This is a genomic window from Pseudomonas sp. 2 (assembly GCF_056627435.1).
The window spans coordinates 55242-281039 of the sequence record NZ_JBWXNG010000002.1 but is presented as its reverse complement, the minus strand read 5'-3'; the positions used below and the strand labels follow the sequence as shown (position 1 = coordinate 281039).

Annotated in this window: 204 protein-coding genes, 2 tRNA genes and 2 pseudogenes (2 of these 208 running past the window's edge); 113 read left to right on the top strand and 95 right to left on the bottom strand. The window is 61.1% G+C overall.

The genetic code is table 11. From position 1 onward, the window contains the following. Positions 1-352, top strand: partial view of a sensor histidine kinase gene (locus AC1MEK_RS04280; RefSeq protein WP_480395018.1) — the end only. The gene continues 1061 nt to the left of window position 1, outside the view; the window shows 352 of its 1413 coding nt (coding positions 1062-1413); the start codon falls outside the window, past its left edge; it ends in the stop codon at positions 350-352. A gap of 165 nt (positions 353-517) precedes the next feature. Here AC1MEK_RS04280 and AC1MEK_RS04275 read toward each other — a convergent pair whose 3' ends face one another. Both AC1MEK_RS04275 and ygfZ read right to left on the bottom strand, forming a co-directional pair. Then, entirely contained in the window at positions 518-1339 is an 822-nt protein-coding gene (locus tag AC1MEK_RS04275) for an HDOD domain-containing protein (protein ID WP_480395017.1), read from the bottom strand. 103 nt (positions 1340-1442) lie between these two features. Beyond that, on the bottom strand, positions 1443-2384 hold the full coding sequence (ygfZ, locus tag AC1MEK_RS04270) for a CAF17-like 4Fe-4S cluster assembly/insertion protein YgfZ (protein WP_480395016.1): 942 nt from the start codon (positions 2382-2384) through the stop codon (positions 1443-1445). Positions 2385-2520: 136 nt separating this feature from the next. On the opposite strand from ygfZ, the gene AC1MEK_RS04265 reads away from it, so the two are divergent. From AC1MEK_RS04265 to AC1MEK_RS04255, 3 genes are all read left to right on the top strand, one after another. After that, positions 2521-2775: an FAD assembly factor SdhE gene (locus AC1MEK_RS04265; protein WP_480395015.1), complete on the top strand. Its 255-nt coding sequence runs from the start codon at positions 2521-2523 to the stop codon at positions 2773-2775. Continuing rightward, entirely contained in the window at positions 2759-3226 is a 468-nt protein-coding gene (locus tag AC1MEK_RS04260) for a protein YgfX (protein ID WP_480395014.1), read from the top strand. The genes AC1MEK_RS04265 and AC1MEK_RS04260 overlap by 17 nt, the downstream gene beginning before the upstream one ends. A gap of 163 nt (positions 3227-3389) precedes the next feature. Beyond that, positions 3390-5495, top strand: coding sequence for an acyltransferase family protein (locus AC1MEK_RS04255; RefSeq protein ID WP_480395013.1), 2106 nt, complete (start codon positions 3390-3392; stop codon positions 5493-5495). 57 nt (positions 5496-5552) lie between these two features. On the opposite strand, the gene nadB is transcribed toward AC1MEK_RS04255, so the two are convergent. Next, positions 5553-7157, bottom strand: coding sequence for an L-aspartate oxidase (gene nadB / locus AC1MEK_RS04250; RefSeq protein ID WP_480395012.1), 1605 nt, complete (start codon positions 7155-7157; stop codon positions 5553-5555). Between the two features lie 497 nt (positions 7158-7654). On the opposite strand from nadB, the gene rpoE reads away from it, so the two are divergent. From rpoE to pdxJ, 11 genes are all read left to right on the top strand, one after another. After that, complete coding sequence (gene rpoE / locus AC1MEK_RS04245) at positions 7655-8236, top strand: RNA polymerase sigma factor RpoE/AlgU (RefSeq protein WP_037014368.1); 582 nt, start codon at positions 7655-7657, stop codon at positions 8234-8236. Positions 8237-8269: 33 nt separating this feature from the next. Then, positions 8270-8863: an anti sigma-E factor RseA C-terminal domain-containing protein gene (locus AC1MEK_RS04240; RefSeq protein ID WP_274135527.1), complete on the top strand. Its 594-nt coding sequence runs from the start codon at positions 8270-8272 to the stop codon at positions 8861-8863. Positions 8864-8871: 8 nt separating this feature from the next. Then, a complete protein-coding gene (locus AC1MEK_RS04235) occupies positions 8872-9840 on the top strand; it encodes a MucB/RseB C-terminal domain-containing protein (protein WP_480395011.1) in 969 nt (322 codons plus the stop codon). Positions 9841-10188: 348 nt separating this feature from the next. After that, on the top strand, positions 10189-11583 hold the full coding sequence (locus AC1MEK_RS04230) for a DegQ family serine endoprotease (protein ID WP_480395268.1): 1395 nt from the start codon (positions 10189-10191) through the stop codon (positions 11581-11583). Positions 11584-11749: 166 nt separating this feature from the next. Next, positions 11750-13546 (top strand): translation elongation factor 4, encoded by a 1797-nt coding sequence (gene lepA, locus AC1MEK_RS04225; RefSeq protein WP_480395010.1) that lies wholly within the window; start codon positions 11750-11752, stop codon positions 13544-13546. Between the two features lie 9 nt (positions 13547-13555). Then, positions 13556-14410: a signal peptidase I gene (lepB, locus tag AC1MEK_RS04220; RefSeq protein WP_480395009.1), complete on the top strand. Its 855-nt coding sequence runs from the start codon at positions 13556-13558 to the stop codon at positions 14408-14410. 90 nt (positions 14411-14500) lie between these two features. Then, entirely contained in the window at positions 14501-14878 is a 378-nt protein-coding gene (locus tag AC1MEK_RS04215; protein ID WP_480395008.1) for a DUF4845 domain-containing protein, read from the top strand. After that, complete coding sequence (rnc, locus tag AC1MEK_RS04210) at positions 14875-15564, top strand: ribonuclease III (RefSeq protein ID WP_480395007.1); 690 nt, start codon at positions 14875-14877, stop codon at positions 15562-15564. The genes AC1MEK_RS04215 and rnc overlap by 4 nt, the downstream gene beginning before the upstream one ends. Then, positions 15557-16459: a GTPase Era gene (era, locus tag AC1MEK_RS04205; protein ID WP_480395006.1), complete on the top strand. Its 903-nt coding sequence runs from the start codon at positions 15557-15559 to the stop codon at positions 16457-16459. Before rnc ends, era begins: the two co-directional genes overlap by 8 nt. A gap of 163 nt (positions 16460-16622) precedes the next feature. Beyond that, the gene (gene recO / locus AC1MEK_RS04200; RefSeq protein ID WP_480395005.1) at positions 16623-17312 is read left to right on the top strand and encodes a DNA repair protein RecO; all 690 of its coding nucleotides are present in this window, start codon (positions 16623-16625) and stop codon (positions 17310-17312) included. 69 nt (positions 17313-17381) lie between these two features. Beyond that, a complete protein-coding gene (pdxJ, locus tag AC1MEK_RS04195) occupies positions 17382-18128 on the top strand; it encodes a pyridoxine 5'-phosphate synthase (RefSeq protein ID WP_480395004.1) in 747 nt (248 codons plus the stop codon). Positions 18129-18345: 217 nt separating this feature from the next. On the opposite strand, the gene cmoB is transcribed toward pdxJ, so the two are convergent. From cmoB to lon, 4 genes are all read right to left on the bottom strand, one after another. Further along, the gene (cmoB, locus tag AC1MEK_RS04190) at positions 18346-19305 is read right to left on the bottom strand and encodes a tRNA 5-methoxyuridine(34)/uridine 5-oxyacetic acid(34) synthase CmoB (RefSeq protein WP_480395003.1); all 960 of its coding nucleotides are present in this window, start codon (positions 19303-19305) and stop codon (positions 18346-18348) included. Further along, positions 19302-20045: a carboxy-S-adenosyl-L-methionine synthase CmoA gene (cmoA, locus tag AC1MEK_RS04185; RefSeq protein ID WP_480395002.1), complete on the bottom strand. Its 744-nt coding sequence runs from the start codon at positions 20043-20045 to the stop codon at positions 19302-19304. The genes cmoB and cmoA overlap by 4 nt, the downstream gene beginning before the upstream one ends. A 171-nt stretch (positions 20046-20216) precedes the next feature. Then, entirely contained in the window at positions 20217-20609 is a 393-nt protein-coding gene (locus AC1MEK_RS04180) for a protease inhibitor I42 family protein (RefSeq protein WP_480395001.1), read from the bottom strand. A gap of 209 nt (positions 20610-20818) precedes the next feature. After that, a complete protein-coding gene (gene lon / locus AC1MEK_RS04175) occupies positions 20819-23236 on the bottom strand; it encodes an endopeptidase La (protein ID WP_480395000.1) in 2418 nt (805 codons plus the stop codon). A gap of 310 nt (positions 23237-23546) precedes the next feature. Between lon and AC1MEK_RS04170 the strand changes: the two genes are divergently transcribed. The 4 genes from AC1MEK_RS04170 to AC1MEK_RS04155 all read left to right on the top strand — a co-directional run bounded on the left by AC1MEK_RS04170 (position 23547) and on the right by AC1MEK_RS04155 (position 27853). After that, entirely contained in the window at positions 23547-24176 is a 630-nt protein-coding gene (locus AC1MEK_RS04170; protein WP_480395267.1) for a methylamine utilization protein, read from the top strand. Next, entirely contained in the window at positions 24173-26524 is a 2352-nt protein-coding gene (locus AC1MEK_RS04165) for a bifunctional diguanylate cyclase/phosphodiesterase (RefSeq protein WP_480394999.1), read from the top strand. Before AC1MEK_RS04170 ends, AC1MEK_RS04165 begins: the two co-directional genes overlap by 4 nt. A 76-nt stretch (positions 26525-26600) precedes the next feature. Then, entirely contained in the window at positions 26601-27422 is an 822-nt protein-coding gene (locus AC1MEK_RS04160) for a DUF3034 family protein (RefSeq protein WP_480394998.1), read from the top strand. Between the two features lie 11 nt (positions 27423-27433). Next, on the top strand, positions 27434-27853 hold the full coding sequence (locus AC1MEK_RS04155) for a group I truncated hemoglobin (RefSeq protein ID WP_480395266.1): 420 nt from the start codon (positions 27434-27436) through the stop codon (positions 27851-27853). 849 nt (positions 27854-28702) lie between these two features. On the opposite strand, the gene AC1MEK_RS04150 is transcribed toward AC1MEK_RS04155, so the two are convergent. The 3 genes from AC1MEK_RS04150 to AC1MEK_RS04140 all read right to left on the bottom strand — a co-directional run bounded on the left by AC1MEK_RS04150 (position 28703) and on the right by AC1MEK_RS04140 (position 35003). Further along, the gene (locus AC1MEK_RS04150; protein WP_480394997.1) at positions 28703-31123 is read right to left on the bottom strand and encodes a glucose/quinate/shikimate family membrane-bound PQQ-dependent dehydrogenase; all 2421 of its coding nucleotides are present in this window, start codon (positions 31121-31123) and stop codon (positions 28703-28705) included. A gap of 111 nt (positions 31124-31234) precedes the next feature. Beyond that, positions 31235-32581 carry a carbohydrate porin gene (locus AC1MEK_RS04145; protein WP_480394996.1) on the bottom strand — a complete coding sequence of 449 codons (1347 nt, stop codon included), beginning with the start codon at positions 32579-32581 and terminating at the stop codon, positions 31235-31237. A gap of 391 nt (positions 32582-32972) precedes the next feature. Continuing rightward, on the bottom strand, positions 32973-35003 hold the full coding sequence (locus AC1MEK_RS04140) for a TonB-dependent receptor (protein WP_480394995.1): 2031 nt from the start codon (positions 35001-35003) through the stop codon (positions 32973-32975). Positions 35004-35300: 297 nt separating this feature from the next. Between AC1MEK_RS04140 and AC1MEK_RS04135 the strand changes: the two genes are divergently transcribed. Continuing rightward, positions 35301-35528, top strand: coding sequence for a VF530 family protein (locus AC1MEK_RS04135; RefSeq protein ID WP_480394994.1), 228 nt, complete (start codon positions 35301-35303; stop codon positions 35526-35528). 28 nt (positions 35529-35556) lie between these two features. Then, positions 35557-36207: a Pr6Pr family membrane protein gene (locus AC1MEK_RS04130; RefSeq protein WP_480394993.1), complete on the top strand. Its 651-nt coding sequence runs from the start codon at positions 35557-35559 to the stop codon at positions 36205-36207. A 106-nt stretch (positions 36208-36313) separates the two neighbouring features. Here AC1MEK_RS04130 and AC1MEK_RS04125 read toward each other — a convergent pair whose 3' ends face one another. From AC1MEK_RS04125 to AC1MEK_RS04115, 3 genes are all read right to left on the bottom strand, one after another. Further along, entirely contained in the window at positions 36314-37084 is a 771-nt protein-coding gene (locus tag AC1MEK_RS04125; RefSeq protein ID WP_480394992.1) for a siderophore-interacting protein, read from the bottom strand. After that, on the bottom strand, positions 37081-37677 hold the full coding sequence (locus AC1MEK_RS04120; RefSeq protein WP_480394991.1) for a PadR family transcriptional regulator: 597 nt from the start codon (positions 37675-37677) through the stop codon (positions 37081-37083). Before AC1MEK_RS04120 ends, AC1MEK_RS04125 begins: the two co-directional genes overlap by 4 nt. 186 nt (positions 37678-37863) lie before the next feature. After that, a complete protein-coding gene (locus AC1MEK_RS04115) occupies positions 37864-40896 on the bottom strand; it encodes a transglycosylase domain-containing protein (RefSeq protein ID WP_480394990.1) in 3033 nt (1010 codons plus the stop codon). Positions 40897-41342: 446 nt separating this feature from the next. Between AC1MEK_RS04115 and AC1MEK_RS04110 the strand changes: the two genes are divergently transcribed. Beyond that, positions 41343-42263 (top strand): hypothetical protein, encoded by a 921-nt coding sequence (locus AC1MEK_RS04110; RefSeq protein WP_480394989.1) that lies wholly within the window; start codon positions 41343-41345, stop codon positions 42261-42263. Positions 42264-42301: 38 nt separating this feature from the next. Here AC1MEK_RS04110 and AC1MEK_RS04105 read toward each other — a convergent pair whose 3' ends face one another. The 4 genes from AC1MEK_RS04105 to AC1MEK_RS04090 form a co-directional block, all read right to left on the bottom strand. Further along, positions 42302-43003, bottom strand: a complete 702-nt coding sequence (locus tag AC1MEK_RS04105) for a hypothetical protein (RefSeq protein WP_480394988.1) — start codon at positions 43001-43003, stop codon at positions 42302-42304. A 115-nt stretch (positions 43004-43118) separates the two neighbouring features. Then, positions 43119-44261: an OpgC domain-containing protein gene (locus AC1MEK_RS04100; protein WP_480394987.1), complete on the bottom strand. Its 1143-nt coding sequence runs from the start codon at positions 44259-44261 to the stop codon at positions 43119-43121. A 357-nt stretch (positions 44262-44618) separates the two neighbouring features. After that, complete coding sequence (locus AC1MEK_RS04095; protein WP_480394986.1) at positions 44619-46232, bottom strand: FMN-binding glutamate synthase family protein; 1614 nt, start codon at positions 46230-46232, stop codon at positions 44619-44621. Between the two features lie 81 nt (positions 46233-46313). Next, positions 46314-47126 carry a response regulator transcription factor gene (locus tag AC1MEK_RS04090; RefSeq protein ID WP_480394985.1) on the bottom strand — a complete coding sequence of 271 codons (813 nt, stop codon included), beginning with the start codon at positions 47124-47126 and terminating at the stop codon, positions 46314-46316. Positions 47127-47265: 139 nt separating this feature from the next. Here AC1MEK_RS04090 and AC1MEK_RS04085 point away from each other — a divergent pair, with 139 nt between their 5' ends. The 4 genes from AC1MEK_RS04085 (at position 47266) to AC1MEK_RS04070 (ending at position 51259) form a co-directional block, all read left to right on the top strand. Next, positions 47266-48087, top strand: coding sequence for a carbon-nitrogen hydrolase family protein (locus AC1MEK_RS04085; RefSeq protein ID WP_480394984.1), 822 nt, complete (start codon positions 47266-47268; stop codon positions 48085-48087). Positions 48088-48228: 141 nt separating this feature from the next. Next, on the top strand, positions 48229-49554 hold the full coding sequence (locus AC1MEK_RS04080; protein ID WP_480394983.1) for an APC family permease: 1326 nt from the start codon (positions 48229-48231) through the stop codon (positions 49552-49554). Positions 49555-49769: 215 nt separating this feature from the next. Then, positions 49770-50861 carry a D-alanine--D-alanine ligase gene (ddlA, locus tag AC1MEK_RS04075; RefSeq protein WP_480394982.1) on the top strand — a complete coding sequence of 364 codons (1092 nt, stop codon included), beginning with the start codon at positions 49770-49772 and terminating at the stop codon, positions 50859-50861. Further along, complete coding sequence (locus AC1MEK_RS04070; RefSeq protein WP_480394981.1) at positions 50858-51259, top strand: NUDIX hydrolase; 402 nt, start codon at positions 50858-50860, stop codon at positions 51257-51259. The genes ddlA and AC1MEK_RS04070 overlap by 4 nt, the downstream gene beginning before the upstream one ends. A gap of 197 nt (positions 51260-51456) precedes the next feature. Here AC1MEK_RS04070 and metR read toward each other — a convergent pair whose 3' ends face one another. Continuing rightward, positions 51457-52374 (bottom strand): transcriptional regulator MetR, encoded by a 918-nt coding sequence (gene metR / locus AC1MEK_RS04065; RefSeq protein ID WP_480394980.1) that lies wholly within the window; start codon positions 52372-52374, stop codon positions 51457-51459. A gap of 228 nt (positions 52375-52602) precedes the next feature. On the opposite strand from metR, the gene AC1MEK_RS04060 reads away from it, so the two are divergent. The 6 genes from AC1MEK_RS04060 to AC1MEK_RS04035 all read left to right on the top strand — a co-directional run bounded on the left by AC1MEK_RS04060 (position 52603) and on the right by AC1MEK_RS04035 (position 58895). Further along, positions 52603-53595, top strand: coding sequence for an alpha/beta fold hydrolase (locus AC1MEK_RS04060; RefSeq protein ID WP_480394979.1), 993 nt, complete (start codon positions 52603-52605; stop codon positions 53593-53595). 162 nt (positions 53596-53757) lie between these two features. Continuing rightward, entirely contained in the window at positions 53758-54426 is a 669-nt protein-coding gene (locus AC1MEK_RS04055) for a DsbA family oxidoreductase (RefSeq protein ID WP_480394978.1), read from the top strand. A 191-nt stretch (positions 54427-54617) separates the two neighbouring features. Beyond that, positions 54618-55331: a GntR family transcriptional regulator gene (locus AC1MEK_RS04050; RefSeq protein ID WP_480394977.1), complete on the top strand. Its 714-nt coding sequence runs from the start codon at positions 54618-54620 to the stop codon at positions 55329-55331. After that, complete coding sequence (locus AC1MEK_RS04045; RefSeq protein ID WP_480394976.1) at positions 55328-56344, top strand: ADP-ribosylglycohydrolase family protein; 1017 nt, start codon at positions 55328-55330, stop codon at positions 56342-56344. The genes AC1MEK_RS04050 and AC1MEK_RS04045 overlap by 4 nt, the downstream gene beginning before the upstream one ends. A gap of 162 nt (positions 56345-56506) precedes the next feature. Then, positions 56507-57976, top strand: coding sequence for a purine-cytosine permease family protein (locus tag AC1MEK_RS04040; protein WP_480394975.1), 1470 nt, complete (start codon positions 56507-56509; stop codon positions 57974-57976). Continuing rightward, positions 57966-58895 carry a PfkB family carbohydrate kinase gene (locus AC1MEK_RS04035; RefSeq protein WP_480394974.1) on the top strand — a complete coding sequence of 310 codons (930 nt, stop codon included), beginning with the start codon at positions 57966-57968 and terminating at the stop codon, positions 58893-58895. The genes AC1MEK_RS04040 and AC1MEK_RS04035 overlap by 11 nt, the downstream gene beginning before the upstream one ends. Before the next feature lie 120 nt (positions 58896-59015). Here the strand turns inward: AC1MEK_RS04035 and aauR are convergent, their stop codons facing one another. The 9 genes from aauR to glpK form a co-directional block, all read right to left on the bottom strand. Beyond that, positions 59016-60341 (bottom strand): two-component response regulator AauR, encoded by a 1326-nt coding sequence (gene aauR / locus AC1MEK_RS04030; protein ID WP_480394973.1) that lies wholly within the window; start codon positions 60339-60341, stop codon positions 59016-59018. A gap of 141 nt (positions 60342-60482) precedes the next feature. Beyond that, on the bottom strand, positions 60483-62372 hold the full coding sequence (aauS, locus tag AC1MEK_RS04025; RefSeq protein ID WP_480394972.1) for a two-component sensor histidine kinase AauS: 1890 nt from the start codon (positions 62370-62372) through the stop codon (positions 60483-60485). A gap of 112 nt (positions 62373-62484) precedes the next feature. Then, a complete protein-coding gene (locus AC1MEK_RS04020) occupies positions 62485-63219 on the bottom strand; it encodes an amino acid ABC transporter ATP-binding protein (RefSeq protein WP_400592847.1) in 735 nt (244 codons plus the stop codon). Continuing rightward, positions 63216-63884 (bottom strand): amino acid ABC transporter permease, encoded by a 669-nt coding sequence (locus AC1MEK_RS04015; protein ID WP_480395265.1) that lies wholly within the window; start codon positions 63882-63884, stop codon positions 63216-63218. The genes AC1MEK_RS04020 and AC1MEK_RS04015 overlap by 4 nt, the downstream gene beginning before the upstream one ends. Beyond that, on the bottom strand, positions 63881-64627 hold the full coding sequence (locus tag AC1MEK_RS04010; RefSeq protein WP_480394971.1) for an amino acid ABC transporter permease: 747 nt from the start codon (positions 64625-64627) through the stop codon (positions 63881-63883). The genes AC1MEK_RS04015 and AC1MEK_RS04010 overlap by 4 nt, the downstream gene beginning before the upstream one ends. A gap of 114 nt (positions 64628-64741) precedes the next feature. Then, on the bottom strand, positions 64742-65659 hold the full coding sequence (locus tag AC1MEK_RS04005; RefSeq protein ID WP_480394970.1) for a glutamate/aspartate ABC transporter substrate-binding protein: 918 nt from the start codon (positions 65657-65659) through the stop codon (positions 64742-64744). 417 nt (positions 65660-66076) lie between these two features. Further along, complete coding sequence (gene glpD, locus AC1MEK_RS04000) at positions 66077-67615, bottom strand: glycerol-3-phosphate dehydrogenase (protein WP_480394969.1); 1539 nt, start codon at positions 67613-67615, stop codon at positions 66077-66079. 334 nt (positions 67616-67949) lie between these two features. Further along, positions 67950-68705, bottom strand: a complete 756-nt coding sequence (locus AC1MEK_RS03995) for a DeoR/GlpR family transcriptional regulator (RefSeq protein WP_480394968.1) — start codon at positions 68703-68705, stop codon at positions 67950-67952. 155 nt (positions 68706-68860) lie between these two features. Next, entirely contained in the window at positions 68861-70363 is a 1503-nt protein-coding gene (gene glpK / locus AC1MEK_RS03990; protein ID WP_480394967.1) for a glycerol kinase GlpK, read from the bottom strand. A gap of 282 nt (positions 70364-70645) precedes the next feature. Between glpK and ybaK the strand changes: the two genes are divergently transcribed. Then, complete coding sequence (gene ybaK / locus AC1MEK_RS03985) at positions 70646-71116, top strand: Cys-tRNA(Pro) deacylase (RefSeq protein WP_480394966.1); 471 nt, start codon at positions 70646-70648, stop codon at positions 71114-71116. Between the two features lie 36 nt (positions 71117-71152). Next, the gene (locus tag AC1MEK_RS03980; RefSeq protein WP_480394965.1) at positions 71153-71953 is read left to right on the top strand and encodes a PhzF family phenazine biosynthesis protein; all 801 of its coding nucleotides are present in this window, start codon (positions 71153-71155) and stop codon (positions 71951-71953) included. A gap of 111 nt (positions 71954-72064) precedes the next feature. Here the strand turns inward: AC1MEK_RS03980 and AC1MEK_RS03975 are convergent, their stop codons facing one another. Then, positions 72065-73132, bottom strand: a complete 1068-nt coding sequence (locus AC1MEK_RS03975; protein WP_480395264.1) for an ABC transporter ATP-binding protein — start codon at positions 73130-73132, stop codon at positions 72065-72067. Beyond that, positions 73129-74049 carry an ornithine carbamoyltransferase gene (gene argF / locus AC1MEK_RS03970; RefSeq protein ID WP_480394964.1) on the bottom strand — a complete coding sequence of 307 codons (921 nt, stop codon included), beginning with the start codon at positions 74047-74049 and terminating at the stop codon, positions 73129-73131. The genes AC1MEK_RS03975 and argF overlap by 4 nt, the downstream gene beginning before the upstream one ends. A 448-nt stretch (positions 74050-74497) precedes the next feature. Here argF and AC1MEK_RS03965 point away from each other — a divergent pair, with 448 nt between their 5' ends. The 3 genes from AC1MEK_RS03965 to grxD all read left to right on the top strand — a co-directional run bounded on the left by AC1MEK_RS03965 (position 74498) and on the right by grxD (position 77503). Next, positions 74498-74800 (top strand): hypothetical protein, encoded by a 303-nt coding sequence (locus AC1MEK_RS03965; protein ID WP_093461232.1) that lies wholly within the window; start codon positions 74498-74500, stop codon positions 74798-74800. Between the two features lie 148 nt (positions 74801-74948). Then, a complete protein-coding gene (locus AC1MEK_RS03960) occupies positions 74949-77057 on the top strand; it encodes a molybdopterin oxidoreductase family protein (RefSeq protein ID WP_480394963.1) in 2109 nt (702 codons plus the stop codon). Positions 77058-77173: 116 nt separating this feature from the next. Next, the gene (gene grxD / locus AC1MEK_RS03955) at positions 77174-77503 is read left to right on the top strand and encodes a Grx4 family monothiol glutaredoxin (RefSeq protein ID WP_480394962.1); all 330 of its coding nucleotides are present in this window, start codon (positions 77174-77176) and stop codon (positions 77501-77503) included. 1031 nt (positions 77504-78534) lie between these two features. Here grxD and bfr read toward each other — a convergent pair. From bfr to pyrC, 4 genes are all read right to left on the bottom strand, one after another. Then, positions 78535-79011: a bacterioferritin gene (gene bfr / locus AC1MEK_RS03950; protein ID WP_480394961.1), complete on the bottom strand. Its 477-nt coding sequence runs from the start codon at positions 79009-79011 to the stop codon at positions 78535-78537. 201 nt (positions 79012-79212) lie between these two features. Continuing rightward, positions 79213-79431 (bottom strand): bacterioferritin-associated ferredoxin, encoded by a 219-nt coding sequence (locus AC1MEK_RS03945; RefSeq protein WP_480394960.1) that lies wholly within the window; start codon positions 79429-79431, stop codon positions 79213-79215. A gap of 212 nt (positions 79432-79643) precedes the next feature. Further along, on the bottom strand, positions 79644-80318 hold the full coding sequence (rnt, locus tag AC1MEK_RS03940; protein ID WP_480394959.1) for a ribonuclease T: 675 nt from the start codon (positions 80316-80318) through the stop codon (positions 79644-79646). Further along, positions 80315-81361 carry a dihydroorotase gene (gene pyrC / locus AC1MEK_RS03935; RefSeq protein ID WP_480394958.1) on the bottom strand — a complete coding sequence of 349 codons (1047 nt, stop codon included), beginning with the start codon at positions 81359-81361 and terminating at the stop codon, positions 80315-80317. The genes rnt and pyrC overlap by 4 nt, the downstream gene beginning before the upstream one ends. A 146-nt stretch (positions 81362-81507) precedes the next feature. Here pyrC and AC1MEK_RS03930 point away from each other — a divergent pair, with 146 nt between their 5' ends. Together AC1MEK_RS03930 and AC1MEK_RS03925 are read left to right on the top strand one after the other, a co-directional pair. Next, positions 81508-82509: a flagellar protein MotY gene (locus AC1MEK_RS03930; RefSeq protein WP_480394957.1), complete on the top strand. Its 1002-nt coding sequence runs from the start codon at positions 81508-81510 to the stop codon at positions 82507-82509. A gap of 129 nt (positions 82510-82638) precedes the next feature. Next, positions 82639-83856 carry an argininosuccinate synthase gene (locus AC1MEK_RS03925; protein ID WP_480394956.1) on the top strand — a complete coding sequence of 406 codons (1218 nt, stop codon included), beginning with the start codon at positions 82639-82641 and terminating at the stop codon, positions 83854-83856. A gap of 173 nt (positions 83857-84029) precedes the next feature. Here AC1MEK_RS03925 and AC1MEK_RS03920 read toward each other — a convergent pair whose 3' ends face one another. Continuing rightward, on the bottom strand, positions 84030-84593 hold the full coding sequence (locus tag AC1MEK_RS03920; protein ID WP_480394955.1) for a hypothetical protein: 564 nt from the start codon (positions 84591-84593) through the stop codon (positions 84030-84032). A gap of 1130 nt (positions 84594-85723) precedes the next feature. Between AC1MEK_RS03920 and AC1MEK_RS03915 the strand changes: the two genes are divergently transcribed. Beyond that, entirely contained in the window at positions 85724-86350 is a 627-nt protein-coding gene (locus AC1MEK_RS03915) for a response regulator (protein ID WP_480394954.1), read from the top strand. Positions 86351-86467: 117 nt separating this feature from the next. On the opposite strand, the gene AC1MEK_RS03910 is transcribed toward AC1MEK_RS03915, so the two are convergent. The 4 genes from AC1MEK_RS03910 to metG all read right to left on the bottom strand — a co-directional run bounded on the left by AC1MEK_RS03910 (position 86468) and on the right by metG (position 90579). Continuing rightward, positions 86468-86647, bottom strand: coding sequence for a PA3496 family putative envelope integrity protein (locus AC1MEK_RS03910; protein WP_480394953.1), 180 nt, complete (start codon positions 86645-86647; stop codon positions 86468-86470). Between the two features lie 107 nt (positions 86648-86754). Further along, entirely contained in the window at positions 86755-87393 is a 639-nt protein-coding gene (nth, locus tag AC1MEK_RS03905; RefSeq protein ID WP_480394952.1) for an endonuclease III, read from the bottom strand. 62 nt (positions 87394-87455) lie between these two features. Beyond that, a complete protein-coding gene (rsxB, locus tag AC1MEK_RS03900; RefSeq protein ID WP_480394951.1) occupies positions 87456-88490 on the bottom strand; it encodes an electron transport complex subunit RsxB in 1035 nt (344 codons plus the stop codon). Between the two features lie 46 nt (positions 88491-88536). Further along, positions 88537-90579 carry a methionine--tRNA ligase gene (gene metG / locus AC1MEK_RS03895; RefSeq protein ID WP_480394950.1) on the bottom strand — a complete coding sequence of 681 codons (2043 nt, stop codon included), beginning with the start codon at positions 90577-90579 and terminating at the stop codon, positions 88537-88539. A 307-nt stretch (positions 90580-90886) separates the two neighbouring features. Here metG and apbC point away from each other — a divergent pair, with 307 nt between their 5' ends. Beyond that, positions 90887-91981, top strand: coding sequence for an iron-sulfur cluster carrier protein ApbC (apbC, locus tag AC1MEK_RS03890; RefSeq protein WP_480394949.1), 1095 nt, complete (start codon positions 90887-90889; stop codon positions 91979-91981). 155 nt (positions 91982-92136) lie between these two features. Here apbC and AC1MEK_RS03885 read toward each other — a convergent pair whose 3' ends face one another. After that, positions 92137-92346: a cold-shock protein gene (locus AC1MEK_RS03885; RefSeq protein WP_008365925.1), complete on the bottom strand. Its 210-nt coding sequence runs from the start codon at positions 92344-92346 to the stop codon at positions 92137-92139. Between the two features lie 309 nt (positions 92347-92655). On the opposite strand from AC1MEK_RS03885, the gene dcd reads away from it, so the two are divergent. Beyond that, positions 92656-93222: a dCTP deaminase gene (gene dcd / locus AC1MEK_RS03880; protein ID WP_427558209.1), complete on the top strand. Its 567-nt coding sequence runs from the start codon at positions 92656-92658 to the stop codon at positions 93220-93222. Positions 93223-93342: 120 nt separating this feature from the next. Further along, on the top strand, positions 93343-93564 hold the full coding sequence (locus tag AC1MEK_RS03875; RefSeq protein ID WP_480394948.1) for a hypothetical protein: 222 nt from the start codon (positions 93343-93345) through the stop codon (positions 93562-93564). Between the two features lie 105 nt (positions 93565-93669). On the opposite strand, the gene pdeM is transcribed toward AC1MEK_RS03875, so the two are convergent. From pdeM to AC1MEK_RS03850, 5 genes are all read right to left on the bottom strand, one after another. Next, positions 93670-94326 carry a ligase-associated DNA damage response endonuclease PdeM gene (pdeM, locus tag AC1MEK_RS03870; RefSeq protein ID WP_480394947.1) on the bottom strand — a complete coding sequence of 219 codons (657 nt, stop codon included), beginning with the start codon at positions 94324-94326 and terminating at the stop codon, positions 93670-93672. Beyond that, positions 94323-96827 (bottom strand): ligase-associated DNA damage response DEXH box helicase, encoded by a 2505-nt coding sequence (locus AC1MEK_RS03865; protein ID WP_480394946.1) that lies wholly within the window; start codon positions 96825-96827, stop codon positions 94323-94325. Before AC1MEK_RS03865 ends, pdeM begins: the two co-directional genes overlap by 4 nt. 68 nt (positions 96828-96895) lie before the next feature. After that, the gene (locus AC1MEK_RS03860; protein WP_480394945.1) at positions 96896-97267 is read right to left on the bottom strand and encodes a YgaP family membrane protein; all 372 of its coding nucleotides are present in this window, start codon (positions 97265-97267) and stop codon (positions 96896-96898) included. 85 nt (positions 97268-97352) lie between these two features. Then, a complete protein-coding gene (locus tag AC1MEK_RS03855; protein WP_480394944.1) occupies positions 97353-97841 on the bottom strand; it encodes an RNA methyltransferase in 489 nt (162 codons plus the stop codon). Positions 97842-98025: 184 nt separating this feature from the next. After that, positions 98026-98388, bottom strand: coding sequence for a YajD family HNH nuclease (locus AC1MEK_RS03850; protein WP_480394943.1), 363 nt, complete (start codon positions 98386-98388; stop codon positions 98026-98028). A gap of 142 nt (positions 98389-98530) precedes the next feature. On the opposite strand from AC1MEK_RS03850, the gene AC1MEK_RS03845 reads away from it, so the two are divergent. Beyond that, entirely contained in the window at positions 98531-98821 is a 291-nt protein-coding gene (locus AC1MEK_RS03845) for a hypothetical protein (RefSeq protein WP_480394942.1), read from the top strand. A 127-nt stretch (positions 98822-98948) separates the two neighbouring features. On the opposite strand, the gene AC1MEK_RS03840 is transcribed toward AC1MEK_RS03845, so the two are convergent. Beyond that, complete coding sequence (locus tag AC1MEK_RS03840) at positions 98949-99422, bottom strand: cyclic nucleotide-binding domain-containing protein (protein WP_480394941.1); 474 nt, start codon at positions 99420-99422, stop codon at positions 98949-98951. A gap of 107 nt (positions 99423-99529) precedes the next feature. Next, on the bottom strand, positions 99530-101587 hold the full coding sequence (locus AC1MEK_RS03835) for a S9 family peptidase (protein ID WP_480394940.1): 2058 nt from the start codon (positions 101585-101587) through the stop codon (positions 99530-99532). Between the two features lie 1177 nt (positions 101588-102764). On the opposite strand from AC1MEK_RS03835, the gene ltrA reads away from it, so the two are divergent. From ltrA to AC1MEK_RS03815, 4 genes are all read left to right on the top strand, one after another. Next, complete coding sequence (gene ltrA, locus AC1MEK_RS03830; protein WP_480394939.1) at positions 102765-104462, top strand: group II intron reverse transcriptase/maturase; 1698 nt, start codon at positions 102765-102767, stop codon at positions 104460-104462. Positions 104463-104566: 104 nt separating this feature from the next. Then, a complete protein-coding gene (locus AC1MEK_RS03825; protein WP_480394938.1) occupies positions 104567-105079 on the top strand; it encodes an MFS transporter in 513 nt (170 codons plus the stop codon). A 29-nt stretch (positions 105080-105108) separates the two neighbouring features. Further along, the gene (locus AC1MEK_RS03820; protein WP_480394937.1) at positions 105109-105885 is read left to right on the top strand and encodes a class II glutamine amidotransferase; all 777 of its coding nucleotides are present in this window, start codon (positions 105109-105111) and stop codon (positions 105883-105885) included. Between the two features lie 10 nt (positions 105886-105895). Next, a complete protein-coding gene (locus tag AC1MEK_RS03815; RefSeq protein WP_480394936.1) occupies positions 105896-106420 on the top strand; it encodes a DUF2937 family protein in 525 nt (174 codons plus the stop codon). Between the two features lie 280 nt (positions 106421-106700). On the opposite strand, the gene AC1MEK_RS03810 is transcribed toward AC1MEK_RS03815, so the two are convergent. The 3 genes from AC1MEK_RS03810 to AC1MEK_RS03800 form a co-directional block, all read right to left on the bottom strand. After that, complete coding sequence (locus tag AC1MEK_RS03810) at positions 106701-107879, bottom strand: vWA domain-containing protein (protein WP_480394935.1); 1179 nt, start codon at positions 107877-107879, stop codon at positions 106701-106703. A 29-nt stretch (positions 107880-107908) separates the two neighbouring features. Further along, positions 107909-108754: an AAA family ATPase gene (locus AC1MEK_RS03805; protein WP_480394934.1), complete on the bottom strand. Its 846-nt coding sequence runs from the start codon at positions 108752-108754 to the stop codon at positions 107909-107911. 286 nt (positions 108755-109040) lie between these two features. Next, on the bottom strand, positions 109041-110117 hold the full coding sequence (locus AC1MEK_RS03800) for an AsmA family protein (protein ID WP_480394933.1): 1077 nt from the start codon (positions 110115-110117) through the stop codon (positions 109041-109043). A gap of 157 nt (positions 110118-110274) precedes the next feature. On the opposite strand from AC1MEK_RS03800, the gene cysK reads away from it, so the two are divergent. From cysK to AC1MEK_RS03785, 3 genes are all read left to right on the top strand, one after another. Beyond that, a complete protein-coding gene (cysK, locus tag AC1MEK_RS03795) occupies positions 110275-111249 on the top strand; it encodes a cysteine synthase A (RefSeq protein WP_480394932.1) in 975 nt (324 codons plus the stop codon). Between the two features lie 180 nt (positions 111250-111429). Beyond that, entirely contained in the window at positions 111430-112368 is a 939-nt protein-coding gene (locus AC1MEK_RS03790; protein ID WP_480394931.1) for an aspartyl/asparaginyl beta-hydroxylase domain-containing protein, read from the top strand. A gap of 376 nt (positions 112369-112744) precedes the next feature. Beyond that, on the top strand, positions 112745-113599 hold the full coding sequence (locus tag AC1MEK_RS03785; RefSeq protein WP_480394930.1) for a DMT family transporter: 855 nt from the start codon (positions 112745-112747) through the stop codon (positions 113597-113599). Positions 113600-113740: 141 nt separating this feature from the next. Here AC1MEK_RS03785 and AC1MEK_RS03780 read toward each other — a convergent pair whose 3' ends face one another. Both AC1MEK_RS03780 and AC1MEK_RS03775 read right to left on the bottom strand, forming a co-directional pair. Continuing rightward, positions 113741-115366 carry a methyl-accepting chemotaxis protein gene (locus AC1MEK_RS03780; RefSeq protein ID WP_480394929.1) on the bottom strand — a complete coding sequence of 542 codons (1626 nt, stop codon included), beginning with the start codon at positions 115364-115366 and terminating at the stop codon, positions 113741-113743. Between the two features lie 425 nt (positions 115367-115791). After that, complete coding sequence (locus tag AC1MEK_RS03775) at positions 115792-119262, bottom strand: hybrid sensor histidine kinase/response regulator (protein WP_480394928.1); 3471 nt, start codon at positions 119260-119262, stop codon at positions 115792-115794. 239 nt (positions 119263-119501) lie between these two features. Here AC1MEK_RS03775 and AC1MEK_RS03770 point away from each other — a divergent pair, with 239 nt between their 5' ends. Next, a complete protein-coding gene (locus AC1MEK_RS03770; RefSeq protein WP_480394927.1) occupies positions 119502-120677 on the top strand; it encodes a TDT family transporter in 1176 nt (391 codons plus the stop codon). Positions 120678-120758: 81 nt separating this feature from the next. After that, positions 120759-122630 carry an MFS transporter gene (locus tag AC1MEK_RS03765; RefSeq protein WP_480394926.1) on the top strand — a complete coding sequence of 624 codons (1872 nt, stop codon included), beginning with the start codon at positions 120759-120761 and terminating at the stop codon, positions 122628-122630. 167 nt (positions 122631-122797) lie between these two features. Here the strand turns inward: AC1MEK_RS03765 and AC1MEK_RS03760 are convergent, their stop codons facing one another. Both AC1MEK_RS03760 and rdgC read right to left on the bottom strand, forming a co-directional pair. After that, positions 122798-123760, bottom strand: a complete 963-nt coding sequence (locus AC1MEK_RS03760; protein ID WP_480394925.1) for a bile acid:sodium symporter family protein — start codon at positions 123758-123760, stop codon at positions 122798-122800. Between the two features lie 189 nt (positions 123761-123949). Then, positions 123950-124870: a recombination-associated protein RdgC gene (gene rdgC, locus AC1MEK_RS03755; RefSeq protein ID WP_480394924.1), complete on the bottom strand. Its 921-nt coding sequence runs from the start codon at positions 124868-124870 to the stop codon at positions 123950-123952. 161 nt (positions 124871-125031) lie between these two features. On the opposite strand from rdgC, the gene AC1MEK_RS03750 reads away from it, so the two are divergent. Next, positions 125032-125107: transfer RNA gene (locus AC1MEK_RS03750), tRNA-Val, on the top strand. Positions 125108-125127: 20 nt separating this feature from the next. Continuing rightward, positions 125128-125204 (top strand) — tRNA-Asp (locus AC1MEK_RS03745). 274 nt (positions 125205-125478) lie between these two features. On the opposite strand, the gene AC1MEK_RS03740 is transcribed toward AC1MEK_RS03745, so the two are convergent. Together AC1MEK_RS03740 and AC1MEK_RS03735 are read right to left on the bottom strand one after the other, a co-directional pair. Then, positions 125479-125949, bottom strand: coding sequence for a MaoC family dehydratase (locus AC1MEK_RS03740; RefSeq protein WP_480394923.1), 471 nt, complete (start codon positions 125947-125949; stop codon positions 125479-125481). Positions 125950-126003: 54 nt separating this feature from the next. Continuing rightward, a complete protein-coding gene (locus AC1MEK_RS03735; RefSeq protein WP_480394922.1) occupies positions 126004-126948 on the bottom strand; it encodes an alpha/beta hydrolase in 945 nt (314 codons plus the stop codon). A 209-nt stretch (positions 126949-127157) separates the two neighbouring features. Here AC1MEK_RS03735 and fadD2 point away from each other — a divergent pair, with 209 nt between their 5' ends. The 4 genes from fadD2 (at position 127158) to AC1MEK_RS03715 (ending at position 136570) form a co-directional block, all read left to right on the top strand. Continuing rightward, positions 127158-128846, top strand: a complete 1689-nt coding sequence (gene fadD2, locus AC1MEK_RS03730; RefSeq protein ID WP_480394921.1) for a long-chain-fatty-acid--CoA ligase FadD2 — start codon at positions 127158-127160, stop codon at positions 128844-128846. A 437-nt stretch (positions 128847-129283) separates the two neighbouring features. Beyond that, the gene (gene fadD1 / locus AC1MEK_RS03725) at positions 129284-130981 is read left to right on the top strand and encodes a long-chain-fatty-acid--CoA ligase FadD1 (RefSeq protein ID WP_480394920.1); all 1698 of its coding nucleotides are present in this window, start codon (positions 129284-129286) and stop codon (positions 130979-130981) included. A 243-nt stretch (positions 130982-131224) separates the two neighbouring features. Further along, a complete protein-coding gene (gene hrpA / locus AC1MEK_RS03720; RefSeq protein WP_480394919.1) occupies positions 131225-135136 on the top strand; it encodes an ATP-dependent RNA helicase HrpA in 3912 nt (1303 codons plus the stop codon). Positions 135137-135448: 312 nt separating this feature from the next. Continuing rightward, positions 135449-136570, top strand: a complete 1122-nt coding sequence (locus AC1MEK_RS03715) for a beta-ketoacyl-ACP synthase III (protein WP_480394918.1) — start codon at positions 135449-135451, stop codon at positions 136568-136570. A gap of 137 nt (positions 136571-136707) precedes the next feature. Here AC1MEK_RS03715 and AC1MEK_RS03710 read toward each other — a convergent pair whose 3' ends face one another. After that, positions 136708-138024, bottom strand: coding sequence for a putative porin (locus AC1MEK_RS03710; RefSeq protein WP_480394917.1), 1317 nt, complete (start codon positions 138022-138024; stop codon positions 136708-136710). A gap of 290 nt (positions 138025-138314) precedes the next feature. On the opposite strand from AC1MEK_RS03710, the gene AC1MEK_RS03705 reads away from it, so the two are divergent. Beyond that, entirely contained in the window at positions 138315-139442 is a 1128-nt protein-coding gene (locus AC1MEK_RS03705) for a GNAT family N-acetyltransferase (RefSeq protein ID WP_480394916.1), read from the top strand. A gap of 222 nt (positions 139443-139664) precedes the next feature. Here AC1MEK_RS03705 and AC1MEK_RS03700 read toward each other — a convergent pair whose 3' ends face one another. The 4 genes from AC1MEK_RS03700 to AC1MEK_RS03685 all read right to left on the bottom strand — a co-directional run bounded on the left by AC1MEK_RS03700 (position 139665) and on the right by AC1MEK_RS03685 (position 144390). Next, the gene (locus tag AC1MEK_RS03700; RefSeq protein ID WP_480394915.1) at positions 139665-141524 is read right to left on the bottom strand and encodes an ABC transporter ATP-binding protein; all 1860 of its coding nucleotides are present in this window, start codon (positions 141522-141524) and stop codon (positions 139665-139667) included. 181 nt (positions 141525-141705) lie between these two features. Further along, positions 141706-142263, bottom strand: a complete 558-nt coding sequence (locus tag AC1MEK_RS03695; RefSeq protein WP_480394914.1) for a peptidylprolyl isomerase — start codon at positions 142261-142263, stop codon at positions 141706-141708. 194 nt (positions 142264-142457) lie between these two features. Continuing rightward, a complete protein-coding gene (locus AC1MEK_RS03690) occupies positions 142458-143255 on the bottom strand; it encodes an alpha/beta fold hydrolase (protein ID WP_480394913.1) in 798 nt (265 codons plus the stop codon). Between the two features lie 208 nt (positions 143256-143463). Next, entirely contained in the window at positions 143464-144390 is a 927-nt protein-coding gene (locus AC1MEK_RS03685) for a LysR family transcriptional regulator (protein WP_480394912.1), read from the bottom strand. Between the two features lie 50 nt (positions 144391-144440). Between AC1MEK_RS03685 and AC1MEK_RS03680 the strand changes: the two genes are divergently transcribed. The 6 genes from AC1MEK_RS03680 (at position 144441) to AC1MEK_RS03655 (ending at position 148049) form a co-directional block, all read left to right on the top strand. Next, on the top strand, positions 144441-144755 hold the full coding sequence (locus AC1MEK_RS03680; RefSeq protein WP_480394911.1) for a 3-phosphoglycerate kinase: 315 nt from the start codon (positions 144441-144443) through the stop codon (positions 144753-144755). Positions 144756-144911: 156 nt separating this feature from the next. Further along, positions 144912-145511 carry an FMN-dependent NADH-azoreductase gene (locus AC1MEK_RS03675; protein WP_480394910.1) on the top strand — a complete coding sequence of 200 codons (600 nt, stop codon included), beginning with the start codon at positions 144912-144914 and terminating at the stop codon, positions 145509-145511. Positions 145512-145697: 186 nt separating this feature from the next. Then, on the top strand, positions 145698-146564 hold the full coding sequence (locus AC1MEK_RS03670) for a carboxylate/amino acid/amine transporter (RefSeq protein ID WP_480394909.1): 867 nt from the start codon (positions 145698-145700) through the stop codon (positions 146562-146564). Between the two features lie 152 nt (positions 146565-146716). Next, positions 146717-146953, top strand: coding sequence for a hypothetical protein (locus AC1MEK_RS03665; RefSeq protein ID WP_480394908.1), 237 nt, complete (start codon positions 146717-146719; stop codon positions 146951-146953). Positions 146954-147319: 366 nt separating this feature from the next. Continuing rightward, complete coding sequence (locus tag AC1MEK_RS03660; RefSeq protein ID WP_480394907.1) at positions 147320-147556, top strand: hypothetical protein; 237 nt, start codon at positions 147320-147322, stop codon at positions 147554-147556. Between the two features lie 244 nt (positions 147557-147800). Further along, positions 147801-148049, top strand: coding sequence for a hypothetical protein (locus AC1MEK_RS03655; protein ID WP_480394906.1), 249 nt, complete (start codon positions 147801-147803; stop codon positions 148047-148049). 96 nt (positions 148050-148145) lie between these two features. Here AC1MEK_RS03655 and AC1MEK_RS03650 read toward each other — a convergent pair whose 3' ends face one another. From AC1MEK_RS03650 to AC1MEK_RS03635, 4 genes are read right to left on the bottom strand one after another with little or no spacing between them, the layout of a single operon-like run. Beyond that, complete coding sequence (locus AC1MEK_RS03650) at positions 148146-148364, bottom strand: formate dehydrogenase subunit delta (RefSeq protein WP_480394905.1); 219 nt, start codon at positions 148362-148364, stop codon at positions 148146-148148. Then, entirely contained in the window at positions 148361-151246 is a 2886-nt protein-coding gene (gene fdhF, locus AC1MEK_RS03645; RefSeq protein WP_480394904.1) for a formate dehydrogenase subunit alpha, read from the bottom strand. The genes AC1MEK_RS03650 and fdhF overlap by 4 nt, the downstream gene beginning before the upstream one ends. After that, positions 151243-152805, bottom strand: a complete 1563-nt coding sequence (locus AC1MEK_RS03640) for a formate dehydrogenase beta subunit (protein ID WP_480394903.1) — start codon at positions 152803-152805, stop codon at positions 151243-151245. The genes fdhF and AC1MEK_RS03640 overlap by 4 nt, the downstream gene beginning before the upstream one ends. After that, the gene (locus AC1MEK_RS03635; RefSeq protein ID WP_480394902.1) at positions 152802-153278 is read right to left on the bottom strand and encodes a formate dehydrogenase subunit gamma; all 477 of its coding nucleotides are present in this window, start codon (positions 153276-153278) and stop codon (positions 152802-152804) included. The genes AC1MEK_RS03640 and AC1MEK_RS03635 overlap by 4 nt, the downstream gene beginning before the upstream one ends. 395 nt (positions 153279-153673) lie before the next feature. Between AC1MEK_RS03635 and AC1MEK_RS03630 the strand changes: the two genes are divergently transcribed. Further along, entirely contained in the window at positions 153674-155014 is a 1341-nt protein-coding gene (locus AC1MEK_RS03630; RefSeq protein ID WP_480394901.1) for a DEAD/DEAH box helicase, read from the top strand. 180 nt (positions 155015-155194) lie between these two features. Here the strand turns inward: AC1MEK_RS03630 and AC1MEK_RS03625 are convergent, their stop codons facing one another. Next, entirely contained in the window at positions 155195-155470 is a 276-nt protein-coding gene (locus AC1MEK_RS03625) for a hypothetical protein (protein ID WP_480394900.1), read from the bottom strand. A 183-nt stretch (positions 155471-155653) separates the two neighbouring features. On the opposite strand from AC1MEK_RS03625, the gene AC1MEK_RS03620 reads away from it, so the two are divergent. After that, entirely contained in the window at positions 155654-156049 is a 396-nt protein-coding gene (locus AC1MEK_RS03620) for a transcriptional regulator (protein WP_480394899.1), read from the top strand. A 113-nt stretch (positions 156050-156162) separates the two neighbouring features. Here AC1MEK_RS03620 and AC1MEK_RS03615 read toward each other — a convergent pair whose 3' ends face one another. The 4 genes from AC1MEK_RS03615 to AC1MEK_RS03600 all read right to left on the bottom strand — a co-directional run bounded on the left by AC1MEK_RS03615 (position 156163) and on the right by AC1MEK_RS03600 (position 158849). Further along, on the bottom strand, positions 156163-157035 hold the full coding sequence (locus AC1MEK_RS03615) for a DUF6279 family lipoprotein (RefSeq protein WP_480394898.1): 873 nt from the start codon (positions 157033-157035) through the stop codon (positions 156163-156165). Between the two features lie 63 nt (positions 157036-157098). Continuing rightward, positions 157099-157842 carry a TorF family putative porin gene (locus AC1MEK_RS03610; RefSeq protein ID WP_480394897.1) on the bottom strand — a complete coding sequence of 248 codons (744 nt, stop codon included), beginning with the start codon at positions 157840-157842 and terminating at the stop codon, positions 157099-157101. 159 nt (positions 157843-158001) lie between these two features. After that, positions 158002-158487 carry a hypothetical protein gene (locus AC1MEK_RS03605; protein ID WP_480394896.1) on the bottom strand — a complete coding sequence of 162 codons (486 nt, stop codon included), beginning with the start codon at positions 158485-158487 and terminating at the stop codon, positions 158002-158004. A gap of 182 nt (positions 158488-158669) precedes the next feature. After that, complete coding sequence (locus AC1MEK_RS03600; RefSeq protein ID WP_480394895.1) at positions 158670-158849, bottom strand: hypothetical protein; 180 nt, start codon at positions 158847-158849, stop codon at positions 158670-158672. 367 nt (positions 158850-159216) lie between these two features. On the opposite strand from AC1MEK_RS03600, the gene AC1MEK_RS03595 reads away from it, so the two are divergent. Both AC1MEK_RS03595 and AC1MEK_RS03590 read left to right on the top strand, forming a co-directional pair. After that, positions 159217-160062 carry a CvfB family protein gene (locus AC1MEK_RS03595; RefSeq protein WP_480394894.1) on the top strand — a complete coding sequence of 282 codons (846 nt, stop codon included), beginning with the start codon at positions 159217-159219 and terminating at the stop codon, positions 160060-160062. 66 nt (positions 160063-160128) lie between these two features. Next, complete coding sequence (locus AC1MEK_RS03590; RefSeq protein WP_480394893.1) at positions 160129-160533, top strand: DUF2177 family protein; 405 nt, start codon at positions 160129-160131, stop codon at positions 160531-160533. A 116-nt stretch (positions 160534-160649) separates the two neighbouring features. On the opposite strand, the gene AC1MEK_RS03585 is transcribed toward AC1MEK_RS03590, so the two are convergent. Then, positions 160650-161030 (bottom strand): hypothetical protein, encoded by a 381-nt coding sequence (locus AC1MEK_RS03585; protein WP_480394892.1) that lies wholly within the window; start codon positions 161028-161030, stop codon positions 160650-160652. Positions 161031-161273: 243 nt separating this feature from the next. Here AC1MEK_RS03585 and AC1MEK_RS03580 point away from each other — a divergent pair, with 243 nt between their 5' ends. The 10 genes from AC1MEK_RS03580 (at position 161274) to AC1MEK_RS03535 (ending at position 168808) form a co-directional block, all read left to right on the top strand. Further along, the gene (locus AC1MEK_RS03580) at positions 161274-161465 is read left to right on the top strand and encodes a CsbD family protein (RefSeq protein ID WP_108240081.1); all 192 of its coding nucleotides are present in this window, start codon (positions 161274-161276) and stop codon (positions 161463-161465) included. A gap of 242 nt (positions 161466-161707) precedes the next feature. After that, positions 161708-162694 carry a YihY/virulence factor BrkB family protein gene (locus AC1MEK_RS03575; protein WP_480394891.1) on the top strand — a complete coding sequence of 329 codons (987 nt, stop codon included), beginning with the start codon at positions 161708-161710 and terminating at the stop codon, positions 162692-162694. A 57-nt stretch (positions 162695-162751) separates the two neighbouring features. Further along, the gene (gene def / locus AC1MEK_RS03570; RefSeq protein WP_480394890.1) at positions 162752-163291 is read left to right on the top strand and encodes a peptide deformylase; all 540 of its coding nucleotides are present in this window, start codon (positions 162752-162754) and stop codon (positions 163289-163291) included. 231 nt (positions 163292-163522) lie between these two features. Further along, positions 163523-164464, top strand: coding sequence for a fatty acid desaturase (locus tag AC1MEK_RS03565; RefSeq protein WP_480394889.1), 942 nt, complete (start codon positions 163523-163525; stop codon positions 164462-164464). Between the two features lie 15 nt (positions 164465-164479). Continuing rightward, positions 164480-165259 (top strand): phosphate/phosphite/phosphonate ABC transporter substrate-binding protein, encoded by a 780-nt coding sequence (locus AC1MEK_RS03560; protein ID WP_480394888.1) that lies wholly within the window; start codon positions 164480-164482, stop codon positions 165257-165259. Positions 165260-165479: 220 nt separating this feature from the next. Beyond that, positions 165480-165968, top strand: coding sequence for a sigma-70 family RNA polymerase sigma factor (locus tag AC1MEK_RS03555; protein ID WP_480394887.1), 489 nt, complete (start codon positions 165480-165482; stop codon positions 165966-165968). Between the two features lie 91 nt (positions 165969-166059). Next, complete coding sequence (locus AC1MEK_RS03550; RefSeq protein ID WP_480394886.1) at positions 166060-167073, top strand: ABC transporter substrate-binding protein; 1014 nt, start codon at positions 166060-166062, stop codon at positions 167071-167073. Positions 167074-167160: 87 nt separating this feature from the next. Then, positions 167161-167709, top strand: a complete 549-nt coding sequence (locus AC1MEK_RS03545) for a GNAT family N-acetyltransferase (protein WP_480394885.1) — start codon at positions 167161-167163, stop codon at positions 167707-167709. Positions 167710-167833: 124 nt separating this feature from the next. Beyond that, the gene (locus AC1MEK_RS03540) at positions 167834-168292 is read left to right on the top strand and encodes a hypothetical protein (RefSeq protein WP_480395263.1); all 459 of its coding nucleotides are present in this window, start codon (positions 167834-167836) and stop codon (positions 168290-168292) included. Positions 168293-168370: 78 nt separating this feature from the next. Further along, the gene (locus AC1MEK_RS03535; RefSeq protein WP_480394884.1) at positions 168371-168808 is read left to right on the top strand and encodes a nucleoside deaminase; all 438 of its coding nucleotides are present in this window, start codon (positions 168371-168373) and stop codon (positions 168806-168808) included. Positions 168809-168923: 115 nt separating this feature from the next. Here AC1MEK_RS03535 and AC1MEK_RS03530 read toward each other — a convergent pair. From AC1MEK_RS03530 to AC1MEK_RS03510, 5 genes and pseudogenes are all read right to left on the bottom strand, one after another. Beyond that, positions 168924-169361: pseudogene (locus AC1MEK_RS03530) on the bottom strand (methyl-accepting chemotaxis protein); the annotation flags it as partial. A gap of 99 nt (positions 169362-169460) precedes the next feature. Further along, a pseudogene (locus AC1MEK_RS03525) lies at positions 169461-170138 on the bottom strand (PAS domain-containing protein); the annotation flags it as partial. A 377-nt stretch (positions 170139-170515) separates the two neighbouring features. After that, complete coding sequence (locus AC1MEK_RS03520) at positions 170516-171517, bottom strand: diaminopimelate epimerase (RefSeq protein ID WP_480394883.1); 1002 nt, start codon at positions 171515-171517, stop codon at positions 170516-170518. Positions 171518-171573: 56 nt separating this feature from the next. Then, positions 171574-172185, bottom strand: a complete 612-nt coding sequence (locus tag AC1MEK_RS03515) for a LysE family translocator (RefSeq protein WP_480394882.1) — start codon at positions 172183-172185, stop codon at positions 171574-171576. 54 nt (positions 172186-172239) lie between these two features. Further along, a complete protein-coding gene (locus AC1MEK_RS03510) occupies positions 172240-173076 on the bottom strand; it encodes an AraC family transcriptional regulator (RefSeq protein WP_480394881.1) in 837 nt (278 codons plus the stop codon). A gap of 368 nt (positions 173077-173444) precedes the next feature. Between AC1MEK_RS03510 and AC1MEK_RS03505 the strand changes: the two genes are divergently transcribed. The 4 genes from AC1MEK_RS03505 (at position 173445) to AC1MEK_RS03490 (ending at position 176780) form a co-directional block, all read left to right on the top strand. Further along, positions 173445-173792, top strand: a complete 348-nt coding sequence (locus AC1MEK_RS03505; RefSeq protein WP_480394880.1) for a hypothetical protein — start codon at positions 173445-173447, stop codon at positions 173790-173792. Positions 173793-173865: 73 nt separating this feature from the next. Then, positions 173866-175005, top strand: coding sequence for a PQQ-dependent sugar dehydrogenase (locus AC1MEK_RS03500; RefSeq protein WP_480395262.1), 1140 nt, complete (start codon positions 173866-173868; stop codon positions 175003-175005). Between the two features lie 180 nt (positions 175006-175185). Then, a complete protein-coding gene (locus AC1MEK_RS03495) occupies positions 175186-175515 on the top strand; it encodes a helix-turn-helix transcriptional regulator (RefSeq protein WP_480394879.1) in 330 nt (109 codons plus the stop codon). Beyond that, the gene (locus AC1MEK_RS03490) at positions 175515-176780 is read left to right on the top strand and encodes a type II toxin-antitoxin system HipA family toxin (RefSeq protein ID WP_480394878.1); all 1266 of its coding nucleotides are present in this window, start codon (positions 175515-175517) and stop codon (positions 176778-176780) included. The genes AC1MEK_RS03495 and AC1MEK_RS03490 overlap by 1 nt, the downstream gene beginning before the upstream one ends. A 4-nt stretch (positions 176781-176784) precedes the next feature. On the opposite strand, the gene AC1MEK_RS03485 is transcribed toward AC1MEK_RS03490, so the two are convergent. Then, positions 176785-177219, bottom strand: coding sequence for a PACE efflux transporter (locus AC1MEK_RS03485; RefSeq protein ID WP_480394877.1), 435 nt, complete (start codon positions 177217-177219; stop codon positions 176785-176787). A gap of 123 nt (positions 177220-177342) precedes the next feature. Here AC1MEK_RS03485 and AC1MEK_RS03480 point away from each other — a divergent pair, with 123 nt between their 5' ends. Next, positions 177343-178239 carry a LysR substrate-binding domain-containing protein gene (locus tag AC1MEK_RS03480; RefSeq protein WP_480394876.1) on the top strand — a complete coding sequence of 299 codons (897 nt, stop codon included), beginning with the start codon at positions 177343-177345 and terminating at the stop codon, positions 178237-178239. Between the two features lie 119 nt (positions 178240-178358). On the opposite strand, the gene AC1MEK_RS03475 is transcribed toward AC1MEK_RS03480, so the two are convergent. Then, a complete protein-coding gene (locus tag AC1MEK_RS03475; protein WP_480394875.1) occupies positions 178359-178997 on the bottom strand; it encodes a LysE family translocator in 639 nt (212 codons plus the stop codon). Positions 178998-179157: 160 nt separating this feature from the next. On the opposite strand from AC1MEK_RS03475, the gene AC1MEK_RS03470 reads away from it, so the two are divergent. From AC1MEK_RS03470 to AC1MEK_RS03395, 16 genes are all read left to right on the top strand, one after another. Further along, positions 179158-181329, top strand: a complete 2172-nt coding sequence (locus tag AC1MEK_RS03470; protein WP_480394874.1) for a TonB-dependent siderophore receptor — start codon at positions 179158-179160, stop codon at positions 181327-181329. Positions 181330-181488: 159 nt separating this feature from the next. After that, a complete protein-coding gene (locus AC1MEK_RS03465) occupies positions 181489-181974 on the top strand; it encodes a GNAT family N-acetyltransferase (RefSeq protein WP_480394873.1) in 486 nt (161 codons plus the stop codon). 136 nt (positions 181975-182110) lie between these two features. Next, positions 182111-182881: a helix-turn-helix transcriptional regulator gene (locus AC1MEK_RS03460; RefSeq protein ID WP_480394872.1), complete on the top strand. Its 771-nt coding sequence runs from the start codon at positions 182111-182113 to the stop codon at positions 182879-182881. Between the two features lie 109 nt (positions 182882-182990). Then, the gene (locus AC1MEK_RS03455; RefSeq protein ID WP_480394871.1) at positions 182991-184310 is read left to right on the top strand and encodes an MFS transporter; all 1320 of its coding nucleotides are present in this window, start codon (positions 182991-182993) and stop codon (positions 184308-184310) included. Between the two features lie 83 nt (positions 184311-184393). Beyond that, the gene (locus AC1MEK_RS03450; RefSeq protein WP_480394870.1) at positions 184394-185668 is read left to right on the top strand and encodes an RNA polymerase sigma factor; all 1275 of its coding nucleotides are present in this window, start codon (positions 184394-184396) and stop codon (positions 185666-185668) included. A gap of 246 nt (positions 185669-185914) precedes the next feature. Beyond that, on the top strand, positions 185915-186310 hold the full coding sequence (locus AC1MEK_RS03445) for a YciI family protein (protein WP_480394869.1): 396 nt from the start codon (positions 185915-185917) through the stop codon (positions 186308-186310). Continuing rightward, positions 186307-186738: a YybH family protein gene (locus AC1MEK_RS03440; protein WP_480394868.1), complete on the top strand. Its 432-nt coding sequence runs from the start codon at positions 186307-186309 to the stop codon at positions 186736-186738. Before AC1MEK_RS03445 ends, AC1MEK_RS03440 begins: the two co-directional genes overlap by 4 nt. A gap of 36 nt (positions 186739-186774) precedes the next feature. Then, entirely contained in the window at positions 186775-187245 is a 471-nt protein-coding gene (locus tag AC1MEK_RS03435; protein ID WP_480394867.1) for a VOC family protein, read from the top strand. Positions 187246-187671: 426 nt separating this feature from the next. Then, a complete protein-coding gene (locus AC1MEK_RS03430) occupies positions 187672-187965 on the top strand; it encodes a LuxR C-terminal-related transcriptional regulator (protein WP_480394866.1) in 294 nt (97 codons plus the stop codon). A gap of 126 nt (positions 187966-188091) precedes the next feature. Further along, positions 188092-188802, top strand: a complete 711-nt coding sequence (locus AC1MEK_RS03425) for an ABC transporter ATP-binding protein (RefSeq protein ID WP_480395261.1) — start codon at positions 188092-188094, stop codon at positions 188800-188802. Next, positions 188789-189997, top strand: coding sequence for an ABC transporter permease (locus tag AC1MEK_RS03420; RefSeq protein WP_480394865.1), 1209 nt, complete (start codon positions 188789-188791; stop codon positions 189995-189997). Before AC1MEK_RS03425 ends, AC1MEK_RS03420 begins: the two co-directional genes overlap by 14 nt. A gap of 144 nt (positions 189998-190141) precedes the next feature. Continuing rightward, positions 190142-190780, top strand: a complete 639-nt coding sequence (locus tag AC1MEK_RS03415) for a hypothetical protein (protein ID WP_480394864.1) — start codon at positions 190142-190144, stop codon at positions 190778-190780. Positions 190781-190848: 68 nt separating this feature from the next. Continuing rightward, the gene (locus tag AC1MEK_RS03410; RefSeq protein WP_480395260.1) at positions 190849-192309 is read left to right on the top strand and encodes a TolC family protein; all 1461 of its coding nucleotides are present in this window, start codon (positions 190849-190851) and stop codon (positions 192307-192309) included. After that, positions 192302-193555: an efflux RND transporter periplasmic adaptor subunit gene (locus tag AC1MEK_RS03405; RefSeq protein ID WP_480394863.1), complete on the top strand. Its 1254-nt coding sequence runs from the start codon at positions 192302-192304 to the stop codon at positions 193553-193555. Before AC1MEK_RS03410 ends, AC1MEK_RS03405 begins: the two co-directional genes overlap by 8 nt. A gap of 116 nt (positions 193556-193671) precedes the next feature. Continuing rightward, entirely contained in the window at positions 193672-194103 is a 432-nt protein-coding gene (locus AC1MEK_RS03400; RefSeq protein WP_480394862.1) for a hypothetical protein, read from the top strand. A gap of 55 nt (positions 194104-194158) precedes the next feature. Further along, a complete protein-coding gene (locus AC1MEK_RS03395; RefSeq protein ID WP_480394861.1) occupies positions 194159-195046 on the top strand; it encodes a hypothetical protein in 888 nt (295 codons plus the stop codon). Position 195047: 1 nt separating this feature from the next. Here AC1MEK_RS03395 and AC1MEK_RS03390 read toward each other — a convergent pair whose 3' ends face one another. Further along, positions 195048-196121: a diguanylate cyclase gene (locus AC1MEK_RS03390; protein ID WP_480394860.1), complete on the bottom strand. Its 1074-nt coding sequence runs from the start codon at positions 196119-196121 to the stop codon at positions 195048-195050. 288 nt (positions 196122-196409) lie between these two features. On the opposite strand from AC1MEK_RS03390, the gene AC1MEK_RS03385 reads away from it, so the two are divergent. The 3 genes from AC1MEK_RS03385 to AC1MEK_RS03375 all read left to right on the top strand — a co-directional run bounded on the left by AC1MEK_RS03385 (position 196410) and on the right by AC1MEK_RS03375 (position 198139). Continuing rightward, the gene (locus AC1MEK_RS03385) at positions 196410-197045 is read left to right on the top strand and encodes a LysE family translocator (RefSeq protein WP_480394859.1); all 636 of its coding nucleotides are present in this window, start codon (positions 196410-196412) and stop codon (positions 197043-197045) included. Between the two features lie 77 nt (positions 197046-197122). After that, positions 197123-197713 (top strand): nucleotidyltransferase domain-containing protein, encoded by a 591-nt coding sequence (locus AC1MEK_RS03380; RefSeq protein WP_480394858.1) that lies wholly within the window; start codon positions 197123-197125, stop codon positions 197711-197713. Between the two features lie 3 nt (positions 197714-197716). After that, positions 197717-198139, top strand: a complete 423-nt coding sequence (locus AC1MEK_RS03375; protein ID WP_480394857.1) for a DNA-binding protein — start codon at positions 197717-197719, stop codon at positions 198137-198139. A 114-nt stretch (positions 198140-198253) separates the two neighbouring features. Here the strand turns inward: AC1MEK_RS03375 and AC1MEK_RS03370 are convergent, their stop codons facing one another. From AC1MEK_RS03370 to AC1MEK_RS03350, 5 genes are all read right to left on the bottom strand, one after another. Continuing rightward, positions 198254-198889: a DcrB/PsbP domain-containing protein gene (locus tag AC1MEK_RS03370; RefSeq protein ID WP_480394856.1), complete on the bottom strand. Its 636-nt coding sequence runs from the start codon at positions 198887-198889 to the stop codon at positions 198254-198256. Positions 198890-199089: 200 nt separating this feature from the next. Continuing rightward, a complete protein-coding gene (locus AC1MEK_RS03365) occupies positions 199090-200424 on the bottom strand; it encodes an OprD family porin (protein WP_480394855.1) in 1335 nt (444 codons plus the stop codon). Positions 200425-200631: 207 nt separating this feature from the next. Next, positions 200632-200856: a hypothetical protein gene (locus AC1MEK_RS03360; RefSeq protein WP_480394854.1), complete on the bottom strand. Its 225-nt coding sequence runs from the start codon at positions 200854-200856 to the stop codon at positions 200632-200634. 175 nt (positions 200857-201031) lie between these two features. Then, on the bottom strand, positions 201032-201967 hold the full coding sequence (locus AC1MEK_RS03355; RefSeq protein WP_480394853.1) for a restriction endonuclease: 936 nt from the start codon (positions 201965-201967) through the stop codon (positions 201032-201034). A gap of 322 nt (positions 201968-202289) precedes the next feature. Then, on the bottom strand, positions 202290-202562 hold the full coding sequence (locus AC1MEK_RS03350) for a pentapeptide MXKDX repeat protein (RefSeq protein WP_480394852.1): 273 nt from the start codon (positions 202560-202562) through the stop codon (positions 202290-202292). A gap of 249 nt (positions 202563-202811) precedes the next feature. Here AC1MEK_RS03350 and AC1MEK_RS03345 point away from each other — a divergent pair, with 249 nt between their 5' ends. Continuing rightward, positions 202812-203339: a hypothetical protein gene (locus AC1MEK_RS03345; RefSeq protein WP_480394851.1), complete on the top strand. Its 528-nt coding sequence runs from the start codon at positions 202812-202814 to the stop codon at positions 203337-203339. 100 nt (positions 203340-203439) lie between these two features. Here the strand turns inward: AC1MEK_RS03345 and AC1MEK_RS03340 are convergent, their stop codons facing one another. The 7 genes from AC1MEK_RS03340 to AC1MEK_RS03310 all read right to left on the bottom strand — a co-directional run bounded on the left by AC1MEK_RS03340 (position 203440) and on the right by AC1MEK_RS03310 (position 212039). Further along, the gene (locus AC1MEK_RS03340; RefSeq protein ID WP_480394850.1) at positions 203440-203922 is read right to left on the bottom strand and encodes a type VI secretion system amidase immunity protein Tai4; all 483 of its coding nucleotides are present in this window, start codon (positions 203920-203922) and stop codon (positions 203440-203442) included. Further along, positions 203919-204434, bottom strand: coding sequence for a BRO-N domain-containing protein (locus AC1MEK_RS03335; protein WP_480394849.1), 516 nt, complete (start codon positions 204432-204434; stop codon positions 203919-203921). The genes AC1MEK_RS03340 and AC1MEK_RS03335 overlap by 4 nt, the downstream gene beginning before the upstream one ends. A 310-nt stretch (positions 204435-204744) precedes the next feature. Next, complete coding sequence (locus tag AC1MEK_RS03330; RefSeq protein WP_480394848.1) at positions 204745-205464, bottom strand: HNH endonuclease; 720 nt, start codon at positions 205462-205464, stop codon at positions 204745-204747. A gap of 224 nt (positions 205465-205688) precedes the next feature. Next, positions 205689-206381, bottom strand: a complete 693-nt coding sequence (locus AC1MEK_RS03325; protein ID WP_480394847.1) for a hypothetical protein — start codon at positions 206379-206381, stop codon at positions 205689-205691. Between the two features lie 65 nt (positions 206382-206446). Next, entirely contained in the window at positions 206447-207469 is a 1023-nt protein-coding gene (locus AC1MEK_RS03320; protein WP_480394846.1) for a hypothetical protein, read from the bottom strand. Between the two features lie 86 nt (positions 207470-207555). Beyond that, positions 207556-208803: a ribonucleotide-diphosphate reductase subunit beta gene (locus tag AC1MEK_RS03315; protein ID WP_480394845.1), complete on the bottom strand. Its 1248-nt coding sequence runs from the start codon at positions 208801-208803 to the stop codon at positions 207556-207558. Positions 208804-209123: 320 nt separating this feature from the next. Next, positions 209124-212039 (bottom strand): ribonucleoside-diphosphate reductase subunit alpha, encoded by a 2916-nt coding sequence (locus tag AC1MEK_RS03310; RefSeq protein ID WP_480394844.1) that lies wholly within the window; start codon positions 212037-212039, stop codon positions 209124-209126. 822 nt (positions 212040-212861) lie between these two features. Here AC1MEK_RS03310 and AC1MEK_RS03305 point away from each other — a divergent pair. Genes AC1MEK_RS03305 through fhuF form a run of 3 tightly spaced genes read left to right on the top strand, consistent with a single transcriptional unit; the run spans position 212862 to position 215924 of the window. Then, positions 212862-213599: a response regulator gene (locus AC1MEK_RS03305; RefSeq protein ID WP_480394843.1), complete on the top strand. Its 738-nt coding sequence runs from the start codon at positions 212862-212864 to the stop codon at positions 213597-213599. Between the two features lie 16 nt (positions 213600-213615). Next, complete coding sequence (locus AC1MEK_RS03300; protein WP_480394842.1) at positions 213616-215244, top strand: ATP-binding protein; 1629 nt, start codon at positions 213616-213618, stop codon at positions 215242-215244. Beyond that, positions 215202-215924: a siderophore-iron reductase FhuF gene (fhuF, locus tag AC1MEK_RS03295; protein ID WP_480395259.1), complete on the top strand. Its 723-nt coding sequence runs from the start codon at positions 215202-215204 to the stop codon at positions 215922-215924. The genes AC1MEK_RS03300 and fhuF overlap by 43 nt, the downstream gene beginning before the upstream one ends. Here the strand turns inward: fhuF and AC1MEK_RS03290 are convergent. Together AC1MEK_RS03290 and AC1MEK_RS03285 are read right to left on the bottom strand one after the other, a co-directional pair. After that, positions 215921-216640 carry a 4'-phosphopantetheinyl transferase family protein gene (locus AC1MEK_RS03290; RefSeq protein ID WP_480394841.1) on the bottom strand — a complete coding sequence of 240 codons (720 nt, stop codon included), beginning with the start codon at positions 216638-216640 and terminating at the stop codon, positions 215921-215923. The two genes, fhuF and AC1MEK_RS03290, sit on opposite strands and share 4 nt — an antisense overlap. A 174-nt stretch (positions 216641-216814) precedes the next feature. After that, a complete protein-coding gene (locus tag AC1MEK_RS03285; protein ID WP_480394840.1) occupies positions 216815-217621 on the bottom strand; it encodes a dienelactone hydrolase family protein in 807 nt (268 codons plus the stop codon). A gap of 193 nt (positions 217622-217814) precedes the next feature. On the opposite strand from AC1MEK_RS03285, the gene AC1MEK_RS03280 reads away from it, so the two are divergent. The 3 genes from AC1MEK_RS03280 (at position 217815) to AC1MEK_RS03270 (ending at position 220539) form a co-directional block, all read left to right on the top strand. Continuing rightward, on the top strand, positions 217815-218423 hold the full coding sequence (locus AC1MEK_RS03280; RefSeq protein WP_480394839.1) for a hypothetical protein: 609 nt from the start codon (positions 217815-217817) through the stop codon (positions 218421-218423). Between the two features lie 98 nt (positions 218424-218521). Continuing rightward, on the top strand, positions 218522-219199 hold the full coding sequence (locus tag AC1MEK_RS03275; protein WP_480394838.1) for a response regulator: 678 nt from the start codon (positions 218522-218524) through the stop codon (positions 219197-219199). Further along, positions 219196-220539 (top strand): ATP-binding protein, encoded by a 1344-nt coding sequence (locus AC1MEK_RS03270; protein ID WP_480394837.1) that lies wholly within the window; start codon positions 219196-219198, stop codon positions 220537-220539. The genes AC1MEK_RS03275 and AC1MEK_RS03270 overlap by 4 nt, the downstream gene beginning before the upstream one ends. Positions 220540-220697: 158 nt before the next feature. Here AC1MEK_RS03270 and AC1MEK_RS03265 read toward each other — a convergent pair whose 3' ends face one another. Then, a complete protein-coding gene (locus AC1MEK_RS03265; RefSeq protein WP_480394836.1) occupies positions 220698-221696 on the bottom strand; it encodes an AraC family transcriptional regulator in 999 nt (332 codons plus the stop codon). Between the two features lie 338 nt (positions 221697-222034). On the opposite strand from AC1MEK_RS03265, the gene AC1MEK_RS03260 reads away from it, so the two are divergent. Together AC1MEK_RS03260 and AC1MEK_RS03255 are read left to right on the top strand one after the other, a co-directional pair. Beyond that, positions 222035-223369, top strand: a complete 1335-nt coding sequence (locus AC1MEK_RS03260) for a dicarboxylate/amino acid:cation symporter (RefSeq protein WP_480394835.1) — start codon at positions 222035-222037, stop codon at positions 223367-223369. A gap of 118 nt (positions 223370-223487) precedes the next feature. Further along, positions 223488-224684 carry a CaiB/BaiF CoA transferase family protein gene (locus tag AC1MEK_RS03255; protein WP_480394834.1) on the top strand — a complete coding sequence of 399 codons (1197 nt, stop codon included), beginning with the start codon at positions 223488-223490 and terminating at the stop codon, positions 224682-224684. Here the strand turns inward: AC1MEK_RS03255 and AC1MEK_RS03250 are convergent. Then, on the bottom strand, positions 224659-225153 hold the full coding sequence (locus AC1MEK_RS03250) for a SprT family zinc-dependent metalloprotease (protein WP_480394833.1): 495 nt from the start codon (positions 225151-225153) through the stop codon (positions 224659-224661). The genes AC1MEK_RS03255 and AC1MEK_RS03250 overlap by 26 nt on opposite strands. 215 nt (positions 225154-225368) lie before the next feature. After that, positions 225369-225798, bottom strand: partial view of a Yip1 family protein gene (locus AC1MEK_RS03245; protein ID WP_480394832.1) — the 3' portion only. The gene runs 173 nt beyond the window's last position; only the last 430 of its 603 coding nucleotides appear in the window; its start codon lies off the right edge, out of view; its stop codon occupies positions 225369-225371.

The window sequence follows — 225798 nt, the reverse complement described above, 5'->3', positions numbered from 1 at the left end:
CGACCAACCGGTATGGATGCGCGGCGAGCCGACACTGCTCAACGAGCTGCTGAGCAACCTGGTGGACAACGCCCTGGCCCACACGCCCAAGGGCGGCAACGTGGTGCTGCGGGTGCATGGGCCTTGCGTACTGGAAGTCGAGGATGACGGGCCGGGCATTGCGCTGCACGAGCGCGACCGGGTGTTCCAGCGCTTCTACCGCAGCCAGCAGCAGGGCACGGGGGCAGGGTTGGGGCTGGCGATCGTCGGCGAAATCTGCCGCGCGCATCTGGCGAAGATCACCTTGCATGATGGTGAGCCGCAGGGGTTGAAGGTGCGCGTGACCTTCCCGGCTCACGAATCAACTTCGTAGCAGCACGGCTTGCCGACGGGCGCGGTCGATCTGTGAATGATGTATCGCCTGACACACCGCCCCGCCGGCAAGCCGTGCTGCTACGGGGTCTCGGTTGTGATCAAATCCTGCGAACGCTGCCGATTCGCAGCAGCCGGGCTTGCCCGCGGGAGCGATCTGTCAGGTTCAATACAGCAGCGTCATCGCCTCATTCATCTCATTGATCAACGCGCCATCGGCCATGTTCAGGCCCAACTGGTTGACGGCTGGCATCGCCATCACGTCCAGATTCGGGTACGGCCGGCCAGTGGCCTCGTGCACATGCACGGTCGCCACCTGCACCAGATCGACATAATCGGCCTGGGTGGAAACCCGGGTGAAATTCTGGAACTGCCGCGGAACGATGGCCAGCGCTTCGGGGAAATCCCAGGAGCGCAGCAGGCGTTCGCCAATGATCGGGTGAATGCGTTCGATGACGTGATTGAGGCTGACTGGGTCGGCCAGCAGCTCGAAGTTGTCTTCGGCGTAGGTCAGGATCGGCAGCACGCCGATCAGGTGCACCAGGCCCGCCAGTGTCGCCTTGTCCGCCTTGAGTTGCGGCCTGCGCTGGCTCAGCGCGCTGGCAACCCCTGCCACTTGCAGGCTGAGTTTCCAGATGTCGCGCATCTTGGTTTCGATCACGTCGGACTTGGCGTGGAACATCTGCTCGACCACCAGGCCGATCGCCAGGTTGCAGCTGTAGTTCACTCCCAGGCGGCGCACGGCGGTGAGCACGTCGCTGACCTCGAAGTTGGGGCGCAGCAACGGGCTGTTCACCACCTTGATCAGGCGAGCGGACAGTGCGGTGTCACTGCCGATGACCTTGCTCAGATCGGCGATGGTGATTTCCGAGTCTTCGGCCGCCAGGCGGATTTTCATTGCCACTTCAGGGAGCGTAGGCAGAAACAAGGCGTCCTTGTCGATCGCCTTGATCAGGTCCTTCTGCACCTTGTCAGCCATGCTACTCATACGGAATCTCTGGATATTGCATTACGACCAGCGCCGCGTGCCGTGCGATGGCAGGGGCGCAGACCACTGCGCTGACGTCTGACTCATGGTTTACGACTGTGGTTCAACGTTGGGTTTCCAGCTTGGCATCCAGAGTGTAGGGCAGCTCGGCCAGTTGCAACGCCTGGCCATCGGCTGCGCCCAGGTGAATATTGCCATCTTCCACGGCATCGGCCTGCAGCACCGCCAGCAGTTCCACGCCGCTGCCGGCGCGCGCGGCAATCACCACGTTGCCTGCGGAGCTGGCGTGAACCGGGGAGAACAGCTCTGTGCCGGGCTCGGGAAGCTCGCTGCCGGCCAGGCTCATGCGATACAGACGACGCTTGAGCTTGCCCAGGTACTGCATCCGCGCGACGATTTCCTGACCGGTGTAGCAGCCTTTTCTGAAGCTGACGCCGCCCACGGCCTGCAGGTTGATCATCTGCGGGATGAATTCTTCGCGGGTCTGGCCGAACACCTGGCCGATACCGGCGCGGATCTGCCCCAGCAGCCAGTCGTTGAGCGAGCCTTCAGGCAGTTGAGCAGCCAAACGATTGCCCACCTCGACGGCTTGATCGGCGCGCACCCAGAGTTCGGCGCGGGCAGGGGAGACGCGGATGGCAATCAGATCATTGGCGCGGGCGACGGCGTCGGTCTCCTCGGCCAGTTCCAGACCAAGGCTTTTCAGTGCTGCATCGCCGTTGGTCAGGCCAAATCGCGCCCAGGCCGCGCTTTCGTCGGTTAGTTTGGATTTGGAAAACACCGCGTATTTTTTCAGGTCCAGCAATTGCGCTTCGATCAGCTCGCTGGCCATGGCCAGCACCACGCCGTCGCCTTCGAGCAGGATGCGGAAGCTGGACTGCATGCGGCCCTTCTGCGTGCAACGGGCGCCCAGCGTGGCTTTGGCCTCGCTCAGGTAATCCATGTTGCAGGTCAGTTGGCCTTGAAGAAACTTGCTGGCGTCTACGCCGCGAACGGCCAGTACACCTTCGTGGGACAGCGGGCAGAAGAAAGCTGAATCGGCCATGGGTCATCGCAGGGGGAAAAGGTCTGGGGCACCATCATAGTGCCGCGCCTCGTTTATGCAATCCATTGCGACTAATCGCGGGTACGCCAACCGGTACTGGCGCTGTATACTCGGCGCCAAATTCGAGGAGCGCTCCATGGTCGAAGATGTTGAACTCAACCGCCTCTTTTGGCACAGCCGCCGCGGCATGCTCGAGCTGGATGTCCTGCTGGTGCCGTTTGTCAAAGAAGTCTATCCATCGCTCAATGACGTCGATCGCGCGCTTTACGTGCGTCTGTTGACCTGCGAAGACCAGGACATGTTCGTCTGGTTCATGCAGCGCGGCGAGTCGGAAGATCCCGAACTGCAGCGCATGGTTCGCATGATCCTGGACCGTGTCCAGCCGAAATGACCGGTTCGAATGCCGTTGGCAGGGCTCAAGAGGCCTGCTGACGGCATACCTCGGCGTCTTGTCACTGGCGCTGATCTCGATTTCCCTTCTTTATATTCCTTTCTGGGCCAAGACCGTCGGCGTATTGCTGTGCGTGCTGCATGCGGTGCGTCATTTGCACCGGTCGATTCTGTTGAACACCCCTGACGCGTTCACCGCCTTGCGCCGCGACAGCGGTGGCTGGCAGCTGTGGAGCCAGCGTTCGGGCTGGCAGCCGGTGCAGTTGCGTCGGGACAGCATGGCGTTGCCCTTGCTGGTTTTGCTCAGATTCAGGCCAGCCAAGGGGCACTGGCTGGCGCGGCGTTGGGTGAGAAACGTGTGCATTCCGGCTGACGCCATGGCGCCGGACGAGCACCGACGCCTGCGTCTGCGGCTCAAGTTCAGCCGCCGAAGGTGGGCGGCGCCAGAGTGAGTAGTGCTGTTTTAACCATCTGATCCTGTTGAGAAATATTACTGAAGTCGGGGATGGGTTCCCTTAGAATGGCCATTCTTTTGCTATCAACTGTCCGGGGCCCTCAACACCCGATTTGTCATTGTTGTTCATGACAGCGCCGTTTCATAAGGAATGTTCCATCGTGTCAAAGGATATCCACGAATCTCTGGAAGGGCGTGTGAGCGCCACAGTTGTTTACCCGATCAGGCACTCTACTGCGCAAGCGCTTGATACGTCGGACGCCCGGACCCACCGTTCAATCACCTACCGCCCGGACATTGACGGCCTGCGGGCCATTGCTGTGTTGCTGGTGTTGATCTATCACGCCGGGTTCACGTTTCTGCCTGCCGGTTTTGTCGGGGTGGATATCTTCTTCGTCATATCGGGCTTTCTGACCACGTCGATCATTCTTCAGTCCATTGATCGGGGTTCATTCAGTTTCTCGGGGTTTTATACGAGGCGTATCTGGCGGTTGCAGCCAGCAGTGCTGGCTTTACTGACTGTCACGCTGATCATGGCGGTTGCTTTCTATTTACCTGACGACTTCAAAGTTTTCCTCGACAGTGCGAGGAGTACGACCCGATTCGTCTCCAATCAGTTCTTCGCCCACGAAACCACGGGCTATGCCGCGCCGGGAGCAGCCAGCCTCCTGCTGCTTCATACTTGGTCTCTGGCGGTGGAGTGGCAGTGGTATTTCTTCCTGCCGCTGGGGCTGTGGCTCCTGGATCGCTACTTGTCGCGCAGTCAGCTCAATGGGGTTGTCGTACTGTTGACGCTGGGCGCGATGGCGCTGGCGTTGTGGCTTTGCCATCAATCTCCGGACAAGGGTTATTACTACTTCTCGGCGCGTATATTCGAGTTGCTGATCGGATCTTGTGTGGTGTTTCTACCCGCCGCGCGTTCAGTACCCGGTTCGGCGACGATGACGCTGCTGGGCGTATTGGCGGCTGCTGTTCTGGGGTATTGCGCGACTCGCCCGGGCATTCTTCAGGGGTTTCCGGACTACCACGCGGTTGCGGTGTGTGTGGCCACAGCGCTTCTACTGTATTGCGGTACTCAGGAAAGAAACCGAGTGTCGCGACTGCTGTCCAGCCCGCCGCTGGTTTTCATCGGAGCGCGCTCCTATTCGCTGTATCTCTGGCATTGGCCATTGCTGGCATTGTTGAGTTATCTGGGTGTTGCCCTGACGACTCCAGTCAAGGCCGGTTTTTTCATCGTCACCTTTGCATTCGCTTGTATTTCCTATGCCTTGATCGAGAAACGCTTTCGAGGCTTGAAGGTGTCGTTCACCAGAACATTGCTGGTGCTTGTGGTAATACCCGTCATCTGTACGTCACTGCTTTACTCCGTCAGCAAAAAGCACGATAGCTGGCCTGCGCGCTTCGACAGCGGCAATACGGGTGTACTCAGCAAGCTCAGGGCCGCCGAAGCGCCCAACAGAGAGCACTGTCTGGGCGGGGTCAACGACGGCTCCGATTCCCGCTGCATCATGGGGGCGCCGCAACCACAGCCGCAGGCGCTTCTGATGGGGGATTCCTTCTCGAATCAGCAGTGGGGCTTCATCGATACATTGGCCAGGGATGCCGGCTTTTCTGTATTGGCTCAGGCTTTTCCGTCGTGTCTGACGCTGCCGAGTGTCTATTTGTACAATTGGTGGACATTCAAGGATCGGCTCTACACCGAGTGTCAGGATGCCAGTCGTCAGTACTACGACCTGATTGCCAGTCATCACTACAAGTACGTGATCCTCGGACTGATCTGGGAAAATTACACAGGAGACGCTGTTGTAACCCGGCTGGATGATCCACGCAGCACCGAGCTGTCGCACCAGCGTGTCGAAGTTGCGATCCGGGAGGGGCTCAATGCCATACAAAAATCCGGCGCGACGCCTGTTTTCATCAAGTCACCACTCACGATGCCGGCCGGTGTCAACGATTGTCTGTACCACGTCGTCAAGTCGCGTGGATTACTTGGCAGTCGCGAGGAGGTCGAGAAGTGCAGCTCGGCTCCCCGGCCTGTCGGCCAGGACCCCTGGTTGAACCAACTTTTTGCTGAGCTTCAAAAGCAGTATCCGGATCTGATCATCATCGATCCGAAGCGGGTGCAATGTTCCGATACCACCTGCGCGACAGCGCTAGAAGGCGTCCCGGTTTATCGCGATGTCGGGCACCTCACCGATTACGCGTCTTATAAATTCGGTGAGTCTTACCTGGCCAGGTTTGGCAATCCCTTCGTGCCGGTCAGGTAGCTGATTCTCCGCTGGCCCCTGCGTTCGTATCGAGAGGGGCCTTGCGGTTGTCTGGCGTCAGATCGGGCCGAGAATCGTGTCCTTCGCCTCGGGCAGCATGTCCGGGTAATCCAGCGTGTAGTGCAGACCGCGGCTCTCCTTGCGCGCCATGGCCGAGGCGATCATCAGCTCGGCCACCTGGGCCAGGTTGCGCAGTTCGATCAGGTCGCGGCTGACCTTGTAGTTGCTGTAGAACTCGTCGATCTCGTCCAGCAGCAGGCGCACCCGGTGCTGGGCGCGTTGCAGGCGCTTGTTGGTGCGCACGATACCGACGTAGTCCCACATGAAACGACGCAGCTCGTCCCAGTTGTGGGCGATGATCACGTCTTCGTCCGAGTCGGTCACCTGGCTGGCGTCCCACTGGGGCAGGCCTTGTGGCTGAGCGATCTGCGGCAGTTGCGCGACGATGTCGGCGGCCGCCGAGCGTGCGTAAACGAAGCATTCGAGCAGCGAGTTACTGGCCATGCGGTTGGCGCCGTGCAGGCCGGTGAAGCTGGTCTCGCCAATGGCGTACAGGCCGGGCACGTCGGTGTGGCCGTGCTGGTCGACCACCACGCCGCCGCAGGTGTAATGCGCGGCAGGCACCACCGGAATCGGCTGGCGGGTGATGTCGATGCCGAACTCCAGGCAGCGCTCGTAAACGGTCGGGAAGTGGGTTTTGACGAATTCTTCCGGCTTGTGGCTGATGTCCAGGTAGACGCAGTCTACGCCCAGACGCTTCATTTCATGGTCGATGGCGCGGGCAACGATGTCCCGCGGGGCCAGCTCGGCGCGCGGGTCGAAGCGCTGCATGAAGCGCTCGCCATTGGGCAGCTTCAGATAGGCGCCTTCGCCACGCAGCGCTTCGGTGATCAGGAAGCTCTTGGCCTGCGGGTGATAAAGGCAGGTGGGGTGGAACTGGTTGAACTCCAGATTGCCTACCCGGCAGCCCGCACGCCAGGCCATGGCGATGCCGTCGCCACAGGCGCCATCCGGGTTGCTGGTATAAAGGTAGACCTTCGCCGCGCCTCCGGACGCCAGAATGGTGAAGCGTGCACTGTGGGTGTCGACTTCGCCCGTGGAACGATCGAGCACATAGGCGCCCAGGCAGCGCTGGCCGTCCAGGCCCAGGCGGCGCTCGGTGATCAGGTCGACCGCCACGCGCTGTTCCAGCAGTTCGATGTTCGGCCGTGATTTGGCCTGGGCCAGCAAGGTGCGGAAAATCGCCGCCCCCGTGGCATCGGCGGCATGAATGATGCGCCGGTGGCTGTGGCCGCCTTCGCGGGTCAGGTGAAATTCGAAACCACCATCCACCACCGCCGAGGTGTCGTCGCGGGTAAAGGGCACGCCCATGTCTATCAGCCACTGGATCGCCTCGCGGCTGTGCTCGACGGTGAATCTGACGGCCTCTTCATTGCACAGCCCGCCGCCGGCGTTGAGCGTGTCTTCAACGTGAGACTGCACGGTGTCGGCGTTGTCCAGCACGGCCGCCACGCCGCCCTGGGCCCAGAAGGTCGAACCGTTGGCCAGATCACCCTTGCTCAGTACCGCGATGCGCAGGTGGGCGGGGAGGGTCAGGGCCAGGCTCAGACCGGCAGCGCCGCTACCGATGACCAGTACGTCATGTTGAAAGTGTCGACTCATTGTTATCTCGGCTTCTAAATGGCCACTAGTAATGTACGAAGCGCTGACGGCACAATGGCCGGGATTTTATGGCAATTGTGAATCGCAGCGGGAGCGGATTGTGCGCTACTGCGCGGTGTTGTGCATACCGTCTGGCGGGCTAATTCGATCAGGCACTCATGACCGGATTGGATCCGTCTGGCGCAACGGTATGCCTTGAACGCTCTGGAACAAAAAGTGGGAACTTTTCATAAAGCCCCACGTTCAATAGAGGGTTGCCGATAAAGGGACAGCGTCGGTGCTCTTCGAGGGTGGCCCAACCATCCGCGCAAGCGCTTTCGACGACAAGATTATTCACGCAGCCGACCTGGTTCGAGCTGCGTTTTTCGTGCGGGCCACCGACGCTCGCCGGAAACTTGCTTGAAGGGGGGAGAACTTTTGCGCAAAGCCCGAGTCTATGTTTGCAAGCCTGCGAACCAGCCTCTGCAACACTCCTTTGAGCTCTATGAGGAGTGTTCATGCTAACCCAGGAAGAGGATCAGCAACTGGTCGAACGCGTACAGCGCGGCGACAAGCGAGCCTTTGATCTGCTAGTGGTGAAATATCAGCACAAGATTCTTGGGTTGATCGTGAGATTCGTCCACGACACCCATGAAGCCCAGGATGTCGCGCAAGAGGCTTTTATCAAGGCTTACCGTGCACTTGGGAACTTCCGCGGCGACAGTGCGTTTTATACGTGGTTGTACCGCATCGCCATCAACACGGCGAAAAACTATCTGGTGTCGCGAGGTCGGCGGCCGCCGGACAGCGATGTCAGATCTGAAGACGCGGAGTTCTACGACGGCGATCATGGCCTCAAGGACATCGAGTCGCCGGAACGTGCATTGTTGAGGGATGAGATCGAGGGCACCGTCCATCGGACCATCCAGCTACTGCCAGAAGATTTGCGTACAGCTCTAACTTTGCGTGAGTTTGACGGTCTGAGTTACGAAGACATTGCGAGCGTTATGCAATGTCCGGTTGGTACCGTGCGCTCTCGCATCTTCCGCGCTCGGGAAGCCATTGATAAAGCCCTGCAGCCTTTGTTGCAGGAAACCTGAGACAGCGGCGATAGCCATATGAGAGGAACCGCCATGAGTCGTGAAGCCCTGCAGGAATCGCTGTCCGCGGTGATGGATAACGAAGCGGACGAATTGGAATTACGTCGAGTGCTCAACGCCATCGACGATGCGGATACACGGGCCACGTGGTCGCGTTATCAGATTGCTCGTGCAGCGATGCACAAAGAGCTGTTGATGCCTCATCTGGACATCTCGGCCGCTGTATCCGCCGCAATCGCCGACGAAGTCAGCCCGCTCAAGGCCGGTCGTGGTCCTTGGCGCACGCTAGGTCGTCTGGCTGTAGCCGCGTCGGTGACGGTCGCCGTACTGGCCGGTGTGCGCCTGTACAACCAGGATGAAATCGCCGGTGCGCAACTGGCTCAGCAATCGGCTCAACCTGCCAACATCGCCATGCCTCAGGTAAAAGGCCCGGCGGTTCTGGCCGGCTACACCGAGAGCAACGACCAGACCCCAGGCCCGATGGCCAGTGGTGTGCTGCAGAACCAGGCCGGCTGGCATGACCAGCGTCTGCCGGGCTACCTGCGCCAGCACGCTCAACAAGCCGCGTTGAAAGGCACTGAGAGTGCCCTGCCTTACGCACGTGCCGCCAGCCTGGAAAACCGTTAAGGAGGATCATGCGCGCCATCCGTCTATTGCCGCTTCTGCTTGGTGGATGGCTGGTCCTTCCAGCTCATGCCGATGACGCGCAAGACCAACTCAAGCGTCTTGCGCAGGCAGAGCAGCAGCAAAGCTTCCAGGGCACGTTCGTCTACGAGCGCAATGGAAGTTTCTCCACGCACCGGATCTGGCATCGCGTCGCCGACGGCAAGGTCCGTGAGCATCTGCTCCAGCTCGATGGTTCCGCCCAGGAAGTACTGCGCGTCGACGGGGTGACCCAATGCGTCAGCGGTACCCTGGTGGCGGGCGTGTCGAACATTCCGGACTCCCCGGCTCATGCCTTCGATGCGGCCAAGCTCTCGTCCTGGTACGACATCAAGGTCGCCGGTGACTCTCGGGTGGCCGGGCGCCCGGCGGTGGTCGTGACCCTGACCCCGCGCGATCAGCATCGTTTCGGTATCGAACTGCATCTGGACAAGGACACCGGGCTGCCACTCAAGTCGCTGCTGCTCAGCGACAAAGGGCAATTGCTCGAGCGTTTCCAGTTCACCGAGCTCAATACCGAGCAGCCAACCGATCAGATGCTCCAGCCCAGTGGTGATTGCAAGCCGGTCGAGGTGGCCAAGGCCAAGCCCGACGCGCAGAAGCCGCCAGTCGCCTGGCACTCGGACTGGCTGCCGCCAGGCTTCGAGCTCAGCAGCGCCGCCGCGCGCAAGGACCCGGACTCCAAGGCGCTGGTCACCAGCCTCATGTATGACGACGGTCTGGCGCGCTTCTCGGTGTTCATCGAGCCGGTGAGCGGCGCAGCGGTCACCGACATTCGCACGCAACTGGGCCCGACCGTTGCCGTTTCCCGCCGCCTGACCACGCCCAAGGGCGACGCCATGGTCACGGTCGTCGGCGAGATCCCGATCGGTACGGCCGAACGCATCGCGCTGTCCATGCGCAATGGCGATGCCGCACCGGGTGCCGCCGCCAAGAAGTAACCCGCGAAACCTCTGAAACGCCCACCATGAAAAAGGTTTCATGGTGGGCGTTTCAGGTCTGTGGCCCCGCAACGGCGGGCTCTGCACGAGATGCCGAAATGTTTGGTCAGCTTTGCCGGTTGCAAACCCACTCTTTTTTTTCTATAGGTCACAGCCTCAACGCTCTGGCCTTTGTCTGTTTTAACGCTCGCATAACCTTTTGAACGTAAAACTGGCCGAGGGCCGAGCACTGCGCAAGACTGCTCTGTGCAAATGCTCCTCGAACCCGTCGGTTCGTACCGCTTAACCATGCTCGTTGTGAACGGGAGCCGTATGTCGATACCACGCTTGAAAACCTACCTGTCCTGGATGGCCGCCGTGCTCATGCTCGGGCAGGTCCTCACCGCCCAGGCAGAGAACCTGCCTGACTTCACCACGCTGGTGGAGCAGGCCTCGCCTGCCGTCGTGAACATCAGTACGCGCCAGAAGCTGCCGGACCGTTCGGTCGCCCAGGGGCAGATGCCTGATCTCGAAGGCCTGCCGCCGATGCTTCGCGAGTTCCTCGAGCGCAGCATGCCGCCAGGCTCGCGTTCGCCCGGCAAGGGTGATCGCCAGCGTGAGGCGCAGTCGCTGGGTTCGGGCTTCATCATTTCCGCAGATGGCTTCATCCTGACCAACAACCACGTGATCGACGGCGCCGACGAGATTCTGGTGCGCCTGTCCGACCGCAGCGAAATGAAAGCCAAGCTGATCGGCACCGATCCGCGCACCGACGTCGCGGTCCTGAAGATCGACGGCAAGGACTTGCCCACCGTCAAGCTGGGCAACTCCGACAAGCTGAAAGTCGGTGAGTGGGTACTGGCCATCGGTTCGCCGTTCGGTTTCGACCACTCGGTGACCAAAGGTATCGTCAGCGCCAAGGGTCGCAGCCTGCCGAACGACACCTATGTGCCGTTCATCCAGACTGACGTGGCCATCAACCCGGGCAACTCCGGTGGTCCGCTGTTCAACATGGCCGGCGAAGTCGTGGGCATCAACTCGCAGATCTTCACCCGTTCCGGCGGCTTCATGGGCCTGTCGTTCGCCATTCCGATCGACGTGGCGATGGACGTTGCCAACCAGCTCAAGGCCAACGGCAAGGTCAATCGCGGCTGGCTGGGTGTCGTGATTCAGGAAGTGAACAAGGATCTGGCCGAGTCGTTCGGCCTGGACAAACCGGCCGGTGCGCTGGTGGCGCAGGTGCTTGAAGACGGCCCAGCGGCCAAAGGCGGCTTGCAGGTCGGCGACGTGATCCTCAGTGCCAACGGCACGCCAATCGTGATGTCGGCTGACCTGCCGCACCTGATTGGCAACCTAAAGGAAGGCAGCAAGGCCGAACTGGACGTGATCCGTGACGGCAAACGCCAGAAAGTCACCGTGACCGTCGGTGCTCTGCCGGCCGAAGGCGAGGAAATGGCCGGTGCCGATGCGGGCGTCGAACGCAGCAGCAACCGCCTGGGCGTGTCGGTCACTGACCTCACCGCCGAACAGCAGAAGTCGTTGGACCTCAAAGGCGGCGTGGTGATCAAGGACGTCCAGGACGGTCCGGCCTCGATGATCGGCCTGCAGACCGGCGATGTGATCACTCACCTGAACAATCAAGCGATCAGCAATGCCAAGCAGTTCACAGAAGTGGCCAAAGGCCTGCCGAAGAACCGTTCGGTGTCGATGCGGGTGCTGCGTCAAGGGCGCGCCACCTTCATCACCTTCAAACTGGCCGAATAATCAGCCATGAGGGAAAAGGAGCGGTATTCCCGCTCCTTTTTTGTACCTGGCGGGTGCGCAATTTTCCGACTGCACGTGTGCAGTGACGCCAAAGCGTTCCTTCAGGTACAATTCCCGGCTATTTTCGGCGGGCAGTCTGCCTGCAATATTTTTCGAGTGTTGATCCGTGAGTGATTTGAGTCATATCCGCAATTTCTCCATCATCGCCCACATTGACCATGGCAAGTCGACGCTGGCTGACCGGTTCATCCAGATGTGCGGCGGCCTGTCCGAGCGCGAGATGGAAGCCCAGGTGCTGGATTCCATGGATCTGGAGCGCGAGCGCGGGATCACGATCAAGGCCCACAGCGTCACCCTGTATTACAAGGCGCAGGACGGCAAGACCTACCAGCTGAACTTCATCGACACCCCCGGCCACGTTGACTTCACCTACGAAGTCAGCCGTTCGCTGGCCGCCTGCGAGGGCGCGCTGCTGGTGGTCGATGCGGGGCAGGGCGTGGAGGCGCAGTCCGTCGCCAACTGCTACACCGCCATCGAGCAGGGTCTGGAAGTCATGCCGGTCCTGAACAAGATGGACCTGCCGCAGGCCGATCCGGACCGCGTCAAGGACGAGATCGAGAAGGTCATCGGTCTCGATGCCACCGACGCCGTGGCGTGCAGCGCCAAGAGCGGCATGGGCGTGGACGAGGTGCTGGAGCGTCTGGTCCAGACCATCCCGGCGCCGACCGGCGAGATCGACGCGCCCCTGCAGGCGCTGATCATCGACTCCTGGTTCGACAACTACCTGGGTGTCGTCTCCTTGGTGCGCGTGCGTCATGGCCGCGTCAAGAAGGGCGACAAGATCCTGGTCAAGTCCACCGGCAAGGTCCACCTGGTCGACAGCGTCGGCGTGTTCAACCCCAAGCACACCGCAACCGCGGACCTGAAAGCAGGCGAAGTGGGCTTCATCATCGCCAGCATCAAGGACATTCACGGTGCCCCGGTGGGTGACACCCTGACCCTGTCGTCGACCCCTGAAGTCGAAGTGCTGCCAGGCTTCAAGAAGATCCAGCCGCAGGTCTACGCCGGTCTGTTCCCGGTCAGCTCCGATGACTTCGAAGACTTCCGCGATGCGCTGGCCAAGCTGACGCTCAACGACTCGTCGCTGCAATACCTGCCGGAAAGCTCCGACGCACTGGGCTTCGGCTTCCGTTGCGGCTTCCTGGGCATGCTGCACATGGAGATCATCCAGGAGCGCCTGGAGCGCGAGTACGACCTGGACCTGATCACCACCGCGCCGACGGTAATCTTCGAGCTGCTGCTCAAGACCGGTGAAACCATTTACGTCGACAACCCGTCGAAGCTGCCGGACCTGTCGACCATCGAAGACATGCGCGAGCCGATCGTGCGGGCGACCATCCTTGTGCCTCAAGAGCACCTGGGTAACGTCATCACGCTGTGCATCGAGAAGCGCGGGGTGCAGCACGACATGCTGTTCCTCGGCAGCCAGGTCCAGGTGACCTACGACCTGCCGATGAACGAAGTGGTGCTGGACTTCTTCGACCGCCTGAAGTCCACCAGTCGCGGTTACGCGTCGCTGGACTATCATTTCGACCGTTATCAATCGGCGAATCTGGTCAAGCTCGATGTCCTGATCAACGGTGACAAGGTCGACGCCCTGGCGTTGATCGTGCACCGCGACAACGCGGCCTACAAAGGCCGTGCGTTGACGGAAAAGATGAAAGAACTGATTCCTCGTCAGATGTTCGACGTGGCCATCCAGGCTGCCATCGGCGGCCAGATCGTTGCGCGTACAACCGTCAAGGCGCTCAGAAAGAACGTACTGGCCAAATGTTACGGCGGTGACGTAAGCCGTAAGAAAAAGCTGCTCGAGAAGCAGAAGGCCGGTAAGAAACGCATGAAGCAGGTCGGCAACGTGGAAATTCCACAGGAAGCCTTCCTTGCAGTGCTCAGGTTGGAATAATCAGGCCCTATGTCTCTAAATTTCCCGCTGTTGTTGGTCATCGCCGTTTTTGTCTGCGGTCTGCTGGCCCTGATCGATCTGATCGTGCTGGCGCCGCGTCGGCGCACGGCGATCGCTAATTATCAGGGCAGCGTCAGCCAGCCTGATGTGGCTGTCGTCGAGCAACTGAACAAGGAACCGCTGCTGGTTGAATACGGCAAGTCGTTCTTCCCGGTTCTGTTCATCGTGCTGGTGCTGCGTTCGTTCCTGGTCGAGCCGTTCCAGATCCCTTCGGGGTCGATGAAACCGACGCTGGATGTGGGTGATTTCATCCTGGTCAACAAGTTCTCCTACGGCATCCGTCTGCCGGTGATCGACATGAAGGTCATCCCGGTGGGCGATCCGCAGCGCGGCGATGTGATGGTGTTCCGCTATCCAAGCGATCCGAACGTCAACTACATCAAGCGCGTCGTAGGTCTGCCGGGCGATACCGTGCGCTACACCAACGACAAGCAGCTGTTCGTCAACGGGCAACTGGTGGCCAAGCAGTTGATCGGTTCGGAGCCCGGAACATTGGGCAGCGCCGAGCTGTACAACGAGAAGCTGGGCGAGGTCGAGCACCAGATCCGTCAGGAAATGAGCCGCTACCGCGCGCCGCCTGACCATGAATGGAAGGTGCCGGCCGGCCACTACTTCATGATGGGCGACAACCGCGACAACTCCAACGACAGCCGCTACTGGGATGACCCCAACATTCCCAAGGAAGAGCTGGGCATGGTCCCCGACCGCAACATCGTCGGCAAGGCCTTTGCCGTGTGGATGAGCTGGCCGGAGCCGAAGCTGAGCCACTTGCCGAACTTCTCGCGAGTCGGGCTGATCAAGTAATCGATGCGGCGCTGTATCACACAGCGCCGTATGTCATTTCGGCGGTCTAAGCTTTCACGCTTCACGGACAGACTATTCTTGAGGGCACACATGACATCCGCCGGTTCGCAAAAAGGCTTGTCGTTCATTGGGTGGCTGGTATTGCTGGCCGTCCTTGCATTTGCAGCAAGTACCGCAGCCAAGCTGGTGCCGCATTACCTCGATTACATGTCGATGAAGAAAATCATCGAAGCCGCGGGCACTGACAAAACGGCGGAAATCAGTAACAGCAGCGATTTTCGCGACTATGTCGCCAAAGGCATGCAGGTCAATAACATTCGGGATTTGGATTTGAACAAGGCGTTAAGCGTGACGACGGAGAACAACAGGTTCCTCGCCCATTTGAACTATGAAAAACGTGAACCACTGATCCAGAACATCGATCTGGTGGTCAAGTTCGACCACGAATTCAGCGTGGGTAAACCGTGAGCGTGTCATTGAGTCGCCTGGAGCGTCAGCTCGGCTATAGCTTCAAGGACCAGGAACTGATGGTTCTGGCCCTGACCCACCGCAGTTTCGCCGGACGCAACAACGAGCGTCTGGAGTTTCTCGGTGATGCCATTCTCAACTTCGTCGCCGGCGAGGCGCTGTTCGAGCGTTTTCCCCAGGCCCGCGAAGGTCAACTGTCGCGCCTGCGTGCCCGTCTGGTGAAGGGTGAGACCCTGGCCCTGCTGGCCCGCGGCTTCGATCTGGGCGAATACCTGCGCCTGGGCTCGGGCGAGTTGAAAAGCGGCGGTTTCCGTCGCGAGTCGATTCTGGCCGATGCCCTGGAAGCGCTGATCGGCGCGATCTACCTGGATTCGGACATGGAAACGGCCCGCGATCGCGTGCTGGCCTGGCTGACCAGCGAGTTCGACAGCCTGACGCTGGTCGACACCAACAAAGATCCGAAAACCCGGCTGCAGGAGTTTCTGCAGTCCCGCGCCTGTGAACTGCCGCGCTACGAAGTGGTGGACATTCAGGGCGAGCCGCATTGCCGAACCTTCTTCGTCGAATGCGAAGTCACCTTATTGAACGAAAAAAGCCGGGGACAGGGTGTCAGCCGCCGCATTGCCGAACAGGTAGCCGCGGCCTCTGCACTGATCGCCCTGGGTGTGGAGAATGGCAATGACTGATACAACTGCAACACGCTGTGGCTATGTCGCCATCGTCGGCCGGCCAAACGTGGGCAAGTCGACGCTGCTCAACCACATTCTCGGCCAGAAGCTGGCGATCACCTCGCGCAAGCCGCAGACCACCCGCCACAACATGCTGGGCATCAAGACCGAAGGCGGCGTGCAGGCGATCTACGTCGACACCCCCGGCATGCACAAGGGCAGCGACAAGGCGCTCAACCGCTACATGAACAAGACCGCGTCGGCGGCGTTGAAAGACGTCGACGTGGTGATTTTCGTGGTGGACCGCACCAAGTGGACCGACGAGGACCAGATGGTGCTCGAGCGCGTGCAGTACGTGACCGGCCCCCTGATCGTGGCACTGAACAAGACCGACCGCATCGAGGACAAGGCGGACATGATGCCGCACCTGGCCTGGTTGCAGGAGCAGCTGCCCAACGCCCAGATCATCCCGATTTCCGCGCAGCAGGGCCATAATCTCGACGCGCTGGAAAAAGTCATCGCCGAGCAGCTGCCGGAAAACGATCACTTCTTCCCGGAAGACCAGATCACCGACCGCAGCAGCCGCTTCCTGGCCGCTGAGCTGGTGCGCGAGAAGATCATGCGCCAGCTGGGTGCGGAGCTGCCGTACCAGATCACGGTCGAGATCGAAGAGTTCAAGCAGCAGGGCAAGACCCTGCACATCCATGCGCTGATCCTCGTCGAGCGTGACGGCCAGAAGAAAATCATCATTGGCGACAAGGGCGAGCGCATCAAACGCATCGGTTCCGACGCGCGCCGTGACATGGAAGTGCTGTTCGACTCCAAGGTCATGCTCAACCTGTGGGTGAAGGTCAAGGGCGGCTGGTCCGATGACGAGCGAGCGCTGCGTTCGCTGGGTTACGGCGATCTGTAAACCGCCCCCACGCAGATGCGATTTCTTGTGGGAGCGAGCTTGCTCGCGAAGAGGGTGTAACATTCAGCAGCAATGTTGACTGACACACCGCTTTCGCGAGCAAGCTCGCTCCCACAGTTGTTTCAGATTTATCGTGAGTCTGTGTTCCTTCATCGAGAAGTGCATGTCCCAAACCCCTCCCGTCAGCCAGCCGGCCTACGTCCTGCACTCCCGGCCCTACCGCGAAAACAGCGCGCTGGTCGACTTCATCACGCCACAAGGCCGCCTGCGCGCCGTGCTGCGCAGTGCCAAGGGCAAAGCCGGTTCCCTGGCCCGGCCGTTCGTGCCGCTGGACGTCGAGTTTCGCGGCCGGGGCGAGTTGAAGAACGTCGGGCGCATGGAAGGCGCCGGGATTGCCGCCTGGCTGGAAGGCGAGGCGCTGTTCAGCGGCCTCTATCTGAATGAACTGCTGATTCGCCTGCTGCCGGCCGAAGATCCCCACCCCGGCGTGTTCGAACATTACGCAGCGACCCTGTCCGCGCTCGCCGAAGGGCGTCCGCTGGAGCCTTTGCTGCGTTCGTTCGAGTGGCGCCTGCTGGACGATCTGGGATACGGTTTCGCCCTCGACGCGGACGTCAATGGCGATCCGCTGGCCGCTGACGGCATGTACCGTCTGCAGGTGGACGCCGGCCTTGAACGGGTGTATCTGTTGCAGCCCGGCCTGTTTCAGGGCGCAGAGCTTCTGGCCATGGCCGAGGCCGACTGGACCGCGCCCGGCGCGCTGTCGGCGGCCAAGCGCCTGATGCGCCAGGCGTTGGCGGTGCATCTGGGTGGCAAGCCGCTTGTCAGCCGTGAACTGTTTCGCAAGCCTTAACCTGTCATTCACCGCAATCGCTCGCCGGGCGCCGATCGCCTGGCCAGATCAAGTTTTCAGGAGATTCCCGTGACCCACAGCACTCGCATCCTGCTCGGCGTGAACATCGACCACGTCGCCACTCTGCGTCAGGCCCGTGGCACCCGTTATCCCGACCCGGTCAAGGCCGCGCTGGACGCCGAAGAAGCAGGCGCCGATGGCATCACCGTGCACCTGCGTGAGGACCGTCGCCACATCCAGGAGCGCGACGTGCTGCTGCTCAAGGACGTGCTGCAGACGCGCATGAACTTCGAAATGGGCGTCACTGAAGAAATGATGGCGTTCGCCGAGCGCATCCGTCCGGCGCACATCTGCCTGGTTCCGGAAACCCGGCAGGAGCTGACCACCGAAGGCGGTCTGGATGTCGCCGGTCAGGAGGCGCGGATCAAGGCGGCGGTCGAGCGGCTGTCGGCGATTGGTAGCGAAGTGTCGCTGTTCATCGACGCCGACGAGCGCCAGATCGAAGCTTCGGCCCGGGTTGGCGCACCGGCCATCGAACTGCACACTGGCCGTTACGCCGACGCCGAAACCCCGACCGAAGTGGCCGAAGAACTCAAGCGCATTGCCGATGGTGTGGCGTTCGGCCTGAAACAGGGCCTGATCGTCAACGCCGGTCACGGCCTGCACTATCACAACGTCGAAGCGGTGGCGGCGATCAAGGGCATCAACGAACTGAACATCGGCCACGCGCTGGTGGCTCACGCGCTGTTCGTGGGCTTCAAGTCGGCAGTGTCAGAGATGAAGGCGTTGATTCTGGCGGCTGCCGCCAAGGCCTGACCGGTAAATCGGACCTGTAGGAGCGAATTTATTCGCGAAGTGGTGGGACAGGCGATGAATGTTTGTCGTCTGGACCATTTTTCGCGAATGAATTCGCTCCTACAGCGATTGCGGTGGGTCTGCAGCGCAGATGGCGCCTGATTCGCCGCATTCGCCAGCAAGCCGGCTCCCACAGTAAATTGCGGCGTTGCAGAGATTGGGGCAAAACGCGGTGCGGTCAGGCTTTTCGGCCAACAATCACCGCCCGCCGCGGCGCAGGCAGGCCTTCGATGGTCTTGCTATGGTCGTTCGGGTCGAGGAAGTCGCCGAGGGACTGATACTTCATCCACTCGGTGCTGCGTTGTTCCTCGACCGTGGTGGTGCTGACGTCCACGCAGCGCACGTCGACGAAACCGGCACGGCGCAGCCACAGCTCCAGCGCCGGGACCGACGGCAGGAACCAGACGTTGCGCATCTGCGAGTAGCGGTCTTCCGGCACCAGCACCTGGTGCACATCGCCCTCGACCACCATGGTTTCCAGCACCAGCTCGCCGCCCTTGACCAGGCAATCCTTGAGCGCCAGCAAGTGATCGATTGGCGATTTACGGTGGTAGAGCACGCCCATGGAAAACACCGTGTCGAAGCCTTCCAAGCGCGCCGGCAGGTCTTCCAGGGCGAAGGGCAGGTGCCACGCCGGCAGGTCGGGCAGGTAGCGCTGCATGGCCTGGAACTGGCAGAAGAATAGCCAGTTGGGGTCCACACCGATCACGCTGTCGGCCCCGGCGCCGAGCATGCGCCACTGGTAGTAGCCATTGCCGCAACCCACATCCAGCACGCGCTTGCCCACCAGATCCAGATGGGGCGAGACCCGCGACCATTTCCAGTCCGAGCGCCACTCGGTGTCGACATGCACGCCAAACACATCGAACGGCCCCTTGCGCCAGGGCGACAAACCCATCAGCGCAGCGCGGGTCTGCTCGCGAGTGGCGTCGTCGCAATCGCTGTCGAGCAGGAACGCGTCCTTGAGTTCGACCCGGCTCGGCGTCAGTGCGGGCAGGGCATTCAGCGCGCCTTGCCAGCGCTCCAGGTCGCCATGGCCCTTTTCCATCTTCGCGTCGAGTTGCGCTTGCAGGCCCTGGGCCCAGATATACAGCGGGGTGCCCGCCAGACGGCGGACCAGTGGAGCGAGATCGATCATGGCAGGGCAATCAGAGAGGCGAAATTGAGGCACTGGAACCAGGGCACGACTTTGCTGAAACCGGCGGCCAGCAGGCGTACGCGGTGCTGTTCGAGGCTGTCGGGCTTCATCACGTTTTCGATGGCGCTGCGCTTCTGGGCGATTTCCAGTTCGCTGTAGCCATTGGCACGTTTGAAGGCCACGTGCAGGTCGGTGAGCAGGGCGTGTTCTTCGTTGTCGTCGAAGCGCAGTTTTTCCGAGAGGATCAGCGCGCCGCCCGGCAGCAGCGACTGGCGAATGCGGCTGAGTAATTCCAGACGCTGTTCAGGTGCAATGAATTGCAGGGTGAAGTTCAGCGCGACGACAGAGGCTGGCTGGAAGTCCAGCGCCAGAATATCGCCCTCGATGACTTCCACTGGTAGCAGTTCCTGGAACATCGAATCCTGTGCGTTGAGGTATTCGCGGCAGCGCTCGACCATGGCGGCAGAGTTGTCGATGGCGATCACCCGGCAGTCGTCGGTACGCACGTGTCGGCGCAGGGCCTGAGTCACGGCGCCCAAGGAGCTGCCCAGGTCGTACAGCACGCTGTGGGGCTGGGCGAACTGTGCCGCGAGCACGCCCAGGTTCTCGACGATGGTCGGGTAACCGGGCACCGAGCGCTTGATCATGTCCGGGAACACCCGCACCACGTCCTCGTTGAAGGCGAAGTCGGGCACCTGGCCCAGCGGCTGGGCAAATATGCGGTCGGGTTCTTGGCTCACGGCATTTCCACAGGATGAGGCGAAAAGTGCGGCATTTTAGCCAAATGTGCCGCGATGCTGAAACCTCATCTCATCGTTCGCCTTCCTGTGGGAGCCGGTTTGCTGGCGAATGCGTCCTGATGATCGCTGTCGCCGGCAAGCCGGACTGCTACGGAGAGGCGTTGGATTCAGTCAATTGACCGTGATCGCACAATCGAACGTGCGCTCGGGCCGGACTTCCGGGGCCCAGGGCTGCTGATAGACCATCATCAAATGGCCGCTGCCCGCGCTGGCTGCTTTATAGCGCCAAACCGATTGCCCCGAGGTGCCGACCATGCCGATGTCCTGCGGGCTGTTGAACACCTCTGGACCCAGGGCGTTGAGCATCGACGGCGCGGGATTCTTCATCAGCCAGCGGTGCCCGGTGGTGGGGTTGCTGGGCAGCATGAGCATCAGGGTCTGGCCGGTCTTGAGGGTGATGGGGCAGTCTTTCTGGTCTTCCAGGGACACGATCTGTTTCGGTTGCTGGGCGCAGGCGGCCAGCAGGGCGAGGCTGAGGGGGACGAGCAGGCGGGCTGGGGTCATGACGGCTCCGGTCGTGGGCAACGTGAGCCGAGCATAACCGAAGAGTTGGGGCATCCGACGATTTGTTGACGGTGAATGCATTCTGTAGGAGCGAATTTATTCGCGAAGGTGGATCAGACGATAAAGATGTGTCGTCTGGGCCATTTTTCGCGAATGAATTCGCTCCTACAGATCAAGCATTTAACCTGTGGGAGCGAGGTTGTCGGAAGTTAAAACAACACCTTCGACACATCCGAAAAGCGCTTGGCGAAGTGCACGGTCAACCCTTCCTTGAGGTAATCCGGCAGTTCCTCGAAATTGCCCCGGTTGGCTTCCGGCAGGATCAGCTCGAAGATCTTCTGCCGTTTGGCCGCGATGACTTTCTCGCGCACGCCGCCGATCGGCAGCACATGCCCGGTCAGCGTCAGCTCGCCGGTCATGGCCACGCCTTTCTTCGGCGCCTGGTTGCGCGCCAGGGAGAGCAGGGCGCTGGCCATGGTCACGCCGGCGCTGGGGCCGTCTTTTGGCGTGGCGCCTTCGGGCACATGCAGGTGAACGAAGGCCTCATCGAAGAAGCCCTTGTCGCCGCCAAACTTCGCCAGATTGGAGCTGACGTAGCTGTAGGCGATTTCCGCAGACTCTTTCATCACATCGCCCAACTGGCCGGTCAGCTTGAAGCCGCGGTTGTGGGTGTGGATGCGCGTGGCCTCGATCGGCAGGGTCGCGCCGCCCATGCTGGTCCAGGCCAGGCCCGTGATCACGCCGGTGCCGGACAGCACTTGCTCGTTGCGGAAAACCGGGTGGCCCAGCGAGGCCTCAAGATCTTTCGGTCCGATCTTGATCACGGCCTTAGGCTCGTCGATCAGCTTCATCACCGCTTTGCGCACCAGCTTGCCCATCTGTTTCTCCAGCTGGCGCACCCCGGCTTCCCGCGCGTAGCCATCGACCAGCGCCTTCAAGGCGCTGTCGCTGATGCTCAGGCTGCCCTTGGAGACACCGGCCTTTTCCAGCAGCTTGGGCCACAGATGACGCTTGGCGATGGCGACTTTCTCTTCGGTGATGTAGCCGGACAGGCGAATGACTTCCATGCGGTCCAGCAGCGGGCCGGGGATCGAATCCAGGGTGTTGGCGGTGCAGACGAACAGGACCTTGGACAGATCCATGCGCAGGTCCAGATAGTGATCGAGGAACTCGACGTTCTGTTCCGGATCCAGGGTTTCCAGCAGCGCGGACGCCGGGTCGCCCTGGTAGCTCTGGCCCATCTTGTCGATCTCGTCGAGCATGATGACCGGGTTCATCACTTCCATGTCCTTGAGTGCCTGCACCAGCTTGCCCGGCTGGGCGCCGATGTAGGTGCGGCGATGGCCCTTGATTTCGGCCTCGTCGCGCATGCCGCCGACGCTGAAGCGATAGAACGGCCGGCCGAGGGATTCGGCGATGGATTTGCCGACGCTGGTCTTGCCCACGCCCGGCGGGCCGACCAGCAGCACGATCGAGCCGCTGATTTCGCCCTTGTAGGCGCCGACCGCGAGGAACTCCAGGATCCGGTCCTTGATGTCGTCCAGGCCCGCATGGTGTTTATCGAGTACCTTGCGCGCGTGCTTCAGGTCGAGCTTGTCCTCGCCATACACGCCCCACGGCACGGAAGTGGCCCAGTCGAGGTAATTGCGGGTGACCGCGTATTCCGGCGAGCCGGTTTCCAGGATCGACAGCTTGTTCATTTCTTCATCGAGGCGCTTGCGCACCTGCGCCGGGACGTCCTTGCCTTCCAGACGCTGCTCGAACTGCTCGATGTCGGCGCTGCGGTCGTCCTTGGTCAGGCCCAGCTCCTGCTGGATGACCTTGAGCTGTTCCTTGAGGAAAAACTCGCGCTGGTGCTCGCCGATCTTGCGGTTCACCTCGGCGGAAATTTCCTTCTGCAGCCGTGCGACCTCGACTTCCTTGCGCAGCATCGGCAGCACTTTTTCCATGCGCTTGAGCACCGGCACGCAGTCGAGCACTTCCTGCAGCTCAACGCCGGTGGCGGAGGTCAGGGCTGCGGCGAAGTCGGTCAGTGGCGAAGGATCGTTGGGGCTGAAGCGGTTGAGGTAGTTCTTCAGCTCCTCGCTGTACAGCGGGTTGAGCGGCAGCAGCTCCTTGATCGCGTTGATCAGCGCCATGCCGTAGGCCTTCACCTCGTCGGTGGGCTCGTTGGGCTGGTGCGGGTATTCGACTTCCACCAGAAACGGCGGGCGGTGGTGCTTGAGCCAGGTCTTGATGCGCACGCGGCTCAGGCCCTGGGCGACGAATTGCAGCTTGCCGTTCTCGCGGCTGGCGTGGTGCACCTTGACCAGTGTGCCGTACTCGGGCAGCGCCTTGGTGTCGAAATGACGCGGATCTTCCGGTGGCGTGTCCATGAAGAACAGCGCCAGGGAGTGGTGATCGGATTTGCTCACCAGCTCCAGGGTTTCGGCCCAGGGCTCTTCGTTGACGATAACCGGCAGCACCTGCGCCGGGAAGAACGGGCGGTTGTGGATCGGGATGATGTAGACCTGGTCCGGCAGCGTCTGGCCGGGCAGGGCCAGGCTCTTGCTGTCCGAATGAAGAATTTCGTGCTCGTGATCGACGTCGTCAGAGGAGTGGATCGAGTCGCTTTGCTGGTCGCTCATGGGGCACCTGCATAAATGGAGTTGAGGCTTAGATGGGGCAGCCTTGCTCAGGTTTCAATAGTTGCGGTCGATAGCATTGAATGCGCGCGCTGATAGAGAAATATAGGTGGCTTGTGCCATTCGTCGGTGTTAACTCAGTGATGGCGCTATGATGGCTTTTAGTGCGTGATCTTCCTGCGCCGCGCGGTTAATCTGCACGCAACGCTGCTACACAATGCCAAGGCCGGCGCTATTCTGTTTACCGACCACGCCGTTTTGGATCATTCGTATGAATCAGGTTGTTTCTACGTTTGTGCTGGCAGCGGCCCTGATGGGCTCGTGCGCAAGCCACGCCGCAGGGCTTGTGGCGGACTTCGTTGACGCCCAGGGCAAGCCGCTCAACGATGTCGTGCTGACCCTGCAAGGCCCGCCGGGCAAGCCGGATCCGGCGCCGAAGGCCGACATGGACCAGCGCGACCAGCGTTTCGCCCCCCACGTGCTGGCCGTGCGCACGGGCACCCAGATCAAATTCCCCAACAGCGATAACATCCGCCATCAGGTGTACTCCTTTTCTGCGGCAAAACGTTTCGAATTGCGCCTGTATGGCGGTACGCCCTCGGATCCGGTGCTGTTCGACAAGCCCGGCGTCGTCGTGCTCGGCTGCAATATCCACGACTGGATGCTGGGTTATGTCTACGTGACCGATGATCCCTGGTTTGGCGTAAGCAACGACAAAGGCACCCTGACCCTCGATCAGATGCCGCCGGGCCACTATGTGGCGACGCTCTGGCATCCCCAGGCGGCGGACATGCAGCCTGTGCCGGGAGGTGAGATCGACATTCCTGCCGCCGGCCTGCACCACCAGTTCAAGCTGGCCGTGCAGCCTAAAGCCGATGACATACCCGCCGCGCCACCGCCCAGCGCGTTTGGCGATGCCTTCCACAAAGCTGCCCACGAATGAAACTGCGTATCGGCTTTCAGGCCCGTATCGCCAGCGTGTTGATCATGCTGCTGCTGATCGTGGTCGTCGCCGTGTTCGTGGCGGTCAAGGCGGCGACCGGCGATGCTGTGCGCAAACAGGCCCAGGCCCAGCTTGAAATAGGTACGCGGGTGTTCGAAGGCTTGCTGGAGATCCGCGGCCGGCGCCTGCGCGATGCGGTGCAGTTGTTGTCCAGCGATTTCGGTTTTCGCGATGCCGTGGCCTCGGCCGACTCGGCGACCATCCGCTCGGTGCTGCTCAACCACGGCGCGCGCATCGACGCCTCGGACATGTTCCTCTTGAGCATGGATGGCAAGGTGCTGGCCAGCACCGTGGCGCAGATCCCCGAAGGCTCGCCGTTCCCTTACATTCAGGCGCTGCGGGACCTCAAGAGCAAGAACCAGTCGATGCTGATCGTGCCCCTGCAAGGCAAGCCGCACTTGCTGGTCGACAGCACCGTGCTGGCGCCGTTGCCCATTGCCCGGGTGGTCATGGGCTTCGGCATGGACGACGACCTTGCCCGGGAGCTGCGCTCGCTCAGCGGTTTGCAGGTGTCGTTCCTGTCCATCGAGCATCAGGCACCGGGGCAGATGATCAGCACCCAGCCCCAGGCGCTGTACAGCAGCCTGCAAGGCCTGATGCTGAGCCCGGCCAGCGACCGTATGCAGATGACCACCCATGAAAGCCAGAGTTTTCTGAGCAAGACCCTGCACCTGGGCAGCATCAGCGATACCGACGGCGAAGTCGTCGCGCTGCTGCAAAGCCCGCTGGATGCGGCCATGAAGGCCTTCGCGCCGCTGGACGAAACACTCTACTGGATCACCCTGGTGGCGCTGGCCGCTTCACTGGTGGGCACGCTGCTGTTGGCGCGCAGTGTCTCGCTGCCGGTGCGGGCGCTGGCACTGGCCGCCAAACGCATCGAAGACGGCGACTACGAGACGCCGGTAACGCTGGCCCGCAGTGACGAATTGGGCCTTCTGGCCGGGGCGATCAACTCCATGCAGGCGGGCATTGCCGAGCGCGAACAGCAACTGGCCCACAACGCGCTGCACGATGGCCTGACCGGGCTGCCCAACCGGGCGCTGGTCATGGAGCGTCTGGGCAGCGCGATTGCCGCTGAACGCCCGGTGGCGCTGCTGTATCTGGGCATCGAAAACTTCCGTGCGATCAACGAAAGCATCGGGCCTGAAGGCGTCGAACATCTGTTGCAGATCATCGGCGAGCAACTGCAATTGCCGTTGCGCCCCGGCGACACGGTGGCGCGGTTGTCCGGCCACGAATTCCTGCTGCTGGTGCACAACGCCGAAACCGATTCCGCCGTGGCCGTGGCGGACCGCTTGCAGCGCCTGTTGCTCAAGCCCCAGCGCATTGCCGACCACGATATTTCGTTGGACGCCTGCGTGGGCATCGCGGTGTACCCGGCCAATGGCGATTCGCCGTCCGAACTGGTTCGTCGAGCCGCCATTGCCCATCAGGACGCAACACAGATGCCGGGGCGTCTGCAGGTCTATGAAGACGGCCGGGACCTGGCGCACCAGCGGCAGATCAGCCTGATTCGCGACCTGCGCCACGCCGCGCGCAATGGCGAGCTGTTGCTGCACTACCAGCCGAAACTGGATATCCGCAACGGCCGCGTGCGGCAGGCCGAGGCCTTGCTGCGCTGGCAGCATCCGCAGTTCGGCAGTGTGTCGCCGGCCGAGTTCATCGTGCTGGCCGAGCGCACCGGCAGTATCGGCCTGCTGACTGGCTGGGTCATCGAAGAAGCGATGCGGCAGCTGGCCGAATGGGGCCGTCGCGGCCTGCACGTGCAACTGTCGGTGAACATCTCGGCGGACGACCTGCTCAATGGCGACCTGGCCCAGCGGGTGTCGGACCTGCTCAAGCTGTATCGCGTGCCGGCCGAGCAACTGATTTTCGAGATCACTGAAAGCGCGGTCATGCGCGAGCCCGAGCACGCGCTGAAGGTGCTCAACGGCCTGCGCGAATGCGGCATCAGTTTGTCGGTGGATGATTTCGGAACGGGCTACTCTTCACTGGCGCACCTCAAGCGCCTGCCGGTGCAGGAATTGAAGATCGACCAGTCGTTCGTGCGCAATCTGGACGAAACCAGCGAAGACGCGGTGATCGTGCGCTCCACTATCGAGATGAGCCACAACCTGGGCCTGAAGGTGGTCGCCGAGGGCGTCGAGTACGAACACAGCCTGCGTTTGTTGGAGCGATGGCACTGCGATACCGCGCAGGGTTATCTCATCAGCCGGCCGCTCAGCGCGGTCGCCTTTGAAGCATGGATCGCCAAGTCTCACCCTTCTGCGAGCATGATGGTCCACTGATTGGTTCATGGTTATGACACGTAGTCTCTCGGCTGTTTTCAGCCCTGTGGTGTTGGCAAGTCTGGTGGGCGGTTGCATGACAGCGCCTGTTTTCGCGGCCGATCAGGGGCGCTTGATCGCGACCGGTGGCGCCAGCAGTATCGAGGGCGCGGCCGGTGGCGGGATCATCCCGTGGGCGGTGATCGCCAATTACGACGAGCAGGGCGAGTGGGGCGCGAATGCGTTCGCCACCGACGTCAACCTGCCGGACTACCGGCTCGATGTGGTCGGGATGGCGGTGTCCTACGGCAACCGCGTGGAACTGTCCTACGCCCATCAGCGCTTCGACCTGGGCTCGCTGGTCCATAAATTCAGCCTGCCGGAAGACAACCTCACCCAGGATGTCTTCGGCGTCAAAGTGCGCCTGTTCGGCGACCTGATCTACGACCAGTTGCCGCAGGTGTCGCTGGGTGTGCAGTACAAGCATCAGAACGACTTTCTGATTCCGAGCCTGGTGGGGGCCAAACGCGATTCCGATGTCGAGGGGTATCTCACCGCCAGCCGCTTGTTCATGGGCGCGGCGTTTGGTTACAACCTGGTGGTCAACGGCGGCGTGCGTTACAGCCGCGCCAACGAAACCGGCCTGCTGGGCTTCGGCGGTGACCGGCGCGACACGCGCAGCGTGCTGAAGGAAGGCTCGGTGGCGGTGCTGTTCAACCCGCGGTGGGCGGTGGGTGTGGAATATCGCGAGAAGCCGGACAACCTGTCGTTCGCCGGGGAAAGCGACTGGGCCGATATGTTCGTCGGCTGGTTCCCCAATAAACACATTTCAGTGGTTCTGGCCTACGCCCGGCTCGGCGAAATCGCCACGCTGGATAACCAGAACGGCACCTATCTGTCGATTCAGGGGAGCTTCTGATGATGCGTCCCATGCAGTGGGTGAGCCTGTTGGTGTTGGCGTTTTTGGTGGGCTGCGCGCAGCAGCCGCCCAAGGATGACAGTCTTTATCAAGCATTGGGCCAGAGGGCCGGGATTCAGAAGATCGTCGAGGGGATGCTGTTGCGCATTGCCCGGGACGATCGCATCGTCGAGCATTTTCGCAAGATCGACATCGTGCGCCTGCGCGACAAGCTGGTGGAGCAGTTCTGCGTCGAGGCGGGCGGCCCGTGCCGTTACACCGGCGACAGCATGGCCGAATCGCACAAGGGCCAGCACCTGACGCGCAGCGATTTCAATGCGCTGGTGGAGGATTTGATCGATGCGATGGATGAGCTCGGTATTGCTGTTTCCACACAGAATCGGTTGCTTGCGCGGCTGGCGCCGATGCGGGGGGAGGTGATCGAGAAATAATCGGGTTGGGCTGATTGTGAAGATCAAGATCAAGATCAAGATCAAGATCGAGAGCGCTCTTCCTAACGTCAGATCTGTTTCGACTTCGTCGAGTTACTTGGAAAAGACCCCCAAGTAACCAAGGGGTCCTGCTCCTGGTTTGGCCCTGACTTCGTCAGGGTACCCTCACTCCGGCGATGTTCCGTGGGCCCGGCGCGAATGGGCCATCCATGGCCCCGCGCCTCGCGCGGCATCCTGCCGCTTGACCCACTCCACATCGCCTCCGTTCGGCCTGCACCCAAGTCGCGCTTTGTGTCGTCTGTGCGTTTCGCGCACGAAGATCAAAAGCCAAAAAAACCGACCGGCTATCGCCGTCCCCGTAGCAGCCGAGCTTGCTCGCGGGTGGCCCTCAAGATCGCCCCGCCGGCAAGCCGTGCTGCTACGGGGGAGGCGTCGCCTTCGCGCTTTTGATTTGCTCTTGATGTGGCTTTTGATCTTCATGCGCGATAGCCCAGACACCACAAAACGCGACTTGGGTGCAGGCTGAATGGAGGTCTCGCGGAGTGGGTCGAGCCGAATGGATGCGGCGAGAGGCGTGTGGGCCATGGATGGCCCTTTCACGCCGGGCCCACGGAGCGGGACCGGAATGAAGGAGGACCCAAACCAGGAGCAAGACCCCTTGGTTACTTGGGGGTGGTGCGGCATTCCGACTTTTCCAAGTAACTCGACGAAGTCGAAACAGGTCTGGCGTTAGCCAGAACCTATCAGCGCCACCGCCAATACCAGATGTACCCCCAAAACCCGCGCCGCTAAAAACAAAAAGGCGGTCACCCAAAGATGACCGCCTTGCGCATTACCGAGCTACCAAAATCAATCCGGCAGCTTATAGGCAATGATGTAATCCCCCATCCGGGTCCCCAGCGACCCATGACCACCCGCAACGATCAGCACATACTGCTTGCCGTCCTTGCCGGTGTAAGTCATCGGCGTCGCCTGACCACCTGCTGGCAGACGCCCGGCGAACAGCTCTTTACCGGTTTTCACGTCATACGCACGCAGGTACTGGTCCAGGGTACCGGCCAGGAAGCCAACGCCACCTGCGGTCACCATCGAACCACCCATGCTCGGTACGCCCACAGGCAGGCCGATCGGCACGGGCGTGTTGTCGCGGCTGGTGCCGTTCTTGTGTTTCCACACCACCTGATTGGTGGTCAGGTCCACAGCGGCCACGTTACCCCACGATGGCGCCTGGCACGGCATGCCGAACTGCGACATCAGAGGGTGCATGATCACCGCGTAAGGCGCGCCGGTGTTCGGCTGCACGCCGCTGGTCTCGCTTTCACGCTTGCTGCCCGCTTCCACTTTGGCGCGTGGCACCAGCTTGGAGACGAAGGCCATGTAGTTCGGGCTGGTGAACATCAGCTGACGCACCGGGTCGACCGACACTGCGCCCCAGTTGAACACACCGACGTTGCCCGGATAGATGATGCTGCCCTGTTCCGACGGCGGGGTGTACTGGCCTTCGTAACGCAGTTCCTTGAACTGGATGCGGCACAGCATCTGGTCGAACGCGGTAGCGCCCCACATGGCTTTTTCGGTCAGCTCAGGCGGCAGCATGTTCAGTTGCGAACGCGCCTGGGTTGGCGAGGTGTGGTCGCCCTGGGCGGCACCGGTCGGCGCCGGGACTTCGTCGATCGGCACGATCGGCGTACCGTCGCGACGGTCCAGCACGTACAGGCTGCCTTGCTTGGTCGGCTGAATCACGGCCGGCTTCACGCCGTCCTTGGTTTTCAGGTTGATCAGCGTTGGCTGGCTCGGTACGTCCATGTCCCACAGGTCGTGGTGAGTGAACTGGTAGTTCCAGCGCACCTTGCCGGTGTTCACGTCCAGTGCGACCAGGCCGGCGCTGAATTTCTCGGCGCCAGGGGTGCGGTCGCCGCCGTACTGGTCAGGCATCTGGTTGCCCAGGGGCAGGTAGACCAGGCCCAGCTTCTCGTCGACGCTGGCCAGCGACCACATGTTCGGTGCGTTGCGCGAGTAGAACTGGTCAGCCGCGATCGGCGCGGTGGCGTCCGGGTTGTTCGGGTCCCAGTTCCACACCAGTTTGCCGTCGTGTACGTCGTAGGCGCGGATCACGCCGGAAGGCTCGTTGGTCGACTCGTTGTCGGTGACGTGGCCGCCGATGATCACCAGATTGCGGGTGATCGCGGCAGGCGAGGTGGAGTAGTAGCCACCCGCCGTGAACGGGCCGATGTTGGCGCGCAGGTCGACCGCACCTTTGTTGGCGAAGTCTTCGCAGACCTTGCCGGTGTCGGCGTTCAGCGCGATCAGGCGTGCGTCGGCGGTCGGCAGGTACAGACGGCGCGGGCACGCAGTGGCCACGGCCTTGCCGGCGTCCGACAGCTCGGCAGCAGGTGCGCCGACGTCGGTCTTGGCGTAGGCGTCTTCGTCGTAGTACGACACGCCACGGCAGGTCATGTGCGCCCAGCCGGTGAAGTCTTTCGCGCCTTCGCGGGAGATCTGCGGGTCGTAGGTCCAGATGGTCTTGCCGGTGTCAGGGTCCAGCGCCAGCACCTTGCTGTGCGGTGTGCAGGCATAGACCATGCCGTTGACCTTGAGCGGGGTGTTTTCGTTGGTCAGCTCGACCGGGTCCTGGGCCGATGGCAGGTCGCCAGTGCGGATGCGCCAGGCTTCCTGCAGCTTGCCGACGTTCTGCGGGGTGATCTGCTTGAGCGGCGAGTAGCGGTTGCCGTGCTCGGAGCGGCCATAGGCCTGCCAATCGCCGTCAGGCATTGGCTGCGGATCATAGGCAACGCCTGCGTCGTCACGGTCCAGCGTGCCCTTGACTTCACCGGGGCTGGTGAACTGGCTGGCAATGGCGGTCAGACCGGCCAGCACCACGGCGATGCTCAGCGCGGTACTCGGCATGCCACCCGGCTGGCCACGCAGCAGTGGGCGGCGGAACCATGGCAGCAGCATGACGATGCCGAGCACGAACCACAGCGACAGGCGCGGCACCAGTTGCCACCAGTCCAGGCCCACTTCCCACAGCGCCCAGACCGTGCTGAGAAACAGCACCACGGCAAAAACGCCCAACGCCGCGCGGCTGCCCTTGATCAGCAAAGCGCCGGTGACGATGAAGCCGATACCGGCCAGCAGGTAATACAGCGACCCGCCCAGCGTCAGCAGTTTGATTCCCCCGGCCAGCAAGGCCAGGCCCATGACCAGAATCACCAGCCCGAGCAAGCTCGGTAACAGGCGACCCTTACTGAAAGCACCGCTCGTGCTCATGGTGTCGTACTCCGTAACGATTTAGTGGTTGACGCTAATCCCTTTGCTGCGTTGAGGCTTTGAAGCCATAGCCTCAACGCTAGTTCCTCAAAGGGAATACAGAAAGGTGGATCAGAACGAGGACTGGATTTTCAGGCCGGCCACCAGCGCGTCATCGACCTGGTTCACGCCGCCCGGATGGCGGATGAATTGCAGGTTCGGGCGCAAGGTCAGCCAGTTGGCCACGTGCACGCCGTAGTACAACTCGGCGTTGTACTCAGTGTCCTGCACCGGCAGGAAGGCCGGGTCGTTGTAGTCGCTGACGTTGTTGGCCTGGTTCTGCAGGTTGATGTTCTTGCGATACGCAGGGTTGACGTGGATGCGCCCGACCGCCAGGCCGATGTCGTCCTTGGGCCGCGCATCGAAGGGGCCGGTGTAGGTGGCGCCCAGCGCGACGTAGTTGTCGATCATGTTGGTTTTCTTGTCGTGCAGCGTGCCGTTGGCGAACAGGCTCAGGCCGCGGCTGTTGTCGCTCGCCTGGCTGGTCACCTGCTGGCGCAGGGTCAGCCACATGCCGTGCTTGCTTGACGACGGCGCGTAGTCTTCGCCGCTCAGCGCGGCGTAACGGCCATTGCTGTCCTTGTACACGTCAGTGCTGTCGGCGGTGCTGTAGTAGTAACCCAGGCGGTATTCGCCCGGCAGACCGTTGACCTTCGGTGCCCAGACCAGCTCGACCGGCAATACTGCGCCTTTCGTGCCGCTGCCGCTGAGCTTGAAGTTGTTGTCGTTTTCCAGGTTCGACGGGTTCTGCTCGAACGCACCGACCTGCACGAACAGCTCGGGGGTGAGCTGGTATTTCACGCGCATCGCCCACTGGCTGATCGGCCAGTTGTACCAGATGCCGCCGCCCCAGTTGCCCACCTGCGAGCCGCAGAACGACAGGTTCTGGAAGTCGCAGGGGAAGGTGTTGAAGTCCTCGCCTTCGTTGAAGCGGCCGACCTTGATGCTCAGCTTCTGGTCGAGGAATTTCTGCTGGTACCACAGGTCGGTCAGGCGCGTAACGTTGCCACGGCCCCAGACTTCCTGGGACGAGGAAATGGTGCCGGTGCGCGGGTCACCGATGCGGTCGTTGCTGATGTTGTCGCCGTTGCGGTTGGTCAGCGTGACCTGGAATTCCGCGTCGTGCCAGCCGAGGATCTTCTGCAGATCCATGTGTGCGCCCAGGGCGAACTGGTCGCTGTAGCGCGTGGCCTTGTCGTGGTTGTAGCCGCCGTGCAGGTTGGAACCCATTTCCACGACCGTGTCGAGCTTGAAGTCATAACCCTGCTGCGACAGCTCGGTCCGCTTGCCACCCCAGTCGCCCAGCATCCAGGGAGATTCGCTGTCGAACGCCGGCGCGGCCTGGGCGCAGGTGGCCAGGGTCAGCGTGGCGAGTCCGAGCAAATGATGAGGCGTGCAGCGTTTCGATGGGTTAGGCATGGGGCAACGACTTCTTTTTTAGGTTTTCTGGGGATGACACAAGGCGCACTGAAAAGGGGAATAAACGATTCAGCTTCCAGTCGCGGCGCGATGATAGGGGGCTAACGAATTTTAAAAAAGATTGAATTACGACATTTATAGTTACAAATTTTGCAACGGTCGTGAAAAGGCGGGGTAGCGCTATCCCCTATGGTTTGTCGGGGATAGGGGATTTGTTTACTGAAAGATAATGTCTGGAACCGTTGCAGAGTGCGTACATATATCCATTGTGGGAGCCGGCTTGCTGGCGAATGCGTCAGGTCAGACACAACAAGGTTGGATGACAAACCGCATTCGCCAGCAAGCCGGCTCCCACAGGATTTTGTTCCGCCTGCCGGTGTTTCCGTATGTCTTAGAACGTGGTACGCAACCCGACTTCGATACTGCGCCCTTGCGCTGGCGCGATGTCACGCAGGATCGAGCTCGCGTAGCGCACGGTCTGGTTGGTCAGGTTCTCGCCGTTGACGAACGCCAGCCACTGGCTGCCACCCAGGTTGAACTTGTAACCGGCGCTGGCGCCCAGGGTGGTGTAGCCGTCGGTGCCGCTTTCGTTGTCTGGCACCCGGCCCTGAGAGGCGGTGTGTTCGACGTCGATGCGCGCCTGCCACTTGTCCAGTTCCCACAGCAGGCCGCTGTTCAGCCGCAGCGGAGCGATGCGCGGCAGGGCTTCGCCGGTGTCCAGGTTGGTGGCGCGGGTGTAGTCGCCGGACAGTTCCAGCGCGAAACTTCCGTAGCGGCTTTCGCCCAGTTTCCAGTGGTCCTGGGCCTCGAATCCGGCAAAGCGCGCCTTCACGCCCGAATAGGTGTATTCGGGAATGCCGTCTGCGTCTTCTTCACCTTCGTCGTTGAGCGTACGACCTGTCCCCAACAGCCCGATGTAATTGGAGAAGTGGCTGTAGAACACGCCGAAGCTGCCTTTGTGCGTGCCATTGTCGAAGCGTAGCGCCAGGTCGCTGGAGACGGCTTTTTCCTTGGACAGATCGGCGTTGCCGACTTCGTAGGTGCCGGTGGCCACGTGAGCGCCGTTGGCGTACAGCTCATAGAAGGTCGGGGCGCGCTCGGTGTAGCCCAGTGTTGCGGCCAGCGACCAGACCGGCGTCAGGGTGTAGACCGCGCCGGTCGACAGGCTGCCCGCGGTGAAGCTGCTGGAACTGTCGGCGTTGGCGAAGCGTTCGTTGCCTTTGCTGTCAGGGTCGACCGTGGTGTGCTCCAGGCGGCCGCCCAGGCTCAGCTTCAGGCGGTCAGTGGCTTGTAGCTCTTCGAGAATGAACAGCGCACCGGCGTCGGTGTCGGTCTGCGGCACGAAGGCTTCTTCACCCAGGGCCGAGAATTCGCTGCGGCTGACCTGGGCGCCGATCACCCCGTTCAGAGGGCCGATCGGCTGATGACGGGCCTCGACGCGGGCCTCGTAACCCTTGTTCTTGAAGGTGGTGCCGACCTCGCCGTCCTCGATCTCCATGTGCTTGTACTCGGTGTAGCCGGCGTCGACCTTGACTGAGCTGAACGGCCCGGCGAGGTTGCGGATTTCCGAGGCGAAGGCGTAGTGGTCCTGCTTCATGCGGATGCGCACGTCCTGCTCGGCGGGCGATCCGTAGTTGGAGTCGTAGTTGCTGTAGGACAGGCCGGCGTAGCCGTCGTCCCAAGTGTACGAGCCGCCCACTGCGCCGCCGTCCTGGCGCCCGTCGCTGTTGCCCAGGCGGTGTTTCTTGTCATCGCCATCCGGGTCGCGGGCGCGTTCGTCGGCGGTGCGCGCGTAGCCCGGGATCTTCAGGTCGTTGAACTCGCGGGCGTTGGCGTCCAGGTGCAGGGCGAAGGTGCCGTTGCCCGCTTCCAGTTTGCCGGCGCTGCTGCGCGTGGTGTCGGCGCCGCCGTAGCGCAATTCGCCCGCGCCGTGGATGCCTTCGATGGCTTCGGTGGGAATGCGGTTGTCGAAGGTGTTGACCACCCCGCCAATGGCGCTGCCGCCGTAGAGCAGGGCGGCCGGGCCACGAACGATTTCGATGCGGTCGACGTTGACCGGATCCAGCGGCACCGCGTGGTCGTAGGACAGCGACGAGGCATCCAGCGCGCCCACGCCATTGCGCAGCAGACGAATGCGATCACCGTCCTGCCCGCGAATGATCGGGCGGCTCGCCCCCGGGCCGAAATACGACGAGGAAACCCCAGGCTGCTTGTTCAGGGTTTCGCCCAGGCTGCCTTTCTGTTGCAGGGTCAGGTCATCGCCGGTGAGCACGGTGCTGGGCGATGCCAGCTGGTCGCTGCCCAGCGGGTTGGCGGTGATGGTCTGTTGTTCCAGCTCGATGGCGAAGGCGGGAGAGGCGACCAGCAGGGCAGTGGCCAGTGGCGTCAGGCGCCAGAGTCGGGATTTGGAGGGGCGGGACATGCAGCGGTTCCTTGGCGGGGTGAGACTCAGTGGTTAGCTTTTTATTGTTATAACATAACGTTAAAAATGCAATCATTTTGGAATCGTTGCCAGCGACTACGCTTGATTTACATTGTGGGAGCGAGCTTGCTCGCGAATGGGCAGGTCAGGCGCTGCTGTATTGCCTGATCCACCGCATTCGTGAGCAAGGTGGTGCGCCACCCCGGTCACTCCCACAGGGTATGTATCTATTCACACAGCCCTGACGCTCCAGTAAGGTGCGCACCTCGCGATTCCACGAATGCAAACAGGCCCGCCATGACCACACCCAACAACGATCCGCTGCACGGCGTGACCCTCGAGCAAATCCTCAATGCACTGGTCGAGCACTACGAATGGTCCGGGCTTGCCCAGCGCATCGACATTCGCTGCTTCAAGAGCGACCCGAGCATCAAGTCCAGCCTGACGTTCCTGCGCAAGACGCCCTGGGCCCGGGAGAAGGTCGAGGCCCTGTACGTGAAGCTGGCCCGCACTAAACGCTGGTGAGCCCGGTTCCCGGAACAGAGATCGCGCGATGGACAGCCAGGCACTGCAACTGAAAAATGGGCAGCGTAGCTACGCCAGCATCGCGCTGTTGCTCGGCTGGTTCGCACTGGCGGTGCAGCTGTATCTGATCCTCTGGGGGCGCTGGACCGATCAGGCCAGCCTGCTTGGCGGGCTGGTGAAGTTCTTCAGCTACTTCACCGTACTCACCAACACCCTGGTGGCCACGGCCCTGACCTGCGCCATCACTGATCGCCATTCGGCGGGGCACCGGTTTTTCAGATCGCCCGCCGTGTGCAGCGGCATCACCGTCAGCATCCTTATCGTCGGCATTGCCTACAGCCTGTTGCTGCGCCATCTGTGGAGCCCCCAGGGTTGGCAATGGCTGGCCGACGAGTTGCTGCACGACGTCATGCCGCTGGCGTTTCTCGGCTATTGGTGGCTGTTCGTGGAGAAGGGCACGCTGCGCCTGAAACATCTGCTCGGCTGGCTGCTGTACCCGATTGTGTATTTCGGCTATTTGCTGTTTCGTGGCGACATGATTGGCGATTATGTCTACCCGTTTGTCGATATTGGCACGTTGGGGTTGGCCACGGCGATGGGTAATGCGCTGGGGGTTTTGGCGGGGTTTGTGGGGATAGGATTGATTGTCTGGATAATTGATCGCGTCAGGTCACCCTGATCGAAACTGTGGGAGCCGGCTTGCTGGCGAATGCGGTGCGTCAGACACCACAAATGTGAATGACATAATGCATTCGCCAGCAAGCCGGCTCCCACACTGTGGCGCGTTACTCCTCGTCAGACCCGTCCGCGCGCCAGTAACCTGCGGCCTTCACCGCTGCGTCGTCCAGCTTGAACTCGTCGAGCAACACCCGGCGCACCTTGCGCGACAGCGACGATTCGGTCGCCACCCATGCATACAGATCGCCTTCGGGCAGGGTCAATTGACGCGTCACTTCCAGCAGATCCTGTTTGCCCCGCAAGACCCAGATCACCTCGACCTGCGCCTGGCTCTCGAATGTCTGACGCTCGGCGGCGTCTTCGATTTCCACCACCACCAGGGCGCGGCGATTGGCCGGCAGTTCCTCCAGGCGACGGGCAATGGCGGGCAGGGCGGTTTCGTCGCCGAGCAGCAGGTAACTGTCGAACATGTCCGGCACGATCATCGAACCGCGGGGCCCGGCGATGTACAGGAACTGGCCGACTTCGGCCTGGGCTGCCCAAGTCGCGGCAGGGCCGTCGCCGTGCAGCACGAAGTCGATGTCCAGCTCGCCCGACTGCGCGTCGTAGCGACGCGGCGTGTAGTCGCGCATCGCCGGGCGCGGGCCGTCGTTGCTCGAACCGGGCATGAAGTTCTCCAGCGCGGCCTGTTCTTCTGGGGTGGTGGCGAACAGCAGTTTGACGTGATCGTCGGTGCCCAGGCTGATGAAGCCTTCGAGTTGCGGGCCGTGCAGGGTGACGCGACGCATGCGCGGGGTGATGTCGGTCACGCGCAGCACTTGCAGTTTGCGACGCTTGATTTCGTGGCTGACGCGATGGATCGATTGCTGTGAATTCATACCGACTTCTCCGAACGGGATTGGGGGCCGTCAGCGACGGCTTTGGCGGTTTCGTTGAGCAGGTCGCGCACGCGGATGATTTCTTCCGGGGTCCAGCGGCCGTGGTGCATTTGCAGGGCGTGACGCAGGTTGTGCACGGCCTCGTGGATCTCTGGCGGGCGGTCATGGCCGCGCAGCGAGCGCTTGCTGACATCGATGCGCGTCTTCACGCCATCCAGTGCAACGGCCTGTTCCACCAGAAATTGCTGGCCGGCGGCGGTGATCTGGTAGCGCTTCTTGCCGCCCTCGGCGTCGCCGGCGATCAGCTCGCTTTCTTCGAGAAAGGTCAGGGTCGGGTAGATGACGCCGGGGCTCGGGCTGTAGGCGCCATCGAACAAGCCTTCGATCTGGCGGATCAGGTCATAGCCATGGCAGGACTGGTCGGCGATCAAGGCCAACAGCAGCAGTTTCAGGTCGCCCGGGGCGAACACCCGCGGCCCGCGTCCGCCTCGTTCACGGCCTGTGCGTTTCTCGAAGCCGTCGCGGCCGTCGCCGTGGTCCCCGAAGTGCGGGCGGTGGTGATGATGGTGGTGATCGTGTGAGTGGTCTCTCATCGTCTTCTCGTCTCTGGTTACATTTAGATATACCTTAAGATATATCTTAAGAAAGACGCAAGCCGTGTTAAGACGAACGGTTCTCATTTGTGGAGGGGCGAATGAAAATCCCGTAGCAGTCCGGCTTGCCGGCGACGGCGATTTCAATGACGCCGTCGCCGGCAAGCCGGACTGCTACGGGATGGATTAAAGGGTGCCTGCCACCTGCGTCGCCGCAGGCGCCTTGCACTGGGTGTAGGTGCCGGGCTCCAGGTACTGATTGAGGATCGGCGCCATGCCCTTGAGCACCTGAACGGGCAATGCAGAAGTGAACTTGAAGCTCTCGGCCGCGCGGCCCGGCACGTACGCGGTGAGCGTGCCGAAGTGGTTGTCGCCGATGTAGAACACGAAGGTCGCGGTACGGTTGATCGCCTTGGACGCCAGGATTCGCCCGCCCGAGCCGAAGCTTTCGATGCGGTTGTCACCGGTGCCGGTCTTGCCGCCCATCGCCAGCGGTGTGCCGTCCAGCGTTTTGAACGTCCCGGAAACCCGCCTTGCAGTCCCCGCATCGACCACCTGCGACAGCGCCTCGCGCATGGCCCCGGCCACTTCCGAGGAGAGCACGCGCTTGCCCAGTTCCGGGTTGTTGTTGAGCAGCGTTTCATAGGGCGTATCGGCGGCGAAATGCAGGCTGTCGATACGCAGCACCGGCAGGCGAATGCCGTCGTTCTGGATGATGCCGATCAGCTCGGCCAGCGCGGCCGGGCGGTCGCCCGAACTGCCGATGGCGGTGGCCAGCGACGGCACCAGGTGGTCGAACGGATAGCCCAGACGCCGCCAGCGCTGGTGGATATCCAGGAAGGCTTCGATCTCCAGCATGGTGCGGATGCGGCTGTCGCGGGCGCTCTTGTGCCGGCTCTTGAACAGCCAGCTGTACACCTCCTGACGCTCGAAACGGCTGGCGGCCACGGCCTCCTTGAAGTTCGCTTCGGGGTTCTGCAGCAGATAGCCCACCAGCCACAGATCCAGCGGGTGAACCCGGGCGATGTAGCCCTGATCCGGCAGGTCGAACTTGCCCGGCCCATAGGCGTAATAGAGGTCGTCCAGGCGTTTTTCGGTCAGCGGCGGCTGGGTCTTGTTGATCACCACATGGGCTTTGACGAACGCGTTGAATGCACTCTGCGTGGCGTTGGGCAGCAGGTAGCGATGCACCGCCGCGATACGGCTGGCCGACGGATGCACGCCATCCATGAAGGTGTCCAGGCGATCCTGGGTGGTCTTGTTCCGGTAACGTTTCCAGAACTTGAGCAGGAAGGACGTGCCTTCGCGGTCGGCGAAGTCGGCCAGGTACTCCTGGCGCCTTGGGTCGCTGTCGTCCTTGAGCAGCACGGCGCTGTTGTTGGGGCCTGAATAGCTCACGTAGCGCACGATATCGCGCATCAGGCGGATGAACGGCAGGTTGATCGACTCGCGCAGGGCCTCGCGCAAGGTCGGGCTGCGGCCGTTGTCTTCCTTGCGGAAGTTGTTGAAATGATGCAGCCCGCCACCGGTGAAGAAGTTCTCGCCGGGGCTGGCCGAGTATTTGCGATCCAGCGCCGCCGCGAGCATTTTCGACAGGTCGCGGTCGTTGTTCTGCATCAGGTAATCCAGCGACCAGCGGCTCAGGTAGTCCAGGTCTTCGACCGGCACTTTCTTGAGTTCGGCGTTGCTCATGCCTGCGTACTTGTCGTGCAATTCCTGGATGATCTGCAGGTAGGTGGTCAGCACGCGCATCTTGGCGGTGGAGCCCAGCTCCAGCTTGCTGCCTTCGTTGATGTCGAATGGCTGGTCGGTGCTGTCGGTCTGCACGCGCACCCGCGAGCCGTCGACGTCCCGCTCGAACAGGGTGAAGCTGTAGCGCACTGCCTGGGTGCTGGTCGGGGTCAGCAGGTGTTCGCCGAGCAGGCCCAGTTTGCCGGCCACTTCCGGGTTGGCGAGGTCCTTGAGGTACTGGCCGACGCTGACCTGCAGGTCATTCTGCAGGGTGCTGGTGGCCGACAGGTCCAGGCGGTCCAGATCGTACAGCGGCCGGTCGAGCATGTTGGACAGGCGCGTGCGGGCGACGGTGATGCCCTTGTTGGTCTCGATGGGTTGCACGGTGGGTTGCTGCACCCAGTCGCGATAGGTGACGGTGGCGCCCAGCGCGGCATCGGCCAGCGCCTGATCGATCACCTTATTCTGCGCCAGCACGCGGATGTGGCTGTCGGTCAGGTCGGCCAGTTCCTTGCGGCCCTTGGCCAGATAGTGCGAAGGGCGACGCTGGGCGATCACCAGCGACAGCACTTCACGCAGGGCCAGCCCTTGGGCGGCAAGGGTCTTGGCGTCCTTGGCGGGGCTGTTGAGCAATTGATTAGTGCGGTCGAAGTCGGCGTCATACCAGACCCGCAGCCCTTCGGCCATGCCGTGCACTTCGCCATGCCCCGGCACCGCCGACAGCGGCACGCTGTTCAGGTAATCGCGTACTACGCGCTGGCGAGCTTCCATGGTTTCCTGGCCCGGCTGATAGGCGCGCACACTGGCCGAGACCATCTGGCGGATTTTCTCCGCGCCGGACTGCGTCAGGCCATCGGGCGAGTGCCGGTATTTTTCCAGCTGCGTGGCCAGGGTGCTTCCGCCTGCCGACTGGCCGGGCAGCCCCACCAGTTTCGCCACCTGGGAAATGGCCGCCTTGACGAAGCGCGGCCAGTCCACGGCAGGGTTGGCCAGCGGGTGCTTGCTGTCGAGCAGATCGCGGTTTTCGATGAACAGCAGGCTGTTGACCAACACCGGCGGAATCGAGGCGAAATCCGGGTAGAGCTGTTGCGGGTAGGTGAACTGATACAGCGCATCGCCGCGGCAATCGGCGATGGTCAGGCCCGACTGGCTTTTCTCCTGATAGGGCACGAAAAAACCACGTTTGGCGTAGGAAACCAGTTCAGAGGAGAAGCGCGATTGTTCGGTGATACGGTAGTCGCGCTTGAGCAGACGCGGCAGGAAATCACCCAGCGCCGAGTAGCCCAGACGCTTGTCGAACGGGCCGTCGCCGGGGTAGACGATCGCATCGCTCGGGCCTTTTTCCAGCGAGTAATTCAGGTCACGGGCCAGCGCGCTGAACTCGCGGGCCTGCAGCCTCGAAGAGCGGCTTTCCGTGGCGATGACAAATCCCAGGATCACCAACGCCACCAGTATCAACACCAGCAGCACCCGCCACACATGCCGCATGTGGCCTGGGCCCGCTGGCACCGGAACCTTCCCTTGGCTGTCAGCCTTGACCGCAGCCTTCTTCCCATCGGAATGCCACAAAGCGCCCATATCGTTGGCCCGGTTAAACCTGTTAATCGCACCTGACTACAAGCTTAGACGCTGGGCGGGGAGGGTGAAAAAATTGTGAAGGCAGCGATGGTGCGAGCGTCGCCCAGTGGGGTTTTGGCGGTCCTCGCAGCCGTTTGCATTCGCCGGTTAATGCTTTTCGATATCGCTGGTTCATCCTACGTGTTTTGGATTGCATGGTTTTTTGCTTGATGCTCGCCAGCGGTCTTCACGATTGCTGATTTTGTAGGAATGTTCTCTATTGCTTGAAAAGGGATTGACTGGCTTTTTGCCTCCTGATTACGTCCAAATTTCTGAAGTGTTTCAGAGTTGGTTAAAAACTAGAACAGGATGCAAGTATGAAAACTATTAATTTGTACAGGAATCGGACGCTCAGCATGGCGACAGTTGCCATGTTTGTATGGAATGGTGGAGCGGCAGCCGTTGCGAATACGCAAGTGTCAGTTCCCGAGAGTGTCGCAACGGAGGTGGCAGAAGAGCCTGTATTGAAAGAACTCGCTGATGAACTCAATTTTCTGAGCAATAAGTTGAACACTCAGCAGTCGGCGCATTATTACGGTTTTACTGCGCACCGAGGGCAGAAGGTAGTGCTGGCCACGCCTGCCATCGATCCCGATGCTGAATCGTGGAAGCTCGAATATCATGAAAATGGGAGCTGGAAAGAAAAACGGGGGAAGCTTCCCCAAGTGTTCGACAATCTACGCCAAGGTGACTTTGTGATCGTGAGGGTTACCCATCGTGAAGGAAAAACGTATTCTGCAAAACCCTATCAAATCGTATTGGGCTCATACCCCGTTATGAAAGATGCAAATGTACACACATCAGAACGTGTCAAGCGCGTGCCGGTGGCGCAGACCTCAAGAGTACTGGGTGTGCAGACTTACTCGGATCTACAGTTCCAGGCGAAATTCACGGACTCAACGGGATATCCCTTGAAAGGCGCAGGCGCGATGGTTCATGTATTTTTGAAGGCAGGATCAACGTCGCCGGATCTCAAAAAGTACGCCTTCAGCGATCAAGCTGGCGATGTCAGATTCGCTATCCCTATCGGCAGATGCAGCGCTGGTGAGATGAGCGTCCGGCAGAACGAGCCTGAGTTTCAGGGTCGTCACTGGTTATCTACATATAATGTGGCGGGTTGGTACGCGTTTGAGGCTTTCGTCGAGTCGCACAAGCTAGCTAGAGAAAAGCCCTACGTTTTGGGGATCGCTCACATTTGTAGCCAGCGGCTGGAAAAAGGCATGGTTGATATATGGTAATAGGCAGGGTGCAGTTCAGGCTGCACCCTTCTTCAGTATCAGGCTCGGATATAAACTGCCGATCGAATACGGCCGTCGCTGTCAGTAAACTTGGCTCGAATTATCTCTTGAGGGCTGAACTGTGAAGGTTTTTTATTGAGTATCCGTTCGCTGTTTTCAGGTGCTTCTGCGTCCGTTTTTTTATACAGCTTTGTAAGTTCTGCCAGCCTCGCAGTGTAGGTGGTGACCATTTCTCTGATTAAGGGTGACTCGTTAACCAGACGAGTAATCCGGGAAGATTGCATATCGGAAAGGTTGTTGCTGATGCTTAGTACTTTGATGCGACGATCTCCAGCAATCGCGAAGTCAAATGGCATATTGGCTAATTCAGGATTTTGCTGCACAAGGCTGGCTTTGAAGTTTTCCAGCTCTTTTTTGAGATCGTTAAGCGCTCCTTCTGACAGTAGCTCCAGTCCCCAGGCATCGAATAGTCTGCATGTCCAGCAGCACTCGTCCTCTTTCAATGGAACCATGCCCATGCCCCAAAGATCTTCCTCTCTGGAATAACTTTGGGTCAGTTCTTCGGCCGTGACGGTCGTTGGGAAGCAGCTTTTCGGCAAGAAGCTTTCGGCTTCATAGAGCTTTATCCGTTTCATCGCGCCCAGATCTTCAGGGCAGCTCCATGTTTTCGGAAGCTCGCCAGACGGCTTTTCCGTTACCCGGAATCCATTGATCAAAAGCTCGGATCCTTTGATTTCCATTCTCATTCTCCTACTGACTTATCCATCCTCCCCGCATAGCGGCCGTATGCAGAAAATCTTTGCCTGATAAACCAGTAGGAAATTTCCGAAGATACCCCTTGGTGCGAACCCGTTCTCAAACCTTCACCACCCGCCCCACCTTCGGGCTGCCCAGCCGCTTGTTCAGTTCCAGCCAGTTGGACAACAACAGCATCAACCCAAGCCCCAACAGGGCGGTGATGACGCGCATTTGCCAGACGTCGCCTGCCAGCGCATTCACGCCGTCGGCCAGGGGTGCGAGCAGGACGCCCAGGCAGAAGATTTCCAGCGAGTAGCGCCCCATGCGGCAGGTCTGTTGGGCGGGCCAGTTGTCGAGCCAGGTCTGGGTGGATGGCAGCAGTTTGGCGACCACGTACACCAGTGCGATGAAGTGGATCAGGCGCAGCGGCGAGAGGTCGGTCTTGCTGATCGGGTAGATCAGGTCGGTGAAGGCCTTGGGCAGCAGGGCGTCGTGCACCGCCGGGAATTTCCACAGGAAGGTGATGGTGCCGGCGATCAGCATGTACAGCGCCGCAATCAGGAAAACCGGCTGTTGCCACACCGGCCGCAGATACGCTCGGGGGATGGCCGGACGCTGGGTATACAGGGCAAACGCGCCGCCCAGCACGAAGATCAGTTGCCACGCCACCGGGTTGAAGTACCAGTAGCCGCCGCCTTCATAGGCACGCAGGTTCCAGCCGAACAGCGGCACCATCAGGTACAGCGCGAACGACAGGCCCACGGCGACAGCGGCGTTGCGCAGCATGATCGGCAGGATCAGCGGCAGGGCGCCCATCAGCAGGATGTACAGCGGCAAGGGATCGGTCAGGTTGGGTTTGAAGCGCAGCAGCAGTTCATCGGCCAGCGCCTGTTGCGGGTTGCCGACGAAATATTCGAGGCCCATCTCGCGGACCATGTCGCGGGTGTCGACGTGGTTGTTGGCGACGAAGACGATGCCCATCAACAGTGTCAGCAAAAAGATGTGCGCCACGTACAGCACCCATGTGCGCTTGAGGATGCGCAGGCAGGCGACCACCCAGCCATCACGCTGCGCCACGCGGCCATAGGCGGTCACCGCGGCGAAGCCGGCGAGGAACACGAAGACTTCCGCCGCGTCGCTGAAGCCGAAGTTGCGCAGGGTCAGTTGCGCGAAAGGGTTTTCCGGTACGTGATCCCAAAAAATAAAGATCAGCGCCAATCCTCGAAAGAAGTCGATTCGATGGTCGCGTCCGTTCGTCATGACGGTGAGCTCGTGCAAGTCTGTTTAATGAAGAGGGTCAGGGCCAAGCTTGGTTCAACGTTAGCAGCCGGGCCTGATCGGCGGCGCGCAGGGTGGCGGGTTTGTCACAAAATTGCAAAGGAGGGATATTTCTGAATGTCTCAGATTTACAGGCTGTCTAGCGGTTTCATGTAGAAGCCTTTGAGGCTGATTGATGCAGGAGCACCATAACTGTGGGAGTGAGCTTGCTCACGAAGGGGCCGGCACGTCCATTGCGGCATCATTGCCTGAACGTCAGTCTTCGTGAGCAAGCTCACTCCCACACAGTGCGTGAAAACTCTTGAGATCAGGTGATCCCGTTGCGCAAAAACTCGCGGATCAGGCTATCTCGTTCGGCTCGAAACTGTCCGCCCGCGCCATGCGCCACATCCGCGAGTAGAAGCTGTCGTCGACGATGCCGTTGAGCAACTGCCCCGGTTGCAGGAACACGTGGGACTGGGAGAACAGCTTGACCTCGGTGGCCGACTGGCGGCGCACCAAGTGTTTGGCTTCCAGTTGTGAGGGCGAATCCAGGCCGGCAGCGGCGACCATCTCGGCCAGGGCGTGCAGGGTGCTGCGGTGGAAGTTGTAGACGCGCTGGGCCTTGTCCGGGACGACCAGTGCGCGCTGGCGCAGCGGGTCCTGGGTCGCGACGCCGGTGGGGCATTTATTCGTGTGGCACGACTGCGACTGAATGCAACCGATGGCGAACATGAAGCCCCGTGCCGAGTTGGCCCAGTCGGCGCCGATGGACAGCACGCTGGCGATGTCGAAGGCGCTGACGATTTTGCCGCTGGCGCCGACCTTGATCCTGTCGCGCAGGTTCAGGCCCACCAGGGTGTTGTGCACGAACAGCAGGCCTTCGCGCATCGGCAGGCCCATGTGGTCGGTGAACTCGACCGGCGCTGCGCCAGTGCCGCCTTCGGCGCCGTCCACCACGATGAAGTCCGGGTAGATACCGCTTTCCAGCATGGCCTTGGCGATGCCCATGAATTCCCACGGGTGGCCCAGGCAGAACTTGAAGCCCACCGGTTTGCCGCCCGACAGTTCACGCAGTTGAGCGATGAACTGCATCATTTCCAGCGGTGTGGAAAACGCGCTGTGGCGCGACGGCGAAATGCAGTCTTCGCCCATGGGGATGCCGCGGGTTTCGGCGATCTCCTTGGTGACCTTGTGCTTGGGCAGAATTCCGCCGTGGCCCGGCTTGGCGCCCTGGCTCATCTTGATTTCGATCATCCGCACCTGCGGGTCCTGCGCTTGCTTGGCAAAGCGCTCGGGGTCGAAGCGGCCGTCGGCGGTGCGGCAGCCGAAATAGCCGCTGCCCAGCTCCCAGGTCAGGTCGCCGCCGTTTTCCCGGTGATAGGGGCTGATGCTGCCTTCGCCGGTGTCGTGGGCGAAGTTGCCCAGCTTGGCGCCCTTGTTCAGCGCACGGATAGCGTTGGCGCTCAGCGAGCCGAAACTCATGGCCGAGATGTTGAAGATCGACGCCGAGTAGGGCTGCGTGCACTGTGGGCCGCCGACGGTGACGCGGAACTGGTTCGGATCGGACAGCGGCGCCGGGCGCATGGAGTGGCTGATGAACTCAAAGCCCGTCTGATAAACGTCGATCAGCGTGCCGAAAGGTTTGTCGGCCGACTCGTTCTTGGCCCGGGCGTACACCAGCGAGCGCTGGGCACGGGAGAACGGCAGGGCATCACTGTCTGATTCGAGCAGGTACTGGCGGATTTCCGGGCGAATCTTTTCCACGGCGTAGCGGATATTGCCCAGGATCGGGTAGTTGCGGCGCACCGAATGCGGCACCTGGATCAGGTCGAAAATACCAATCAGGCTGAGGATGGCGGTGGCGAGGGTGAAGGGCCACAGCCATTCGTGGTGCAAGAACGGCAGGCTCAACAGGGTGAACAACACACATCCGACGAAGAAGGCGTAGCGGCTGAGAAGCGAAAGGCTCATAGGCGATCCTTTGAGAACGTCACACGGTTAATGAGGGGGCGCTGTGCCGCGCCTTCTTTGTTCGGCAAGACTTGTTTCCCCTCAGGCGCTCTGCGCCTGAAGAAAGATAGAGAACAGCTCGGACTGCGATTTGATCCCCAGTTTGCTGTAGATATGTTTCTTGTGTACGCGCACGGTTTCGGCAGAAATGGAAAGTTTGCGCGCGATCTCCTTGCTCGAGCAGCCGCTGAGCATCAGGCGCCCGACGTCCAGCTCACGAGCGGTCAGTTGCGCGCCACGGCTCTGCTGCACCGAGGCCTCCAGTTGCGTGCGCCAGTCGGTCGCGGGCAGTTGCGCCAACGCCGGTTCGCTGTCCGCTGCAGGTTCGGCCAGTTCGAAGGGTAGACGCTGGCGCAGCAAGGCGATGACCCAGGGCTCGATCAACGACAGCAGGGCGATCTGCTGCGCGTCGAAAAGCCGGGTCGAGCCCAGCGACAGGCAAAGCGTGCGGTCGTGATCGAGCTGGCAATTGAACTGGATTTCATCGGCCACGACATTTATACGAAAGTATCTTTGATAGTACTCGGTGAGTTCGAAGTGCTCCGGCGCCACTTCTGCCAGGCGGAACAGGCCGCTCTGGGAGCGTTCGCGGCTGGCGATGTAGAACGGGTCGAGCAGGTACAGGCCCTGCAGGTAATCCTGAAACATCTGGTCGGGATTGCCGTCGTCCCCCGGGCTTTCGGCGAACACCAGCGGGCGCTGCCCCGAGCTGAATTGCAGGGCCACCCAGCTATCGAATTCCACGTATTGATCGAGCAGGCGCACCAGTTGGGCCCAGAAATTCGGCCTGTCCAGCGCTTCGATCAACTGCGCGACCGAGCGATGCCAGGCGATGTCCGCAAGTGCGAGTGTCATGGCTCTACCCCTATTGGGTTACTACAGCTGCGTAATACCCCGTAATACTTGGCTTTGCGCATACTGCCCGCAGAGCCAACGATCAGGCCAGCTTTTTGTGCCGCGCCCGATCGGCTACGTGATTCAACAAGGAGAACCCATGAAGGTCGAATTCGCCCAATTGACGGGCCAGGACAACGGCACCGCCCAGAACCTGAAAAGCGCGCTCGATGCCATTGCCGCCTGCGCCAGCGATACGGCGTTGATCGTATTCCCGGAAACCCACCTGATGGGCTTTCCGTCCAGCGACACTGTCGCTGAAGTGTCCGAGCCGCTGGATGGCCCGACCGTGCAGGCCGTGCAACAGGCCGCCCGCGCGCGCAACGTCTCGGTGGTGATCGGCATGGCCGAAAGCGATGCAGGGCGTTTCTACAACACCACGCTGTTGATCACCCCTGAAGGCATCGCCCTGCGTTATCGCAAGACCCACCTGTGGGCCTCTGACCGCGGCGTGTTCAGCCCGGGCGACCGCTACGCCACCTGTCTGTGGAACGGCCTGCGGGTCGGCATGTTGATCTGCTACGACATCGAATTCCCGGAATCGGCCCGCGCCCTGGCGCAACTGGGCGCCGAGCTGCTGATCGTCACCAACGGCAACATGGACCCCTACGGCCCTACCCACCGCACCGCGATCATGGCCCGCGCCCAGGAAAACCAGGCTTTCGCCCTGATGGTCAACCGGGTCGGCGAAGGCGACGGCGGCCTGGTGTTCGCCGGTGGCAGCGCGCTGGTTGATCCGTTCGGCACCCTGTTGCAGGAAGCGGGTCGCGAGGCTTGCCAGTTCAGCGCAACCCTCGATCTGAACCAGTTGCAGGCCGCGCGCCGCGATTACCGCTATCTGGACGATCAGCGCCTGAAGTTGCCGGGCGAAGTCATCGAACACGCGAATGGCGTGCGCGAGTTGTTGATTCCACAACGCTGAAAAAAGAAGGGAGGGTCGGTGATTCAAGGCCTCGATGCCGAATGACCGACCGACATCCCCGGATAGCTGTTCATAAAAAGAACGCTTCGTTCTGCCGCACTTTTCTCTGCCATAAAACCTATAAATTCGGAGTAGTCGCTCATGGCTCGTTTGCAACGTACCCTTTCGTTAGGGTCGGTGGTGCTGTTCGGCATCGCCTACATGACCCCCATCATCGTGCTCGGGACTTTCGGCATCCTCGCGCAATCCACCGCTGGCATGGTGCCTGCCGCCTACCTGGCCGCATTGGTGGCGATGTTCTTCACCGCCATGAGTTATGGCCGCATGGCCTCGGCGTTTCCCGTGGCCGGCTCGGCCTACAGCTACGTGCGCAAGGCCATCAGCCCCAAGCTGGGGTTCATCGCCGGTTGGGCGGTGCTGCTCGATTACCTGTTCCTGCCGATGGCGATCTGGCTGATCGGCGCGGCCTACCTGGGCTCGGCCTTTCCCTCGGTGCCGCAGCCGGTCTGGGTGCTGGCGTTCATCGTCATCACCAGCCTGATCAACATCGTCGGCCTGAAACTGGCTAACACGGTCAACGCGCTGCTGATGATCGTGCAGTTCCTGGTGCTGGCCGCGTTCGTCGTGCTCTGCATTCACTACATTGGCGGTGACGCGAGCAAGCCGCTGTGGACGCTGACGCCTTTCCTCAATGGCGACATGCAGATGCCGCTGATCATGAGCGGCGCGGCGATCGCCTGTTATTCGTTCCTGGGCTTCGACGCGGTCAGCACCCTGACCGAAGAAACCCGCGACCCGCGCAAGACCATCCCCAAGGCCATCATGCTGATCACCCTGATTGGCGGGCTGATCTTCGTGGCTGTCTCGTATTTCGTGCAGTTGGCCCATCCTTCGGCGCAGTTCGACAACGTCGACTCGGCCGCCTACGAAATCGCCCGCAACATTGGTGGCGATGTGTTCGTGACCATCTTCCTGATTGGCCTGATCGTCGGCCAGTTCGCCTCGGGCCTGTCGGCCCAGGCCAGCGGTTCGCGTCTGCTCTATGCGATGGGGCGCGACGGTGTGTTGCCCAAGTCGTTCTTCGCCGGGCTCTCCGAGCGCTTTGGCACCCCGGTCAACAGCATCCTGCTGTGCGCCGTGGTCGCGTTGCTGGCACTGAAACTGGACGTGACCACCTCGACCTCGTTCATCAACTTCGGCGCGTTTCTGGCCTTCAGCCTGGTCAACCTGTCGGTGATCTTTCACTACTGGATCGGCGGCGAGAAGCGTGGCCTGCGCGAGCTGGTGCTGTTCCTGATCTGCCCGCTGATCGGCCTGGTGGCGGATCTGTGGCTGATGATCAGCCTGGACAAGCTGGCGATCATCCTCGGCGTGAGCTGGCTGGTGATCGGCTGTGTGTACCTGGCCTGGCTCACCGGCGGTTTCCGCCGCCAGCCGCCGGAGATGGATTTTCAGGAGGCCGCGTAAGCGGATAAATTGTGGGAGCCGGCTTGCTGGCGAACGCGGTGGGTCTGCAACGAATAGGTTGGCTGACCCACCGCATTCGCCAGCAAGCCGGCTCCCACAGGTTTTGCGGCGTATGTCAGTTTTCCTCCGCATTCCGTCACTCGCTAACTCGCAGGACTGGACTAACGCCGCAAATTGCTTTTAGCTCTGCGACCTGAAATCCAGGAGCTTCCCCTTTGAAAAAGTCAGTCGCCATCGTTTTCGGTGGGCAATCCTCCGAACATGAAGTGTCGTTGCAATCGGCGCGCAACGTGATCAATGCGATTGATCGCAACAACTATTACGTCACCCTGATCGGCGTCGACAAACAAGGCCACTGGCTGCGTTTCGACGAGCGCGATTACCTGCAGAACGCCAATGACCCGGCCCACATCAAGCTCAGCGAATCCGGCCGTTTGCTGTCCCTGCGCCCAGGCGCTCAGGGCCCGCAATTCGTCGAAGCCGAAACCGGCCTGGAAGTGCCACGTATCGATGTGGTGTTCCCGCTGATTCACGGCAGCTACGGCGAAGACGGCGCGCTGCAAGGTCTGCTGCGCATGCTCGATATCCCGTTCGTCGGCCCCGACGTGCTGGGCTCGGCGGCGTGCATGGACAAGGACGTGACCAAGCGCCTGCTGCGCGATGCCGGGATTGCCGTGGCGCCATTCGTGGTGCTGCATCGCGGCGAGTCGGTGGATTTCGTCAGCGTCTCCGCGCAACTGGGCCTGCCGCTGTTCGTCAAACCGGCGTGCCAGGGTTCGTCGGTCGGCGTGAGCAAGGTCACTGACGAGGCCAGCTACGCCGCAGCCTTGAAGCTGGCGTTCGAATACGACAACAAGGTGCTGATCGAGCAGGGCATCGTTGGCCGCGAAGTGGAATGCGCGGTGCTGGGCAATCACGAGCCGCAAGTCAGCGTGTGCGGCGAAGTGGTCGCCAATGACGAGTTCTATGCCTACGACACCAAATACCTGAACGACGGCCAGGCGCGCATCGCGATCCCTGCCGAGCTGCCTGACGACCTCAGCGAGCAGGTGCGTGAAGTGGCCCTGCAGGGCTATCGCGTGCTGGGTTGCGCGGGCATGTCGCGGGTGGATTTCTTCGTCACCGAGGCGCGGGAAATCATCATCAACGAAATCAACACCATCCCCGGTTTCACTTCCATCAGCATGTACCCAAAGCTGTGGCAGGCCAGCGGCCTGAGCTACCCGGAGCTGATCGACCGGCTGATCGTGCTGGCGCTGGAACGCGCTGCCGAGACCCGTGCGCTGAAAACCGAGGTGGTGCTGTGAAGGTCATTCGCATCGCCGCCGCCTTGCTGATCGGCGCCGACGGGCGAACGCTGCTGGTGCGCAAGCGCGGCACCCAGGCGTTCATGCAGCCCGGCGGCAAGATCGACGCCGGAGAGACCGCCGCGGTTGCCCTGGCGCGGGAACTGAACGAAGAGCTGGGGCTGACCGTGGAGGCGGATCAGGCGACGTTTCTCGGTGAGTTTTCCGCCCAGGCGGCCAACGAGCCGGGCTTCGAGGTGAACTGCCAGCTGTATCGGCTGGACGTCGCCGAGGCAGTCACGCCTGCGGCCGAGATCGAGGAAATCGTCTGGGTCGATGCCGGAAATGTCGATCACCTGCACCTGGCGCCACTGACCCGGGATTCGATTTTGCCGTTGTACCGCCAGTTGATCGCGTAACACCCCATACGTCATGAAGGGTGCCCACAAAATTTGACGTGGACCTGAGCCCCGTAGCAGCACGGCTTGCCGGCGGGGCGATCTTGGGGCACGGCGTGTTTTTGTGGGAGTGAGCTTGCTCACGAATACGGTCTTTCATTCAGAGATGTGTTGAATGATGCGCCGCATTCGTGAGCGAGCTCACTCCCACAGATCGATTACCGAACGGCACTCACGCCATCCAGCGTCGAAAACGACGTGTCCTTGGCCGTCAGCAGAAAATCGCGCATGTAGGGCGCATCCAGCATGTCGGCGCGAATCGCCGCATACAGCGTGGCGAACAGGCCTTTCTCACCCAGCCGCTTGGCCTTCACGTAACCGCGCGAGCTGTATTCATGCAGCGCCCAGTGCGGCATCCCGCACACGCCACGGCCGCTGGCGACCAGTTGCATCATCATCACCGACAGCTCCGAGGTGCGCACCTGCGCAGGTTCGATGTCGGCCGGCTCCAGGAAGCGGGTGAAGATATCCAGCCGGTCACGCTCCACCGGGTAGGTGATCAGCGTCTCGTTGGCCAAGTCCTCCGGGACCACGTAGGGTTTGCTCGCCAGGGGATGCTGGTTGGCCACGGCCAGCATCGCTTCGTAGGTGAACAGCGGCACGTAGGTAATGCCCGGCAGGTCCACCGGGTCCGACGTCACCACCAGATCCAGATCGCCCCGGGCCAGCGCCGGAAGCGGGGCGAAGGCAAAGCCCGAGGCCAGGTCCAGTTCCACCTCCGGCCAGGCATCGCGGAACTGGTCGATGGTCGGCATCAGCCACTGGAAGCAGCTGTGGCACTCGATGGCCATGTGCAGACGTCCGGCCACGCCGCCGGCCAGGCGCGAGATGTCGCGCTCGGCGTTGCGCAATTGCGGCAGCACCGAATCGGCCAGTTGCAGCAGGCGCAAGCCGGCGCTGGTGAAGCGCACGGGTTTGGTCTTGCGCACGAACAGCGGCATGCCCATGCGCTCTTCCAGTTCCTTGAATTGATGGGAAAGCGCCGATTGCGTCAGGTGCAGGCGATCGGCCGCGTCCACCAGGCTGTCGGCCTCGCGCAGGGCGTGAAGGGTTTTAAGGTGACGAATCTCAAGCACCGCGGCGCTCCATGAACAAATTTTGAGAATATTTCAAATGCGATGAGTTTGTCTCATGCAGGCTGCCCTGTCGACACGCTTTTTCGTGCTGCCTGAGGCTCGCCGCTGGCAGCTGTCACACGACCGTTCGTACCTCTTCATCAAACTGTCACGCAACTGTGGCAGCGCGCCGGACAAAACTTCATCAGACTCGCGGCCTACTGGGGTTCTGCGTTTCGGTATTTTTCCATGCGGGTTTTATTCTTTCTGGCTGCACTTGTGTGCAGCCTGCCGTCTTTTGCGGCTTCTCGATGCGATGTCAACGTTCCCACGCAAGTGGCCGAGCTCGATCAGGTGCATCTGGCGTATCAGAGCATCGGTCGCGAGTCCGACCCTGCGCTGCTGCTGGTCATGGGCCTGGGCGGGCAGTTGATCCACTGGCCGGACGAGGTGGTGGTTGCGCTGTGTCAGCAGGGTTTTCGGGTGCTCCGTTACGACAACCGTGACGTCGGCCTGTCGACCTGGGTGCAGGCGCCGAGCACGGCCAACCTGACCTACGAAGTGCTGCGCTACAAGATCGGCCTGCCAGTGTCGGCGCCGTATTCGCTGACCGACATGGCCCAGGATGCGCTGGGCCTGATGGATGCGATGCACATCCAGCAATTTCATGTACTGGGGGCGAGCATGGGCGGCATGATCGCCCAGCATCTGGCCGACATGGCGCCCAAGCGGGTGGAGAGCCTGACGCTGATCATGACCAGCTCCGGCGCCCCGGGCCTGCCGATGCCCAATCCTGCGCTGCTGCAATTGCTGGCGCGTCGCGGCGCACCCGACCGGCAGACCGCCATCGAGCAACAGGCCGATCTGCTGGCGGCGCTGGGCAGCCCGGAGGTCAAGGACGATCGGCAGAAGCTGCTACAGCAGGCGGCGATTTCCTACGATCGGGCGTTCAACCCGGAAGGAGTGAAGCGACAGATTCTGGCAATCCTCGCCGAACCCAGCCGCGTCGAATTGTTGAATCGCCTGCGCGTGCCGACGCTGGTGGTGCACGGGACGGCCGATCCGTTGTTGCCGGTGATGCATGGCGTGCATGTCGCCGCGCATATTCAGGGCAGCCAGTTGCGACTGATCCCGGGCCTGGCCCATCGTTTCCAGGAGGCGTTCAAGGCGCCGTTGCTTGCGGCGGTGTTGCCTTACCTGCGTGAACATCGCGAAGACACCTCGCACATCGCACAGCTGTAAAAGAGCGATGGGGATCGATTCGTAGCAGCACGGCTTGCCGGCGGGAGCGATTTCAAGACCGACCCGCCGGCAAGCCGTGCTGCTACGTCGGGTTCGGCGAGGGCTTGTCAGCCTCTTTGTTCGGCGTATCGTGCAACGTTTCCCTCTTCGCACGAGACTGCCATGAGCACTCCACTGAAAATCGATTTCATCTCCGACGTGTCCTGCCCCTGGTGCATCATCGGCCTGCAGGCGCTGGATCAGGCGCTCGACCATCTGGGCGCCGAGGTTCAGGCGCAGATTCATTTCCAGCCGTTCGAACTCAACCCGAAGATGGGCGCCGAGGGTCAGGAAATCTTCGAGCACATCGCCCAGAAGTACGGCTCGACCCGCGAGCAGTACCAGGCCAACGCCGAGAACATTCGCCAGCGCGGCGCTGAACTGGGCTTTGTGTTCAAGCAGGGCGAGCGGCGTATCTACAACACCTTCGATGCCCATCGCCTGCTGCACTGGGCCGAACAGCAGGGCAAGCAGCACGCCTTGAAAATCGCGCTGTTCACCGCCTATTTCAGCCAGCATGCCGATGTGTCCAGCCACAAGGTGCTGGCTGATGTCGCCGAGAAGGTCGGGCTTGATCGCGCTCGCGCCGAGCAGATCCTGGCGTCGGACGAATTCGCCAGCGATGTGCGCCAACAGGAGCAGCTGTGGACCTCCCGCGGCGTCAGCTCGGTGCCGACCATCGTGTTCAACGATCAGTACGCCGTATCCGGCGGCCAGCCGGTGGACGTGTTCGTCGGCGCCATTCGTCAGATCATCAGCGAGCACGCGAGCGTTGTGAATCCGGCCGAATAGGGCTTGATAACCACCCCCCGTAGCAGCACGGCTTGCCGGCGGGAGCGATCTTAAGGGCGCTCCCGCCGGCAAGCCGTGCTGCTACAACGTGTTTCACTCGCAATCCAGCGCTGTTTTCTTACCTATCGTCTAGCGTCAGCTGCAAAAAAACCGCTTGCACCCCACCACTCATATCAGGTAACAATTTGTACATGATTAGACAGGTTCGATTTGACAAGAAAAAACGCGTAGTCGACGAGCTCGCACGACGCATCGAAACCGGCCAGATGGGCTCCGGCGAACTGTTGCCGGGGGAGAATTTGCTGGCGCAGGAGTTCAATGTCAGCCGCGGCACGCTGCGTGAGGCGCTGTCCGAGCTCAAGCGGCGCAACTACATCGCGACCCAGACCGGCGTCGGCTCGATCGTGACCTTCGACGGCATTTCGCTGGATCAGCGCGCCGGTTGGGCGCAGGCCCTGGCTGATACGGGCGCGCGGATCAGCACCGAGATTCTGCGCCTGGTCGCAGTGCAGCGCCCCGATCTGGCGGGCCGTTTCGGCACGGCCGATTTCGTGGCCCTGGACCGCCGCCGCACGTCGAGCGATGGCTGCGTGGTGTCGCTGGAGCGGGTGCTGATTCCGGCGGTCGACGGCCTGGAAAACCTGCCGCGCGACGGCCTGATCGATGATTCGCTGACCGTGACCATGGCCGCCCATGGCTACGTCGGCGACAGCGGCGACCAGTGGATTGGCGCCGAGCCGTTGAACGCCGATGACGCCGCGCTGCTGTTGCGCGAGCCGGGCACGGTGTTTCTCAAGGCGACGCGAACCACCTTCGACCGTAGAAAACGTTTCATGGAGCACGTGGAAAGCCTGTTGGACCCCGTGCATTTTCGTCTGCATCTGGCATTTGGATCGACTACATGACTGCATTGATCGACACTCGCGACCGCGCTCTGGCCGCTTTCTACGGCCTGGCACTGGGCGACGCGCTGGGCATGCCCACGCAATCGCTCAGTCGCGAGCAGATCAGACAACGCTTCGGCCGCATCACCACGCTGACGGCGGCCGATGCCGATCAGCCTATTGCGCCGAACATGGCGGCGGGCTCCATTACCGACGACACCGAGCAGGCCGTGCTGGTTGCGCAATTGCTGGTCGCAGGCGGCGGGCACATCGCCCCGGCGGACCTGGCCCAGAGCCTGATCGACTGGGAAGCGGTGATGCAGGCCAAGGGCTCACAGGATCTGCTTGGCCCGTCGACCAAGCGCGCGATCGAAATGATCCTGGCCGGCCACAGCCCCGAAGAAGCCGGGCGCTTCGGCACCACCAATGGCGCGGCCATGCGTATCACGCCGGTGGGCATTGCAGCGGACGTGAAGGGCGAAGGGTCGTTCGTCGAGGCGGTGATTCAGGCCTGCCAGGTCACCCACAACACCACACTGGGGATTTCCAGCGCCGCGGCGGTGGCGGCGGTGGTGTCGGCCGGGGTCAACGGCGCAAGCCTGGCCGACGCGCTGGACACCGGCGCACGGGTCGCCGAGCGCGCCGAGCAGCACGGTTACTGGATCGCCGGCGGGCGCATTTCGGCACGGGTGCGCTGGGCCAAAGAACTCTGCGCCGGGGCTGACACCCAGCAGTTGCCCGATCTGATTTACGACGTCATCGGCACGTCGGTTGCCTCGCAAGAGTCAGTGGTCGCCGCTTTCGCGCTCGCTCACCGAGTCGCGTCCTGCCAGCTGTCGGCCTTCGATGCCGTGTGCATGGCGGCGAGCCTGGGCGGTGACACCGACACCATCGCGGCGATCCTCGGCGCGATGCTCGGCGCCTGCCAGGGCATGCCGGCCTGGCCCCAGGCGATGATCGAACAGGTCAAGGCCGTCAACGGGCTGGACCTTGAGCCGCTGGTCGAAGGCTTGCTGTCGCTGCGCGCGGCCTGACGCGCCACAGGATCTGAACAAGAGAGAACCTCATCGCCCCTGATTCCGGCGGCGATACGGGGTCGATTCGCGCCCGCGACGGCGTGAAGGCCCACCGACACGGACGTCATTTGCGTTGCGTACTGCCCACAACCAGAACAAATGGCAACAGGAGCATTTCCCATGACGTCATCCAACGCCACTCAAGGCGCAGGACAGCTTGAAACACGCGGCATCGAGCCGGTTCCGGAAAACGAGTGCAACGGCCACCCGTTACAGCTGTTCTGGGTCTGGTTCGCGGCCAACATCAGTATTCTCGGCTTGCCGTTGGGCGCCACGCTGGTGGCCTTTCGCGGGCTGTCCATCGGCCAGGCGATTATCGTGGCGATCCTGGGCGCGGCAGGCTCGTTCGCCGTGGTCGGGGTGATTTCCATCGCCGGTCGCCGTGGCCGCGCGCCGAGCCTGACGCTCTCGCGGGCCATCTTCGGCGTGCGCGGCAATATCGGCCCGACCATTGTTTCGCTGATGTCGCGCCTGGGCTGGGAAACGGTCAACACCACCACCGCCGCCTTTGTGCTGCTGTCGCTGTGCTCGATCCTGTTCGGCACCGCTGTCGAGGCGAAAAACTCGCCCGGCCTGACGCTGCTGTTCATTGCCATCTTCGTGCTCATGACCCTGACCGTTTCCGGCCTGGGCCATGCCACGCTGCTGGTGATCCAGAAGTGGGCGACCTACATCTTCGGCGCCTTGAACATCGTGGTCGGCGGTTTCCTGATCGCCCATATCGACTGGACTGCCGTGTTCAACGCAACGCCTGCACCGCTGAGCGCGATGATCATCGGTGTCGGCACCATGGCGGCCGGCACCGGGATCGGCTGGGCCAACGCCGGCGCCGACATGTCGCGCTACCAGCACGGCAGCGTCAAGGCCGCAGGGCTGGTGGCCTCGGCTGCGTTCGGTGCGGGGATTCCGCTGGTGCTGCTGATCACCCTCGGCGGGCTGCTGTCGGTGGGCAACGATCACCTGGCCTCGGCCATCGACCCGATCATCGCCATTCGTGAGCTGCTGCCGACCTGGATGGCCGTGCCGTACCTGATCACGGCCTTTGGCGGGCTGTTGTTGTCCAACAACCTGTCGGTGTATTCGGCGGGCCTGACCACGCTGACCCTGGGCCTGAAGATCAAGCGCGTGCATGCGGTGATCGTCGACATCGTGGCGATCTTCGCCGGCTCCATTTACTTCATGCTGATCGCCGACAGCTTCTACGGCCCGTTCATCACTTTCATCTCGCTGTTGGCGGTGCCGATCACGGCGTGGGTCGGGATTTTCGTCGTCGATCTGATCCATCGTCACTACTATTCGGCCAAGGACCTGATGGACGTCACCCCGAGCAGCGCCTACTGGTACAACGGTGGTGTGGAGTGGCGCGCGCTGGGTGCGTGGGCGCTGGCCATCGTGCTGGGTTTCAGTTTCACCACCGTCGCCACTACGCCGGAGAACGTGCTGTTCAAGGGCTTGCTGTCCGATTCCTGGTTCGGTCACAACGGCCTGGGCTGGATCGTGACCTTTGTCGTGGCCGGCGGCTTGTATGCCATTCTCGGCGGTTCGCGCGACCGCCGTGTCGTTGCCAAAGAGGCTGCTCATGCCCGCTAGATTGCTGTACACCGGCCAGGTCGTGGTTGACCTGGTCATGGCCCTGGACGCCTTGCCGCCCTCGGGCGGCGATGTGCTCGCCCGCTCCGCTGCGTTTGAAGTCGGCGGCGGTTTCAACGTGATGGCTGCGGCCCGCCGCAACGGCTTGCAGACGCTGTACCTGGGGCGTCATGGCAACGGGCGCTTCGGCGATCTGGCGCGTCAGGCCATGGCGCAGGAAGGCATCGAGGTCGCCACCGGCGCCTCGACCGATCAGGACACCGGCCTCTCGGTGGCACTGATCGAGCCGTCAGCCGAGCGCTCGTTCATTTCCTACGTGGGCGCTGAGGGCGGGTTGTCGGCGGGTGATCTGCACAGCGTGACGGTGAGCGCCCAGGATTTTGTGTTCGTCAGCGGCTACAGCCTGCTGCACAAGGGCAAGGTTTCGACACTGCTGGATTGGCTGGCCGGATTGCCTCAAGGCGCAAACCTGGTGTTCGATCCGGGGCCGTTGGTCAATTCGCCAGATGGCGCCGAGGTCCAGGCCGTGCTGCCGTTGATTACCTTGTGGACCAGCAACTGCGAAGAAGCCCTGCGCTTCACCGGCTGCGAGGCGATTGCCGAGGCGCTGGAGAAACTCGGACAGTGGCTGCGTGACGATGCGCTGATCGTGGTGCGCGACGGGCCGCAGGGCTGCTGGATTCGCCAGGGCAGTGACACCCGGCATGTGGGCGGTTTTCCGGTCACCGCCATCGACACCAACGGCGCAGGCGATGCTCATGCGGGGGTGTTGCTGGCGGGGTTGTCAGCGGGGCTTTCGACGCAGGTTGCTGCATTGCGCGCCAACGCTGCGGCAGCGATCGCTGTGACCCGTTGGGGACCAGCGACAGCGCCCAAGTCCGGTGAGGTCGACGAATTGATCAAGGCGAATACGGCCTGAACCTGTAGGAGCGACCGGGGTGGCGCTCCACTCATTCGCGAATGCGGTGATTAAGGCGATGAATCTCTGTCGCCTGAACAATCTTTCGCGAATGAATTCGCTCCTACAGGGGATCGTGTTTCAACCTAATCCGTACTTCTTCACCTTGTCGAACAAGGTGGTCTTGGCCATGCCCAACTCCTGACTGGCCTGGCTCAGGTTGCCGCCGCTGCGCTGCAGCGCTTCGCTGAGCAGGTTGCGCTCGAACGCTTCCACGGCCTCGGAAAACCCAAGGCTCTGCGCAGTGGTTGACGAGCCGGGTTTCTTGAAGGCCGGCAGGCCCAGCGCATAACGTTCGGCCACGTTGCGCAGCTCGCGCACGTTGCCCGGCCAGTCGTGGCTCATCAGCGCCGACATTGTCTGGCGGTCCAGCACTGGTGGCTCGCGATCAAAGCGCAGCGACGACAACTGCAAAAAGTGCTCGAACAGTTGCAGGATGTCCTCGCGGCGCTCGCGCAAGGGCGGCAGCTCCAGCGTCACCACGTTGAGGCGGTAGTACAGGTCGCTGCGAAACTGCCCGCTGCGGCCCATTTCATCGAGGTCGGATTTGGTCGCCGCGATCACCCGGCAATCCACCGCCACGCTCTGGTTCGAGCCCAGGCGCTCCAGGGTGCGCTCTTGCAAGACCCGCAGCAGTTTGATCTGCAGGTTGATCGGCATGCTTTCCACTTCGTCGAGAAACAGCGTGCCGTCGTGGGCGTGCTCGATCTTGCCGATGCGCCGCTTGCCCGCGCCGGTGAAGGCATTGGCCTCATGGCCGAAGATCTCGCTTTCGAACAGGTTTTCCGGCAACCCGCCGCAGTTGAGGGCGACGAACTGATGAGTGTGGCGGCGGCTGAACTCATGCAGGCAACGGGCGACCAGTTCCTTGCCGGTGCCGGTCTCGCCTTCGATCAGCACGTTGGCCGAGGTGTCGGCGACGTTGGCGATCAGCGCGCGCAGGTTCTGCATGGCCGGCGAGCGGCCGATGATCTTGCCTTCCAGCGAGTCGCGCTCGGCCAGTTGCCGGCGCAGCGACCAGACTTCCCGCGCCAGCCCGCGCTGCTCCAGCGCGCGACGGGCGACGTCCACCAGGCGCTCGGGGGAGAAGGGCTTTTCCATGAAGTCGTAGGCGCCGTCGCGCATGGCGCCCACGGCCATCGACACATCGCCGTGTCCGGTAATGAGTACCACCGGCAGACTGCGGTCGCGCTCCTTCAGGCGCTTGAGCAATTCCAGGCCGTCGATGCCGGGCAGGCGAATGTCGCTGATGACGATCCCGGCAAAATTGTCGCTCACCAGCGCCAGCGCTTCCTCGGCACTGCCCACGCCCTGGCTGTGAATGTCTTCCAGCGCCAGGGCTTGCTGGCAGCCGAGCAGGACGTGCGGGTCATCTTCGACGATGAGGACGGTCAGTTCAGTGTTCATGATCTTGCTCATCCAAAAAACGGATCGGTGGGAGCGAGCTTGCTCGCGAAAGGGTCAGTGCATTCGACGCATTTATGGAAGTCTGCACCCAAGCATTCGCGAGCAAGCTCGCTCCCACAGGAATACCTTCACCTTGAAACCTCATACATTCGTCCCGGCATTCACCAACGGCAACACCAGCACAAACATCGTCCCGCCCTCGGCCGGGTCTTCCGCGTTCAAGCTGCCGCCAGCCGCTGCCGCCAGGCTCGCCGACAGGGTCAGGCCCAGTCCCAACCCCTGCTCACCAGGCTTGGTGGTAAAAAACGGTTCGAACAGATGCTTGCGTGCCTCGGCGTCGATGCCATGGCCGTTGTCGCGCACGCGCAGGCGATAGCGTCCTTCGAACACCTCGCCTTCCAGCCACAGCGCGGGCAGCGGCTGCGATTGCATGGCGTCCAGGGCGTTGCCGATCAGGTTGACCAGAATCTGCTCCAGGCGGGTCTGGTCGATGCTCAGTTGCACGTCATCGAAACGCTGATGCAACTCAAGCGAGCTGCTTTCGACACGACCGGCCAGCACCTGCAATGACGCTTCCACTGCCTTGGCGAGCGAGGCCTGACCCTTGTCTTCGCCACGCCGGGCGAACGAGCGCAGGCTGGCGGTGATGCGGCCCATGCGGTCGACCAGATCGTTGATGGTGCGCAGGTTGGTACTGGCGGTGTCCAGCGCGCCGCGTTCGATGAAACGCACGGTGTTGCCCGACAGCGTGCGCAGCGCGGCCAGCGGCTGGTTGAGTTCGTGGGCGATGCTGGTGGACATCTGCCCGATGGCCGCGAGCTTGCCGGCCTGCACCAGTTCGTCCTGGGCCTGGCGCAAGGTTTCCTCGGCCTGCCGCCGTTCGCGAATCTGCCCCTTGAGCCGTTCGTTGCTGGCGCGCAAATCGGCGGTGCGCTCGGTGATCCGTCGCTCCAGTTCGTTGTTGGCCTGTTCCAGCGCTTCCCGGGCGGCCAGACGCACGGAAATCACCTTGCGCCGCTCGTTCCAGGCAATCAGCAGGAAAGTCACCAGCGCAAAGGCCACGGCCACCAGCATGCCCTGATTGGCGGCTTCCCGGCGCAGGTCTTCGAGCGGGGTCAGCAGGGTCAGGTGCCACGGCGTGTCGGCCAGGTCGCGGGTCTGCGCCAGATAGCTCACAACCGTGTGTTCGTGGTCGACGCTGCTGTTGGCCGGGAAGGTCAGTTTCTCCACGCCTTCGGCGATCGACTCACGCTCAAGCGGCACCAGCTCATTGAGCGGCCACCAGTAATACTGCAGGCTGCGCGCCAGGCGCTCTTTGATCTGCGGGGTCAGCGGGCGTACCGACTTCAGGCGCCGCGCCGGGTCGCTGGACAGAATGATGATGCCGTTCTCGTCGCTGACGAATGCTTCCAGGCGCGCCCGCTGCCAGCGCTCTTCCAGCGCTTCCAGACGCACCTTGATCACCGCCACGCCGATGATCTTGCCTTTCTCTTCCAGCCCGTGGGCCAGGTAATAACCGGGTTCGCCGGTGGTGCTGCCGATGCCGTAGAAACGCCCGGGCAGGCCGCGAATCGCGTCCTGATAATAGGCGCGGAAGGACAGGTCTTCGCCCAGGTAACTGTCGGCGTCGCGCCAGTTGCTGGTGGCGAGCACCCGGCCCGTGGTGTCGAGCACATAGATGGCACGGCTGCGGCTGCGCCGGTTCAGGCCTTCAAGGTAGTCGTTGACCTTAGCGCGCAACTCCGGCGAGGGATCGTTGAGCAGGTCAGAGACATTGGATTCGAGCTCCAGCACGCTGGGCAGGTAGTTGTACTTGTTGATCTCGCTTTCGACGGTGCGCGCGTGCAGTTCGAGCTGGCGCTGGCCGTTTTCACTCAGGGCCTGGATGCCGTTCTTTTCGCTGTACAGGTAGGTGAAATAGCCCAGCGCGATCATCAGCAGGATGACCAGCGGCGGCAGGAACAGTTGGCGGATCAGGCGGGGTTTCACAGTCAGTGATGGCGGTGCGCTGAGAGGTGGATCGCATTTCATCACAGTCGTCCTGGACCGACCAGCCGCACGTGCCATGGATGGTGAACGCGCGCGGCTGGCGGAGATGTGCCCTTGTGGGGCGTCGCCCTCGTGAGGCAGAAACGGTTAAGGCTTAGTGCTGCAGGATCTTGTTCAGGAAGTGCTGGGCGCGCTCGGAACGGGCGTTGATGTCGCCGAAGAATTCTTCCTTGGCGCAGTCTTCGATGATCTGGCCCTTGTCCATGAAGATCACGCGGTCGGCCACTTTGCGGGCGAAGCCCATTTCGTGGGTCACGCACATCATGGTCATGCCTTCGTGGGCCAGTTGCACCATCACGTCGAGCACTTCGTTGACCATTTCAGGGTCGAGCGCGGAAGTCGGTTCGTCGAACAGCATCACCACCGGGTCCATCGCCAGCGCACGGGCAATCGCCACGCGCTGTTGCTGGCCGCCGGAGAGCTGACCGGGGTGCTTGTGGGCGTGGGCCGACAGACCGACGCGCTCAAGCAGGGCCAGGCCTTTCTTGGTGGCCTCTTCCTTGCTGCGGCCCAGCACCTTGATCTGCGCGATGGTCAGGTTCTCGGTGATGGACAGGTGCGGGAACAGCTCGAAATGCTGGAACACCATGCCGACGCGCGAGCGCAGTTTCGGCAGGTTGGTCTTCGGGTCGGCGATGGAGGTGCCATCGACCACGATGTCGCCTTTCTGGAACGGCTCAAGGGCGTTGACGCACTTGATCAGGGTCGACTTGCCCGAACCGGACGGCCCGCACACGACGATCACTTCGCCTTTCTTGACCTCGGTGCTGCAATCGGTCAGCACTTGGAAGTCCCCATACCACTTGTTGATATTTTTGATGGAAATCATACGGCTAACCTTTTCTGCATGAGCTTGACCAGACGCGAAGCAACGAAGCTGATCGTGAAGTACACCAGACCGGCAACGATCAGGAATTCATTGGAGCGGCCAATGATGTCGCCGCTCGAGCGTGCCGAGTTGAGGAAGTCGACCAGACCGACCGTGTACACAAGCGAGGTGTCCTGGAACAGGATGATGCTCTGCTGCAGCAGCAGCGGGGTCATCTTGCGGAAGGCCTGCGGCAGGATGATCAGGCGCATCATCTGGCCGTAGGTCATGCCCAGCGCCTGGGCCGCACCCATCTGCCCGCGGGAGATCGACTGCACACCGGCACGGACGATTTCGCAGAAGTACGCCGCCTCGAACATCATGAAGGCCACGACGCAGGAGGTGAACGCACCCACCGGCGTGTCTTGGCCGGTGATCCAGCGCAGCACGAACGGCACCGCCAGGTAGAACCAGGTGATGACCAGCAGCAGCGGGATGGAGCGGAAATAGTTGACGTAGGCACCGGCGATGCGTGACAGCAGCTTGTTGTGGGACAGGCGCATCAGGGCCAGGATGGTGCCGATGATGATGCCGCCCACGACGCCCATCGCCATCAGCTTGAGGGTCATGATCATGCCGTTCCACAGGCCCGGGATGGCCGGAACGATTCCAGAGAAGTCCATTATTTACCTCCCACGGAGATCAGGCCCGGTACCGCGACTTTCTTCTCGATCATGCGCATGAACAGCATCAGGCTCATGTTCAGGGTGAAGTAGATCAGGGTGGCCAGGGTGAAGGCCTCGAACAGGTTCGCGGAGAACTCGGCGGTCTGTTTGGTCTGCGCCAGCAATTCCATCAGGCCGATCAGCGAGGCGACGGACGAGTTCTTGAACACGTTGAGGAATTCGGAGGTGAGCGGCGGAATGATGATCCGGTAAGCCTGCGGCAGCAGCACGTTCCAGTAGATCTGCGGCAGTTTGAAGCCCATGGCGCGTGCGGCGGATTCCTGCCCGCGCGGCAACGCCTGGATACCGGTACGCACTTGTTCGCAAACCCGTGCGGCGGTGAACAGACCCAGGCACACGACAACGCTCAGGAATGCCGAGGTGGTCGGGTTCAGGTCCTGCTTGTACCACTCCTGCAGGTTGTCGGGCAGCAGGTCCGGCACCAGGAAGTACCAGATGAACAGCTGCACCAGTAGTGGCACATTACGGAAGATTTCCACGTAGATCGTGGCAATTGACGACACGATGCGATTGGGCACCGTACGCATGACGCCGAGCACGGAGCCCAGGGTCAGTGCAATGATCCAGGCGACGATGGAAATGCCGATGGTCCAGCCCAGACCGGAGATAAACCAGTCCAGATAGGTCTCGGCGCCCACGCCAGTGGACTTGAAGAACACGCCCCAGTCCCAGTTGTAATTCATCAGGGTCTCCCCTCTGATCGATCGTTGTGCACGCACGCCTTGCGGCGGCTCCCGGGAAAGCAAGGCTTCCCCGGGAATCAGACTTTCACGTTATTGCAGGGTGAAACGAAGGGCTTACGCCTTCTTCTCTGGGGCTGGCTTGTCGTTCGGGTTCTCGATCAGCTTCTGCAGCTCTGGGCTCATCGGGAATTCCAGGTTCAGGCCTTTTGGAGGAATCGGCTGGGTGAACCATTTGTCGTAGATCTTCTTGATTTCGCCGGACTTGTAGAGGCCGACAATGGCGTCATCCACGGCTTTCTTGAACGCAGGGTCATCCTTGCGAACCATGCAGCCGTAGATTTCATAGGATTGCGGGGTACCGGTCACGTGCCAGTCGGTCGGCTTCTTGGCCTTGGCCATTTCGCCTGCCAGCAGGGCGTCGTCCATCATGAACGCGACAGCGCGGCCCGATTCCAGCATCTGGAAGGATTCGCCATGGTCTTTGGCGGAGATGACGTTCATGCCCATCTGCTTGTCAGCGTTCATCGCCTTGATGATGCGCTCGGAGGTGGTACCGGCGGTGGTCACGACGTTCTTGCCTTTCAGATCGTCGAAATCGTTGTACGGCGAGCCGACCTTGGTCAGCAGGCGGGTACCGATTTCGAAGATACCGACCGAGAAGTCGACTTGCTGAGCGCGCTCGGCGTTGTTGGTGGTCGAGCCACATTCAACGTCGACGGTGCCGTTCTGCACCAGCGGGATGCGGGTCTGCGAAGTGACCAGGTTGTAGTTGACCTTCAGGTCCGGCTTGTTCAGGTCTTTCTTGATGGCTTCGACGATGGCCAGCTGGATGTCGTGGGAGTAGCCAACCGGTTTGCCGGAAGCGTCAGCGATGTAGGAGAACGGGATCGAAGAATCGCGGTGGCCCAGGGTGATGGTGCCCGAGTCGTTGATTTTCTTCAGGGTGCCGGTCAGTTCGGCGGCGAACACTGGGGTGCTGATCAAAGCGGCTGCTGCAATGGCCACGCCCAGAATATGGGGAACGATACGCATCTGATAATCCTCGACTTTGTTTTTCTTATGGGTCCGGTGTTGGGTCGGCCCTTTTGGTTTCAGAACGCTACAACGGCGGCCCAGACAGGCGGCACGCTACATCGGAGCAATCGTGGATCAGTGTAGAGCATGAGTCGTGCCAAGCACGTGACAGTGGCTAATACACTGATAAATAAGGGGATTTATTTTGAATGGGGGCGAGACGGCAGGACTTTGCGTCCGGGATGCCGAATGGCCAGCCGTTGGGTGTTCGGAAAACCGAATGTGATCGCAGCGCCAATCGTCAGTTTCCAGAAATAACAGTGGGAGTGAGCTTGCTCACGAAAGCATCTATGCAGCCCCACTATTACGAGTGGCTGTACAGGCGTATTCGTGAGCAAGCTCACTCCCACATGGGCGAAGGGTGCTGGGGGGGGATCAGGCCGCTTCTATGGTGCTTTTGTGGCGGGCGATCTTGTCCAGATACGCCTGCACCTTCTGCTGTTCTTCAGCCGTGGTGAACAGGCCCAGCTTGGTCCGCCGCCACAGCACGTCATCCGCCTGGGTCACCCATTCGGCGCGGCACAGGTAATCTACTTCGGCGCTGTACAGGCCTGCGCCCAGATGCTCGCCCATGTCCGCCAGGCCTTGCAGGCCGTCGACGATCTGCCAGCTGCGCGAGCCGTAGGTGATGGCCCAGCGCTTGGCGATCTCGGCGGGCAGCCATGGGCAACGTGCCTGCAGTTCGCTCGCCAGTGTCGCCGGGGTGGTCATGTTCTCGCCGCCGGGCAGGCTGGTGCGCGCGGTCCAGCTGCCTTTCATTTGCGGGAAGAACGGCGCCAGTTGCTGCATCGCCGATTCGGCCAGCTTGCGATAGGTGGTCAGCTTGCCGCCGAACACCGAGAGAATCGGCGCTTCATTGGCATCGCCCGAAAGCGACAGCGTGTAGTCGCGGGTGATGGCGGACGGGTTGTCGGATTCGTCGTTGCACAGCGGCCGCACACCGGAATAGGTGCGAATGATGTCGTCGCGGCTCAGTTGCTTTTTGAAGTGCTCGTTGACGATCTTCAGCAGGTAATCGGTTTCGCCTTCGGTGATCGCGACCTTGGCCGGATCGCCGGTGTATTCGCGGTCGGTGGTGCCGATGATGGTGAAGCGTTCCATATAAGGAATGGTGAAGACGATGCGCTGATCCTCGTTCTGCAGGATGAACGCGTTTTCGCCTTCGTAGAGTTTCGGCACGATCAGATGGCTGCCCTGGATCAGGCGAATGCCGTACTTGGATTCCAGTTTCAGGTCTTCGCGAATGAATTTGGCGACCCACGGGCCTGCCGCGTTGACCAGCGCCTTGGCGCGAACCGAAAACAGCGCGCCGTCGGCACGCTCCATGTTCAGGTGCCACAGGCCACCACTGCGCCGGGCGCTCAGGCAGCGAGTGCGGGTGTGCAGGTGGGCGCCGTGTTCGCGGGCGGCCATGGCATTGAGCACCACCAGGCGCGCATCGTCGACCCAGCAGTCCGAATATTCGAAACCGCGGGTGATCGCGCTGTTGAGCGGGCTGTTGGCGCCGAAACGCAGGTTTTTCGAGGCCGGCAGTTTTTCCCGCTTGCCGAGGTGGTCATAAAGGAACAGGCCCGCGCGAATCATCCACGCCGGACGCAGGTGCGGGCGATGAGGCAGGACGAAACGCATGGGCTTGACGATGTGCGGGGCTTTTTCCAGCAGCACTTCGCGCTCGGCCAGCGCTTCGCGCACCAGGCGGAATTCGTAATGTTCGAGGTAGCGCAAACCGCCGTGGATCAGCTTGCTGCTGGCCGAGGAGGTATGGCTGGCCAGGTCGTCCTTTTCGCAGAGAAACACCGAAAGACCCCGACCCGATGCATCTGCCGCGATCCCGACGCCGTTGATCCCGCCGCCGATGACAGCGATGTCGTAGACCTCGGAAAGGGGTGGGGTAGGCAATGCGGAGTGGGCCATCGGGGCCTCCTGTCGGGTTCGCTCGAGTCTTTTCGATCATGTTCGCGTTAGGCGAAATCGAACATTTGTGTTCATTTTCGAAAATGATAAACCAATAAGACAGGTGTCACCACTCAGTATCGATTGAAAATACTGATTGAAGGGAATGGAAAGGAACAAAAGCGAACATGGTCGAGGTGTTTTTCGAAAACCCTGCGCCGCCCCATGACCTCTTATCTGGGCGCAAAGTCCCCTGTAGGAGCGAATTTATTCGCGAATGGCCAGGTCAGGCGATGCATTTATGTCGCCTGTTGGATTTTTCGCGAATGAATTCGCTCCTACAGGTTTAGCGTGTTTAAACGACTTCCAACCGGATCTTGTTCTGCGCCAGCAATTGCGCCAGCGCTGGCACCGGTGGCTGGTCGGTCACCAGGCAATCGATCAGGGTGATCGGGCCTAGGCGCACCATGGCGTTGCGGCCGAACTTGCTGGAGTCCGCCGCCAGGATTACCTGGCGGGCGTTGGCGATGATCGCCTGGGAGACGCGCACTTCCTGGTAGTCGAAGTCCAGCAGGCTGCCGTCTTCGTCGATGCCGCTGATGCCCACCAGGGCGAAATCCACCTTGAACTGGGTGATGAAATCGACGCTCGCCTGACCCACCACGCCGCCGTCGCGACGCACGTTGCCACCGGCCAGCAGCACTTCGAAATCGTCCTTGCCGCTGAGGATCGAGGCCACATGCAGGTTGTTGGTGATGATCTTCAGGTGGCTGTGGTTGAGCAGGGCGCGGGCGATGGATTCGGTGGTGGTGCCGATGTTGATGAACAGCGAGGCGTGATCGGGGATCTGCGCGGCAATCGCTTCGGCGATGCGCTGTTTCTCGTCGCGCATCTGGTCGGCACGCATGGCGTACGCGGTGTTCTCGATGCTGGAGTCGTAGGCCGCGCCGCCGTGGTAGCGACGCAGCAGATTCATTTCCGCCAGCTGGTTGATGTCGCGGCGGATGGTTTGCGGGGTGACGATGAATGACTGGGCCATCTCCTCGATGCTGACATAGCCGCGCTCACGGACCAGCTCGAGGATCTGCTGTTGACGGGGTGGCAGATTCATTTTTTTTCCTTCGGGCAAGAGCGCCCATGATGCCGCAGGCAGCCATTACCTGTCAGCCGGAAAAAAACGCTCTGCCGTCAGCTTTGTGGGAGTGAGCTTGCTCACGAATGCGGTTGAAAAGGCTTCGTGAGCAAGCTCACTCCCACGGATCACGTTCACTCCGCGTCTTCGTGGGGTTCCCAATCCCGGGTGCGGTCGACGGCCTTGCGCCAGCCGGCGTACAGCTTCTCTTTCTCGGCGTCGTCGCACTGCGGCTCGAACCGGCGTTCGATCACTGCCTTGTCTTTCAGCTCGTCCAGCCCGCTCCAGAAGCCAATGGCAAGGCCGGCCAGGTAGGCGGCACCCAGGGCCGTGGTCTCGCGCATTTTCGGGCGTTCGACCTGGGTGCCGAGGATGTCGGCCTGGAACTGCATGAGGAAGTTGTTGGCCACCGCGCCACCGTCCACGCGCAGGGCCTTGAGCGGCTCGCCAGCGTCCTGTTGCATGGCGTCGAGCACGTCGCGGGTCTGGTAGGCGATGGATTCGAGCGCCGCGCGGATGATGTGGTCGACCTTCACGCCGCGGGTCAGGCCGAACAGCGCGCCTCGGGCGTACGGATCCCAGTAGGGCGCGCCCAGCCCGGTGAACGCAGGAACCAGGTACACGCCATTGCTGTTCTTCACCTTGGTGGCGAAATATTCGGTGTCCATGGAGTCGTTGACGATCTTCAGCTCGTCGCGCAGCCACTGCACGGTCGAGCCGCCGTTGAACACCGCGCCTTCCAGCGCATACGCCACTTCGCCGCGCGGGCCGCAGCCGATGGTGGTCAGCAGGCCGTGGTTGGATTTCACGGCTTTCTTGCCGGTGTTCATCAGCAGGAAGCAGCCGGTGCCGTAGGTGTTCTTGGCCTGGCCGGGCTCGACGCACATCTGGCCGAACAGCGCCGATTGCTGGTCGCCCGCGATGCCGGCGATGGCGATGCCGCTCTTGCTGTGGCCGTAGACCTCGGACGAGGACTTGACCTCGGGCAGCATCTCGCGCGGCACGTCGAGCACGTCGAGCATCCGCTGATCCCATTCCAGCTTATGAATGTTGAACATCATGGTGCGCGAGGCGTTGGTGTAATCGGTGACGTGCACCTTGCCGCCGGTGAATTTCCAGATCAGCCAGCTATCCACCGTGCCGAACAGCAACTCGCCGCGGCGGGCGCGTTCTCGGCTGCCTTCGACGTGGTCGAGAATCCACTTCAGTTTGCTGCCGGAAAAGTACGGGTCGATGACCAGCCCCGTGGTCTCCTTGATGTAGTCCTCCAGGCCGTCGCGCTTGAGCTGCTGGCAGATTTCGGTGCTGCGTCGGCACTGCCAGACCACGGCGTTGTAGATCGGGCGACCGCTGTCCTTCTCCCACACCACCGTGGTTTCACGCTGGTTGGTGATGCCGATGGCGGCGATCTGGTTGTGGTGCAGGTTGGCCTGGGCCAGCACCTTGGTCATGCAGGCCGACTGAGAGGCGAAGATTTCCATCGGATCATGCTCGACCCAGCCCGGCTGTGGGTAATGCTGGACGAACTCGCTCTGGGCGGTGCTGACCACATTGGCGTCGCGATCGAAAATGATGGCGCGGGAACTGGTGGTGCCTTGGTCGAGGGCAATGATGTAATTCTTGTCGTTATCGGTCATGTCGGTTGCCTGGTAATGAAGCCGGTGTCCGGAGGGCTGCCGTCAGTTTACGTGCAAGCGCTCAGGTTGCGCAGGTGATGTCGATGCCTGCGCTTTATATTCGTATTCGAAAAAATATAGACGTAAACGAACCTTGTCAAAGGTCGAAAGCGAACCCTTTTCGGGATTCGCTCATGTGGCGAATTTTCACGGGCAAGCCGTTGCAAGGCTGAAGCGTTTAGATGGCAGATGGCCTAAAGTAGCCTATGCCAACAAGACACACCCTGCCGTCTGGAGTGCTGCATGACCCCCGCATTGGATCTACTGAAAAAAGCCCGCGCCGAACACCGTGTCCACAGCTATGAACATGATCCGAAAGCGCCGTCCTACGGCCTGGAAGCCGCTGAAAAGCTGAATCTGCAACCGGCCCAGGTGTTCAAGACGCTGCTGGCCAGCACCGAGAAGGGCGAGTTGCTGGTGGCCGTGGTGCCGGTAGTGGGTTCGCTGGATCTCAAGGCGCTGGCCCACGCTGCCGGCGCAAAAAAAGCCGAAATGGCTGACCCGGCAGCGGCCCAGCGTGCCACGGGCTATCTGCTCGGCGGCATCAGCCCTCTGGGGCAGAAGAAAAGACTGCGAACCTTCATCGACGAGTCTGCTCAACCGTTCGCGACGATTTTCGTCAGCGCCGGTCGCCGCGGGCTTGAAGTCGAGCTGTCGGCTGCAATCCTTGCACAATACACCAGCGCGACCTTTGCCCACATCGGGCGCGAGTGATCCGCACGCCACCTTCAACCCTCGGGGATGCCTTCCATGCAGCTTGAATTCCACCAGGTCGACGCCTTCAGTGACCGGCCGTTCGCGGGTAATCCGGCGATGGTCTATCGCCTCGATGCCTGGCTGTCGGACGAATTGATGCAGCATATCGCCGCCGAACACAACCTCTCGGAAACCGCCTTCGTGGTGCGCGAGGCGCAGGGCTGGCACATCCGCTGGTTCACCCCGACCAGCGAGGTGCCGCTGTGCGGCCATGCGACGCTGGCCAGTGCGTTCGTGTTGTATGAGAAATATGGAGAAACCTCGGACGCCATCCAGTTCATCAGCAAGTCAGGGCCGCTGAATGTCACGCGGGAGAACGGCCGCCTGTTGCTCGATTTCCCGGCGATGCCGCCCAGTGAGGTCGGTGTGACGGTGGATATCGAGCGGGCGCTGAATGTTGATGTGGTCGATGTGCTGGGCTCGGCGGAGTTGCTGGTGGTGCTGGAATCCGAACAGGCGGTGCGTGACTGCCGGCCGGATCTTGCTGCCATCGCCCGCTTGCCCTGGCCCGGGGTGATCGTGACGGCCAAGGGCGATGGCGAGCGCTACGATTTCGTGTCGCGCTATTTCGCCCCGGCGATCGGTATCGCAGAAGACCCGGTGACCGGCGCGACCCATTGCGCGCTGATTCCCTATTGGTCGGCGCGGCTGAACAAGTTCAGCCTGACGGCGCTGCAGTGCTCGCGGCGTGGCGGTGAGCTGTTCTGCCGTCTGGAAGGAGATCGGGTGAAGATTGGCGGGTATGCGACGTTGGTGGCCAGCGGCACGCTGCGCCTGAACACCGACCCTCTGTAGGAGCGACCGGGGTGGCGCTCCACTTTATTCGCGAATGGCCGGGGCAGGCGATGTATTTATGTCGCCTGTTGGATTTCGCGAATAAATTCGCTCCTACAGGGGGATCGTATTTCAGTCGGAAACGGCGGCGCTGCCCTGCGCCGGGAATAGCACCAAATGTTCAGTTGAAACGCGAATCCCCACCGTTTCCCCGGCGCGCAAATCCGCGTGACTGGGGAACAGCGCTTCGAGCTGGGTGCCCGTGGGCATTCGCAGGCGGTACAGGGTGGTGGCGCCCTGGAATGTCTTGCTGGCAACGGTTGCCTTGAGGTCGCTGTCCGGGGCGTGGACGATGTCGTCCGCGCGCAGCAGCACGTCCATCGGCGCGCCGTTCACGCCCGGGTAGGCGCGGTTGCCGCGCAGCAGGCCCAGTTCGGTCTGCACCGTGTCGCTGTCCTGCAACTGCCCGCGAATGAAATAGCCCTGGCCCACGAAACTGGCGACGTAGGGTGTAGCCGGTTCGTGATAGAGGTTGTAGGGCGTATCCCACTGCTCCAGGCGGCCTTCCTTGAACACGCCGACATAATCGCTGACGGCGAAGGCTTCCTCCTGATCGTGGGTCACCAGGATCGCACTGGTGCCACGGGCCTTGAGAATGTCGCGCACCTCATGGCTCAGGCGCCGGCGCAACTCGCCGTCGAGGTTGGAAAACGGCTCATCGAGCAGCAGCAATTGCGGCTCTGGTGCCAGCGCACGGGCCAGGGCGACACGTTGTTGCTGGCCGCCGGAAAGCTCGTGAGGATGACGCTTGCCCAGTGCGCCGAGGTTGACCAGCTCCAGCATCTCCTGCACCACCTGCGCCTGGCGCGGGTGGTTGCGAATGCCGAAGGCAATGTTGTCGGCCACGGTCAGGTGCGGGAACAGCGCGTAGTCCTGAAACACCATGCCAATCCGCCGTTTCTCCGGGGCCAGGGTAAAACCGGCCTTGGAGATGACTTCATCGGCCAGCACGATCTCGCCCTCATGCACCGGCTCGAAACCGGCGATGGCGCGCAGCGTGGTGGTCTTGCCGCAACCCGAGGAGCCCAGCAGGCAACCGATGTCACCGGCGTTGAGGTGCAGATCGAGGTTCTGCACCACACGTTGGTCCTGGTAGCCACAGGCGAGGTTGCGCAGTTTCAGCAGCATAAGCGTGCTCAGGCCGGTTTGTAGGCGGGCGCGACGAGGAACTCCAGCAGCGCCTTCTGCGCGTGCAGTCGGTTTTCAGCCTGGTCCCAGGCAACGGAACGGGCATCGTCGAGCAGGTCTTCGCTGATTTCCTCGCCGCGATGCGCAGGCAAGCAGTGCATGAACAGCACGTCCTCGGCGGCCTGGTCGAGCAGTTCGCGGGTGACCTGGAACGGCTTGAACAGCGCGTTGCGCTTGGCGGTCTCGTCTTCCTGGCCCATGGAGGTCCAGACGTCGGTGCTGATCAGGTGAGCGCCCTTGACCGCTTCACGTGGATCGCGAGTCAGGGTGACGCGGTCACCGGCCAGCGCCATGAACTGCGGGTTGGGCTCGTAGCCCTCGGGGCAGGCGACGCGCAGCTGGAAGTCGAACTGGATCGCGGCTTCTATATAACTGTTGCACATGTTGTTGCCGTCGCCGATCCAGGCCACGGTCTTGCCCTTGATCGAGCCACGATGCTCGAGGAAGGTCTGCATGTCGGCGAGCAACTGGCAAGGATGCAGATCGTCCGACAGGCCGTTGATGACCGGCACGCGGGAATTGGCAGCAAACTCGGTGAGGTTGCTGTGGGCGAAGGTGCGGATCATCACCGCATCGACCATGCGCGACATGACGCGTGCGCCGTCGGCAATCGGCTCGCCACGGCCCAGTTGGGTGTCGCGCGGCGACAGAAAGATAGCCTGACCACCGAGCTGGATCATCCCGGCTTCGAACGAAACCCGGGTACGAGTCGAAGATTTCTCGAAGATCATCGCCAGCACGCGACCGCGCAGCGGCTCGAACAGCACGCCGCGGTTGCGCAGGTCCTTCAGCTCAATGCCTCGGCGGATCACGCTGCCGAGCTCATCTGGCGTGTAGTCCATCATCGAGAGAAAGTGCCTGGTGATCATCATTAACTACCTTGTCTGCAACAGACCGCAGGTCCTCAAAGCCGGGTTTTATCGGGAAAACGGGCGGGAACTGCGGCAAAAGCCGCACGGGGCGACGAATAGGGAAGGCGCGAGGGTATAAGAAAATGTCGCCTCGTGCCAAGGCCCGGCACACCGGAAAATAATCGTCAGACGTTCGGTAGCCTGAAAATGCCGTTGTCAGGACGCTTTTCATGTAACGAAGTGCTACAGTTGCTCACGCAGGGAAGGCACTTCGCCATCGCTGCTGATGTCCAACGGCAGAGGTTGTACACCGGGCCCTAAAGTCTGCGCAATTACTGCCGATTCTGTAATAGTTTCAAATTGATGCAAACCTTGCGACGTGCTTCACGCCGTGGAAACCGGGACGTTTCCTAAACCAGTGGCGTGGGTTATAAAGGCTGCTTATGTCCTCCAGAAGAGGTGGGGAATGGATTCAAAAGAGAAACAACTGACGGAACTGCTCGGGCTCACGGCCCGTACCCTCACGCACCTCACGGCTTCCATGACCTCGATGTCATTCGAGCTGATGCGCAGCGAGGATGAAGTCACCCGCTCGGCCGGCCGTCGCATGATCGACCGCATGGCCACCATCAGCTCAGGCCTGGACGATCACTGGCGTTTGATAGGCGAACTGACCGGCGTGCAGGTGTCTCAGGAACAGGTCGAAACCGTTCACGAGATCCAGATGCAGCGCAAGGTGGTCACCCCCATCGGTGGCTCCGCTTCCTGATCCCTCTTTTCCCTGCACGGGCGAGTCATCGGCTCGCCTGATGCTGTCCGATTCACGGCACTGACCTTTCTGGCGAAGTGCTGCACCAGCCTCCATAGTTCTGATTCCGCGATCTGTCTGATCGCCACACAAGAACATGAGACTGGCGATGACCAAGACTCTGCACCACCGTGCGTGCCACCTGTGCGAGGCCATCTGCGGCCTGACCATCGAAACCACGCTCGAAGACGATGGCGCCGTGCGCATCAGCTCGATCAAGGGCGATGCGCTGGACACCTTCAGCCGTGGGCACATCTGCCCCAAGGCCGTGGCCCTGCAGGATATCCAGAACGATCCTGACCGCCTGCGCCAGCCCATGCTGCGAGTGGGCGATCAGTGGCAGGCCATCGAGTGGCAGGCGGCGTTCGATCTGGTGGCCGAGCGGTTGGCAGACATTCAGGCCCGCCACGGGCAGAACGCGGTCGCGGTGTATCAGGGCAATCCCAGCGTTCACAACTACGGGCTGATGACCCACAGCAATTACTTTCTGGGCCTGCTGAAAACTCGCAACCGCTTTTCGGCAACGTCTGTCGACCAACTGCCCCACCATCTGACCAGTTACCTGATGTATGGCCACGGCCTCCTGTTGCCGATCGCCGACATCGATCACACCGATTTCATGCTGATTCTGGGCGGCAATCCGCTGGCCTCCAACGGCAGCATCATGACCGTGCCTGACGTCGAGAAGCGCCTGAAGGCCATTCAGGCCCGCGGTGGCAAGGTGGTGGTGGTCGATCCGCGGCGCAGCGAAACGGCGGCCATTGCCGATCAGCACCTGTTCATCCGCCCTGGTGGCGATGCCGCCTTGCTGTTCGGGCTGTTGCACACCCTGTTCGACGAGGGCCTGACCCGCGAAAGCCATCTGCCGATCGATGGCCTTGAAGAGGTGCGAGCGGCCATCGCGCCCATGGACGCCGAGGCCATGAGCCTGCGCTGTGGCGTGCCTGCCGGGCAGATCCGTCAGCTGGCACGGGATTTCGCGGCGGCCGACAAAGCGGTCTGCTACGGGCGCATGGGGATTTCCACCCAGACCTTCGGCACCTTGTGCCATTGGCTGGTGCAGTTGATCAACCTGGTCACCGGCAACCTCGACCGCGTCGGTGGCGCGCTGTGCACGCAACCGGCGCTGGACCTGGTGGCGTCGACTTCCGGCGGTGGTTTCAACCGCTGGCAGAGCCGCGTCTCCGGGCTGCCCGAATACAACAGCGAACTGCCGGTTTCGGCGCTGGCCGAAGAGATGCTCACCGAGGGCGAAGGGCAGGTGAGGGCGCTGGTGACCGTTGCCGGTAATCCGGTGTTGTCGACACCCAATGGCCGCCAGCTGGATCAGGCGCTTTCCGGGCTCGAGTTCATGGTCAGCGTCGACCTGTACATCAACGAAACCACCCGCCACGCCGACCTGATCCTGCCGTCGACCTCGGCGCTGGAAAACGATCACTACGACACCACCTTCAACATGTTCGCGGTGCGCAACGTGACGCGCTTCAACCGCGCAATTCTCGCCAAGCCCCAGGGCGCGCTGCACGACTGGGAAATCTTCGTCGGCCTTGCCCGCGCCTTCGCCGCCCGGACCGAGCGGGAACTAAAACCGACCATTGCGCCCGCACAGATGGTCGATCGCGGCCTGCGCGCCGGGTTCTACGGCGATGCTTCGGACACTAGGCTCTCGCTGGAGAAGCTCTTTGACCATCCCCACGGCCTGGATCTCGGCGCCTTGCGGCCCAACCTGGCGACGCGCCTGAGAACCGCCAATCAGCACGTACAGGCCGCGCCCGAGGTGATCCTGGCTGACCTTGTGCGTTTTGCCACGCAGTCTGCGCCTGGCGTCGACGAATTGCTGTTGATCGGGCGGCGTCATGTGCGCAGCAACAATTCCTGGATGCACAACTATCACCGGCTGGTGAAGGGCAAGCCGCGCCACCAGTTGCTGATGCACCCCGAAGACATGGCTCGGCGGGGCCTCTGCGACGAACAGCGGGTGAAAGTCAGTTCGCGGGTCGGGATGATCGAGGTGGAGGTAATGGGCAGCGCCGACATGATGCCGGGCGTGGTGAGCCTGCCTCACGGCTGGGGCCACGGCCGACCGGGGGTGCAGATGGACATCGCGCGCGGGCAACCGGGGGAGAGCGCCAACGACCTGACCGACGAGCGGTATCTGGACGCAGTTTCCGGTAATGCTGCGCTCAATGGCGTGCCGGTGACCGTCGCGGCGGCATGACGCCCGTCATATTTATCGGAGCGATTAAAGCCAAGACCGAGCGTTACGCTAGGCTTTCCGTTACAATGCGCCACCGTGTCGACTTTTAGAGTCGTAAAGTTCAGCCGAGGTGCTCCGTGGATATCATCGAAACGATCAAAGACCAGATTGCCAAAAACACCGTTCTGCTCTATATGAAAGGCGCTCCAAATGCCCCTCAGTGCGGTTTCTCGGCCAAGGCTTCCCAGGCGCTGATGGCTTGCGGCGAGAAGTTTGCGTACGTCGACATTCTGCAGAACCCTGAGATTCGTGCGAACCTGCCAAAATACGCCAACTGGCCGACCTTCCCGCAGTTGTGGGTGGACGGTGAGCTGGTCGGTGGTAGCGACATCATTGTCGAGATGCATGCCAACGGTGAGTTGCAGCCGTTGATCAAGGCGGCGTTTGAGAAGAATGCTACTGCTTGATGCTTGATTCGGTTGCGTCGAAACCCCGCTTTCTTTTTTAGAGGCGGGGTTTTTTATTGGCCTTTGCATCACCGCCAATATTGAGTTTTGTGGTGGCGCTGATTGGATCTGGCTAACGCCAGACCTGTTTCGACTTCGTCGAGTTACTTGGAAAAGACACCCAAGTAACCAAGGTGTCCTGCTCCTGGTTTGGCCCCTCCTGCGTCGGGGTACCCTCACTCCGGCGATGTTCCGTGGGCCCGGCGCGAATGGGCCATCCATGGCCCCGCGCCTCGCGCGGCATCCTGCCGCTTGACCCACTCCACATCGCCTGCGTTCGGCCTGCACCCAAGTCGCGATTTGTGGTGTTTGGACGATCGCGCACGAAGATCAAAAGCAACGGCAACGGCAACGGCAACGGCAACGGCAACGGCAACGGTTGGTGTTGTGCAGTCTGCTTTTGATTCTGCCCGAAGGGCGTAGGAGCTTGGCTTGCCAGCGATCTGGCGCGCAGCGGCAGTAAATCCATACGCCCTGGCCGTGTCAGGCATACCGCATGCGCAGGGTTTGCTGCCGGTTCCCGGCAGATCGCTGGCAAGCCGGGCTCCTACGGCCTTCGGCCAGAAGCAGATCGCGAACACCCACAAACGCGCATCCGCTTTTGATTTTGATCTTCGTGCGCGGTAGTCCAGACGACACAAAACGCGACTTGGGTGCAGGCTGAATGGAGGTCTCGCGCAGTGGGCCAAGCGGCAGGATGCCGCGCGAGGCGCGGGGCCATGGATGGCCCATTCGCGCCGGGCCCACGGAGCGAGACCGGAATGAAGGAAGTCCGACGAAGGAGGACCCAAACCAGGAGTAGGACACCTTGGTTACTTGGGTGTCTTTTCCAAGTAACTCGGCGGAGCCGAAACAGGTCTGGCGTTAGCCAGAACAAAATGGCGTCATCACTACAAATGGATAAGTACGCGATCTCAAAGCCGGCAAAAGCCCACAAAAAAGCCCGCATCCATCTCTGGCTGCGGGCCATTCGAAGCGACAGAAACTGAAAATCAGTCCTCTTCACCCATCTGCGACTGCAGGTAATTCTCGATACCGATCTTGTCGATCAGACCTAGCTGGGTTTCCAGCCAGTCGATGTGCTCTTCCTCGGACTCCAGAATGTCCTCGAGCATTTCACGGCTGCCGAAATCGCCAACGGTTTCGCAATGAGCGATCGCCGCTTTCAGATCCGCGTGGCCCTTCTTCTCGATCTTCAGATCGCACTCCAGCATTTCCTTGGTGTGCTCACCGATCAGGATCTTGCCCAGGTCCTGCAGGTTAGGAATGCCTTCCAGAAACAGGATGCGCTTGATCAGTTTGTCAGCGTGCTTCATCTCGTCGATGGATTCTTTGTACTCGTGCTTGCCCAGCTTGTTCAGGCCCCAGTCCTCGTACATGCGCGCATGCAGGAAGTACTGGTTGATCGCGACCAGCTCGTTTCCGAGGATCTTGTTGAGATGCTGGATGACTGTAATGTCGCCTTTCATGATCGAGGTCCTGTCGAAGATGTTTGTCTATAGGCTGCAAGTTTGAGCCCGCAACTATCTACTGTCAAACCTAAGTTGTTGAATAATAAGTGAAAATGAATAGAAATAAGAATGTTTGTATTCCGCATCTTAGTGCTAAGCAATTGAATTACAGGCATAAAAAAACCGGACACAAGGTCCGGTTCTTTGAAAAATGGTGAATTATGCGGCTGAAAATTCTGCTGGATAGGCCAGCGCAGCCTGGGTGGTTTGCAGTTCAGTCAGGGTTGCGCGGACCACTTCCTTGGCCAGGCAGGCGCATTTCCCACATTTGCTGGCGACACCCAAGGTCTCGCGCACTTCACGATAGCTGCAGCATCCTTCCATGATCGCTTCGCGGATTTGTCCGTCGGTGACACCGGTGCAGAGGCAGACATACATAAAAAAAAGGACCGTCGCTGAGTTATTTGCGATATGGGACGGATACTAATGTTAATGAGAATGCTTGTCAAAAGTACTTCCTGAACCGCAGCTGAAGCCCGATGAGTGGTCGATTTCTCGAGCGTTTCACCGAACCTGTGGGAGCCGGCTTTGTAAAACACCGGCCATAAAAAACCGGCCACAAGGACCGGTTTTCCCCACCTGCATCGACCTCAATCGTCGAAATCGTGCCAGCCGCCCATTTCCTTCCAGCGGTTGACGATGCCGCAGAACAGCTCGGCGGTTTTCTCGGTGTCATAGCGCGCCGAGTGGGCCTCGCGACCGTCGAAATCGATGTCCGCCGACTGGCATGCCTTGGCCAGTACGGTCTGCCCATAGGCCAGGCCCGCCAAGGTTGCCGTGTCGAAGCTGGAAAACGGGTGAAACGGGTTGCGCTTCATGTCCAGCCGCGCCACAGCGGCGTTCAGGAAGCCCAGGTCGAAGCTGGCGTTGTGGCCGACCAGAATCGCACGCTTGCAGCCGTTGGCTTTGAGGGCCTTGCGCACGCCACGGAAGATGTCGGTCAGCGCGGTTTCTTCACTCACGGCCATGCGCAGCGGGTGATCGAGCTTGATCCCGGTGAACTCCAGGGCTGCGGCTTCGATGTTGGCGCCTTCGAACGGCTCGACGCGGAAGAAGTAGGTGTGTTCGGGGAACACGAAGCCCTTGTCGTCCATGCCGATGGTGGTCGCGGCAATTTCCAGCAATGCATCGGTGGCCGCGTTGAAACCGCCGGTTTCTACGTCGACAACCACTGGCAGGTAGCCGCGAAAACGCGCTGCCATCGGGTGCCGTGAGCCTGTACCGCCGGAGCCGTCCTGCTCGTCGTCGTAAAGGTCTTCACTCACGCGTTGTCCTCCAGCAGGCGCCAGCGCAGTTTTTCACCGGCGCGCAGCGGGATCACCGACAGCTCGCCAAACGGCAGGCTGGCAGGTGCGGTCCATTCTTCACGGACCAGCGTGATGGTGTCAGTGTTGGCGGGCAGGCCGTAGAACGCCGGGCCGTTGAGGCTGGCGAAACCTTCGAGCTTGTCCAGTGCATTGCGCTGCTCGAACGCTTCGGCATACAACTCGATCGCCGCGTAGGCGGTATAGCAGCCGGCGCAACCGCAGGCGGCTTCCTTGGCGTGCTGGGCGTGAGGCGCCGAGTCGGTGCCCAGGAAGAACTTGCTGCTGCCGCTGGTGGCAGCGTCCAGCAGCGCGACCTGGTGGGTGTTGCGCTTGAGGATCGGCAGGCAGTAGAAATGCGGGCGAATACCGCCAACCAGCATGTGGTTGCGGTTGTACAGCAGGTGATGGGCCGTGATGGTCGCGCCGACGTTGGCCGAGGCCTCGTTGACGAACTGCACGGCATCGCCGGTGGTGATGTGCTCGAACACCACTTTGAGGGTCGGGAAGCGCTCGACCACACGACGCATGTGCTCGTCGATGAAGATCTTCTCGCGGTCAAACACGTCGATGTCGCTGCGGGTCACTTCGCCGTGGATCAGCAGCGGCATGCCGACTTCAGCCATGACTTCCAGCACGTGGAAGATCTTGTCGACGCTGGTCACGCCGGAATCGGAGTTGGTGGTCGCGCCGGCCGGGTACAGTTTGGCCGCATGCACAAAGCCCGACGCCTTGGCGGCGCGGATGTCTTCGGGCTGGGTCAGGTCGGTGAGGTAGAGCACCATCAATGGCTCGAAGCGGCTGCCTTGCGGACGAGCGGCGAGGATGCGCTTACGATAGGCATCGGCTTGCTCGGCGTTGCGTACCGGCGGCACAAGGTTCGGCATGATGATGGCGCGGCTGAAAGTGCGGGCCACGTCAGCGACGGTGTGGGGCAGAACAGCGCCATCACGAAGATGGATATGCCAGTCGTCGGGGCGCAGGAGGGTCAGGCGGTCGGACATTGGGAATTCCAGGCGGGTAAAACGTGCCCGAATCGTACCGGAAAAGACTCATTCAGGCACTCGCTATCAAGTTTTGTACGAACTATCCGATAGAGACGTGTAAGCGATAAATCTTGTTACGCGGTAAATTTTTTGTGGAGCCTCCCGTGCGCCAGCGATATCTAGCCCTGCTCAGTGTGTTTGCCAGCCTGCCGGCTGTGGCACTCACTTTCCAGACCCGTCTGGAGAACATCGAGTGGAAGGTGGAAGGCGACCAGTTCGAATGCCGCCTGAGCCAGCCGATCACCGATTTTGGTGCCGGTGAGTTCGTGCGCCGCGCGGGCGAGCAGGCCACGTTCCGCCTCAAGGCCAACGGTTACAGCCTGGCGGCCGGATCGGCGACGCTGATCGCCGCCGCTGCGCCGTGGCAGCCTGGCCGGGGTGATCTGAACCTGGGCGCGGTGCGGATCGGCAACGGCAATGTTCCGTTCAACACCAGCCAGGCCCAGGCCGGGCGGCTGATCGCCGGTTTGATGGAAGGCCGCAGCCCGGTCATTCGTCACAGCCTGCGTGACGGCGGCGGGGCGATGGAAGTTCGCCTGCTGCCAGTAAAGTTTTCCTCGGCTTATAACGAATTTCAGGCCTGTACGGCCAAGCTGCTGCCCATGAATTTCGATCAGGTCAGCAAGGCCGAAATCGGCTTCCCCGGTGGCGGTATCGATCTGGATAACCAGGCCAAGCGTCAGCTCGATACCGTGCTGGCTTATATGAAGGCTGATCCCTCGGTGAATCGGGTCGATCTGGACGGCCATTCCGACAACAGCGGCAATCGCCTGACCAATCGCGATCTGTCTCGCCGCCGTGCACTGGCGGTCATGGACTACCTCAAGGCCGCAGGTGTGCCGGAAGAGCAGATCACCGTGCGTTTCCATGGCGAGCAGTATCCCTTGGTGCCCAACACCAACAACGCCAACCGGGCGCGCAACCGCCGGGTGAATATTCATCTGGAGCGCGTTGCCGAGCTCAAGCCGGCCGTCGCGCCGACACCTGCGCCTGCACAGGCTCCGGTGCAGCCGCCCGAGCCAATTCCGGCACCGGCTGCAGTGCCTGCGCCTTCTGCAACGCCGGGGCCGACTTCCACGTTGGGCTCGCCACCCAAGGCCAAATAACCGCTTTGCAGTAGTCGTGTGCTCGACAGTTTCTGTCGCTTCGTCGTCAGAAGCTGTCGCGACACTGTAAATCCACGGGTTTGAACGGTAGAATCAGCGGTTTTCCGTACAACGCGTTGGAGTGATGGCATGGCGGACGTTAACAAGGTAGTTCTGGCGTATTCCGGTGGCCTGGATACTTCGGTAATCCTCAAGTGGCTGCAGGATACGTACAACTGCGAAGTGGTGACCTTTACCGCTGACCTGGGTCAGGGCGAAGAGGTCGAACCAGCACGCGCCAAGGCGCAAGCCATGGGCGTCAAAGAAATCTACATCGACGATCTGCGCGAAGAATTCGTGCGTGACTTCGTCTACCCGATGTTCCGCGCCAACACCGTCTACGAAGGCGAGTACCTGCTGGGTACTTCCATCGCACGTCCGCTGATCGCCAAGCGCCTGATCGAAATCGCCAACGAAACTGGCGCTGACGCCATTTCCCACGGCGCCACCGGCAAGGGCAACGACCAGGTGCGTTTCGAACTGGGTGCCTACGCGCTCAAGCCAGGTGTGAAAGTGATCGCGCCATGGCGTGAGTGGGACCTGCTGTCCCGCGAGAAGCTGATGGACTACGCCGAGAAGCATGGCATCCCGATCGAGCGTCACGGCAAGAAGAAATCCCCGTACTCCATGGACGCCAACCTGCTGCACATCTCCTATGAAGGCGGCGTGCTGGAAGACACCTGGACCGAGCACGAAGAAGACATGTGGCGTTGGACCGTCTCGCCCGAGAAGGCTCCGGACCAGCCGCAGTACCTGGAACTGACCTACCGCAACGGCGACATCGTCGCACTGGACGGCGTCGAAATGACCCCGGCCACCGTTCTGGCGACCCTGAACCGCATCGGTGGCGAGCATGGCATCGGCCGTCTGGACATCGTCGAGAACCGTTACGTGGGCATGAAGTCCCGTGGCTGCTATGAAACGCCTGGCGGCACCATCATGCTCAAGGCGCACCGCGCCATCGAGTCGATCACCCTTGACCGCGAAGTCGCGCACCTCAAGGACGAGCTGATGCCCAAGTACGCCAGCCTGATCTACACCGGCTACTGGTGGAGCCCTGAGCGTCTGATGCTGCAACAGATGATCGACGCCTCCCAGGCCCACGTGAATGGCGTTGTGCGCCTGAAGCTGTACAAGGGCAACGTGATCGTCACCGGCCGCAAGTCTGATGACTCGCTGTTCGACGCCAACATCGCCACCTTCGAAGAAGATGGCGGCGCGTACAACCAGGCCGACGCGGCCGGTTTCATCAAGCTCAACGCATTGCGCATGCGCATTGCCGCGAACAAGAACCGCAAGTTGTTCTGATCGCTGAAGCTGGTTTCGGTGCAACCCCGCGTGGGGTTGTACCGTTCTTTCGTCGGCCTGGCCGTACGTTCTATCGATGTGCAGTTTCCCTCCCGTTCATCCAGTTGCGCCTCAACACGGCGGCGTTAGTTTCACCCTGCCGGGTGCGAGTGCATCAATCGTCAAGCCCGAGATCATTCATGTTTATAGTTCGGCGCGTCGGAAAATGACGCGTCGTCATTGTCGTTTTTTAATGGGTTATTGAATGCGAAGCGATAGGCCTTACCGATGTTCCAGATATCTCGTACAGAGAGATTCAACAGCTGTGCGATTTCGGGCACTGTGTAACCCAGTGCCGAATAGTGCATCGCATGACCCGCCACCGTATCGTCGACCGTCGTGGTTTCCCGATCCCGTAATGAACGGGTGCCTCTGACGGGGCGGTTGCAGACAATCTTCACACCGTTCTCGCTGGCCATGCGCCTGATCTCCTTGCGCTTCATCTTGAGCGAATACTGCAGCGCAGTGACGCCTGCACCTTTGGCCACCAGGCCTTTGAGCCGTTCGATTGTCGTCTCTGCAGGTTCCTGGGTATCCCTCTGGCGGATGATCTGGGTGGCGTCTGGCGAGGCAGTTGCCGATTCCCCTGCGGCGACCACGCTGATGATTCCTCCCTGGGCCACATAACGTTCTACGGCATGGGCGATTTCGAGCTGTTCGTTAACGGGCTTCGTTGTTAATCCTGCTTTTTCGGTCATGGTTTATTCCTTTGAACATCCGGGTGTAAGCGGGCAGGTGTCAAGGTCGTGTGGCGATCGTATAACTTCCACACACCAGGTTCGGTATCTTCAGATTGGCCGAAGCCGGCTCGCGTTTAATTCAAGGCAAGATAAATAGCGGATGATGATGCGGGTGAGGCCGGTAGAGACTTGTTGTTTCGTTTTTAGTTGTCGGAACAGGAGAGTGTTTGATGAAAAAAGTAACGACTGGAAAAGCGTTTTGCAAGTAAAAAATGCTTTTTTGCAGGGCGGCCGCTGTCGCTTTTTTGGGGTCTTACATAAGTGCCGGCTGGTGTCTGTTAGTGGTGTAGTATTTTTCTTCTTCTTGAAAAGTTGTCTGGATTTACAAGAGGTAATGGTATTACGTGAGTGTCGGAGGAGCAGCGCTCCTGATCATATGTTCAATTGACGTCTTCTTGTCATGCGTATGGAAATGTTTTCTGTAGACGAGTGGCGAAGGCGGGGCGCCACGTCGTTCGAGTCTGATAATGGCGAGTGGGCCTGCGCGGTTGGGGCTGAGATTGGGAACGGTCTGAAACGTATGTAGGCTTTTTCCGTAAATATATATGTATGTAAAAGCACGTTTTCAAGTGTGTATTTTTTCAACGTCAGCACGGATTCGGCGGTGGGGTCGTGATTTGCAATATTTTCTGGCGCCGCCCTTTCTGACAGCTCCGGCGGATGCGCTTATTCTGATCCGTAACGCGGTCGCAAGGTTGCAGGCCGCCCGACCGCCCGCGCAGACAGCGTGAGTACAAAAATGATCTTTTTTGGTGTGCATATATATTCCTGATATCGCACCTGCGCGGAGCGAATAGTCCAATGAGGTATTACGTGAATGGTCAGGCTTGCTGCAGTAATGAAGCCTACGTTGGGTGGCGACCGTATCCTGCGTCTGATCGCTCCCGTCGGACGTTCAACAGGCCGGTAAAACAAATGGAAGCCCTGGGAATGAACCCGCATAAACCAAATTTTGTAGGAATTTTCTGCTGTTTGAGTGGGAAAGGTCTCTGGCTGCTTGCTCTCGCGGAGGACCGCCATGCAAAGCACTAAACTACTAAGCTATTGTGCGGGCTCTGAAAATTCGAACAGCAAAGAATGGATTGCTCATGAATAAAGTGTTGATCGTGGATGATCACCCGGTCATTCGTCTTGCCGTGCGCATGTTGATGGAGCGTCATGGGTACGAAGTCATCGCCGAAACGGACAACGGTGTGGATGCGCTGCAGCTGGCGCGCGAGCATTTGCCCGATATCGTCATTCTGGATATCGGCATCCCGAAGCTCGATGGCCTGGAGGTCATTGCCCGTCTCACGGCCATGACCTTGCCGTTCAAGGTGCTTATCCTGACGTCGCAATCGCCGGGGCATTTCTCCATGCGTTGCATGCAGGCAGGAGCTGCTGGCTATGTCTGCAAACAGCAGGATCTCACCGAGCTGCTGAGTGCGATCAAGGCGGTATTGTCCGGGTACAGCTATTTCCCGAATCAGGCGCTGCACACTGTCCGGTCGAGCCTGGGCAATGCCAGCGAGGCAGAGATGGTTGATCGGCTATCGGGGAGGGAGATGATGGTGCTTCAGCAACTGGCCCGTGGCAGGACCAACAAGGAGATTGCCGATGGCATGTTTCTGAGCAACAAGACGGTGAGTACCTACAAGACCCGGCTGCTGCTCAAACTCAATGCGCACTCGTTGGTGGATCTCATCGAACTGGCTCAACGAAACGGCTTGTCATAGTGCGCCCGGATAGCTTGCGGCGGTGCGTCGTTTCCCGAGCTCTTGCAGAGACTCAGTTGAGCTCATATCGCCGGACCGAGCCTCTCAAAGAGTGCAGAGGCTTGGGGCAAATGGCGATCAAAGATCGAAGTCGTAGTCTGCCAGTTGTTTCTGCAGACGGCGTTCTTCCAGCAGGTTGTCGATGGTGCGGCGCTTGCTCAGGTTGGTTTTTGCGGTTTCCGCAGGTACTTGCGCGGCTTCGTCGGCATCGGCCGATACGAAGTCGTCATCCACATCCATCTGCTCTTTGTCACTCATGAAAGTTGACTCCAGGCTTAGACTGTCATTGGCGCACCTTATAACGACAAACTTCGACCGGGTAAAAAAGATTTTTTCAATCGATCATTCGATAAAAATCCTATCGCTCAATCGTCCGAGGTTTTCTGCTTGAATTCGCACAGGTCCTCGATTCGGCAACTGCCGCAGCGGGGCTTGCGGGCCACGCACACGTAGCGGCCGTGCAGAATCAACCAGTGGTGGGCGTCCAGCAGATAGTCCTTGGGGACGAACTTCATCAGCTTGTTTTCCACTTCCACGACATTCTTTCCCGGCGCGATGCCGGTGCGGTTGCTCACGCGAAAAATGTGAGTGTCCACCGCCATGGCCAGTTGCCGAAACGCCGTGTTGAGCACCACGTTCGCGGTTTTGCGGCCCACGCCGGGCAGCGCTTCGAGTGCTTCGCGGGTTTGTGGGACTTCTCCGCCATGTAGTTCCACCAGCATGCGGCAGGTCTCGATGACGTTTTTCGCCTTGCTGTTGTACAGGCCGATGGTCTTGATGTATTCCGAGAGCCCGTCGACGCCTAGGTCATGAATGGCCTGGGGCGTGTTGGCGACCGGGTAGAGGCGTGCCGTGGCCTTGTTCACACTGACGTCGGTCGCCTGAGCGGAGAGGATCACTGCGATCAGCAATTCGAACGGCGTGGTGTAGGACAGTTCGGTTTTCGGGTCAGGATTGTCTTCGTGCAAGCGACGAAAGATTTCCAGTCTTTTTGCGGCATTCATCAGTGCGCTTTCCCTGGGAAAGGATCAGATCCTGTTGGGCGTAGGTCTTCAGGCGGGCGGGCTCAAGCCTGATCGGCTTCGAGGTCTTTGAGCGCCTGCTCGGCTCGTGTCACGTCATCGCTCAAAGCGGCAACCCGCTCGTTTGGCGCCTCGGCGGTTTGGGCTTTCTTCAACGCGGCGCGGCTCATCGCCAGCTGAATCTTTGCTCGGTTCAACGCAGCCTTGTCTGATGCTGCCGGGGCCGGATTTGCAGCAGGTTCGAGCGCTGTGCCATTCGATTCAGCATCCTGCAGCCGAGCCAGTTCTCGCTCTGCGGCCTCGAACGCGAGTTGCATGGCCACCAGTTGCGCGGCCTGCTCGGCTGTGGGCGGATGACCGAAGGCCTTCAGCGATTTGTTCAGCTGTGCGCGGCTCATGGCCAAGTTGATGCGCGCCTGTTTCAGCGCCGCATCGCCCTGGGCAGCTTTCTGCGCCCGGACTCTTTCCAGCGCCGCCTGCACAGGATCGACCGCTGTCACCGGTTGCGCCACTGACGGCTGTTTGCGAGCCTGACGCTCAGCCTGGCGCTGGCGTTCTTCACGCTGCAGGCGGGCATTGCGTGCTTCGAAGCGCTGGCGTGCGTGATTGCGTTTGGCGGTCCGCGCCTCTCGCTGGGCGTTGTTGAAGGCGAGGCCACCGACGATGGGCACTACGGTTGCCATTGGCAGCGGGATCAGGTCGATACAGTCGACCGGGCAGGGCGCCACACACAGGTCGCAGCCGGTGCATTGGTCGACGATTACCGTGTGCATCAGCTTCGCCGCGCCGACGATGGCGTCCACCGGGCAGGCCTGGATGCACTTGGTGCAGCCGATGCACTCGGCTTCGCTAATGAAGGCCACTTGTGGCGGGGCGTTGCCGCGCTCGTTGTCCAGGGCGATGACGTTGACATTCAGCAGGCGCGCCAGTGCTGCGATGGTTTCATCGCCGCCAGGAGGGCACTTGTTGATCGCTTCGCCGCTGGCGATCCCTTCGGCGTAGGGCTTGCAGCCGGGGTGGCCGCATTTGCCGCACTGGGTTTGCGGCAACAGGGCGTCGATGCGCGAAATAAGGCTCATGGGTTGACCCGACCGACGCCCCGTAGGAGCGTCGGCCACGTTCAGGTTACTTGATGCGTTGGCCTGGCTTGGCGCCGCTGTCGGGGCTCAGCAGGTAGATTTCTTCGCCGCCAGGGCCGGCAGCCATCACCATGCCCTCGGAAATGCCGAAGCGCATTTTCCGTGGCTTGAGGTTGGCGATCATCATGGTCAGGCGACCTTCCAGCTCGGCCGGGTTCGGGTAGGCGCTCTTGATGCCGGAGAACACGTTGCGTTTCTCGTCGCCGATATCCAGGGTCAGGCGCAGCAGCTTGTCGGCGCCTTCCACGTGTTCGGCCTTCTCGATCAGCGCAACGCGCAGGTCGATCGCAGCAAAGGCATCGAAGTCGATTTCCGGCGACAGCGGATCCTTGCCCAGCTCGCCATTGCCTTGGGGCTGGGCATCGGTGGCACTGGCGGCGAGGTCTTCTTTCGAGGCGTCGGTCATGGCTTGCACTTTTACAGGATCGATACGGGTCATCAGGGCCTGGAACGGGTTCAACTGGTGGTTGGCGAGTCGGGTCAGGTGATCGTTCCAGGTCAGTGGCGCGACGTTGAGGAACTGCTCCGCATCGGCCGCCAGGTTCGGCAGCACCGGCTTGAGGAAAATCACCAGCTGGCGGAACAGGTTCACGCCTTGGGCGCAGATCGCCTGGACTTCATCCTGCTTGCCTTCCTGTTTGGCCAGCGACCAGGGGGCCTTGTCGGCGATCCAGGCGTTGGCGCGGTCGGCCAGGGCCATGATTTCCCGCATGGCACGGGCGAAGTCACGGGCCTCGTAGGCTTCGGCGATGCTTGGCGCAGCGGCCAGGAACGCTTCGGTCAGCTCCGGAGCGGCATCCCCAGCCACCAGCACGCCAGCGTTGCCCTTGTGAATGAAGCCTGCGCAGCGACTGGCGATGTTGACCACCTTGCCAATCAGGTCGGAGTTGACCTTCTGCACGAAGTCTTCCAGGTTCAGGTCCAGATCGTCGACGCCACGGCCCAGCTTGGAGGCGTAGTAGTAGCGCAGGTATTCCGGCGACAGGTGCTCAAGGTAGGTGCGCGCCTTGATGAAGGTGCCGCGGGACTTGGACATCTTCTGGCCGTTGACGGTCAGGTAGCCGTGCACGTTGATGCCGCTTGGCTTGCGGAAGCCCGAACCTTCGAGCATGGCCGGCCAGAACAGGGCGTGGAAGTTGACGATGTCCTTGCCGATGAAGTGGTACAGCTCGGCGGACGAATCCTTGTTCCAGAATGCGTCGAAATCCAGGCCCGGCGTACGGTCGCACAGGTTCTTGAAGCTGGCCATGTAGCCGATCGGCGCGTCCAGCCAGACGTAGAAATACTTGCCCGGCTCGTCCGGAATTTCAAAGCCGAAGTACGGCGCATCACGGGAGATGTCCCACTGCTGCAGGCCGGAGTCCAGCCATTCGGCGATCTTGTTCGCCACCGCGTCCTGCAGGGTGCCGCTGCGGGTCCAGCTCTTGAGCATCGCGTCGAAGGCGGGCAGGTCGAAGAAGAAATGCTTCGAATCCTTGAGCACCGGGGTCGCGCCGGAAATCGCCGATTTCGGGTCTTTCAGGTCGGTCGGGGCGTAGGTGGCGCCGCATTTTTCGCAGTTGTCGCCGTACTGATCCTCGGTGCCGCACTTGGGACAGGTGCCCTTGATGAAGCGGTCGGCCAGGAACATTTTCTTTTCCGGGTCGAAATACTGGGTCACCGAACGGGTGGCGATGTGGCCGGCGTCACGCAGGCGGGTGTAGATCAGGCTCGACAGCTCGCGGTTTTCCTCGGCGTGGGTCGAGTGGAAGTTGTCGAAGTCCACCAGGAAGTCGGCAAAGTCGGCGCTGTGTTCGGCCTGGACGTTGGCGATCAGTTGCTCCGGGGTGATGCCTTCCTTTTCCGCGCGCAGCATGATGGCCGAGCCATGGGCGTCGTCTGCGCAGACATAGATGCACTGGTTGCCGCGGTGCTTCTGGAAGCGCACCCACATGTCGGTCTGGATGTACTCGAGCATGTGGCCAAGGTGAATGGAACCATTGGCATAGGGCAGGGCGCTGGTGACGAGGATCTTGCGTGGCTCGGACATGGGGCTCGGCTACTTGAAGTGAAACGGAGACCGGCAACTATAAAGGGCTGAGCGTTTTTTTTCATCCCGCAGTGTCGGCTTGTTTTGTGGGAACGCCGCCGTTGATCGGTGGGAACACACCTACCTCCCTGTAGGAGCGAATTCATTCGCGAACAATCTGTCAGGCGAAAGAGATGTGTCGGACATGCCGGCCATTCGCGAATGAATTCGCTCCTACAGAGTGGAGAGTCGCAGGCGAGCGCCCATTGCTCCGACAGACGCGGTAGGATAGCCGCCTGTTTTGCTCAGTCTTTTTCGGGAGTGACCCATGAGCGCGGTAAATCGTGCAGCGGTGGAGGCCGTCCTTCGCCAGTACACCGATCCTTATTTGAATCAGGACCCTGTCAGCGCCGGTTGCGTGCGGGCCATCGACATTCAGGACGAGCGTGTCAGCGTTAAATTGGAGCTCGGTTACGCTGCCGCGCTGTTCAAGACCGGCTTCGCGCAGATGCTGCAAATGGCCCTCGAAGGCCTGGACGGCGTGACCTCGGCCACGGTCGAGATCGACACCCTGATCACCGCGCACAAGGCCCAGGGCCAGGTGCCGGGGCTGGCCAACGTCAAGAACATCGTCGCCGTGGCGTCGGGCAAGGGCGGGGTGGGCAAGTCCACCACGGCTGCCAACTTGGCGCTGGCGTTGTCCCGCGAAGGTGCGCGGGTGGGCATTCTCGATGCCGATATCTATGGCCCGAGCCAAGGCGTGATGTTCGGCATTCCCGAGGGCACGCGGCCTCAGGTCAAGGATCAGAAGTGGTTCGTGCCGATCCAGGCCCATGGCATCGAAGTGATGTCGATGGCCTTCCTGACCGACGACAACACGCCGATGGTCTGGCGCGGGCCGATGGTCTCCGGGGCGTTGCTGCAACTGATCACCCAGACCGCCTGGAACGACCTGGATTACCTGGTCATCGACATGCCGCCCGGCACCGGCGACATCCAGTTGACCCTGGCACAGAAGGTCCCGGTGGCCGGCGCGGTCATCGTCACCACCCCGCAGGATCTGGCGCTGCTGGATGCCAAGAAAGGTGTCGAGATGTTCCGCAAGGTCAACATCCCGGTGCTGGGCATCGTGGAAAACATGGCCGTGCACATCTGCTCCAACTGCGGCCATGCCGAACATCTATTCGGCGAAGGCGGCGGAGAGAAGCTCGCCTCGCAATACGGTGTGGAGCTGCTGGCCTCGTTGCCGCTGTCGATGCTGATCCGCGAGCAGGCCGACGGTGGCAAGCCGACCGCCATCGCCGAGCCGGAAAGCCAGATCGCCATGGTCTATCAGGAACTGGCCCGCCACGTTGGCGCGCGCATCGTTTTGCAGGAAGCCGCCGCGCCTGCGATGCCGAATATCAGCATCAGCGACGACTGACTCTGGCGTTCACAGTGGTCTGACAGTGGCGGCCTGAAACGCTCCCGCTGTCAGTACCGGGCAGTGAGGGCGCGTCGATCAGCTCGGGCTCGAATCGCAGGCAATAAAAAACCCCGCTTTTAAGGGCGGGGTTCTTTCAAGCGAGAAAGCGCAAGTTAGATAACTTGTACTTCTTCAGCCTGCATGCCTTTCTGGCCGCGGGTAGCGACGAAAGAAACCTGCTGGCCTTCTTTCAGGCTTTTGAAGCCGTCAGCCTGGATGGCTTTGAAGTGTACGAACAGGTCGTCACCGGATTGTGGGGTGATGAAGCCGAAGCCTTTCTCATCGTTGAACCACTTGACGGTACCGGTTTGGCGATTGGACATGGTGTATCTCCTTGGACAAAGTTAACTGCGGCGAGAGAAAGCCCCTGGCCGAGACTGAGTGCAAAGAGCAGGAAAATTCATGGAGATGGTTGGATCGAAATTCAACATCGTGTAGAGATTCTCAGTGACACAAGCAACACAGTGGACGCACCTTACCCCTTTTTCGGGAATGTGCCAATGCCAATCAGAGCTTTATTTCCCCAGATGACCGACGGTTTGCAGGCCACGCCGTTCGCAGTCTTTGTGCCCGAAGCCCGAGCCCGGTAAGATGCCCCTCATCTTTTTCACCTCGCTATTCAGGACAACGCCATGAGCATCAAATCGGACAAGTGGATTCGCCGCATGGCGCAAGAGCACGGCATGATCGAGCCCTTCGTGGAACGCCAGATGCGCGGCGAAGGCGCTGACCGTCTGATTTCCTTCGGCGTGTCCAGCTATGGGTACGACGTGCGCTGCGCCGACGAATTCAAGGTGTTCACCAACATCAACTCGGCGACCGTCGATCCGAAGAACTTCGATGCCGGCAGCTTCGTCGACGTCAAGAGTGATGTCTGCATCATCCCGCCGAACTCCTTCGCCCTGGCCCGCACCGTCGAGTACTTCCGCATTCCGCGCAACGTGCTGACCATCTGCCTGGGCAAGAGCACCTATGCGCGCTGCGGCATCATCGTCAACGTGACGCCGCTGGAGCCGGAGTGGGAAGGCCACGTGACCCTGGAGTTCTCCAACACCACCACGCTGCCGGCGAAGATCTACGCCAATGAAGGCGTCGCACAGATGCTGTTCCTGGAATCCGACGAAGAGTGCGAAGTGTCGTACAAGGACCGCGGCGGGAAATACCAGGGTCAGCGTGGTGTCACACTGCCACGTACCTGATCGCGCCCCTGTTTGCGCCGTTGGTCATCTGGAAACTGAATTAGTCCGAAAAAGCGCACTCTATTGACTGAACTGTTCCCATCCGCCGTTGCGGATGGGGTCATCGCTCAGGAGTGCCCTATGAAGACACAACGCAAAACCAGCAGCAAGGAAGGCGACCCGGGACAGAACCAGGTTGGATTGCTGGCTTGGTCGCTGTTAGCGCATCCCCATCTGAACAACATGGTTGCCGGAGGCATCCCCGGCCAGCCCACGCCCGATACTCCCAACGAATTCCCGCAGCCCGAAGAGCCCGGCGAGCCGACGTTACCCGACGAACCGCCTCCCGCGCCGGTGGCCTGATCCGCAGGCCCCTGAACCCGTAGCAGTCCGGCTTGCCGGCGGCAGCGATCTCAAGAACGCCCCGCCGGCAAGCCGTGCTGCTACGAGGGTACTTGGGGTTACGGCTTAAATGGCCTCCCACACCGCGCCATCCCCTACCACATACACCCGGCTGCCGGGCTGGCGTTCGATGTTCATCCCGCCCGTAAATGCGCCAAACGCTGGCAGCAGGCTGACCTGCGGCTGCATATAAAAGCAGGGCAGGCGCAGGCGCTGTCGTCCTTTGCCCATCAGTCGGTAGGCCGGATGCACATGCCCGGCCAGAACATGGTGGTTGGGATGTGGGTCGGGTTCGTGTTGCAAGGCGAAGGGCCCCAGCAACAAGGGCTCGGGCACAACCTCAAAATGCAGGCTGGCGGGCGGATCTCCCGCGCGTTTGTCGTGGTTGCCGCGAATCAGGGTGATGGCCAGTGAGGCATGTCGTTCACGCCATGCATGTATGGCCGCCAATGTGGCGGTGGCATGGGATTCCGGAGCGTGAAGAAAATCACCGAGGAAAACCAACCGCTCGCAGTCGTAGCTTGCCAGCAGGTTGTCCAGCCGCTGCAGATTATGGTCGGTGGTGCCATGGGGCACCGGCTGGCCGAGTCGGCGATAGGCGGCCGCCTTGCCGAAGTGCGCATCAGCGATCAGCAGCGCCCGTTCGGTGGGGTAGTAGATGGCTTTGTCAGCCAGCAGCCAGAGCTCGGCCCCGGCCAATTGAATGGCCAGATAAGGTCTCATGACGTGGTTTCCTCGCTGATCTTAGGCCCGGCGGCTTTTTCCAGATCCCGCACCATGCGCGCGATCCGGTCCGACAGCTTCTCGGTGCTCATGCTCTCGCGCATGCGCTCCACCAAAAGCGGAAAGGCCATCGGCGTTGGGCGCTTGATCAGGTGCAGATCCAGCGTGCGTTGGTTGATGCGGCGCAAGGTGTCTTCCAGGCGCCTGACATCCAGTTCCTGGCGCAACACTTCCTCTTCGGCCTGGGTCAGCAGCAGATTGCCCGCGTCGTACTGTTTGAACACTTCGAAAAACAAGCCGCTGGAAGCCTGTAACTGGCGGTTACTTTTCGGTGCACCGGGGTAGCCGGAAAACACCAGCCCGGCGACCCGGGCGATTTCCCTGAAGCGGCGCAGGGCCAGCTCGCCGGCGTTGAGGCTGGCGATGATGTCGGCCAGCAACTGGTGTTCGCTGAACAATTGCGGCGTCAGGTGCTGGGCCCAGTCGACCTCGGTGGCGCTCAACAGCTCGAAGCCGTAGTCATTCACGGCAATGGAGAAGGTCAGCGGCGTGTCCCGGCTCAGGCGCCAGGCGAGCAGGCTCGCCAGCCCCAGATGCACATGGCGCCCGGCGAAGGGGTAGAGAAACAGGTGCCAGCCTTCCCGGGACTTGAGCACTTCGGCCAGCAACGAATCCTTGCGCGGCAGGGCCGACCACTGGCGCTGCACCTCAAGTAGCGGGCCGACGCTGCGCATTTCCGGGCTGTCGAACACCTTGTGGGCAGCTGCGTCGAACCGGGCGACCACGGCGTCAGCCAGTTCGCTGGACAGTGGCATCCGCCCGCCATTCCAGCGTGGGACGGCGGCCTTCTTGCTCGTAGCCCTTTTCACATAGGCGGTCATGTTTTCCACCCGCACCAGTTCCAGCAAGCGCCCGCTGAACAAAAAGCCATCACCGGGTTTCAACCGGGCGATGAAGCCTTCCTCGACACTGCCCAGCGACCCGCCGCCACCGCCTTTGCTCCAGTACTTCACGTTGATACTGGCATCGCTGACGATGGTGCCGACGCTCATGCGATGGCGCCTGGCCAAGCGGGCATCCGGCACGCGCCAAATGCCGTGCTCATCGGGCTCGACCCGGCGGTAGTCCGGGTAGGCGGTCAGCGAAAGGCCACCATGGCGCACGAAGGCCAGTGCCCACTGCCATTCGGCGTCAGTCAGTTCGCGATAGGCCCAGGCCGTACGAACTTCGGCCAGCAAGTCGTCAGGCACGAACCCGCCGCCAAGCGCCATGCTGACCAAGTGCTGTACGAGCACGTCCAGCGGCTTGTAGGGCGATTCCCTGGGCTCGATCAGACGCGCTTCCACTGCATCTCGCGCGGCAGCGGCTTCCACCAGTTCCAGGCTGTGGGTAGGCACCAGCGTGACCCGCGACGGCCGGCCTGGTGCATGCCCGGAGCGTCCGGCGCGTTGCATCAGACGGGCGACGCCCTTGGCCGAGCCGATCTGCAACACGCGCTCGACCGGCAGAAAGTCCACGCCCAGGTCAAGGCTTGAGGTGCAGACCACGGCCTTGAGATGGCCTTCCTTCAACGCGCGCTCGACCCAGTCCCGCACCTCGCGCGCCAGTGAGCCGTGATGCAGCGCTATCAGCCCGGCCCAGTCAGGCCGCGCCTCCAGCAGCGCCTGATACCAGATTTCTGACTGCGCGCGGGTGTTAGTGAACAGCAGGCAACTGGCGCTGCTGTCCACCTCGGCCAGCACCTGCGGCAGCATGCGCAGCCCCATGTGCCCGGCCCAGGGAAAGCGCTCGATGGCGGGCGGAATCAGGGTGTCAACGATCAGCTCCTTGACCACCTTGCCCTCGACCGTAGTGCCGTTGTCGCCCACCAGCACCTGCTGCGCATGGGCCTGATTGCCCAGCGTTGCCGACAGGCCCCAGACGATCAGCGCAGGGTTCCATTTGCGTAACCGCGCCAGTGCCAGTTGCAACTGCACGCCACGCTTGTTGCCGATCAGCTCGTGCCATTCGTCGACGACGATCATTTTCAGCGTCGAGAAAACCGCCTGGGCATCGGCGCGGGTCAGCAGCAGCGTCAGGCTCTCGGGCGTGGTGATCAGCGCGGAAGGCAGGCGGCGCCCCTGTTTGGCCCGCTCGCTGCTGCTGGTGTCGCCGGTGCGCAGGCCGACGCTCCAGGGAATCTGCAGTTCGCTCAGTGGCGCTTCCAGGGCGCGCGCGGTGTCAGCCGCCAGCGCGCGCATGGGCGTGATCCACAGTACGGTCAAGGGCGCAGCGGGCGGTTTGCGTTTGCGAGTTGTTTCAGCAGCGGGCGCTGCGGGTTGGCGGGCGAAGCGTTGCAGCGCCGCGAACCATACTGAGTAGGTCTTGCCCGCGCCGGTGCTGGCGTGCAGCAGCCCGGATTCGCCGCGGGCCACGGCGTCCCAAACGGCTTTCTGAAAGGCGAAGGGCTTCCAGCTGCGGGCGGCGAACCAGGGTTTGGCGAGGGAGGTGGTTTTCGACATTCGACGGCTCTGACCGGGTTTAAGTCAGAGACCGCCGCTTGACGCAATTAGTTTGATGAGGGTGGCGCTCAGACGCCCTTGGGGCCTTTGACCGCGTCGATGCTCTGCACCACGGCTTCCTCGGCCGCGACTTCGGCCTTGGTCTTGAGCTTGCTCAGCTCTGCGCCGGCCTTGTGGATGCGGGCGCGGGCAATTTCCATGTCGCTGCGGCTCTTGTCCAGCAGCGCCTTGGCCGAACAGTGGCCGGTGATGCCACGAGCCAGCACCGCGCCGCCAATGGCCAGTTGCACCAGCCCGAAAATGCCGCCACGGCGCAGACCCTTGCCCATCATCAGGACGCCGCCGGCCAGCGAGCCGATGCGCTCCCAACCCTGGACGTTCTGTTCCGGAACGTCGTGCAGTGGGCGTTCAACGCGTTTCAGGATCGGGGTATCACTCATGATGCGTTCTCCATGAAAGGTAAGGTCCCTAAAGCTGACTGTCACAAAGGCAAACTGTTCAATGCGTCTGTCGCAACATACGGACTCAGGTGCGATCGGTTTCGCGACCGAACTGCGGCCCGGAGCGGGTGTTGTTGCCCTTGGCCATGCGGTCGTACAACACCACGTTGACGGTGGCGGCCAGGTTCATGCAACCGATGGTGGGGATGTAGACGACGTCCTCGCACCAGTCGCGGATTTCCTTGTCCAGCGAGCCGTCTTCGGGGCCGAAGATGTAGATCGCGCGATCCGGGTGGGTGTACTCGGGCAGGGCGCGGGCGCCTTCCACCAGCTCGACGGCCACCGGTACGCAGCCCAGCGGGATGATCTTTTTCAGGTCATCGATGCCGATCAGCGGGATGTCCTGATGGATCTTCTTGGTGTCGGTGACGAAGTCCCGCGCCCGCTCGTAGCGCTTGCCGGTGTAGAACACCGAGGCCACCCCATAGCAGCCTGCCGCGCGCATCACGGAACCCACGTTTTCCGGGGATTTGGGGTTGTACAAGCCGATGCAGGCGTAACGTTTGTTGGCCACGGGGGAGGGTGCTCGCAGAAGAAAGCGCGGGATTATACGGGAGCGGCAAGTGTTGCGGGGTTTGCGAGCACTGTAGGAGCCGGCTTGCTGGCGAATGCGGTGTGTCATTCACAACATTTGTGCCTGAAAGAATGCATTCGCCAGCAAGCCGGCTCCCACAAGAAAGCAGCTCGCAAGCGAGGTACTACTCGTCTTTCTTCATCATCCCCGCCAGCGCCGCGAACGGGTTGTGCGTGGCCTTGGCGGTTTTCGGCGAGCCCAGCGACGAATCGGAGAAGTATTGCTGGTCGGTGTAACGCGAGTGTTCGTTGTCGTGGCAGAACAGGCAGAGCAGTTCCCAGTTCGAGCCGTCCTGCGGGTTGTTGTCGTGGTTGTGATCACGATGGTGGACGGTCAGCTCGCTCAGGCGCTTGCCGGAAAACTCCCGCGCGCAGCGGCCGCAGACGTGGGGATACATCTTCAGCGCCTTGTCGCGGTAGCCCATTTCCTTGTCGCGCTTGGCGTCGGCCAGGATGCGGTCAAGCTTGGAGGTGTTGGCGGAGCTCATGGTGTCACCTGATTCGTGTGCGGTTGGCAATGGGGCAATTCTAGCGCTTTGCGCACGATCGGGCAGCAGCGCGTGCGGCTGGCAATTTCCGTGCACAGGAGTAGCCTGAGGCCTATTCGAAGATTGGCGGTGGAGGCCAGCGATGAAGGGTTTCATTTGGGTTGCAATCATCGCGGTGCTGCCGGTAGCCGCGCACGCTGCCGAAAGTCTGCAACCGGTGCTCAACACGCCGGAACCGATCGCCGCCACGGCCGGTTCGCCAGGCACTGCAACGCCCACACCGTATCCGCAGATTTCGCCGCCCAGCTTTCCTCACGTAGGTGGGCAGGGCAATCCGCCGTTGTTGCCAAAGATCCCGCAACCCGGGCCGCCGAAGGAGGATGAGCCGTTGCCGGGGCTGCAGCCGCCACCACCGGCCAAACCCAACCCGTGATGTTGCAGATCCGTAGCAGCACGGCTTGCCGGCGGGGCGGTAGGTCTGTAACGAATGCGTCGTCTGACACACCGCTCCCGCCGGCAAGCCGCGCTGCTACGGGATCATTTTTCATCGCCTCGACAGTTCACTCCTGCTGCGCCAGCACCTGCCCATCCATCATGCGCAGCCGCTTGGACATGGCAATTGCAATGGCGCGGATGATCTTGGCGGCGACTTTCGGCGCTTCGTTGATCATCTTGTCCAGCGAGTCCTTGCCCAGGTTGAGCAGGTAGCAACTCGAGGCGGCGATGCAACTGGCCGAGCGGCGTTCGCCGTCCAGCACGGCCATTTCGCCGAAGGCGCGGCCACTGCGCAGTACCGCTGTTTCCACCGGCTTGCCGTCGCCATTGAGCTTTTGCACCGACACCGTGCCCGAATGGATGATGCACATGAAGGTGCCTGCATCGCCCTCGTTGAAGATCGCCTCGCCCTTTTCGATGCTGCTGATGCTGAAGTAACCGGCGGCCGCGGAAAAGTCCGCAGGGCTCAGGGCCAGGAACAGGCCGCAGTCCATCAGCATTTCGCGGATTTCATTGTTCAGAGATGACGGTGTCGGCATGGCATGTACTTGTCGATGGAGTGAAGAAGAAATCTGACCCGCAAAACGGCTCCGGACTACAACGCATCCGGAGCCGTCTGATAGACCCTTGGCCGTTACGAAGTTCCTCAGGTCAGTTGCAATACCTTGAAGATAAATCCGTATTCGAGCGCCACGTCACGCAAACCCTGGTAGCGGCCGCTCATGCCGCCGTGTCCGGCGCCCAGCTCGGTCTTGAGTAGCAGCAGGTTGTCGTCGGTCTTGTGCTCGCGCAATTTTGCCACCCACTTGGCCGCTTCCCAATACTGCACCCGACTGTCGTTGTAGCCGGCGATCACCAACATGGCCGGATACGCCTGGGCGGTGACGTTTTCGTACGGCGCGTAGGCCTTGATCCGCGCGTGTACCTCGGGCTCCTGCGGGTTGCCCCACTCGTCGTATTCGGTCACGGTCAGCGGCAGATCGGGGTCGAGCATGGTGTTGAGCACGTCGACGAACGGCACTTCGGCAATCGCTGCCTTGAACAGCTCGGGGCGCTGATTGACCACTGCGCCGATCAACAGACCACCGGCGCTGCCGCCGCTGATCACCAGTTTGTCGGCGCTGGTCAGGTTGTGTGCAATCAGGTGTTCGGCGCAGCTGATGAAGTCGCCGAAGGTGTTCTGTTTATGCTCCTGCTTGCCGGTGCGATACCAGTTTTCGCCCAGCTCGCCGCCGCCACGCACATGGGCGATGGCAAAGGCGATGCCCCGGTCGAGCAGGCTCAGGCGGGCGTGGGAGAACCACGGGTCCAGGCTTTCGCCGTAGGCGCCATAGCCGTACAGATACAGCGGCACCGGCTGGCCGGCCAGCTCGCGCTTGACCACCAGGCTGATCGGCACCTGCGTGCCGTCCGCCGCTGTCGCCCACAGGCGCTGGCTGATGTAGGCATCGGCGTCGAACACACCCAGAACCGGCGTTTCCTTGAGTACAACCTGTTCCCCCGTGGCCAGAGTCAGCTGGCGCACCTGAGGCGGGCGGTTCAGCGACTGATAGCGCAGGCGGATCTTGTCGCTCTGGAATTCAAGGGTGTCCTGCACATAGAGGTTGTAGGCCGCGTCCGGCAGTTGCACGCGATACGCCGGTAAGCCTTGTGGGTGAACTTCCACGATCGGCAGGCCGCCTTCGCGCAGGCTCAGGGTCAGGCCGCGGGCGTTGAGGCTGAAGCCGTCGAGCATCACGCTGTCGCTGTGGGGGATGAGCGTTTGCCACTCGCTGCGCTGGGGCACACCGCTGGTTTTTTCCGGGGCGTGATACAGCGCGAAATTGATCCCGGCCTGGTTGCTGCGGATCAGCCAGCTCCAGGTGCCGTCGATCAGGCCGTGATCCGCCGAGTATTCGTGGCCTTCGCTGCGCGGCGCCATGCAGACGAACGCTTGCTCCGGCTTGTCGGCATCGAGTACCCAGCTTTCTCCGGTGGTCTTGCTGTCCAGCGCCAGGATCAGCTGGCGTTCGGAACTTGACCGGTAGCAGTGCAGGAAAAACCGCCCGTCCGGCTCGTTGAATACCAGATCGGCCGAATCGTTGCCCAGCCTATGGCGGTAGAGCTTGTGCGGGCGATGGGTTTCGTCCAGCTCGCCGAAGAACAGGGTCTGGCTGTCGTTGGCCCAGGTCATGCTGCCGTCGCAGTCTTCGAACGGCAGGCTGGTGACGGCGCCGGTGGAAAGCTCCTTGACGAACAGCTGGTAGACCTCTTCACCGGTGGTGTCCAGGCTGTAGGCCAGGCGCCGGTGGTCGGGGCTGATATTGAAGGCGCCCAGCGAAAAGAAGCCGCCACCGGCCAGCACGTTGGGGTCGAGCAGCAGTTCTTCGGCGCTTTCATCCACCGTTTGCGAGTCGTCGGCCGGGCGCGGGCAGCGGTAGTGGCGGGCGTATTCGTCGCCCTCGGTGGTGCGGGTGTAATACAGGTACGGCCCCCAGGGCGAAGGCAGCGACAGGTCGGTTTCCAGAATGCGGCCCTTGATCTCCTGGAACAGCGTCTCGCGCAGCGCCTGCTGGTCGGCCAACTGACGTTCCTGATAGTGGTTTTCGGCCTTGAGGTAGTCGAGCACCTCGTCGGTGTCGCGATTCTGCAGCCAGGCATACGGATCGGCGCCGTCGGCCTTGCGGGCGATCGGGGCGCTGGGGGAGTTCACGGAAGAAGGCATGCTGGGCTCTCTCAAAGGGGCTGCGGGCTGCTACGGCTCGGGCTGTGGGGCGATAACTGAAGCCGGTTAAGCCAGGCTTGCGAAAAGTCGTTATCATAAGCGCCTCTGTGCGACACGCGTAGCGTGTCTCCAAGACTTCGAGATGTAGAGTCATCTTGAAGGGGCTTCGGAAGGAGTCCAAGAGCTTGGGTATCCAACCCCAAGAATCAAAACCAACCCAGAAGTCCAACGCTTTCAAGGACTTGTCGCAGCGGCGAATAGCGTAAGCCTAAGGTCGATCAAGCGCTCGGTAGCTCGACCGCAGAGCCGGAACCCCCGGTTTTGGAGTGCATACTAATACTTGCCGTGACACGGCATAACCCATGCGGGAGTGAATCCCCGCTGGGGTTCCTCCTGCTTTTGAAACAGGAGGTAACAAATCTTCGAGCTTGCTGCCCCGGCAGTTCTGGCTCTCATCAAACTGGAGACCCGAGCGAAAGCTCTGTCTGTCATTGTCCATCAACTTCGTTTTCGAGGTAGAAGCGGACTCGTTGTGCGACCAACGATAGCCTAGGAAAACATGCGTCACTGGTAACGGTGGGGTGTGAAGCTTTTCCGACAATGTAGTCCCCGTAAGGGTGTGCATATACCGCGAGGTGATGCACAGATGCTCGGAGCAGTGCCGGGTTGAGACGCTAGGCTGGTTGGCATGGGTAACGTAAGTGAACTGCTGATAAACGCCGTAATTATGAACAAGCCAAAACTGCTGTCAGGCTTGAGCCAAAAGGCATGTGGTCGGATACCTCTGTAGAGGCTTGAGGTACGTCGTCATTGGACCGCCGGTGAAAAGGCAGACCCTAAACCAATCGTGTGACAGGCAGGGAACGTGGTAAGCCCGTATGGCTGCCTTCGGGCAGGCGAACCGCAAGGGGAGCTGTTGGCTGTGCGGGTATGGGATCGCAGAGAAAGCGAAAGCCGGGCTGTAATGGTTCGGATAGGGGTTGGAACATCACCCCACGGGAAACCGGGCAGACTTCTGCGTGGTCTTTTATCGCATGAACTCTGAAGTGAGCTTGTCTCAATAAACCTGTGGGTCCGGCTTTTACGGACCTTGACTAATCCAGCCCTGACGGGAGCGACCATCCCCGTCAGGGGGTGCGTACGTCTTTCGCTTGGGGAAACTTGAGAGGAAGGCAGCATGAAAGAACACAGCCAATTGGCCGTGTCTGCGCCTTCCGGCGCTCCGCAGCAGTGGCATGACATCAATTGGTGTCGTGTTCAGCGGAACGTACGGGCGATGCAGATACGGATTGCGAAGGCTTGTCGGGAAGGCAAACGGCGCAAGGTGAAAGCCCTGCAACGGATGCTGACCCGCTCGCACTCGGCCAGATACTTGGCCGTCCGGCGAGTCACTGAAAACCAAGGCAAACGAACGGCAGGAGTCGACCGCGTGCTTTGGGATACACCTGACGCCAAATGGAATGCGGTAACAAGGTTGAAGCGCCAAGGATATAAGCCACGGCCTTTACGGCGTGTGTTTATTCCAAAGTCAAACGGGAAGGAGCGCCCTCTGGGCATTCCGACCATGACGGACAGGGCAATGCAAGCGTTGTATTTGCTTGCTCTGGCGCCTGTTGCAGAAACCACCGGTGATCCAAATAGCTACGGCTTCAGGATCGAACGTTCGACGGCGGATGCAATGGGGCAGCTGTTCGTATGCCTATCCAAAAAGGTTTCGGCCCAATGGGTATTGGAAGCGGACATCAAAGGCTGCTTTGACCATATCAACCATGACTGGCTGATCACTAATGTCCCAACGGACAGTGTGATCCTTCGAAAGTGGTTGAAGGCTGGCGTGATTCATAAAGGCCAGTTGCAGGCAACGGATGCTGGTACGCCACAGGGTGGAATCATTTCACCTACCTTGGCAAATCTGGTGCTCGATGGACTGGAATCACAGCTCAAGCAACATCTGGGTGTGACAAGGGCCAAGAAGCTGAAAATCAATGTGGTGCGATATGCGGACGACTTTGTGATAACCGGTAACTCGAAAGAGACGCTGGAAAACGAGGTCAGACCTTGGGTAGAACAGTTTCTCGCGGAGCGAGGGCTACAGCTGTCACCTGAGAAAACGCATGTCATACACATTGATCGAGGCTTCGACTTTCTGGGCTGGAACTTCCGCAAATACGAAGGGAAGCTCCTGATCAAACCGAGCAAGAAAAACGTGAAAACGTTCTATCGCAAGGTAAAGGAGGTTATCGACACCAATAAGACGGCAAGGCAGGACTATCTGATAAGACTGCTGAACCCGATCTTGAAAGGCTGGGCGCTTTATCACCAGCCAGTGGTAGCCAAGCAGGCGTATAGCAGGATGGACAATCTGCTGTTCCAAGCGTTATGGCGTTGGGCAAAACGGCGACACCCAAACAAGTCTCTGGAATGGATCAGGAAGAAGTATTTCCGCGCTCATGAAGGTAGACACTGGGTGTACTCCACCACGGTGACGGAGGAAGGTGGGGCAAACAGGACGATCGCTCTGTACTCGCTTGCGAGCACACCGATCGAGCGGCACAAGAAGGTGAGTGGGGAGTACAACCCCTTTGACCCTTCCATGGAAGAAATGGGTGAGAAGCTGCGAATGGCGCGGATGTCTAACAAACTGAAGTACCGCAAGCAGATTCTAAGCCTGTTCCAAAGTCAGAAAGGACTGTGTCAGCTGTGCATGCAACCGATCAACAAGGAGACGGGATGGCACGACCATCACATCATTCACCGCACCCAGGGCGGTGGAGACACCTTGGAGAACCGGGTACTATTGCACCCTGTGTGTCATCAGCAGCTCCATAGCCGCGGGTTGACAGTAAACAAGCCGGCTCCGCAAGGGGCTTATTAAAGACTTGAGCCGTATGCGCTGAAAGGCGCACGTACGGTTCTTAGGGGGAGGCAGACCAGTAATGGTCTGTCTCCACCCGACTTACCTGCCTTACCACGGACGTCATGACCGACAACGACTATCTGATTGCCTGGGGCCTTTACGCATTCGCTGCGTTGGGTTGTCTGTTGGTGTGGTTCAAGCTGACCGGCTGGATGTGGCGCTACCTGCGCGAGCCGCTGCGGGTCATCGGTGCGGTGCTGCTGTTCTGCCCGACCGTGATCGACCCGGTCAAGGAAACCTACGCCCCGGCGCTGGCCATCAGCGCACTGGATCTGGCCTTCAAGGTTGGCAACAACGTCTGGCGCGCGGTGCTCGACCTTGCCACCTACGGCGCTGTCGCGCTGGGCCTGTATGTCATCTTCGCGCTGATCCGCCTGCCATTCTTGCGCCGCAAGAAAGCCCGCCAGGCCCACGCCGAAGCCGCTGCCGCCCAGGCCGCCGCCGAGCTCAAGGCCGAGGACGAGCCGTTTGCCGCGCAAGGCCCGAGCCGCTATGCCAGCCAGCCTGCTCCGGCCAATGGTTCTGGCAATAACGGCAACAATGGCGGCCGTTACCGGGTCGAACCCAAGTTGTGACCGCCTGCTGAACCTGTCGAGACCTGCGCATGTGTGAACTTCTGGGCATGAGTGCCAACGTACCGACCGACATCGTCTTCAGCTTTACCGGGCTGATGCAGCGAGGCGGTCGCACCGGCCCCCACCGCGACGGCTGGGGCATCGGCTTCTACGAAGGCCGCGGCCTGCGTCTGTTCCAGGACCCGGCGGCCAGCAGCGAGTCGGAAGTGGCGCAACTGGTGCAGCGCTATCCGATCAAGAGCGAAGTGGTTATCGGCCACATTCGCCAGGCCAACGTCGGCAAGGTCTGCCTGTCCAACACTCACCCTTTTGTACGCGAACTCTGGGGCCGCAACTGGTGCTTCGCCCATAACGGCCAGTTGGCGGACTTTCACCCCAGCGCGACCTTCTACCGCCCGGTAGGCGATACGGACAGCGAGGCGGCGTTCTGCGATCTGCTTAATCGCGTGCGCGAAGCGTTTCCGGAGCCGGTCGAGGTCGAGCAACTGCTGCCGACGCTGGTCGGCGCCTGTAACGAATATCGCAGCAAAGGCGTGTTCAACGGCCTGCTCAGCGATGGCGACTGGCTGTTCTGCTTCTGCTCGACCAAGCTTGTGCACATCACCCGACGCGCACCGTTCGGGCCGGCCAGGCTCAAGGACGTCGACGTGATCGTCGATTTCCAGGCCGAAACCACGCCCAACGATGTGGTCACGGTCATTGCCACTGAGCCTTTGACCGAGGACGAAATCTGGAACCGCTACGAGCCCGGCCACTGGAGCCTGTGGCGTCGCGGCGAATGCGTGGCCCAGGGCCGGACTGACTGAAGAGGTATGCATGCTGCGTAGCTACGTACGATTGGTGTTGTTCACCGCAGGCCTGTTGATCGGCGTGCAGATTCCCGGCTTCATCAGCGATTACACCAAGCGCGTCGAAGCGCACCTGATGGAAGCCCAGCAAAACCTGCGCGGCTACAACGAAACCGCCCAGCGCTTCTTCAATGGCGACGTGCAGGCTCTGATCCAGCACTACCGCAGCAGCGAAGACCCGGTGTTCCGCACCGACGCCAACAACATCGCCAACCTGCTGACCCGCAATCAGGTCCTCGACCGCGAATGGATGGCCCTGCAAGGCCCCTGGTACAGCCGCGCATTCCATGTCATCACGGCTGCCGACCCGGCCATCCGCACCGAAACCTGGAACGGTTACACCTGGCAAGTGCTGCTCTCGCCGGAAGTCATCGGCTGGGGCCTGGTGTGCGCCTTGCTGTTCTCGCTGGTGATCGAGAGTTTTGTGGTGTTCATCGACTGGGTGTTCGTCGGCCGGCATCACGTGCGGCCGGTCAATCGCGACTGGCGTTAAGTTAAGGCCGTTTCATCGCGTCTTGCGCCTGGCTCGATTCTGTAGGAGCGAATTCATTCGCGAAAAATGGATCAGGCGATACATATGCATCGCCTGATCTCGCGCTTCGCGAATGAATTCGCTCCTACAGTTGATGCGTCAATCCGATAGATTCATGAGGCGCCTTCCGGCACATCCCTGCACGTAGCAGCACGGCTTGCCGGCGGGGCGGTCTGTCTGTGACGAGTATGTCGTCTGATACGCGTCATTCGCGGGCAAGCGCGCTCCTACAGTCTCAGCATTACTTCGCCAAATACCGCATCCCTTCCTCCAGCCCGCGCAGCGTCAACGGGTACATCTGATCCTCGATCAGATCGCGCACGATGTTGGTGGAGGTGGTGTAGCCCCAGGCGTCCTTGGGGTAGGGGTTGATCCAGATGATTTTCTTGAACTTGGCCTGGAAGCGCTGCATCCAGACATAGCCGGCTTCTTCGTTCCAGTGTTCGACGCTGCCGCCCGGCTGGGTGATTTCGTACGGGGCCATGGCGGCGTCGCCGATGAAGATGACTTTGTAGTCGGCGCCGTATTTGTGCAGCAGGTCCTGGGTGGAGGTGCGTTCGGAGGTGCGGCGCAGGTTGTTCTTCCACACCGATTCATAAATGAAGTTGTGGAAGTAGAAGTATTCCATGTGCTTGAACTCGGTCTTGCAGGCCGAGAACAGTTCTTCGCAGATCTTCACGTGGGCGTCCATCGAGCCGCCGATGTCGAACAGCAGCAACAGCTTGATGGTGTTGCGTCGTTCGGGGCGCATCTGGATGTTCAGCAGGCCTGCGTCGCGGGCGGTGTGGTCGATGGTGCCGTCGATGTCCAGCTCATCCGCCGCGCCCTGGCGGGCGAACTTGCGCAGGCGGCGCAGGGCCACCTTGATGTTGCGGGTGCCCAGTTCCACCTGATCGTCGAGGTTCTTGTACTCGCGCTGATCCCACACCTTGGCCGCCTTGCCCTGGCGATTGCCTGCGTCGCCCACGCGGATGCCTTCGGGGTTGTAGCCGCCGGAGCCGAACGGGCTGGTGCCGCCGGTGCCGATCCACTTGTTGCCGCCTGCGTGGCGTTCCTTCTGTTCTTCCAGGCGCTTCTTGAACTCTTCGATGAGCTTGTCCAGCCCGCCCAGGGACTGGATCTGCGCGCGTTCCTCGTCGGTCAGCGAGCGCTCGAATTCCTTGCGCAGCCAGTCCTCGGGAATCAGCGCCTGCAGGTGGTCGTCGAGTTTTTCCAGGCCATTGAAGTAGGCGCCGAAGGCCCGGTCGAACTTGTCGTAGTGGCGCTCGTCCTTCACCAGGATCGCCCGCGACAGGTAATAGAACTCGTCCATGTCGGCGAAGGTCACCCGGTGTTTCAGGGCGTTGATCAGATCCAGCAGCTCCCGGACCGAAACCGGCACCTTGGCCGCGCGCATTTCATTGAACAGATTGAGCAACATAATCGGTTTCCCGCAGGTGTTCCGCAGCGTTAGCGATTGCCGCGACGGCTCATGAAGGCCAGTCGTTCGAGCAACTGCACGTCCTGCTCGTTCTTGACCAGGGCGCCGGCCAGCGGCGGGATGGCCTTGGTCGGGTCACGTTCGCGCAACACGGCCTCGCCGATGTTGTCGGCCATCAGCAGCTTGAGCCAGTCCACCAGCTCCGAGGTCGAGGGTTTCTTCTTCAGGCCCGGCACCTTGCGCACGTCGAAGAACACGTCCAGCGCTTCGCTGACCAGGTCCTTCTTGATGTCGGGGTAGTGCACGTCGACGATCTGCTGCAGGGTGTTGCGGTCCGGGAAGGCGATGTAATGGAAGAAGCAGCGGCGCAGGAAGGCGTCCGGCAGCTCTTTCTCGTTGTTGGAGGTAATGATGATGATCGGGCGCTTCTTGGCCTTGATCGTCTCGTCGATCTCGTAGACGTAGAACTCCATCTTGTCGAGTTCTTGCAGCAGGTCGTTGGGGAATTCGATGTCGGCCTTGTCGATCTCGTCGATCAGCAGAATCACCCGCTCGTCGGCCTCGAACGCTTCCCACAGCTTGCCCTTTTTCAGGTAATTGCGAACGTCGTGGACCTTGTCGACACCCAGCTGCGAGTCGCGCAGACGGCTGACCGCATCGTATTCGTACAAGCCCTGATGGGCCTTGGTGGTCGACTTGATGTGCCAGGTGATCAGCTTGGCGCCAAAGGACTCGGCCAGTTGCTCGGCGAGCATGGTCTTGCCGGTGCCAGGCTCACCCTTGACCAGCAGCGGACGCTCCAGGGTGATGGCGGCGTTGACCGCAAGCTTGAGGTCGTCGGTGGCGACATAGGCGCGAGTGCCTTCGAATTTCATCGGAAAATCCTCGAACGTGACGTGCAAACCCATGTGGCGCACGGCAATAGCTGTACAGAATGAATCCCGCGACTATAACGCGCAGCCCGCGCCGCTGTGAACGCGGACGGATTATTCAGTAGCTGAATGGTGGGTCAGGTTGTGGACGTGATGCGATCAGAGAACGCAATGTCCTGTTAGGAGTGAGCTGCTCGCGAATGCGGTGTGCCAGGCAGTGTTGAGTTGTCTGATACGCCGCTTTCGCGAGCAAGCTCACTCCCACAGGTTTTGTGTGAGTGCAAAGTGGTTACTGCGCCTGGCTCTTCCCACTGTCATACCGCGTGTTGAACGCCTGCACGAACGCATTGCGCAGGATCTGCAAAAACGCCTGGAACGCGCTGACGTCCTGCTTGTGCACGCTGCCGCTCAATTCGACGCGGGTGGCGAACTGGTTTTTGCGCTGGTTCTTGAGCACGGTTTCGCCGGCGCCGACCATGGCTTCCCAGATGGAGCGGAAGAAGCCCTTGTTCTGGTTCTCGACGTCCTGTTGCCAGTTGAAGATGTCGACGTCGCGCAGCAGGGGTTTGATGTAGCCGGTCAGCTGGCCCTTGTTGGCCTGGGCTTCGATGACGATGTCGCCGCTGCCGGCGTTGAAGTCGAACTTGCCGTAGGCCGAGGCGAGGTCGTTCAGGCGCTTGAGTTGCAGGTCGGTGGCGCGCAGCTTGAAGTCGAAGTTTTCGAAATTGCTCAGGGGGTCGAAGGTGGCGCTGGTTTCCAGCGGCGCGTGGCCTTCCAGCAGGGCCTTGCCTTCGAAGCGGGCGTCACGTTTGCCGGCGGTGTCGACCACGTTGGTCAGGTTGTAGACGCTGGCGTTGACCTCGGTGGCCTCGATTTTTACCCGCGGTGTGGAGTTGAAGTTGCTGAAGGTGATCTTGCCGTCCGTCACCCGCACTTCGTTGAGAGTGATGGGCAACAGTTTGTTCAGCTGGGCGCGCCAGTCGGTCCCGGCACCGGTCTGGGACTGCTGTTTGTCGGCGCCGCCGTCGACGAAGTTGAGTTCCGGACTGACGAACGCAACCTGCGCCACCACCGCGTGGTCGTACCAGAGTGAGTGCCAGCTGACGGCCAGGTCGATCACCGGCGCCTTGAGCAACGGGACCGGGACCTTGCCGTCGACCTTGACGATCGAAAGGCCGTTGACCTTGTACGCGCCGCGCCACAGGGCCAGGTCAATGTCGGCGACGTGGCCGCGGTATTCGCCCATGTCGGCGAGTTTGTCGTTCAGATAGCTGCGCACCGCGTAAGGCAGCGCGATCTGAATGGCGATCAACAGCGCGATCAGGCCCACGACTGTCCACAGTGGCCAGCTATAGCGACGTTTCATGGCAAGGCTCTCCGGTTGCCGACTGATGACTGCCTGATTTGTTGACTGCCTTGCTGGTTGACTGTAGGCGATGTCACAGGTTCGCTGTGACTGGACGCAATACAGGCCTTGGGCATACGCTTCGGGCTTTTCTTCAAACCTGCACAAGGACCCGGTCATGAGCCGTATTTACGCAGACAACGCCCACTCCATTGGCAATACGCCACTGGTGCAGATCAACCGCATCGCGCCACGCGGGGTCACCATCCTGGCCAAGATCGAAGGGCGTAATCCGGGGTATTCGGTTAAATGCCGGATCGGCGCGAACATGATCTGGGATGCTGAGAGCAAGGGTAAGCTCAAGCCCGGCATGACCATCGTCGAGCCGACCTCGGGCAACACCGGGATTGGCCTGGCGTTTGTTGCTGCGGCGCGCGGTTACAAACTGGTGCTGACCATGCCCGCTTCCATGAGCATCGAGCGACGCAAGGTGCTCAAGGCGCTGGGCGCCGAGCTGGTGCTGACCGAGCCTGCCAAGGGCATGAAAGGCTCCATCGCCAAGGCCGAAGAACTGGTGGCCAGCGATCCGTCCAAGTACTTCATGCCTGCGCAGTTCGAGAACCCGGCCAACCCGGCCATTCACGAAAAGACCACGGGGCCTGAAATCTGGAACGACACCGACGGCGCCATCGACGTGCTGGTGGCCGGCGTAGGCACTGGCGGCACCATCACTGGCGTGTCGCGCTACATCAAGAACACCATGGGCAAGCCGATCGTCTCGGTGGCGGTGGAGCCGATGACGTCGCCGATCATTACCCAGGCCAAGGCCGGCCAGGAAATCACTCCAAGCCCGCACAAGATTCAGGGTATCGGCGCCGGTTTCATTCCGAAGAACCTGGATCTGGACATCGTCGACCGGGTCGAGCTGGTCAGCGAAGAAGAAGCCAAGGTCATGGCCCTGCGCCTGATGACCGAGGAGGGGATTCTGTGCGGTATCTCCTGCGGCGCAGCCATGCAGGCCGCGGTGCGCCTGGCCGAGAAGCCGGAAATGCAGGGCAAGACCATCGTGGTGATCCTGCCGGATTCGGGCGAGCGCTACCTGTCGAGCATGCTGTTCACCGACCTGTTTACTGAACAGGAGCTGACCCAGTAGTCGCCAAGGCAGGCCGCGCGGCTTTTTACCGGGCCTGCGAAGGCTTATAGTGGCCGCCATCCGGCCCTGCCAAAGGCTTGTTTCAAGTCAAATGGTGAGGTCGCGTGGCGGTTTAATTTATAAGGTCACTGACAGCGGCACATTTGGCGGTTCGCTATTGCCTGTTCCAAGGAGAGATTCATGACCCTTTCATTCGCTGCCAAGGCGGCGATCCTGCTGCTGTTTCTGGGCAGCACGCTGTATGTGCATCTGCGCGGCAAGGCGCGTTTGCCGGTATTGCGCCAGTTCGTGAACCACTCTGCGCTGTTCGCTCCTTACAACGCCTTGATGTATCTGTTTTCCAGCGTGCCGTCCAAGCCGTATCTGGACCGCAGCAAGTTCCCGGAACTGGACGTGCTCAAGGACAACTGGGAGGTCATTCGCGACGAGGCGATGCACCTGTTCGACGAGGGCTACATCCGCGCGGCCGCCAAGGACAACGACGCCGGTTTCGGTTCGTTCTTCAAGAAGGGCTGGAAGCGCTTTTACCTGAAGTGGTACGACAAACCGCTGCCGTCGGCCGAAGTGCTGTGCCCGAAAACCGTCGAGCTGGTCAGCCGCATTCCCAACGTGAAAGGCGCGATGTTCGCGTTGTTGCCCGGCGGCAGTCATTTGAACCCGCACCGCGATCCGTTCGCCGGTTCCCTGCGTTATCACCTGGGACTGTCGACGCCCAACTCCGACGATTGCCGGATTTTCGTCGATGGCAAGGTCTACGCCTGGCGTGACGGCGAAGACGTGATGTTCGATGAAACCTATGTGCACTGGGTCAAGAACGAAACCGACGTGACCCGCGTGATCCTGTTCTGCGACATCGAGCGGCCGTTGAGCAACCGTTTCATGACCGCCGTCAACCGCAGCGTCAGTGCGTTTCTCGGGCGTGCCACCGCACCGCAGAACACCGACGACGAGCGCGTCGGCGGGATCAACCAGGCCTACGCCTTCAGCAAGCGTTTCAGCAATGCGTTCAGCGGCAAGGTCAAGCAGTTCAAGCGCGCCAATCCCAAGGCCTACCGCATCCTGCGCCCGGTGCTGGCGGTGGTCGTGCTGACCCTCTTGGGCTACTGGCTGTTCGGCTGATACAAACTGTTGCAACAATCACCGCGCGCTGGTTATAGTCAGCGCCGGTGTCTTGAAACACGTCGAAACACCACACCCCAATCCGAAGAAGATCAGCGCCATGCCTGCTTCCCGCCCACTGTTCACGTTCGATGCCGCAGCTTCTGCTGTGGGGACTCCGTGTGGCGACCAGCAAGCGTTCTACATCACGCGCTATCCACCTCCATCTCCTGTGACCTCTGCGGTTGTGTGCGCTGCCGTTGCGCCGCCAGCCGTGGTCGTGCTTGGCTGATCGACTGCCTTCGCGCTGTCGGTTCACGCCTGCAAAGCCCAACAAAACGTTTGTGAATCCGGTTCTCGGGCCGGGTCCGATTTTGTCTGAATCACAGGTGACACCATGTTTGCCAACAAAGCCCTGGCCTCGATGGCCACGACTACGCTGTTCGTCCTGCTCTGGAGCAGTGGCGCGATCGTTTCCAAGTGGGGCCTGACCCACGCTTCGCCCTTTGCCTTTCTGCTGTTTCGTTTCCTGCTGGCGCTGATCGCGCTGGCGATCCTCATCCCGACCCTGGGCTACAAACTGCCCGCCACACGCCGGTCGATGCGCTATGCGTTGGCGACCGGCGCGATTCTGCTGGGCGCCTATCAGATCTGCTACCTGCTGGCGCTGGACATGAAAGTGGCGCCGGGCGTCATGGCGACCATCATGGGTGTGCAACCGATCCTGACCGCCGTGTTGGTGGAACGCAGCCGCGCATGGTCGCGGATGTTCGGCCTGTGTCTGGGGCTGGCGGGGTTGGTGCTGGTGGTTTTTCAGGGCATCGGCGATGGCGGTTCGCTGGCGGGTATGGCCTTTGGCGTGTTGGGGATGCTGGCGATGACCGGCGGCTCGATCATGCAGAAGCGCATCACCGACAACCCGCTGGGCACGCTGCCGGTCCAGTACTTCGCCGGGACGCTGGTGTGCGCGGCGTTCGTGCCGTTTCAGGCGTTTCACTTCGAGCACAACTTCGGCTTCTACGTGCCGGTGCTGTACATGGGCCTGGTGGTCTCGGTGCTGGCGACCTTCCTGCTGTACCGGCTGATCGCCCAGGGCAATCTGGTGAATGTCACCAGCCTGTTCTACCTGGTGCCGGCGGTGACGGCGATCATGGATTACCTGATCTTCGGCAATCGCCTGGCGCTGCTGAGCCTGTTGGGGATGGTGCTGATCGTGGTGGGGCTGGTGTTTGTGTTTCGTAAGGTGAAGTAACGCCGCAAGGGATACACCACCCCCGTAGCAGCACGGCTTGCCGGCGGGGCGGTGTATCTGTAACGAAGATGTCGACTGACACACCGCCCCGCCGGCAAGCCGTGCTGCTACGGGGGAGGGTGGTGTGGAGACGTTTGCGGGTTACAACACAAACCGCGTCACCAGGCCGTTCAAATCAACGGCCAGGCGCGACAATTCCTGGCTGGCCGCCGAGGTCTGGGTGGCGCCTGCGGCGGTCTGGGTCGACAGGTCGCGGATGTTCACCAGGCTGCGATCCACTTCCCGGGCCACCAGCGACTGCTGCTCTGCCGCGCTGGCGATGACTAGGTTGCGCTGGTTGATCTGCGAGATCGCGGCGGTGATTTTCTCCAGCGCCTGGCCCGCGCCACTGGCCCGTTGCAGGGTCTGTTCAGCCTGGGTCGCGCTGTTCTGCATGGCGCCGACGGTCTGCTGGGTGCCGGTCTGGATGCTGCTGATCATCTGCTCGATTTCCTGGGTCGAGTCCTGGGTGCGCTGGGCCAGCGAGCGAACCTCATCAGCGACCACCGCAAACCCACGCCCGGCTTCACCCGCCCGCGCCGCCTCGATGGCGGCGTTGAGCGCCAAAAGGTTGGTCTGCCCGGCGATGCCGCGAATCACTTCCAGCACCTTGCTGATGTCCTGTGCCTGATCGGCCAGCCCTTGGGCCTGGGTCGACGCGTCCATGACTTCATCCACCAGCCCCTGAATCGACGCGATGGTCTCGCTGACCTGGCGATGGCCGTGCTGGCTGTCGGCGTCGGACGCGCGGGATGCTTCGGAGGTGGACACCGCGTTGCTCGCCACTTCGTCCACCGCCGCGCTCATCTCGGTGACGGCGGTGGCGGCCAGTTCGATCTCGTCGTTCTGCGCCTGCAGGCTGCGGGTGCTCTGTTCCATCACCGAGCTCATTTCCTCGGCTGCCGAGGCCAGTTGCTGCGACGACTCGCTGATGCCGCGAATGGTCGAGCGCAGGTTCTGTTGCATAGTCGAGAGTGCCGTCAGCAACTGCGCCGGTTCGTCCCGGCCTTGATGGGTGATATGAGCGGTGAGGTTGCCGCCAGCGATGGTCTGCGCCACGCTCAGCGCTTCGCTGATGGGGCGCACGATGCTGCGGGTGAGGGCCCAGGCCAGAATCAGGGTCAGCGTCAGGGACAGCACGATGATCGAGGCGACGATGGTCTGCGATTGATCGTAGACGCGGGTCGCTTCCTTGACGGCGTCATCGGCGCCTTGCTGGTTCAGGGCGATCATTCCTTCCAGCGCAGAGTCCAGCTTGCGGCCGATGGCTGAGAGTTCGCTGTTGATTCGCGCCACGGCCTGATCGACCTGGCCGGCGTCGATGCTGACGATGGCCTGGTCCAGCACCCGCTGGTAATCGTTGAACAGGTCAGACACTTCGGCGAGACGTGCCAGTTCCTGTGGGGCGCTGGCGTGGGATCTGTACTCGGTCAGGTGCTTCTGCCAGGCGCTGCGTTCTTCGCCGATGACACCCTGGCTCTTGCGATGGCTGCCCGGGTCGCTGTTGGCGATCAGGCGCAGCGCTTCCATGCGTATGGTCATGACGTTTTCGGTTGCGTCGTGCATGGCTTCGATTCTGGGCATCCACGACTGCTCCAGCACTTCGGCGCTGGAACGCAGCCAGGCCATCTTGATCAGGCAGAACACCCCGACCATCGCCAGCAAGACGCCGACCAACCCAAAACCCAATCCCGCCCTGATCCCGATACGCATGTTTCTGATGGACATCTACAACTCCTTTGGCACTCGAAAGTAGGTTCTCCAAGCCTTTTTTGTATTTTTGTGCGGTGGCTTTCGCGCCTGTATATCAAATAGCTATCATCTTGATAAAGGCGAGGTTTTTGCCGGAAAGGGTGATTTCGGGAGGGCGGGAAAGTTGAAGTTTGGTGAGGCTGATGTGTAACGCGGATGAAACAGATCGCCAACCCCAGCAGGCGCGGGGGTTGCAAGTTGTTCTCATTTGTTAAGTTTTGATCAAACGACCGTTCTATTCCTGACCAAACGGTCGAACTAAAATAAATGTGTCGAAACACGTCTTTACGACGAACAACCTTTGTAGGAGCGCGCTTGCCCGCGACTGCGGTGGGTCTGTAAAAAATAATTCAGCAGGCCCATCGCAGTTGCGGGCAAGCGCGCTCCTACAAGATTCGCATTCAGCTCAGGCTCACGTGGCGGCTCAACAGCGCGCGCAACGCCGCCGGTTTGACCGGCTTGGCAAGATATTCGAGGCCCGCCGCGTGCACCTGGGCCAGCAATTCCGGGCGGCCGTCGGCGCTGATCAACACGCCCGGCACCGGTTCACCCAGTTGCGTGCGCAGCCAGGCCATGACTTCGGTGCCGGTGTCGCCGTGGTCCAGGTGGTAGTCCACCAGCGCCAAGTGCGGGCGCACGCCGTCGTCGAGCAGGCTCTGGCATTCCTCGCGGTTGCGCGCGGTCCAGACCTGGCAGCCCCAGCGGCTGAGCAGGCTGTTCATGCCGATCAGGATGCTGTCTTCGTTGTCGACACACAGCACCTGCGTGCCGTTGAGGGCCGCGCGCTTGGGTTGCGCGCTGGCCTGCGGGACCGGTTGGTTTCGCGCCAATGGCACCGTAACGCTGAACACGCTGCCCTTGCCCGGCCAGGAGCGTACTTCCAGGCTGTGGCCCAGCACCCGGCACAAACCATCGGCGATCGCCAGGCCTAGGCCCAAGCCTTTTTCGGCGCGGGTCTGGTGGCTGTCCAGGCGTTTGAATTCTTCGAAGATCACCTGACGCTTGTCTTCGGGAATGCCCGGGCCACGGTCCCAGACTTCCAGGCTCAGGTGCTGGCCCTTGCGCCGTACGCCCAGCAGGATCGGCCCCTTGGCGTAGCGGAAGGCGTTGGTGAGGAAATTCTGCAGCACCCGACGCAGCAACTTCACGTCACTGGCGACCCGCAATTGGCTGCCGCGCACACGGAAGCTCAAACCCTGTTCCTGAGCCAGTGCCTTGAATTCGGCGCCCAGGGTGTCGAACAGATTGTTGAGCGGGAAGGGCGCGATGGTCGGTGTGAATTTGCCGTTTTCCAGGCGGGAAATATCCAGCAGGTCGCTGATCAGGTCTTCGGCCGAACGCAGCGAGCTGTCCAGATGGTGGATCAGCTTGCGCGCCTCATCGGGCACGTTGTCGTCGGTGTGCAAAAGGGCCGCCGAGAACAGCCGCGCGGCGTTCATCGGCTGCATCAGGTCATGGCTGACCGCGGCGAGAAAACGCGTCTTGGACTGGTTCGCCGCTTCCGCGTGGGCCTTGGCTTCGGTCAGGGCCAGGTTCAGTTGCGACAGCTCACGGGTGCGTTCGGCCACCCGTTGTTCGAGGCTTTCATTGACGCCCTTGAGCGCCTGCTCGGCCTCGCGGAACGCGGTGATGTCGGTGAAACTCATGACGAAGCCGCCGCCGGGCATCGGGTTGCCGATCAGCTCGATCACCCGGCCATTGGGGAACAGACGTTCGGAGGTATGCGCGCGGCCCTGGCGCATCCAGTGCAGGCGCCGGGCCACGTGCACCTCGGCCTCGCCCGGGCCGAGCAGGCCGCGTTCGGCGTTGTAGCGGATGATGTCGGCGATCGGCCGGCCGACGCTGATCAGGCCTTCGGGGTAATTGAACAGCTCCAGATAGCGGTCGTTCCAGGCCACCAGGCGCAGGTTCTGATCCACCACGCTGATGCCCTGGGTGATGTTCTCGATGGCGCCTTGCAGCAGCGCGCGGTTGAACTGCAGCACCTCCGAGGCTTCGTCGGCGATGCGCACCACGTCTTCGAGCTGCATGTCGCGGCCTTCGATGGCGGCCTTGACCACCGCGCGGGTCGACGAGGTGCCGAGCACGCCCGCCAGCAGCCGTTCGGTGTGGGCGATCCACTCGCCGTTGGCGTTCTGGTTGGGGTTGAAGCCCTTGCCCTGCCGATAGGCGAAGCGGATGAAGCTCTGCTGGGCGCGCTCTTCACCGACGAAGCGCGCCGAGAGCTTGAGCAAATCCTCGATCTGCACCGCCAACAGCGATCGGTTGTTGGGCCGCGCCTGCAATTCCTGGCCGATGAAGCGCCCGGCCTGCCAGTGCTCCGACACGCGGGTGCGCGACAGCAGCGAGACCCAGGCGAACAGGATGAAGTTGCCCGCCATCGACAGCAGCACGCCCTGGGTCAGCGGGCTGATCGGCAGGTTGAACGGGTTGCTGTGCAGCCAGGCCAGCAGTGGGAAGCTGTTCAGCGACCAGCCCATGCTGTGGGCGGTGATCGGCAGTACCAGGGTGTAGAACCAGATGAACACCCCGGCGGCGAGCCCGGCGAACACGCCGCGGCGGTTGGCCTGCTTCCAGTACAGCGCGCCGATCATGGCAGGCGCCAGCTGGGTGATGGCGGCGAACGCCACCTGGCCGATGGTCGCCAGACTGGCGGTGGAACCCAGCAGCCGGTAACTCACGTAGGCCAGCAGCAGAATGACCACGATGCTGACCCGGCGCACCGACAGCATCCAGTAACGAAACACCTCGAACGGCCGCTCGGCGGTTTTGCGCCGCAGCAGCCACGGCAGCAGCATGTCGTTGGAGACCATGGTCGACAGCGCCACACTGGCGACGATCACCATGCCGGTCGCCGCCGATGCGCCACCGATGAACGCCAGCATCGCCAGCGCCGGGTGAGCGTGGGCCAGCGGCACGCTGATGACGAAGGAGTCGGGCAGCACCGAGCCTGGCAGCAGCATTTGCCCGGCCAGTGCGATCGGCACAACGAACAGCCCGGCCAGCAGCAAGTAGGCCGGAAACACCCACTTGGCCAGGCGCAGGTCCTGGGGCTCGATGTTCTCCACCACCGTGACGTGGAACTGCCGCGGCAGGCAGACGATGGCCATCATCGCCACGCCGGTCTGCACCACCATCGACGGCCAGTTGATGGTTTCTTTCCAGTACTCCTCCAGGCGCGGTGCGAGCATCGCCTGATTGAACAGATCGTCGACCCCGTCATAGAGGCCGAAGGTCACGAACACCCCCACGGCCATGAAGGCGAACAGCTTGACCAGCGATTCGAAGGCGATGGCCAGGACCATGCCGCGGTGGTGTTCGGTGGCGTCCAGGTTGCGCGTGCCGAACACGATGGTGAACAGCGCCAGCACCAGCGAGACCACCAGCGCAGTGTCCTGGGCGCGGGTGCCCGCGGCGTCGGCGCCGGCACCGATCAGGATGTTCACGCCCAGGACGATGCCCTTGAGTTGCAGGGCGATGTAGGGCAGCACGCCGATCAGGCAGATCAGCGCCACCACCACCGCCAGCGTCTGGGATTTGCCGTAGCGGGCGGCGATGAAGTCGGCGATCGAGGTGATGTTTTCCTGTTTGCTGATCAGCACCATTTTCTGCAGCACCCAGGGCGCCAGCAGCAGGAGAAGAATGGGGCCCAGGTAGATCGGCAGGAACGACCACAATTGCTCGGCTGCCTGGCCCACGGCGCCGAAGAAGGTCCAGCTGGTGCAATAGACGGCCAGCGACAGGCTGTACACCCACGCGCGCAACCGAGGGGGCAGGGCGGCGCTGCGGCGGTCGCCGTAGAAAGCGATGGCGAACATGATGGCCATATAGGCCAGGGCGACGGCGGCGATCAGTCCGCTGGACAGCGACATGGGAACTCCAGACTCAGGCACGTAACGTTTGCGCGGCAATCCTTCTGCGCCCGGACAGTCTCGCACGGCTGTGGGCGTTCGTCTTTCTCGACCAAGGTCGCAGCGGCGGGGTGTCGCAGACGCATCGGTTGTGGCGTATATCTGCTAAATCTATGACCTATAGAGAAACTACCCGCTTAGTAGATATTTACTCAGGCCGTAACATGAATCCCACCTCACACGAGGACAGGAGCCCGTTCATGACTTACGCCACGTTCAACCCCGGCAGACCCTTCAGCCAACTGAGCCACCCCAGCGAAGTGATCCGCCAGTTCACCCCCAACTGGTTCGCCGCGACCATGGGCACCGGGATTCTCTCGGCCGTGCTGACCCAGTTGCCGGTGCAGATTCCCGGCCTGTTTCATCTGGCCGAGGCGCTGTGGATGCTCAACATCCTGATGTTCCTCACCTTTGCGTTGCTCTACACCGCGCGCTGGGTGATGTTTTTCGATCAGGCGCGGCGGGTGTTCGGGCATTCCACGGTGTCGATGTTCTTCGGAACCATCCCGATGGGCATGGCGACCATCATCAACGGCCTGTTCATCTTCGGCCTGCCGCGTTGGGGCGAAGGCGTGCTGCCGCTGGCCGAGGCGCTGTGGTGGCTGGATGTGGCGATGTCGCTGGCCTGTGGCGTGCTGATCCCGTTCATGATGTTCACTCGCCAGGAGCACCGGATCGACCAGATGACCGCCGTCTGGCTGTTGCCGGTGGTGGCGGCTGAAGTCGCGGCGGCCAGCGGTGGCCTGCTGGCGCCGCATCTGGTCAGCAGCCACAGCCAGTTCAGCGTGCTGATTACCAGTTACGTGCTATGGGCGCTGTCGGTACCGGTGGCGTTCAGCATTCTGACGATCCTGCTGTTGCGCATGGCCTTGCACAAGTTGCCCCACGAAAGCATGGCGTCGTCGAGCTGGCTGGCGCTGGGGCCGATCAGCACCGGGGCCTATGGGCTGATCGTGCTCGGCGCCGATTCTCCCGCCATTTTCGCCGCCAATGGCCTGGCAGGCGTGGGCGAGATCGCCTCGGGGCTGGGGCTGATCGGCGGGATCATCCTCTGGGGCGTGGGCGTCTGGTGGTTGTTGATGGCGGTGCTGATCACCGTTCGCTACCTGCGCAATGGCATGCCGTTCAACCTGGGCTGGTGGGGCTTTACCTTTCCCATCGGCGTCTTCGCCCTGACCACCCTCAAGCTGGGCGCGGTGTTGCACCTCGCGTTCTTCTCGGCATTTGGCACCGTGCTGGTGGCCGGCCTTGCGGCTTTGTGGCTGGTGATCATGCGGCGCACGGTGGTGGGGGCCTATAAAGGCGAGTTGTTCGTGTCGCCGTGCATTGCGGGGTTGAATGCCAACTGCGGCCATCTATCGACAATCCCCGATTGAACGTCTTCAATGTGGCTCGGATTGGACCTTCGGCGTTCCAATCCTGTAAGCCGCATGCGGCGCCACTCAGGATCAGGATCGATGAGTCAGACGCAGTTCAGTTTGTTGGGCAAGCGGCGTTTCCTGCCGTTTTTCGTGACCCAGTCCCTCGGGGCGTTCAACGACAACATCTTCAAGCAGTCGCTGATCCTCGCCATTCTCTACAAGCTGACCATCGACGGCGATCGCTCGATCTACGTCAACCTGTGCGCCTTGCTGTTCATCCTGCCGTTTTTCCTGTTCTCGGCGCTGGCCGGGCAGTTCGGTGAGAAGTATCCCAAGGACCGGCTGATCCGCATGATCAAGGTGCTGGAGATCGCGATCATGGTGGTCGGCGCCGTGGGCTTTCTGTTCGATCACCTGTCGCTGATGCTGGCAGCGCTGTTCGCCATGGGGACCCACTCGGCGCTGTTCGGGCCGGTGAAGTATTCGATCCTGCCGCAACATTTGCATGAGAACGAGCTGGTGGGCGGCAACGGCCTGGTGGAAATGGGCACCTTTCTGGCGATTCTGGCGGGCACCATCGGCGCCGGGATCATGATGTCGGCCACCCATTACGCCCCGGTGGTTTCCGTGGCCATGGTCGGCGTGGCCTGCCTGGGTTATCTGGCCAGCCGCGGCATTCCTCCGGCGCCGGCCTCAAGCCCGGAAATGCGCCTGAACTGGAACATCTTCAGCGAATCCTGGGCCACCCTGAAACTCGGCCTGGGGCAGACCAAGGCGGTGTCGCGCTCGATCGTCGGCAACTCGTGGTTCTGGTTCGTCGGGGCGATCTACCTGACGCAGATCCCGGCCTACGCCAAGGAATTCCTCTATGGCGATGAAACCGTCGTCACCCTGATCCTCACCGTGTTCTCCATCGGCATCGCCGCCGGTTCCATGCTCTGCGAGCGGCTGTCGGGGCGCAAGGTGGAGATCGGCCTGGTGCCGTTCGGCTCCATGGGCCTGACGGTGTTCGGCCTCTTGCTGTGGTGGCACTCCGGCGGTTTCCCGCAGAACGTGCAGGCCAACAACTGGCTGGCGGTGCTCGGTTATGGCCAGGCGTGGTGGGTATTGCTGGACATTCTGGGCATTGGCGTGTTCGGCGGCTTCTATATCGTGCCGCTGTATGCGCTGATCCAGTCGCGCACACCCGAGAAGGAGCGCTCGCGGGTCATCGCCTCCAACAACATCCTCAACGCGTTGTTCATGGTGGTCTCGGCGATTGTCTCGATCATTTTCCTGAGTGTGGTCAAGCTGTCGATTCCGCAGCTGTTCCTGGTCATCTCGCTGATGAACATCGCGGTCAACACCTACATCTTCAAGATCGTCCCCGAGTTCACCATGCGTTTCATGATCTGGCTGCTCAGCCATTCCATGTACCGCGTGGAGCATCGCGACCTGGAGCAGATCCCCGATGAAGGCGCTGCGCTGCTGGTGTGCAACCATGTGTCGTTCGTCGACGCCTTGCTGATTGCTGGCTCGGTGCGCAGGCCGATCCGCTTTGTCATGTACTACAAGATCTTCAACCTGCCGGTGCTCAACTTCATTTTCCGCACGGCCGGGGCGATCCCGATTGCCGGGCGCAGCGAAGACCTGCAGGTCTACGATCAGGCGTTCAAGCGCATTGCCGAGTACCTGAAGGAAGGCGAACTGGTGTGCATTTTCCCGGAAGGCAAGCTGACCACCACCGGCGAGATCGACGAGTTCAAGGGCGGCATGACCCGCGTGCTGACCGAGACCGACGTGCCGGTGATTCCGCTGGCGTTGCGAGGGCTGTGGGGCAGCTTCTTCAGCCGCGATCCGGACAAGGGCCTGTTTCGCAGACTGTGGTCGAAGGTGACGCTGGTGGCGGGGCCGGCGCTGGCCGGTGATCAGTCAGAGCCTGCGCTGGTGCGCGAGCGGGTGGCGCAGTTGCGTGGGGATGCCAGGTAATCGGAATGCCGTAGTCCTGAATTGTGGGAGCCGGCTTGGTGCGGGCGGCGTTCCGACGAATACGGTGTGTCATTCACCGCACCAGGTGTCTGATCCGCCGCATTCGTCGGAACGCCGCCCGCACCAAGCCGGCTCCCACAGGTTTAGCGTCCGTCCCGGAGTCGAGGTCAGCCTATAGCAGGCTTGTCCTCGGTCATCTCGACCTCAGGCTCCATCTTCCTGAAATACGTCGACAGCAACGCGCCACTGATGTTGTGCCACACGCTGAACAGCGCGCTCGGCACCGCTGCCAGTGGCGAGAAGTGTGCACTGGCCAGCGCCGCACCCAGCCCCGAGTTCTGCATGCCGACTTCCAGGGACAGCGATTTGCGCTGGGCCAGTGGCAGTTTGAACAGCTTGCCGGTGAAGTAACCGAGCAAGAAGCCGAAGCTGTTGTGCAGGATCACCACGGCCATGATCAGCAGGCCCGATTCGGCGATCTTCGCCTGGCTGGCCGCGACCACCGCGCAGACGATCATCACGATGCTCACCACCGAAATCAGCGGCAGCACGTCGACGGCGAACTGCACCTTGGCGCCGAGCAGGCGCTGGGCGATGACGCCGAGCACGATGGGCAGCATCACCAGTTGCAGGATCGACCAGAACATCTCCATGAAGGACACCGGCAGCCACGCCGACGCCAGCAGCCAGATCAGCGCCGGGGTCAGCAGCGGGGCGAGCAGGGTGGTGACGGCGGCGATGGCCACCGACAGCGCCAGGTCGCCCTTGGCCAGCCAGGTCATGACGTTGGACGAGGTGCCGCTCGGGCAGCAGCCGACCAGAATCACGCCGACGGCGATTTCCGCCGGCAGGTGAAACACCTGGCACAGCAACCAGGCCACGCCCGGCATGATCACGAAGTGCGCGACCACCCCCAGCGCCACGCGCCAGGGATGCCGCACCACTTCCGAGAAATCTTCAAGCTTGAGGGTCAGGCCCATGCCGAACATGACCAGGCCCAGCAGCGGCACGATCAGGGTCTTGAGGCTGATGAACCAGGCCGGGAACAGGAACGCCAGCACGGCGAACAGCAGCACCCAGTATGCAAAGGTATTACCGACGAAACGACTCAATGCAGCCAGGGCACGCATGGCTTGCTCCTTATTGTTGGATGAACTCGGACCGCTGAATGTGGGAGCCGGCTTGCTGGCGAATGCGGTGTGTCATTCACCTCATCAGGTGTCTGACCCACCGCATTCGCCAGCAAGCCGGCTCCCACAGATTTGAAGCTCGCAGGCTCGCGGTAATTACATCGCAGGCCTTTTCCCACAGATTGGGCCTTAAATGCCCTGCGGAATCTCTTCACCGCCCAGCGCATTGAACAGGTCCGGCAGGAAATCGCCGAAAGTCAGCATCATCAGGGTGAAGCTGGCGTCCAGCTGGCCCAGTGCATCATCGCCGCCGTCCTGTTCGGCCTGATCCTGCAGCAGGTCTTCGAACTTCAGGCGTTTGACGCTCAGCTTGTCGTCCAGAATGAAGGACAGCTTGTCCTGCCAGGCCAGCGACAATTGCGTCACGACCTTGCCGGTGCTCAGGTGCAGCTGGATCTCGTCGCTGGTCAGGTCCTGACGCTTGCATTTGACGATGCCGCCGTCTTCGTGGGTATCGCGCAGCTCGCACTCGTCCAGGACGAAGAAGTTCTCGGCGGTTTCGCCGCTCTTGACCCAGTCGGTCATGATCGCGGTCGGTGCGGTTTTCACGGTCACCGGACGCACCGGCAAGGAGCCGACCACTTCACGCAGGGTCGACAGCAGGTCTTCGGCACGTTTCGGGCTGGAGGCATTGACCAGGATCAGGCCCTGTTTCGGGGCGATGGCGGCGAAGGTCGAGGATTTGCGAATGAAGGCGCGCGGTAGGAAGGCCTGGACGATTTCGTCCTTGATCTGGTCGCGTTCCTTTTTATAGACCTTGCGCATCTGCTCGGTCTCGATCTCTTCGATCTTCTCTTTCAGGGCGTCGTTGACCACGCTGCCCGGCAGGATGCGTTCTTCCTTGCGCGCGCTGATCAGCATGAAGTCGCCGCTGACATGCACCAATGGCGCGTCTTCGCCCTTGCCGAACGGGGCGATGAAACCGTAAGTGGTCAACTCCTGGCTGGCACAGGCGCGTGCAGGCTTGGTCGCCAGCGCGGTTTCCAGCGCCTCGGCGTCAAATGGCAGGTCCTGGGTCAGGCGGTACACAAGCAGGTTTTTGAACCACATGGGGTACATCTCTCCTTTAATACAAAGGGGGGCATTATTCGCTGCCCGGACCCCGCGGCCAACCCTGATGTAAGCCTTTGGCAGGATTATAAAAATTATTTGAAAAAGTGCTTGCCAGAGGTGGGATCGCTCCGTAGAATGCGCGCCACACCGAGAGACAAGGGTGATTAGCTCAGCCGGGAGAGCATCTGCCTTACAAGCAGAGGGTCGGCGGTTCGATCCCGTCATCACCCACCACTCGTTGAAAGGTGTTACGCGCAGCGGTAGTTCAGTCGGTTAGAATACCGGCCTGTCACGCCGGGGGTCGCGGGTTCGAGTCCCGTCCGCTGCGCCATATTGAGTTACGAGGCCCTTGAACTCCTCGTAACGACAGAGAAAGCGACCTTATGGTCGCTTTTTTTGTGCCTGCGATTTGTCGCGCTGCCTTTCTTTGCTTCTGCCCGGAGGGCGTGGGAGCCCAGCTTGCTGGCGATCTGGCGCGAAGCGGCAGTAAAACCCGGCAACGCGGTTTGACAGGCATATCGCATCGGCAGGTTTTGTGACCGGTTCCCGGTCAATCGTCAGCAAGCTGGACTCCCACGGCCTCCGGCCAGAATCAAAAGCGCAGGTCAGCCCACAGTAATCGTCGGCAACTCCGCCAGATTCACCGTTTGCTCCTTGCGCGGCGCCAGAATCTCCGCTTCGCCTTCCACCACCATCTCGCCGTTCTGATTGAACACATTGGTGGCGATGCGCACCTTGAATTTGGGCAGCTTTTCCAGGATTTCCAGGCGCACGGTCAGGGTGTCGCCGATTTTCACCGGCTTCTGGAAGCTCATCTGCTGGCCCAGATAAATAGTGCCCGGCCCGGGCAACTCGCAGGCCACGGCAGCGCTGATCAGTGCGCCGCTGAACATGCCGTGGGCGATGCGGTCCTTGAACATGGTCTTGGCCGCGAACGCTTGGTCCAGATGCACCGGGTTGCGATCGCCCGACATCTCGGCGAACAGCTGGATGTGGCGCTCTTCGACGGTCTTGCTGTATTCGGCTTTCTGGCCGACTTCAAGGGCTTCGTAGGGCGTGTTGGTGACTTGGGTCATGTTGCGGTCCTGTGACGGGTAAAAAAGAAAGAAGAAGCGTGAAATCCGCAGCGGTCATTCGCTGCGACGGGGCCGTGGCCGCGCCAGCGCTTCTTCCAGCCAGGCGAGTAAATCACGAGTGACCTCCTCGCGGTTGGTTTCATTGAGGATTTCATGCCGCGCCTGCGGGTAGATCTTCAGCGTGACGTGCGGATGATCAGTACCGGTCAAAGCGTCGGCCAGATCCTTCAGACGCTTGCCCTCGCTCACCGGATCACATTCGCCGCCCATGATCAGGATCGGCAGGCTTTTATCGATCTGCGCCAGGTTGGAGGTTTTGCTGATCTGCGCCAGGCCCCCGAGCATGTCCAGCCAGAACTGGTTGGTGCAGCGAAAGCCGCAGTTCGGGTCGGCGACGTACTTGTCGACTTCCTGCGGGTCGCGGCTCAGCCAGTCGAATGAGGTGCGCACGGGCTTGAACTTGTTGTTGAACGAGCCGAACGACAGGAACTCGATCAGCGCACTGCGCCCGGTCGGGCCCTGGCGCCAACGCTCCAGGCGCGCCACCACGGCGGCGCTGCGGTAGAGCGACACCGGCTGGAAATTCGAGCCGCTGAGCACCGCGCCCTGAACGCTGGCGCTGTGGTGCAGCAGATAGGCCTGGGCGATGTAGCTGCCCATGCTGTGGCCCAGCACGAACACCGGCGCGCCGGGATGCCGCTGCTTCGCGGCCGCCTGCACCACGGCCAGGTCACCGACCACCTTGTTCCAGCCATCTTCATCGGCGTAGTGGCCGAGCACGCCGTGGGCGGCGGTGCGCCCATGGCCGCGTTGATCGTGGGCGTACAGGGCCAGGCCTGCCTCAGCCAGGGCGCTGCCCAGACGATCGTATCGTGCGCTGTGTTCGGCCATGCCGTGGGACAGCACCACCACGGCCCTGGGGCCGATCGTCGGCAGCCAGGCGTTGACGTACAGGCGATCGTGGTCGCTGGTGTCCAGCCAGAAGGCATCGTGTTTCATGGCGTTCCCTGACCTTGAAAAGAAGGATTTTTGTAAAGATTTGTCTCGAACCAGCGCTCAGGCACGCGCCTTCATGCAGTGTATAGCGCTTGCCGGATGACGGGCCGATCACTCACAAGATTCACGACGCTGATGACGATTTGCCTTCCTCCCACCAACTGCTAACGTCCGGCAGCAACGGCATTCTCAGGTAAGAGGCTAAAAACAATATGCAACCTGATTTCTGGAACGACAAACGCCCGGCCGGGGTTCTTCCCGACGTGGACCTGGCGGCGTACAAATCCGTGGTCGAGGTGTTCGAGCTCAGTTGCCGCACGTTCGCCGATCGTCCGGCCTACAGCAACATGGGCGTAACCTTGACCTATGCCGAACTTGAGCGCCAGTCGGCGGCCTTCGCCGGTTACCTGCAGCAACACACCGAACTCAAGCCGGGCGATCGCATCGCCGTGCAGATGCCCAACCTGATCCAGTACCCCATCGCCGTGTTCGGTGCAATGCGCGCCGGCCTGATAGTGGTCAACACCAACCCGCTGTACACCGCCCGCGAGATGCGCCATCAATTCAAGGACTCCGGCGCCCGCGCGCTGGTGTACCTGAACGTGTTCGGCAAGAACGTCCAGGAAGTGCTGCCGGACACCGACATTCAGTACCTGATCGAAGTGAAGATGGGTGACATGCAGTCCCCCGCCAAGGGCTGGCTGGTCAACACCGTGGTGGAAAAGGTCAAGAAACTGGTGCCCGAGTACCACTTGCCTCAGGCGGTGCCGTTCAAGCGCGTGATCAAGCAGGGGCGCGGCGTGCAGCTGCAGCCGGTGCCGCTGGATCTGGAAGACATCGCGGTACTGCAGTACACCGGCGGCACCACTGGTTCGCCCAAGGGCGCGATGCTGACCCACGGCAACCTGGTGGCGAACATGCAGCAGGTCTACGCCTGCATGCTGCAGCACGGGCCCGATGGCAGCCCGATCTTCAAGCAGGGCGGCGAGATCATGGTCGCGCCGCTGCCGATGTACCACATCTATGCCTTCACCTGTAACTGCATGTGCATGATGGTCAGCGGCAACCATAACCTGCTGATCACCAACCCGCGGGACATCGGCGGGTTCATCAAGGAACTGAAAAAGTGGAAGTTCTCGGCCATGGTCGGCCTGAACACGCTGTTCGTGGCGCTGATGGACCATCCCGAGTTCAAGAGCCTGGACTTCTCCAGCCTGCGCCTGACCAACTCCGGCGGTACCGCGCTGGTGAAATCCACCGCCGAGCGCTGGCTCAAGCTTACCGGTTGCCCCATCGTCGAAGGCTACGGCCTGACCGAAACCGCGCCGGTGGCCACGGCCAACCCCTATGGCGGCCATTCGAAGCTGGGCACGGTCGGCATGCCGGTGCCGGGCACGGCGGCGAAGATCATCAGCGATGACGGCGCCGAACTGCCGCTGGGCGAGCGTGGCGAACTGTGCCTCAAGGGGCCGCAGATCATGCTCGGCTACTGGCATCGCCCTGACGCCACGGCCGAAGTGCTGGACAGCGAAGGCTGGCTAAAGACCGGCGACATCGCGGTGATCGACCCGGACGGGTTCATTCGCATCGTCGACCGCAAGAAGGACATGATCATCGTCTCCGGCTTCAACGTGTACCCCAATGAAATCGAAGACGTGGTGTCGCGCCATCCCAAGGTCGCCAACTGCGCGGTGATCGGCGTGCCGGACGAGCGCTCGGGCGAGGCGGTCAAGCTGTTCGTGGTGCCACGGGACGCCAGCCTCACCGTCGACGAGCTCAAGGCCTACTGCAAGGAGAACTTCACCGGCTACAAGATTCCCAAGCAGGTGGTGCTGCGTGAGTCATTGCCGATGACACCGGTGGGCAAGATCCTGCGGCGCGAGCTACGCGATATCGCCTGAAGCGGCTATAGCTATATATAAAGAAACGGCGTGTTGAGAAACACGCCGTTTTTTGTTGTAGGAAGCATTGCACCGACCTGTAGGAGCGAATTCATTCGCGAATGGCCTGCTGGGGCGATACATCTCCGGCGCCTGACACATCATTCGCGAATGAATTCGCTCCTACAGGTGTGGTGTCGGGCGACCAAGGCGGGTGAAATGTAGGATTTTTCGACGTTTAGGTTCATTGCTCTAAACGTGACTTGATTTTGTTCAAGAGTCACGTTTATGACTGTAAGGGCCACTATTGGCTCTAGTCGGCCTCAGACAAAGCTGCTACGCTCGGCCCGCTTTTTGTTCAGTCGATAGGCAAAAAGCAGTTGCTACAAATTCCAAACACAAGAAATCATCGCATACGAGCGGTGTGTAGAAACGTAGTCGCTGAGGAGTTGGCTTGCATGATTGAAAACTTCTGGAAGGATAAATATCCGTCTGGTATCGCAGCCGATATCGACCCGGACGAATATCCGAACGTTCAGGCGGTATTGAAACAGTCTTGCGAGCGTTTCGCCAACAAACCTGCATTCAGCAACCTGGGCAAGACCCTCACCTACGGTGAGATGTACGCGCTGTCCGGGGCGTTTGCCGCTTACCTGCAGCAGCACACCGACCTGCAACCGGGCGATCGCATCGCCGTGCAGTTGCCCAACGTGCTGCAATATCCGATCGCCGTGTTCGGTGCCATTCGCGCCGGGCTGATCGTGGTCAACACCAACCCGCTGTACACCGCGCGGGAAATGGAACACCAATTCAACGACTCCGGTGCCAAGGCGCTGGTGTGCCTGGCGAACATGGCGCACCTGGCCGAAAAGGTGGTGCCGAAAACCGGCGTCAAGCACGTCATCGTCACCGAAGTCGCCGACCTGTTGCCGCCGCTCAAGCGCCTGCTGGTCAACAGCGTCATCAAGTACGTGAAGAAGATGGTGCCGCCGTTCCACCTGCCACGTGCCGTCAAGTTCAACGACGTGCTGGCGATGGGGCAGGGCAAGGCTGTTCAGGAAGTCTCGCCCAAGAGCAGTGATGTGGCCGTGCTGCAGTACACCGGCGGCACCACCGGCGTGGCCAAGGGCGCGATGCTGACCCACCGCAACCTGATCGCCAACATGCTGCAGTGCAAGGCGCTGATGGGCTCCAACCTCAACGAGGGCTGCGAGATCCTGATCACGCCGCTGCCGCTGTACCACATCTATGCGTTCACCTTTCACTGCATGTCGATGATGCTGATCGGCAACCACAACATCCTGATCAGCAACCCGCGCGACCTGTCGGCGATGGTCAAGGAGCTGTCGAAGTGGAAGTTCAGCGGCTTCGTCGGCCTCAACACGCTGTTCGTGGCCCTGTGCAACAACGCTGATTTCCGCAACCTGGATTTCTCCGCGCTGAAAGTCACGCTGTCTGGCGGCATGGCGCTGCAACAGGCCGCGGCCGAGCGCTGGAAGGAAGTGACCGGCTGCTCGATCTGCGAAGGTTACGGCATGACCGAAACCAGCCCGGTGGCCACGGTCAACCCGATCCAGAAGATTCAGATGGGCACCATCGGCATTCCGGTGCCCTCGACCCTGTGCAAGACCGTCAATGACGCCGGCGAAGAACTGCCGCTAGGTGAAGTGGGCGAGCTGTGCGTCAAGGGCCCGCAGGTGATGAAGGGTTACTGGCAGCGTCAGGAAGCCACCGACGAAATGCTCGACGCCGAAGGCTGGCTCAAGACCGGCGACATCGCGGTGATTCAGCCCGATGGCTACATGCGCATCGTCGACCGCAAGAAGGACATGATTCTGGTGTCTGGCTTCAATGTGTACCCGAACGAGCTGGAAGACGTGCTGGCGACCCTGCCGGGCGTGCTGCAATGCGCAGCCATCGGCGTGCCGGACGAGAAGTCGGGCGAGGCGATCAAGATCTTCGTGGTGGTCAAGCCGGGCGCGACCCTGACCAAGGAGCAGGTGATGGAGCACATGCGCGCCAACGTCACCGCCTACAAGGTGCCGCGCAGCGTGGAATTCCGCGACGCCCTGCCGACCACCAACGTCGGCAAGATCCTGCGCCGCGAGTTGCGTGATGAAGAGTTGAAAAAGCTGGCGCTGAAAAAGCCGGCCTGATCTGCCGCAATACCGACAAACCCCGCCCAGTGCGGGGTTTGTTGTTTTATGGGGGTTGTCCTGACGCCCTGGGACTTGTGGGAGTGAGCTTGCTCACGAAAAGGCGGGTACACCCCACACATCTTCCGCGCCAGGCATGCAGCTTTCGCGAGCAAGCTCGCTCCCACAGGGGTTGTGCATCATGGTCGATAAATCTGCGACAATCCGCGCCCTGAATACGACCAGAAAAGACTTCGCGCCCTGATGACCGACGAATCGACCTCCATCGACCAACTGTTCAAGAACCTCGACCAGGCGATGATCCATGATCGTCATCGGCTGCGTCGCCAGTTGCACGAGCTGCGCAAGAAGCCCGACGAGGTGAAGCTTGCGCAGTGGGTCGAGCGTGTCCAGGCGTCGTGCGCGCTGGTCGCGTCACGCAAGCAGAGCGTGCCGACCCTGCGTTACGACGAAAACCTGCCCATCGCCGCCAAGCGCGACGAGATCAAGGCGGCGCTGCAAAAGCATCAGGTGCTGATCATCGCGGGCGAAACCGGCTCGGGCAAAACCACCCAGTTGCCGAAGATCTGCCTGGAAATCGGCCGAGGCCAGCACGGCCTGATCGGCCATACACAGCCTCGGCGGATCGCGGCGCGCAGCGTCGGTGCCCGGGTTGCTGAAGAAATCGGCACGCCACTGGGCGGGCTGGTCGGCTATCAGGTGCGCTTCGAGGATCAGAGCGACGAGAACACCCTGATCAAGCTGATGACCGACGGCATCCTGCTGGCCGAAACCCAGCACGACCGCTTTCTGGAACGCTACGACACGATCATCGTCGACGAGGCCCATGAACGCAGCCTGAACATCGACTTCCTGCTGGGCTTCCTGAAAACCCTGCTGCCCCGACGGCCGGACCTGAAAGTCATCATCACCTCAGCGACTATCGACCTTGAGCGATTCTCGGAACACTTCGACAACGCGCCGATCATCGAAGTCTCGGGCCGCACCTTCCCGGTGGAGACCTGGTACCGGCCGATGACCGCCGAGCAGGACGAAGAGGGCAACAGCGTCGAGGAAGACCTGACCGTCGATCAGGCGATCCTCGCCACCCTGGACGAACTCGCTGCCTTCGAGCGCAGCGAGCGCAAGTCGCCGGGCGATGTGCTGGTGTTCCTGCCGGGCGAGCGCGAGATTCGCGACGCCGCCGAAGTGCTGCGCAAGGCGCAGCTCAAGCACACTGAAATTTTGCCGCTGTATGCGCGCCTGACCCCGGCCGAGCAGGCGAAGATCTTCCAGTCGCACCCGGGCCGGCGCGTGGTGCTGGCGACCAACGTCGCGGAGACCTCGCTGACCGTGCCGGGCATTCGCTACGTGATCGACACCGGCACCGCGCGAATCAGCCGCTACAGCTACCGGGCCAAGGTCCAGCGCCTGCCCATCGAGGCGATTTCCCAGGCCAGCGCCAACCAGCGCAAGGGCCGTTGCGGCCGGGTGGAGCCGGGCTTGTGCGTGCGCCTGTACAGCGAGGAGGATTTCCTCGCGCGCCCTGAATTCACCGATCCAGAGATTCTTCGTACCAACCTTGCCGCCGTCATCCTGCAGATGCTGCATTTGCGCCTGGGGCAGATCACCGATTTCCCGTTTATCGAGCCGCCGGATGGCAAGGCCATCAGTGACGGTTTCAACCTGTTGCAGGAGCTGTCGGCAGTCAACCGCGAGAACCAGCTCACGCCGCTGGGCCGCCAATTGGCGCGCCTGCCGGTCGACCCGCGCATGGGCCGCATGCTGCTCGAAGCCGCCAAACAAGGCAGCCTGCAGGAAGTGCTGATCGTCGCCAGTGCCATGTCGATCCAGGACCCGCGCGAGCGTCCGCCGGAGCGTCAGCAGGCCGCCGATCAGGCCCATGCCCAGTGGAAGGATCAGGACTCGGACTTCGCCGGCTTGGTCAACCTGTGGCGCGGATTCGAGGAGCAGCGCCAGGCCCTGACTGCCAGCCCGCTGCGCAACTGGTGCCGCCGCAACTTCCTCAATTACTTGCGTCTGCGCGAATGGCGTGACTCTCATCGTCAATTGAGCCTGATCTGCCGCGACCTGCAATTGACGGTGAACAAAGAGCCGGCTGACTACCCGAAATTCCACAAGGCAGTGCTCTCAGGTTTGCTCAGCCAGATCGGCCAGAAGACCGAAGAAGGCGATTACCTCGGCGCGCGCCAGCGCCGGTTCTGGGTGCATCCGTCCTCGGGGTTGGGGCGAAAACGCCCGCAATGGATCATGGCCGCGGAACTGGTGGAAACCACCAAGCTGTATGCGCGCATGGTGGCCAAGATCGAGCCGGAGTGGATCGAGCCGCTGGCCGGGCATGTGCTCAAGAAAAACCACTTCGAACCGCACTGGGAGAAGAAGCGCGGCCAGGTCGTTGCCTTCGAGCAGATCACCCTGTTCGGCCTGATCGTGGTCGGGCGCCGGCCGGTGCATTTCGGGCCGATCGATCCGGTGGTGTCTCGCGAGTTCTTCATTCGCGAAGGGCTGGTGCGCGGCGAAATCAATTCGAAAGCCAAGTGCCTCAGCGCCAACACCAAATTGCTGGAACAGCTCGACGAGCTGGAAGCCAAGGCCCGCCGCCGCGACATTCTGGCCGACGAAGAAACGCTGTTCGGCTTCTACGACGAGCGCCTGCCCGCTGAGATTCACCAGACGGCGACCTTCGATGCCTGGTACCGCATGGAAAGCCAGAAGAACCCCCAACTGCTGATCATGCGCGAAGAAGATGTGCTGGCCCGCGAAGCCAGCGAGGTCACCGCCAACCTGTATCCGGACACGCTGCGTCTCGGGGAACTGACGCTGGCGCTGAGTTACCACTTCGAGCCGAATCACCCTCGCGACGGCGTGACCCTGCGCGTTCCGGCGCCGCTGTTGTTGTCCCTGCCTGCCGAGCGCCTGGAGTGGCTGGTCCCTGGCCTGCTGGAAGCCAAGTGCGTGGCGCTGGTGCGCAACCTGCCCAAGGCCTTGCGCAAGAACTTCGTGCCGGTGCCGGACTTCGTCAAGGCCGCGCTGCAACGTATGGTGTTTGCCGATGGCTCGCTGACTCAGGCGCTGGGCCGGGAGCTGTTGCGCATGACCGGCGCCCGCGTGCCGGAAGAAGCCTGGGCCGAAGCGGCGCAGCAGGTGGAAAGCCATCTGAAGATGAACCTGGAAGTGGTCGACGCCAACGGCAAGTTCCTTGGTGAAGGCCGCGATCTGGATGAATTGACCGCGCGCTTTGCTGAAGCCGGGCAGGCCGCATTGGCGGTGCCGCAGTCGGCGAAGAGCCAGCAGCCGGTGGAGGCCAAGGGCTTTGCCAAGGTCGAGGAAAAGACCCAGCAGAAGATCGCCGGGCTGTCGATGACGGTGTATCCGGCGTTGGTGGAAGAGGGCGGCGTGGTCAAGGAAGGGCGTTTCTCGACGCCGGCCGAGGCCGAGTATCAGCATCGCCGCGCCTTGCAGCGCCTTTTGTTGCAGCAGTTGGCCGAGCCCGCCAAATTCCTGCGCAGCAAGCTGCCGGGGCAGACCGAACTGGGCCTGCTGTACCGCGACATGGGCCGCGTCGATGGCTTGATCGAAGACATTCTGCTGGCCAGCCTGGACAGCTGCATTCTAGAAGGCGAGGCGAGTCTGCCGCGTGATGGCGCGGGGCTGATGTCGTTGGCCGAACGCAAGCGCGGCAGCCTGACTGAACACGCCGAGCGGCTGGCGCGCCTGACGCTGGAGATCCTCAAGCTCTGGCACGGCCTGCAAAAGCGCTTCAAGGGCAAGATCGACCTGGCCCAGGCCGTGGCGCTGAACGACATCAAGGCGCAGCTGGGCAAGCTGGTGTATCCGGGCTTCGTGCGCGAGACACCGGCGCAGTGGCTCAAGGAACTGCCGCGTTATCTGAAGGCCATCGAGTTGCGCCTGGAGAAGCTCGGCGCACAGGTGCAGAAGGACCGGGTCTGGAGCATCGAGCTGGGCAACCTCTGGGCGCAATACCAGACCCGCGCCGACAAACACGCCCAGGAAGGCAAGCGCGATCCGGAGCTGGCGGTGTACCGCTGGTGGCTGGAGGAATACCGGGTGTCGCTGTTCGGCCAGCAACTGGGGACCAAAGTGCCGATTTCCGACAAGCGTTTGAGTAAGCAATGGGCGGCAGTGGAAGGTTAACGCAGCCTGCGCGGACCTCTGTAGGAGCGAATTCATTCGCGAAAATCGGTCAGGCGATGAAGAAGTGTCGTCTGTTCAAACTATTCGCGAATGAATTCGCTCCTACAGGTCGGTGTGATCGTCAGTTCGTCGCTAGCGCCAAATCCCGGCCGTTATGGCAAACTTCGTCGTTAAAACCACACGCTTTTGCTGTTTTGCGTTTCCCGCATGCGGGAGACATTTATCGTTGCATTGGTACTGTCGTTCCAGAAAGCCAGCACCGTGCTCGCTCAGGCGCTCTAGCCTGCTGCCTACAGAAAGAGAGGAACGATTGTGTACGACGTCGTCATCAGTGCCACCGGGCTCTACACCCCCAGCAACAGCATTTCCAACGAAGAGCTGGTCAATTCCTTCAACACCTACGTCGCGCAGTTCAACGCCGAAAACGCCGCCGCCATCGAAGCGGGTGATGTACAGGCACTGACCGAGTCCAGCGCCGCGTTTATCGAGAAGGCCAGTGGCATCAAGAGCCGCTTCGTCATGGACAAGGAAGGCATTCTCGACCCGCAGCGCATGAAGCCGCGTCTGCCCGAGCGCGCCAACGACGAATGGTCGATCCTCTGCGAGATGGGCGTGGCCGCTGCGAAGCAGGCGCTGGAGCGTGCAGGCAAAACGGCTGCCGATATCGACGGCGTGATCGTCGCCTGCTCCAACCTGCAGCGCGCGTATCCTGCCATTTCCATCGAAATCCAGGCCGCGTTGGGCGTCGAAGGCTTCGGTTTCGACATGAACGTGGCCTGTTCCTCGGCGACCTTTGGCATTCAAACGGCGTACAACAGCATCAAGCTGGGCCAGGCCCGCGCGCTGCTGGTGATCAGCCCGGAAATCTGTACCGCCCACCTGAACTTCCGCGACCGCGACAGCCACTTCATCTTTGGCGATGCGGCCACGGCTGTGGTCGTCGAGCGTGCGGATCTGGCTACCAGCGCCGAGCAGTTCGACATCGTCAGCACCAAGCTGCTGACCAGCTTCTCCAACAACATCCGCAACAACTTCGGCTTCCTCAACCGCACCGCCGAAGAAGGCGAGGGCAAGGCTGACAAACTGTTCGTTCAGGAAGGCCGCAAGGTGTTCCGCGAAGTGTGCCCGATGGTGGCAGAACTGGTGGGGACGCACCTGAAGGAAAACAGCCTGAACGTCAGCGACGTCAAGCGCTTCTGGCTGCACCAGGCCAACCTGAGCATGAACCACCTGATCGTCAAGAAGTTGCTGGACCGCGACGCCACGGTCGAAGAAGCGCCGGTGATTCTCGACACCTACGCCAACACCAGCTCGGCCGGTTCAGTCATCGCCTTCCACAAGTACCAGGCCGATCTGCCAAGCGGCGCGCTGGGCGTGTTGAGTTCGTTCGGTGCGGGGTATTCGATTGGTAGCGTGATTCTGCGCAAGAAATAAAAACAGCCCGGGATCAACCTGTCGGGACGGATGATGGGGGATCCGACAGGGTGATACCGGGCTGTGAGATTCACTCCAGGCCCCGAGGGAGCACTCGGGGCCTGAAGCTTTAAGCCTGTAACCTGAAACCGCGTTCCTTAGAACTTGGCGTTCACGTCCAGTTGCAGGGTGTTGGCGTGTTCGTCACGCGGCGCACCGGCGTAGGCGAAGTCGGCCTTGGTCAGGAAGTAGGTCGCACCCAGCGAGAAGTTCTTGTCGACATCGTACGAGACGCTCAGCTTGTGGCCGCGCGAACCGGTGGTGCCGTTGGCGAAGTCGGAGTCGGTGAAGGCGCCAACCACTGCGTTACGCTGAGTATCGCGGTAGTTGTAGTCCAGACCGAAGCCGAACACCTTGGTTTTCACGCCGGTCAGCCAGGCAGTGTCCTGGTTGCTGTCGGTCGCGCTGTTGACCACGTACTGGCCGTACAGGCTGAGTGGAACGACCATGCCGGTGAAGTCCAGCTGGCCGAAACCTTCATACAGACGGAAGTCGTTGGTGTTGTTGCCGTTGATGCCCAGGCCACAGAACGTGGTGCTGGTGCTGGCCGCTGCCGGGTTGCAATCGTTGGAGTTCGAGTACTGATAGACCGAACCACCGAGGGTCGCTTTCATGCTGTCGGTGATCGCGATACGCGTACCCAGCTGAGCGGCGTTCAGGCGCAGGTCGTTCTTGAACTGAGTACCTTCACCGCTGATGTTGTCCTTGAGGGTGTAGGTACCGGCGCTACCGAACAGCTCGAAGCCCTTGTTGATCGGCAGGCTGTAAGTGGCTGCCAGACCTTCTGGGTTGATGTCGGCGTCCCAGATCACGTCGCCTTCGCTGACCCACGGCTGTGGCATCTTGCCGCCGATCAGGTGCAGGTTCTGGATGGCAGTCGGGTGGAAGTCGATGTAGCCCTGATCCAGCCACAGGTCCTTCTTGGTGAAGTAGTCGTTCTGGTCGACGTTGGTGGAGTTGGCCTTGTTGTCGCCACCGGTGGCGATACGGATACCGGTGCTGACCTGCGGGTTGATGTCGGTGTAGGCGCCCAGGCGAACACGGATACGCTGACGGTTCTTGTCCTGGCTGTTGTTCTGGTCGTCGATCTTGACGGTTTCCTGACGAACGCGAACGTCGCCCTTGAACTGAGTCTTGGCAGCCCATGCCACTTTCTGTTCGAAAGCCGACAGCTCGGAAGATTTGGCGGTAGCGGCGGCGATCTGGTCGGCCTGGGCTTTCTGGGCTTGCGCTTGAGCCTGCTGATCCTTGGCCAGTTCGGTTTGCAGCTCGGTGTACTGAGCCTGCGAAATCGAGCCGTTGGCTTTGAGCATGTCGAGCAGTTTCGCGTCGACTGCGGCGCTGGCCGGAACACTCAGGGCCAGCAGCATACCGCCACACAGGGCTGCCGCAGTTTTCGTGGAAGCAAGACGCATATCAATCTCCGTAGATGAGAAGGGATGACAAAGCCATCCAGGGAACAACCGACCCAGGGTGGGCGGAAAAAAGTCAGTTCTTAAGAACCGGGGGCTCTAAAAACAGGCGCCAGTATTGCGACGGATTATTACGAAACGATGGCTATGTGATGGCATGTCGATGACATGTGAAAAATTCGTTGAACCCGCGAGCTAGAGCGTTGTCGCGCAAAGTTTCATGTGCAAATGGTTTCAATAGGTGATACTGCGCAAACGTTGGCGCAGGTTCGCGCGAGGCTTGGAGAGGGGCGATGCCGTTACATCGGTTGGACAGCTTGTCGGATCTGCAGCCGGCAGAATGGGACGGGTTGATCCCCGGTGACTCGCCGTTCCTGCGCCATGCCTTTCTCAGCTCGCTGGAAGACAGCGGCAGCCTGGGCCCTCGTTCGGGTTGGCGCGCCGAGCATCTTTTACATTACGAAAATGACCGGCTGATTGCCGCGATGCCGACCTATCGCAAATGGCATTCCTACGGCGAGTACGTGTTCGACCATGCGTGGGCCGACGCTTGTCGCCGCGCTGGTATCGCCTATTACCCCAAGTTGTTGGTGGCCGTGCCGTTCAGCCCGGTGAGCGGGCCCAGGCTTTTGGCAAAAACACCTGAAGATGGGCGCGAACTGGTTGCCTGCCTGCCGGGCTACGCCGAGGCCGAAGGGCTTTCCAGCGTCCACGTCAACTTCACTGACCCTGCCATCGACACGCTGCTGGCCGAGCAACCGGGCTGGCTTTCGCGCATCGGTTGCCAGTACCACTGGCATAACCGCGGCTATCGGGATTTTCAAGATTTTCTCGACGCACTCAGCTCCCGCAAACGCAAACAGATGCGCAAGGAGCGCGAGCAGGTGGCGGGGCAGGGCTTTGATTTCGAGTGGCTGCAAGGGCATGAACTGAGCGAGGCGCATTGGGATTTCGTCTACGCCTGTTACTCCAACACCTATGAGGTCCGTAGGCAGGCGCCGTACCTGACGCGGGAATTCTTCAGCCTGTTGGCCGAGCGCAGCCCTGAGGCGATTCGCGTGGTGTTCGCCCGGCAAGGCACACGGCCGGTGGCGATGGCGTTCAGTCTGGTCGGTGGCGACAGCTTCTACGGGCGTTACTGGGGCTGCCTGGCCGAGTTCGACCGGCTGCATTTCGAGACCTGTTTCTATCAGGGCATGGATTACGCCATCGCCCATGGTTTCCAGCGTTTCGACGCCGGAGCCCAGGGTGAGCACAAACTGATTCGCGGCTTTGAGCCAGTGATCACCCGTTCCTGGCATTACCTGGCCCACCCCGGATTGCGCGAGGCGGTGGCCGATTATCTGAACCAGGAGCGGGCGGGGATACTGGCCTACGCCGAAGAGGCGCGGGCGGCGTTGCCGTATCGGCAGACCGAGTGAGGTCGAGTCGTAATGTTGCGAGCAGACGCATTGTGGGAGTGAGCTTGCTCACGAAGGGGCCGGTACATCCGTCGCCATCTCTAGCGCACGAAATGGCTCATTCGTGAGCAAGCTCACTCCCACAGGTAGGAGTTGGCAAGCTCACTCCCACAGGTAGGAGGTCGCAGGCTCATACTTTTGGATGTAGTAAGCCGGCTCCTGCGACCGTCGGCACACGCGCCCCTACAACGACTGCGGCGCCAACGGGAAATCCTCGATCCCCACGAACCCACCGGTCTGATGCGCCCAGAGCCGTGCGTACAGCCCCTTGTGCGCCAAGAGCTCGGCGTGGGTGCCGCTTTCGGCGATTCGGCCGTTTTCCAGCACCACCAGCCGGTCCATTTTGGCAATCGTCGAGAGGCGGTGGGCGATGGCGATCACGGTCTTGCCCTTCATCAGGGTTTCCAGGCTTTCCTGAATCGCTGCTTCCACTTCCGAGTCCAGCGCCGAGGTGGCTTCGTCCATGATCAGGATCGGCGCGTCCTTGAGCAGCACGCGAGTGATCGCAATCCGCTGACGTTGCCCGCCCGACAGCTTCACCCCGCGCTCGCCGACATGGGCGTCGAGCCCGGTGCGGCCTTCGGAGTCGGTCAACAGCGGAATGAACTCGTCGGCCCGGGCCTTGCGCATCGCTTCCCACAGCTCGGCATCGGTGGCCTTGGGCCGGCCGTACAGCAGGTTGTCGCGGATCGAGCGGTGCAGCAGCGAGGTGTCCTGGGTGATCATGCCGATGTGCGAACGCAGGCTTTCCTGCGCGACGTGGGAGATGTCCTGATCGTCGATCAGAATCCGCCCGCCTTGTACGTCATACAGGCGCAACAGCAGGTTCACCAGCGTCGATTTGCCCGCACCGGACGGCCCGATCAGGCCGATCTTCTCGCCGGCCTTGATGTCCAGGTTCAGGCCGTGAATCACGCCTTTGCCCTTGCCGTACTGGAACTGCAGGTTCTCGAATTTCACCTCGCCGCGGCTGACATTCAGCTTGGGCGCCGCCTCACGGTCGGTCACGCCCACCGGCTGGGAAATGCTCTGCAGGCCGTCCTGGACCATGCCGATGTTTTCGAAGATGCCGTTGACCACCCACATGATCCAGCCGGACATGTTGACGATGCGGATCACCAGGCCCGTCGCCAGTGCGATAGCGCCCACCGAGATCAGCGACTGAGTCCACAGCCACAGCGCAAGACCGGTGGTCCAGACGATCAGGATGCCGTTGAGGGTGGTGATCACGGTGTCCATTTCGGTGATCACGCGCCCGGCCAGCTGGGTCTTTTCGGTCTGCTCGCTGATCGCTTCGCGGGCGTACTGCTGTTCGGAACTGGTGTGGGCGAACAGCTTGAGCGTGGTGATGTTGGTGTAGCCGTCGACGATGCGCCCCATCAGTTTGGAGCGCGCGTCCGACGACACCACCGAGCGCGCCTTGACCCGCGGTACGAAGTACCACAGGGCCAGGGCGAAACCGGCGATCCAGCTCAGCAGCGGGATCATCAGGCGCCAGTCGGCCTCGGCGAACAGCACCAGCGCACCGATCGAATAGATCAGCACGTGCCACATGGCGTCCACCGTCTGCACCGCCGAATCGCGCAGGGCATTGCCGGTCTGCACGATGCGTTGGGCGATGCGCCCGGCGAAGTCGTTCTGGAAGAAGTTGACGCTCTGCTTGAGCACATGGGTGTGGTTCTGCCAGTTGATCATGCTGGTCATGCCCGGGCTGATGGTCTGGTGCACCAGAAGGTCATGCAGGGCGACGAAGATCGGCCGCAGGATCAGCGCGACGATCGCCATCCAGGCCAGCTCGTAGGCGTGGTCACTGAAAAAGTTCGGGTTGGCGCCGCCTTGCGCCAGATCGATGATGCGGCTCAGGTAATTGAACAGGGCCACCTCGATCAACGCCCCGATCAGGCCGACCACCAGCAGCGCGACGAAGCTGGGCCACACCTGTTTGAGGTAGTAGACGTAGAAGGCGACGACTTGATTGGGCGGCGCGGCGGAGGGCGCCTCGCGGAAGATATCGATCAGTTGCTCGAAACGACGATAGAACATTGGCTATGACGCCCACGCTTGAGCGGGCTCTCCTTATCTGAGGACAGGTCGGGCGGACTGTGCGGCTAACCGCATGGGTTCTGACCGCATGAAATCACGAATGCTCGGATTCATTCCTTCGACCGCGTGGCAAAAATGCAAAAGCCGGGCAGGTGCCCGGCTTTCGCGCACTCAGTAGAGCTTAGTTCACGCGTTTGGCCGACTTGATCAGAATCGGGTCCAGCGGCACGTTCTGCATGCCTTGCTTGTTGCCGGTCTGCACGTTGACGATCTGGTCGACCACGTCCATGCCCTTGACCACTTTGCCGAACACCGCATAGCCGTAGTCGCGGGCGCCGTGGTCGAGCATGGCGTTGTCGACCACGTTGATGAAGAACTGGCTGGTGGCCGAGTTCACGTCCGAGGTGCGGGCCATGGCGATGGTGCCGCGCACGTTATGCAGGCCGTTGTCGGCTTCGTTCTTGATCGGATCGTTGGTGGGTTTCTGCACCATCTGCGCGGTGAAACCGCCGCCCTGGACCATGAAGCCCGGGATCACGCGGTGGAAGATGGTGTTGGAGTAGAAGTTGCTGTCCACGTACTTGAGGAAGTTGGCGGTGCTGACAGGCGCCTTGTCCTGGTTCAGCTCGATCTCGACCTGGCCGAAGCTGGTGTCCAGCACGACATGCGGCGCGGTGGCGGCCATCAGGTTGGAAGCGAACAGCACGGAAGCGGCAGTAAGGGCGATTTTTTTCAGCATGGGGCACAAGTCCTGATTGATTGTTCAACTGCAAATGGGAGCTTGACGGCAGATAGCTGGCAAGGGAAGCACGTTTGCGCGGGTTTTGACAGAGGGCAACGGAGAACCCCCGTAGCAGTCCGGCTTGCCGGCGGAGCGTCCTGTCAGGCAATACATCATTGACTGACCCACCGCCCCGCCGGCAAGCCGTGCTGCTACGAGTACGCGTTCTCGTGTTCTTCGATGAAATCCAGTAACAATTGATTGAACGCCCTGGGTTGATCCAGCGGCGTGGCATGCCGTGAATCATCGATCACCACCAGCTTCGAATTCGATATCAACGCCGCATATTCGCGCTTGAGCGCCACGGGCGTGTAATCCCGGTCCGCGGTGACGATCAGCGTCGGGCAGGTGATGCGCGAGAGTTTATCCTGCACGCCCCAGCCGATGATCGCGTTCATGCTCGCCAGGTACGCGCGTTTGTCGTTCTGCGCCCAGCGCTGGGCGACCTTGTGCCGCAGCTCGGTCTGTTCGGGTTTGGGAAACAGGTTCCTGCCCAGGCCCTTGCCGATGGTTTCCATGGGCAGCAGGCGTGCCAGCAGCCAGCGCTTGGCCAGCTTCTGCAGGTCATCGAAGCTTCTGACCTTTACTTGCGGGGCGCTGTTGACGATGGTCAGGCTCCTGAGCAATTGCGGCTGATCGACCGCCAGTTGAAAGCCGATCATCCCGCCCATGGACAGGCCCACCAAATGCACAGGGCCCAGGTGCAGATGATCGAGCAGGGCCTCGATGTCGGCACTGAAACCGGCGATGCTGTAACGCTCGCGGGGTTTGTCCGAGCGGCCATGCCCGCGCACGTCCACCGCGATCACCCGATGCTGCGCCGCCAGCGCCGGGATCTGGTATTCCCAGTCCCGGCAGCTTGAGCCCAGGCCATGAACCAGCAGCACCGGGCTGCCGGCGCCGTACTCTTCGTAGTGCAGGGAACAACCGTCATGTTCGAACCAGGGCATGGCTACTTCCTTGTGATCGTTGGCGTCTGCAATATCTTTCGCGAATAAATTCGCTCCTACGGGGTGATGCTGCACTGCAAATTTCGTGGGTAGGCGCGATATTTTCTGTAGGAGCGAATTCATTCGCGAATGCGGTGGCACATTCACCGAATCTGTGTCGCCTGAAACACCTTTCGCGAATAAATTCGCTCCTACAGGGGCGGTGTTTTCACTCGACCTGCTGCGGCGCCGCGAACGGCGCATCCAGCGGAGCGGTGTCGAAGGTCTGGATCAGCTCGATGAGAATCTGCGTCGCAGGCCCCAGCGGCTTGTCCTTGCTCGAGTAAAGATAGAACGTCGGGCTGCGGCTGCCGCCTTTGTCCAGTGGCAGGATCTTCAGCACGCCTTCGCGTATCTCCCGTTCGATCATGTGCCGGGGCAGCCAGGCAAAGCCCAGGCCGCTGCTGACGAACTTGGCCGCCGTGGCCAGGCTGCCGACCGTCCAGCGCTGTTCGGCGCCCAGCCAGCCGACGTCCCGGGGCTGGTTGCGCCCGGAGTCACGGATCACCACCTGCAGCTGGCTTTCCAGATCCTGGAAGGTCAACTCGCGTTGCATCAAGTGCAGCGCATGCTCGGGATGGGCGACGGCGACGAATTCGACGCTGCTCATCTCGGTGCCCAGATACCCCGGAATATTGAAGCCGCTGATTGCCAGGTCCGCCACGCCTTCGAGCAGCACTTCCTCGACGCCCGACAGCACTTCCTCGCGCAAACGCACGCGACAGCCGCGGCTCTGCGGCATGAACGCAGTCAGAGCGCGCACCAGTCGGGCGTTGGGATAGGCCGCGTCGACCACCAGCCGCACCTCGGCTTCCCAGCCCTGCTCCATGTGGTGGGCCAGGTCTTCCAGCTGGCTGGCGTTCTTCACCAATTGCCGCGAGCGGCGCAGCAGCACTTCACCGGCCTCGGTCAGCACCGCCTTGCGCCCGTCGATGCGCAACAGCGGCACGCCGAGTTGGTCCTGCATTCTGGCCACCGTGTAGCTCACCGATGACTGCGAGCGGTGCAGCGCTTCAGCGGCCTGGGCAAAACCGCCATGGTCGACCACGGCCTGCAGGGTGCGCCATTGATCAAGGGTTACGCGGGGCGCTTTCATCTCTCGCTCCTGTTGTCTTACTCTGGCAGTCCATTGATGGAGACTGCCGCATGAAAAAATTCTGTTGTGTGCTGCTGACGATGTTGCCCCTGAGTGCCTTTGCCTACCCGATCGATGTGGAAAAACATATCAACGGCGTGCAGATCGACTACAACAGCCACGACACGGCCTATGACATCGGCAACATCACGGTGAACAACTATGGCGACGTCCTGGCCAAGTGCACCGTGGTGTTCAACAACGGCCCCGAAGCCCCGCGCACGCGGCGGGTGCAGATCGCGCCGAAGAGCAGCAACAACGTCACCGTCAAATTCAGCCGCGAGATCGTCAAACTGCGCATCAAGCTCAGTTGCGAGCCTCAATAATCAGCAGCGTGATGACGGGAGAGAGTAAATCGCTCCCGTCGATAAAACAAATAAATAGATATTTTGAAGCAGTTTTTTGCGCTTTTTAATCGATTTGCTAGTCACTAATCTTCGCTCCATCGAATCCAGACACTCATTCGTTGGAGGCCACAGCCCATGTCCCGCGTACTCGTCATTGAAAGCAGCGCCCGTCAGCAAGACTCCGTATCCCGTCAACTGACCCAACAGTTCATCAGCCAGTGGCGCGGTGCGCACCCGGCCGACGAGATCACCGTTCGCGACCTGGCGGTCAAGCAGGTGCCGCACCTGGACAGCGAGCTGCTGGGTGGCTGGATGAAGCCACAGGACCAGCGCAGCGCCGTCGAACAAGCCGCCCTGGAGCGCTCCAATGAGCTGACCGACGAGCTGATCGCCGCCGATGTGCTGGTGCTGGCCGCGCCGATGTACAACTTCGCGATTCCGAGCACGCTCAAATCCTGGTTCGACCACGTGCTGCGTGCCGGCGTGACCTTCAAGTACGGCGAAACCGGCCCGCAGGGCCTGCTGACCGGCAAGCGTGCGTACGTGCTGACTGCTCGCGGCGGCATCTACGCCGGCAGCTCGCTGGATCATCAGGAACCCTACCTGCGTCAGGTGCTGGGCTTCGTCGGCATCCACGACGTCACCTTCATCCATGCCGAAGGCCTGAACATGGGCGGCGACTTCTCGCAGAAAGGCCTGAACCAGGCCATCGCCAAACTGGCCCAGGTGGCCTGAGGACTTAATCGTCAGTTAATGCCCGCAAGGGAAGCTCTTCTCGTTCATTGACTCTCCTTTGGTACTCGAACCGCTCCTGAGTACATCGCCCGATCGACCCGCCTGATTGCGCCGGGTCATCGGGTTTTTTATTGCCTGCGTATCGTGCAACCCGCTAAGGTCGCCGCCTTCGAACGAGGGGCAATCATGGGTTATCTACTTTTCGTGACGCTGATTCAGGCGTTTTCCTTCAGCCTGATCGGCGTTTATCTGGCCGGACACGTCGACAGCTACCTGGCGGTGCTGATTCGCGTCGTGCTCGCTGGGCTGGTGTTCATTCCGCTGACTCGCTGGCGGCAGGTCGAGCCGCGGTTCATGCGCGGGATGCTGCTGATTGGCGCGCTGCAGTTCGGCATCACCTACGTCTGCCTGTACTTGAGTTTCCGCGTGCTGACAGTGCCCGAGGTGCTGCTGTTCACCATCCTCACGCCGCTGCACGTGACGCTGATCGAAGACGCCCTCAATCGGCGATTCAACCCGTGGGGCTTGCTGGCGGCGGTTGTCGCGGTGCTGGGGGCGGTGATCATTCGTTACGATCGCGTCGACGGAAATTTCCTCGGCGGCTTCCTGCTGTTGCAACTGGCCAACTTCACCTACGCGGCGGGGCAGGTGCTGTACAAACACCTCGTTGCGCGCCACCCCAGCGATCTGCCGCATTATCGGCGTTTCGGCTACTTCTACCTCGGCGCCCTGGCTGTCGCGTTGCCTGCGTTTCTATTGTGCGGCAATGCTCAGCATTTGCCCGATGCGCCGCAGCAATGGCTGGTGCTGCTGTTCCTGGGCCTGGTCTCGACGGCGCTGGGCATGTACTGGTGGAACAAGGGCGCGTGCCTGGTCAATGGCGGCACGCTGGCGGTGATGAACAACTTGCACGTGCCGGTGGGGCTTTTGATCAACCTGCTGATCTGGGGCCGCAACGAAGACCTGGGCAAGCTGTTTTTCGGTGGGTTGGTGATCGTTTTCTCGGTGTGGATCAGCCGACGTGGCATCGCTGCACAACGCCTGGCGGGCTGAAACACTGACGTTAGACGCGTTGCGTGTCTACATCATCGACGCTGATGTTTGATATCTGCACGGGTGGTTTTTCATGTGGGAGCCGATTGAATAAATTGGCTCCAACGAAACGAATTACCCCAACTTACCAACGGTTCTGCGGAGATCACACCATGAAAAAGTCCATCGCTATCGGTTTTGCACTTTCGGTTCTGGCAGCAGGTTCTGCATTCGCCGCGCCAGAGAAAACTTATCAACGCGCTATTGTTGATATTTCCAGCGCCACTGTTCTGGACACTAAGGTGGCCAGCAAAGATGTGGTCAAACCATTCGACAGCAAAGCGGCCGGTACTGTGATTGTTGCCGAGAACCGCAAAGAGTTCGGTTCCAGCTATCAGCGTTACGAGTAAGTGCCCTGGTTGCACAAATAGCGTTCAGTCCGACCTGAACACCCCCAAAAGCCCGGCTGATGCCGGGCTTTTTATTGGCCTTGAGATCAACTCTAACCTTGTGGGAGTGAGCTCGCTCACGAATACGGTGTGTCAGGCTTGAATTGAGTGACTGACGGAATTCATTCGTGAGCAAGCTCACTCCCACAGGGTTGCATCGCGCTCTGAATGCTCCGTATCCATTGAGATAGAGACGTTTCTGTTATCCATCACCGCCGCTGATGTTCAGTATGCCGACGCTTGGTTTTTCATCATCAGGGTATCCGGTTAACTTTACTCCAACGAAACGAATTACCCCACTTACACAGTTCTGCGGAGATCAAGATCATGAAAAAGTCCATCGCTATCGGTTTTGCACTTTCGGTTCTGGCTGCAGGTTCTGCATTCGCCGCTCCAGAGAAAGCTTATCAACGCGCTATTGTCGATGCTGCTAGCGCCACTGTTCTGGACGCTAAGGTAGCCAGCAAAGAAGTGGTCAAACCTTTCGACAGCAAAGCGACCGGTACTGTGATTGTTGCCGAGAACCGCAAAGAGTTCGGTTCCCGCTACCAGCGTTACGAGTAAGCCTAGTCGCTGAAAAAATAGAGTTCAGTCCGACCTGAACATCCCCCAAAAGCCCGGCGAATGCCGGGCTTTTTATTTGCCTGCTATTCGCTGATGTGTAGCGTCTATCGCGTCCATAGTGCAAAACCTATAATCAGCGACCCTGATGTCTGGAATAAATAGCAGTGGTTTTTAATCATCCGGTGATGGGCATACATTGGCTTCAACAAAACGATTCACCCACTACTTACCGGAGATCACCCTCATGAAAAATTCCATCGCCATCGGCTTCGCACTTTCGGTTCTGGCAGCAGGCTCGGCCTTCGCCGCCCCACAGGCGTCCACCGCCCGCCAGACCATCGTCCTGGAACCCACTTACATCCACGCCACTGCCATCAACGCAAAAGTGGCTGACAAAGAAGTCGCCAAACCTTTCGCCAGCCAGTCCAACGGTACTGTGATCGTCGCAGAAAACCGCAAAGAGTTCGGCTCGCAATATCAGCGTTACGAGTAACAGGCGGCATTCGGTTCCACGCGAACCTACCCCAATCAAAAGCCCGGCGGATGCCGGGCTTTTTGTTTGCTGTGAAATTGATCGGGTATTGAGCGACTACCCCCAACCCGCCCCACTGACTGCCACCTGCGCCAGCGGATGCAGTTGCCCGCCTTCATGTCCACTTTGCAAGGCCAGCAATTCCTTGCGCATGCCCGGCGTCCAGAACATCTGCAGATGATTGCGCACGCCTTGCACGGCCTTTTCCTGGTCCGGTTCGCTGCTGAAATACAGGGCGATCTGATTGACCATCTTGATCAGGTTTTCGCTGCTCATCGGCGCACCTCTTCATTACTGCCAGCCCGCGCGTGGCGGCGTTCTTCGAGCAGGCGCTGTTGCTCGTCGCTGAACGCCTGGTAGCGTTTCTGCCACTCGGAAGGGTGGTAGACGCGGCTGACTTCCACGGCGGTGACCTTGTATTCCGGGCAGTTGGTGGCCCAGTCGGAGTTGTCGGTGGTGATGACGTTGGCGCCCGATTCGGGGAAGTGGAAGGTGGTGTACACCACGCCCGGGGCGACGCGCTCGGTCACGCGGGCGCGCAACACGGTCTGCCCTGAGCGGCTGCCGATGCCGACCCAGTCGCCTTCGTTGATGCCACGGCTTTCGGCGTCGGTGGGGTGGATTTCCAGCCGGTCTTCTTCGTGCCAGGCGACGTTTTCGGTCCGCCTTGTCTGGGCGCCGACATTGTACTGGCTGAGGATGCGGCCGGTGGTCAGCAGCAGCGGATAACGGGCGTTGACCTTTTCCTCGGTCGGCACGTAGCCAGTGAGCATGAAGCGCCCCTTGCCGCGCACGAATTCTTCAATGTGCATGGTCGGGGTGCCCTCGGGCGCTGCCGCGTTGCACGGCCATTGCAGGCTGCCGTGTTCGTCGAGCCTTGTGTAGCTGACGTGGGTGAAGGTCGGCGTGAGGCTGGCGATTTCATCCATGATCTGCGACGGATGGCTGTAGTTCATCGGGTAGCCCAAGGCGGTCGCCAGCGCCACGGTGCCTTCCCAGTCGGCCTTGCCGCCCAGCGGGTCCATGACCTTGCGCACGCGGGAGATGCGGCGTTCGGCGTTGGTGAAGGTGCCGTCTTTTTCCAGGAACGAGCTGCCCGGCAGGAACACGTGGGCGAACTTGGCGGTTTCGTTGAGGAAGATGTCCTGCACCACCACGCATTCCATCGACGACAGCGCTGCTGTCACGTGCTGGGTGTTCGGGTCGCTCTGGGCGATGTCCTCGCCCTGGCAGTACAGGCCCTTGAAACTGCCCGCCAGCGCCGACTCGAACATGTTCGGAATGCGCAGGCCCGGATCGGGTTGCAGGGTAACGTTCCAGGCCTGCTCGAACTGCGCGCGCACGCTTTCGTTGGAGATGTGCCGGTAGCCGGGCAGTTCGTGGGGGAAGGAGCCCATGTCGCAGGAGCCCTGGACGTTGTTCTGCCCGCGTAGCGGGTTCACACCCACGCCTTCGCGGCCGATGTTGCCGGTGGCCATGGCCAGGTTGGCGATGCCCATGACCGAGGTGCTGCCCTGGCTGTGTTCAGTGACGCCCAGGCCGTAGTAGATCGCCGCGTTGCCGCCGGTGGCGTACAGCCGGGCGGCCGCGCGAATGTCTTCGGCCGGTACGCCGCAGATCAGGCCGAGCACTTCCGGCGAGTTTTCCGGTTGGGCGACGAAGGCGCTCCACCGAGCGAAGTCGACGGTTTCGCAGCGTTCGTCGATGAACCTCTGATTCTGCAAGCCTTCGGTGATGATGACGTGGGCCAGCGCGTTGAGCATGGCGACGTTGGTGCCCGGACGCAGCGCCAGGTGCAGCTCGGCGCGGGCGTGGACTGAGTCCACCAGATCGATGCGCCGTGGGTCGATGACGATCAGCCGCGCGCCCTCACGCAGGCGGCGCTTGAGCTGGGAGCCGAACACCGGATGGGCATCGCTGGGGTTGGCGCCCATCACCAGAATCACGTCGGCCTTCATCACCGAATCGAAACTCTGGGTGCCAGCCGATTCGCCGAGGGTCTGCTTCAGGCCGTAGCCGGTGGGCGAATGGCAGACTCGCGCGCAGGTGTCGACGTTGTTGTTGCCGAACGCGGCGCGCACCAGTTTCTGCACCAGGTAGGTTTCTTCGTTGGTGCAGCGGCTGGAGGTGATGCCGCCGATGGAGTCGCGCCCGTATTTCTGCTGCAGGCGGCGGAACTCACTGGCGGCGTAGGTCACCGCTTCATCCCAGCTGACTTCCTGCCACGGGTCGTTGATGTGCTTGCGAATCATTGGTTTGGTGATGCGATCCGGGTGTGTCGCATAGCCCCAGGCGAAGCGGCCCTTGACGCAGGAGTGGCCGTGGTTGGCGTGGCCGTTCTTGTCGGGAACCATGCGCACCAGTTGATCGCCTTTCATCTCGGCGCGGAACGAGCAGCCGACGCCGCAATAGGCGCAGGTGGTGATCACGCTGCGCTCGGGCTGGCCCATTTGCACCACGCTTTTTTCCATCAGCGTCGCAGTCGGGCAGGCCTGCACGCAGGCGCCGCAGGACACGCATTCGGAGTCGAGGAAATCTTCGCCACCGGCTGCCGAGATGCGCGATTCGAAACCGCGACCGGACACGGTCAGGGCGAAAGTGCCCTGGGTTTCTTCGCAGGCCCGCACGCAGCGGTTGCAGACGATGCACTTGCTCGGGTCGTAATCGAAATAGGGGTTGGAAACGTCTTTGGCGTCACTCAGGTGGTTTTCGCCTTCGTAGCCGTAACGCACTTCGCGCAGGCCCACTTGACCGGCGACGGTCTGCAGCTCGCAGTTGCCGTTGGCCGAGCAGGTCAGGCAATCGAGCGGATGGTCGGAGATGTAAAGCTCCATGACGTTGCGGCGCAGGCTGGCGAGTTTCGGCGTCTGCGTGTGCACGTTCATGCCTTCGGTCACAGGAGTGGTGCAGGAGGCGGGGTAGCCGCGCATGCCCTCGATTTCCACCAGGCACATGCGGCACGAGCCGAAGGCTTCCAGGCTGTCGGTGGCGCACAGTTTGGGAATGGTGGTGCCCATCAGCGCGGCGGCGCGCATCACTGAGGTGCCTTGAGGCACGGTGATGCTGCGCCCGTCGATGTTGAGCGTGACCTGCACCTGGCTGTCGCGGGCCGGGGTGCCCAGGTCGATATCGGTTTTCGGATCGAAAAGAGTGATCATTGTTCGGCCTCCGAGGTTTGCAGACCGAAGTCGGCAGGGAAGTACTTGAGTGCGCTGGCGACCGGGAAGGCGCTCATGCCGCCCAACGCGCAAAGCGAGCCGTATTGCAGGGTGTCGCACAAGTCCTTGAGGATGATGGCCTGTTCGTCGCGTTTGCTCTGTTCGGGCGCGGCCAGGATGCGGTCGATGACCTCCATGCCGCGGGTCGAGCCGATGCGGCAGGGCGTGCATTTGCCACAGGATTCTTCGGCGCAGAACTGCATGGCGAAGCGCGCCATCTGGGCCATGTCCACAGTGTCGTCGGCCACCACCACGCCGCCATGACCGAGCATTGCGCCGATAGCGGCGAAGGCTTCGTAATCCAGCGGCGTGTCGAAATGCTCAGGTGGCACCCAGGTGCCCAGCGGGCCGCCGACTTGCGCGGCTTTCAGCGGCCGACCGCTGGCCGTGCCGCCGCCGTAGTCGTCCACCAGTTCGCGCAGGGTCAGGCCGAAGGCGCGTTCCACCAAGCCGCCGTGACGAATGTTGCCCGCCAACTGGAAGGGCATGGTGCCGGTGGAGCGGCCCATGCCGTAGTCGCGGTAGAACTGCGCGCCCTTGGCCAGAATCAGCGGCACCGAGGCCAGGGTCAGCACGTTGTGCACCAGCGTCGGTTGGCCAAACAGGCCCTTCAAGGCCGGAATCGGCGGCTTGGCGCGCACCAGGCCGCGCTTGCCTTCGATGGAGTCGAGCAGCGCGGTTTCTTCGCCACAGATGTAGGCTCCGGCGCCGACCCGAACCTCCATGTCGAACGCCAGGCCACTGCTGCCGACATCGGCGCCCAGATAGCCCGCTGAGCGCGCGATATCCAGCGCTTCACGCAGGGTGGAGATGGCTTGCGGGTACTCGGAGCGCACATAGATGTAGCCGTAGGTGGCGCCGACCGTGATCCCGGCGATCGCCATGCCTTCGATCAGCAGGAAGGGGTCACCTTCCATCAGCATGCGGTCGGCGAAGGTGCCGGAATCGCCTTCGTCAGCATTGCACACGATGTATTTCTGCGGGCTTTCGGCGCTGCGCACCGTGCGCCATTTGATCCCGGCCGGAAAGGCCGCGCCGCCGCGACCGCGCAAGCCAGAGTCGAACACTTCGGTGGCGGTCTGTTCACCGCCAATCGCAATGGCCCGGGTCAGGCCCTCGAAGCCGCCGTGCTTGCGGTAGTCGTCCAGCGACAGTGGCTGGGTGATGCCGGCGCGGGCGAACAGCAGGCGCTGCTGGGTTTTCAGATAAGGCAGCTCTTCGACCAGGCCCAGTGCCAACGGGTGGCTGGCGGGGTCGGCCTGCAGGGCGTCGAGCACGCCAGGCACGTCATCTGCGGTCAACGGGCCGAAACCGATGCGGCCTTGCGGGGTGTCCATTTCCAGCAGCGGCTCGAGCCAGTACAGGCCGCGCGAGCTGGTGTGGTGCAGGTCCAGCGGCAAGTTGCGTTTGCGCGCCTCGCTGGCCAGGGCCACGGCCACTTCATCGGAGCCCACGGCGCGGGCCAGCGAATCAACGGGCAGATAGAGATGCGTCATCATGCATTCTCCTGGCAGGCGTCGATCAGCGTATTCAAGCGCTCGGCACTCAGGCGCGCGTGGACTTTGCCGTCCAGTTCCAGCGCCGGCGAGCAGGCGCAGGCCCCCAGGCAATACACCGGGCGCAGGCTGATGCTGCCGTCGGCGCTGCTGCCGTGATCGTCCAGTTGCAGGCGCTCGCGCAGTTGCGCGGCAAGCTGTTCGGCGCCCCGGCTCTTGCAGGATTCGGCCCGGCACAGGCGCAGGATATGGCGCGCCGGCGGCGCGGTGCGAAAGTCATGGTAGAAGCTGATCACTCCGCGCACCTCGGCCTGGCTCAGGTTGAGGGCGTGGGCGACGTCGGGGATGGAGGCATCGGGGATGTAGCCAATGCCTTCCTGAATTTCATGGAGAATGGGTAGCAATGCGCCGGGAGAGCCTTTGTGGCGCTCCAGCACATGGTTGACCAATGGCAGATACGACATCTCATCAGGCATACAGCATTCCTCACGGTCACGGACATACCAGCGGTAGTCGGTTGTCCGAAAGTGTCGGCTGCGGCCGCGCCACGTCACGGCATCGTGGCTTTGTCAGGCCGTAGGCCAGGGCACCCTTGTCGGGCATCTTGTCGTGCCCGGGGGCGGTCTTGGCCGCACCTGTTCAGGGCATAAGGGGCAGCTTGCCATGCCGCTTTGGGCGATTGCGCTCCAAAGCGACCTGTTCGGTTCCATCCGCGACCACCCATTGAGTGTAGAAGGGAATGGCTGCGGACCCGGCCCGCAGCGCAAATCCTGTAACAAAATCGGCCGTTGGCGCTAAAGACGCTCGGCGAAAACGCCGTAAACCGGTACCCTATGCGACTGTTTTTTTCGCATTCCGCCGAGGTACACCCGTGTTCTCCCAATTCGCCCTGCACGAACGCCTGCTCAAAGCCGTGGCCGAACTCAATTTCGTCGAGCCTACGCCTGTGCAAACGGCAGCCATTCCGCTGGCTTTGGAAGGACGCGACCTGCGGGTGACCGCCCAGACCGGCAGCGGCAAGACCGCCGCCTTCGTCCTGCCGATGCTCAACCGCCTGATCGGCCCGGCCAAGGTGCGCGTCGACATCCGCGCGCTGATCCTGCTGCCGACCCGCGAGCTGGCCCAGCAGACCCTGAAGGAAGTCGAGCGCTTCTCGCAGTTCACCTTCATCAAGGCCGGCCTGATCACCGGTGGCGAGGACTTCAAGGTCCAGGCCGCCATGCTGCGCAAGGTGCCGGACATCCTGATCGGCACGCCGGGCCGCCTGCTGGAGCAGTTGAACGCGGGCAACCTGGACCTCAAGCAGGTCGAGCTGCTGGTGCTGGACGAAGCCGACCGCATGCTGGACATGGGCTTTGCCGAAGACGTCGAGCGCCTGGCCAATGAGTGCGCCAACCGTCAGCAGACCATGCTGTTCTCCGCCACCACCGGCGGTTCGGGCCTGCGCGAGATGATCGCCAAGGTACTGAAAGACCCGCAGCATCTGCAGGTCAACAACGTCAGCGAACTGGCCGAAGGCACCCGTCAGCAGATCATCACGGCTGACCACAACGTGCACAAGGAGCAGATCCTGCACTGGCTGCTGGCCAACGAGACCTACCAGAAGGCGATCATCTTCACCAACACCCGCGCCCTGGCAGACCGCATCTATGGCCGTCTGGTGGCCCTGGAATACAAGACCTTCGTGCTGCACGGTGAGAAGGATCAGAAAGACCGCAAGCTGGCCATCGACCGCCTGAAGCAGGGCGCGGTGAAGATTCTGGTGGCCACCGACGTCGCGGCCCGTGGTCTGGACGTCGAAGGCCTGGACATGGTCATCAACTTCGACATGCCGCGCACCGGCGACGACTACGTGCACCGCATCGGCCGTACTGGCCGCGCGGGCGCCGAGGGCCTGGCTATCTCGCTGATCACCCACGGCGACTGGAACCTGATGTCAAGCATCGAGCGCTACCTGAAGCAGAAGTTCGAGCGCCGCACCATCAAGGAAGTCAAAGGCAGCTATACCGGGCCGAAGAAGGTCAAGGCGTCCGGCAAGGCGGCGGGCACCAAGAAGAAAAAAACTGACGGCAAGACTGACAAGAAAAAAGCCCTGGCCAAGGCGCCGACCAAGCGCAAGACCGTGAACCGTCCGAAGGCCGAGTCGCTGGTGAGTCAGGACGGCATGGCGCCGCTGAAAAAGCGCGTGACCCGTCCGCCGGTTTCTGAATAATCCAACTTGATACTTGGCGAAGCCTGGACCTCCGGGTATCGCCAATGATCTCTGTGGGAGTGAGCTTGCTCACGAAGGCAGACTGCCAGGCACCAGGAATGTGTTTGATGTCAGAGCCGCTTCGTGAGCAAGCTCACTCCCACATAGAAATCAGTGTCACCGAATGGCCGTATATCTCTATCAGCCGTCTGCTTTTTTCGCCGCTTCATCCATCTCCTTCAACCGCTGATCGATCAACTGGCACTTGTCCGGTAAATCCTTGGACGCGGTTTCCAGTTGCATGTCCTTGAGCTCCTGATTCATTTCCTTGGCTTTGGCCGGGTTCTGCTGGGTCAGCTTTTCGACTTCCTGCGCCAGCTGCTCACGCTTGGCTTGCGCTTCTTCGGGCGTACAAGCCCAAAGTGGCGTGGCGACCAGCAGCGTCAGTGCTGCAGTGATGCTCATCAGGGTTTTCATGACTGGCCTCGTTATCCAGTGCGGGCTTACCTCAGTGGAGGTCGAGATAACGGGGAAAGTTCAGGGTTTCGACCGCTGGGCCAGCGGGCTGAACGGCGGGCGACGCACCCGGTCACACCTCTAGAGCACCAAGCCCGATGGCCAGACGTCACGGGTTTTCATCCCTGCTCCTGGAGGTTGGATATGTCTGACAAATACGACTGGGATTTGATCGAACGTCTGCTGCATGAAGTGCAAAACAGCGCCGACAAGCCGTTTGCCCCGCGCAAGTACGCCGAGGAGCACGCTGCTGCCAAGGCGGCCGAAGGCGAAAGTACAGGGGATCTGGACGCGCTGAAAATGCGCGCCGCCGACCTCGAGGCCTTGCTGTTCAAACGCGGTTTCATCGAATCGCGGCCGGAAGAAGAGGGCGGCAATGGCGAGAACTTCGTCCTCACTCCGCGTGGTTCGAGCCTGCTGGCGATGATCGACAGCAGCATCCCCGGCAACGACCACCCGCGCCAGGTGCTCGACGAGCAGGCCGATGCGCTGGATCCGGACACTTTCGATGAGGTGTCGTCCAAGGCGCAGGTGGCCTAATTCAACTCGATCCCGTAGCAGCACGGCTTGCCGGCGGGGCGGTGTATCTGTGACGAAGATGTCGACTGACAGAACGCCCCGCCGGCAAGCCGTGCTGCTACGGGGCTGTGGCGTTACGACGTTTTGTTCGCGCCCTTGAGGCAACTCAGGTTGGTGAAGTCCTCCCGCACGTCGGCAATTTTCGCCATCAGCTTCTGCCGCTGCTCGGGTGAACTTTGCGCCATCAGGTCGCTGATCAGGGAGATCGCCGCCTGTTCCGTGTGGTCGTACGCCGCGCGGTATTCCGGGGTCCAGAACGTTTCGCGGTCCTGCAGCAATCTGGCGATTTTCTGATCGAAATCAGGCGCCTGGCGCTGCTGGACGGCGCTGACCAGCAACGACTGCCAGTGCGCGCGGTTGTCGATCCACACACGATTCTGTTCACCCAATGACGTCGACCACTGCATCACCCGGCCACGCTGCACCGCGCTGAGCTTGCCAATCCACGGATTCAGCCTTTTCTCCATGCGTTGCGCGCGGTCGGCGATCTGCCGGTCCAGCGGCTGGTCCACGTATTCGTCTTCGTGCTTGCGCAGGTCCTTGGCAAACGCCGTTTGCATTTCCGTCACTTGCTGATCGTTGAGCTGGCGCAACAGCTCGACCGCTGAAGGCGTGATTTCCCGGGAAATGGTGGCGATGGCCTGGCGGGCTTCGGCGGTGCGCGCCTTAAGTTGAGTTTCGTTGACTTGATTGGTCTGGACCATGCCCTCCAGACGATCGAGCCAGGTCAAATAGCCGGGAATCTGCGTAGTGCAGTGCCAGCTCAGGTGCTCCTTGAGGCGTTCGTCGAGCCAGTCCTTTTGCGTGGCGTTCATGTCCAGGTAGTCGTTGAGCGACCATGGAATGATCAGGTCCAGATGCCGGTACGTCAGACCAATCTGGCTGCAGCCCGCCAGCAGCATCAGGCCCAGCCACAACGAAATGCAGGTCTTGAACATAATGTGCATGACAGCTCCTTGCCGGTTCGTCTCCCAGTTATAGAGCAGGTCAGGCGATGGCGGTTCAGCCCGTCAGAAGAATGAACGCACCACCTTGAGAGTCACGGTGCTTTCACATTGGGCGTTGTGCCCGCTGTAGGCCGAGCAGTCCGCGCCGGTCAGGCTCGAGCCGCTGTACATCAGGTTCATGTCCATGCCCAGCCAGGGCCGCGAGACGTTGAATGACCAGTCGTTGTAGGCGCTGACCATGGCGCCGCTGTCGGTCAGGGTTGGGGTGTCGAGCTGGTGATTGCCGTACTGCACGCGCATGTCCAGGCCCAACGGCACGATGCCGCCCAGATCCAGAAACAGCGTGCTGTCCTGGCGCCCGGCGTCGGCGCTGAAGGCGGTGCCGATGCGGCTGTCGAAGATGCGAAAGCCGGCGTACAGCTCGTGGCTATCGATCTGTGAGGTGTTGGGGTAGCTGTAGCGAATGATGCCCAGCTCATAGCCGAGGGTCTTGTCGAACGGCTTCTTGAAGCCCAGATACGAGTCGACTTCCAGCGTGGTGTCCGGCGCAAGGCCCGCGCTGGGCGACCATTGGCCGAAGTAGAAGCCGCTGTCGTGGGTCAGGTCCAGGCCGCCGTGAAACGCCGAGTCACTCGCACTGGGCGTCACCAGGCCCTGAGCCATGCTGCGGCTGGGGGTGGTGCCGAGCTTGAGGCTGAAATCGCCCAGTTCCCGCTCCATGACCTGGGCGCTGGCGTTGTGGTGCATCAGCAAGGCGCAGGTGAAGAGCGCGCCGGCCTGGCGATTGAAAAGGCGAGCATGGGGCATGCTTCACTCCAGTCAGTGTCAAAGGAGTGGATCGAAGGCGTCATATCGCACGCCAATGGCGCGATACAAGCCGCGAGCTAGAGCCTCGCAAGCATACCGATGAATGCCGCGATGATTCGACCGCTGGTCGATTCGTCGCAGAAAAATTGAACTTCGCGATCAGTTGTTCTGGGCAATCAGCTTGTTCACCACCACCAGCGCCTGGGCGAAGGAGGGGTAGCCGCTCTTGGCGACATCCAGCTCGTCGTATTGAATGCGGTACTTGTGGGCCTTTTCTTCATCCACTGTGGCCGACAGCTGCGCGAGCAGTGCGATCGACAGCGGGTACTTGCGGTCCGCTGAATCCTGCAGCATGTCGTGGACTTGCGAGCCCGAGGCATTGAGGCGCAACAGCAGCACGGCCTGGTAAAACTCGGCTTCACCGGTCTTGTCCGCACGGGCGGCGCGGGTCAGCAGCGCGTTAGCCAGTTCGTAGCTCTCCTGGCGGCGCTCGTTGATGATCCATTTCGCCTGGAGCATGTCGTTCTGATAGAGCAGATAGTCCGTCCGGCAGCTGCTGCCCACCGTATTGGTGTCGCAGCCGTGTGTCGCACAACCACCCAGGCCCGCGCAGAGCAGGGCGCCGAGAAACATCCATTTTTTCATATCGGGGTTCCGCGAAGATGTCTGTTATCAGGGCATCGTCCAGTCTGCACGCCTTTGATCAGTTCGGGACGAACGGGTCATGACGACACAGTAAAGCAGAGCTTTTTCGGAACAACAGGGCGATGGACCTGGCGCCTTGCAATCAAAGCGCCTGGATGTCGACCGCGCAGGCGGGGAAAGATTTACTTTTTACCGAGGGAGATGTGCTTCGAAGGGGCCTGGGTCTGGCCGCTGACGCCTTTGGCGATCTGCTGGATTTCACCGCCGGATTTCAGGAAGGCGGCGATCTGCGCGTTGATCGATTCGCTGGTCTCGACGGCAGGAGCAGGCTTGGCTTTGGACTGGGAGGCTTTGACGCGCATGGCTGTAATTAACCTATATAAAATTAATACGGCCGACCATCTTATCGCATTGGGGGAAAAATTGCCCGGTGAATATGCCCTTGACAGCGCGGCGATGAACTTTCGCGACGCCATTCATTTCGCGAAACAATCAGCTAACTGACTGTTTTAATTGCCAGCTTGACGATTTTCTGCGACGAGCTTCGGCCGCCATTATCGACGCTGAACCTGACGAATGGCCCGAAACGCCGGGCCTCCGAGCTGCCCCGCCAGGCCAATGCCTTGATTTTCAAGGCTTCCAGCCTGCGTCGATGAGGCGCTTCGCAGGGCCGCGAATGTGCAGCCAAACTCGGGTAGAATGCCGTCCACGTTATGAGGGTATCTGGACATGGCTTTAGTCGGGCGTTACAACAGTTTGCAAGTGGTGAAACAGACCAACTTCGGTTTGTATCTTGATGGTGGGCAAGATGGTGAAATACTGCTGCCCAATCGGTATGTGCCCAAAGAACTTGCGGGCGAGTTTTCCGGCGAAGATGAAGAGTGGGTCAATGTCTTCGTTTATCTGGACAGCGAAGACAAGATGATCGCCACGACCGAAAAACCGAAAGTTCAAGTCGGTGAATTCGCCAGCCTCAAAGTGGTGGAAGTCAACAGCATCGGTATCTTCCTCGACTGGGGCTTGTCCAAGGACCTGCTGCTGCCGTATTCCGAAGAAAAGCGCCCGCTCAAGGCCGGTGACTATTGCGTGGTGCACGTGTACCTCGACAAGTCGCGGCGCATCACCGCGACCACGCGCCTTGACCGCTATCTGGACCGCACACCTGCCAACTACAGCACGGGCCAGGAAGTGAACCTGCTGGTGGTGGAAGAAACCGCCATGGGTTTCAAGGCCATCATCAACAACAAACATTGGGGCCTGATCCACAAGAATGAAGTGTTCAAGTTCCTGCGCTCCGGCAAACAGGAAAAAGGCTACATCAAGGAAGTGCGCAGCGACGGCAAGATCAGCCTGAGCCTGCAACCGGTGGGTGCACAACTGGCCACTGGACTCAGTGCGCAGATCCTCGACAAGTTGCGCGCCAACAATGGCGTGCTGGCCGTCAGTGACAAGAGCGATCCAGCGCTGATCAGCGACTTGTTCGGTGTCAGCAAGGGCAACTTCAAGAAGGCGATTGGTGCGTTGTACAAGCAAGGCCAGATCGTGATTCACGCCGATCGCATCGAACTCGTCTGACACTCACCGGGTCACAGCCATTGAGCGCGCCAGCCGGTGCGTTGCAATGGCTGATCCGGGGTTCTCATGAAACGCTTCTTCTGTGCCTGGCTGACCGTGCTCGTGGCTTTCCTGCTGCTCGACGGGCTTTGGCTGGGTGTGCTGATGGCGCCGACCTATCGCCAGTGGCTCGGGCCGCTGATGCTCGGGCAGCCGGTGATGCTGCCTGCCGTTCTGTTCTACTTGCTCTACAGCTTTGGCATCGTGCTGATCGGCGTACTGCCGGGCGTGCGCGCCTCGAGCATCAAGCATGCTGCGGGCTATAGCGCGCTGCTGGGTGTGATGGCCTACGGGACTTATGACCTGACCAACTGGGCGACGCTCAGTGGCTGGCCTGCGCAGCTGTCGTTGATCGACTGGGCGTGGGGGACGTTCGCGTCGGGCGTGGCGGGGGCGGTGGGGTATCTGGCTGCACGCAGATTCAAGCGTTAGGTGATCACTGTAGGAGCGAATTCATTCGCGATGCGGTGGTACATACGCTGAATTCTCATCGCCTGACACATCTTTCGCGAATGAATTCGCTCCTACAGGGCTACGTCCAGCCTCAATTACTTCTGCACAAACCCCGCAAAACTCAGATTCGAGCCATTGGGCCGCATGTCCTTGAGATACGAATCGCGATCGGCCGACAACTCAAGGCTAACCGTCGACTTGCGCTTGCCTTCGTTGCGGATCACCACGCCGTCCTTGTTCTCGCGCAGGAACTTGGTGGTCACTTTCAGGTGAATCAGCTCATCGGTGCTCGGTGTGTGCAGCAGCAGGTGCAGCCATTCGTACTGGCCGACCGCCAGGCGGCTCACGGGCAGGTCGAACCACCAGATGTTGCGCTTGTGGTCCAGTACCGCGAAATGGGTGTTGTTGGTGCCCAGCACGGCGCCGCCCAGTTGTTCGTTACGGCGCGCGATGGCCTGCTGTTTGTCGAGTTTCATAAATGTCCCGGGATCTGATGTTTCGTGAACCTGAGGCTGCAGCATAGGCGCAGGTCGGCTCGGCCGCGCATTCTCCGGGGTTGTGGGGCAAACATAAAGTCAAAACATCGGGTCACTGATGAAAAGCGTCGTTACATCTGCGCCAGGGCCGCTCGGGAAAATAGTTGAAACTCTGCGCGAAGAGGGCGAGTCAACCGTTGCGTCGAGGTTATGACACCTGATTCTTACCCCGGGAGAACGCTCATGAGCAGCACCACCGATAAAGTCAAAGGCATGGCCAACGAAGCAGTGGGCAACGTCAAGCAAGGCGTTGGCAAGGCAACGGATAACGACAAACTGCGCGCAGAAGGCAAGGCGCAGGAACTCAAGGGTGAAGCGCAACAAGCAGTCGGCAAGACCAAGGACGCTGTCAAAAAAGGCGTCGACAAGGCCTGACGGCCTGCGCGCTTGGGTGTGAAAACCTTGAGCGAATATACGAGGCAACTCTGGCGGCCATCCATGGATGGCCGCCATTGCGTCCGCTGGCAGATGTTCTGAAACGTTTCATACATGGCAAAAGTGCTTAACTCAATGTAAAAAGCCGCCCCGTAAAGGCGGGCGCACGGAATTTCAAAGCGTTTGCCCGCTCGTATAGGTGAATGTGTTTCAGATACGTCTACGTCGCGAAAGGAGACGCCATGATATTCCCGGATTTGCGCCAGTTACGTCTGACGACGGTGCTGGTCAGAACGGTCAAAGAGTTCCTCGATGACGAGATGTCGACCTACGCCTCGGCGCTGGCTTACCAGATGCTGTTTTCGCTGTTTCCCTTCCTGCTGTTCCTGATCGCCCTGATCGGTTTTCTGCACCTTCCCGATTTCTTCAGCTGGATGCGCATGCAGTCCGAGTTGATTCTGCCGGCCCAGGCGCTGGATCAGGTCAACCCGGTCATCGACCAGTTGCAGCAGTCCAAGGGCGGTTTGCTATCCATCGGCATCGTGATCGCGCTGTGGACCGCTTCGGCCGGCGTGCGCCTGATGATGAGCGCCATGAACGCCGCCTATGACGTGGTCGAAGAGCGCCCGGTGTGGAAGCGCATTCCGCTGTCGGTGCTGTACACCATCGGCATCGCCGGTATGTTGCTGGCCGCCGCCGCGCTCATGGTCCTGGGGCCTCAGGTGATGAGCTGGCTGGCGTCACAGATCGGCATCGAGGACTTCATCGTCACCCTGTGGACCATCCTGCGCTGGCCGGTGATCATCATCCTGCTGATGGTGGCCGTGGCGATCATGTACTACGTCATGCCGGACGTGAAACAGACCTTCCGCTTCATCACGCCCGGCTCGGTGCTGGCGGTGGTGGTGTGGATCGCGGCGTCGCTGGGCTTTGCCTACTACGTCAAGACGTTCGCCGACTACAACGCCATGTACGGCAGCATCGGCGCGATCATCGTGCTGCTGCTGTACTTCTACATTTCGGCGGCGGTGCTGTTGTTCGGTGCCGAGCTCAATGCGGTGATCGAGCACATGTCCGAGGAAGGCAAGGCCAAGGGCGAGAAGGTCGCCGGTGACGGTGGGGTCGACGCGACCTATAACAAACAGCACGTCTCGGGGCTGGGGCGCGATCACTCTCACGATCACGACGATCTGCAACCTGATCCGGTGTTGGGCGCCGACAAGCGCTGAGCGGTTTGTGGCAGGATGTGTCGTAAAGGCGCATCCGCCCACTGACAAGGTTTCCCCATGATCCGTGAAATTCTGAAAATGGGCGACGAGCGCCTGCTGCGCATCGCTCCGCCCGTGCCGCAGTCGATGTTCGGCTCCCAGGAACTCAAGACCCTGATCGACGACATGTTCGAGACCATGCGCAGTGTCGGCGGCGTCGGGCTGGCCGCGCCGCAGATCGGTGTCGACCTGCAACTGGTGATCTTCGGTTTCGAGCGCAGCGAGCGCTATCCGGACGCCGAAGCCGTACCGCAGACCATCCTCCTCAATCCGCTGATCACACCCCTGGAACAGACCCTGGAAGAAGGTTGGGAAGGCTGCCTTTCGGTGCCCGGCCTGCGCGGCGTGGTTGATCGTTACGAGCACATTCGCTACGAAGGTTTCGACCCTGACGGCAAGCCGATCCAGCGCGTGGCCCGGGGCTTTCACGCGCGAGTGGTGCAGCACGAGTGCGACCACCTGATCGGCCGTTTGTACCCGTCACGCATTACCGATTTCAGCCGCTTCGGTTTCACCGAGGTGCTGTTCCCGGACATGGACCCCAATGCGGATGATTGAGTCCGCGCAGTTGCTCCGTCGCTTTTGATTCTGGCCGAAGGCCGTGGGAGCCGGCTTGCTGGCGAAAGCCCGGTGTCATTCAAAGATGCACCGTCTGACACTCCCATTCGCCAGCAAGCCGGCTCCCACGGGGTCTGAGTTCACATTTGGTTTGGTCACGATAACCAATCGGTCTACAGGATTTTCCGCCGTCGCTGCACATAAGAGCATCAGCCATGTGCAGGAGCGGCAATGCCCAACTACCTCGACGACGCCCAGCGCGCAGACATCGACCGCCTGCGCGGATCATTCACCGGCCGTACTGAGTGGCCGACCTGGCTGTTGCTGCTCGGCGTCTACCTCGCCTGGCCCGGGTTGTTGCTGTTCAGTCCGCATCTGGGCGTCTGGCCGACCACCGCGCTGATGATCCCGCTGCTGGTGCTGTGGATGTCGCTGCAGCACGAACTGCTCCACGGCCATCCGACCCGCTGGCCGTGGCTGAACAAGGTGCTGGGCTATGCGCCGTTCGCGGTCTGGTATCCCTACACGCTGTATCGCGACACCCACATGCAGCACCATCGTGACGAAGACCTTACCGTTCCGGGCCTTGACCCGGAAAGCCGTTACCTCAGCCAATCCCGCTGGAAGAACACGGGGCCTGTGATGCGCCTGCTGCGCTGGCTCGACAAGACGCCGCCCGGGCGTCTGCTGTTCGGTGTGCCGTTGGCGCTGGGCAGCTTGATCGCCGAGGAGTCCATGCGCCTGATCCGCGGCGAGGACAAGGCCTGGTTCATGTGGTCGACCCACGGCTTTTTCCTGCTGCTGATGTTCAGCTTCATCGAGCGCGTGAGTGTGTTGTCGGGCTGGCATTACCTGCTGCTGATCAGCATTCCTGCGCTGGCGATTTCGATGGTTCGCTCCTACTACGAGCACCGCCCCCACGCGCAACCGCAGCAGCGCACGGTGATCAACGAAGCGGGCTGGCCGTGGCGCTGGCTGTTCCTGAACCTTAATCTGCACCTGGTGCACCACGACTTGCCGGGTCTTGCCTGGTATCACATTCCGGCGGTGTACCGCGCTCGGCGGGAGCAGTGGCTGGCACGCAGCGGTGGTTTTCTGCTGCCCGGGTATGCTGAACTGTTTCGCCGCCACAGCTTCAAGCCTGTGGACAGCCCGCAACACCCTCACGTCTAGCGCCGGTGTCTGAATATGCTCCAGGGTCTCGCCGATTTATCGATGTATGTCGCGCCTGAGCGCGTAGGTGAAGCTCAGCAGCGCTGGCTCGTGCGGGTGTTCGACATTCTCGGCGCTGAACGGCTGGACGCCGATGCGCCAGATTTGCATCAGCGTTGGCGCTCACCGCAACTGCTGCTGAGCCAGACCTGCGGTTACCCGCTGATGACTGTATTGCGCGGGCAGGTGCAAGTGGTCGGGCGGCCGGCCTATCGCTTGCCTCACAGTGCCGATGGCGTTCATTGCAGCCTGCTGGTGGCCCGCATCGACGACCCGCGTCAGCAACTGGCGGATTTTCGCGGCAGTCATGGCTTGATCAACGGCACGGATTCCAATTCGGGGATGAACCTGTTTCGCCATGCGCTGGCGCCGCTGCAACAGGATGGCCGGTTCTTCGACAGGGTCTCGGTGACCGGCGGGCATCGCAACAGCCTGGCTGCGATCAAGGCAGGCCAGGGCGATCTGGCGGCCATCGACAGCGTGACCTTCGATTATCTGGCGCGCGATGCCAGTGAAGAGGTGAGCGGGTTGACGGTGATTGGCCGCACGGCGTCGGGGCCGTGTCTGCCGTATATCACGCGGTTGGGGGCGGATGGGGAGGGGATTCGGCGGGCGATGAATCAGGCGCTGAGGGAGATGCCCGGGATGGCCGATGTTTTGGCGATCGACGAAGTGTTGCCGGCGAACGAAGCGGAATATGAAGTGCTTTTGCAATATCAGCGTGAAGCCCGCGATCTTGGATTCGACCTCCCGTAGCAGTCCGGCTTGCCGGCGGGAGCGATAGGTCTGCGACGAAGATGTCGGCTGACACACCGCCCCGCCGGCAAGCCGTGCTGCTACGGATGGTGTGTTAAATATTCTTTTTTGATCTATAAAAATCGTAAAACGATATTTTTTAAGAATAAAAACTCCTTGCTAGGATGACGCCACCGGAACACCGGACAGCACCACCATCCATGCCCAAGGGGAAGTTTTCATGTCCGGCGCCGAATCCGCAGAGCTGTTCCAGCTCCATTACCGATGGTTGTGCGCGCGCTTGAGCCGTCTTGACGGCGATGACAGCGCCGAAGACATCGCCAGTGAAACCTTCCTTCAATTGCTGGCATCCCCCAACGTGGTGCCGATTCGCGAACCTCGGGCGCTGTTGATCACCATCGCCCGGCGTCTGATTTATCAGCGCTGGCGGCGCCGCGATCTGGAGCGTGATTACCTGCAAGGCCTGGCGGCAGATGACGCCGAACACGCCGATTCTCCAGAGGATCTGGCCGCAACCCTGCAAAGCCTGGCCCGCATCGACCAGCGCCTCAATCGCCTGCCCGCCAAGGTCAAAAGCGCATTCGTACTCGCCCGAGGCGATGGCCTGACCTACCCCGAAATCGCCGAACATCTGGGCATCTCCATGCGTTCGGTCAGCGTTTACATGCACAAAGCTGAAACCTGTTGCCTGCGCGCAGGTCTGGAATGAAACGCTGGAATGAAACCGGTGCTGTGCTAAACCCAACACAGCCGTTCCCCTACTAGAGCCTCATCACGAGCGACATCCACGAGAGAAGCAAATGACATCAATCAAGAAATGGCTGGGCGGATCGTTCCTGGCGCTCTCTGTACTGGCGCATTCAGCGTACGGCGCGGAAAAAGCCGCACCGATCCACTTCGGCGACATTACCTGGGAAAGCGGCAGCCTGATCACCGAGATCCTGCGCACCATCGTCGAGAAGGGCTACGGCTACCCCACCGACAAGCTGCCGGGCAGCACGGTGAGCCTCGAGGCCGCGCTGGCCAAGAACGACATTCAGGTGATCGGCGAGGAATGGGCCGGGCGCAGCCCCGCGTGGGTCAAGGCTGAGGCTGAAGGCAAGGTCCATGGCCTGGGCGACATCGTCAAGGGCGCGACCGAAGGCTGGTGGGTGCCCGAGTACGTGATCAAGGGCGACGCGGAGCACGGCATCAAGCCACTGGCACCGGACCTGAAATCGGTGGCCGACCTGCCCAGGTACAAGGACGTGTTCAAGGACCCGGAATCCCCCGACAAAGGCCGTTTCCTCAACAGCCCGACCGGCTGGACTTCGGAAATCGTCAACACGCAAAAGCTCAAGGCCTACAAGCTCAACGACAGCTACGTGAACTTCCGCACCGGCTCCGGCGCGGCGCTGGATGCCGAGATTGCCGCCTCGATTCGCCGGGGCAAGCCGGTGCTGTTCTACTACTGGTCGCCGACCCCGCTGCTGGGGCGTTTCAAGCTGATCAAGCTGGAAGAACCGCCGTTCAACGAGGCTGCGTGGAAAACCCTGTCCGACGCCAGCAACCCCAATCCGATCGGATCGAGCTCGCTGGCCGCGCACCTGGCGATCGGCGTTTCCGACCCGTTCGCCAAGCAATATCCCGACCTGGTCACCTTCTTCAAGAAGGTCGATCTGCCGATCGATCAGTTGAACAAGACCTTGGGTGAGATGAGCGAGAAACGCCTGGAACCGGATGCCGTGGCCAAGTCGTTCCTCAAGGATCACCCGGAAATCTGGACGCCGTGGGTGCCGGCGGAGGTGGCGAAGAAAGTGACTGCCGCGTTGTAGGATATGTTTGCCGGCTGCACTGGCAACCCCTGCAACCCTGCGCCATGCTCATGGGTGGTCATCGATCCACCCGTGAGACTCGCCATCATGAACACGCCAAAACCTCCGCTCGCCACGTCCCGCCTGATCCTGCGCGAACTCACTCCTGATGACACACCGGCCCTGGCGCGGATTCTGGGCGATGCCCAGGTCATGCGCCATTCGGTGCGCGGCGTGATGACCGAACAGGCCACCGGCGAGTTCATCGACTGGTGCCGCACGTCCTACAGCGTCCACGGTTTCGGGCCGTGGGCGGTGGAGGATAAATCCTCTTCAACCTTGGCCGGATTCTGCGGTCTGAATGCCGAGCGCGTGGATGACGCCGACGAAGTCGAAATCGGTTACCGGCTGGCGCCCGCGTTCTGGGGCAAGGGGCTGGGCACTGAAGCGGCGCGCAGTGCGCTGAATCATGGGTTCGACAAACTCAGGCTCGATTCGCTGATCGCCATCGTCGAGCCGGCCAATGTGGCCTCGGTCAAGGTCATCCAGAAACTGGGCTTCAGCGGCTTCATCCACAGCCAGTATCACCGCCATGGCGTGAGGATCTACCGCATGAACGCCCAGCAGTGGTCATCACGGCCCAAGCGCGAGGACTGACTGGAAAACCGTTGTTCAGCTGCTAGTTTCACCCTGCAGTCACTGCGTTGATCACACCGATAAAAGTCGCCGGGGAGAGGACATGGGATATAGCAGATCGACTGCGTTGACGATTTTTTACGGGATGGTATTGGGGCTGTTGCTCGACGCGCCGGGTGTGGTGCTGGCCGGGGAGGGTGCGCCGGTGCCGCCCAGCGCGCTGGCGTTCGTGCAGGACCGGCACCTGGGCGAGAGCCTGGGCTGGCTGGGCTATCAGGTGGCCTCGCGCACGCCGACCTTCGCCACCATTGTCGAGACGGTCGGGCGCACCAAGGCCCAGGAGATCGTCCAGGACGAATTGCAGTACCTGCAGCCGCAGTATCAAGAGGAGTGGGACCGCAATCTGGCCGCAGCTTACGCGGCGTCCTTCACGCCCGAAGAGCTCACCGCGCTGGATGTCGGCGACCCGCCACCGGAGATCGCCAAGAAATTCCGCGACAAGCAGCGCGATGTCGGGATGGACATGAAAGCCCGTTCCAGCAAATTGCTTGAGGTTTATGTGTCGACGTCGCTGGACAACGCCCTGAAAAAAGCCAAACCTTAGCCGCTGTAACAAAATTTGTCCGTCGAGCCCGTTCAGTCGGGCTCGTTTCGATCGGACCAGACGGCTAGGGAGATAACCATGGACCCATTCATGCAGGCGGCCATCGAAGAGGCGCAGAAAGGCCTGGCCGAAGGCGGCATTCCGATCGGCTCGGTGATCGTGCACGACGGCAAGATCATCGGCCGCGGCCACAACCGCCGGGTTCAGGAAGGCAGCGCGATCAAGCACGGCGAGATGGACGCCTTCGAGAATGCCGGACGCCAGCCCGCCCGTGTGTACCGCGAGGCCACGCTCTACACCACGCTGTCGCCCTGCGCGATGTGCAGCGGCGCGATCCTGCTGTACGGCATTCGCAAGGTCATCGTCGGCGAGAACCAGACGTTCATGGGCGAAGAGGAATTGCTGCGTTCGCGGGGCGTGCAGGTGGATGTGGTGCACAACGCGACCTGCGTCGGCCTGATGAGGCAGTTCATTGCTGACAAGCCTGAGTTGTGGAATGAAGATATCGGCGAATAGGTCGTACAGATACCTGTAGGAGCGAATTCATTCGCGAAATTCCGTCAGGCGATAGAGATGTATCGGCTGCCAAATCTTTCGCGAATAAATTCGCTCCTACAGGGGAATCTATTTACTACTCCAGCTGCAGCGTCGAGCTGAACTGGCTGATCGCATCGACCACATGCCGTGAGCCCTGCTGGATCTCCAGAATCACCTCGCCCGCTTCATTGGCCAGCTCGACCCCGGTGCCGGTGCGGCTCAGGCTCGACTGCATACTCGATACCGCGCTTCGGGCCAGTTCGTTGTTCTGGCGCACCACATCGACGATCTCCACTGTCGCCTTGCTGGTGCGCGCCGCCAGCCCTCGCACCTCGTCGGCCACCACGGCAAAACCGCGGCCGTGCTCGCCTGCGCGTGCCGCTTCGATGGCGGCGTTGAGCGCCAGCAGGTTGGTCTGGTCGGCGATGCCGCGAATGGTCTGGACGATGGTCGCGATGATTTCCGACTGCTTGTTCACCGCATCGATGCTGCGCGCCGCTTCGTTGAGGTCGCAGGAAATCTGTTCGATCACCTCGACCGTCTGCTGCACCACGCTCGAACCCTTCTGCGCACAGGCATCGGTGCGCACCGAGGTGTCGTGGGCGGTGGTGGCTGCGCAGCGCTGGATGGTGACCTGATCCGTGATGTCGCTGGCGAACTTGACCACCTTGTACAGCCGGCCCTTGGCGTCGAACAGCGGGTTGTAGGTGGCCTCCAGATACACCGACTGGCCATGCTTGTTGACCCGCTCGAAGCGATGGGAGTGGTACTCGCCGCGGTTGAGCGACGCCCAGAACGCCTTGTACTGCGGCGACTCCACCTCCGCGCGGGTGCAGAACATGCTGTGGTGCTGGCCGACCACTTCGGCCAGCGAATAATGCATGGTGGCCAGGAAGTTCTCGTTGGCGGTGATCACATGGCCATCCGGCGAAAACTCGATCACCGCCATGGAGCGGCCGATGGCGTTGATCATGCTCTGGTTTTCGTGGTCCTTGTAGGCGCGCTCGGTGATGTCCGAAGCCACCTTGATCACGCTCTGCACGTGGCCTTCGTTGTCGTACACCGGCATGTAGCTGGCTTCCAGCCAGATCTCGCGGCCGGATTTGTCCAGGCGCATGAAAGTGCCGCACAACGGCTCGCCGCGCGCCAGATCGCGCCACAGCTTTGCGTAGGCTTCGCTTTCATAGAAGGCTTTTTCGCAGAAGATGCGGTGATGTTTGCCCACCAGCTCGCCAGGCGCGTAGCCCATGGTGCGGCAGAAGTTTTCGTTGGCATCGAGAATGATGCCCTCGGGGGTGAACTCGATCATCGCCATCGAGCGGCCGACGGCCGCAAGCTTGGCCCTGGACTGGCACAGCGCCGCAGTGGATACCTGTAACTCGGCTTCGACGGCCTTGCGGTGTGAATTGAACATCTGCCACCTACCTCAACGATTATGAAGGGCGGCCGGAGTGACCGTCTTCCTTGATGGGCTGATATGAGCGTCGACCTTCCCTGTGCCGAAGGCTGTTGCAATGCCCGCCCAGGCCCGGAAATGGTTGGCCGGTGGCGGATGTTCGAAGCATAGACAAGGGGTTGGCGGATGCAATCCGGGTAGTGGCGTTTTCATATCCAATTGCGTGGATATTCGCAAAATCGTCCAACGGCCCAGGTCATTCTCGAAAAATGGCCCCAAGCCGCGTCTGCTCAGCGCTGCAGGTGAGCGGCGCCGAACAACTGGACCTGCTGCAAGCGGCCGTCGCGTTCGACCAGGCGCACGGGAGCCGTACCGCCGGGCATGACGATTTCAACCATGCCGGCGCTGACCCAGCCGGCCAGCCACGCCGCCGAGGCCACGGCGCTGGCACTGGTGCCGGAAGAGGCGGTCGGGCCTTCGCCGCGCTCGAACACCCGCGCCATGATGCGCTGGTTGCCCGCTTTCGCGGCCCATTGCAGGTTGACGCCGGCGGGGCAGGGGTCGCCCTTGCCGAACTCGCCTGCAGCGAAAGCAATTTGCGTCAGCGCTTCGTTGAGCGGCGTTTCGTGCAGTAGCTCGAAGCTGGGCAGTGCGTCGACATCCGGCACCAGCGTCACGCAATGCGGATTGCCCACCCGCACGAACACGCTGGTCTGCCATTCAGGATGAAGCTCGGCCAGGCGTGCGACCCGGTTGACCGGCACTTCTCCAAGACGCGCGTCGGCCACGCCGGAATCCTGGGCGCCCACCGCGTCAGGGCCGAAGCCCGGTGTGCCGATGTCCAGCCAGAAGCCCGTGACAGCATCGACCACGGCGGGCACCACCTCGGTCGGCACCGGGCTCTGGCTGTCGCGGTTGTCGTGGTGAACGCGCAGGGTAAAGCCGTCCTGGCCTGGCGCACGGCCGCTGTCGGTCAGGGATTGGGCAAAAATCGTCAGGCCGTTGCCGCTGCGTTCAGCCAGGGTGCCGTCGGTGTTGACGATCAGCACGTCAAACGGCGCGGCATCCTGAAACGGACCGACCAGCATGCCGTCCGAACGGTGGGATTTAGCGCCCGCCGGACGCTGGCCTTCAGGCCAGTCGCAGATTGCGCTGACGGCCTGGGCTGTCCAGGCATGGCGGACTAGCGCAGCTTGCGCGGCAGACTCGGGCACATTCACGCCCAGATCGCGTAGCGCTTGAGGGGAAATCACGGCGTAGATATTGCCGCGTGCATCGTAAAAGGGGGCCATGGCGGATCCGCAGACAGGGTCAGAAAACCTGCATTAAATCACCGCCCGGTGCCGGTTCAAACCAACAGACTCGCCCACGCCGACACCAGCAACAGCACCGCCATCGCCTGATTGAAACGCCGCATGCTGTGCGCCGTGCGAAACACCTTCGCCGCGCTCACCCCCAGATACGCCCAGGCACTCATGCACGGAATCGCCACCAGGAAAAACACCAGCGACAACCAGGCCACCCGCGCCAGCCGATCGCTTTCGTGCCCGGCAAATACGCTCACTACCGCAAGCGCCATCATCCAGGTCTTGGGGTTGACCAGCTGCAGGCTGGCCGCGCCCCACAGGCCCAGTTTCGGACCACTGGCGTTGCTTGTCGGGTCGATGGCCTGGGCCGGGGCGCTGAAAATCTGCCAGGCCAGCCACGTCAGCCAGCCGATGCCGACCCACGCCATCACGGTTTGCACCTGCATGTGCCGCGCCAGCGCATCGCCCAAGCCGGTGCCCACCAGCAACACCAGCAGCGCTGCGCCCGCGCAGGCGCCGATGACGATGGGCACGGTACGCATCAGGCCATGGCGAGAGCTGTTGGTCAGCACCAGGATGTTGGTCGGGCCGGGGGTGATGGAGGCGACGAAGGCGAACAGCACAAACGGCAGAAAGCTTTGGAGGACTTGCATGGCGACACTCTGCGATAACGGATCATGGGGGGATGATCGCGACGCAGGTGGCGGTCAGTCTGGAAGATTTGAGCAGCGTCGGCGGTAGTCGGCAGGTGTCATGCGATAGGCACGCTGGAACCAGCGGCCCAAGTGGCTCTGGTCGGAAAAACCCAAGGCTGCGGCGACATCCACCGGCGTCTGGCCGCACGCAAGCAGCCGTCGGGCGCGGGTCAGGCGCAACTGGATCAGGTAGGCGTGGGGTGCGAGGCCAAAGGCGCTCTTGAACGCCCGGCTCAGGCGAAAACGGTCGACGCCGGTGGCCTGCGCCAGATCATCCAGGCCAATGTCCTGATGCAAATGGCTGTGCAGAAAATCCCGCGCCCGCTGTGCCACCAGCGGCAGGCGTGGATCGGGGCTGATCCGCGTGCGCCAGTGCAGATGCCCGGTCAGGTTCGCCAGCAGATTATCCAGCGCGGTCTGGCGCACGATGCGCAACTCGCCGCTGTGCACCGCTTCAAAGGCATTGGCGGTGGCGATCGCCAGCCGCGGGTCATCGGCCAGGGTCACGGCGACGCTCAGTTGCGCGTTGTCCGGCGCCTGCTCGAACTGCGCCCGCAGCTCGCGCTCAAGCCAGTGCGGGTCCAGGTACAGCGTGCGATAGGTGAAACCGCCGATTTCCGGGGCATGGCCGTCGTGGATATCGCCCGGGTCGAGCAGAAACACCTTGCCGGGCGTGCTGTTGTACTGCTGACGACGGCAATTGAACTGCTGTACGCCCTGTTCGGTGATGCCCACCAGATAGCTGTCGTGCCAGTGTGGGTCGTACGCATGCCCCTCGAAATGCGCGCGCATCGTCTCGATGCCGGACGAGGCGTCCTGCTTGAGATCGATCCAGTTGCGTTCGGGCATGGGGGTTCCTTTCAAGGTTTGAGATCGCTGTCGCCGGCAAGCCGGACTGCTTGTGTACACCACCGGCCCCGTAGCAGCACGGCTTGCCGGCGGGGCGGACTGTCAGGCGACGCCTCATTGTGGGGTATAGGTTAAGGCCAGGTCTGGAAGATTTGTGCATGGGCCGACCGAGCGTCGGTCTTGCCATCGCCCCCGCCGGCAAGCCGTGCTGCTACGGGGCGGGCGTGACGCGGGTGTCCTGGCGCCGGACTATTCTTGTTACAAAGCGAATCATCCTACACGTTGCTCCACCCACCCCACGGAGCGAACCTACGCCTTCGATCGCCATCAAACACCGCATGTGTCACCCAATCGACAGCAGGTAAATGATGAACAGATTTCTGCGAGGCCTCGCGATCTTCCTGCTTGGCGGCTTCCTGAGTGTCGGGCTGCTGAGCATCGGCCTGGTCCAGGCCGGTGAGCGGCCGCTGTTGCAACTGGCGGCAAGCGCCAACAATCAGCCGGACAACGGCGCCATCCGCCGTGCCAACCCCAACAGCCGACAAGGCACCGAATCCATTTCCCCAACGATGCGCGGTCCAAACCTGGGCCCGTCGCAATCTCGTCCTCCAACCCTTGAAAACGGTGGCATCCGCAACGGCTATCCCACTCATGAAGTGCCCCGCGTGCAGACCGTGCGGCCTTCGACGAGCGGCACCCAGCGGCCCTCCAACTGAACCGGCAACACATGTGTTTCGACAGCCAGAGTCAATTTTCAGCCAAAAGGAATCGTCCATGTTGCGTCAAACCCTGCTCCGCCAGACCCTGATCGCCGGCCTTTGCGTCTCGGCATTCGCGAGTCTGCCCCTGTCCGCCGCCACCTATCAGAGCGAGGAAGGCACGCTGACCGTCGACGAAGTGGTCGGCGGCCTGCAGCACCCCTGGGCCGTGGCGTTCCTGCCGGGCAACAAGGGCATGCTGGTCACCGAGCGCACCGGCAACCTGCGCCTGGTGACGCCTGAGGGCAAGCTCTCGGCGCCGATCTCTGGCGTGCCCAAGGTCTGGGTGCAGGGGCAGGGCGGCTTGCTGGATGTCGAACTGTCACCGGATTTCGCCAAGGACCGCATGGTCTACCTGACCTACGCCGAGGCCGCCAGCGACGGCAAGACCGGTGGCACTGCAGCCGGGCGCGGGCGGCTGTCAGCGGACATGACCAGGCTCGAAGACTTCACCCGCATCTTCCAGCAACAGCCCAAACTCTCGGTGGGCAACCACTTCGGCTCGCGCATCGTGTTCGACCGCGACGGCTATCTGTTCATCGCCTTGGGCGAGAACAACAACCGGCCCACTTCCCAGGATCTGGACAAACTGCAAGGCAAGATCGTGCGCCTGTACCCTGATGGCTCGGTGCCCAAGGACAACCCCTTCGTCGGCCAGAAAAACGTCCGTCCGGAAATCTGGAGCTACGGCCACCGCAACCAGCAAGGCGCCGCGCTCAACCCCTGGACCGGCACCCTGTGGACCAACGAACACGGCCCCATGGGCGGCGATGAAGTCAACATCATCGAACGCGGCGCCAACTATGGCTGGCCGATTTCCACCTTCGGCATCGACTACAACGGCCAGCCGATCCCCGAGTCCAAAGGCAAAATCGTCGAGGGCGTGAAAAATCCGTTCCATGTGTGGGAAAAATCCCCGGGCATCAGCGGCATGGCCTTTTACGATTCAGACACCTTCAAGCAGTGGGACCACAACCTGTTCATCGGCGCGTTGGCCGCCCAGGTGTTGATCCGCCTGGAACTCAAGGACGACAAGGTGGTGCACGAAGAACGCCTGCTGGGCGAACTCAAATCCCGCATCCGCGACGTGCGTCAGGGGCCTGACGGGTATTTGTATGTGTTGACGGATGAGGAGAGCGGCAAGCTGTTGAAGGTGGGGTTGGCGAAGTAGTACTCACGCTTGATGTTAACTTTAAGGCTCTAGGTCCAGATAAAGAGCCTTAAATGGCTCTTTTTTGGTTTTTTGTAATCTATATGGCTCTCTTTTGATTGAATGTAATCTATCTGGCTCTTTGAGCTTGACGAGAGCCATATAGATTACATAATCAGTGCTTCCTGAGAGGCATTGACCATGAAAACCACCCTGCTTGAGCAAATCCGCGAAAGGCGCCTGGCCCTTGGCGTGAAGATCCAGGACATGACCCTGCGCGCAGGTCTGACCCGGCAGCAATACGGCAAGATCGAAGCGGGCGGCAACCCGCGACTCAACACCCTGGATCAGATCGCCGAAGGGCTGGACGCGGCGCTGGTCCTCGTCCCCAAATCAAAGCTCGAAATGGTTCAGCGGATGCTCTCGGGCGAGATAGCCGGCGATCATCGCTACCCTGATCTTGACCGCAGGTCCGACCTGCAAGAACCGAGCATTGTCAAAGACACCGACAGCCCGTGGGGCGATCTCTGATGGCGCAGGAAACGGTCGCTGCACTGCGACTCTCGCTCCAGGACCAACGGGTGGGATACGTGGCCGGCTATTCGAACGGCAAGAACGTATTCACCCTGGCGCCGGAATACGTCGAGAACGAAGCACGCCTTGCTCTGACCCTTTCCCACACTGATCCGGCCTCTTTCGCGCGTCAGATGGCGAACAACCATCCTTACGTCAGCGCTCAGCGCCTGCATCCGGTGTTGAGCAATCTGCTGCCCGAAGGCGTATTGCGCGACCTGCTTTCGCAAGCCATGAAGGTGCACCGGGATAACGAGTTTCCGCTGCTCGGCTGGCTTGGAAGGGATCTGCCAGGCGCTTTGGTGGCCGAGCCGATCGGAGCATCCGAGATCCCGCAGCTTGCCTTGCAGCACCACGGAAAGATCGAGCCGACGGTCATCGATCTGCCGGACAGCCGAGCGCATTTCTCGCTGGCGGGTGTGCAGATGAAGTTTTCCATGCGTGATCAGGATGGCCGCTACATCACCGGGGATCCTGCTGCTCCCGGCGACTGGATCATCAAGACGCCGTCGACCGTGCATCCGTTCGTACCGCTCAACGAATTCACGGCGATGACCTTGGCGGCAATGGCGGGCGTCGACATCCCGGAAATCAAGCTGATCGCGATGAGCGACATCGAGGCGCTTCCTCATATCAAGCTGCCCGATGAGGCGTTTGCCTACGCCATACGTCGCTACGATCGCCTCCCTGAAAACCGCCGGGTCCACTCGGAAGATTTTGCGCAGATCTTCTTCGCCTATGCCCATGACAAATACCGCAAGGCCAGTTATGACCAGATCGGCAAGCTGGTCTATCAGAAGTCGATTCACGGGCAGCGGGATGTGGTGCAGATGGCGCGGCGCCTGCTGGTCAATATCCTGCTGGCGAACGGCGACGCGCACCTGAAAAACTGGAGCATAATCTATCGCGACGGGCGCAATGCCGAGTTGTCTCCGGCCTACGACATTGTGATGACCAAGGCCTATATCGCAGGTGAGTCGCACCATGCGCTGAACATGGCCCGGCACAAGAACTGGTACGAAACCTCTCTGGAACATTTCAAGCGATGGGCCGAGTACGGCGACATCCCCTGGCGGCCCGTGCTCTACAACTTGCGCGATGTGATGACCCGCGCCCGATCCCTGTGGCCTACCGCGCTGGATGAAAGTGGCATGGCGCAAGCTCACAAGGATGTTCTGAGAGAGCACTGGCGCCGGCTGCACGCTGATTTTCGAATCGAGTGAGCCTCTAACCGGACACCCCTTCGCGCGCCGAAACCGGCACATCGAACACCCGGTCGAACCCCCACTGAAACACCAGCGCATAAAAGAAGAAAAACACGAACAGGCCCAGGTCCGTGACCAGCGCGGCCCACCAGGAAATCTCCAGCCACCAGGCCACCAATGGCACCAGCAGCACCACCAGCCCGCCTTCGAAACCGAAGGAGTGCAGCAGCCGGCGGGACAGGGTGCGGGTGCGGTTTTTCTGCCTCGCTTCCCAGTATTCGAAGACGTAGTTGTAGAGCACGTTCCACAGCAGCGCGCTGGCCGAGAGCATGACGGACAGGGCGCCGGCGTGGGCCAGGCCGTCGTCGTAGACCAGAGCGATGGCCGGGGACAGAACGGCGATGGCGATGGCTTCGTAGAGCACTGCCTGAACCAGCTTGCGGGTGGGGCCTTGCATGATGATCTCCATTGGGTTGAAGCCTTGAGGGCTTGAATGCTGGCCACGCTACCGATCCATGCGATCCTGGAAAAATGAGATAAATTGAACCCGCTTCAATTCATTTCATGCCGGGAGCCTTCTGTGTTTTCCAATCTTCCGCTCAACGCCCTGCGCACCTTCGAGGCCGCCGCGCGGCTGGGGAGTTTCAAGGCCGCTGCCGAGGAGTTGTCCGTGACGCCGGCGGCGATTTCCCACCAGGTCAAAACCCTTGAGGCCTGGCTCGGGGCGTTGCTGTTCGAGCGCTCCGGCCAGGGCGTGGCGCTGACCGAACAGGGCGAGCAGTTGTATCGGCAGACGCACCGGGCTTTGCTGGAAATCAGCCGCAGCCTGGAGAGCTTCTGCCCGGAAACGGCTTCGCAGACCCTGACCATTTCCACCACGCCGGCCTTGGCGGCGATGTGGCTGATCCCCAGGCTCAGCCGCTTTTATCGCGCGTTCGGCCAATTCAATGTGCGCGTCGACACCCGCAATGAACTGGTGGATCTGCTGCGCGATTCGAGCATCGACCTGGCAATCCGCGCGGTCAGCCGTGACGATCCGAACCTGTTTCGCGCCGAATTGATGGTCGAGCGATTTGCCGTGTACGGGGCACCGGATTTTTTGGCGTCGCTGAACGATGAGCAGATCGAACTGATCAACCTGCGCTGGCAGATTCCCGGGGCCTATGCGATCAACTGGCAGAACTGGTGCGCGGCGGCCGGCTGCGAGCACTGGCTGGAAACGGCGCGGATGCGCGAGTTCGACGATGAGCATTTCGCCCTGAATGCGGCGGTGGCCGGGCATGGGCTGGTGCTGTCGAGTAACGTGCTGGTGGCGGACAGTCTGCAGCGCGGCGAGCTGCTGGCGTATCGCCCGGACATCAGCTTGCCGGGGCCGCGTTACATCGCCGCCTGTGTACCGGGAAGGGAGCGGCAGGCGCCGGTGAAGGCGTTTCTGGCGTGGCTAGCCGAGGAGGCAGCAGCCACAACGCTTGGCTGAATTTTTATCCCTGTAGGAGTGAGCTTGCTCGCGAATGGCCGGTGCATCCGACGCATCGTTGTCGCCTGAGCGATGTTCGCGAGCAAGCTCACTCCTACAGTTTCATGCCGGTATGCATTTCAGGGCTTGCGCGGCAGCAGGCTCGGCACCGCATGCATCAGCGCGTTGATCGCAAAACCGATGAACATCACCCCGCACAGGCGCGTGATGGTCAGCTCATGGCGTTGATACACCGCGCGCACGTGGCGGGCGCCGACCACGCCGACGATGATGCCGTAGGCCGCGATGCCACCCAGGGTGCTGACCAGGATCAGCAGTGGCAGCATCGACCAGTTGAGCAGGTCGGCGCGGCTGGAGAGCAGCGCGGTGAAGGTCGCGACCGCTACCGGGTAGGCCTTGGGATTGGTCAGGCCAAACAGGATGCCGTGCCAGAATGGATGCCGTGCAGGCGCCTTTTGCTCGGTTTCGCTGCTGCGTTTAGCACGCAGCGCGCGCCAGCCGAGCCAGAACAGAAACAGCCCGCTGATGATCCCCAGCACATCGAACGCCGTAGTGCCGATCACCCGCGCACCGATGATTGCGGCCAGCGCCGTGCTGCACCAGATCACGTCCCCCAGCAGATGCCCGCAAAGAAACGCTGCCCCGGCACGCCGGCCGCGGGACGCGCCGATGCCGAACACCGCCAGCACGCCAGGGCCGGGCGAGATGGCGTAGATGAAGCCGGAAGCCAGCACCGCCAGCAGCAGAGACGACGTCATGGGGGAACTCCTTGCGAGGTGAAGGCCCGAGTGTAGATGAGCGGCTGACTAAATTTCGAGATGTTTCATACGTTTGAAGAGGTTGTATCGCGGTTGTAAAAAACCGGTGCAGAACGTAAAACATGCGCCCACGAAAAATCCCGCTGGAGCTGCACCGCCGATGACCACCCCGACCCGACCTGCCGCAGGCTTCACGCGACGTCTGCTGCCCCTGAGCATGGCCTTCGCCTCGCCCTGGCTCGCCGCTCAGGAAGCCGAGCCCGTGACGCTGGATGCGGTCAAGGTGTCGGGCGAACAGGCGTCGGTCTATCAGGCCGACAGCGCATCGGTGGGCGGCTTCAGCCCGGCGCCTTTGCTCGACACGCCAGCGTCGATTTCGGTGTTCAGCGAGCAGAGGCTCAAGGATCAGCAGGCCAGATTGCTCAGCGAAGTGCTGCGCAACGACGCCTCGGTCGGCGACAGCTACGCGCCGGTCGGCTATTACGAGAACTTCGTGGTGCGCGGTTTTTCCCTCGATGCCGCCAACAGCTATCGCATCAACGGCCGCAGCATCACTGGCGAGCAGAACGTGGCGCTGGAGAACAAGGAGCAGGTCGAGCTGCTCAAAGGCCTGTCGGGGCTGACCAGCGGCGTGTCGCAGCCGGCCGGCGTGATCAATTACCAGACCAAACGCTCGGCCGATGTCCGCTCGGTGACGGTGTCCACCAACGAGCACGGCGAGCGCTACCTGGCCACCGACGTCGGTGGCTGGTTCGGCAGCGAGAAGCAGTTCGGCCTGCGCGCCAATGTCGCCCATGAAGACATCCGCTCCTACGTCGAACACGCTGACGGCAAGCGCGACTTCGCTTCCTTGGCCTTCGACTGGAACATCAACGAGCAGTCGACCCTGCAACTGGACGCCGAATACCAAACCCGCGAACAGCGCTCGGTGCCCGGCTATCAATTGCTAGGCGGCAGCGAACTGCCCCACGACGCCTCGCCGCGCAAGTTGCTGGGTTACCAGAGCTGGTCGAACCCGGTGGGCATCGACTCCCTGAACCTCAACGGGCGCTACGAGTACCGTTTCAGCGACGCCTGGAAAGCCAGCCTCAGTGCCTCGCGCAGCCGCGTGGTGATCGACGACTACAGCGCCTTTGCCTACGGCTGCTATTACCAGGCCGATTGTCCGACCACGCCTGTGACCGGGCATTTCAACAGCGACGGCGGTTACGATATCTATGATTTCCGCAGCCCTGACGACACACGTCGCAACGATGAAGTCGAAGCGGCGATGACCGGGCTGTTCGACACCGGCTGGCTGAAACACGAGCTGACCTTCGGCACCAGCGCGTTCCGTCGCACGGTGGACACACGACCGTATTTCAGTGAGTACGTCGGTTCCGGCAATATCCATGAGACGCCGCAGACCTTCGCCCCTTCGGACCTCTCGGTGGGGCATACCGAGCGGCGTCTGGACAGCCGCCAATACGGCCTGTTCGCCACCGACCGCATCAGCTTCAACGAGCACTGGCAGACCATCGTCGGCGGCCGTCAGGTGCGTCTCGACGAAAAGGCCTACAACGAAGATGGCAGTGACAATCGCCACACCCAGCGTTCGATCTTCCTGCCCCAGGCGGCGCTGATCTACAAGCCGGTGGACAACGTTTCGCTCTACACCAGCTACAGCAAGGGCCTGTCGCTGGGCGGGACGGCATCGGTGTTCGATACCAACGCCGGCGAAATCCTCGCACCGACGATCTCGCGCCAACTGGAAGCAGGCATCAAGTACGACTGGCGGCGCATGAGCTTCACTGCGGCGGTGTTCCAGACCCGTCAGGCCTATCAGTATTCCCAGCCTCAGGATGACGGCAGCCTGACCTTCGTGCAGCAGGGCCAACAGAAAAACACCGGGCTGGAGCTCGGCGCCAATGGCTGGCTGACCTCGCAACTGCAGATCGCCGCCAGCGTCGCGGCCATCCGCGCGCGGGTGCAGGACAGCGGCACAACGGCTTATGAAGACCATCAGGCGATCAACGTGCCCAAGTACCGGGGCAGCCTGTCAGCCGACTACAGCCTGCCGATCCCCGGCCTGGCGCTGCTGGGCGGCATGCAATACAGCGCGAGCAAGTTCGCCAACCGCGAAGGTTCGGTGAAGGTCGACGATTACGCGGTGTTCACCGCGGGCAGCCGCTACAGCACCAAAATCGATGGCTACGACACGGTGTTTCGCCTGACCGTCGACAACCTGTTCGACAAACGCTACTGGCGCGATGTGGGCGAGTACCTGGGTGACGACTACCTGTTCCTCGGCGCGCCGCGTACGGCAAGGTTGTCGGCGACGGTGAGTTTTTGAAGCGTTTGACGCGGTGATGGTGCGGGGGCGTCGCTACAGGCGATTCATCAACCACTGACCCACCTCTTTGCACGCCCCCCACAAAAGCGCATCCTGTCTCCCCAGATTGGCAGTCCAGGAACAGGCCGTTCCTGTGTTCTCTCCTGATGGAGCAGCAAGATGATCGAACTCAAACCGGCGCAGATCCCGGACATTCCGCTGCTCTGGTCGCTGCGCACCCGCGCCGTGCGACAGGTTTGCGCCAGCCACTATTCCCCCGAACAGATCGAAGTCTGGAGCGATTCGCCGCCACCCGAATCCTACCTGCGCCTGATGGCCACGCGCTGCGGTCTGCTGGCCGAAGAGGACGGCCAACTGCTGGGCTACGGGATTCTCGACCGCCAGAGCGGGGAAGTGATGGCGCTGTTCGTCGAGCCCGGCCAGCTCGGACGAGGCATCGGCAAGCGGCTGATGCAAGGGCTGGAAGCCATCGCAGCTGAAGAACACTTCACCCGGCTCTATCTCTATTCCTCCCTCAACGCCGCCGACTTCTACCGCGCCATGGGCTTCGTCGCCGTGCGCGACGAACCCTACCAACACCCCAGCGGGATTACCTTGCGCAGTTTGTACATGGAGCGGGTGATGCCGGTTGAAACCTTGCATTGACGGTTCTAACGCGGTCGCCGGCAAGCCGGACTGCTACGGGGGGCGGTGATGTGCGCACAAAATCTCGGCTCTCCTCTGGCGCTGCGCGGGGCTGGCTTGCTACCGTCGGCACGTCTCCTCGCAGGGAAATCGGGCCATGCCAGTCGAGTACCCGTTGCAACGCTTTATCCAGGATGGACGACCGCTCTTGATCAACGCCCAGCCGCTGCAATCGACGGCTGACGAGGTTTTGCATCGGTATCGCGAAGGGCAGTTGTGGGCGGTGAAGCAGGGGGTGATGACCGCGGAGCTGGATGCCGGCAGTTGGGTGGTGCCCGCGCGGCACATCGGCTGGATTGCGCCTGGGGTCGCCCATGCGGCGCGGGTGCATGAGGCGGCGCGGGGCTGGGTGATTCATCTGCGTGCGGACCTGTGCCCGCTGTTCCCCACCACGCCGACGGTCTTCGACATGACCCCGCTGGCCGCCGCGTTGCTCGAACGCATCGGCGCCTGGCAGCAGAGCCCCGCCGAACTCACCCCGCCTCAGCATCGCCTGCTCGATGTGCTGTTCGACGAGCTGAAGATTTCTCCCGCCAACCCGCTGTTCCTGCCGATGCCCAGCAGCCCGCATCTGGTGGGCATGACCCTGACCATCGTCGCCGACCCGGCCAACAAGCTCGGGCTGGATGAATGGGCGCGGCGCGTGGGCATGTCGCGCCGTGGCCTGACCCGGCATTTTCGCGCCGAAACCGGCATGTCACTGGTGCAGTGGCGCATCGTCGCGCGGATGAAAAAGGCGCTGGAATTGCTGGCCCAGGGCGACACCGTCAGCCGCGTGGCTCAACGTCTGGGCTACGACAGCGTCAGTACGTTCATCAGTGCCTTCAGCGCCCAGTTCGGCATGACCCCCGGCGCTTATGCCCTGTGATGTGACGCAAGTCCGGTGGTCTGCCAGCCGCCCGTAGCGCGCAAGCTTTGTTATCCTGCGCGCCTTTGCCGCACCTAACTGCCGATTCAACTGACAAATGGGGTCTTTCATGACAGCCATTCTTCGACCACGTCCACAACCGATCAGCCGGGGCGACTACAAGACCCTGGGCCTGGCGGCGCTGGGCGGGGCGCTGGAAATCTACGATTTCATCATCTTCGTCTTCTTTGCACTGACGCTGAGCCAGCTGTTCTTCCCGCCGGAAATGCCCGAATGGCTGCGTCTTCTGCAAAGCTTCGGCATCTTCGTCACTGGCTATCTGGCGCGCCCCCTGGGCGGCATCCTGATGGCGCACTTCGCCGACAAGCTGGGCCGCAAGCGCGTGTTCAGCCTGAGCATCATGATGATGGCGCTGCCGTGCTTGCTGATCGGCGTGATGCCGACCTACGCCGATATCGGCTACTGGGCGCCTTTGATTCTGCTGGCCCTGCGCATCCTGCAAGGCGCTGCGGTGGGCGGCGAGGTGCCGAGCGCCTGGGTGTTCGTCGCCGAGCACGCGCCCAAGGGCCATCGCGGTTACGCCCTCGGCGTGCTGCAGGCCGGGCTGACCTTCGGCTACCTGATCGGCGCGCTGACCGCGACCTGGCTGGCCAAGGTCTACAGCCACGCGGAAATCCTCGATTTCGCCTGGCGCATCCCGTTCCTGCTCGGCGGCGTCTTTGGCGTAGTCGGTGTCTGGCTGCGCCGCTGGTTGAGCGAAACCCCAGTGTTCATGGCGCTGCACGCCCAGCGTCAGGACATGATCGAGCTGCCGCTGCGCGCGGTGCTGCGTGAGCATCGCCAGTCGCTGCTGCCCGCCGCCTTGCTGACCTGCGTGCTGACCTCGGCGGTGGTGACGCTGGTGGTGATCACCCCGACCGTAATGCAGCAGCGTTTCGGCATGAGCCCCAGCGACACCTTCGCCCTGAGCAGCGTCGGTATCGTCTTCCTCAATATCGGCTGCGTGCTGGCCGGCATGCTGGTAGACCGCATCGGCGCCTGGCGCGGCGTGGTGCTGTACAGCCTGCTGCTGCCGGTGGGCATTGCCGTGTTGTACGCCAGCCTGGTGGTTCAGTGGCTGCCGGTGGGCCTGGCCTACGCGGTGGCGGGGCTGGCTTGCGGCATCGTCGGTGCGGTGCCATCGGTCATGGTCGGACTGTTCCCGGCGAAGATTCGCGTGTCCGGTATCTCCCTGACCTACAACATCAGCTACGCACTCTGGGCCAGCACCACGCCGCTGGCGCTGATCGCCCTGATGCCGTGGAGCCCGTGGGTGTGCGTCGGCTACTGCGTGATCATGGGCGCGGTGGGCCTGCTGACCGCGATGTTTTTTGGTATGCGCCGTGGCATGCAGGTGGACGACGTGCTGGCGGCCTGCCCGGACAACTGACTGTCGGGGCGCCGTGGAGCGGCGCCCGATCCACGACTACGCTTGGCCGACTTCTATCTCAATAGTCGTCGGCGAGCGCAGGAATGAGCGACAACTCCAATAAGAAAGATCTCGACGCTGCGTCAGCCACCCGCCAGAGCGTCGAAACCCTCTACCGCCAGGAATCCCGCCGGGTCCTGGCCACGCTGATCCGCCTGCTGGGCAATTTCGAACTGGCCGAAGAGGCCCTGCAGGACGCCTTTATCGCGGCGGTCGAGCAGTGGCCAAGTGGTGGAATGCCGGAGAATCCACGGGCCTGGCTGGTCTCGGCAGGCCGCTTCAAGGCCATCGACAGCCTGCGCCGTCGCGCCCGCTTCGACGCCTCGCTCAATGAAATGGCTCGCCAGTTGGAGGCGCGTTTCGACGAAGATCGCACCGAAGTGGACGAAGTCGAGGACGACCGCCTGCGGCTGATTTTCGTCTGCTGCCACCCGGCGCTGAACCCCGACGCCCAGGTGGCGTTGACCCTGCGCGAGGTCTGCGATCTGACCACCGAAGAAATCGCCAGGGCGTTTCTCATCACCCCGTCGACCGTGGCCCAGCGCATCGTGCGGGCCAAGAACAAGATTCGCGACGCCCACATCCCCTATGAAGTCCCGGCCCTCCAGGAGTTGCCCGAACGGCTCGATGCCGTGCTGCGGGTGATTTACCTGGTGTTCAACGAGGGCTACTTCGCATCCAGCGGCGAACAACTGACGCGCAGTGATCTGTCGGGAGAGGCCATTCGGTTGGGCCGTCTTTTGCTGGATCTGCTGCCTGAGCCCGAGGTCGCAGGCTTGCTGGCGCTGATGCTGCTGACCGAATCGCGGCGCGCTGCGCGGCTTTCGGCGGAGGGCGAGCCGGTCATGCTCGACCAGCAGGATCGCCGCCTGTGGTCTACAGCACTGATCGAAGAAGGCTGCACGCTGGTGGAACACGCCTTGCGCTCTGGACAGACCGGGTCCTACAGCGTTCAGGCCGCAATCGCCGCTGTTCACGCCGAAGCGAGAAAAGCCGAGGACACCGACTGGCCGCAGATTCTCGGGCTGTACGACGTGTTGCTGCGCCTGGATGACTCGCCGGTGGTGCGGCTCAACCGGGCGATGGCGCAGGCGATGGTTCAAGGGCCGGAATCGGCGCTGGCAGTGGTCGACGAATTGCTCGGCGGCGATCTGGATGACTATCACCTGGCCTGGGCGGCGCGGGCGGATGTGTGTCGCCGTCTGGGTCGTTTCGATGAGGCGCGTATCGCCTATCGCAACGCCATCGACAAGGCGGGGCAGGCGGTGGACCGGGCATTTTTGCAGCGACGGCTGGATGAGTTGCCCAAGGGCGAATGACCGTTTGTCTGTCTGCCAGAAAAGTTTGCGCGGCCGTGTCGATTCGCCCCTGTGGCGTTCGACTAGCTCACAAATGCCCGCTTCACCGCGGTCCATGGCCGAACGCATACCCCGTAGCAGCCGGGCTTGCCCGCGGGAGCGCCGTGTCAGGCAGTGCAGCATTCACAGATCCACCGCCCCGCCGGCAAGCCGTGCTGCTACGGGGAAAACGACGATCACATGAATCTTCAGCCCAAGGAGATCCCCATGAAATACCTGTGTCTGATCTACAGCAACGAACAGATCCTCCATTCGCACCCCGACAGCCCGCGCGACGATGAGTGCCTGGCCTATGCGCAGGCGGTGCAGGCCAGCGGGCGGATGCTCGCGGCCGAGCCGCTGGAGTCGGTCGAAACCGCGACCACGGTGAGAATGCGCAACGGCAAGGTGTCGATGACCGATGGTCCGTTTGCCGAAACCAAAGAGCAACTGGCGGGGTTCTACCTGATAGAGGCGCGGGATCTGAACGATGCCCTACAGATTGCAGCGCACATTCCGGCCGCGCGGGTCGGCAGCGTGGAAGTACGGCCCGTGCGTGAGCTGAACCTGCAACAGGGCCATGCCCCTCGACAAGAGGCTGTCGCCTCGGGAGCCGCATCATGACATCCAACGTCCAGACCGAAATCAAGACCCTGCTCGACCACTGGTGCGCCGGGGTGCGGGAAAAGAACCTCGACGCGATCATGGCCTACTACGACCCGCAGATCGTCGCCTATGACGCGATCATCCAGCTGCAGTTTCGCGGCATCGATGCCTACCGCCAGCACTGGCAATACTGCCTGGGCATGTGCGACGGCGCGATGCTGTTCGAGGTTCATCAACTGGTGGTCCACGGCAACGACGACATTGCCTTCGCCCACTGGCTGAACAAGTGCGGCGGCACCGACGACAAGGGCGAGGAGAAGTCCTCGTGGATGCGCGCCAGCGCCGGCTATTGCAAAACCATCAACGGCTGGAAGGCCGTGCACGAACACTTTTCCGCGCCGTTCGACATGGCCAGCGGCAAGGCGCTGTTCGAGCTGCAACCCTGATGCCTCTGCCACGCTCAACCTGAGAGGAGAATTCCCATGAGCGTCAAACCCATCCCCGAAGGCCAGCACAGCCTGACCGTGTACATGGGCGTATCCCCCGCCCATGAAGCGATCGAGTTCTACAAGAAGGCCTTCGGTGCCCAGGAAATGTTCCGCCTGGATGCGCCGGGCGGGCGCGTCGGCCACGCCGAACTGCAAATCGGTGACTCGCGCATGATGTTGGCCGAACCCTGCGAGCAGGGCGGTTTCGCCAGCCCCGAAGCCGGCAGCAAAACCTCCTTCGGCATGCACCTTTACGTGCCGGATGTGGACGAGCAGTTCAAGCGTGCGGTGGATGCCGGCGCCACCGTTATCTCCGAGGTTCAGGACATGTTCTACGGTGATCGCAGCGGTACCGTGCGTGATCCATTCGGCCACCTGTGGTTCATCGGCACCCACAAGGAAGACCTCAGCCCCGACGAAATCCGCGAGCGGGCGATGAAAATGTTCGGTCAGGCGCCGTCCTGATTCGAGTAGGGCAATTCCCGAACGGTTGTAGCGCGATTCGACTTTCGTGAAGCGGGTCGCGCGTTTTCCTCCTCGCCGAGGGTCTGGCCTGGCTGAATCTGCCCGGATCATTTGTAACCGATGATTGTAATTCCCATTTTCAACGTTTATTGTCGGCCGCCTCTACAACTTCCCCCCCTTTTTAACGTGCCGATGGAATCTGCGCGCAGGTTCTGTCATGTCCGGATTTATATATTTGTAAGATGCTGATAGGGAATTCTCTCGTTCCTTTGTAGGAATAATTACTTTTACTGGTAGTGATGCGGGCCTTCGCGGGTTTGCAGGTCAAAACATGGCCGAATAAAAATAATCTCAATAAAAATCGGTTCAAGCCGATGGGATGTTAGAGGCCAGGGACGGCAACAGAATCAAGGACAATGCCCACGTATGTCGCAAAGAAAACGTAGAAATAAACACGCCAACGGCGCAACCCCCAGGGAGCATGAAGTGTTGGAGCTGTTGCTCGCCGGTTACACCAACAAGGCCATCGCACAGCAGCTGGGGATCAGCAATTACACGGCCCGCGACCATGTCTCGGCGCTGCTGAAGAAGAACGAAGTCCAGACTCGCGCGCAACTGGTGGCGATCCACGTGAGTTCAAAAACGCTGAAAAAACTCGGATACCCCCTACATCTGACGGATTGTATTGCTCAAACGCCCACGCATAATGAAGGTGTCTGAAACTTGATGGCTGATCGGCGCCGGGTAAATAAACCTGTACGCCTGCGCATTCGTTTTGTCATGCGCTGCCCCTAATAAGCGCGCAAGTTTCATCGGCTTATCGGCAAGGGAATGATCATGAGCGCAATGACGACGCATTGTTTGTCTACGTTGTTTGAACTCAAGGGTGTGCATCAGTATTACCGGCTGGGCAAGTCGTCCGTTCGCGTGCTCGATAATATCGACTTCACCCTGTATTGCGGTGATACCTGCGCCATTACCGGTTCATCCGGTTCGGGCAAAAGCACCTTGCTCAACATCCTCGGCCTGCTGGAGCGGCCTGCCGGCGGGCGCGTCAGCTTCGCCGGGCAGGACGTAATGGCGGCGTGCACCGACACGCTGGCGCGCTGGCGCAACCGGCAACTGGGCTTCGTGTTTCAGTCGTTCAACCTGTTGGCGCGGCTGAGCGCGCTGGACAACGTCGCCTTGCCGCTGATGTACGCCCATCAGGCGCGGGATATCGCCCGCGAGTGCGCCGCTCACCAGTTGCAGGCCGTCGGGCTGGCGAGCAAAGCTTTGCATCGGCCTGCCGACCTGTCCGGCGGGCAGCGCCAGCGGGTGGCCATTGCCCGGGCACTGGTGACGCGCCCCTCGCTGATTCTGGCGGACGAGCCCACGGGTAACCTCGACCAGCGATGCGCCGACGACATCATCGATCTGCTGCTCGACCTCAACCAGCGGCACCAGGTGACCCTGGTAACGGTGACCCACGACACTCGCCTGGCTGCGCGTTTCGCCCGCCGGATCGAAGTGGCCGACGGCCAATTGCACGAGTATCGCGGGCATGTTCGCGGCTGAAATCGGCCTCTGGCGCGGTGGGCTGTTGCGCCTGGCCGAATCGCTGGAGAACCTGCGCGGGCTGGGGATGCGCTCGTGGCTGGCGCTGCTGGGCATCGTGGTGGGCAGTGCCTCGGTGGTCGCGTTGCTCGATATCGGCCGCAGCGCCGGGGAAGATGCCTTGCGCACCTTCAAGGGACTGGGCACCGACACGCTGGTGGCCGACTTTCCCATGGGCGCCGGGCGCACTCAGCCATCGCCCTCGTCGCTCGATGGCCAGGCGCTGCGGGGGCTGGCGCCCGAGCTGACTCAGGCCGCGCCCGTCAGCCAATTCTCCATACGCATTTCTGGTCCGAGCGGGCAACAGGACGTCTCGCTCATCGGCACCACAGCCGAACTGAAAGCGGTGATGGGGCTGACGCTGGCCTGGGGCAGATTCATCGCGTCGCCGGATCGTCGCGCCCGGTTTGCGGTGCTGGGCGCCGAGGTCGCGCAAGCCCTTGGCGCTCGCGGGAAGGCGCTGCAGCCCGGCGACTGGCTGCGCATGGGCGACTACCAGTTTCAGGTGATCGGGGTGCTGGCGCACGAGCCGCACAACCCGCTGCTGCCGGTTTCAGTCGACACCTCAGTGTTCATCCCGGCGCAGAGCATGGCGAGGATTTCATCCGCTGCGCGCATCGGCCATGTGATCGCCAAAGCCGCGCCGGGGGCCGATCTGCAGCGCGCTGCGCAAGCGTTCGAATCGCGGTTAAGCCAGGCCCTGCAGGGGCGCGAAGTCCAGGTGCAGGTGCCACGACAACTGCTCGACGGCCTGGAGCGTCAGGCCCGGACCTTCACCTGGCTGCTGGCTGGGCTGGGCGGTATTTCCCTGCTGGTGGCAGGCGTGGGCGTCATGAACGTCATGCTCATGAGCGTGCGCGAGCGTCGTCGCGAGATCGGCGTGCGCATGGCCCTCGGCGCGCGCCGGCGCGACATCCGCCTGATGTTTCTTCTGGAAGCCGCCCTGCTGTCGATCGCCGGTGCCTTGCTGGGCGCGATGCTCGGCCGCGTGATCGCCTTGTTCTTCACCCATTCGAGCGGTTGGCCCCTGAGCCTGTCACTCGACGCTTTGCTGCTGGGCGTCGCCAGCTCACTGGCGATGGGGCTGTTTTTCGGCAGTTACCCCGCAGCGGTTGCCGCGCGCCTCTCTCCCGCGATGGCGCTTCGCGACGACTGACCGCGCCCGCAAACACCTGGATGTCAGGCAGAACATCGACAACAAGAAAGGAAGCACTCAATGACTACATGCAATCCGTTCCATGGCGCGCCCACCCGGTCCCGCTCCCAACCCCGGTTTGGGCTGCGAGACGATGACGAGGTGATGGCTGAATTCAAGCAGCTGGTCGAACAGCAGTCGAGGATGTGCCCGGATGCCTTGTGCGAGTTGCACAAACAGTGGCTCGGGCCGCGCGGGATATTCGCGAGCTTCGACAAGGAGATCGAGCAGCTGGGGCGACAGGCGCCGTCACTGCTGGAACTGGACCTGATCGAAGATGACCTGCGCCTGCAACAGGCCGAGCCGGCCCTGGCGTTTGTGCTGGCGCAGAGCAATCGCCGCGGTGCGGTGAGGAACCCCTTCCTCGGATTGCGCCGGGAAAGACTCTGCTGCCTGGCCTTCGATGAATCGGCCGGGCTCACGCTGGTGGAGCGTTACGCGGCCTATGAAGCGCTGCGTCAGTGCGACTCGGCATTCTTTATCAAGCTCATCGCCACCACTCGGGGTGTGTCGGAGCGGCGGATTGTCTTTCGCGGCCTGCTGGATCATTACGATTGCCTGATGCCGCTGGAGCGCTGCATTTACCCCGCGACTTATCGGGATTCCCAGCAGGCGCATCTGGACCGCGAGGAAGTGGTACACGGGCGGCTGGCGTTCGACGAGAGCGTGATGAAACTGCTGGAAAAAATGACCCCGTTGAGTTTGCTCAAGCTGATTCAGCCGATCCCGGATCCGCTGTTGTGAACATCAGACCTTGCACGCGCCGGCGCCTGATGGGCTGCGCCAAGCCGCTGATGATTCTGTTCGGCGTCATGACCGCAGGCCAGGCGCGCGGCGATCCGGGGCAGGTTCCAGGCGTCGCCGCGCCCAGCATGGCGTCAGGCAGGGTGCAGTTCGGTGTGGACGCGATGGCGCCTGCGGCCAGCCGTTTGAGTCTGAGCCTGGCCGATGCGGTGGCGCTGGGGTTGCGCAACAACCGGGATATTCGCCGCTCGTATCTGCAGCGGGTGGCGCAGAAGTTCGATCTCAAGGTGGCAGAGGCATTCTTTTCGCCACGCGCCTTGTTGGGCACGCAAGTTACCCAGAGGCAGGGTTCGCAGGACCGCGAACGGCAGATGAGCGTTGCGCCCAAGATCACGCTCAACAGTGAATGGGGCACCCGCTTCAGCCTGTCCTGGGCTCAGCGTCTGGATCGGGCAGAGCAGGGCGGACGCAAGAACCAACGCGGCTTGGGGCTGGAGGTGGTCCAGCCGCTGCTGAGAAACGCCGGGCGCGATGTGGTCACCGCGCCCAGACGTCGCGCCCGCTTGAGCGAGCAGAGCCATCGCCTGGGCTTGCAGGCCACGGTGGCGCAAAGCGTGACCCGAATCGCCTCGGCCTACCGCGAACTGCTCAAGGCTCAGGAGCAGTTGCGCATCGTCAGCCAGGCGCTGGAGCGCTCGCGCAAGCAGATGCGGGTCAATGACGCGCTGATCGCTGCGGGCCGCATGGCCCAGGTGGATCGGCTGCAAAACGAAGCGGACCTGGCCTATCAGGAACTCAATGCCGAGCAGGCGGCTCATCAACTGGAGGCCAGCCGCCGAGCCCTGTTGCAGCTCCTGGCGCTCGACCTTTCTACTCCGGTGCGCGCGAGCGACCAGTTGCAAGCCGAACGAGTGGATCTGGACGGGCAGCAGGCGCTGGCCATCGCTCGCCAGCGCCAGCCTCATTATTTGCAACAGCGTATCGCCCAGGAGTTGGCCGACATCGATCTGCTTGAGGCGAAAAACCAGCAATGGTGGGACCTGTCGCTGGTGGCCGGGGCGAATCAGGAGCGGCAGGCCTATTCATCCCGTTCAACTTCCGGGGTCGACCGGCGCTGGAACAGCTACGCCGGCGTGCAGCTGGAAATTCCCATCGGTGACCTCTCGCAGCGCCAACGCCTGATCGCGGCCCAGGTGGCGGTGGACAGCCAGGCCCTGCAACAGGCCGAGGCACAGCAGGCGCTGGAGCGTGATGTCAGTGACGCGGTGCGGACCGTGCAAAGCCATTGGCGGCAATACCAGATTGCTTCGCGCAGCCTGGAGTTGTCCCACAGGAAGCTGGCGGCCGAGCAGCAGAAGTTGCAGGCCGGGCGCACCAGCAACTTTCAGGTGCTCAGCTTCGAGGAGGACCTGCGCCGCTCGGAAAACGCCGTCCTCAATGCCCAGATCGCCTACCTCAATGCGCAGACCCAGCTCGACGAACGCCTGGGAATGACGCTCGACAGCTGGGAGATTGCCCTCAATGACTGAGCTTAGACCGACGCCGTTCAAGGTGGGTGCGCTGGCCATGACCCTCGCTGCGAGTGCGGCGCTCGTGTACTCGATCTGGCCTGATTCTCCAGCGACCAGCCAGCGCTGGTGGCCCGTGCAGCGCGTACCGCTGGAGCAGCGGATCGGTCTGGTCGGGCGCATCGTGCCGGGCTTGTCGGTCACCCTGACCGCGCCATTCGAGGGGCTGGTTCAGGAAAAACGCTTTACCCATGACCAGCGTGTCAGCCGCGACCAATTGTTGCTGACTATCAGCCCTGACCTGCTGCGCATGCAGATGCGTGACGCGCTGGCCGAGCGCCTGAAGGCCGAGAGCGTGGTGCAGGCGCTGGAAGATTGGGCCAACGGCGAAGAGATGGTGCGGGCCCGGCGGGCGGTGAGCAGTGGCCAGTCGGGGCTTGCCGATACCCGGCGCAAGCTGAGCGAGACGCAGGCCTTGTTCGCGCAGGGCATCGTGCCGCGCACGGAAGTCGACAGCCTGACCCAGCAACTGCGCACCCAGGCGCTGGACCTGCTCGCTGCCCAAGCCGAACTGGAAAAGGTCGGGAAGCGCGGGCAGGGCGAACACCGACAGATCGCCGACATGCAGCTGGCCAACGCCCGCGCCCGTCACGAAGCGCTGCTGGCGCTGGAGCCACGAGGCGAAATCCGCGCGCCGTTCTCCGGCATCATCCAGCGCCTGCCGGACAGTGCGTCAAACAGCACAGAAAAAGCCATCGAACCTGGCGTGCGTCTCTCTCAGGGCCAGCCGCTGTTCATGCTCGCCAGTCTTGAGCGTCTGCAGGTGCAGGCCAAAGTCGACGAATCCGACATCAACCAACTGCGCGAAGGCCTGTCGGCCCGGATCAGTGGCGACGGTTTCGAAGAGGTGCTGCATGGCGCGCTGACCTCAATCGGCGCCCAGGCCATCGCTGCCGACATGCACCGTGACAGCGCCTCCTACCACATCAACGTCGCACTGCCGCCGCTGTCGCCCGACAGCCAGAAACACCTGCGCCTGGGCATGAGCGCGCGCCTGTCGATTCTCACCCATCGCAACCCCGACGCCGTGGTGCTGCCGCTCGATGCCGTGGGCGAAGAGGGCGGCGGGCACTTTGTCATTCACCGGTTGGCGATGGATCAGCCTGAAGTTCGACGGCCGGTGACCTTGGGGAAAACCACTGTGGAGGGCGTGCAGGTGTTTGGGCTGGACGAGGGATTTGTGCAGAGGGAGGTGGGTATGGATTAGTTATTTGAATGTTGTAGCTGAAAGGTAATTAACAGGCCTGACGCCTTTTTAGTGAGTTTGGCTCACGGGGTGTGTTCGGCCTGAAGAAAAGAAAACAAGAAATAAGGAAGTTAATGATGAAAAAGAAATTGATGCCACTGGCGTTGCTGTTTGTGTCGTTGTCGGGTGTGGCTGGTCAGTATTCGGTGACGAAAAGCGACACCCCAAATTTGATTGTTGTGCCCGGCGGAACAGGTCTATCGGTTTATACCGTGGTCTCTACCGACATTCGATCACCTCTTCTTGCACAAGTTGAGTCGATTGAGTGGAGTACCACGAGTTATCCGCAAAGTGTCGGTGAGAGAGTCGAGCTCTGCTATCGCGTTTTCGGGGGGACAACTCGGTGTGTTCCTATCGCTCCCAATGCATCGGGCATCAGTTATGACTTCGTCAATGAGTCATTCTATCCCGGAGCAGGCGTCAACATTCGTCACACCACACAAAAAGGTGGAGCGCGCAATAGTCGCCCCAATGGGCAGGATGTAGTGCGGTTCAACCTTAAATACTGATCAGACCGTCCGCTCTCGTGAGGCGAGAGCGGACTTGGTTTGAGGGGGGAATGCGATGAATATTTCATCAACAGAAAAGTCGGCTATTCAATTAATCGCCTCATCCGCTGACGTTCATCATACTAACGTAGTGCCTGCCTCCGAGTTACAGAGTGAGCAAAGCCTTCCAATCAGGGAGCCCGTATCGATCAGTGGCCGAGCCTTGCTCATGGCACGTTGCTTCGAGGGTTACACGCTGGAGCCGTCAGTGCTCAATTACGCACCTGAATTAAGCGGTGCCTTTCCCACACTGTTTCTCACCCATCAGGACCGGAATCTCCTGTCCGATGTATACGCTTTCGCTCATCAGCAAGGCGCTGATCTTGCCTATGTTGATGATCTGGCATGGGAACTTGCTCACTACCGACGTACTGATAACGGGCAAGAAATTTTGCCGCAAAGGCCCTTGATGAGGTTTGACCTTGAGGGGCACGAGGTGACTTATCATTTCAATGATGAAAGTGCTGCTGCGGCCAAGCGGATACTGTCTAGCGAAGGTATGAAAACCACGAAGATCGACCAAGGTTTTCTGCGCTTCGCTCTGGATGTCGCGTACAGCCCGATGAGCACACTGAACTTCAATTTTCTTGAACAGATGGTCAGCAAGTTCTCTGATGAGGCGTCAACTGTTGCAGACTTCGGAAATCAGTTTTCACACTTTCAACGGGGACGAAAAAACTACATCAAGCGGGTGTCCGAAGAAGTGTATGACCTTTCCACGCGCCTGCCGCTCGGCAAAACGTCAGTCGATGGAGATCCGGCAATTGACGCAAAGCGCAGCGCTCGGTCTGAAACGCCTGCATCTCTAAACCTCTCTGCCAGCCTGCGCCAGATCATCCAGAAATATCTGGTGCAATTCGGCCTGCCCACGCTCTTCGACACCCTCAGACGCCTGGGCAAATGACTCACTCGAACGCCGATACGGCACACACCTTGAGCCCCGGGCGCGCCGAGTTCACTCGGTTGCGCCCGGTGCTCTTGGCGTCGTACAGGGCCATGTCCGCTTCGTGCAGCCACATGCCGGCGTCGGCCAGGTGCGGGCCGTAGGCGGCGATGCCGATGCTCAGGCTCAGCTTCAGGTTGGGCAGGGCGTTGTGGGTGTGGGCATGCACGGTGCGGCGCAGGCGTTCGAGGATGTCGGTAGCCTGGGCCAGGCTGGTGTCGGGCAGGATCACGCAGAATTCGTCGCCGCCGTAACGGCCCGCCATGTCGGTTTCCCGCAGGCTCGCCTTGAGCACGCCGCTCAGTTGTTTGAGCACGTTGTCGCCGATGATGTGGCCGTAGGTGTCGTTGATCGACTTGAAGTGATCGATGTCGATCAGCGCCACGCTGTTGTGCCGGTTCAGGGTCTGGCAGTTGTTGAACTCGACCGACAGCAGGTCCTTCCAGGCGCCGTGATTCATGAGGCCGGTGAGGCTGTCGGTGGTGCTGAGTTTCTCCAGCGCCTTCTTGCTTCTGGACAGCTGCACGGCCACCCGATAGCAGACCAGGCCGATGGCCAGCGGGTAGATCACCAGCATGGGCAGGCACGCATAGATCTGCATCTGGGTGACATCCGGAAACAATACCGGCGTGAACACCCAGTAACCGACGATGGCGCCGATCAGTTGCGCCAGGCTGCCGAGCACGAAAATGCGCGGCCCGCCCGCGGCGATGTTATTCATGGCCATCATCGACAGCGCCGTAACGGTCGGCAGCGGATTGAAGCCCATGGCGCCTGCCCAGAAGCCGCCGCCCAGCGAGTCATAAATCAGCGTGCGGCGCTCGGCCCGATAGGGCTGGCGGGAAAACCGCGCCAGCTGGTAAGCCACGTGGGGCCAGACATAGCCATGAAACAGCATCAATACCCACACCCACGCGGGCGGGTGCGAAGGATAAAGCGCGGCCGCAACGGCAAAGAAACCGATGCCCAAACCTACCGTGCGCGGCAGATACATGCGCCGCGCGTAGGAAAGGCCTTTGTGAATGGAAGTGTTCATAGCTCTTCACCGGGTGTGGGGTGCAGCATCCCGACCGAAACTTCAGCCACGACGAACGCTTCTGAGTGTCACCTGCCTGTCGATGGCTGTGAAGAGCAAAATGCCACTATTTATCTGAATGATGCTTCCGGCTGTCGGGCGACGGCGCGCCGGATGGCGTCCGAGCGTCTGTATGGCGGGTGTTGGGGGCAATCTGTGTATTTACGCAAGCGGCGAGCCGGGCTGGAATAGGCGGGCTGCGTCGAGCTGTTTTCGACATCCCACCTCAACCCGTTGGCGGAAGTCGTCATGCCAGAACTTTCAAACCTGTTGGCTTTTTCTCTCATCGCACTGGGCATGGTTCTGACGCCCGGGCCGAACATGATCTACGTGATTTCCCGATCTATCTCACAAGGGCGCAAGGCGGGGCTGATTTCTCTGGGCGGCGTGGGCATCGGCTTTCTGTTCTACATGCTCTGCGCCGCGTTCGGCATCACCGGCCTGCTGATGGCGGTGCCCTACGCCTACGACGCCCTGCGTCTGGCAGGCGCTGCGTATCTGGCCTACTTGGCGTGGCAAGCCGTAAGGCCGGGCGGACGCTCGCCATTCCAGGTCAAGGAACTGCCTCAGGACAGCAATCGCCAGCTGTTTTTCATGGGCCTGATCACCAACCTGTTCAACCCCAAGGTCGCGATGATCTACCTCTCGCTGCTGCCGCAATTCATCAGCGTCGACAACGGCACCAGCGTCCTGGGCCAGTCACTGGTGCTGGGCAGCGTGCAGATTGGCATCAGCCTGATGGTCAACGCCAGCATCGCCATGGCCGCCGGCTCCATCGCCTATTTCCTCACCCAACGCCCGAGCTGGGCGATGGTCCAGCGCTGGCTGATGGGCACCGTGCTGTTCGGCTTCGCGGTGCGGATGGCGGTGGAGGGGCGGCGGTGAGGGCTCGAAAAACCTGACTTGAATATTGCTGCCTTTAAGGCTTCAATTGCTGCCTTTAAGGCAGCAGGTGGCAATTCATGTCATTAGGATCATTTCTGTTTTCCGAGTACCGCAGAAAGGTGCTGGTCCTCCTGCTTTTGCACCCGGATCAGCAATATCACCAAAGGGAAATCGCGCGCCTGACCGATACGATCTCGGGCACGCTGAGCCGCGAACTGAGCAAAATGGTCGATGCCGGATTGCTGCTCAAAGTGCAGGTCGGCAATCAGATGCAATATCGAGCGAATCAACAATGCCCGATTTTCCCCGAACTTGTGAGCATTCTGCGCAAGATCGACGGTTTGCCAGACAGTATCGCCCAGGCTCTCGGGCCGCTGGCAGACCGGATAAAGACCGCGTTCATCTTTGGCTCCACCGCCAGCGGCAAAGCCACCTCACAGAGCGACATCGATCTGATGGTCATTGGCAGCGTGAGCTTCAGTGAGCTGATTGCCCACCTGTATCCGCTGCAGGAAACGGTCGGTCGAGAGATCAACGCCAAACACTATCCCGAACAAGAGTGGTTCCAATTGTTAACCGCACAGGGTGGTTTCGTGCGGGATCTGATGGCCAAACCTAAGCTGTTCGTCATTGGGTCGGAGGGAGATCTGACTCTTCGCAAGGAGTGACGAATGGCGCTGGAGAATTTGTTGGGCAGGGCTTTGGAAGCTATCCCTGAGGATGACGGGAATGTGGAGCGGCTCATGGACGCAGCGCGCAGAAGTCTTGAAGACGCGCAGCTGCCGGGGATGAGCAGCGAAGGCCGGTTTGATATGGCTTACAAGTCGATCATGCAGGCGTCCAATGCGGTTTTGCAGGCCCACGGGTTTCGCACATTGACCAGTAAGCCAGGCCATCACCAGACAATGATACAGACATTGCCGCTGACGATCGGGCTGGATCGGATACGGATGATCACGCTGGACGCGCTTCGCAAGCAGCGTAACTTGAGCGATTACTCGGGTGATCCTGTCAGTGAAGCGATGGCACAGGATGCGCTGAATCAGGCCGTTGATTTACATACAGATATCGATGCCTGGTTAATCAATCGCTGACTTGATCCAGAGCCTGTAGCAGCACGGCTTGCCGGCGGGAGCGGTGTGTCAGTCAACATCTTCGTTGCAGAGCCTCCACCCCGCCGGCAAGCCGTGCTGCTACGTCGTTGGGGATTATTTAGCCCCCGTCACACCCTTCACCACCGCCGTATGCGCCTTGGCATCCTTGGCCAGCGAGATCACGTTGACCATCGCGGTGCGGGTGCCGGAGGCGGCGGTGATGGTGGTGCTCAGGACCTGGCCGCCATCGACGCTGCCGGACGCATCCAGCTGACGCAGGCCGAGGCCTTTTCGTACGAGCTTCTTCTCACCGAGCTTTTTGAAATCCTTGTAGCTGGACTGCTGCTGCACCAGGGTTTCGGCGATGATATTGTCCAGTGTCTTGCTGTCGTTGGCGCTAACCTTCTGGCCGTCGGGCAGGGGTGTTTCGGTGATGATCACCACACGCCTGGCCGGTTTGTTCATGTACAGCGCGCCAGTCACGCCCGCGGCCTTGGCCTTGTCGTCAATCTCTTCCATTGGCCCTTTGACGTAGTCCTTGGGCAGGTTGAAGACGAACTTGCCGGCCAGCATCGAGACCTTCTGCGTATTGGTTTTGGCCGGTGCGGTTTTGGTCGGTTTGGACGAGTGAGTGGTTTTGGCGGGCTTGCCGGAATGGTGAGTGTCAGTCGCCGCGAAGGCACCGCTCATGCCCAGGCAGGCGGCGAGGGCCGTGCAGATCAAGGCTGATTTCATACTGAGCGCGCGCATTCCTACCTCATCGTTGGCGTGGTCCTACAGAGGTGGGCATTTTGCCTGAGGGGGAGCGCGTGTCGATAGCCGGCTGATGAACGCCCGATCCCCGTAGCAGCGTGGCTTGCCGGCTGGAGCGGTGTGTCAGCCAACATCTTCGTTGCAGACACACCGCCCCGCCGGCAAGCCGCGCTGCTACGGGGAAGGTCTTGCGCTACTTAAAACACGTTGATTGGATAATCGACGATCACCCGGTACTCATCGGCATTGTGGTCCACCGTCTTGTACCCGTCGCCACCGCGGTTGGTCGCCCAGCGCAGGCGCACGCTCAAATCCTTCGCCGGGCCGCCTTGCACCACGTATTTCACGTCAGCATCACGCTCCCAATGTTTGGCGTCGCTGCCATCGGCGTTGTAATAGCTGTATCCCGAGTCAGGCGCCGTCGTCGCCTTGGTCAGGTCCATCGTGCCGCGCGTGTAGGACAGCGACGAAGTCAGCCCAGGCATTCCCCAACCCGCGAAGTCATAGGCGTACTGCAGCTTCCAGGATTTCTCCCCCGGCGCGTTGAAGTCCGAATACTGCTGCGAGTTGTCCAGATAGATACTGTCGCCATCGCGGATGTAGTCGAACGGAGTGTTGCCATTCACTTTCTGCAACGAAGTGGTCAGCGTCTGGTGACCCACCGTTACACCCAGATGCACGCTGAACGTATTGTTGTCGATGCTGCCCAGCAGCGCCTGGCCGCTGTCCTGGGTGTGGTAGTAGTGGAATCCGGGGTTAAGGCTGACCAGATCGTTCAGCGCCCAGTTGTAGTCCAGGTCGTAGTAATACTGGTTCCAGATGTCCTTGAGCTGCGAGGCATACAGGCTCGACGTCATGCCCGGCACGCCGGTATAAGTGGCCCCGGCCCAACTCATGTGCTTGCTCTTTTCGCCATCGGGCAGCGTGCCGTAATAGGTGCCGATCCGCCCGTTGCCGCTCTGATTGAACAGCTTGTCGAAACTCACTTGCCCCGCGTCCAGCGTCAGGTGATCGAAGCTGTTGTTGGTCAGGCTGAACCCGCGAAAAGTCATCGGCAGCATGCGCGTGGCACCGCCGGCGATCACCGGGTTATTGAGGAACATGTCACCGGCCTTGAGCACGGTATCGAACGCGCGCATCTTCAACGCGCCGCCGGCCGAGGAGAACGAATCCGGTGCGTCGCCGTACAGGTTGTCCTTGTTCGGGTTGGGCGCCGTCGTCGGCAGAATGCTCGACCCGCCGCTGCCACCGCCGCCATCGAGCTTGAGCCCGAGCATCGCATTGGCATCGATCCCGAAGCCCACCGGCCCCTGAGTGAAGCCGGACGAGAACACCCCAACAAAGCCTTGGCCCCACTCCTTGCTGTCCTGCTTGCCGTCGTGCCGGTCGTGGTTGAAGTAATAGTTCCTCAAATCCAGATTGAAACTCGACCCCTCGATAAAACCGTCCTTGCTGTCATCGGCCAACACGGCGGTCGACACACTGGCGGTCATCGCCAACAGTAATGTGCTGTATTTGAAAGATGCATTCACAGATCAATATCCCCGTAGACTTATTTGGCAATCGGCAGTTGTTATTCGGATCGCGCCGTATTGTTATGAAATGCGCCCTGTACTTTTTCGCGCTCAAAAAAAAGCCGCTCGAGACAGCGGCTGAAGTTTGGAGCTTAGGGGCTTTGCGCCAGGAGCAATGGCGCAGAAAACACAATGAGAAACTACAGAAACAACAGATGAAACAGGTCAGGTGTGCTTGGCATTCTCCGCTTGAGGGTTGTAGGTCGAGGCTTGCTGGGTCTTGCCCTGCTCCTTGGCCTGAGCGGCAAGGGCTTCCTCGTGCTGCTCGAAGTTCGCATGAATCGCTTCATTGCGCGCCACGAATGCAGGCGACTCCTCCGCCAGAACAATCGGCGAAGCCATTAACGATGAAACAGCGAGTGCGCTGATAATACCGATGGATTTAAACATGTGAATCAACCTTCTTGCCTGTGCAAGTTCGATCAGGTGAGTCCACTGTAAAAACTCGGCGAGCCGGGATCAAATGAAACCCGGCTAAATATTTATTAGCGAAATTGTTATGTGCGTGACAGGGAATTAATGTGCAGCGCAGTTTTGCTGTGGATTCTGACCAAAGGCCGTCACATCAAATCTTCATCGGCGCGAAAATCGCCCGGATCCCCCGACACTTCGGATAATCCGCGCATCCCCAGAAATTTCCGCCCGCATTGGCCCCGGTGCGCGCCACCCGCATCACCATGGTCTTGCGGCAATGCGGACACGCCGGGGCTTTCGGGACTACAGGTACAGTTACTTCCGGCACAGGCTCTTTGATAGCTGGCTGCGCAGCCACAGCGTCAGGTTCCACAACCGGCGGCTCGACCCGCGCTTGCAGCACCTCAACCGTCGGCTGCGGCGCGGGCTTTTTCGCCTCGGCGATCCACTGCTTGAGCACGGCGCCGTCAATCAATTGCAGATTGCGCCCTTGGGCAAATTCACGCGCCGGTTTGCTGAATTTCCCACTGGTGATCACGAATCCGCCGACAGCGCCCTCAGCCGCCATCGCACCATACAATTCACGCACCACCGGCACGCCCACCTGCACCGCGCGCCACTGCTTGCACTGCACCAAGTACGTCTCGCCATCCTTGCGTGCGATCAGATCGACGCCGCCGTCCGGGCCATTCGCACCGGTTTCCTGCACCGCATAACCGCGCCGGCGCAGCGCTTCGCCTACCAGCAGCTCGAAGTCATGCCAGCTGATGCTCAGCAGAGGATTGCCTTTGGCGTTGGCGGCGGAATCGAGGAGGTTGCGGCGTTTGCGTCGGCCGAGGATCGAAGCGATGGCGCCCAAGGCAAAGATCAGCGGCAACACATACTGAAAAATGCCTGCCGCCATGTGCGCCGCGTTGGTCAGCACAGCGGACTGCAGGTGATGAGCATCCACCATACTTGCCGGTGGCTGGCTCGCCACCGAATGCAGATAAAACCCCGAGCCCAACGCGATGCCGAGGCTGAGCCACCATGGCAGTCTCGCCGCAATATAAAAGAGGTTGTCGAAAAGCGAAGTCTGCCTGGCCATATCCCTGGTCCGATCCCAAAAAACAAAGAAGGGCGCGGCACCCCTGGAGACGGGCGCGCACCCTTCATTGTGCGTCAGGAACAGGTGTGGCAGGAAATGGATCAGCAATAAATACCGCGAAAGCAGACATCTTCCGTAGCAGCACGGCTTGCCGGCGGGGCGATTTCACATTCACCCCGGCCGTCAAGCCGTACCCATCACCTCAAAACGCCCACTAACCTGTAGCCGTGAGCTTGCTCGCGAAAGCGTAAGCCGATGCCACGCAGACCTGTCTCTCAAGCCACAAACTGCCGGGCATTCGCATACCCGGCAGCCCGCCGCATCACTGGCTCATCGCATCTTTCTTCATACTGTCCTTGGACATGGCATCTTTCTTCATCCCGTCTTTGGACATGCCGTCTTTCTTCATCATCGCGTCGCCCTTGGCTTCCGGCTTCGCCATCTTGTCTTTGCTCATGGCGTCGTGGGACATACCGCTCGGCCCGCTCATGGCGCTGTTGCTCATGGCGTCCTTGGACATAGTGTCCGCCGCATAAGCCCCGGAAACTGCCAGCATCAGCGCACCGGTAAATACAGTTGCGATCATCTTTTTCATTGTCGAATTCCTTCAGGTGGGTGTTCGGAAAAACTGCTTCGGCACATGGGTTTTCACTGCCGTTTCGCTCTCAAACCGCCCAAAGACTTTGACCCAAATCAGATCACCGAATCCTCTCGGAAGGTTAAACAAATCGTGAAGGTTGAGGTCCGATGCCGCGTCAGACGTTGACCGAATTGCAGTCATCCCTGCTTCGCCAGCGCTGTAGGAGTGAGCTTGCTCGCATTGCAACATTCAAGGAGATAGAGAATGCGAAAGTCATTGCTGGTATTCCTGTGCTGTGCGCTTTTCCCGATGTCCGCCTGGTCGGCGCTGAGCATCGGTGATTTCACCCTCGGCATGCCGCGTGCCCAGGTCATGGAAATCCTGCATCGTTATTTCCCCAGGGTGGAGCAGGAACACAACCACCTGTACCCGGTGCCCATGCCTTATTACCGCGCGCTGGAACCGACCAAACCCTACTTGCTCGGTGATGTGCCGATCTATGTGGTAGAGGCCTATTTCGACGACACTGACCGCCTCAAGCAACTGAACATCGCCTTCGACATCACCGACCCCGAATGCCTCAAACCGCTGATCCCGTTGATGCGCGAGGCACGCCCGATCCCCGGCGGCACCAACGATCGCCATGAGGTCATGCTCGACGACGGCGAGCTGACCTATGACGTATCCAAGGTGTGGGACTGGACCACGGTAAGGATCGCCGACAAGGCCGCGTCGAAGGTGAATATTCCGATGCGGGCTCATCTTGATCAGGAGATCAAGGCGAGCGAGTAGCGGGGAGGTGGAGTGGTGGCTGAGCTCACGGGTGAAATCGGTGGATTCGCCAAAATCTGGTAGTCGTCATTTCACGGTGAGCTTGGCTGAAAAAGGGAAGTTAGCGCGGTGGATAGTCCTGCCGATAGGTGCGCTCAGGATGGATCACCAGCTTCTTAACCTGCAGATCCAGTTCTTCGCTGTGATACATATCCAGGCACTTCAGAAAATCAAATCGGACACCCTTAACCTCAGATTCAACTATCGGATTGTGGTAGTCGCGAGCCAGATAACTATTCACCAACGCAGCGATTTTATCCGGAGCTTTCTCCAGATCGTAAAGCGCCCAATCCCGCAATGCGCTGACGCTGCTTCCAAGATCGATAGCTGCATCGTTATCGCGTTTGTAGGCATTGCCGATGCAGATTGCCAACAACATGGCCTTGTAGTTCTGCGCGTAGGTGCGGGTGCCGGCTTGTGGCGAGTCACGCAGTTCTCTGGCTTCAAGATGCCCTGCAAACAGCCCAACCGAAGCCGTAAGCACGACAGCTGATGCAACGTCCAAAGCGATCCTGCCAAACACGACATCTCCAAAAACAATCATCCCAACCGCCCCCCTCGAAACACAGACCGCCACCAAGGCACCCGCGCCACACCCCGAACCTCATCCACCGCCAATACCTGCGGCATATCCCGCAACCGAATCCAAGGCTCGCTGCGCCAGAGCAACATGCTCACCGACAACCCTGGCCACTGCAGAAAACTCACACACGGGCTGCCCTCCTGCGGCACCACCCATTCATCCCGCAGACACGGTACCACCTCATGGGTGATCCACTGCCGCAGCCCACGGTTCTCGACGTGATAGTGATGCACCAACAACACATACACCGCCGACTCACTCACCATCAACTCATCGACCTCACCACACGCATCCACCAACGCCACCACCCGCCGCTGATCCGCATCCAGCTTCCGCGTCGTGCGCTCGTTCAACGGCCAGCCCATCAGCCGACCCATATCGCGGGCGCAGAACCAGACCTGGGATTCGAGAAGGAGAGTGCGCAAGGGGCGGTTGTGGCGGTGGAAAGTGGTGGGGCGCAGGGCTGTCGGCATGATCCGTATCTCGTCTGATCGCCTTCCGTGGCTTGGGTGTCGGGAGCTAAGAAACCCCAAAGTAGTAAACGGGCCGGACGTATTCCCCTCACGGGTCTTGTATTAGCCCACTCCCGACATAGCAGAGATTTACGACGCGCAGGCAAAAGCCTCAGGCGCAAAAAAGCCGCATCTATCGGGAGCGGGCTGGCCGCTACTTTATTGAGTTTCTGCTGCGTTTCTTAGGCGCCGAGGCAGGGTAGGTGGCTGGCTCGCCCTCGGCAAGACTCGATTCTGTAGGAAGATTCTGAAAATCTTCGGAGTGGCTGAATCAGGGCTCAGGAATCAGCCGCTTTACCTTGTCATAGAGAGAGGTGGTGAACTCCACCTTGTCACTGGAGTGGTGGCAGCGGCGGTGGCAGTTAGGGCAAAGCGCGACAGCGTTGCTCGGACAGTCAGAGCCTCCCTGCGATAGGTGTTTGACGTGATGAACTTCAAGGAAAGGCTTGTCATTCATTCGGAAAGGGGCAGGTTCGCCACAGCCTTCGCAATTGCCTTCGGCCTGCTGTCGCACCCAGGCTCTGACCTCAGGATCGCGAACGTAGGCTTTTCCTGAAGACATCGATTGCTGCGGTTTTTTGATGCCAGCCGGAGGCGACTGAATTGGCTGCTTTTCGAGCTTCAACGCCCGCTGTTCGAGTAAAGCATCATCTGCTGTTGGCTCGTAATCCTCGAGCGTCGGCACCTGAGTGTGGGCGTTCAAGGCATCGCGAATGCTACGTATGACGTTAGCGCCAACGTTTTTTGCAGGCTTGTATCCGTTAATGCGATCCCGGTTCATCTCGACCAGAACTGTCGAGATGTTTTGCATACGGAACTCTACAGATCCTTTCGTGCGGCCGGCCAGAGGCCCATCTCGCAGCACGCGATTCTCGTGGGCCTTGTTGATTTTCAAGCCGCTTTGTTCGCGCTGCAGCATGCTGAGATAGACGTCGACTGCAGCCTTAATTTCTAGATCACTCCAATCGCTGTCGGACCTTTCGATTTCCATGACGTCGCCAAGGGTCGCAAATCCCTGAACGATACTGAGTGGCCATTACTGCTGTCTAGGAAAATTCCTACGTGTGCTTGTGAATATTCCTGCATCCTTTGGTAGATCTTACCAACTGATACTCCGACTTCTGAGCTATCTCCTTCCAAACAGTGATCTATCATTGAGAGGCGGAAATAGCTAAGGTTTCAATAATGTTGAAAGTTGAGATTTTGTTGGCTCTGCTATTGGCAGTATATAATTGGTACGATGTTGGCTTCTTTGGTTGCGTGGATAAAAGATGATAATATCCACAAAAGTTGGATTATGTTTCCGCTTACTTTTTTCTTGTTTTTTATTTTTGTGAACTCGTTCTCTATTTGGTCTTTTGAGGCAAAGGAACAGCAGAGGATGCACTCTCTAATGAGTCCGGGTTTCTCTAAAAGGCTAGGTAGCTCAGTCGAGAGCAATGCTGCATTACCCCGGCGAATTCTCGAGATTTTTGTTTGGACCTTTTGTCCGTTGTAATTTTTGATGAAAGTAGATTTGATCTTCTTTTGAAATTGTTCGTTGTTGAATGTCATGTTTCCAATGTTTTTTATACCTTGGCCAACAACGTCGTGAAATTTGCTCGCACTGTTTGAGGTCTTCCCATGTTTGGAGTGTATGAATCGAATCGTACCACTTTGCATGTTCATGGTAATGTGATCCGCCCACTCGTCTCCAAGATCATCACAAAAAATGTAATCATCATTTTGGTGAATTTTTTCTGTCATGGAAAATACTGAGCTTGCTTCAAAGCAAGTAGATGAAGGCAGCATGTCTCCTTTCTCACTTGTTGCATTTTTTAGCTCTGGTTTTTTATGCAGTACTTTTATTATTGAATCTATTTCGGAAATTCCGGAGGTGTCTTCGAAGCACTCTCCTTTAAAATACATGTATTTCGGATCGCTAAAGCATATGCTGTATAGCTTGTTTCGGATCAAGTGTTGTTGAAGAGATGCTACCGTAAAAGTATCGTGGGTTTAATTTTTTTAAGAGTTGGTATGTCAAATGTCAAGGATTTCGCATTTTTTTTAATTTTCCCTTGAATGTATGGATGCTGGATTTTATCCAGTCCATCAATTTCGTAGCAGTTTTCAAGTTCTAAAAGAAGCTTTTGGGTGGTTTTTTTTGATAACTTTATGAAGGTGCCTCCCTTTTCCCTTCCCAGATTGATTTTCCCTGTCTCAATATCGTCGTGCAGTTGACCTGTTTCAATGAGAATTGCTGCTGGCTTGCAGGTCTTCAGCACCTCGCCAAGGTTCTTTGGTTTTGCAAAGCTGGCAAGGAACTCGTTTACGATATTGTTGTTGGAAATTTGAGATGTTATTAACAAAAGCCACTGAGCAATATCGTGTACTGCCTGTCTCTCTGACTGCTCAATGATTCGGCCAGTTGAAGCTGTTAGCGATTTGACACTTCCTCCTTGCCGAATCCGCATCGTATGAGGTATTGAACGGCCAGCTGAATGTAGAGATAGAAGTCCGTCAAGATTTGTAGCTTCATATTGACGGCCTCGAATAGCTTTCTCTGAGGTTGTCATATTTCTTAATGCTAGCTTCTGAAACTCAGTATCAGCAGTAGCTGCTAGTGAAAGGATCTTTTCATGTGGAACTAGTTTGAGGTGTTTTTCAAGTAGGGTTTCTATATTTGCGCAATTCTTACGTAAAATTCCTACATAGTTGCCAATTTCAATTATCGTTAAGTGGCCGTGAACTTCATCCCACACATCGATATCTAAGAAGTCCACCTTTTTTCGAGTGGTAAATACATGTACGGAATAGTCATAGTCTACATCTATGGCTGGTTGTCCTGCGGCCAGAGGTAGCTGGATTGTACCTTTGCCACTGGCTGCAATTAGGGGTTCTTTGGAGATCTTTTTTAAAGCGCCATCAACTATAGCTGCGCGGGATACTTTGTTGAGCTTTTTGGAGGTTGTATAAATCTGGACGTTTCTTTTGAGAGCTACATCATCAATATTCATATTTGTCATCCCTGAAAAAAAGAACCCTGCATCGCAGGGTTCTAGTGCTAGTTCAAGGAAGTGTATAGCATATTATATTGCCATTATCAATCCCAGCTCAACGCGCCACCAGTTTGGTATTCGATGACCCGCGTCTCAAAGAAATTCTTCTCTTTCTTCAAGTCCATGATCTCGCTCATCCATGGGAACGGGTTAGTCGTTCCTGGGTACTCTTCCTTCAAACCAATCTGGCTCAAGCGACGGTTGGCGATGAACTTGAGGTAGTCCTCCATCATCGCTGCGTTCATGCCCAGCACGCCGCGTGGCATGGTGTCGCGGGCGTATTCGATTTCCAGCTGGGTGCCTTGCAGGATCATCTGGCTGGCTTCTTCCTTCAGTTCGGCGTCCCACAGGTGTGGGTTTTCGATCTTGATCTGGTTGATCACGTCGATGCCGAAGTTCAGGTGCATGGATTCGTCGCGCAGGATGTATTGGAACTGTTCTGCGACGCCGGTCATTTTGTTGCGGCGGCCCATGGAGAGGATCTGGGTGAAGCCGCAGTAGAAGAAGATGCCTTCCAGGACGCAGTAGTAGGCGATCAGGTTGCGCAGCAGCTCTTTGTCGGTTTCGACGGTGCCGGTGTTGAATTCCGGGTCGGAGATGGCGCGGGTGTATTTGAGGCCCCAGGCGGCTTTTTTCGCGACCGACGGGATCTCGTGGTACATGTTGAAGATTTCGCCTTCGTCCATGCCCAGCGACTCGATGCAGTACTGGTAGGCGTGGGTGTGGATCGCCTCTTCGAAGGCCTGGCGCAGGATGTACTGACGGCATTCAGGGTTGGTGATCAGGCGGTACACGGCCAGCGCGAGGTTGTTGGCAACCAGCGAGTCGGCGGTGGAGAAGAAGCCCAGGTTGCGCATGACGATGCGGCGTTCGTCGTCGGTCAGGCCTTCCGGGTTTTTCCAGAGGGCGATGTCGGCGGTCATGTTGACTTCTTGCGGCATCCAGTGGTTTGCGCAGCCGTCCAGGTACTTCTGCCAGGCCCAGTCGTACTTGAAAGGCACGAGCTGGTTGAGGTCGGCGCGGCAGTTGATCATGCGCTTTTCGTCGACGGCGACGCGGGCGGCGGAGCCTTCGAGTTCGGCCAGGCCTTCGGCGATATCGAGTTTGTCCAGCGCGGCTTTGGCGCGGGCGACCGCTGCGGAGTCGCTGGCGCTGACGGCGCGTGCTTCCAGGGCGGCGGCACCACCTGCGCTGTCGAGTTTGTCCATGGCTGCGTCCGCGGTGTTGGCGGTGTTGGCGCCTTTGACGGGTTCAGCGGTGTCTTCTTTGTCGAATTCGTCCCAGCTCAGCATGACGTCGAGTCTCCTGCGTGAGGGTCAGTGCTTTGGACTGACCGGGTGGATCTTGAGTGTTGGTTGCGTATCAGGCGTTGCACGCAAAGAACATGAAATAGGTGAGGGGTGGCCCTCGGTGTTTCTTTATTGGCTGAAGCGGTTGGGCTTCAGTAGGGGCTTTGGCGGCAATCTTTGGTGATTGTGCGGGCCTCTTCGTGAGCAAGCTCACTCCCACAGGTCATGTGGGGAAACGACAGTGTCGGTCATCCAGTTACAAGGAAGGTGTCTGGATGACCGTCATCGCGGGCAAGCGCGCTCCTACGCTTGCCGGTGTTGCTTTACTGGCAGGCTTCGCAGTCTGGCTCGTCAATCGCGCAGGCTTTTGGCACTGGCGCTGGACCGGCCGGAGCCGCTTCGGCTGGACGTGGGGCGGTGATCGCCGACTCGTCCGGGCCGTGGCCGCCGCTGGAAACGGCGTTGAGCTTGCCGGTGTTGATGGTGGACTTCTCGGTGCTGGTCGCGGCCAGGGCACGGAGGTAGTAGGTGGTTTTCAGACCACGGTACCAGGCCATGCGGTAGGTCACGTCCAGTTTCTTGCCCGAGGCGCCAGCGATGTACAGGTTCAGCGACTGAGCCTGGTCGATCCACTTCTGGCGGCGGCTGGCGGCGTCGACGATCCAGCGGGCTTCGACTTCGAACGCGGTGGCGTAGAGGTCTTTGAGCTCTTGCGGGATGCGCTCGATCTGCTGAACCGAACCGTCGTAGTACTTGAGGTCGTTGATCATGACCGAGTCCCACAGATCGCGGGCTTTGAGGTCGCGAACCAGGTACGGGTTGATCACGGTGAACTCGCCCGACAGGTTCGATTTCACGTACAGGTTTTGGTAGGTCGGTTCGATCGACTGCGAGACGCCGGTGATGTTGGCGATGGTCGCGGTCGGCGCGATGGCCATGATGTTCGAGTTACGAATGCCTTTCTGAACGCGGGCACGTACCGGCGCCCAGTCCAGGGTTTCGGTCAGGTCGACGTCGATGTACTTCTGGCCACGGGCTTCGATCAGGATCTGTTGCGAATCCAGCGGCAGGATGCCTTTGGACCACAGAGAGCCCTGGAACGTCTCGTAGGCGCCACGCTCGTCGGCCAGGTCGCAGGACGCCTGGATGGCGTAGTAGCTGACCGCTTCCATGGAACGGTCGGCGAACTCGACGGCAGCGTCGGAGCCGTAGGCGATGTGCTGCAGGTACAGCGCGTCCTGGAAGCCCATGATGCCCAGACCGACCGGACGATGACGGAAGTTGGAGTTCTTGGCCTGCGGCACGGAGTAGTAGTTGATGTCGATAACGTTATCGAGCATGCGAACGGCTACGTCGACAGTGCGCTTGAGCTTGGCGGTGTCCAGCTTGCCATCCACGATGTGGTTCGGCAGGTTGATCGAGCCCAGGTTGCAGACCGCGATCTCGTCCTGGTTGGTGTTCAGGGTGATCTCGGTGCACAGGTTCGAGCTGTGGACCACGCCCACGTGCTGCTGCGGGGAACGCAGGTTGCACGGGTCCTTGAAGGTCAGCCATGGGTGGCCGGTTTCAAAGAGCATGGACAGCATCTTGCGCCACAGGTCTTTGGCCTGGATGGTTTTGAACAGCTTGATCTTGCCTGGGTATTCGGTCAGCGCTTCGTAGTACTCGTAGCGCTCTTCGAAGGCCTTGCCGGTCAGGTCGTGCAGGTCCGGCACTTCGGATGGCGAGAACAGGGTCCACTTGCCGTCGTCGAAGACGCGCTTCATGAACAGGTCAGGGATCCAGTTGGCGGTGTTCATGTCGTGGGTACGACGACGATCGTCACCGGTGTTCTTGCGCAGCTCGATGAACTCTTCGATGTCCATGTGCCAGGTTTCCAGGTAGGCACAGACAGCGCCCTTGCGCTTGCCACCCTGGTTGACGGCGACTGCAGTGTCGTTGACCACTTTCAGGAAGGGTACGACGCCCTGGGATTTGCCGTTGGTGCCCTTGATGTACGAGCCCAGCGCGCGAACCGGGGTCCAGTCGTTGCCCAGGCCGCCTGCGAATTTGGACAGCATGGCGTTGTCGTGGATGGCGTGGTAGATGCCCGACAGGTCGTCCGGAACGGTGGTCAGGTAGCAGCTGGACAGCTGCGGACGCAGGGTACCGGCGTTGAACAGGGTCGGGGTCGACGCCATGTAGTCGAAGGACGACAGCAGGTTGTAGAACTCGATGGCGCGGTCTTCACGGGCTTTTTCTTCGATCGCCAGGCCCATGGCCACGCGCATGAAGAAGATCTGCGGCAGTTCGAAACGCACGCCATCCTTGTGGATGAAGTAGCGGTCGTACAGGGTCTGCAGGCCCAGGTAGGTGAATTGCTGGTCGCGCTCGTGGTTGATCGCCTTGCCCAGTTTTTCCAGGTCGAATTCGGCCAGCACAGGGTTCAGCAGTTCGAACTCGATACCCTTGGCGACGTAGGCCGGCAGCGCCTTGGCGTACAGGTCGGCCATTTCGTGGTGGGTGGCGCTTTCGGCAACGTTCAGGAAGCCCAGGCCTTCGGCACGCAGGGTGTCCATCAGCAGGCGGGCGGTGACGAACGAGTAGTTCGGCTCACGCTCGACCAGCGTACGCGCGGTCATCACCAGCGCGGTGTTGACGTCTTTGAGCGCCACGCCGTCGTACAGGTTTTTCAGGGTTTCGTTCTGGATCAGGTTGGCGTCGACTTCGGCCAGGCCTTCGCACGCTTCGGTGACGATGGTGTGCAGACGACCCATGTCCAGCGGCGCCAGGCTGCCGTCGTTGGCAGTGATGCGGATCGAAGGGTGAGCCTGAACCGGGGTTTCGGCGGCGGTGCGGCCAGCGCGCTCCTTGGAGCGGTCGTTGCGGTAGATCACGTAGTCACGAGCGACTTTCTGCTCGCCGGCGCGCATCAGCGCCAGTTCGACCTGATCCTGGATTTCTTCGATGTGAATGGTGCCGCCCGAAGGCATGCGACGCTTGAAGGTCGCGGTGACTTGTTCGGTCAGGCGCGCAACGGTGTCGTGGATGCGCGAAGACGCAGCGGCAGTGCCGCCTTCAACTGCGAGGAAGGCCTTGGTGATGGCGACGGTGATCTTGTCATCGGTGTACGCAACGACGGTGCCGTTACGCTTGATCACGCGCAGCTGACCCGGAGCGGTCGCGGACAGGTCCTGCTGGGTCGCACCTGTCTGCGGCACCGAGGCCTGCGGATTCTCGCGAGTTGTGTCTGTTTGCATGGGTCTCTCCACGTTCTCTATGTTTATTTGGGCACTGCGTGAGTGCCCACCGTTCCGTCTTGACGCACCGGGCCGACAGGCGTCGGCCGGAAACTCCAAAACGGATGGGAAGGCTTGATGCGCCCTCCCTGGCTTTGAAGTTGAAAAGGGCGCCGGGTCTGGCCCATCGCCCTTGGAAAATCTGAATCAGGTGTTCTTTGCCATTTTGCTGTTCAAATATTGCAACACTTGTACCGTAACGCGCAGATCATGAAGCCTGGGTGTCTGCCATTCGCGTGTGAGCGGTCAGGCGGTAAAACCGGTGGTGGTTCAGCCTTTGCGTGACGACAAAAATGCTTGAAATCTGTCTGTCACTTGTGTTGGGTTTTTCGAGTCAAACCCTACATCTAGGGTCTGGCTTGGCAACGAGGTACTAGATTATGTGCTCGTGACACTAAATGCAACGTGCGATCTGTGGATAACCCTGTGTGTAATTTGTGTGGGAATTGGGGAAATCCCGTGTAGGCCCCGTAGTCACTGGGATGGGCCGCCGGTCACTGTTTTTTATGTGTCGAAAAACTGCTGTGCGGATTTTGACGGTCGCGAACCGGGTCACACAAAGCCCTGTCGGCAAGGGCGGTTATGGGGCGTTTTGAATGATGTGTGTCATGGTGGTGCGGTGCCCGCATGCTATGCGGTATCCACCTGTAGGAGCGAATTCATTCGCGAAAATGGGACAGACGATACATCTTTGTCGCCGGAACGTTTTTTCGCGAATGAATTCGCTCCTACAAGGGGCAAATCGCTATTAAATAAGAAGAACAACACCAGGAGACACGGACTGTGCAGCAAGAACCCTGGCAGGTGCTGATCGTCGAGGACGACCGGCGGCTGGCCGAGCTGACCCGCGATTACCTCGAAAACAACGGCCTGCGCGTGAGTGTTGAAGGGGACGGCGCGCGGGCGGCGCAGCGGATCATCGACGAGCAGCCGGATCTGGTGATGCTCGACCTGATGCTGCCCGGCGAAGACGGCCTGAGCATCTGCCGCAAGGTGCGCAGCCGTTATGACGGCCCGATCCTGATGCTCACCGCGCGCACCGATGACAGTGACCAGATTCAGGGGCTGGACACCGGCGCCGACGATTACGTCTGCAAGCCAGTGCACCCGCGCGTGTTGCTGGCACGCATTCATGCCTTGTTAAGACGCAGTGAAGCCAGCGAAGCCGCAGCCCGGGAGCAGCAGCGCCTGAGCTTCGGCTTGCTCACGGTCGACAACGCCCTGCGCGAAGCCTGGCTCAACGAGCGCAGCATCGACCTGACCAGCGCCGAGTTCGACCTTTTATGGCTGCTGGTGGCCAATGCCGGGCGCATCCTCTCCCGAGAGGAAATCTTCACCGCCCTGCGCGGTGTCGGCTATGACGGCCAGGATCGCTCTATCGATGTGCGTATTTCGCGGATCCGCCCGCGCATCGGCGACGACCCGGTGCACCCGCGTCTGATCAAGACCGTGCGCAACAAGGGCTACCTGTTCGTGCCCGAGGCGGCCCGCGACGTCGCCAATTTCATGCTCAACGGTTGAGGCAGGTAGATAAGGCATGAACTCGATTTTCCTGCGCATTTACGGCGGCATGCTCGGCGTGTTGGTGCTGGTGGCGTTGCTGGGCGTGCTGACCCTGCATCTGGTGAACAAGGTGCGCGCCGAGCAGTACCGCGAGCAACTGGCCCACGGCACCTTCGCCTTGATGGGCGATAACTTAAAGCCGATGAACGATATCGAGCGCATCCGCGCGCTGGCGGTGTGGGAGCGTCTGTTGGGCATTCCGCTGTCGTTGCAGACCGCCGAACAGGCGCATCTGGACGGCGGGGCGCGCAATCGCCTGAGTCGCGGTCAAGTGCTGGTGGAAAAGACCGGGCCCCACGCCGCGCGGGTGTTTCGCGAAGTCGAACCATCTGTGGCAGGCAAACCTGGCAGTGCGCTGTTGCTGACCGGTGAAGTGCAGCAGATCAGCGAGCAGTTGGCCCGGGCGACCATCTTTCTGTTGCTCGATGAACTGGTGCGCTTTCCAGTCGATGAACAGCCGATTCGCTTGGAAACCCTGCGCCTGAGCAAGGGCTTCGGCTTCGACATGCACCTGATCAAGCTGGAACAGGCCGACGTCGACGACGACCAGCGGCGGCGCATCGATGAAGGCGACACGGTGATGGCGCTGGGCAAGGGCGGGGACTCGATCCGTGTGTTGTCGGGTGTCGGCGAAACCCAGTGGGTGCTGGAGATCGGCCCGCTGTATCAGATGAATCCCTATCCGCCGGAGTTGCTGATCCTGATCGCCTTTCTCGGCCTGTGCCTGATCGGGCTGGTGGTGTACCTGCTGGTGCGGCGTCTGGAGCATCGCCTGCGCGGGCTGGAAGCGGCGGCCACGCAGATCGCCCAGGGCAGCCTGGAAACCCGCGTGCCAGAGTCCGGCGCCGATTCGGTGGGGCGCCTGGCCTCGGCCTTCAATGGCATGGCCGAGCATTTGCAGCGTTCCCTGACCATCCAGCGCGAACTGGTGCGCGCGGTGTCCCACGAGCTGCGCACCCCGGTGGCGCGCCTGCGTTTCGGCCTGGAGATGATCGGTGACGCCAGCACGCCTGAGGCGCGCAACAAGTACATGGTCGGCATGGACAACGACATTCAGGACCTCGACAAGCTGGTGGACGAGATGCTGACCTACGCGCGCCTGGAGCAGGGCTCGCCGACCCTCGACTATCAGCGGATCGACCTGGCGGCGCTGATCGATCAGGTCATCACCGAGCTGGCGCCGCTGCGGGCCAATGTACGCGTCACGCGCGGCGCGAGTGTTGCGCCTGGCGACGATGCCCAGGCTTGGGTCGAGGCCGAGCCGCGCTATCTGCACCGGGCCTTGCAGAATCTGGTGAGCAACGCGATGCGTCATGCCGAATCCCAGGTGCGGGTCGGTTTCGAGTTGAGCCAGGAGCGTTGCCGCATCGATGTCGAGGACGATGGCCCTGGGGTGCCGGAAAGTGCCTGGGAGCGCATCTTCACGCCGTTCATGCGCCTGGACGACAGCCGCACACGGGCTTCGGGCGGGCATGGGCTGGGTCTGTCGATCGTGCGGCGGATCATCTACTGGCACGGCGGCCGGGCCTCGATCGCGCGCAGCCAGCCGCTGGGCGGCGCCTGTTTCAGCCTGACCTGGCCGCGTCGGCAGGGAGCGTCATGAGTCTGGCTATTTTCAAGGGACCGCTGGCGCCGTTCGCCGAGACGCTGGTGCTCGATGACGACCGAGCGGTTGTCCCGGTGCCGGAATTGTTGCTGCCCTCGACGCTGGATCGCCTGCTGCTCAAGGTCTATGGCGCGCAGTTGATGCCAGCGAAGCGATCGGTGCTGGTGTCGCAGTTCGCCAAGTACTACTTCATGCAGTTGATCCCGCCGGTTGTAGTGGCGAGTCTTGCGGCGGACGTCAGCTGGCCGCTGGGCCTGGAGGAAGTGGCATTTGCGGTGAGCGAGCGAGGGTTGCTCGATGGGGTGAGGTTCGTGGGCGAGGCGTTCCCGGTTGCGCCATCACCTGAGCCGTTCGAGCGGTTTGGCCCGCTGTTGGTCCATGTCCAAAGCGTGATCGAGGCATTGAGCGCCTACAGCGGTGTGGCGAAGGCCGTGTTCTGGAGCAGCGCAGGGGATTATCTGGAGACCTGTGTGCGGCGGCTTCAGGCTGCGAGCGATATTTCTCCCGAACCAGCCTACGCGTTGCTGCGTGAACCGTCGCAGCCGGATGGGCGACGCAATCCGCTGTTCGACACCATCACCTATAAAGGAGAACCACCGCGCAGGCAGCGGCGCAGTTGCTGTTTGAGTCATCAGGTCGAGTGGGTCGGGCGGTGCGAGCATTGCCCGTCGGTTTAGGCGGCGACGGCCACCAGGCTCAACAACTGCCCATCCTGCACGCTGAACTGCGCGTCGAGTTCACTGCCGCTGCGCCATTCTTCGGACAGGTCGATTTTCAGCCGCAGGCGCGCGCTGCCGTCTTCGGACCAGCTGAGCAGCTCGGCGTCTTCAAAGTAGAAACGCTTGAGCACGATGGGGTACAGCGCCTTGAACAGCGCTTCCTTCAGGGAGAAGGTCAGGGTCACGCAGAGTGCGACCTGATGCTCGGGGCCTTGGGCCATGCGTTGCAGTTCGTCGGCGGTAAGGATTTCGCCGGCCAGGCGCGCCGCGCGTTCGCTGCTCATCACCTGCTCGACATCCAGCCCCAGCCCGCGCCAGTGCTGCTTGCTGGCAACCAGAGCGGCGGCCCAGCCGCTGCTATGGGTGATCGAGCCGCACAGATCATCCGGCCAGACCGGCGCGCGGTCCTCGCCGATCACAGGCACCTGCACGCGGCCATCCAGCAGGTGCATCGCCTCGCGTGCGCACAGGCGGCCGGCGAGGAATTCGGTCTGGCGCTTGGCCACTGAGCGCTGGATGCTCGCGGGCGGCTCGATCAGGCAGCGCTGGAAGTCGCCGTCGAGCAATTGCTGCGCATCGAACCGGGCGCTGACCAGCACCCCATTAGCCAGCGGCTGGGGCAGGGGCCAGTGGGTGGAGAGGGCGGGGCAGCAGGCGGGTAATGTCGGGGTCATGGGACGGCATTTTGCCGGGGCTTGGGCGAGTGCGCCAGACTTGTGGGAGCCGGCTTGCTGGCGAATGCGTCAGGTTGGCCGACATCGTGGGCGGATGACACACCGCTTTCGCCAGCAAGCCGGCTCCCACAGGAATCGCGGTGCATCATGGGTTATCGATGTTGAACATGCGGCCTACATCGTCGAATTCTTCGCAAACTGCTCCTTGAGGAAGGCTTTCATGTCCGCCCAGGAACTCATGTCGGCCTTTTCGTTGTAGCCGATGTCCGGCCCGCCATGGTCGCCGTGGCTGAGCTTGTCGGCGTCGGGGTTGGTGAAGCCGTGCTTGGCGCCGTCAATGCCGACGAACTTGTAGTCCGCCTTGGCCGCATCCATTTCCTTCTTGAAGTCGGCCACGTTCTGCGCGGTGACCATGGTGTCGCCGTTGCCGTGTTCGATCAGCATCGGCGTCTTGGTCACGCCTTCCTTGGCCACGGTCTTGCTGGCCAGCGCGCCGTGGAAGCTGACCACCGCATCCAGTGGCTCGCCGCGCCGTGCGGCATCCAGCACCACGCCGCCACCGAAGCAGTAGCCGATGGCGGCAATCTTCTGCGGGTTGGTTTCGGGTTGTTTCTTCAGTTGCTCGACGCCTGCGTCAAAACGCTTGGCCGACGCGGTGGCGTCCTTGCTGGCGGCGGTCATGAAGGCCATGGCGTCTTTGGGATGCTCGGTGTGCTTGCCTTCGCCGTACATGTCGATGGCCATGGCGCTGTAGCCCAGCACAGCCAGATCGCGGGCGCGGCGCTTGGCGTAGTCGTTCAGGCCCCACCATTCATGCACCACGACTACACCCGGGCGCGGGCCCTTGATGGCGTCGTCGTAAGCGTAATAACCCACCAGTTTGGTGCCGTCGGGGGCCTGATAGTCGATGGTGCGGGTTTTCACCTCGGCCTGGGCCAGGCTGGCCAGGCACATGAGGGTCAGGGCAATCAGCAGACGCATGTTGTTCTCTCCTTGGTGTGCGGTGCGCACGAGTGCACATCGTCTGGAAAGTGGACTGACGAAACGCCGGATTTATCCATTGGCGACCGTTCAGCGCAGGTTAAGTGCACGTTCAGTGGGAGTTCAGCGATCAACGATTACCTTGACTCCCGTACTCAACAGCAAGCGCCCAGCGCTGAATAAGGACATAACCATGCTCAAGATCAATCAGCTTTTCATGGCCCTGGCATTCATCGGCGGCAGCGCAGTCGCCCAAGCCTCTGAGGGTAGCAGCACATTCGGTGGTGTGACGTACGGCAACACCAGCGACAAGATTTCCAAGTCCAATAGCCTGAACACCAACATGGACCGCCCCCATGCCGACAACGTCATCAACAAGAACGGTACCTGGGGCGTGCGTTTCGGCCAGGAAAGCTTGGACAACCGCTACTACGCCACTTACGACAACGTGTCCGGCACCCACAACGGCCTGAAACTGCGGCAGGAAAACCTCCTGGGCAGCTATGACGTGTTCTCCCACGTCGGCCCCTCCACCAAATTCTTCGGCGGCGCCTCGCTGGGCCTGACCAAACTGTCCCAGGAATCTCGCGGCATGAGCCGGGGCACCGACATCGGCTACGCCGCGGGCCTTCAGGCAGGTGTTATCCAGCAAGTAGCCCAGAACGTATCGGTCGAGTTGGGTTATCGTTACCTGCGCAGTAACGCCAGCACGGAAGTCTCGCCTCACGGCGGTGCCAAGATCGGTTCGTTGAAGCTCGACAGCAGCGCCCAGACCTATCTGGCCGCCAACTACAATTTCTGATCGGCCAAGCGCTAATCCTGCCGGGTTCATGCCACGCGTGAGCCCGGCAGACTATTTTCAGATCTGGCGGGTATCGGCCGGATATCGAGGAGATGTGCATGAAGTTGCTGGTAGTCGAAGATGAAGCGCTGCTGCGTCACCATCTGCAAACCCGCCTGACCGAAGCCGGCCATGTGGTCGAGGCCGTTGGCAATGCCGATGAGGCGATGTATCAGGCCGGGCAGTTCAACCACGACCTGGCGGTGGTCGATCTGGGCCTGCCGGGCGTTGGCGGGCTGGACCTGATCCGTCAGTTGCGGGCAGCGGGCAAGGGCTTTCCGATCCTGATCCTCACCGCCCGTGGCAACTGGCAGGACAAGGTCGAGGGTCTGGCCGCCGGTGCCGACGACTACGTGGTCAAGCCGTTCCAGTTCGAGGAACTGGAAGCACGGATGAACGCGCTGCTGCGCCGCTCCAGCGGCTTTACTCAGTCGACCATCCTCGCCGGCCCGCTGTTGCTGGACCTCAACCGCAAACAGGCCTCGCTGGACGATCAGCCGCTGGCGCTGACCGCGTACGAATACCGGATTCTCGAATACCTCATGCGCCACCATCAACAAGTGGTGCCCAAAGAGCGCCTGATGGAGCAGCTGTACCCCGATGACGACGAGCGCGATCCGAACGTGATCGAGGTGCTGGTCGGCCGTCTGCGGCGCAAGCTTGAAGGCCCGGCGGGCTTCAAGCCCATCGATACGGTGCGTGGCCTGGGCTATCTGTTCACCGAGCGCTGCCGATGATTCGTTCGCTGCGGGTGCGGCTGATGCTGGCCGCGGCCACGCTGGCGGTGATTTTCATGTTGCTGACGCTGCCGGCCCTGCAGAGCGCGTTCAGCCTGGCGCTGGAAAGCGCCATCGAAAAGCGCCTGGCGTCCGACGTCACCACGCTGATTTCCGCCGCCCGGGTCGAAGACGACCGGCTGCTGATGCCCACCTTGCTGCCCGGCGAGCAGTTCAGCCTGCCTGACAGCCGCCTGCTGGGCTACATCTACAACCGCTCCGGCAAGCTGGTGTGGCGGTCCCGCGCCACCGAAGACGAGTCCATCGAATATCAGCCGCGCTACGACGGGCGCGGCGCCGAGTTCGCCAAGATCCGCCAGCCCGATGGCGAAGAGTTCTTCGTCTACGACGTCGAGGTTCGCCTGCTGGGCGGGCGCAACGCGGCGTTCAGCATCGTCGCGCTGCAACCGGTGCGCGAGTATCAGGAAACCATTTCCGGCCTTCACGAAAAACTCTATCTGGGCTTTGGCGGCGCCTTGCTGGTGCTGTTGATTCTGCTCTGGGGCGGGCTGACCTGGGGCCTGCGGGCGCTCAAGGGCATGAGCCAGGAACTCGATCAGGTCGAGGCTGGCTCGCGGGAAAGCCTCAGTGAAGAACACCCCAGCGAACTGCTGCGCCTGACCGGCTCGCTCAACCGCCTGTTGCGCAGCGAGCGCGAACAGCGCATTCGCTACCGCGACTCGCTGGGCGACCTGGCCCACAGTCTGAAAACCCCGCTGGCGGTGTTGCAGGGTGTCAGCGAGACCATCGCCAAGCGCCCCGAAGACTTGGAGCAAGCGCGCATCCTGCAGTCGCAGATCGAGCGCATGAGCCAGCAGATCGGCTATCAGCTGCAGCGCGCCAGCCTGCGAAAGAGCGGGCTGGTGCGCCATCACGTCAAGCTCAAGCCGGTGGTCGAGAGCCTGTGCAACACGCTGGAGAAGGTTTACCGGGACAAGCGGGTCAAGGTCGAATTTCAGCTGCCGGACGATTGCCAGGTACAGATGGAGGAGGGCGCGCTGTTGGAAATGCTCGGTAACCTGCTGGAAAACGCCTATCGGCTGTGTATCGGTGAGGTGCGGGTCAGTTGGCGGACTTCGATGATGGGCGACGAGCTGTGCATTGAAGACGACGGCCCCGGCGTGCCGCAAAGCCAGCGGGCGCGGATTCTGGAGCGCGGCGAGCGGCTGGATGAGAAGAACCCGGGGCAGGGCATCGGCCTGGCGGTGGTCAAGGACATCATTGAGAGCTACAGCGCGCAGTTGACCCTGGGTGATTCGGATCTGGGTGGTGCGGCGTTCAGGATCAAGTTTACAATTTAGACCGCGCTGATCCCTCTGTAGGAGCGAATTCATTCGCGAAAAATCGTACAGGCGCTAGAGATACGTCGTCTGTGCCGGCGCATCGCGAATGAATTCGCTCCTACAGTATCCGCATCATGTCATTCCAGATTTGCATTGGATGAGGCAGTGGTGGTCTTTTAGACCTCCTGCGCCCGATACGCCCCCGGCGTCAGCCCGGTCCACTTCTTGAACGCCCGATGAAACGCCGAAGGCTCGGAAAAGCCCAGCTGCTCGGCAATCTGTTGCAATGACAGATCCGCCTGGCTCAGGTGATAAATCGCCATGTCCCGCCGCAGTTCATCCTTCAACCCCTGAAAACTCGTGCCCTCGTCGCGCAAATGGCGGCGCAGGGTCTGTGGGCTGATGTGCAGGTGCTCGGCCACCGCCTCAAGGTCCGGCCATGTGTTGCAGTCCCGGCTGAGCAGGCGGCGCAGCTGGCTGGTCAGGCTGTCGCCTTCGTCGGGGCGCGAGAGCAGATCGACCGGGGAGCGTTCGAGGAAGCGCTTCAAGGTGCGCTCGTCCTGCAACAGCGGCATTGACAGGTAGCGCGCGTGGAAGGTCAGCGACGTCTGGTCCGCGTCGAAGCTCATCGGGCAGTCGAACAGCAACTCGTACTCGGCGCTGTGGGCGGGTCTGGCGTAGGCGAAGGTGGCCTGATCCAGGCGGATGCGCTGGCCGATCAGCCAGCTGGCCAGGCGGTTCCAGATCACCAGCAGTGATTCGCTCAGAAAATGCTCCGGGTCGCGCAGGCTGGTTTCATCCAGACACAAGCGCACCTGCTCACCATTGCGCTCAAGGTTCAGGCGCGGCGAGTCGGCAAACAGCCCGTAGAACCTGAAGCCGCGCTGCAGGGCCTTGTCCAGCGTGCGGCAGTGGATCAGCGCGTGGCACATCATGGCGAAAGTGCCGCGTTTGCTCGGCGCCAGGCCAAAGCCCATGTATTCGTCGTCCAGCGCCCGCCAGACCAGCTGGATCAGCAGCGCGAACTGCTCCGGCGCGATGCGGGCGCGGGGTTCGTTGAGCAGCTCAGGCGTGATGCCGACCTGCGCCAGGATCGGTTCGCAGTCCAGGTCGTAACGACGGGCGCCCTGCAACACGGCGCGGGCGAAATGGCTGGCGATGGTTCGTTGGCGCATGGCGGGCACGTCGGGCCGGGGTGGGAAGGTGACCGATGGTAGCCATCCGGCAGAGCCGCAGACAAGGCGGATACCCGCCAATCCGGGCGCTTATTTTTCGAGAGTTGGCGGAAATCCGCCATCGCACAACGGCATTTTTGGCTAGTGTTAACCAGACAGTCCATGCCGCACGGGGCTTTCGGGGATTTTTCAAATAGTGGCACGGTGCTTGCGATGTAACCGGTAGAGACCTGCCTTGCGCAGCTCGACAAAAACAAATCCCTCCGAGCAGGAGGGTTCGCACTTTAGGTGTCGGTGTATCAGGAATGATTCAGGCCGATGCTCTTGAGGAAACTGCAATGACGAATCGTCAGCCACTCTACAAATCCCTGTACTTCCAGGTGATCGTTGCCATCCTTATCGGTATCGCGATCGGTCACTGGTATCCCGATGCCGGTAAAGCGCTCAAGCCACTGGGCGACGGCTTCATCAAACTGATCAAAATGGTCATCGCCCCCATCATCTTCTGCACCGTGGTCAGCGGCATCGCCGGCATGCAGAGCATGAAATCCGTGGGCAAGACCGGCGGCTACGCGCTGCTGTACTTCGAGATCGTTTCCACCATCTCCCTGATCATCGGTCTGGTCGTGGTCAACGTGGTTCAGCCGGGTGCCGGCATGAACGTCGACGTATCGACTCTGGACGCCTCGAAGATCGCTGCCTACGTCACCGCAGGCCAGGATCAGAGCGTGATCGGCTTCATCCTCAACGTGATCCCGAACACCATCGTCGGCGCCTTCGCCAACGGTGACATCCTGCAAGTGCTGATGTTCTCGGTCATCTTCGGTTTCGCCCTGCATCGCCTGGGCGCATACGGCAAGCCGGTGCTGGACTTCATCGACCGCTTCGCCCACATCATGTTCAACATCATCAACATGATCATGAAGCTGGCGCCGCTGGGTGCCCTGGGTGCCATGGCCTTCACCATCGGCGCTTACGGCGTGAGCACCCTGGTGCAACTGGGCCAGCTGATGCTGTGCTTCTATATCACCTGCATCCTGTTCGTGCTGGTGGTGCTGGGCGGTATCGCCCGCGCTCACGGTTTCAGCGTCGTCAAACTGATCAAGTACATCCGTGAAGAACTGCTGATCGTGTTGGGTACTTCCTCCTCGGAGTCGGCCCTGCCACGCATGCTGGTGAAAATGGAGCGCCTGGGCGCGAAGAAATCCGTCGTGGGTCTGGTGATCCCGACCGGTTACTCGTTCAACCTGGACGGTACTTCGATCTACCTGACCATGGCGGCCGTGTTCATCGCTCAGGCGACCAACACCCACATGGACATCACCCACCAGATCACCCTGCTGCTGGTGCTGCTGCTGTCCTCCAAGGGTGCTGCTGGCGTGACAGGTTCCGGCTTCATCGTGCTGGCGGCTACCCTGTCGGCCGTTGGCCACCTGCCGGTTGCCGGTCTGGCGCTGATCCTGGGTATCGACCGCTTCATGTCCGAAGCCCGCGCGCTGACCAACCTGGTCGGTAACGCTGTGGCCACCCTGGTTGTCGCCAAGTGGGTCAAGGAGCTGGACGTGCCGCAAATGCAGGCCGAACTGGCTTCCGGCGGTCGCGGTATCGAAGACGAGCGTCCACGCGACGATCTGGGCGTCGCCGAGGGCACTGCTCAGGCTACCCGTTCGTAATACGCAGCTGTTGTTGAAAAAGCCTGTCTTCGGACAGGCTTTTTCATTTCCGAGCACCGTATCCATGGCAGTCCCATGCGCTACTCTGGCCTGACCAACCGTTCAGGGAAGCTCTCGCATGCAAGGCCCGCTGTCTTCGCTCAAAGTCCTCGACTTCTCCACGCTCTTGCCCGGCCCCTTCGCCTCGCTGCTGCTCGCTGACATGGGCGCGCAGGTGCTGCGCATCGAATCGCCGACCCGGCTGGACCTGATCCGCACCCTGCCGCCCCACGATCAGGGCGTTTCCGCCAGCCACGCCTACCTGAACCGCAACAAGCGCAGCCTGGCGCTGGACCTCAAGCAGCCCGAGGCGATAGAGGTGATCAAGCGTCTGGTCGCCGATTACGACATCGTGCTGGAGCAGTTCCGCCCAGGAGTGATGGACCGGCTGGGTATCGGTTACGAGGCGCTGAAGGCGATCAACCCGCGGCTGATCTACGTGGCGATCACCGGTTACGGCCAGACCGGGCCGTATCGCGAGCGGGCCGGGCACGACATCAACTATCTGGCGCTGGCCGGAGTGGCCAGCCACAGCGGGCGCCAGGACAGCGGGCCGCAACCCTGGAGTGTGCAAGTGGCCGATGTGGCGGGCGGTTCGCTGCACGGCGTGGTCGGCTTGCTGGCCGCCGTGGTGGCGCGCCAGCAGACGGGGCAGGGCCAGTACGTCGACGTGAGCATGACCGACTGCGCCTTCAGCCTGAATGCGCTGGCGGGGGCGGGCTATCTGGCCGCCGGGGTCGAGCCGCACCCCGAAGGGCAGGTGCTCAACGGCGGCAGTTTTTACGACTATTACCGCAGCCGCGACGGCCGCTGGTTCTCGGTCGGCAGCCTGGAACCGGTGTTCATGCAGGGGTTGTGCGAAGCCTTGGGTCGACCGGAGCTGGCCATGCGCGGGTTGTCGTCTGAGCCTGCGGACCAGCAGACGCTCAAGCAGGCATTACAAATCGAATTCGAACGCCGCAGTTTCGACGAACTTGTCGCGCTTTTTGCTAAAGCTGACGCCTGTGTCGAACCAGTCCTGAATCTGTCCGAGGCGGTCGAACATCCGCAATTGCAGGCGCGGCAGGTGGTCACGCAAGTCCCCAGACCCGATGGCAGCCTGCAAGCGCAGATGGCCTGCCCGCTGAAGTTCTCGGATGGGTTGCCAGAGCCCCGTTTCATCGGCGTTTGCGCAGGGGAGCACAGTAAGCAGGTATTGACCGAGGCAGGCTTCGATCAGCAGCAGATCGAGGCAATGCGCGAGGCGGGTGTCATTCCACCCGCGTCTCGCCGCTGAATATCAGAATCTCCCGGCATTTGCGGCACAGGTAGCGCCGGCCCTTGCGCACCAGCTTGTGGCGCTGCACCGAGAACGGAAAGTCGCTCTCTGGGCACGGGCAGCGATAGATATAGCGTGTCACGCGACGGCGCTGGATTTCGTAGTTGTGGCAGCGGTTGGGCGGCAGTTCGTACACGCCGCGCATGATCAGTTGCCATTCCTCGCCATGGGGTTGAATGGTGTCGCCGAACAATTGATGGGCGACCAGGTGCGCGACCTCGTGGGCCACGGTCTGGCGCAGGAAGTCTTCGCTATTTTCGCGATACAGCTGCGGATTGAAGCGCAGCATGTTTTCGTGCAGATGGGCGACACCGGCCTTCTGGCCGCGCAGCTTGAGGCTGACGACAGGGCGTTTGAAAGGGCGTTTGAAAAATGCTTCAGCGAGTTGGTAACAGGATTCGACGCGGGAATTGAGTGGCTCGAGCATGCTTCATCGGTCTCCAGAGGAGGCGAGTATGCCGCAAAGCATGTGCGTGCCCAAAACCTGAGCTGCCGAATGGTCGTATCCAGAGCGGTTGCGTTGCTTGCACCGTGGGAGTGAGCTTGCTCACGAATGCAATCTACCTGACACATATAGGTGTCTGGTATACCGCATTCGTGAGCAAGCTCACTTCCACCGATTTCATATTTTCATGCATCCCGTCAATTGGTGTACTCAGGCCCCACGCCGATGCCCCACAGCACCACTGTGAATGCCATGATCGCCACCAGCACCACCAGGCCCACCGCCAGCACGGAGCTGGAGAACATGAAGCCTTCATCCGGATGGATGTTCATGAACACCGGCAAGCCCACATACAGCAGGTAAACCGTGTAGCAGACCGCCGCCAGGCCGACCATCATCCCCAGCCACATGTGTGGGTACAGCGCTGCCAGGCCGCCGATGAACAGCGGCGTTGCGGTGTAGGTCGCAAACGCCACGCAGCGTGGCAGGCTGGGGCTGGCGTCGTAGGTGCGCGCCATCCAGTGAATGAAACCGCCCATGACGCCAACCCCGGCGAGCATGGCGATGTAGGACATGATGGTCATCCAGATCGCGCTTTCACTGGTCAGCATGACCGGCGCGCGACTG

What these genes read in the sequence shown, in the direction of transcription:
- AC1MEK_RS03790 (WP_480394931.1), top strand. Translation starts at nt 111,430, where the DNA reads ATGACCCTTTCATTCGCTGCCAAGGCGGCGATCCTGCTGCTGTTTCTG.
- AC1MEK_RS03815 (WP_480394936.1), top strand. Translation starts at nt 105,896, where the DNA reads ATGCTGCGTAGCTACGTACGATTGGTGTTGTTCACCGCAGGCCTGTTG.
- AC1MEK_RS03280 (WP_480394839.1), top strand. Translation starts at nt 217,815, where the DNA reads ATGCTCAAGATCAATCAGCTTTTCATGGCCCTGGCATTCATCGGCGGC.
- AC1MEK_RS03460 (WP_480394872.1), top strand. Translation starts at nt 182,111, where the DNA reads ATGCCAGTCGAGTACCCGTTGCAACGCTTTATCCAGGATGGACGACCG.
- AC1MEK_RS04180 (WP_480395001.1), bottom strand. Translation starts at nt 20,609, where the DNA reads ATGACCCCAGCCCGCCTGCTCGTCCCCCTCAGCCTCGCCCTGCTGGCC.
- AC1MEK_RS03595 (WP_480394894.1), top strand. Translation starts at nt 159,217, where the DNA reads ATGGCTTTAGTCGGGCGTTACAACAGTTTGCAAGTGGTGAAACAGACC.
- nth (WP_480394952.1), bottom strand. Translation starts at nt 87,393, where the DNA reads ATGAATGCCGCAAAAAGACTGGAAATCTTTCGTCGCTTGCACGAAGAC.
- AC1MEK_RS03665 (WP_480394908.1), top strand. Translation starts at nt 146,717, where the DNA reads ATGAAAAAGTCCATCGCTATCGGTTTTGCACTTTCGGTTCTGGCAGCA.
- AC1MEK_RS04045 (WP_480394976.1), top strand. Translation starts at nt 55,328, where the DNA reads ATGACTGCATTGATCGACACTCGCGACCGCGCTCTGGCCGCTTTCTAC.
- AC1MEK_RS03545 (WP_480394885.1), top strand. Translation starts at nt 167,161, where the DNA reads ATGAACACGCCAAAACCTCCGCTCGCCACGTCCCGCCTGATCCTGCGC.
- AC1MEK_RS04150 (WP_480394997.1), bottom strand. Translation starts at nt 31,123, where the DNA reads ATGAGCACGAGCGGTGCTTTCAGTAAGGGTCGCCTGTTACCGAGCTTG.
- AC1MEK_RS03820 (WP_480394937.1), top strand. Translation starts at nt 105,109, where the DNA reads ATGTGTGAACTTCTGGGCATGAGTGCCAACGTACCGACCGACATCGTC.
- AC1MEK_RS03400 (WP_480394862.1), top strand. Translation starts at nt 193,672, where the DNA reads ATGAAAAAGAAATTGATGCCACTGGCGTTGCTGTTTGTGTCGTTGTCG.
- AC1MEK_RS03960 (WP_480394963.1), top strand. Translation starts at nt 74,949, where the DNA reads ATGACCAAGACTCTGCACCACCGTGCGTGCCACCTGTGCGAGGCCATC.
- AC1MEK_RS03925 (WP_480394956.1), top strand. Translation starts at nt 82,639, where the DNA reads ATGGCGGACGTTAACAAGGTAGTTCTGGCGTATTCCGGTGGCCTGGAT.
- AC1MEK_RS04160 (WP_480394998.1), top strand. Translation starts at nt 26,601, where the DNA reads ATGACAGCGCCTGTTTTCGCGGCCGATCAGGGGCGCTTGATCGCGACC.
- AC1MEK_RS03555 (WP_480394887.1), top strand. Translation starts at nt 165,480, where the DNA reads ATGTCCGGCGCCGAATCCGCAGAGCTGTTCCAGCTCCATTACCGATGG.
- AC1MEK_RS03490 (WP_480394878.1), top strand. Translation starts at nt 175,515, where the DNA reads ATGGCGCAGGAAACGGTCGCTGCACTGCGACTCTCGCTCCAGGACCAA.
- AC1MEK_RS03620 (WP_480394899.1), top strand. Translation starts at nt 155,654, where the DNA reads ATGTCTGACAAATACGACTGGGATTTGATCGAACGTCTGCTGCATGAA.
- AC1MEK_RS04230 (WP_480395268.1), top strand. Translation starts at nt 10,189, where the DNA reads ATGGCCGCCGTGCTCATGCTCGGGCAGGTCCTCACCGCCCAGGCAGAG.
- AC1MEK_RS03840 (WP_480394941.1), bottom strand. Translation starts at nt 99,422, where the DNA reads ATGCCGACACCGTCATCTCTGAACAATGAAATCCGCGAAATGCTGATG.
- AC1MEK_RS03800 (WP_480394933.1), bottom strand. Translation starts at nt 110,117, where the DNA reads ATGAAACGTCGCTATAGCTGGCCACTGTGGACAGTCGTGGGCCTGATC.
- nadB (WP_480395012.1), bottom strand. Translation starts at nt 7,157, where the DNA reads ATGAGTCGACACTTTCAACATGACGTACTGGTCATCGGTAGCGGCGCT.
- ygfZ (WP_480395016.1), bottom strand. Translation starts at nt 2,384, where the DNA reads ATGGCCGATTCAGCTTTCTTCTGCCCGCTGTCCCACGAAGGTGTACTG.
- AC1MEK_RS04165 (WP_480394999.1), top strand. Translation starts at nt 24,173, where the DNA reads ATGAAACTGCGTATCGGCTTTCAGGCCCGTATCGCCAGCGTGTTGATC.
- AC1MEK_RS03430 (WP_480394866.1), top strand. Translation starts at nt 187,672, where the DNA reads ATGTCGCAAAGAAAACGTAGAAATAAACACGCCAACGGCGCAACCCCC.
- rsxB (WP_480394951.1), bottom strand. Translation starts at nt 88,490, where the DNA reads ATGAGCCTTATTTCGCGCATCGACGCCCTGTTGCCGCAAACCCAGTGC.
- AC1MEK_RS03710 (WP_480394917.1), bottom strand. Translation starts at nt 138,024, where the DNA reads ATGCGTCTTGCTTCCACGAAAACTGCGGCAGCCCTGTGTGGCGGTATG.
- AC1MEK_RS03250 (WP_480394833.1), bottom strand. Translation starts at nt 225,153, where the DNA reads ATGCTCGAGCCACTCAATTCCCGCGTCGAATCCTGTTACCAACTCGCT.
- AC1MEK_RS04095 (WP_480394986.1), bottom strand. Translation starts at nt 46,232, where the DNA reads ATGAGCCTTTCGCTTCTCAGCCGCTACGCCTTCTTCGTCGGATGTGTG.
- dcd (WP_427558209.1), top strand. Translation starts at nt 92,656, where the DNA reads ATGAGCATCAAATCGGACAAGTGGATTCGCCGCATGGCGCAAGAGCAC.
- AC1MEK_RS03310 (WP_480394844.1), bottom strand. Translation starts at nt 212,039, where the DNA reads ATGCAAACAGACACAACTCGCGAGAATCCGCAGGCCTCGGTGCCGCAG.
- AC1MEK_RS03785 (WP_480394930.1), top strand. Translation starts at nt 112,745, where the DNA reads ATGTTTGCCAACAAAGCCCTGGCCTCGATGGCCACGACTACGCTGTTC.
- AC1MEK_RS04105 (WP_480394988.1), bottom strand. Translation starts at nt 43,003, where the DNA reads ATGGAAATCAAAGGATCCGAGCTTTTGATCAATGGATTCCGGGTAACG.
- AC1MEK_RS03380 (WP_480394858.1), top strand. Translation starts at nt 197,123, where the DNA reads ATGTCATTAGGATCATTTCTGTTTTCCGAGTACCGCAGAAAGGTGCTG.
- AC1MEK_RS04080 (WP_480394983.1), top strand. Translation starts at nt 48,229, where the DNA reads ATGGCTCGTTTGCAACGTACCCTTTCGTTAGGGTCGGTGGTGCTGTTC.
- AC1MEK_RS03345 (WP_480394851.1), top strand. Translation starts at nt 202,812, where the DNA reads ATGCGAAAGTCATTGCTGGTATTCCTGTGCTGTGCGCTTTTCCCGATG.
- AC1MEK_RS03415 (WP_480394864.1), top strand. Translation starts at nt 190,142, where the DNA reads ATGGCTGAATTCAAGCAGCTGGTCGAACAGCAGTCGAGGATGTGCCCG.
- AC1MEK_RS03915 (WP_480394954.1), top strand. Translation starts at nt 85,724, where the DNA reads ATGAATAAAGTGTTGATCGTGGATGATCACCCGGTCATTCGTCTTGCC.
- AC1MEK_RS04110 (WP_480394989.1), top strand. Translation starts at nt 41,343, where the DNA reads ATGAAAACTATTAATTTGTACAGGAATCGGACGCTCAGCATGGCGACA.
- aauR (WP_480394973.1), bottom strand. Translation starts at nt 60,341, where the DNA reads ATGAACACTGAACTGACCGTCCTCATCGTCGAAGATGACCCGCACGTC.
- AC1MEK_RS03695 (WP_480394914.1), bottom strand. Translation starts at nt 142,263, where the DNA reads ATGCTGAAAAAAATCGCCCTTACTGCCGCTTCCGTGCTGTTCGCTTCC.
- AC1MEK_RS03650 (WP_480394905.1), bottom strand. Translation starts at nt 148,364, where the DNA reads ATGAGCAGCGAAAACCTGATCAAGATGGTCAATCAGATCGCCCTGTAT.
- aauS (WP_480394972.1), bottom strand. Translation starts at nt 62,372, where the DNA reads ATGAAATGCGATCCACCTCTCAGCGCACCGCCATCACTGACTGTGAAA.
- glpD (WP_480394969.1), bottom strand. Translation starts at nt 67,615, where the DNA reads ATGGCCCACTCCGCATTGCCTACCCCACCCCTTTCCGAGGTCTACGAC.
- rpoE (WP_037014368.1), top strand. Translation starts at nt 7,655, where the DNA reads ATGCTAACCCAGGAAGAGGATCAGCAACTGGTCGAACGCGTACAGCGC.
- AC1MEK_RS03845 (WP_480394942.1), top strand. Translation starts at nt 98,531, where the DNA reads ATGAAGGGTTTCATTTGGGTTGCAATCATCGCGGTGCTGCCGGTAGCC.
- AC1MEK_RS04035 (WP_480394974.1), top strand. Translation starts at nt 57,966, where the DNA reads ATGCCCGCTAGATTGCTGTACACCGGCCAGGTCGTGGTTGACCTGGTC.
- AC1MEK_RS03850 (WP_480394943.1), bottom strand. Translation starts at nt 98,388, where the DNA reads ATGAGCTCCGCCAACACCTCCAAGCTTGACCGCATCCTGGCCGACGCC.
- AC1MEK_RS03385 (WP_480394859.1), top strand. Translation starts at nt 196,410, where the DNA reads ATGCCAGAACTTTCAAACCTGTTGGCTTTTTCTCTCATCGCACTGGGC.
- AC1MEK_RS03865 (WP_480394946.1), bottom strand. Translation starts at nt 96,827, where the DNA reads ATGTCGAAAACCACCTCCCTCGCCAAACCCTGGTTCGCCGCCCGCAGC.
- pdeM (WP_480394947.1), bottom strand. Translation starts at nt 94,326, where the DNA reads ATGAGACCTTATCTGGCCATTCAATTGGCCGGGGCCGAGCTCTGGCTG.
- AC1MEK_RS04050 (WP_480394977.1), top strand. Translation starts at nt 54,618, where the DNA reads ATGATTAGACAGGTTCGATTTGACAAGAAAAAACGCGTAGTCGACGAG.
- argF (WP_480394964.1), bottom strand. Translation starts at nt 74,049, where the DNA reads ATGATCACCAGGCACTTTCTCTCGATGATGGACTACACGCCAGATGAG.
- hrpA (WP_480394919.1), top strand. Translation starts at nt 131,225, where the DNA reads ATGACCGACGAATCGACCTCCATCGACCAACTGTTCAAGAACCTCGAC.
- rdgC (WP_480394924.1), bottom strand. Translation starts at nt 124,870, where the DNA reads ATGTGGTTCAAAAACCTGCTTGTGTACCGCCTGACCCAGGACCTGCCA.
- AC1MEK_RS03425 (WP_480395261.1), top strand. Translation starts at nt 188,092, where the DNA reads ATGACGACGCATTGTTTGTCTACGTTGTTTGAACTCAAGGGTGTGCAT.
- AC1MEK_RS03685 (WP_480394912.1), bottom strand. Translation starts at nt 144,390, where the DNA reads ATGAAAGCGCCCCGCGTAACCCTTGATCAATGGCGCACCCTGCAGGCC.
- AC1MEK_RS04085 (WP_480394984.1), top strand. Translation starts at nt 47,266, where the DNA reads ATGAAGGTCGAATTCGCCCAATTGACGGGCCAGGACAACGGCACCGCC.
- AC1MEK_RS03615 (WP_480394898.1), bottom strand. Translation starts at nt 157,035, where the DNA reads ATGCACATTATGTTCAAGACCTGCATTTCGTTGTGGCTGGGCCTGATG.
- AC1MEK_RS03780 (WP_480394929.1), bottom strand. Translation starts at nt 115,366, where the DNA reads ATGTCCATCAGAAACATGCGTATCGGGATCAGGGCGGGATTGGGTTTT.
- AC1MEK_RS04020 (WP_400592847.1), bottom strand. Translation starts at nt 63,219, where the DNA reads ATGATTTCCATCAAAAATATCAACAAGTGGTATGGGGACTTCCAAGTG.
- AC1MEK_RS03375 (WP_480394857.1), top strand. Translation starts at nt 197,717, where the DNA reads ATGGCGCTGGAGAATTTGTTGGGCAGGGCTTTGGAAGCTATCCCTGAG.
- lepB (WP_480395009.1), top strand. Translation starts at nt 13,556, where the DNA reads ATGTCTCTAAATTTCCCGCTGTTGTTGGTCATCGCCGTTTTTGTCTGC.
- AC1MEK_RS03625 (WP_480394900.1), bottom strand. Translation starts at nt 155,470, where the DNA reads ATGAAAACCCTGATGAGCATCACTGCAGCACTGACGCTGCTGGTCGCC.
- AC1MEK_RS04140 (WP_480394995.1), bottom strand. Translation starts at nt 35,003, where the DNA reads ATGTCCCGCCCCTCCAAATCCCGACTCTGGCGCCTGACGCCACTGGCC.
- AC1MEK_RS03610 (WP_480394897.1), bottom strand. Translation starts at nt 157,842, where the DNA reads ATGCCCCATGCTCGCCTTTTCAATCGCCAGGCCGGCGCGCTCTTCACC.
- AC1MEK_RS03475 (WP_480394875.1), bottom strand. Translation starts at nt 178,997, where the DNA reads ATGACGTCGTCTCTGCTGCTGGCGGTGCTGGCTTCCGGCTTCATCTAC.
- AC1MEK_RS03585 (WP_480394892.1), bottom strand. Translation starts at nt 161,030, where the DNA reads ATGAAACTCGACAAACAGCAGGCCATCGCGCGCCGTAACGAACAACTG.
- AC1MEK_RS03600 (WP_480394895.1), bottom strand. Translation starts at nt 158,849, where the DNA reads ATGCGCGTCAAAGCCTCCCAGTCCAAAGCCAAGCCTGCTCCTGCCGTC.
- AC1MEK_RS03350 (WP_480394852.1), bottom strand. Translation starts at nt 202,562, where the DNA reads ATGAAAAAGATGATCGCAACTGTATTTACCGGTGCGCTGATGCTGGCA.
- AC1MEK_RS03640 (WP_480394903.1), bottom strand. Translation starts at nt 152,805, where the DNA reads ATGATGACGCATCTCTATCTGCCCGTTGATTCGCTGGCCCGCGCCGTG.
- AC1MEK_RS04240 (WP_274135527.1), top strand. Translation starts at nt 8,270, where the DNA reads ATGAGTCGTGAAGCCCTGCAGGAATCGCTGTCCGCGGTGATGGATAAC.
- AC1MEK_RS04010 (WP_480394971.1), bottom strand. Translation starts at nt 64,627, where the DNA reads ATGAATTACAACTGGGACTGGGGCGTGTTCTTCAAGTCCACTGGCGTG.
- cysK (WP_480394932.1), top strand. Translation starts at nt 110,275, where the DNA reads ATGAGCCGTATTTACGCAGACAACGCCCACTCCATTGGCAATACGCCA.
- glpK (WP_480394967.1), bottom strand. Translation starts at nt 70,363, where the DNA reads ATGACCGATAACGACAAGAATTACATCATTGCCCTCGACCAAGGCACC.
- AC1MEK_RS03945 (WP_480394960.1), bottom strand. Translation starts at nt 79,431, where the DNA reads ATGTATGTCTGCCTCTGCACCGGTGTCACCGACGGACAAATCCGCGAA.
- AC1MEK_RS03360 (WP_480394854.1), bottom strand. Translation starts at nt 200,856, where the DNA reads ATGTTTAAATCCATCGGTATTATCAGCGCACTCGCTGTTTCATCGTTA.
- AC1MEK_RS03635 (WP_480394902.1), bottom strand. Translation starts at nt 153,278, where the DNA reads ATGCCTGATGAGATGTCGTATCTGCCATTGGTCAACCATGTGCTGGAG.
- AC1MEK_RS03260 (WP_480394835.1), top strand. Translation starts at nt 222,035, where the DNA reads ATGACGAATCGTCAGCCACTCTACAAATCCCTGTACTTCCAGGTGATC.
- ltrA (WP_480394939.1), top strand. Translation starts at nt 102,765, where the DNA reads ATGAAAGAACACAGCCAATTGGCCGTGTCTGCGCCTTCCGGCGCTCCG.
- AC1MEK_RS03995 (WP_480394968.1), bottom strand. Translation starts at nt 68,705, where the DNA reads ATGAATCTGCCACCCCGTCAACAGCAGATCCTCGAGCTGGTCCGTGAG.
- AC1MEK_RS03325 (WP_480394847.1), bottom strand. Translation starts at nt 206,381, where the DNA reads ATGTATTTTAAAGGAGAGTGCTTCGAAGACACCTCCGGAATTTCCGAA.
- AC1MEK_RS03885 (WP_008365925.1), bottom strand. Translation starts at nt 92,346, where the DNA reads ATGTCCAATCGCCAAACCGGTACCGTCAAGTGGTTCAACGATGAGAAA.
- AC1MEK_RS03760 (WP_480394925.1), bottom strand. Translation starts at nt 123,760, where the DNA reads ATGCGTGCCCTGGCTGCATTGAGTCGTTTCGTCGGTAATACCTTTGCA.
- AC1MEK_RS03875 (WP_480394948.1), top strand. Translation starts at nt 93,343, where the DNA reads ATGAAGACACAACGCAAAACCAGCAGCAAGGAAGGCGACCCGGGACAG.
- AC1MEK_RS03515 (WP_480394882.1), bottom strand. Translation starts at nt 172,185, where the DNA reads ATGCAAGTCCTCCAAAGCTTTCTGCCGTTTGTGCTGTTCGCCTTCGTC.
- AC1MEK_RS03705 (WP_480394916.1), top strand. Translation starts at nt 138,315, where the DNA reads ATGCCGTTACATCGGTTGGACAGCTTGTCGGATCTGCAGCCGGCAGAA.
- AC1MEK_RS03680 (WP_480394911.1), top strand. Translation starts at nt 144,441, where the DNA reads ATGAAAAAATTCTGTTGTGTGCTGCTGACGATGTTGCCCCTGAGTGCC.
- AC1MEK_RS03290 (WP_480394841.1), bottom strand. Translation starts at nt 216,640, where the DNA reads ATGACCCCGACATTACCCGCCTGCTGCCCCGCCCTCTCCACCCACTGG.
- AC1MEK_RS04055 (WP_480394978.1), top strand. Translation starts at nt 53,758, where the DNA reads ATGAGCACTCCACTGAAAATCGATTTCATCTCCGACGTGTCCTGCCCC.
- AC1MEK_RS03740 (WP_480394923.1), bottom strand. Translation starts at nt 125,949, where the DNA reads ATGACCCAAGTCACCAACACGCCCTACGAAGCCCTTGAAGTCGGCCAG.
- AC1MEK_RS03920 (WP_480394955.1), bottom strand. Translation starts at nt 84,593, where the DNA reads ATGACCGAAAAAGCAGGATTAACAACGAAGCCCGTTAACGAACAGCTC.
- AC1MEK_RS03395 (WP_480394861.1), top strand. Translation starts at nt 194,159, where the DNA reads ATGAATATTTCATCAACAGAAAAGTCGGCTATTCAATTAATCGCCTCA.
- AC1MEK_RS04170 (WP_480395267.1), top strand. Translation starts at nt 23,547, where the DNA reads ATGGGCTCGTGCGCAAGCCACGCCGCAGGGCTTGTGGCGGACTTCGTT.
- AC1MEK_RS03420 (WP_480394865.1), top strand. Translation starts at nt 188,789, where the DNA reads ATGTTCGCGGCTGAAATCGGCCTCTGGCGCGGTGGGCTGTTGCGCCTG.
- lon (WP_480395000.1), bottom strand. Translation starts at nt 23,236, where the DNA reads ATGAGCGACCAGCAAAGCGACTCGATCCACTCCTCTGACGACGTCGAT.
- AC1MEK_RS03910 (WP_480394953.1), bottom strand. Translation starts at nt 86,647, where the DNA reads ATGAGTGACAAAGAGCAGATGGATGTGGATGACGACTTCGTATCGGCC.
- metG (WP_480394950.1), bottom strand. Translation starts at nt 90,579, where the DNA reads ATGTCCGAGCCACGCAAGATCCTCGTCACCAGCGCCCTGCCCTATGCC.
- AC1MEK_RS04005 (WP_480394970.1), bottom strand. Translation starts at nt 65,659, where the DNA reads ATGCGTATCGTTCCCCATATTCTGGGCGTGGCCATTGCAGCAGCCGCT.
- AC1MEK_RS03465 (WP_480394873.1), top strand. Translation starts at nt 181,489, where the DNA reads ATGATCGAACTCAAACCGGCGCAGATCCCGGACATTCCGCTGCTCTGG.
- AC1MEK_RS03470 (WP_480394874.1), top strand. Translation starts at nt 179,158, where the DNA reads ATGACCACCCCGACCCGACCTGCCGCAGGCTTCACGCGACGTCTGCTG.
- AC1MEK_RS03580 (WP_108240081.1), top strand. Translation starts at nt 161,274, where the DNA reads ATGAGCAGCACCACCGATAAAGTCAAAGGCATGGCCAACGAAGCAGTG.
- AC1MEK_RS04265 (WP_480395015.1), top strand. Translation starts at nt 2,521, where the DNA reads ATGGTCGAAGATGTTGAACTCAACCGCCTCTTTTGGCACAGCCGCCGC.
- AC1MEK_RS04135 (WP_480394994.1), top strand. Translation starts at nt 35,301, where the DNA reads ATGACCACACCCAACAACGATCCGCTGCACGGCGTGACCCTCGAGCAA.
- AC1MEK_RS03965 (WP_093461232.1), top strand. Translation starts at nt 74,498, where the DNA reads ATGGATTCAAAAGAGAAACAACTGACGGAACTGCTCGGGCTCACGGCC.
- AC1MEK_RS03410 (WP_480395260.1), top strand. Translation starts at nt 190,849, where the DNA reads ATGACCGCAGGCCAGGCGCGCGGCGATCCGGGGCAGGTTCCAGGCGTC.
- AC1MEK_RS03735 (WP_480394922.1), bottom strand. Translation starts at nt 126,948, where the DNA reads ATGAAACACGATGCCTTCTGGCTGGACACCAGCGACCACGATCGCCTG.
- AC1MEK_RS03565 (WP_480394889.1), top strand. Translation starts at nt 163,523, where the DNA reads ATGCCCAACTACCTCGACGACGCCCAGCGCGCAGACATCGACCGCCTG.
- AC1MEK_RS03390 (WP_480394860.1), bottom strand. Translation starts at nt 196,121, where the DNA reads ATGAACACTTCCATTCACAAAGGCCTTTCCTACGCGCGGCGCATGTAT.
- AC1MEK_RS03285 (WP_480394840.1), bottom strand. Translation starts at nt 217,621, where the DNA reads ATGCGTCTGCTGATTGCCCTGACCCTCATGTGCCTGGCCAGCCTGGCC.
- AC1MEK_RS04090 (WP_480394985.1), bottom strand. Translation starts at nt 47,126, where the DNA reads ATGACACTCGCACTTGCGGACATCGCCTGGCATCGCTCGGTCGCGCAG.
- AC1MEK_RS03675 (WP_480394910.1), top strand. Translation starts at nt 144,912, where the DNA reads ATGTCCCGCGTACTCGTCATTGAAAGCAGCGCCCGTCAGCAAGACTCC.
- AC1MEK_RS03690 (WP_480394913.1), bottom strand. Translation starts at nt 143,255, where the DNA reads ATGCCCTGGTTCGAACATGACGGTTGTTCCCTGCACTACGAAGAGTAC.
- AC1MEK_RS03775 (WP_480394928.1), bottom strand. Translation starts at nt 119,262, where the DNA reads ATGTCGCTGTCCAGCGGACTGATCGCCGCCGTCGCCCTGGCCTATATG.
- AC1MEK_RS03275 (WP_480394838.1), top strand. Translation starts at nt 218,522, where the DNA reads ATGAAGTTGCTGGTAGTCGAAGATGAAGCGCTGCTGCGTCACCATCTG.
- AC1MEK_RS03485 (WP_480394877.1), bottom strand. Translation starts at nt 177,219, where the DNA reads ATGCAAGGCCCCACCCGCAAGCTGGTTCAGGCAGTGCTCTACGAAGCC.
- AC1MEK_RS03445 (WP_480394869.1), top strand. Translation starts at nt 185,915, where the DNA reads ATGAAATACCTGTGTCTGATCTACAGCAACGAACAGATCCTCCATTCG.
- fadD2 (WP_480394921.1), top strand. Translation starts at nt 127,158, where the DNA reads ATGCAACCTGATTTCTGGAACGACAAACGCCCGGCCGGGGTTCTTCCC.
- AC1MEK_RS03370 (WP_480394856.1), bottom strand. Translation starts at nt 198,889, where the DNA reads ATGCGCGCGCTCAGTATGAAATCAGCCTTGATCTGCACGGCCCTCGCC.
- AC1MEK_RS03670 (WP_480394909.1), top strand. Translation starts at nt 145,698, where the DNA reads ATGGGTTATCTACTTTTCGTGACGCTGATTCAGGCGTTTTCCTTCAGC.
- AC1MEK_RS04115 (WP_480394990.1), bottom strand. Translation starts at nt 40,896, where the DNA reads ATGCGGCATGTGTGGCGGGTGCTGCTGGTGTTGATACTGGTGGCGTTG.
- AC1MEK_RS04145 (WP_480394996.1), bottom strand. Translation starts at nt 32,581, where the DNA reads ATGCCTAACCCATCGAAACGCTGCACGCCTCATCATTTGCTCGGACTC.
- AC1MEK_RS03810 (WP_480394935.1), bottom strand. Translation starts at nt 107,879, where the DNA reads ATGTTGCTCAATCTGTTCAATGAAATGCGCGCGGCCAAGGTGCCGGTT.
- AC1MEK_RS03575 (WP_480394891.1), top strand. Translation starts at nt 161,708, where the DNA reads ATGATATTCCCGGATTTGCGCCAGTTACGTCTGACGACGGTGCTGGTC.
- AC1MEK_RS04060 (WP_480394979.1), top strand. Translation starts at nt 52,603, where the DNA reads ATGCGGGTTTTATTCTTTCTGGCTGCACTTGTGTGCAGCCTGCCGTCT.
- AC1MEK_RS03335 (WP_480394849.1), bottom strand. Translation starts at nt 204,434, where the DNA reads ATGCCGACAGCCCTGCGCCCCACCACTTTCCACCGCCACAACCGCCCC.
- fdhF (WP_480394904.1), bottom strand. Translation starts at nt 151,246, where the DNA reads ATGATCACTCTTTTCGATCCGAAAACCGATATCGACCTGGGCACCCCG.
- AC1MEK_RS03765 (WP_480394926.1), top strand. Translation starts at nt 120,759, where the DNA reads ATGAGTCAGACGCAGTTCAGTTTGTTGGGCAAGCGGCGTTTCCTGCCG.
- AC1MEK_RS03315 (WP_480394845.1), bottom strand. Translation starts at nt 208,803, where the DNA reads ATGCTGAGCTGGGACGAATTCGACAAAGAAGACACCGCTGAACCCGTC.
- AC1MEK_RS03835 (WP_480394940.1), bottom strand. Translation starts at nt 101,587, where the DNA reads ATGCCTTCTTCCGTGAACTCCCCCAGCGCCCCGATCGCCCGCAAGGCC.
- AC1MEK_RS03270 (WP_480394837.1), top strand. Translation starts at nt 219,196, where the DNA reads ATGATTCGTTCGCTGCGGGTGCGGCTGATGCTGGCCGCGGCCACGCTG.
- recO (WP_480395005.1), top strand. Translation starts at nt 16,623, where the DNA reads ATGTCCCAAACCCCTCCCGTCAGCCAGCCGGCCTACGTCCTGCACTCC.
- ybaK (WP_480394966.1), top strand. Translation starts at nt 70,646, where the DNA reads ATGACCCCCGCATTGGATCTACTGAAAAAAGCCCGCGCCGAACACCGT.
- AC1MEK_RS03435 (WP_480394867.1), top strand. Translation starts at nt 186,775, where the DNA reads ATGAGCGTCAAACCCATCCCCGAAGGCCAGCACAGCCTGACCGTGTAC.
- AC1MEK_RS04125 (WP_480394992.1), bottom strand. Translation starts at nt 37,084, where the DNA reads ATGAATTCACAGCAATCGATCCATCGCGTCAGCCACGAAATCAAGCGT.
- fadD1 (WP_480394920.1), top strand. Translation starts at nt 129,284, where the DNA reads ATGATTGAAAACTTCTGGAAGGATAAATATCCGTCTGGTATCGCAGCC.
- AC1MEK_RS03255 (WP_480394834.1), top strand. Translation starts at nt 223,488, where the DNA reads ATGCAAGGCCCGCTGTCTTCGCTCAAAGTCCTCGACTTCTCCACGCTC.
- AC1MEK_RS03520 (WP_480394883.1), bottom strand. Translation starts at nt 171,517, where the DNA reads ATGGCCCCCTTTTACGATGCACGCGGCAATATCTACGCCGTGATTTCC.
- AC1MEK_RS04120 (WP_480394991.1), bottom strand. Translation starts at nt 37,677, where the DNA reads ATGAGAGACCACTCACACGATCACCACCATCATCACCACCGCCCGCAC.
- AC1MEK_RS03655 (WP_480394906.1), top strand. Translation starts at nt 147,801, where the DNA reads ATGAAAAATTCCATCGCCATCGGCTTCGCACTTTCGGTTCTGGCAGCA.
- AC1MEK_RS03550 (WP_480394886.1), top strand. Translation starts at nt 166,060, where the DNA reads ATGACATCAATCAAGAAATGGCTGGGCGGATCGTTCCTGGCGCTCTCT.
- AC1MEK_RS03320 (WP_480394846.1), bottom strand. Translation starts at nt 207,469, where the DNA reads ATGAATATTGATGATGTAGCTCTCAAAAGAAACGTCCAGATTTATACA.
- AC1MEK_RS03340 (WP_480394850.1), bottom strand. Translation starts at nt 203,922, where the DNA reads ATGATTGTTTTTGGAGATGTCGTGTTTGGCAGGATCGCTTTGGACGTT.
- AC1MEK_RS03805 (WP_480394934.1), bottom strand. Translation starts at nt 108,754, where the DNA reads ATGAAATTCGAAGGCACTCGCGCCTATGTCGCCACCGACGACCTCAAG.
- AC1MEK_RS03605 (WP_480394896.1), bottom strand. Translation starts at nt 158,487, where the DNA reads ATGAAAAAATGGATGTTTCTCGGCGCCCTGCTCTGCGCGGGCCTGGGT.
- apbC (WP_480394949.1), top strand. Translation starts at nt 90,887, where the DNA reads ATGAGCGCGGTAAATCGTGCAGCGGTGGAGGCCGTCCTTCGCCAGTAC.
- bfr (WP_480394961.1), bottom strand. Translation starts at nt 79,011, where the DNA reads ATGAAAGGCGACATTACAGTCATCCAGCATCTCAACAAGATCCTCGGA.
- AC1MEK_RS04215 (WP_480395008.1), top strand. Translation starts at nt 14,501, where the DNA reads ATGACATCCGCCGGTTCGCAAAAAGGCTTGTCGTTCATTGGGTGGCTG.
- AC1MEK_RS03505 (WP_480394880.1), top strand. Translation starts at nt 173,445, where the DNA reads ATGAACAGATTTCTGCGAGGCCTCGCGATCTTCCTGCTTGGCGGCTTC.
- AC1MEK_RS03560 (WP_480394888.1), top strand. Translation starts at nt 164,480, where the DNA reads ATGCTCCAGGGTCTCGCCGATTTATCGATGTATGTCGCGCCTGAGCGC.
- pyrC (WP_480394958.1), bottom strand. Translation starts at nt 81,361, where the DNA reads ATGTCCGACCGCCTGACCCTCCTGCGCCCCGACGACTGGCATATCCAT.
- AC1MEK_RS03450 (WP_480394870.1), top strand. Translation starts at nt 184,394, where the DNA reads ATGAGCGACAACTCCAATAAGAAAGATCTCGACGCTGCGTCAGCCACC.
- AC1MEK_RS03660 (WP_480394907.1), top strand. Translation starts at nt 147,320, where the DNA reads ATGAAAAAGTCCATCGCTATCGGTTTTGCACTTTCGGTTCTGGCTGCA.
- AC1MEK_RS03535 (WP_480394884.1), top strand. Translation starts at nt 168,371, where the DNA reads ATGGACCCATTCATGCAGGCGGCCATCGAAGAGGCGCAGAAAGGCCTG.
- AC1MEK_RS03540 (WP_480395263.1), top strand. Translation starts at nt 167,834, where the DNA reads ATGGTATTGGGGCTGTTGCTCGACGCGCCGGGTGTGGTGCTGGCCGGG.
- AC1MEK_RS04275 (WP_480395017.1), bottom strand. Translation starts at nt 1,339, where the DNA reads ATGAGTAGCATGGCTGACAAGGTGCAGAAGGACCTGATCAAGGCGATC.
- AC1MEK_RS03700 (WP_480394915.1), bottom strand. Translation starts at nt 141,524, where the DNA reads ATGTTCTATCGTCGTTTCGAGCAACTGATCGATATCTTCCGCGAGGCG.
- AC1MEK_RS03510 (WP_480394881.1), bottom strand. Translation starts at nt 173,076, where the DNA reads ATGCCCGAACGCAACTGGATCGATCTCAAGCAGGACGCCTCGTCCGGC.
- AC1MEK_RS03265 (WP_480394836.1), bottom strand. Translation starts at nt 221,696, where the DNA reads ATGCGCCAACGAACCATCGCCAGCCATTTCGCCCGCGCCGTGTTGCAG.
- era (WP_480395006.1), top strand. Translation starts at nt 15,557, where the DNA reads ATGACTGATACAACTGCAACACGCTGTGGCTATGTCGCCATCGTCGGC.
- AC1MEK_RS04155 (WP_480395266.1), top strand. Translation starts at nt 27,434, where the DNA reads ATGCAGTGGGTGAGCCTGTTGGTGTTGGCGTTTTTGGTGGGCTGCGCG.
- AC1MEK_RS03770 (WP_480394927.1), top strand. Translation starts at nt 119,502, where the DNA reads ATGACTTACGCCACGTTCAACCCCGGCAGACCCTTCAGCCAACTGAGC.
- AC1MEK_RS04235 (WP_480395011.1), top strand. Translation starts at nt 8,872, where the DNA reads ATGCGCGCCATCCGTCTATTGCCGCTTCTGCTTGGTGGATGGCTGGTC.
- AC1MEK_RS03440 (WP_480394868.1), top strand. Translation starts at nt 186,307, where the DNA reads ATGACATCCAACGTCCAGACCGAAATCAAGACCCTGCTCGACCACTGG.
- AC1MEK_RS03495 (WP_480394879.1), top strand. Translation starts at nt 175,186, where the DNA reads ATGAAAACCACCCTGCTTGAGCAAATCCGCGAAAGGCGCCTGGCCCTT.
- AC1MEK_RS04040 (WP_480394975.1), top strand. Translation starts at nt 56,507, where the DNA reads ATGACGTCATCCAACGCCACTCAAGGCGCAGGACAGCTTGAAACACGC.
- AC1MEK_RS03590 (WP_480394893.1), top strand. Translation starts at nt 160,129, where the DNA reads ATGAAACGCTTCTTCTGTGCCTGGCTGACCGTGCTCGTGGCTTTCCTG.
- AC1MEK_RS03455 (WP_480394871.1), top strand. Translation starts at nt 182,991, where the DNA reads ATGACAGCCATTCTTCGACCACGTCCACAACCGATCAGCCGGGGCGAC.
- cmoB (WP_480395003.1), bottom strand. Translation starts at nt 19,305, where the DNA reads ATGATCGATCTCGCTCCACTGGTCCGCCGTCTGGCGGGCACCCCGCTG.
- AC1MEK_RS03355 (WP_480394853.1), bottom strand. Translation starts at nt 201,967, where the DNA reads ATGGCCAGGCAGACTTCGCTTTTCGACAACCTCTTTTATATTGCGGCG.
- AC1MEK_RS03405 (WP_480394863.1), top strand. Translation starts at nt 192,302, where the DNA reads ATGACTGAGCTTAGACCGACGCCGTTCAAGGTGGGTGCGCTGGCCATG.
- AC1MEK_RS03860 (WP_480394945.1), bottom strand. Translation starts at nt 97,267, where the DNA reads ATGAGTGATACCCCGATCCTGAAACGCGTTGAACGCCCACTGCACGAC.
- AC1MEK_RS03300 (WP_480394842.1), top strand. Translation starts at nt 213,616, where the DNA reads ATGAACTCGATTTTCCTGCGCATTTACGGCGGCATGCTCGGCGTGTTG.
- AC1MEK_RS04100 (WP_480394987.1), bottom strand. Translation starts at nt 44,261, where the DNA reads ATGACGAACGGACGCGACCATCGAATCGACTTCTTTCGAGGATTGGCG.
- AC1MEK_RS03330 (WP_480394848.1), bottom strand. Translation starts at nt 205,464, where the DNA reads ATGGAAATCGAAAGGTCCGACAGCGATTGGAGTGATCTAGAAATTAAG.
- AC1MEK_RS03825 (WP_480394938.1), top strand. Translation starts at nt 104,567, where the DNA reads ATGACCGACAACGACTATCTGATTGCCTGGGGCCTTTACGCATTCGCT.
- AC1MEK_RS03980 (WP_480394965.1), top strand. Translation starts at nt 71,153, where the DNA reads ATGCAGCTTGAATTCCACCAGGTCGACGCCTTCAGTGACCGGCCGTTC.
- AC1MEK_RS04130 (WP_480394993.1), top strand. Translation starts at nt 35,557, where the DNA reads ATGGACAGCCAGGCACTGCAACTGAAAAATGGGCAGCGTAGCTACGCC.
- def (WP_480394890.1), top strand. Translation starts at nt 162,752, where the DNA reads ATGATCCGTGAAATTCTGAAAATGGGCGACGAGCGCCTGCTGCGCATC.